Genomic DNA, 230,686 nt, shown 5'->3' on the forward strand with positions numbered 1-230,686 from the left:
CGCACATCAATGATGGTGTAGCGCAAGGAACCGGAACGCTAATTGCTTTAAATAACAAAGAACAAAGCAACCGCTTACTTGCTGATAAAATAAGTAACAACTTTAGTTTTACTAGAAGCGTCACTTCAAATCAAGCGTATCCAAGTTCTTTGATGGGAATGATGGCTTTGCTTCGCCAAATGTATTATGACTTAGATTGGTACAAAAAAGGGAACGCTACTACAAAAGATTTATCACTTGATGCTTTAATCAAAAACGAAAAACTGATTCAAGTATTCGCTACCGAAGACAAATTAAATAGTTTAAGAGCAGCCAAGCTTGCGTCTGAATTTGGTTTAAACTACATCATGAAAGGTGGCGGAAATGAATATGAACGGATTGAAGAAATTAAGAAGACAAATGCTAAATTTATTATTCCAATAAATTTTCCAGAAGCTTTTGATGTTTCTAATCCTTATCAAGCAAGTCAATTAGATTTTGCTGATTTATTAGCGTGGAATCAAGCACCAACAAATTTAAAAGTTCTTTCGGACAACGGAATAACCTTTGCTCTAACAACTGATAATTTAAAAAAACTGGAAGATTTTAGAACTAATCTTTTAAAAGCAATTCAGTATGGTTTTGATAAAAAGAAAGCGCTTGAATCACTAACTACTATTCCTGCTGCATTACTGGGCAAAAGTGATGAAATTGGGAGTTTGAAAGTAGGGAGCTTAGCTAATTTTTTAATTACCTCTGGTGAATTATTTGATAAGGAAACCGTAATTTATGAAAATTGGGTTCAAGGTGCTAAATATGTGATTACTGATCGAACGGTGAAAGATATTCGTGGTGAGTACACATTGAGTTTAGATAATAAATCCTATAAGTGGAAGATTAACGGCGAAATCGCTGCTCCAAATTCAGAACTTTCAGTTACAGAAACCGAAAAATTAAACACAAAACTAAGCGTTACTAACAATTGGGTTTCACTAATCATAAGTGCCAAAGATACAACAGCGGTAAAATTTGATCGCTTAACAGCTTATTTAGATAACAGTCAAAACATTTCGGGTAAAGCCATTTCATTTGATGGCAAAGAATCTATTTGGACTGCTACTAAAACAGCTCCTTTTGTAAAGAAAATTGATTCTACAGCTGTCAATAAAAATATTGAACTTGTTCCGCTTACTTATCCCAACTTGGCTTTTGGAAATGTAGAAAAACCAAAACAAGAAATTTTATTATTCAAGAATGCTACGGTATGGACAAATGAAAAAGAAGGAATTCTTGAAGAAACCGATGTGTTAGTTAAAAACGGAAAAATTACTGCAATAGGTAAAAATTTATCTGATGCGGGTGCAACAGTTATTGATGCTAAAGGAAAGCATTTAACAAGCGGGATTATCGATGAACATTCTCATATAGCGATTTCTAGAGGGGTAAATGAAGGCGGTCATAACTCCAGTGCCGAAGTTACAATTGAAGATGTCGTTAACTCAGATGATATCAATATCTACAGAGAACTAGCAGGTGGAGTAACTACCTCGCAATTACTCCATGGATCTGCAAATCCTATTGGTGGTCGATCTGCAATTGTAAAATGGAAATGGGGAAGCGCTCCAGAGGAAATGATCTATAAAGACTCTCCTAAATTTATAAAATTTGCTTTAGGTGAAAATGTAAAACAAGCTAATTGGGGAATAGACAACCCTACCCGATTCCCACAAACTAGAATGGGTGTTGAGCAAGTATATATGGATTATTTTCAACGTGCAAAAGAATATGATGCTGCATGGAAGGCCTATAATTCTAGCGGAAAAAAGAATAAACAAAAAGCACCTCGAAAAGATATAGAATTACAAACATTAGCTGAAATCATTAATAAAGAACGCTTTATTAGCTGCCACTCTTACATTCAGTCAGAGATATTGATGTTGATGAGCGTAGCAGAAAAATTTGATTTTAAAATAAACACATTTACGCACATTCTTGAAGGATATAAAGTAGCTGACAAGATGAAAGAACACGGTGCAGGAGCTTCTACATTTGCTGACTGGTGGGCTTATAAATTTGAAGTAAATGATGCTATTCCGTACAACGGACCTATCATGCACAATGCAGGATTAATAGTCGCTTATAATTCAGATGATGCCGAAATGTCTCGAAGATTAAACCAAGAGGCTGCAAAAGCGGTGAAATATGGCGCTATCTCTGAAGAAGAGGCTTGGAAGTTTGTCACTTTAAACCCAGCAAAATTATTACATATTGACGATAAAGTGGGAAGTATTAAAATAGGTAAAGATGCTGATATCGTTCTTTGGAGCGAGAACCCTTTGTCTATTTACGCCAAAGCAGAAAAAACAATCATTGAAGGTGTTGTTTATTATGACACTACAAAAGATGCTGAAAAAAGAGTTTTGATTGCTAAAGAAAGAAACCTACTTATTGGGCAAATGCTAGAGGAAAAAAATAAAGGAATGAAAACTCAAGAGCCTAAGAAAAAAGATAAAAAAGAATACCATTGTGATACTTTAGAACAATACTAAAAACTTAAACTGATGAATCACAATTTTAAAAATATAACTCAAAAAAACATGAGCAAATACACTTATATTCTCACTTTGCTTTTTAGTGCATCGCTATTTGCACAGCACGCTCCTGCAAAAAAACAAACAAAATCTATCCTGATTTTGAACGGCACGGCACATTTAGGTAACGGAAAAATTATCGATAATAGCGCAATTGGATTTAAAGATGGGAAATTAACTTTAGTAGCCGATGCTTCTTTAATTAGATTAGCCACTGGAGCTTATGATGAAACAATTGACGCTACAGGAAAACACATCTATCCTGGCTTTATTGCTCCCAATTCTACGTTAGGTTTGGTCGAAATTGACGCTGTAAAATCATCTGATGATCAGAGTGAAATAGGCGAGATGAATCCTAATGTGCGTAGTTTAATTGCTTATAATGCCGAATCAAAAGTAATTGAAACCGTGCGACCTAACGGAATTTTAATGGCACAAATCACTCCTCGTGGCGGAACTATCTCTGGAACATCATCTATAGTGCAATTAGATTCATGGAGCTATCAAGATGGCGTAATCAAAGAAAATGATGGTATTCACTTAAACTTTCCATCTATTTACAATAGTAGTGGCTGGTGGGCTGAGCCTGGAAGTGCTTCCTTAAACAAAGATTACGCAAAAGAAATCAATGAAATTCGTACTTTTTTATCGAATGCAAAAGCATACCAACTAGCTACTGCAAAAGAGAGAAACCTCGTATTTGAGTCTACAAAAGGCTTATTTGATGGCACACAAACCTTATTCCTTCATGCAGATCATGAATTACAAATCATTGATGGAATTAAAATGGCTAAAGAAATTGGTATTTCTAAAGTTGTAATAGTTGGTGGTTTTGAAGCTTATAAATGCGCTGAATTATTAAAAAGTAATTCCATTGGTGTTTTATTAAGACGCGTACACGACATGCCTGAGTTTGATGATCAAGATGTAAACTTACCTTATAAAATGGCTAAAATGCTAACTGAGAAAGGTATTGTTGTAGGCCTTGAAAATAGTGGTGATATGGAACGCATGAATACGCGTAACCTCCCTTTTCTTGCAGGTACATGCGCTGCTTATGGATTAGACAAAGAGCAGGCACTGCAGTTAATTACATCAAATACTGCACAATTACTTGGAATTGATTCTTTCTGTGGAACTTTAGAACAAGGAAAAGATGCTACATTATTCATTTCAGAAGGGGACGCATTAGACATGCGAACTAACAAATTGTCAAAAGCTTATATTCAGGGTAGATTATTATCATTAGAAAATCATCAATCAAAATTGAATGACATTTATAAAGAAAAATACAACCAAAAGTAAATCATAAACAAGCAGTTAGGTTTATTATTAATTAAAATAGACAATTTATCTCCTGATAAGTTGTCTATTTTTTTGTTTTATATCTAAAAAAAGCAAAAAATGAGAATACTTTATTTTAGAATAAGCCATAAAAATAGGTTTTAACACATCCCTAACAAGCATACCCGCAAAAAAATAGGGGTCAAAATGAAAAATACATAAAAATAATGACATTGTAATTAATATCATCAGGGGTGTTGAATCATTTTATACTTTTGTTTAAAAAAACGAACCAACCTATGAGAAAAATTGTTTTAAGTGTTATTCTAATAACTCTTTTGGTACTAACTGTATGTACCAATTTTTTAATGACCAGCAATCCTATTCCTTCTGAACCTATAAAATTTGATACTGGGGATACAGCATGGATGATTGTAGCAACTGCTTTAGTTTTAATAATGACTCCTGGCCTAGGTTTCTTTTACGGAGGAATGGTAGGAAAGAAAAATGTTATTAGTACGATGTTACAAAGTTACATGGCAATGATAATCGTTACTGTTTTATGGGTAATTGTTGGGTTCAGTTTATCATTTGGAACTTCAATTGGAGGTATCATTGGTAATCCTTTAGATTATTTTATGTTTAAAAACGTAGGAATAAAAACCGCATGGGGCACCATTCCGTTCATGCTTTTTGCATTATTTCAAGCAAAATTTGCAATTATTACTCCTGCACTTATTACAGGTGCTTTTGCAGAGCGTATTCGTTTTTGGGCTTATATGTTATTTATGGTTTTATTTATCCTAGTAATCTACACTCCTCTTTGTCACATGACTTGGCATGAAGATGGGTTATTCTATAAAATGGGTGTATTAGATTTTGCCGGAGGAACCGTAGTTCACATGAGTGCTGGATGGGCTGCATTAGCAGGAGCTATGTTTTTAGGAAAAAGAAAAGGACAAAAACCAAATCCTGCACGTATTACTTACGTATTATTAGGTACTGGATTATTATGGTTTGGATGGTTTGGTTTCAACGCTGGATCTGCTCTTGCTGCAAATGGTTTAGCTGTACAAGCCTTAGGAACAACTACGGTTGCTGCTGCGGGAGCTGGAATGGCTTGGGTTTTCTTTGATAAAATTCTCGGTCACAAAGTCTCTGCTATGGGGGCATGTATTGGTGCCGTTGTAGGTCTTGTCGCTATTACTCCTGCTGCAGGATTTGTAAGCATACCAAACGCACTTTTTATAGGTATCTTTAGCAGTATTGTAAGTAATATTATGGTTGGTAAATTTCATAAAAGAGATAAAATTGATGATGCGCTTGACGTATTTGCCTGTCATGGTGTAGGTGGAATGACCGGAATGCTGTTAACAGGTGTATTTGCTTCAAAAGAAATAAACCCAGCAGTAACGGATCAAGGGCTTATCTTTGGAGAAACAACCTTATTCATCAATCAATTAACAGCTTTAGTTATTGTATCTGTATTTGCATTTACTGCTTCTTATTTCCTTTTCTTTATTGTGAACAAAATCACACCACTAAGAGTAAGTGAAGACAAAGAAGAATTAGGTTTAGATATCTCTCAACATGGAGAATACCTGTAAAAATTATAATTATACAGCCTTTGTAAAACCAAAAAATCCAATCATAATTATATGATTGGATTTTTTTTATTTTTTAAAATTTGCTATTCCTGATTTAAGCCAAGATTCATATTCTGTTACTCCTACGTAACTTATAGTAGGTTTTTCTTGGTTTAAACTATTCCCTTCTAAATCTGTTAAAACGTATAAAGGCTGTGTATTTGTTTTATACGTACTAATCATAAAATCAGTCCACTTATCTCCTATTGTTTCAATTTCTGATCCTGTTTTCTTAGAAACAAATTGCTGCTCTTTAGGCAACTCCCGCTTATCATCTACATACAATGAAATCACTACCACCTCATTTTTTAATAGCTTTAAAACATCAATATCAGACCATACATTGTTTTCCATCTTACGGCAATTTACGCATGCATACCCAGTAAAATCTAGCATGATTGGTTTACTTATTGTTTTGGCGTAAGCCAAACCTTTTTCATAATCATCAAAAACTACAATTCCGTGAGGACCAATTTTTGCTCCTTCTGGTAAAATAACCGCTGAGTTACTCCGAGAAGAATTACCTATTCCAAAAGGGCTTTCGCTGTATTCCATTGGTGGTGGAAAAGCACTTATAATTTTTAAAGGTGCTCCCCAAAGTCCCGGAATTAAATACACCGTAAATGTAAGCACAAGTAATCCCATCATTAATCTTCCTACTGAAATATGTGGTAATGGACTATCGTGTGGTAATGTTATTTTTCCAAATAAATACAATGCTAAAACTCCAAATATAGCAATCCAAATGGCTAGAAACACTTCTCTTTCTAACAAGTGCAATTGCAGTACTAAGTCGGCATTTGATAAAAATTTAAAAGCTAAAGCCAATTCTAAAAATCCTAAAAACACTTTAACGGTATTTAACCATCCACCTGATTTAGGTAAAGAATTCAACCAGCCTGGGAACATTGCAAAAAGCATAAATGGTAAGGCTAGAGCCAAAGAAAAACCAAACATTCCAACTACCGGAGCTATTCCGCCGTTAGAAGCTGCTTCAACTAATAACGTTCCTACAATAGGACCAGTACAAGAAAAAGATACTATAGCAAGCGCCAATGCCATAAATAAAATCCCGATTATCCCGCCTCTATCTGCTTGATTGTCTACTTTATTTGCCCATGAATTAGGCAACATAATTTCAAAAGCACCCAAAAATGAAGCCGCAAAAACTACTAATAAAACAAAGAAAATAACATTAAACCACACATTAGTTGATAATGCATTTAAAGCATCGGCACCAAAAACCCAGGTTACTAGGAATCCTAGCATCACATAAATTAAAATAATAGCAACACCATAAATGATGGCGTTACTAATTCCTTTTGCTTTTGTTTTACTTTGCTTGGTAAAGAAGCTTACCGTCATGGGAATCATTGGGAAAACACAAGGTGTCATTAATGCTGCTAAACCTCCTAAAAAAGCAAGAAAAAATATTGACAATAACCCTCTTTTTTCACTTTTATTAGCTGTTTTTTCAATTGCTGCTGGAGTATCTGCAATGACTACATTACTCGTTCCTAAACTAGGTTGTAGGGAATCTTTTTTTACTGTGTCTAAAACTGTCGTTTCAGTAACTGCTGTTTCAGTTATTATTGTTTCAGGATTTAAAGCCGAAGATAATGTGTTTACTGGCAAAACAAAAGTGAATTTCTTCTCCATATTAATACACACATCCTTACAAACTTGGTAGTTCAACTCTACTTCTACTTTTGTGAAATTTGGGTTGGTTACTTTAATTTCTTGTGTAATTTGGGCTTTCTTTTCAAAAAACGTTTCGTTAACTTCAAAAATATCGTTGAAAGCAGTTCTCGTTTTACTTTCTTTTGCTTTTCCAACTAAGGTAAAATTCCCCTTTGCATTCTTAAAAATCACTTCAAGAGGCAGCGGTCCACCATCTGGAGTAAATTGAGAATACAAATGCCATTCCTTTTCAATTGTACCATCAAAAGTTAGTAGAAAAGTATTGGCTGATTTTTTTTCAATTTTAGTAGTCCATTTAGCTGGGTCTAACATTTGAGCATTCACATTGGCGAAAGCCAACAACGCTAGGAGCAAAAAATATAGTTTTTTATTCATAAAGCAAGTACTTATTTTATTTGTTATTCAGGAACATTAGCTTTCTGTTTCTAATGCTATTTTTAATTTATTTTGTGTTGTAGTATCTATTTTAAAACGTTCGTCTTGGCGTAAGCCTATAATCCAAACAATTTTTTCTCCAGACCATAAAATCCAAAGTTGTTCTTTTTCTATCAGTGATAATTTTTCGTCTTTAAAAAACTTACTCAGTTTTTTCGACTTTCCGTTCATACCAAATGGCTGAAAAGAATCGCCTTCTTGCCAACGTTTTATTTCTAAAGGGAACGTCAATTTATCTGAATCAACAAATATAATTCTATTTGAATCAAAGGCAGTTGCATCTACTTTAGAAAAGGTCATTTTTAAGGGAATATTAACTTCTTGCAGATCCTCATGGATAAAATAACCTTCGGTTGCTGCATCTTCATTAATTTTACTCAAAATTAAAACACCTCTATTTTTTAATAATCTATAATCAGACGCAAAAACTTGTTTTCCTGACAAACTATCTACTAAATTATACACATCATCCCAAGCGGTGAATCCAAATTCATGAAGCCATTGGTATAAATATGACTTGTAGTTAGGTAGTTTTAATAATTCCTTTAAATTAATATGAAAATCATCCTCTTGCTGCGACACTACTTGTTGGTATACCATAATTGACGCATCTTCAACTAACTCAGAAGCTTCCTGTAAATACGTTTGTGTTTTTTGAAAAGCCTCCATAAATTGTGGATTGATTTCTTTTAATAACGGAACAACATGGTGGCGAATTTTATTACGTAAATATTTATCGGAGGCATTGCTGCTATCTTCTCTCCATTCGATTTTGTTGTCTTTAGCAAATTTCAAAATTTCATTACGCGAAAAAAGTAATAACGGGCGAATAATACTTCCGTTTTCTTCTGGAATTCCTGTTAATCCTTCTAAACCGGTTCCTCGACTTAAATTAATTAAAAAAGTTTCTAGATTATCATCTGCGTGGTGTGCTGTCAGGATATAATCAAAACCTTCCGTGTCTAAAAGTTCATAAAACCAATTGTATCGCAAATCTCTCGCGGCAACTTGTGTTGAAACTTTGTAATCTTTGGCGAAAGCCGCTGTATCAAATTGGGTAATAAAAACTGGAATTTGATTACCATCAGCATATTCTTGGACAAATTTTTGATCTTCAAAACTGTCTACACCGCGCAACTGAAAATTACAGTGTGCAATAGCAATATCTAAATCCAATTGTTGTAACATGTGCACCATAACCATACTGTCTAAGCCACCACTGGTTGCTAAAAGCAATTTTTTATTGGCTAAAAAAGGGAAATTATGAGCGATATGTTTTTTAAGTTTATCTAACATTTTTTATATTTAAAGATTAAAAATGAATCTAATAACTTGAATGTTTTATTGTAAGACTTCATGCATTGCTTTTGCTTTAAGCAGGCATTCCTCATACTCCTTTTCAGGAATCGAAAGCGCTGTAATAGCACTCCCTACTGAAAAAGAAACATATTTATTTTTTTTATTATATAAAATACTACGGATAACTACATTAAAATCAAAGTCTCCTTGAGGAGTAAAATAGCCTACAGCGCCACTGTATAACCCGCGTTTTGTAACCTCAAGCTCTTCAATTATTTTCATAACCGAAACCTTAGGTGCGCCAGTCATACTGCCCATTGGGAACGTTGTTTTTAAAGCATCTACAGCAGTATATTGAAAATCTAATTTAGAGGTAATGGTAGAAATCATTTGATGTACTTGCATAAAGGAATGCATCCCGCACAACTCCGTAACGGCTACTGATCCCTTTTGTGCAGTATGTGATAAATCGTTTCTTACCAAGTCAGTGATCATAATATTTTCGGCACGCTCTTTTGGATCTTCTGAAAGTTCTTTTTTAGATTTCTCATCTTCTTTAATATCAGTAAAACGTTTTGCAGTTCCTTTTATAGGTTGCGAAATCAATACTTCACCTTCTTTTTTAAGATACCTTTCTGGAGATGCTGAAAGTAAAAAATTATGGTGATTTTTAAAAAACACCGCAAATGGAGGTTTCGAAATTTCGTTAAGTTTAAAATAACTATCTAGCGGTTCAATAGTAGCATTTTCGGCATAAAATTCCATGCAAAAATTAGCTTCGTAGCAATCTCCATGATTTATATGTTTGAGCAATTTAGTAATTTTATCTAAATATTCCTCTTTAGAAACGCGGGCAGTAATATTGACTTTATCTACTGTTAGGGTTTCATAAATTGTGGTATTTTGAATGGTTAAAAAATCCTCATCAACCTCATCATCACACATATTTAGGTAAACCATTTCTACAGTTTGTCCCTTGATTAGGAATATTTTTTTAGGTTGAAAAAAAAACAACTCTGGAAAATCGAGTCCGTCAAAATTATTAGATTGTAATTGCTCTACGTCATTTTTTAAATCATAGGACAAGTAACCAAAAATCCAATCCTTAGTGGTTTGTTGGTATTGTTTTAAATCATCAAAGGCGTTGTATGAGTCGGTTTTTATAGCAGTAAAAGCATCAACTGCTAAGATACAGTCGTAACTAGAATAATCTTGCTGGTAATCATTACTGTCTAAAAAACTAACTTCTTGAAACTGTTGTGCCCATATTAAAAGTTGTTTTTTGAAGTTGGCTAAGTGCGCTATGTCTTGTATAAAGGATGTTCTCAAGGTACTATTTTAAAAAAAGTAAAATTACAATAAAAAAAATGGCTTCTCAAGAAGAGTGTACATAAAACTAGTTTATAGTTAAATAATTACCGAAAAAGATTTTTCCTACTAAAACTTAGTAGTATATTTGGTAAATAATTCTCTTAGAAACAAAACAATCATTCCTGTTAAATCCCCAAAAAACCATGACCAAAATCGCAAAATGTAGCTTTTTATTATTAGCAACAATTAGCTTAATGACTAGTTGTAAAAAAAATGATTCCAGAGAAGAATATGCTGAAGAACAAGCAAGTTCATCAGTGTCTGCTGATAGTATCTCATCATCAGCAGCGGTAGAAAAACCAGGAAGCGATAGGAAATTCATTCGTACTGCCGATATTAAATTTAAAGTAAAAAATGTTCCTCAGTCAACTTATGTAATTGAAAACATCACTAATAAATTTGATGGATTTGTTATTTACACTAATTTACAAAGTAATATTATTAATGAAACTGCCTCTAAAGTTAGTCAAGACAGTACACTAGAAACCATTCGTTATAATGTAATCAACAACATAACTATTAGAGTTCCCAATACGCGCCTTGATACTGTTATAAAAAGTATTGCCAAGCAAATTGATTTTTTAGATTATCGTCTTATAAAGGCTGATGATGTTTCACTAAAAATGCTTTCGAATAAACTAGCACAAAACCGTGGAAGCAGCACCGAAAAAAGAGTTGAAAACGCAATTGCTACAAAAGGAGCAAAAATCAATGACGTCATGAACGCTGAGGAGACCTTAGCTGACAAAAAAGAACAGAATGACAATGCTAAATTGAATAACTTATCAATGCAGGATCAAGTTAATTTTAGCACACTTACTCTTGAAATATACCAGCGTGAAACGGTGAAGCAAACTATGGTAGCAAATAGTAAAGATTATAATGATTACAAACCTAACATTGGGATTCGACTATTCGATTCGGTTAAAACAGGATGGAATGTTTTATTAGATATATTTGTGTTTTTAATTCAAATATGGTGGTTGATTCTATTGGCTTTAGGCGGTTTTTTACTTTATAAGAAGTATTTAAAAAAGGAATAGTACAACTCCAAAATAATTACACGGAAATAGATTCCGTGTAATTATTATAATGTACAAAATTGATAATTGACTGATACTCTTAAAAATCGGTTCTTTTTTTGTAAATTTACAATAAGCTACTATATAACAACACGTTATAAATAGATCGTTCCAAGTAGTTTTATTGATTGACACTTTTATAATAGGGTTAATAGTTTGGGTGCCAATTAAAATAGTATAGCACTCGTTTTAGTTAAGTAACCTAAAAACCTATATATTATGAAAATTGCCATTATTATTATCCGAACGTTGTTAGGACTCTTATTCTTATTCACCTCTGTTAGTTACTTTTTCCATTTAAGCCCAGAGCCCGCATCTACAGGAGAGTTTAAAGCATTTCAGGTTGGACTTATCGCCTCTACTTATTTGATGCCTTTGGCGAAAGCCGTAGAATTATTATGTGGATTATCTTTTGTCACAGGAAAATTTACAACTCTAGCTAATCTTGTTATTTTTCCGGTTACTCTAAATATTTTATTGATTAATTATTTTCTGACACCTGAGAATTTGCCACTAGCAATTTTTGTATTTGTGGGAAATATTTTTTTGATATTTACTCATTGGGAGAATTACAAAGGTCTTTTTAAAATGGAATAATTAATACTTAAAAAAACCGACTCTAATTAAGAGTCGGTTTTTTATTTATCCCATATTAAGTATGTTGCACCCACACTAGATCATCTGTTTGATATCCTATTTCTTTTGCTATTTGCAAATACTCCGCGGTAATTTCTAGTGGAATTGATTTTTCACGGGATAAAATCCATAGGTACTTTAAACTATCACCCGATACAAGTGCGTATTTGTAATCCTTATCAATTGCAAGCACGTTATACCCCGCATAGAAAGGACTAAAGAATGAAACCTTAAGCATCGCTACATTTTCATCGCCTACAAATTTAGCTTTACCAGTGCTTTCTTGCCATTTTTCTTTTTTTAAATTATAGCCTCTATTCACCACTTTTATCATTCCGTTATCCTTCAACGAATATTCGGCTGTGGTGTTATTTAATCCTTTTTCGAATTTAAAATCCAGTCTGGCAATTTCATACCACTTACCCAAGTATTTCTCTTTATCAAAATTTTGAACCGCTACAGCTTTTTCAGGAATGGTTTTGCTTGCGCAAGAATTAAGAAGAAGTCCAACTCCAACTAAAGCCAAAGTACCTGCTACATATCTCTTTTTCATAGTGTTTGTTTTTTAGTAAAGATAGTAACTGATCCTAATTAAGTATTTATAGAATTTAATTTGAAGTTTATATAATTTAATCCTAAAGCATAAAAAAACCGCCAAATTGTATTTGGCGGTTTCTAATATATAATGATCGTTAAACCTATACGTGTATTGGTCTGTTATCTGTTGCTGCTAATGCCGCTTCTTTTACTGCTTCTGCAAAAGTAGGGTGAGCGTGTGACATTCTAGAAATATCTTCAGCAGATGCTTTGTATTCCATTGCCACTACAGCCTCAGCAATTAAATCAGCACAACGAGCTCCAATCATGTGAACTCCTAGCACCTCATCTGTTTTTGCATCAGCAAGAATTTTTACGAATCCGTCTAAATCAGCACTTGCTCTCGCACGTCCTAATGCTTTGAAAGGGAAACTTCCAGATTTATAAGCAATACCAGCTGCTTTTAACTGCTCTTCCGTTTGTCCAACTGCAGCCACTTCTGGCCAAGTATATACAACACCAGGAATCAAGTTATAATCGATATGTGGTTTTTGCCCAGCTAATAATTCAGCAACCATAGTTCCTTCTTCTTCTGATTTGTGTGCTAACATGGCTCCACGAACCACATCTCCAATAGCATAAATATTAGGAATATTAGTTTGCAAATGATCGTTAACTTCTACTTGCCCTCTATCAGTTAATTTTACACCAGCTTTGTCTGCATTTAATCCAGCAGTATAAGGACTACGTCCAACAGCTACTAAAGCGTAATCTCCTTCAAGAGTGATTGTTTCTCCTTTAGCATTTTCGGCTTGAACAGTAACAACGTCACCCGCTCTTTCAACCGATTTCACTTTGTGAGAAACGTAGAATTTCATTCCCTGCTTCTTTAATACTTTTGTCAACTCTTTAGACAATGAACTATCCATTCCTGGAATGATTCTGTCCATATATTCTACTACAGAAACTTGCGCTCCTAAACGTAAATATACTTGTCCTAACTCAATACCAATAACTCCACCACCAATGATGATAAGGTGCTTAGGTACTTCAGGTAATTTTAATGCTTCAGTAGAAGTAATCACTCTTTCTTTATCAATGGTAATAAAAGGTAAAGAAGATGGCTTAGAACCTGTAGCAATAATAATATTTTTAGCTTCAATAGTTTCTGACGTTCCGTCAGCTTTTGCAATAGCAACATGAGTGGCATCTACAAAAGAACCCAACCCTTCAAAAACGGTGATTTTGTTTTTATCCATTAGGTATTTTACACCACCAGATGTTTGGTCAACAACTGCTTGCTTGCGCTCAATCATTTTAGCCAAGTTAACCTTTACTTCACCAGTAAGTTCGATTCCGTGGTCTTCAAAATGCTTAATTTCGGCATAATGATGCGAAGACGATAACAACGCTTTTGAAGGAATACATCCTACATTAAGACATGTTCCACCTAGAGCAGAATATTTTTCTACAATTGCTGTTTTGAAGCCTAGTTGTGCACAACGAATAGCTGACACATATCCGCCTGGACCAGAACCTATAATGACTACGTCAAATGAACTCATAGTATATTTTTTTATGTAAATTAATTTTCGAGATACAAAATTAAGGAATTAAGTTTTGTTTAAAGTTTAAAGTTCAAGCTTTTTTGTTACGAATTTACTCAAATAGTAATTATTTTTCATTTGGATTCCTATTTAGCAGTCTTATAATTCTCAAATCGTAACTATTGTTGTGTTTTTCACCTCATTAATCATAAAGGTACTTTGGGTACTCCCAATATGATGTAAGGTGGTTAGTTTAGTGACTAAAAACTCGCGATACGCTTTCATGTCTTTAACAACTATTTTTAAAATATAATCATAATCACCACTTACATGATAGCACTCTAAAACTTCAGGAAGCTGGGTGACCTGACTCTCAAATATGGTTAAAAAATCTTTTGTGTGCTGGATGAGTTTTAAATGACAAAAAACGATAAAACCTTTGTCAACTTTTTCCTTATCTAGTAATACTACATATTTATCGATAATGCCTTCCCGTTCTAATTTCTTGATACGTTCGTAAACAGCAGTAACTGAAAGATTCAGTTTTATCGAAAGTTCCTTTGTGGTTCTTTTACTATCCGTTTGTAGCAAAAGCAGTAATTTCTTATCGGTTGGATCTAAAGTCATTGCGTTCGTTTTTTAATAAAAGAAATATAATCTATTATAATCTCACTGGGTATTCTTAAATAGAAAATATAATTACAAAAATACACATAAGTAGTTTATAAATCTATATTTAACACTACTCATTGATTATTAATCTACAAATTCCTTAATTTGATATAAGTTTCTTGATCGCACAAGATCCCTAGCCCAGTATAGAAGCGGCATCTCCCGATTTATAAAAACAAAGCTTTTTTTTAAGCTGTAGTTTTTATTTATTAGGAATATAGCGTCCCGAAAGCTTTCGGGAGCTGGAAATAGCTAATAAAAACTAATTTAAAAAATAATATATGAGCAATTTTAATCCCGCAGACAACATTCAGGATTTACAGTATTTTGGTGAATTTGGTGGTGTAAACCCATCCATTTCTGACTCATCGACCTATACCTTTTTATCAGCAAAAACAATGTTTGATACTTTCGAAGGAAACATGGAAGGCTGTTACTTGTACTCCCGTCACTCCTCGCCTAGTAACTTGTACCTTGACAAAGCCTTGGCAGCAATGGAAGGAACAGAAACTGCCAATGTTTCGGCTTCAGGAATGGGAGCGATCACGCCTACGCTATTGCAATTGTGCGGTACTGGCGATCACATTGTATCAAGCAGAACCATTTATGGAGGTACATACGCTTTCTTGAAGAATTTTGCTCCTAGAATGGGGATCAAAACAGCGTTTGTAGACATTACAAAACTAGATGTAGTTGAAGCTGCAATTACGCCAGATACTAAAGTGCTCTATTGCGAAACGGTGAGTAACCCATTACTGGAAGTTGCTGATATTGCTGGATTGTCTAAAATTGCCAAAAAACACAATTTAACTTTAGTGGTAGACAATACGTTCTCTCCATTATCAGTAACACCTACTAAATTAGGTGCTGATATTGTGATCCATTCTTTAACAAAATACATCAACGGAAGTAGCGATACTGTGGGTGGTGTCACTTGTGCGTCACAAGAATTCATCAACAGTTTGAAAGATGTAAATAGTGGTGCAAGTATGCTACTAGGTCCTACAATGGACAGTATGCGCTCAGCGAGTGTGATGAAAAACATGCGCACATTGCACTTGAGAATTAAACAGCACAGTTACAATGCGGCTTACCTAGCAGAACGTTTTGAGAAAGACGGACTAAAAACTGTTTATCCAGGTTTAGCAAGTCACCCGAGTCATAAAATATATGCATCGATGATTAATCATGAGTATGGTTTTGGAGGGATGATGACGTTAGATGTAGGTTCTCTGGCTAAGGCCAATGCTTTGATGGAGTTAATGCAGTCTAAAAACCTAGGGTACTTAGCAGTAAGTTTAGGATTTTATAAAACGTTGTTTAGCGCTCCTGGAACTTCTACATCAAGTGAAATTCCGATGGAAGAACAAGCCGAAATGGGATTAACAGATGGTTTGATTCGTTTTTCTATAGGACTTGACAATGATATTGAACGTACGTACCAAATGATGAAAACTTGCATGCAAGAACTTGCTATCCTATAATTTTTTAGTTGTTTTACTGTAGAAAATCCGCTTGGGAGTAATCTTGAGCGGATTTTTTTTATTTTAAAGTTACAGCTTGCCTTGAACGTTTGCGGAATCTTATTTCTCTCAGTTTCCTTATCAAAAACTAAAGATATAATTTCCCATTTGTTATTAGCATAAAAAAGTTGCAGACTGTTTATTCCTCGTCTTACTACCTCTCCTCCTTTTTGTAATCTGGTTTCGTAGGTACTCCAAACATTAGCTATATTACCAAAAATTTTTACTTCTCTATTAATTTCATTTTCATAAAAAGGGGTTTCTAAAACCATTAAATCTGTTTCTTTTTGAAAGTCTTTTAGTGATAATGTTAGCTGTTTAGACTCTCCATTAATCATTGAATAATAAGAATAAATGGCTTTTGAATTATGAAGAGAAGCATCTCTTTTCCATTGTCTAACTTCACCCGCTTCACCTGAGACTACTTCGTAAAAAGCCTTCATTAGTCCTTCAATCGTTGAAACATCCTCAATCAAAGGAAATAAATTATCAGTATTGGGTTGTTCGGTATTCATTTTTTTATTTGGCATAATTAGTATCATTAGTTAAAAATTGTTCTTTTATAAAACTATCTGAGAACAAACTAATGCCATTTAATTCAGTCTGAAAAAAATTTTATTTACTTGGTTTGATTTTTTATTTAGAAGGCACTACCATTTATGTATCATGTCAAAGCATTAACTTATTAATTCTAAGTGTAAGGCATTCTCGATAACTCTTAGCTACAGTAATCTTACTACCAGATAATAATAAATGATTGTCTTGAAAAGAATCAATAGTAGTAAGATTCACAATATAAGAATTATGCACCCTCATGAATTCATCAGGCAAGGTATCAATCAACTCTTTTAAAGACTTGTAATAACTATATTTCTTATTTGTGGTAGTGATAATTTCAACATAATTCCCCAAACCTTTAATGACTTTTATTTCATTAAAATTAAGTTTAATCAATTTTTTATCAGATTTAATGAACGCAAAATTAGTTGCCATTTATAATTGTTTTTGGTTAGTAAAATTACTGCTTGTTAGTCCATATTATTTTATAATTGGGAAACTGCTTGACCAATCGTTCCTTTATTTTTTTTAATGAACTAGAATCAAAATTTTCATATTCGATCTCAATTCCCACCAGATGATCGCTTAGACACCAAGCTTTAAAAACCAACCTCTGATTGGTTTTGGAGGAATAAAAAACACTTTTCTCGCCAAATTCAATTCCATAATTCATTATGTAGAGTTCAGTCAGTGCTTTTTGGATTTTAAGTTTAATACGTTTTTCAATTGTTAACTTAATACTATCAGGACTTATTTCATGAGATGACTGAATTTCAAAATCGTTATTTGATAAATTATCTTGTAACTCTATTGAATACTCTTTAGACCAAGAATAATTTCTATCATAAGTGATGAATTTATAAAATAGAAAAACCATTATTAATAATAGTGTCACAAAAATCAACAACTGCTTTATGTACCTTTTTTTCAAGAGAATAAATTTTAAATCATCAATTTAATATTACTAGTTAATTACAAATATATTTTCTTTTTACTTTCCCACTACAAACAATATCAAAAAAAAACGCCTCTTTATTTACATAAAGAGGCGTTCAACTAAAATACGAATGTCTGTTTTATATTATAGTCCTTTTTTTAATTCTTCAATGGTTTTAGCCATTACAACGCCAGGTAATTTTACTGGAGCAGCAACTTCGGCTAAAAATGTTCCTTTAACTTCTCCTGTTTTGTAAGTTGTAAAACCAATACGGTACAAACCAACAGTTAAAGCTTTTGTAGGACTCCCCATTTCGCTTTTGTATCTTAATAAAGAATTGTAGCTTCTTCCACTAGGTTGTTTCGGCATTTCACTACTATCATCATTACTAGCAAGCTTTGTCCAAGTAGCGTTTTTAGCAGCATCAGCTGTGATATCTTCTTTCTTGAAAATAGTAGAACGCTCTAGAGTAATGTAAGTATCAAAATAATCGTTAGATGAAGCGTTTTCTGTATAAGCAGCAGCTGTAATTGCATCTTTAACTTTTGTCTTGGCTACTGGAGAAAGCATTCTTACTCCAAGTTCTGGTGCAACAGCAGGAACCCATAGGTAGATATAATAGAATTTTTTGTTGTCTACTATTTCATCTTCATTACCTGCAGCTGCATATCCTAAATAAGAAATAACATCTGTGTAAGGAACTTTAATTGTCTTTGGTCCCACTTTTTTCTCAATTGAACTTCCAAACTTTTTTAATTTTTGTGCTTCTGCGTTAAACATACTGCAGAAAGCAAATACTGATAATACTACTAATTTAATTTTCATGTTTGTTTTAGTGAATTTGTTAATTTATAGACATTCTTGTTTTTATTTTAATTCGTAGGCTACAGTTACTGTATGGGCTTGTTTTGCCGTAGTTCCATAGCCATGTATGAACTGTGCATTGGTGTTTAAATCTGAAATTTTAACGATTTCTCCAATATTTTTATTTAGTTTTTTAGCTATAGTTTCTGCTTTTTCTTTTGCATTAGCAATCGCTTTTGTTGACAGTTCAATTAATTGTTTGTCTGTTAGTTTTGCTGCTTCTATCTCAGTATTACTAATAGACATTCCTGGTGATTTTAATTGTGTCAATTTTCTAAATTCGTCTTTGTCAGAAGTTCTTAAAAAATAATATTCTGACAATTCCTTATTTTGCGAATAAACCATAGCAAACTCGTAATAGCTATTTCTTTTAAACCTGCTAAAATCTATTCCAATTTTTTCTAATTCTTTTATGAAATTTTTCTTAACCACATCAAGTGAAGTTGCTTCTACTTCTAGTTGCCCTTCATACACAAGTATTTGCTGTAAGGCAATTACAAGGGTATAACTATCATCTCCCACTACTTTTTCTGTTTCTCCAACTACTTCAATTGTACTTTTATTTTCCTGTGCAATTGATGGTAATGCAACCAACAATGCGATTAAGCAAACTATTTTTTTCATAATTATTCAAATTAAATTTTAGCTTTTTTTAAAAGAAAAGAATGTTGGCTACAATCATCCATGCACCTACAAATAACCCAATGATACCTAGTTTACCTTGCTTTGGAGCTAACTTTTCTCTTAGAACCATTGCTTTTTCTTTAGCAGCTTCATTTTTAGATAAAACGTATTTATTAATAAGGCTAAACCCTAACATAAATCCTAATATAGATTGGATGATGTTTCCTGCTAATAAAGATGCCCACCAAATTGGAAATGAAGTAATCCAACCTAAGTTTAGAATAGAAAAAACAATACCCCAAACACCGTAGAAACATAAAATAAGTCCAATCCAACCTTGGTAAGGCTCTATCTTTTCTAAAAGTTCTTTAGCGTCTGGTTTTTTTGATAATAATAAAGAAGGTACTGCAATGATGCTTAATAAGATTAATGTAATTCCGAAAATCATAATTTTTGTTTTTAATGGTTAAAATTTGTTTGTTTTTATAATTGAAACACCCTAAGTTTTTTATTTTTATCTAGTGGTATTTCTTATTATCTTCTGCAAATTTAGACCAATAGTTCCCCTGCTGTAACCCCTTATTTAGTGAAAATGAATACCCTGAATTCAGGGGTCATAAACATAAACAACTCATAATCAATAATAAAAAAATCAATAAGAATGTTTTTTTTTTAATAATAAACAATGCTAATTATTTTTTTGGGTTAAAACCGCTTATTTAAAATTTGACAAAAAAAAGGCTCTATTATAAAATAGAGCCTTGGTGTATTATTGATTTAGGATAGCTAAGTTATTAAGATACATATCCCTTTTTAATGGCATATTTAGTAAGCCCTGCTAAATTTCTAACGTTAAGTTTAGTGATAAGATTTTTACGGTAACTTTCAATAGTATGTTTACTTAAAAAGAGTTTATCAGCGATTTCCTGTGTTGTAAACTCCTCTGCTATTAGTGAGATCACTTCAATTTCACGTTTTGTAAGTTTAATTTCTTGGTCTTTATTCTTTTCAAATTTATTTTGAAGGTAAATATCTTTTATTTCTTTCGAAAAATATTTCTCCCCTGCTAAAATAGTTGCTATAGCCTCTAGAAATTCTTCCTTTTGAGCATTTTTTTGAAGATAACCATCTACATTGCTTTCTATCAGTTCATCAATAATTCCAGGTGTATTGTGCATACTAACTACTAGCGTTTTTATATCCTTAGCGGTTTCCTTTATCCATTTGTTGAGCATAATACCGTCTACTTCCGGCATAGTAACATCTGTAATTACAAGGTCAATTTTTTCTTCTGTATTTATCGAAATATACTTTTGAACATGACCACCATGTTTTGCTGTATAAAGAATATTATAATTACTCTCTGTTTTAAGAATGCTTAATAAACCATCCAAAAACATTTTGTGGTCGTCAGCTATAATGAGATTATAGTTCATGTGTTATGCTTTTAAAGGGATTTCTATATTGATGCTGGTTCCTCTCTCGAGTTTAGAATCGATATGTAATGTGCCGTTATAATTTTCTACTCTATTTTTTATATTCGTTAAGCCTATGCCTAATGTTGTTTTAGACAAATCAAACCCTACACCATCATCCTCATATACAAAGAAGATGCAATCATTTAAAAGATCGAACTGAATGTCTATGGTGGTGGCTTTAGCATATTTTAGGGTATTGGTTGTTAATTCTTGAAAAATTGAGAATAATTCGTTCTGCAACACCTTGTCTAATGAATTAATATTTTTTTCGTCATAAAATGAAACATGTGTACTTAATTCACTAGCCTCTTCAACAGTATTCACGTATTCTTGAATTAAAAACACAAAGTCGTTTTCTCTAATATTTTTAGGTAATAAATTATGTGATAAGTTCCTTACTTGCTCATAAGTATCATCTAATTGCCTATAAATTAATTTTAGTTTATCAGGATGGTTAGAGAGTTGGCTGAACTGTAATTTTATAGCGGCTAGGTTACCTCCTACACTATCATGCATTTCTTGTGCTATTTTTTTACGTTCTTGATCTTGCCCGCTAACAGCTGCTTTAATCAGCTTTAATTCTTGATCTTTTTTTAATGAATTCAGGCGTTGTTCATTAATTTCTTTTTCTTTTAAGTTTAGCAAACCTTGCGCTTGTAGTTTTTGATAATAAATAATTAAAAGAGCAATCGTGGTTACTAATAAAATGAAAAAAGCCACCAGAACAATGTATTTAATTGTCTTTTCTCTATCTAGCTCTAAGGCTTTTAAAACTTCTTTTTCTTTTAGAAGAGCAATTTCATTTTTACGTTTTTGAACGCCGTTTTGTAACAACAGCACTTGATTTTCATTCTGTTTTGCAATTATGGCTTTTTGAAGTTTGTACTTTTCAATATCAATATCTTTATTCTTGATATTCAAAGTCTTATTAAGGTTTTCGATACTTAAAAATTTTATTTTTTTTTCTTTCTCAAAAGTTTCAAATTTAATTTCTAAACTATCAATCGCTCTTTCCTTTTGAGAACTAGCTATAGAATCCTTTATTTCATGATATCTAATTCCATAGATATAAGCACTATTAAAATCTTTTTTTCGAGCATAAATTTTCTCTAACATAAGATAACTATGCATCAAGATATCTAGCGCTCCCAATTTCATTGCTTTTGGAAAAGCGCTGGTAAATATCAATAAGGCCTCTCCGTCTCTATTTTCATTGTATAATAATGTTCCTATTTTATCTGTAGTCTTAAGTTCTAAACTATAGAACCTGTTTTTAAAACTTAACCTTTTAGCTTCGTAATACGATAAAAGAGCTTTATCTATTTCATTATTATCCAAATAATTATCCCCTATATTATCAATAACACTTGCTAAAGCATATATTTTGTTAGCATCCTTCTCACAAATTTCTTTGGCTTTTTGTAAATAATCATTTGATATCTTGTATTTTGAAAGAGAGGAATAGATTGAGCCTAAATTGATGTAGCTGCCTAAAATAATATCTTCATCCTTGGAGTATTTTATACATTTTTCAAAAATAGCTAAAGCTTCTTTATTCTTATTTAGTGCAATATAAGTACTTCCTAAACCATGTAAATGGGAATAATACAAGTTCATTTCTTTTGACTTTTCACTAAGTTCAGCGCCTTTAAGATGCCATTTTTTACTCTCATGATACAAACCTTTATTTTTATTATTTAAGGCCAGCAGTTGGTAAGCTAATATAGTCAATCGGTTGCCTAAAGAATCGTTTACATTCCCTTTACGTGCAAGCGCTTGTTGGGTATAATAAATAGAAGAGTCTATAGCGGCATATTTATTATGATAGTACGCTAGTAATAGATTAGTGTTTGTTAAAGCCTTATTTGTTTTGAACCTGTGTAAGGAAATATGGGCTTCCTTGTATGCTTTTTTATCAGACCCATTATTAAAATCGTAAAAGAGCGCATCGACTTTCTTATCTTCTCTTGCTATAGAAGTCGCCGTTTGTGCCAAACAAAGAGAACTGTAACACCAAAAAAAAAGTGTGAATATTTTTTTAAATTTAAAAAGCATGCGCAAATGTAAGAATTGTAGAAGCGATAACCACCCCCGAAAACAGTGATTTACTATTTTAAAACATTGTTGTCCGATAAAAAAAGAAGCCAAATTAATGGCTTCTTAAAATAATCGTAATTTAGAGTTGCAAAATTCAAATAACGATGGGTAAAAATAAGTATTTTTCGACTAAGTCTGTTTTCGGACAGCTAATTTCTTTAATAGATGACTCCATGATTCAGAAAGCTGTTGAGAAATATAATTCAGACCGATATGTAAAACGTTTCAAGAGTCAAGATCATCTATTTAGTATGATATTTTGTTGCATAGAAAAGTGCAACTCTTTACGAGAAGTATCTGGAGGAATGCTTGGTTTGTCAGGTAAGGAAGAAACTGTTAGAATCAACTCTCTTCCCAAAAAGAGTACTTTGGCGGATGCCAACAAGGGACGTAAGGTTGAGTTTTTTGAAGAAATTTATACCAATTTACTTCAGAAATATAGCTTCGTTTTATCGGACAGTCGAATTAAAGAAGCTTTGAAGAAGAATGTTAAGATTGTAGATAGCACCACAATAAGCTTGTTTAAAGATATATTAAAATGTGTTGGTAGAAAGTCTGTTGACGGAAAAAGTAAAGGAGGAATTAAATCGCATAGTGTGATAAATGCCGATGAAAAAGTACCAAGTTTAGTTTGGTTCACATCAGCCATAACGCATGATCATCAGTTTTTGAAAAGACTAAAATGCGATGAACATACCGTTTATATATTCGATAAAGGATACAATGATTACAAAGCTTTTGAGCATTTTACAGCTCAAAAAACAGGTTTTGTAACGAGAATAAAAGAGAATGCAAAATATGAAGTAACACAAACAAATGACATTCCAAGGAACATTCACTGCGGTGTTTTATCGGACGAAATAATTGAAGTTGAAGTCAATAAGGAAGGCGTAAAAACCAAATTGAAATTAAGGAAAATAATGTACTATGACAGAGAACACAAAAGAAGATTTGAGTTTATTAGTAATTTGTTTGACTTTAGAGCAGACACAATAGCTGCACTTTATAAAATACGTTGGCAAATAGAGCTTTTGTTCAAACAAATCAAGCAAAATTTTCCTCTAAAATATTTTTTAGGAGACAATGAAAACGCTATTAAAATCCAAATTTACTGTGTTCTAATAGTAAATCTATTGCTAGGCGTGATAAAGAAAAGCTTGAAACGACAATGGTCTTTCTCGAATTTAATTAGTTTTTGTAGAATTCATTTATTCAATTACATTCACCTAACTAAATTCTTAGAAAGTCCTGAAAAAGACTGGGAATTAGATCATATAAAAGATGGTCAAATAGGTTTATTTGATGATTATTTAGCAACTGGATAAAATTCGATATAACAAACCAAAAATTATATTTTTTAGTACATCGAATTCTCAAGATAGTACTCGAAAACAAGCTGAACTAGGTTAAAACCTCGTCAAGCCTTGCAAAATAAAGAAAAAATAACTTTCAAATTATTTTTACCGGACAACAATGATTGTAAAAAAGTAAAAATTAATTATGGCCAAACCATAAGATGCAAACCTTAAAGATTATTTTAAACAGCAGTAGTGTTTAATTTTTTAATAAGAGTTAGTAACTCTTGGGGTTTTCGGGTTGCAATAATTATCGTTTTACCATTTAATAACACTATTTCAATACCGTATTTAATTGTAGAGATCTTGTTACTGTTGTAATATTTGTAAAGAGCTAAAAATTTAGTTTCAAAAAAGACTTCGAATTCAATTAATTTGAAAGACTTAATCTGTTTTAAAATGATATTTTGATTGCTCTTTATAAGGTTACTATGTTTTATTTTATCTAAATCTACTTTAGTGTCAATTGCCTTAAATGCAACATACCTCATAAAAGTTAGAACTATAATGCCGTAAATTGACGACCAATATAATTCAGGTTTGAATAAAATAGGTACTAAAAAAATCAAATAATGATACCATTTAATACCATATTCTAATTCTTTGAAAACTATTGTATCTTTTTCATTCATTTATAATGCCTTATCTTTTACTAGATTAATCAAATCGTTAAATGTTATCAATCTAAAAAAATTTATTAATTTAAGTAAATTTCTTTTTTTGTTTCACACTATAAATCATTGCGAAAACTAATCCTATAAGTCCTCCTAAATAGCTAAAATTATGCATTGATCCCACCATAATAAAATGATTCACATCAAGTACATTTTCAGGTAAATTCCAATCAGCTAAGTTGTCATTTATAAAGAGTTTCCCAAAACCCAAACCAACAATTCCAGTAATTAATGCAATAGCAATTGTTAAACAAAAAGCCTTGATAGTTACTATAAACATCACTTTTCCGTTTTTGTGAATTAGCCCTAGAAAACCCAGAAATAAACCTATAATCATCCCAACCCACCAAGTTGCTAAAAAACCTACAATTGCTGCTCCTAGTCTTGGATTATCAAGTTGAATTTCTGGATTCATATCTGTTCCAATATTTTGTGCTATACCCCAACTGTCAATTCCAAATTGAATAAATTTGAATTTTGTATAATATTCATTTGAAACCGAATACGTTATTTGGTCATGAATCATACCATAAAACCCACCTAAAATCGGTGCAATAATTAAAATTAATAGTAATGTTATAAATTTATTCATTTAAAAATTAATTATATAAAATGCTAGCTATTCAAATAGTGGTTGCATTGTAAAGCTTGTTACTAATTAGGTGTTTTATCTAATATTTTTTTATTGAGTTGTTCCTGTTTAACAATTACTTTTTGAAAATCTTTATTTTTAGGCAAATTATCCTCTTGAAATTTTTCAATTACGGGAATCGTTAAAAGCAATTTTAAAATAGTATGACTGTCATTGATACTTTTTTGGTTGTTTGCTATTTTTTCTACGAGATGATTAAGTTCTTTTGATTGCTGATCGTATTTATCTGAACTTAGTTTTATAATCTCTAAAATTTTAATTTAAGTTACGCTATCTTTAATTTGATTTGCTAAGAACGTTGCGTCTTCATAAAAATGCTGTGACTTTTCATTATAATTATAAAAAATATTTTGCGTATTATTCGTATCAGTTGCAAAGTTATTAAGCTCCGTTTCTAAACTATTTAATTCTGGTTTTTTTTCAACAAGTTCTTGATATAATGCATCTACTAAATTTCCGCCAGGTTTAGAAAACCTAGCTAAACTTGATTTTTCTTGCAGTGCAACAGGATTTTGATCTTCGACTATAATATTTTCATTATTTCCATTATTGCAGGAAATTATAAATATTGCACTAAAAACAGTCAAGAATCTCATCATATAAATTTTCATAAATAGTTATTTTTATTTGCTAGTTATTAAAATTACTGGTACTAAAGTTTGAATCGAAATCCGTATTAAATCATTTATTTTTGGAAAGTTATTTTTATTGTATTTATTTAAATAGATGTGAATTCATAAAGATTGAGCTTTCTCGTTGACAGAAACATGATTTTAAAGCTCAATACCACTAAACTCAACCTATTTTGAGATGGCTTTTAACGTTAATTAGTCAACGATAATTTTATAATTCTGTTCTTCTAATTTTCCAAATCGATAATAAATTCTAAGTTCCTCAGAAAACATTTTTATATTTTTGGTTTCAGTTTGAAGAAAAAAATATTTTTTATAACCTCCATCTTTTCTATATATCTCGATATAATTTTTAACGCCATTAGATTTTTTACGTTCCCAAACTCTGGTATTTCCATTAAATTTTCCGCGGAAATTATCACTAAGAATATTTATTTTTTCAATTTCGTAAATTGTAAAAACATCTAAGTCACAAGTTATTTTTTCCGAATCTATAACTAAAAACCCACTTAATTTTCCATTAGCACACTCGTATTTAAAAAAGTTACTTATGATGAAATAAAGAGAATATAAAAAAGCAATTATCACAGCAAAAACACTCCATGAACCAAAATCTTCTTCATATACAGGAAATATTGATTTTACAAAATTAAACATAAAAAGTAGTGACCATAAAACCAATGCAATTAATAAACTACTATCCATTTCAAATGAGTTTTTCGGCTTATATATTTGTAGTTTATTTTCCATCATTTTGTAAATTTTTATTACTCAGTTGGTGCATTAGTGCTAACATTTTAGCTGCTCCAAGAAGTGGCGTCTGGATTGCGTTCATAATCTTAGCAAAGATTTTTTGGCTGAAATAATATTTCTTGCAAAGGATAAGTAATAACTTATTTAGCAAACAGGCAGTATTATAAATACGTTGATTTTAATTAGTTAATTCGTAAAACGGCTCTTTATGCTCAAATGTTTCAAAATTTTCATTTTCAAAAAACAATATAAACGAACCTCCCCACACTTTCTTGGGCTTTAAGTATTTGTTCTAATTCGGTATTTAATGCTTGCATTTCCACTAATTTTAATGCTTCCTTTTAAGTAAACCATTTATATTCTATTTCCTTGTCTGGCGATTGTACTATTTCTCCAGCTATATCAAAACAGCTGTTGATGGCTGGCTTTTTCGTTGTTATTTTCCGTGTGTTAATTTAATTATTTGTCCATTTGTTGAGTCTAAAATGATTAAAAATGTTCCGCCAAACATATTTTGTGGAAGTGTTCCATTTAAAACCCAATAATTGTCTATTTGGTTTATTTCGTAAGGTCTTTGTTTGATTATGTTGTCTTTTCCGTAAATTTTAAATAGAATTGTTTCAGCAATTATTACCGCTGTTTCTTTGTCTGGAATAACTGTGTCAACTAAAATTTGCTTTTTCTTTTTGTTAGAAAGTGCCTCTTTTAGTTCGCTTTTTGCATATTCAACGCCAAATTGCGTTCTGTCACTTTTAGTTTGCCCACAAGAATTCAGACTTATGAAAATTAAACCAATAAAAACGATTTTGAAATTCATATTTTCCTTAATTAATTAATTATTTCGACCAAAAAGCGTTGCTTTTCCTTCTTGATTTTCTGCAATTTGAATTAATTCTTTTTGAAAATTGTCAATTGCTGATGGTTCAATAATTATTTCAAGTTTCAGCTTATCTTTTTCTTCACTTCTGTATTCAGTAGAAACATTTTCTTCCAGATTTAATTCAACTCCTAAATGTCCTGCATTGTCAATGCAATGATATTTCATTGAGAAATATGCGTAACTATCTTTCTTACCCATTTCGTAAAATAATTTTGAATCATTTTTAGGAAATTGAAATAATGATTTGGCAAAACCTTCTAAAGATTCGCTTGTTTCATAAACTTCGGTAATACCAAAATAGCGACCATTTGAAGCAATTACTCGAAATTCAAACATATCTTCATCTTTCCAAATAACTTCTAATTCTAAATATGATTTTCTGTTATTTAACTCCATTTTTATCTTTAATTACTGATTTTTAGTTATTTAAGACAATCTTGCCACCAACTAATACACAACATCAAATATAAACAACATTACTTACATTTTACTATTTTCGTATTTATAAAAAAACCGCCTTGAAATCATCAAGTCGGCTTTGTTTTTTTATGCTACTTATTATGCTTCGGTAAAATTCAATTTTGTTTTTTTGGGCCAAAGCTAAAAAAATTACAAACTGATTGTAACAGTTCCGTTTTTACCAATTCCATTTAAGATTTTCTTGGTATTCAATATTTAAACTTCTCGCTAACGCTTTTAAATTTTCAGTCGTGTTTTCGGCATTATCTAGTTCTCTTTTAGGAATTATAATTGCTTCTGGCTGTAAACGAATAAAAAAATATCCTTGAGTTTCAATTATAATTCTGATTTGAGACATATAAAATTGTGTGTTTCCTGCAACACTTTTAACATCAATTTCATTTTCAGTAATTTTAAATTCTACAATTGTGTCAAATCTATTTTTATATTGCTGAATACTTTTTTTGAATATTTTTTTATATTTATTTATATTTATTTCTCATAATTTGTTTGTGAAAAATTAAAATAAAAAAGGCAATTAATGCTAACATTATAGCGTTGAAATTCTGTTCTTGGTATATAAAAATTACAATTAATACAGAGATAATTATTAAAAATAAAAATATTATTTTTTCTGAATTTTTTTTAAATGATTTTTCAACATCAAAATGATATAGATTTAATTCTAAAATATCTTCTTCAGTTAATTTATATTTAATGTCAATCATTTTTCCTTCTATTTTTATTGGATCTGTAAACTGACAACTAACGTCTTACGACAAGCAAAATTGGGAAACTTGTTAACCGTGACATTTTTATTAAGATAGTAGTATTGCTATAGATAAACATGAATTTATTACTTTTTTACCAATTTTGAAAACCTGTTGTTAGTGTCTGTTTCTCTATTTTTTTTAAGTCTAAAACAAGTTTATTATTTCAATTAATACTATTCCGCCAAGAACAAATGGTAGAAAAAAGATAATCAAACTGATTGTTGACCACAATAAGAAACTTTTGTTCGTATTATTTTGATTGCTAACTTTTGCTCTAATTGCTGCTACTGTTAGATTACAAATTTCTGATTTTGTCAATCCACAAGTTAGCGCATTTCTCATAGTACGTCCATTTGTAAATGCTTTTAAGGTAGATTTTCTGTGAAATAAAACCCCTAACCCCATAGCCCAAAGAGTCAAAAGCCAAGGTATGACAAAGTTCCCCCAACCTCCTGAGGCAATTTCCCAAGCTGATACTGCACTTTCTCCTTTCCAAGAGATATTATTATCAGTAATTATGTGGTGAATGTCGTGCAAATAAACATTTTTTTTTCTGCTTTCAAAGTTTGGAAGTGGAATTGAAATGAAACCAAATTTTATCCAAGCAAATTTCTTATTTATTCCTCCATCCTCTCCAAAGACATTTTTATCATAAAATTCTTGGATAGATTTCCCAACCGTTTTATTCAAATCGATTATTTCCATATATACTTTTATGAGTTTTTCTGCAATAAAATAACCAACGTGTCGCGGCTTGCAGAAGTGGCGAACTTCGTAACCGATTATTTTCAGCTAAGATAAAATTTCTTGCGAAAGATAAACGTGAATTTACCACATATTTCGCCATTTATGCAAACCGCTGTTGTGCGTTCGGTTTTTTATTTAGCCCTTTCATAGTCGTTTATATTTATTTGTTCTTTCCCAAACTTTAGCGTCTCCAAAAATCAATAAAAATGCACCTGAACTATCAAAGACATCATTTATTATCAAATCATTATTTTCAGATAATGCAATTCTCACTTTTCTTACATCAACTCCTCCAAAAAGATATGGTATTCCCCAAATTAATGTGTTTTTGTTTTTTATATGTAGAAATCCGTCGTCTTTAATTTTATATTTTAGAGTTTGACTTTTAAGAATCTTATTATTTGCAATAAATTCTAAATTGATTTCTTTCTCATTCTTAACTAAAATTTTAAAATCCCCACCGTTAATTGTATCAAATTTAATCGTATCACTTTTGTCTCTTCCATATTTTCTGTAAAATTTTTCGTTTGCATTATCAAAGTATGGATATGATTTATTTGATTTCTTAATTGCAAAAACTGAATAATTACCATTTAAAGTAGTTACATTACTAATATTTATTTTTTGAAATTTTGATTTTTCATCGCCAAAAGAAGCACAACTTATAAATAAGATTGAAATTAAAATTATAAAATATTTTTTCATTTTTCTGTTGGTTTTCTGTCGTTTTTACGGTTTCTTGTCTTGTCCTAGCCTACGTTGACCTTTTTTTGTTAATAATTAGGCTTAATACTATAAAATTGGCTTGTCAATTTTGGGTTAGGTTTTTTTAGTTTTTCCTTCAAAAAAAATGAAGATTAAAAGAAGTGGCATTTTAAAAATGCCATCTTCATTTTCTTTGACTATGATTTTGGCACTATTCGAGTTGCTCCTCAGCATTGCTCGTTTCCATCCTCACATAGTCTTACAATAGTAGTAAATTGGTTTTTAAACGGCAACTTTATTTTCTTTTTTATAAGATTTGTTTATCTGTTTATTGTATTGTAAATGAACGGATTGTGGTGTTTTTAAATCAAGGCTCCAATGCGTTCTTTCATTATTGTAAATTTCAATGGCTTCTTTTGTCATTACTTTTGCTATTTGAACTGATTTTAAGGTTCTTTTTAATCCAAATTCATATTTTAAAATTCCGTTTATTCGCTCTGCAATTGCATTTTCATAAGGGTCATATTTTTGAGTTGTACTTAATATAAAGCCTTTTCCTTCAGCAAATTCGCTATGATCTGGACAGCAATATTGTATGCCTCTATCGCTATGATGAATAATGTTTTTAGGATTAAAAATACAATTTTGATGAGCCATTTTAAGCGCATTTTTCACCATTTCTACTCGCATATTGTCTTCTAATGCCCAACCCATTATTTTTCTAGAATAGGCATCTGTAACTAAGGCTAAATAGGCATGACCTGCATCGGTTTTTATATAGGTTATATCAGCAACAAAAACTTGTTCAGCGTGCGTTATTGCTAGATTGTATAATAGGTTAGGGGATTTGAAAAAGAAGTGTTTAGAGTCAGTTGTGATATGAAAACGTTTAGTTCTTTTTATGAATAATCCTCTCGATCTAAGCAAATCAAATAGTGCATCTCTTCCCATTTTAATGTCGTTTTGAACAAATTTTTCTTTTAAATGATCTAAGAGTTTTCTGGTTCCTGTTCCAGGCATTCTTTCACGTATTTCTAATACTAAATCAACTACGGTATTATTACGAATTTGTTTAATTTTATCGGAAGCAATTCTTTGATAATATCCTTGTTTGCTTAGCCCGAGTGATTCGTAAATCCATTTTATTTTAAAAGCTTTTTCTTCTTTCTCTGGATTTCGTTTGCTAACCACTCGGGCAAGTACTTTTTTGAAAGTTCCTCTCCTGTAACGGATTCAAATTCAATGATTAACTCTTGTTGAAAGGCTTTAATTCCTTCTAAATCTTCTATTTGGCTTTTTAGTTTACGAATTTCATCGTCTTTGCTAATACCTTTGTTGGTTTGCTCGTAATTGGTTAGTTTTTTCATCCAGTATTCGATTGTGCTTTTAGAAATATCGTATTTTTTAGAAGCGTAATTTAAAGAAATTTGTCCATTGTTGATTTGTTGAATTACAAAAAGTTTGTATTCAAAACTTACTTGTTTGCCGTTTCTTCTTCGGACGGGCTGATTTTCGGGTGTTTCCATTGGTTACTAAAGGTGTTTAAATTTTAGTCAACCTATTTTAGGACGCCACATCTACTAAACTGACTTACAACGTGTCGCGGCTTGCAGAAGTGGCGAACTTCGTGACCGATTATTTTCGGCTAAGATAAAATTTCTTGCGAAAGATAAACGTGAATTTACCACATATTTCGCCATTTTTGCAAACCGCTGTTAGCAGTAGTGCTTTATTATTTATTCAGTTATTTCGTCTTCTAAATGCGAAATGTCTTTTGCAACATAAAAGTATGAAAGAGTATTTTCATTATTTCCGCCCATATATTCATCATCCATTAAGCTAATTTTTAAGGAAGGAATTAAATAATTACCTTCTTCGATTTCAAATACTTTATGAGAATTTTTTTCAAATTTATTTATAATTTCAGTTAATTCTTGTCCTGATTTTATATTAATTTTTTCAATTTGAACATCAATATCTGTATGGAATTCAAATTCTATAAATTCATCATTTTCATTATAAATTATGAAAAAAAGATTTTCAACGGAATTAAAATTTTCGTAGACATCTCTTTTTTGATTAATTATTTTTGGTTCTTCATCTTCAAAATAAGCATCCATTGTGAAAATTCTATCATCTTCTTGATGTTTGTTTTCAAGGTGGTTTCTTATTATGCTTCGTTTTTCATTCCAAAAAAGTTCATTTCCACCAAGAATAATTCCTTTATTTTGTATATATTCTATTTGCATATTTTTTATTTGTTCTATCTTATCTTTTTACTATGATAATGATAGTTATTTACATTTTTTTTTTCGCTCCAACCGCATTACTGCTAACTAATATATAACATCAAATATAAACAACATTACTTACATTTTACTATTTTCGTATTTATAAAAAACCGCCTTGAAATCATCAAGGCGGCTTTGTTTTTTTTATATTATTTATTACGCTTCGGTAAAATTCAATTTACTATTTTTTCGGCTAAAGCTAAAATAAATCACTAAACCTATCAGCAACCAAATCGTAAAATAAATCCAGTTCCAAACACTTAATTTGGCCATCATGTAAAAGCAACTTACCAATCCTAATAACGGAATCAAAGATAAATTTTGAAGGAAAGACCAAACCGTTAATCCACCCAAAACCAATAAGAAAATCCACATTGGTATTTTGTGCTTGAACAAACTAAAACCACTAAGGATTATTTGGCGTCATTTTGTTGATCTTAGATCAATAAATTTTCTAAACTTGGTGTACCAATAATCTTTTTTTAAAATTAACCTCTACTGGCTTATAGAAATGGGAAATTTCTAATACAAATTTTAGTTTGAAAAATAGAATTTGAAATTTTAAATATACTTTCATAAAGCACAAAACTTAAAATTTTACAATATCGATATTATGCTCTCGTTGTTTATTTATTTTTTATTCTCATACTTCCAACTACCTCTGAGTCATCTAAATAAAACGCACCATTCAATTCCAACCTACCAAGATTAGTAGTTCCGAATGATCTACCGCTTGTTATTTGTTTTTCTCCTAATACCGTCCAGACAATCTTTAAATTGTTTTCATTTAAAAACTTTAAAAATGAATGCTTTCGAACAAGCAAATAAGATTTCGAATTATGATAAACATTTGATGCAAAACACTCGACTGCCTTGGAACTATCAATAAACTCACCTTCTCTTAAACTATATTTTAAATCCATACCCTTATGAATAACTGTACTTGGTTTTAAAAAGCTAATTGTTTCTACTTTTGACTTATCAAACTCCTCCCCCCATAAAAAGCCTTGTGCAGTTACATTTACTTCTGCTACATATTCCCCTGAATCCTGGTCATGAACTTCTCTCCATTCTGTACCTCCATAATATTCAGTTGTAAAATAGTCCTGAGCAGGTGACCAATAATATTCTCTGCTGAACATTTCATATCTATCTCCGCTTTCAGGCATCCAACGCCCCATGAATTCTTGTTGAATAGCCCAATCTTTAAATGAATCGTATTCATCATCTTTAACTAGATAATTTCTAATCTGACACCAAAACTCTTTATGTGGTTGATCCCATTTTTCTTCTCCAATTTTTTTTGGTTCTGACCAAGATGGATAACCTTCCAAAACCAACCACTCTGTATCTTCATCATCTTTTATTTGGATAATTTCTTCCATGTTAGGCAAAACATTTGAATCATTTACCCAGCTTTCATTGGTACAATCCCAATTAAATAATTTGTTATTAACCCACCAGAAATCTTGTGGCCGTTCATCATTATAACTTCCAGTTTCACTAATCAACAATGTTGGATCAATATCTCTAACATAAGGATCCCAAGGTCCTTGATAAGGGGCTTCTTTTCTCTCCCCCCATCTTTCTTGCTTTATGAAATTATCAGATAACAGTGCCATGTATTCATAATAAGCTATCCATTGATATTTCTTTCCTATTCGTTCGTTAGAAGAAGCACTTCTTCCTCTAGAATGATTTTTTTTATCAAAAGAAAGATGTAATTCAGGATTCCATCCAAGTTCTATAACTTTTGAAAAGATTAATCTTTGAGCAATCCTTAAATCAAAATACTTTCCGGTATTTATAATTTTATGATTGTGATCTAAAAAAGGCTCCACTTCCTTTTCATATTCCGACAATAACTCAAATGACAATGATTTTTTAAAGTCATCACTTAATTGGATTAATTCTTCTTCAGTTTTCCTGCCAACTGCCGTCTTAAAATTAATTATACTATCTCCTATATTTAGACTTTCATCAGATTCTTCAGTTATTATTGGGTCAAGGCTATTCAATAATTCTAATTGTTCAGGATTCAATTTATTCTTGAAATCTTTAAAGACTTGTTCTCTATCGACTGGAATTTCACCTTTTTTACAACCCGACCACTCAGAGGAGCCACTATTAGTTCCTATTGTATACCTTGCAAAGTCTTCAAATCCCATTACTGAATGCCAAATATCCCAGTATTTATCATTATCAAATTTTTCTTCCATTTCTTCACGAGAAGGAATCTCTTCTGGCCAAATACTTTGATATGGTGGTCGAACCATTGATAAATCGAAGCTTAATTCTATACCAATATAATGCGCATATTCAATTGTTCCTCTTGCATAATCCCTTAATAATATGTGTGGAATTACAGATTTTGGATCGCTAAATACCGTTTTGAAAATATTTTCACTTAGCTCTTTTATCTTTTCCTTTTGACTTGTTCTTAATACACAGCCGTAAGCAACAGCAAATAGACGTTCATACACATATGGGTCATTAACCTCTTTAAACATTTTCAGAAGTGCTAACAATATATCAAGCCTATTTTGCAATAAACAAATCAGTGCTTTTGTAGAACAATCCCTAAGTTTTCTATTGGTAGAAGTATGGAACCATGTCAAGGTAATGCTTGAAAGCAAAACCGATTCATCAGAAATGTGTGATTTGTCCGCCTGATTCCAAGCCCAATCTATAAGTCGTTTTACTGATGATTCATCATCATATTTGTATCTGAGTAATTGAGTCCAATCTGCATCTCTCTCAGCGAGAGAAAATTTTATTAAGTGATTATTTAGAAAACGAGCATTAAAGTAGTGGTTTGGAATTCCTGTAACTGAAATAATAATTTCCCAGAAATAATCATTTGTGCCTTGGAAGGTTAACACATGTTCGTTTAAATAGTTTAATGACTCATCATTAATGGTTTCGACCTTTCTCCAAAGTAAACTTTCAACAAAAGACTCTATAATTGGATATTTATCTTTAAGACTAGGAATCAGAGTGAAAAACTCATATCCTTTTTTCTCAGGAACCTGTATTGAAAAAGCTTCAATTAATCCTTTATATCTATAAATCGCATTTTCATCTTTTACATAATTGTGGAGTTTACCATCTTCTGTGAACTCTTTCTCCAATTCAGAATATTGTTCGAGCAAATATTGAACAGTTAGGTGATCTTCAAATCTCTCATACGCTAAATAAACACCTTCTTCATAATCATTCTCTTCTTTCCAAAAACGGTTCTTTGATAGTACACCTTCTGTAATTAGTTCATCTATAAAGTTTTTTTTGTCAATAAAATCTGAAATGGATTCATTAACAACTTTATAAGCTAATTCATATGGAACATATCTAAGTTGTTTGTCAACTTTACATTTTATTAAAGCATAAATGGATTTTTGCACTAGGTTTAAACTATCGGAGTACCCAACTCTTTTTGGTTTTGATAAAACAATATTTACATTTCTGACAAAAAAGTTAATAATTGAAGTTATACCTTGAAGACCATCAGGAATACGGGTTAACCCAGCCTTGTTGATACCTTCACAAAATAGTTTTAAAAAGAGTGGGTTTTGAAACTCAGGGTGCAATAATGGTACATTAGGCAATTCAATTTTATAATTATCAAAAAACAATTTACTTGCTTCATATTCAATATCCCTAAATCCATAGTGATGATGTTGTACTATGTCAAGATTGGTCATTTCATCTTCAGGAAAAATTAAACTCTTGTAAGAGGTTCTTATAGTTAATACAAGACCCAGCCATTTGTATTTCTTTATCTCATTAATGAAGCTTTTTATAAACTCGTTCCAGAAGTAGTTACCTTTTCCTTCATTAATTGCATCCACAAAAAGAACTATTCTCTTTCCAGAGTCTTCGGCTCTTAAGTTCAATTTTTTAAGAAAATCTTCGGACTTATAATTAATCTGAAGCATTTTAAAAATTTGGGTCCATGGATCTTCTTCCGTCACAAAATGTTGACCAAGAACAAAAACACTTTCATGTTTTTTCTTAATTCTTCTTGTAACTACATCTCCAATCAAATGTGATTTTCCTATACCAGCTTCACCATCTAGAAGTAAAAAAGGATTATTAGCAAGTTTAAATGAGGAACCATGAATTAAATTTTGAAAAGTAGAAAACTCATGCTCGAACTCTCTAATATTTCTTAAGTCAGTACCGTGTTTATGATAATATTGGTAGTCATTTTTTTCTTTTTGTACCTTGCGTTCTTCCGTAATATAATAGTCATAAATTTTTTGGACGGAGCTATGAGACTCATTCAACAAGTTTTCAAGTTCATTTACTGGAATTAAATCAGTTCCTAGGAAATCAGTATCTTGAAACAAAGCTTGTAATTCATCAAAGGTTTTTTCTAAATTTTCTAGACTTTCCTTTATTTCAGTTTCATTCTTTAATACCTTTTTTCCTTTTATCAGAAACTGATCGAATTGCCCTGTTATTTTCCTTTTGAACTCTTCGGTTCTTCCTAGACCTTCGAATATTTCAGATACCTCAAGTTTTACATTTAGCTCAGGAGTATACCTTTTTCCAAGATCATCAATTGATGATTCACATTGCTCATTGAGCCAATGTTGATCAGGTTGAAATATCGTTTCGGAGTGCAGAGTTTGAACCATTGAACTTATTATGTCAATTTTTCTTTCTATGTTATTGAGACTTTCACCTAAATCAAAGATTTTGGTCTTGTAATTTTCTTCAATAAATAACTCCTTTAGTTTATTGTCATTGTTAATCTTTCCTTTGAAAATCCCATAAAACATTTCCAATTCACTAGTGCTAGGGATCAAAATATTGGAGTTGTTTTTCAATAATTCAATGACAGAACTATAATCGGTTTGTGAATTATTGAATAGAATATACTTGTTTAGTTCATCAAACAAAATTTTAGAGTGATAAAAAGGGAATTTGGGATGTGTAATTTCGATTAGGTTCTTTGCCTTAAATTCATCGATTGTCTCAGATATGATTTTAATCAGTCTGTTTTGATAACTCTTTGATGGGAAGAAAAACTTCCTTACACGACCGTAACCTTCTTCCTTTATGAATTGATCTATAAACTTAAGAGAAACGTAAGCTAAAATTGTTGATAAAGGTTCCATTTATTTTTTCTATTTATTTAACTGATTAATAAGTATGAACAACTTTCGCATAACTAATACACAACATCAAATATAAACAACATTACTTACATTTTACTATTTTCGTATTTATAAAAAAAACCGCCTTGAGATCATCAAGGCGGCTTTTTTTTATTCTATTTATTACGCTTCGGTAAAATTCAATTTACTGTTTTTTCGGCTAAAGCTAAAGTAAATCACTAAACCTATCAGCAACCAAATCGTAAAATAAATCCAGTTCCAAACACTTAATTCGGCCATCATGTACAAGCAACTTACCAATCCTAATAACGGAATCAATGATAAATTTTGACGGAAAGACCAAACCGTTAATCCAATCAAAACCAATAAGAAAATCCACATTGGTATTTTATGCTTGAACAAACTAAAACCGCTTTCATACTTCAATTCTTTTGCGATAGGCAAGCCAGCAACCACTTCGGCATACTTAGCGTCATTTTGTTGGTACTGGATCAGTAAGTTTTCTAAATCTGGTGTTCCAGCAGCCTTATTTTTACTATCAATTGTTATTAGGTAATCATACACTTTTTTAGATTCCTCTTTATTCAAAGAGGTAATAATAGCTGTAGCAGTATTGATTTTAGTTTCGTTAGTTATAAAACCCATTGTAGCTTTGTGGTTGTAATTAAAGGCATAGAATAAACCTGCCGCTAACATAAAAGGCACTACATATTTTGAATTTACATAAGGTGTTTTGAATTTTCCTCTTGGAATATTAGGCTTGTTTTGCAATACCAATACCCCTGCACAAACTAGTACAAAGGCAAACAAAGTCCCAATACTACATAAATCAGTTACCATTGTTAAGTTCAAAAACAACGCAGGAATAGCCACTACAAAACCCGTAACTATAGTTGCGTATGAGGGTGTTTTGTATTTTGGGTGAATTTTAGAAAAACGTTTTGGCAACAAGCCATCACGACTCATACTCATCCAGATTCTAGGTTGTCCCATTTGGAAAACTAGTAAAACGCTTGCCATAGCAATCACAGCACTAACCGCAATAATTCCCGACATCCATTTCAAATCTAATTTGGCAAAAACAAATGCTAATGGATCTCCTACGTCTAGCAAACTATAATTAACCATTCCGGTTAAAACTAAAGCGATGATTACATATAAAATAGTGCAAATGATAATGGCCCACATCATTCCGCGAGGTAAATCGCGTTGTGGATCTTTACATTCTTCGGCTGTGGTAGAAATAGCATCAAAACCAATGTAGGCAAAAAACACTGCTGACACTCCTTTAAGCACACCACTAACCCCGTTTGGAGCAAAAGGGCTCCAGTTATCAGTATCAACGTAAAAAACGCCAACTGCAATCACTAATAAAATGATACACAGTTTTACAACAACCATCATGTTACTAGCATTACGTGATTCTTTCATCCCGCGATACACTAGAGCAGTGATCAAAATAATAATAAAAAGTGCGGGTAAATCAGCCACTAAATGAAAAGAACCTATAGTAGGTGAAGTGGTCCAAGCAGTGTAAGCCGCTTTTAATGCACCACTTAAATTCTCGTATGATTTTCCGCTTTGCATTAATGCCGTAGCGTCTTTAAATCCATTTGATGCGGTAAGGTAATCCATCTGGATCCATTGCGGGAGATGTATGCCGCCGCTCTCTAAAAGTCCCGTAAAATAGTCACTCCAGGAAATGGCTACGGTGATATTCCCAATGGCGTATTCCATAATCAACGCCCAACCTATAATCCATGCTACTAATTCTCCAAATGCCACATACGAATACGTATACGCACTTCCTGAAACCGGCACCATAGAGGCAAATTCGGCGTAAGCAAAAGCAGCAAAACTACAGGCTAATGCCGTAAATAAAAACAGAAAAATGACAGCAGGACCTCCATCGGCACTTGCTTTTCCTATGGTACTAAAAATTCCCGCTCCTACAATGGCAGCAATACCAAAAGCAGTTAAATCCCTGGCGGTTAAATGTCTTCCTAATGCTTCATGTCCGTCAGCCTCATTTTTTTCTACTTGCTTTAATATGTCTTGGACTGTTTTTTTTCTAAACAAACTCGAAACTGCCATAATCAGGAAATTATTAGTATAAATTAATATATCATAAAAAGCAGGTCTTTTTCTTGTAGATACTGCACCTTTATTTAAGAATCCAAATGTATAAAACAAATTCAATTCTCAATGATTTGCACTTATTTTTTTATTGAAATACTTAATTAAGTCAAATTTACTTTTAAGTTAATCTTAAAAGTCAAATAGTTATTTTAAAAACTTCATCAGAAACAATTAAAACCAGCCTCCATTAGGCAATAATTCTTTTTTAACACCTAATTTTACTCTTATTTAATATAACTACGCAATATACTTACCGGATGTTGCGCTTTTCTACTTGTTCCATCAAAAATTTGATGGCGGCAACTTGTTCCCGCAGCAGCAATAGTAGTCGATGGAGCCGTTTTTCTAATTTTAGGAAATAATGTGTCCTCCCCCATTTGCATGCTGATCTCATAATGCTCTTTTTCATACCCAAAAGAACCTGCCATTCCGCAACAACCCGAGTTGTAAATGGTCACCGTGGTATTCTTAGGAAGATTCAACATTGCAAAAGTCGCTTCTACGGAGCTTAGCGATTTCTGATGGCAGTGGCCGTGAATTTTAATTTCGCGAATTTCATCATTAAATTGTTCGGATAGTATTTTACCCGCTGTAATTTCTTTTTTGAAAAACTCCTCAATCGTCAAGCAGTTTTTAGCCAACTTTTCGGCGGAAGCCTTATCATCAGCAAGACGAATATACTCATCTCTAAATGTCAAAATCCCAGAAGGCTCTAACCCTACTAACGGAATCGTATTTGAAATAATTCCTTTAAAAACAGTGACGTTTTTATTGGCAATAACCTTCGCTTCTTCAAGAAAACCTTTGGATATATAAGCTCTTGCGCTTTCCTCATGGGCAACAGTCAAAACTTGATAACCTAATTTAGTTAACAGTTCAAAAGCATCAATACCTACTTGAACATCATAATAGTTAGTAAATTCATCTACAAAAAGATAGAGTTTTCCTTTATCAAAAGTATTTTCTTTTGGTGTATTTGCAGCAAGCCATTTTCTAAACGTTTTTGGAGCCAGTAGCGGTACTTCACGCTTTGGAGCCACACCCATTCCTTTTTTGACTAAAGCCAAATTAGCAATAAAATTTGTCAGTGCTGGAAAAGTACTTCCCATTTTATTTAACCTGGCATTATTAGCAAAAATTTTATTTCTGAACGAGAAACCATTTGCTTTTTGGTATTGGTATAAAAACTCGGCTTTAAGCGCTGCAACATCCACATTAGAAGGGCATTCGCTAGCACACGCTTTACAACTCACACAAAGTTCAAATACGTCATAGAGTTCTTTATGATTGAATTTATTGTCTTTCTCCGAGTTCGTTAAATATTCTCTCAACGCATTCGCACGGGCACGGGTTGTATCTTTTTCGTTTCGCGTAGCACGATAACTCGGACATAAGGTTCCTCCTGCCGATGGTAATTTACGGCAATCTCCAGCACCATTGCATTTTTCGGCGGCTCTTAAAACCCCCATGCTGTCTGAGAAATCTTGAATGGTTTGAATGTTGGGTTCGTCTCTTCCAGGTTCAAAACGCAAGTTTTCATCCATTTTTAACGCATTGACAATTTTCCCCATATTTAAAACAGAATTCGGGTCAAAAACCAATTTGATGCGTTTTAGCAATTCGTAGTTTTTATCGCCTATCATAAATGGTAAGAACTCCCCACGAACAATTCCGTCCCCGTGTTCTCCACTCAATGAACCCCGGTATTTTTTCACTAAATGCGCCACCTCAGTAGCAATATTTCTAAATTGGTAAATGCCTTCCGTTGTTTTTAAATTCAAAACCGGACGCAAGTGCAGCTCACCCGCACCCGCATGTGCGTAATAAATAGCTTCCTGACCGTGACGTTTCATCATCGCCGAAAAGTCAGCTATATAATTAGGTAAATCACTCAATTCAACTGCAGTATCCTCAATAGAGTCGGCTGCTTTATTATCTCCTACAATACTTCCTAGCAATCCTAAGCCTGCTTTTCTAAGTTCGTTTACTTTATCAATATCGGCACCGTATAACTTTGGCGAAGCATACCCAAAATTATTTTTCTCTAAATCAGCTATCAACGCATTCGCTTGCTCTTCAGCATCTTTCATACTGCTGTGTGAGGCTACTTCAAAAAGCATAATTGCTTTAGGCTCTCCTTGAATAAAAAAACGGTTTTTACTTTGCTCCTTATTCGTTTTAGTACAATCAAGTATGGTATCATCAATCATTTCACAGGTATACAAATGGTGTTTCATAGCCACCATAACAGCCTCTAAACTCTCTTGAATACTAGTAAAATGCGTCACTACCATCACATTATTTGTAGGTGGTAAATCATCCAGCTGCAAAGTAACCTCAGTGGTAAAAGCTAAAGTTCCCTCGCTACCACAAAGCAATTTCCCCACATTTATCGTAGGTTGGTTCCCACCAAATAAATCTGATTGCAACAAAATATCAACGGCATAACCCGTATTTCGTCTGTGGATTTCTGGTTTTGGGAATTCTTTTATAATTTCCTTTTGCGTCGCCTCATTCGATAACTCGGCATACAGGCTTTGGTATATTTTGTTTTCAAGTGTATCACCTTTTGTTTTTTCGATAAATTCGGCTGAGCTTAATTCTTTAAAAACTACTTGTGACCCATCACTCAATACCGCTTTTATGGCCACAATTTTATCTCTGGTAACACCGTAGCGTATCGAGGTGGTTCCTGAGGAATTATTTCCCACCATGCCCCCCACCATACACCTATTTGAGGTAGACGTATTGGGACCAAAAAATAATCCATGTGGTTTTAAATACAAATTCAGCTCGTCTCTAATCACACCGGGTTGCACAGTTACCGTTTTTTGATCTTTATCAAAAGCCACTATCTGTGTAAAAAATTTGGATACATCTACAATAATTCCGCTACCCACCGTTTGGCCTGCTAAGGAGGTTCCCGCAGTTCTAGGGGTCACCGAAATTTTATTGACGGTAGCAAAAGCGAGAATCTTTATAATATCTTGCTCATTTTTAGGCAATGCCGCCGCAATAGGTCGCAGTTTATACGCAGATGCATCAGTAGAATAGAGTGTTTTATGCAGGTCATCATATAAAAGTTTCCCGTCTATTGATGCTGCTAATTGCGGTAATTGATCTTGAGTTGGCATTGTGTAGTGTATTGCTTATGTTTTACAAATATAAGGCAATAGTGTGTTTTGTAATCATAAAATTTCGCTCAAATTCTTGCTTTTTTTAGAGCTATTTCCCAGCATACGTTGCAAGCTTTTTGGTTTCAAACCTTTTTTACAGGCACCGTCAGGAGCTTCCTCTGGTCGCTCTGCCCGCACCATAAAAAATAGTTTGCAACCTGCAAAGGCTTTCCACTGCTGTTGGGGCTAGAGAATCTGTGCATTTCAAAAATACAAAGGCTATATTTGGCAAAGAAATTGCTATAAACAAAACCATAAAATTTTAATGTAGATATATCTCGTAAAATTCGCTAAAAAAACTATTTTTGACCTTTATTAAAATTCCATAATAATGACCCAAAACAACCACGTACTCACTTTCTTATTCCTCCTATTCCTTTCTTTTTCAAAAGGGAATGCTCAAGATAAAAGCAGCTATCCCAAAAACGAATTTAGAGCAGTTTGGATTGCTACTGTGGCAAATATTGACTGGCCAAAATCAGGAAATGATTCTGTTGAAAAACAAAAAGCCGACTTCCTAGAAATTTTAGATACGTATAAAAAACTAAATTATAATGCGGTAATTGTGCAAATCAGGACAGCAGGTGATGCTTTCTATCCTACACAATTAGCACCATGGTCTAAATACTTAACCGGTAAACAAGGACAAGCAACTAAAGGAAATGTAGATTTATTAGCTTGGATGATTACTGAATCGCACAATCAAGGTTTTGAATTTCATGCCTGGCTGAATCCTTATCGCGCCACAATGGACTTGAATACTGCACAGTTAAGCAAGGAGCACGATTATTACAAACACCCAGAGTGGATGTTAAAATACGCTGGAAAATGGTATTACAACCCTGCGCTTCCTGAAGTACAAGCCCATTTACTTGCCGTGGTTGATGAAGTCGTTGAAAAATATGATATTGATGCCATTCATTTTGATGATTATTTTTATCCTTACAAAGTAACAGGTGAGAATTTTAATGACGCTGCTTCTTATAAATTGTATGGCAATGGTATGTCTCTTGAAGACTTTAGACGTAATAATGTCAATATTTTTGTTGAGGCCGTTTCTCATTCGATAAAAAAGGCAAAACCATGGGTACAATTCGGAATCAGTCCTTTTGGAGTTTGGCGCAACAAGTCTGTTGATCCTAGAGGATCTGATACGCAATCAGGGCAAACAAATTATGATGATTTATTTGCTGACCCTATGGCGTGGATGGAAAATTGCTGGGTTGATTATTTATTACCACAGCTATATTGGAGTATGGATCACCGCACAGCATCATACTCAAAACTGCTAAAATGGTGGGCCGAAAACTCAAAAAACACCGCAATATACATAGGAAACGGAAGTTATAAAATCAACACCGACTCTGATAAAAAATGGTTTAATCCTGAAGAAATTCCTAACCAAATTGACATTACAAGATCCTTCCCTAACGTAGGCGGAAATGCGTTTTTTAGTGCTAAAGTGTTTGTTAATAAAAACAAGGCGGTAACTCAATTACTTGCTGAGAATCAATACAAATACCCAGCGCTTCCTTATGTAGTTCCTAATTCTAGAAAAATTGTTTTAGACATTCCATATGTATGTGAGAAATTAGAAACCGACAGCATAAAAAAATACACTCTGGATTTCCCTGTACATTCTAAAGTGCGTTATGTGCTCCTTTATGCTGCAAAAGACAGTCTTAAATTAAATACAAATAACCCAAGCCAGATTATTAATAAAATTGCTTTTAAAGAAAAAGCGAACAGCATTAACTTGGTTATTCCTAGTGATCAATTAGAAAAAAACACTACATACGCTGTTTCTTTTATTGATTTTTTTGGTAACGAAAGTCTGCCAACAACATTAAACCCGCCTTACATACCAGCAGTAACCCACATTCAAACTGAAACAGATGAATAAAACAGACACTAATCCTTGGTATTGGATACCGTTATTAAACTTTGCTTCGGGATTACCCTACGCGATAATCATATCGGTTTCAGTAATTATGTACAAGAATCTTGGAATAGGTAATGAAGACATTGGTATTTACACTAGTTTATTATACTTACCATGGGTTATAAAACCATTATGGAGTCCGTTTATTGATTTGTACGCAACTAAAAGAAAGTGGTTTTTAGCGATGCAATTGCTGATCTCCATTGCTTTTTTAACCGTAGGTTTTGTGATTCCTATGAATCATTTTTTTGTGATTAGTCTTGCCTTTTTCTGGGTTGCAGCATTTGCATCAGCCTCCAATGATGTCGCTAGTGACGGATTTTACTTATTGACTTTAGAAAAAGACCAACAATCCTTTTTCCTAGGGATTAGAAGTACTTTTTACCGCCTGTCTATGCTTACTGGAAACGGTTTGATTGTGATCATAGGTGGTTATTTAGAACAAGAATATGGCGACAAACAAAAAGCATGGTCGTACACCATGATTATTGTGGGATTACTAATGACATTGATTACGATTTACAATTATTTTGCTACGCCAAGAACCGAAAAAGCAATTGCCAAAAACTCTGTTGAAGCTACTAACGCTTCGTTTGCCTCCGTTTTTTCTAGTTTTTTTAAAAAGAAACAAATAGGAATCGTACTTGCCTTTATACTATTATTTAGATTAGGAGAATCACAATTATTAAAAATGCTTACTCCTTTTTTAATTGATGATCAAGCGGTGGGTGGCATGGGATTAACAACGCAAGACGTAGGAGTTATTTACGGGACTTTTGGTGTTATTTCATTAACCATAGGCGGAATCATTGGAGGTATTGTAATTTCTAGAGACGGTCTAGGAAAATGGATGCTACCCATGATTCTAGCCATGCACCTGCCTATCGTTGGTTTTGTGCTACTGGCGCACTTTCACCCTGCAAGTGTGTACTATATTTATGCAACGGTAATTGCGGAGCAATTTGGTTACGGTTTTGGATTTGCCGCTTTTATGATGTATTTAATTTACGTAGCCGAAGGAGAATCAAAAACCTCTCACTACGCACTCGCTACAGGTTTCATGGCATTAGGAATGATGCTTCCTGGAATGGCAAGTGGATTCATTCAAGAATATTTAGGTTATGGAAATTTCTTTATTTGGGTTTTTCTAGCAACAGTTCCTGGTTTAATTCTGTCACGATTTTTAATTTTTCCAAAAGATTTTGGAAAGAAGTCGGGAGTTAATAAATAGATCTCGTTTACAGTAAAACATTGCCCTTAAATAATATTCTAAAAATCCATAATTTACATACCCAATACGTAAGACCAGTTCTTGACTAAAAACTACGGATTCAAAATAAAAAACAATGACATTAGAACAAAAAATAGGGCAATTCTTTTTTCCAGCAGTTTTTATCAACGATACCGAAGAAAATATTCAAGCTACGGAACAACTTATTAGAGAATACAACATTGGGGGATTAACTTTTTTTCATAGTCAAGCTAGTGCGGCAACCAATTATGAAACCAAAAAGAAAATTGAATTTAATGATGATAGTTACCAAAGGTTAAAAGACCTGATTGTTCGTTATCAAAAGTGTGCTCCCACTCCATTATTAATGAGTATTGACGCCGAATGGGGTTTAGCAATGCGTGTTGAAAAAACACCGCAATATCCCTATGCGATTACACTTGGTGCGTTACCAGAAAGCGAATCACAGTTGGTTTACGAAGTAGGAAAGCAAATAGGCCAGGACTTAAAATCGGTTGGAATTAACTACAACCTAGCGCCACTTGCTGACATTAATAACAATCCTAATAATCCAGTAATTGGGTACCGTTCTTTTGGAGAAAACAAAGAAAAAGTAAGCCAATTTGCATTAGAATACTTGCGCGGAATGAGTGATGTAGGCGTTTTAGGATGCTTAAAACACTTCCCTGGACACGGGAACACTAACGTTGACTCCCATTTAGGATTACCTATTTTAAACGAAACTTTAGATGAATTATTAGATAATGAGTTGTATCCTTTTATTCAAGGAATTGCAAATGATGTCGATTCGATTATGATAGGACATTTAGCTGTTCCTGCCTTGAATGATGGTAAGAACACCTCGGCTACGCTATCAAAACCAGTGATTGAAGACCTTTTGCGAAAGCGTTTGCAGTATGATGGTTTAGTAATTTCGGATGCCTTGAATATGCACAGTGTTTCAAAATTATATCCTAAAAAAGGACAATTAGAATGGGAAGCTTTTAACGCTGGAAACGACGTGCTATGCTTCGCTGAAAATGTACCTGAAGGAATTCATGAAATTCTTAAAAATGCCACTCCTGAACGCATTGACGCAAGTTACAAACGCTTGATGAAATGCAAGGAAAAAGTAGGTATCCATAAAGAAAATTCAATAGAAAAACCTACTTTAGACTTTGAAACTGCAGCTAATTTAAACGGTCGCATAGCTAGCAAGAGTATTACAAAAATCAAAGGTAAGAATAGTACCAAATTAGTTATAGAAGCATCTAAAAAAGGCACATTAGCATTACTAAGTCTCTATAAAAACAGTACGAATTCCTTTTTTAATAGTTTGGCACCAAAATTAAATGGGAAAACTTTCGCCATAGAAAATGATGCTACTATTGACAATACTATTTTAGAAAAAAACCTAGAAAATTACGATACTATAATCATTGCCTTGTTTGTTCCAAAAGCAAAACCAATGAATAATTTTGACATTTCCCCCGTAATTTTAGAATTATTGAGCAGTTTATTAGCATCAAAAAAATGTGTACTTTATGTCTTTGGCAATCCGTACGCTTTGCAAGTAATACCAAATTTACATCTCGCTGAAGGAATTATTCTGCTTTACCAAGATTTTACTGAATTCCAAGAAATTGCTGCCCAACAATTAGTGAATGATAGTTTGTGTAGTGGTGTTTTACCCGTACATCTTAATGGAATTTAGCCACACTTTAAAAAAAAATTAAAGTGCACTTTTTATAGAAATATTGGATTTATTTGGCAACAAAAAACAAAAATATAAATCCAAAACAAGCTTAAAATCAAAGTATAAGCTAAAACAAATCATCTCTTCTTCATAAACAGAATTCTGAAAAAACAAACACTATGTAGTTCGTTTCCTAGCATTCACTTTAGGCTTATAGCTACTTTTTTATCTATATTGCAATCTCAAACACGATAGAATGGATACCAAAATTAATAAAAACAAAGAATTATCAATAACCGAAGCCTTAATTCCAGTCATAGCATTAATCCTTATGTTGGGTTACAATGTATACGTTTATGGAGATGAAGCGTTGAGTGGTAGTAATCAATTTGTTTTGCTATTAGGTGCAGCAATTGCGGCAATTGTAGGTTTCTTTAATAAAGTCACGTATAAAAAAATGATCGAAGAGGTGGCCGAGAATATTAAATCTACCGCTGGAGCCATTTTAATTTTATTAATGGTAGGGGCTTTAGCAGGAACTTGGCTCGTAAGCGGCATCATTCCATCGATGATCTATTATGGATTACAAATATTAAGTCCAGCTATATTTTTACCCGCAACCTTAATTATATGTTCTATTATATCGATTGCCACAGGGAGCTCTTGGACAACAAGTGCTACAGTAGGTATTGCTTTAATAGGTGTGGGTGGTGCCTTAGGTTTTGATTTAGGAATGGTGGCAGGAGCCGTGATCTCTGGAGCTTATTTTGGTGATAAGCTTTCACCAATGTCTGACACTACAAACCTTGCTCCTGCTATGGCGGGAACTGATTTGTTTACGCACATAAGGTACATGACATTAACTACGATTCCAACCTACATTATTACCTTACTATTATTCATTATTTTAGGATTATCAGTAGATATAAAAGGAGATGTAAACATAGCTGATTTACTTAGAGACATTGAAGCGTCGTTTACGGTTTCAGCTTGGTTATTTTTAGTCCCTGCAATTGTAATTGGGCTAATTATCAAAAAAACCGAACCGCTAATTGCATTGTTAGCGGGAACTTTATTAGCAGCTATTTTTGCTATTATATTTCAGCCACAGGTATTGAACCACATTTCAGGCGTTGACAGCATGACTTTTAAGTCGGGCTATAAAGCGGTAATGGATGCTATAACAGGAAAAATTGTTATCCCAACAGAAAATAAAACCCTTACAGATTTATTTACTTCGGGTGGAATGCAAAAAATGCTAGGGACAATCTGGCTGATTATTTGTGCAATGGTTTTTGGAGGAATCATGGATGCTATAGGCGCTTTGGCAAGAATTAGCCAAACTTTATTAAAATTAGCACATACTACCTTTGGATTGTTTGCTTCGACTGTAGGAAGTTGTTTAGCCTTAAACATTACTGCATCTGACCAATATTTAGCTATTGTAGTACCTGGAAAAATGTTTGCAAAAGCGTATAAAGAAAAAGGATTGGCCCCTGAAAATTTAAGTAGAACACTAGAAGATTCAGGAACGGTAACCTCGGTATTAATTCCTTGGAATACTTGCGGAGCTTATCAATCAGGAACTTTAGGAGTATCAACATTTGATTATCTACCATATGCGTTCTTCAATATCTTGAGTCCGTTTATGACACTTATATTTGCTGCTTTCAATATTAAAATAAGACAACTTGTAACTGATAAAAAAACAAATTAAACTAAAGACCAAAAAACCAACAACAAAAAAACCATAAAGTCATAGCTATCTAATAGTTATGACTTTTTCCTTTATTGCTATAATCAAAAACTATCAATCTATAAATATATATAATTGGAAGTAATAGAGTAAAACTCTTGTTATTACCTACTTTTACACCATCAAAAAAATTAACAATAAAAAATAAATTTATGTCATTAGTAGGAAAAAAATTCCCAAGTATTGCAGTTGATGCTATTTCAGAAATGGGTGATAACATGAAAATCAACATCTTTGACGAAGCAGTAAACAATAACAAAAAAGTACTTTTGTTTTGGTACCCAAAAGATTTTACTTTTGTATGTCCAACTGAATTGCACGCTTTTCAAGCTGCATTACCTGAATTTGAAAAAAGAAATACGATTGTAATTGGTGCTTCTTGTGATACAAATGAAGTACACTTTGCATGGTTGAATACACCAAAAAATAATGGTGGAATTGAAGGAGTTACTTACCCAATCCTTGCAGATACAAACAGAAATTTATCTAATATTTTAGGTATTCTTGACATTGACTCAACTGAGTATAGTGAAGAAACTGATTCAGTTATTATTGAAGGTTCTAATGTTACTTTTAGAGCTACATACTTAATTGATGAAACAGGTAAAATTTTCCACGAAAGTGTTAACGATATGCCATTAGGTCGTAACGTAAACGAATATTTACGTATGGTTGATGCTTACACACACGTTCAAGAAAAAGGTGAAGTTTGTCCTGCTAACTGGGAAGCTGGTAAAGAAGCAATGAGTGCTGACAGAAAAAGTACTGCTGACTACTTAAGCGCAAACTAAATTATTAAGAGTTACAAAGTCTCAAAGTTACTAATCTCTTGAGTAACTAGTTACAAAGTTTATAAAACTTTGAGACTTTGCAACCTTTTAAATTTGATACTCAATAAAAAACCTTTACAACTTTACCTCTGAGTAACTTTGTAACTAAATAAAAAAATATGTTAATAGACTTAACCGAAGATACATTAGCTGATATTGTAAATTCAAACAATAAAGTTGTAGTACAATATTCTGCTTCATGGTGTGGTAACTGCCGAATCATGAAACCTAAATTCAAGAAATTAGCAACAGAAAACGAAGGGGTAACTTTTGTACTTGTAGATGCTGAAAATTCTCCTGAATCAAGAAAACTTGCTAATGTAAGTAACTTACCTACTTTTGCCACTTTTGTTGATGGGAAACTAGTAAATGAAACGCAAACAAATAAACAAGAAGTCCTAATTGAATTAGTAAACGAAATTGTTTAATTGATGTGTTTGAAGTTTAATGTTGATTCGCTTGATTGCCAAGTTTAATGTTAAACTAAATAGCTCTTTAAAGCAAGACATAACTTTAAACTTTTAAAACTTTAAACCTTAAACTAAAATAAAAGAATGAAATTACCTGTAATAAAGCATTTAACCCAATTCATAGAGGAGAACGATCAAGATTACATTATTGAAACGATCGATGTTCTAGAAGCAATGACAGAAATTCCTTCACTTAAAGACGAAGAGTTAGATGTTATAGCAGAATTAATTTCCAATATGTACGGCGCTCTTGAAGTTCATAAAATGGTAAAAACGGGCACTGATAAAAAGGAAGCCTTAAATACTTTTATGAAAAGAGTTTTAGGTTCTATCGATAAATAAATTGTCCATTTAGTTTTGACTATTCAAAAACGCACTTACTACTAAGTGCGTTTTTTCTATTTTATATAGCCAACTAACTAAAAGCATTCTACTACAATAGATTGCGGTATTTTATAAATATTACGGTTAAATCCTAAATCTTAAATAAATTTCATACTTTTGAACCTTAACAAAAAACAAACAAAATGGCATCAATCACATTAGGAGGAAATCCAATACATACGTCAGGAGAATTACCAAAAGTAGGAACAAAATTAGCTGATTTTAAATTAGTTCAAAATGATTTATCAGTAGCTTCATTAAGTACTTTTGCTGGTAAAAATTTAATTTTGAATATTTTTCCAAGTGTTGATACCGGAACTTGTGCTGCCTCAGTTAGAAAATTCAATGAAACTGCAGGGAAATTAGAAAACACAACTGTTCTTTGTATTTCAAGAGATTTACCATTTGCACAAAAACGTTTTTGTGGTGCTGAAGGACTTGAAGATGTAATCAATTTATCAGATTTTAACTCAGGTGATTTTGGTGAAACAAACGGATTAGAAATTGTAGACGGACCACTTGCAGGATTACACTCTAGAGCAATTATTGTTGCTGATGCAAATGGAACTATTTTATATACCGAACAAGTTAACGAAATAGCTGACGAACCAAACTACGAAGCAGCTTTAGCAGTACTATAATTTTCGATTAATGGAATTTCAAAAAGACAATTCTTTCTTTAAAGGAAGATTAAAAAGTGTTACTTATGCTTTTAAAGGCGCAGTAAAACTAATCACTACAGAGCACAGTGTAATGGTGCAATTCTCTTTAGGAATAATTATGGCAATTGCCGGAATTTATTTCAAAATCACTGCTTCTGAGTGGCTTTTTCAGACCCTAGCAATAGGTTTAGTATTAAGTGTTGAAGGATTGAATACGGCCATTGAAAAAATAGCCGATTTTATCCATCCCAATTACCATGAAAGAATCGGTTTTATAAAAGACATTGCAGCCGGTGCTGTTTTTTTTGCAGCAATAACGGCAATAATTATCGGTTTAATAATCTACGTGCCAAAAATTACATAGGTACAAGTACAATCCAGAATGGCAAAAAAAACAAAAACAGCCCCTTTAGATAAAAAAAATAATACAAAATCTAAAGAAGGTACTACATGGCAATTAACTAAACAGCACAAAATTGTTTTGGGCTCTTTACTTATATTATTTTCTATCGTTTTACTGGTGGCGTTTATTTCTTTTTATATCCACGGACAAGAAGATCAGAGTGCTGTAAATGAATTAGGAGATCGTACTGAAGAAGTTCAAAACTGGTCGGGAAAATTTGGTGCTTTTTTAGCCAATTTCTTCGTTTATAACGGTTTTGGATTAGCATCATTCCTATTTGTGCGCTTGTTTGCAATGACTGGAGTTTACTTAGTAATTGATATGTCTTTGAAAAAACTAAAATCAGTTTGGTTTTGGGACTTATTTGTCATTATCATCCTATCGATTTTATTTGGCTTTTTTGCCACTTCCCTACCTGAATTAGGTGGAGTAATTGGTTTTGAACTTAATTTATTCTTACAAGACTACATTGGTAAAACGGGAACATTATTATTCCTAATTTTCGGATTGATTATCTATGTGATTTTCAAAATGAAGTTGTCTCCAGATAAGATTCAATCGTTTCTTGATAACACTAAAAAAGAAATGAAGTCAGGTTTAGATGGAAGTAATTCAAACGAATCTAGCGATGCCTATAACTTAGAAGAATTTGCTGTAGCAGAAGATGAAGAGGAATTAGAAGAAATGGTTCTAAAACCAAAAGTTTCTCAATTCGAAATAAACAAGGAATCTTTAAAACCGACTATTTCACACTCATCAGAAATAAAATTAGAAACAACTTCAAAGCAATTGCCTCCTGAATTACCTATTAAACCAGATACAAAGGACGATGCCGCTGATAGTTTTGTGATTGAGACTGCAGCTGAAGAAGAAGTTGTTGAAGAAAATCTTGCATCAAGATTAGTATCTGATTTTGGATTATTCGACCCTACTTTGGATTTATCCAATTACAAATTCCCAACAATCGACTTATTAAAAGAGTATTCTACTGGAGGAATCACAATTAATCAAGCCGAATTAGAAGAAAACAAAAACAGAATTGTAGATACCCTGCGCAATTATAAAATTGAAATTGCTCAAATTAAAGCAACTGTAGGACCATCGGTAACTTTATACGAGATTGTTCCTGTGGCTGGAATCAGAATTTCGAAAATAAAGAACCTAGAAGACGATATCGCCTTATCGCTTTCGGCATTAGGAATTCGTATTATTGCGCCTATTCCTGGAAAAGGAACGATAGGTATTGAGGTTCCTAACAAGAATCCTACAATGGTTTCTATGAAAAGTGTAATTAGCTCAGCTAAATTTCAAGAAGCCGAAATGGAACTTCCTATTGCTTTAGGAAAAACAATTTCAAACGAAACCTTTGTTGTCGATTTAGCTAAAATGCCCCATTTATTGATGGCAGGAGCTACAGGACAAGGAAAATCTGTTGGTTTGAATGCTGTATTAACTTCATTGTTATACAAAAAACATCCTGCAGAAGTAAAATTTGTTTTGGTTGACCCAAAAAAGGTGGAACTAACACTATTCAATAAAATCGAAAGACATTATCTAGCCAAACTTCCCGACAGTGAAGACGCTATTCTAACCGATAATGCAAAAGTGGTTAATACCTTGAATTCGCTTTGCGTAGAAATGGACAACCGTTATACGTTATTAAAAGATGCCATGGTACGTAACATTAAGGAGTACAATGATAAATTTAAGGCTCGAAAATTAAATCCTGAAAATGGACACCGTTTTTTACCTTACATTATATTAGTCGTCGATGAATTTGCCGATTTGATCATGACTGCTGGTAAAGAAGTTGAAGTTCCTATTGCTCGTTTGGCACAATTAGCTCGCGCAATTGGTATTCACTTAATTATTGCAACGCAAAGACCATCTGTAAATGTTATTACTGGTTTGATAAAAGCCAATTTCCCTGCTAGAATTGCTTTTAGAGTAACTTCAAAAATTGACTCAAGAACTATTCTAGACACTCAAGGAGCTGACCAATTAATAGGTCGAGGAGATTTACTTTATACTAACGGTAATGATGTTGTACGTGTACAATGTGCTTTTATCGATACGCCAGAGGTAGAAAAAATTACAGATTTTATTGGGTCACAAAAAGCGTATGCAACTGCTTATTTACTACCAGAATTTGTAGGAGAAGATAGTGGCATAAATCTTGATGTAGATATCTCAGAAAGAGATACTTTATTTAGAGAAGCTGCCGAAATAATTGTAAACGCACAACAAGGTTCGGCTTCCTTATTACAACGAAAACTAAAATTAGGTTACAACAGGGCGGGTCGATTAATTGACCAACTTGAAGCAGCTGGAATTGTAGGAGCGTTTGAAGGAAGTAAAGCTAGAGCGGTACACATTCTGGATTTAAGTGCTCTTGATCAATTTTTTAACAATGAACAAAACAATTAACACCATGAAAAAATTTATTCAAATTGCATTTATTATTCTTTTTAGCTTTTCAGTACAAGCACAAGACCAAAAAGCAAAAGCGCTTTTAGATCAAGTGACTTCTAAAGTTAAAAGTTATAATAACATTGCAATTGATTTTAAATACTCTTTAAACAATGCCAAAGAGAACATCAATCAAGATAGTAAAGGAAATGTAACTTTAAAAGGAAATCAATATGTATTGAATTTCATGGGAATTACAAAAATATATGACGGTAAGAAAAATTACACTATTGTTCCAGAAGACGAAGAAATCACAATTTCTAGCGTAAATGAAAATGATAATAATGCAATCACACCTTCTAAAATGCTAACTTTTTTTAATAGTGGTTATAAATATTACATGGATATCCTGCAAAATGTAAAAGGAAGAAAAATTCAGTACATTAAATTAATCCCTACAAATTCTAAAGATCAACGTAAAGAGATCCTTTTAGGTATTGATGTGCAAACAAAACACATTTACAACTTGATTGAAATGGGAAAAAACGGAACAAAAACAACATTAACCGTTAATTCTTTTAAAACCAATCAACCTTTGTCAAAAAATCAATTTATCTTTGCGCAAAGTAAATACCCAAATTACTACATCAATAAATTAGATTAAATTATTAGGTGAAAATTCTTGACAAATACTTATTAAAAACATTCATGATTACATTTACTACGGTATTTGTAATCTTATTTTTTATATTCATACTACAAACCGTTTGGCTATTTATAGCTGAACTAGCTGGTAAAGACTTAGATTTTGTATTAATCTTAAAGTTTTTAATGTTTTCTATGCCGCGAATTATTCCGTTAGTATTACCGCTATCAATATTGCTTGCCTCAATTATGACTTTTGGTAATCTTGCTGAAAACTATGAGTTTGCTGCTATGAAATCTTCAGGCATCTCGCTTCAAAGAGCCATGCGTACCCTAACTGTTACCATATTATTGTTAAGTATATTCGCTTTCTTTTTTGCAAATAATGTAATCCCGTACGCTGAATTTAAGTTTATCAATTTCCGTAAAAATATTGCTCAGGTAAAACCAGCTTTAGCTATAGCCGAAGGACAATTTAGCGATGTAGGAATTTACAATATCAAAGTCAACAAAAAATCTGGTGAAAACGGAAACTTTTTAACTGGAATTACGATTCATAAAAAATCGAATGTTGGTGATGGTAGTAAAATTGTCATTAAAGCTGTAAATGGAGAGTTAGTTAGTAGTGAAAAATCGAGTATCTTACAACTTATCTTAAATAACGGAAACTATTACGAAGATATTATTCCAAAGAAATACGAAGACCGTCTGAAGATGCCTTTCGCGAAAAGCGCCTTTAAAAAATATACCATCAACATTGATTTATCAAAATTAAACAAAGTTGATGTAGATGAAGAAAATACAAATAGTTCTACAAATACGATGCTAGATGTAAATGAGTTAAAATATACAATTGACTCTTTGAATAAAAGCTTCAAAACCGAAGTAATCTCTTATTCTGAAAACATCAATCTAAGAACAGGAATTCAAAATACTGCAGTTAATATTATAAAAGATACGCTGTTTAAGAAAAAAAAGACCGTTCCTGCCGAAATCCTGACCTTATTCACCAAGGAACAACAAGCAGAAATTTTAAAAATTGCAAGTAGTAATCTAGTGAGTACAAATTACTCTATTGATGCTACTAAAGTAAGTTTAGAAAACAAACAAAAAAACATCAACAATCATTTACTGGCATTCTATGATAAATTTGTCATAGCCTACGCTTGTCTAATGATGTTTTTTATAGGCGCCCCATTAGGTGCCATTATACGCAAAGGAGGACTTGGACTCCCTATTATATTTGCTGTTTTGATATTTATAACGTTTCACTTTATAAATACTTTTGGAAAAAGAATGGCACAAGAAAACGGAATCTCTCCTTTTATGGGTGCTTGGATGTCTTCTCTAGTTCTTACTCCACTTGCTATTTTATTGACTTATAGAGCCACAAACGATATAGGATTGATCAATATGGATGTCATTTTAGTACCAATCCAAAAATTATTTAAAAAATTATTCCCACCCAAAAAACAAGCGTAACATGCTGACTGATAAAATACAATTAAATACCATTGAAGAAGCTATTGAAGACATTCGTCAAGGAAAAATAATCATCGTTGTTGATGATGAAGATCGCGAGAACGAAGGGGACTTTCTAGCTGCTGCCGAAAAGGTAACTCCAGAAATGATCAACTTTATGGCTACTCATGGGCGCGGATTAATTTGTGCTCCTCTTACTGAAAGTCGCTGTAAAGAATTAGGACTTCACGTGATGGTTAATAATAATACTGATCACATGGAAACTGCTTTTACAGTTTCGGTAGATTTAAAAGGTCGCGGAGTAACTACAGGAATTTCAGCTGCCGATAGGTCACTTACCGTAATGTCTCTAGTTGATCAAGATACAAAACCTCACGATTTAGCACGTCCTGGACATATTTTCCCACTTATTGCAAAGCAAGGTGGTGTTTTAAGAAGAACAGGTCACACAGAAGCAGCAATTGATTTTGCTCGTTTAGCAGGTTTCAAATCAGCGGGTGTTATTTGCGAAATTATGAATGAAGACGGTTCTATGGCGCGTCTACCACAATTAGTAGCTGTAGCTAAAAGATTTGACCTGAAATTAGTTTCTATCGAAGACTTAGTTGCTTATAGAATGCAACACGATAGTTTGATTGTAAAGAAAGATGATTTTGATATTCAAACTCGTTTTGGAACGTTCCGTTTGAGAGCATACGAGCAAACAACTAACAAACAAATACACATTGCTTTGACTAAAGGAACTTGGAATTTAGGCGAACCTATATTAACTAGAATCAATTCGTCTCAGGTAAATAATGACTTGCTAGGTACGTTAACAAACGATGCCGACAAACAGCTAGACGATATGTTTACAGCGATTAACAAGCAAGGTACTGGTGCTGTTATCTTCATCAATCAAGACATGCAAGCAGTAAATTTATTAAGTCGCTTGACTGAATTGAAAGGTTTGCAAGAAGGAGGCCAAATGAAAGCACCAAAAATCATTATCGACAGTAAAGATTTCGGAATTGGAGCCCAAATTTTGCACGACATCGATATCTCAAAAATTAGATTAGTGAGTAATTCAGTGCAAGAAAAACGTGTGGGAATGATAGGTTACGGCTTAGAAATAACAGAATACGTAAGCTACTAAGTACAATTTTAAAAATTATTTTATTTTTTGTGTTTGCTAAAAGCTAGAAAATGAAACGATTAAAAAATAATTAAAATATTAGCTCATTTTTTTATTCGAAAAGGATAAAAAAACCAAAAAAGCAACTTATATTTGCACTCGCAATCAGCAATGATAGTGAGTTACTGGAGAAATGGCAGAGCGGTCGAATGCGGCAGTCTTGAAAACTGTTGACTGTAACAGGTCCGGGGGTTCGAATCCCTCTTTCTCCGCCAGTAGAAATACAAACGGTTACAAAACCCCATAAATCCTATGATTTATGGGGTTTTTTCTTTTTGGTACTATTCAAATTATTCATTAAATCTCAAAGCATTGGTGTCTTTCGAGGTGTCACTTACTAAATTAAAAATCTAGTGACACCGCGCAAAAAAAGAACCAGTTCAACGACTTGTTCATCTATTGAACATCTTGTATGAAGTCATGTGATTGATTAAATTTAATAATAACTAAAAGGTTACCACTTATGAACACAACTGTATCTGTTCTCTTTTACATTAAGAGAAGTAAAGTCAATGTAGATGGCATTTGTCCAATTTACACGAGAGTTACCATTAAAACCAAACGTTTCGAATTCAGCAGCGGTAAATTTATCAATCCCGATAAATGGTCAATAGATGGCGCCAAAGTCAAGGGCACAACAGAAGAAGCCCGTTCAATAAATAGTCATCTTGATTATTTGAAATCCAAAATATACGATGCTGAGAAAAACTTGATCAAAAACGACATCGCGATAACATCCGAAACATTAAAAAACAAATTACTCGGTACCGAAGAACGTCAAAGAACCCTCATCCCTATTTTCCAAGACCACAACAACAAAATCAAAGAATTGGTGGGTAAAGAATATGCCCCAGGAACACTGGAGCGCTACAAGACTTCGTTAAAACATACGATCGATTTTCTGGAATGGAAATACAAAATATCCGATATCGAGATCGACAAAATAAATCATGCCTTTATTACCGACTATGAATTCTACTTGCGCAGCGTTCGAAATTGCGCCAACAACACTGCAGTGAAATACATCAAGAATTTTAGTAAAATAATCAAGATTTGTTTGGCCAACAATTGGATAGACAGAAACCCTTTCAGCAACTACAAAGCTAAAGTCAGAGAAGTGGAACGAGTGTATTTATCAGAGGGAGAGATTCAGAATATCATCAACAAAGATTTCAAAACAGAAAGACTATCACTAGTACGCGATATCTTCCTTTTCAGCTGCTTTACCGGTTTGGCATACATTGATGTCAAAAACTTAACAAAGTCCCATATAAGCATCGGTATTGACGGAGAGAAATGGATATTTACCCACCGTCAGAAAACAGAAACAGCTTCAAAGATTCCGATCCTTCCAATAACTCAAATGATTATTGATAAATACGAGGATCATCCGGAATGCAACAATCAAAATAGATTACTGCCTATTTTGACCAACCAGAAAATGAACGCCTATTTAAAGGAAATTGCAGGTGCATGTGAAATTGAAAAAGAACTCACCTTCCACATTGCCCGGCATACATTTGCGACAACTGTAACACTCACAAACGGGGTTCCTATAGAGAGCGTCAGCAAAATGCTTGGACATAAAAACTTACGTACCACCCAACATTACGCAAAAGTTCTAGACAAAAAAGTCAGTGAGGATATGATGGTTTTAAGGGATAAATTTAAAGATAGTTTAATGTCTAAATCGGTGAGTTAGTTTTTTTTATATTCATTCTAAAAATAGTAAATTATATTTAGTGCTTCTTCATTAGACTTATTTTTACAATATGTTCTACAAACACATTAACAAACATCAACCCTATCAAATGAAATTCTAACCTATTTTAAAAGAAAGATACGTTTTTACATATTTTTGTTATAGTAACCTTTAAAACTATTTCAAATTCAGCATTAATATTTTTTATATTAGCACTGGGGAATATATACTCTATCATGCAATAAGAATACGTAAAATTAAACTGATGATTTGTCAACTTTGCCTTGAAAATAAACCTTTGATTAAAAGATCTCATATTATTCCTAATTTTATGTATAAAGGGCTTTTTGATGAAAAGCATAAAATCATCAATGTAGACCTCAACAATTTTTCCGATGTGACATACCAGCAGTCAGGATTTAAGGATCCGGATATTTTATGTGCCCATTGTGATAATGTAATTATCGGAAAACTGGAAAGGTATGCAAGCAACTATATTTTTGGAAACAAAGAAAATATGGAAACGGAATTTTTTCCTGGCGACTCTATGCATGTACCCTACATCCGTTTTAAAAATTTAGATTACACTATATTAAAATTATTCTTCCTGTCTATCCTGTGGAAATCACATATTTCTAAGAATCGGTTTTTTCGCGAAATCGATTTAGGAAAAAAGTATGCAGAAGAAATAAGGAAAATGATTTTAAATCACGATGCAGGAATGGAAGATCAGTTTGAAGTTATCCTAATTTTAATTGAAGCCGGAAGAAGGCCTACAAAATCCATAATTGAGCCTAGACAACTTAAGGATAAGGGCAATACAACTTATGTTTACCATATCAATGAAATAATGTATCACTATAATATCTCCAATTATAATAAAATGTCCATGTTTGATAAAGGTATTATCAAACGAGATGGCATATTTGATATTGCAGTTATAAAGGATGATTTTGGAAATGGCTATTTTGACAGCTTTGTTGGAAAGAAGCTTTTCATCAGCGGAAATAAAGTAGATAACCGACAAATATAATATTAGAATTACACGATGAAAAAACAATTACTTAAACCAGAATATTGGCAAGATTTTGAAGATCTATGCAAAAATTTGTGGGGAGATTTATGGAGCATTCCTTTAAAAATAAAAAAAAATGGAAGATCAGGTCAAGTACAAAATGGTGTTGATGTCTATGGAATCCCAAAAGGAGAAAAGGATTATTGGGGAATACAATGTAAACTCAAAGATGAGTATACCGGTGCACAATTGAATATAAAGGATATTGATATAGAGGTACAAAAAGCAAAAAAATTTAAACCCACATTAAAAGTTTTTATTATTGCTACAACAGCTAATAAGGACTCTAAAATTGAAGAGTATGTGCGACTTTTAAATTATGAACAGATTCGTAAAGGAGACTTTGAAATTGAGTTATTTTGCTGGGAGGATATAGCAGATGAGATATTAAAGCGGAAGAACATTTTGGACATATACCTAAATTTAATAAAATATAAAAGCGAACATGACTTTAGAATTACAATTAATGAATGCGAAAATGATGCCTTAATCCTTTCTCCACAATATCACAAAGGTATTATACAAGACAAATTAAAAAAAACAAAAACAATTTATCCTTGGTCAGAGACTCGAAATGGATTAAACTTAATGTTTGACACAGGTTCATTTGGCTCAGGCATAAAGAAAACAGATTTGTCTTGCTGTCTGTTAAACGTAAATATATTTAACCCTGGAAGTAATGTTATTGAGGATTGGAAATTAATACTTGACTTTGAAGATGGATTCAAATATTTGGATATTATTAATTCGGGAAAGAAAAAAGAAACTATCCATTTCTTAAAATCATCGGTAAATATTTCAAAAAATACTGTAACGTACGGCGATGACAAACCCTTTATACAAAAAGATAAAAGATCATTTCAGTTATGGATGACCCCATTTGAAAATCAGTATGAGGTAGAGATATCATGGCAATTATTGGCTAGGGATTTTAATTTGAATGGAATTATAAAAATAATAATTGAGCCAGTTTATGAGGAAAAAAACCTGACCAATGAAGTTGATCAACCGTATGAAATTAAAAAAGAAAGACCATATACTAAGTCAATAATAATTTATGAATAACATCGTAATCAATCATTAAAATTAAATAATCAAATTATCCAGATTAAATAACTCATACATCTATTCATGCCTCCTACTACATAATTATATCTATCTTAGCATTATAATCAATATTGTTAGTAAACTCTAATTTAATACCAGCCAATAACCCTAAAACTAAATGAATCATATATTAAAAATCAAACTGTACAATTTTAAAAGGTTTGACTCCTTTGAAGTTGAATTTGATCCTAAGCTAAATATAATTGTAGGAGATAACGAATCTGGAAAAAGTTCCTTATTGGAAGCGATTGACATTACATTAAGTGGTAGTAGAAGTAAAGTCGAAACAAAAGGACTAGAAAATTTATTTAATGCTAACATTATTTCCGATTTTTTAAATTCTGACAGAAAATACGGAAACTTACCTAAACTATATGTAGAACTTTACCTTAGCGATCAATTTAATCCAGATCTCAATGGGAAGAACAATTCTGATATCAAAACATGTGATGGTTTAAAATTTGAGTGCATTCCTAACGATACATTAGGTAAAGAAATAAAAGAAATTCTTAAAGATGCTGATGCTATATTTCCATTTGAGTTCTATTCTATAAATTTCAATACCTTTTCTGGTGACGGATATTCTGGGTATAAAAAATACCTTAGGCATTTGGTAATAGATAATTCCCAAATGAGCAGTGAATATGCAATTAAGGAATATGTCAGAGATATTTATACAAACATTGCCACTCCGATTGAAAAAAACAAGCATCATAATGATTACAGAAAACACAAAGATGATTTTAGAAAAAACATATTGCAGGATTTGAATCAACATTTAGATGGTTATGAATTTCTAATACGAAACAGTTCTAAATCGAACTTGGAAACTGACTTAGCACTATCCGAAAACAAAATAAATATCGAGAATAAAGGAAAAGGTATTCAGTGCTTTATAAAAACAAAATTCGCATTAAATCGAAGCACTAAAACAATTGAGGTTGTATTATTAGAAGAACCTGAAAATCATTTAAGTCATCTGAATATGAAAAAAATGATCGAATTAATTAGTGCAGCAAGCAACAAACAAGTCTTTATTTCGACGCATAGCAACTCTATAAGTGCGCGATTAGATTTAAGGAAATCAATTCTCCTTAATAGCAATAGCAATATACCTATAATGCTCAAAAACATAGATGATACCACGGCTAAATTCTTTATTAAGGCACCTGATAAAAATCTGTTAGATTTCGTTCTTTCAAAAAAAGTAATTCTTGTAGAGGGCGATGCCGAATTTATTTTAATGGAAGCGTTATATAAAAACACTTGTAGCGATGAGTTACATAACTTAGATATTACAGTACTTTCAGTGGATGGCACGAGCTTCAAAAGGTATTTGGAAATTGCTAAAGTTTTAAAAATTAAAACAGCAATTATTAGAGATAACGATGGAAAGTACATGGAAAATTGTATTGATAATTATTCATCTTTTTCTAGCTTTAATAACATAGCCGTATTTTCTGACCTTGACAACAATAATTCCACTTTCGAAATTTGTCTGTATAACCTAAATAAAAAAAACTGCGAAGAACTGTTTATAACTCCAGGTCGTAAACTCAGCATTTTAGACTATATGCTGAAAAACAAAGCTGAAGTTGCATACGAACTGCTCGATAAAAAAGGATCAGAGATAATTGTTCCAAAATACATTAAAGATGCTGTTGAATGGATAAGAAAGTAGTTTTTGCAGTAGCAGGTTCAGGAAAAACTAAATTGATAATCGATGAGCTTGACGAACATAAAAAATCGGTAGTTATTACTTACACAACAAGTAATTTTGAAAATTTAAAAGAACGAATTATTAAAAAATTTGGGTATTTCCCTCCAAATATTAAAATATACACATACTTCACTTTCTTATATTCTTTTTGTTATAAGCCTTTCTGCAATGATTTAATGAAGACAAAAGGTATTAATTATTTCCAGCAGCCAAATCAATACTCAAAAAAGGGTACAAGAGACCATTATGTCGATAAATCAGATAAATTATTTTTCTCTAGAATTTCAAAATTAATTATAGAATATAATGTAATTGACGACGTGGTTGCTAGAATTGATAAATACTTCGATAATATTTTTATTGATGAAATACAGGATTTTGCTAGTAACGATTTTAACTTTATTGTTGCGTTGTCGGCAACCAAAACTAATTTGATTTATGTGGGAGACTTTTATCAGCACACTTTCGATACAAGTAGAGATGGTACAACAAGAAAATCTCTCCATGAAAATTATGCTAAATACCAAAAAGAATTTCAATCCGGAGGTATATCTGTAGATATATCTACACTCATAAAAAGCTGGCGATGTAACACTACAATATGTCAGTATATTTTTGAAAATCTTAAAATTCCGATAGAGTCAAACAGTACAGCAACAAGTATTATTAAGAATCTTACTGATGAAAAAGAAATTATTCAGGTTTTTAACGATAATGCAATTATTAAACTTTTCTACAAGGAACATTATAATTTTGACTGCTTTTCAAAAAATTGGGGAGATTGTAAAGGAGAAGACAAATATTATGATGTTTGTGTGGTATTAAACAATACATCTTACGACAAATTTTTAAAGAATGATCTCAACAATTTGGCACTTGCCACAAAGAATAAATTGTATGTAGCAATTTCCCGCACAAAAAACAATTTATACTTTGTCTCTGAAAAATTATTAAAGCAAACACTAATTAAATTATAAATATTTACTCTACTCTTCCTCCCTTGTATAGAATTTCTTTATTATCCTAATCTCATTCTCAAAACCGCGTTCTTTAAGTAGTTTTAACAATGTGTCTCTATCATAGCCAGTATTTATTAAAACAGATTTAAATTTACTTTTATCCATTTTAGTCAAAAATTCTTTACCATCATCCCAAAAACTTGCAGTAGTTATATATACTGCTTTAGCAGCTCTACCTTTTTCAATAGTCGTTTGAAATTCTTTAATTGCAAAAGGTAATGTTTTCTTGAAAAACCACTTTAAGCTTGCTTTGGTTTCACTGTCTCCAAGAGGTATTGTCGCTCCAGAGTTATATCCTTTAAGTTCAACAAATACAATTTCAGGAGGATTACTTGACTGAATTATATAATCATATTCATAACTCTCTTTCTTTCCGTTATCATTCAATCTTGTCAAAGTCTTTGCTCTGTCAATAGAAGCAAGAGGGTAAATACTTGATAATAATGGAAACATTAAAAATTCAAACAATGTACCTCTGAGTTCTTTAAGCGCATCATCTTGTCCGGCACTACTTATAGTTTTTAAAATACTCTCGATTGTTCGATCTATTTGTTTTGTTTCTTTAAAAAATCCAGATAATTCTTGTGTCTTGTTTAATATATCATAAATTCTTGTTCCAAAAATTGCACTTATATCAAAAGTAATTATACCAAGTTTACTTATTTTATTGATGGTATGCTCTGGGCAGGATTGATATATAATAATAGGAAGGATTTTCCTTTCATCACCCTCTACTGAATTCCTGTTAATTTGAATTCTACTATAAAAAGCATCTAAATGAATTTGAGAATATTCACTGGAAAGAACAACATCCAAAACAACTAAGGTTTGTTTTTCAATAGTATCTGCTTTTGAACCTAAAATTAGGTTAATTCCAGTTGCACGTGTATAAGCAAAAGCATCCCAAACTAAATTATTATGCTTAGCACCTATTGCTGGTGTTTTTTTATTGCGATAAATTGCATTGGAATTTCCAATCAAATTAGATTTACCCAACCACCGTAAAATATCTGGTAGAACACTACAATCAATTACCATTTTTGAGTAATGGCTTGCCATAGAAAATTCTTCTATACTTTCTGATAATGTTTCCTTATTATGTTTGTACAGTATATAAACAACATTGTTATTATCTCTTTTTTGATAAACAAGATCTAACTTCATAAGTAAATTCAAAATATCATCTAGTGAAGATACTTTCGTCGAACTATTTTCCAGTGGAGAAGCGGTGATTTTTAATCCTTCATAATAAGATATAATACCATTATTTTGATCCATTAATTCGAGTAATCTGAATATTGGGGGACGGGTTTTCTCGGTAATAGTTTTGATACTTAATTTATCCAATTCATATTCATTATAAATATAAATGTACTGTTTCTTACCAAACGTATAAGGAGATGAAGATTTAATTGTTTTTTGAGACACTGCTCTTTTAACAATTTGCCGGGCATTGTCAGCGGACACAGTAAATGTATCCACTAGTAATTGATTTAAATTGATGGCAGATTCAAATAGTCTTTCCTTCAACACTTCGTTAAGAAAAGAGTTATATTTATCTTGCAATGAGAGTTGTTTTGCTTTCATCTTGTCACACTGCCCTTATAAATTATATTTTTTAATAAATCCAAGCATCCATTTTTTTTAATACGTTCAAATAAAACAAAATAAAACGTTAATAATCAGTATTTTAATAATATTTAAATATTAAATATTATAATTTTGTATTGTCACAATATATTACATTTTACATTGTTTAATAAAATAGTTTCCAAATGCTGTTATATGAAAGTCATCAGAACTATTATAATTTGCGGATAAGTCTAAATTGAGTTCTACAGATTTATCTTCTTCATCTTCGTTAATGTCGGCAGAAGTTGAACCATTGTCAATGTCAATTTCTGGTTCTTCATATCTTAATAACCCAAGTGATACTAAATTGTCAATATAAATTTTTGTAAACTCATCAGTTAACTCAAAATCCTCTTTCACAGAATTATAACTAATTGTAATATCTTCCAAAGTTATGTCTTCTTCTGTATATTTTTTGGATTCATATTTACTATTTAATAATTTAGCTAATCTTAATTGGCGTTGCACATAAAAATCTTCGTGAATAAAATCTAATATTTTGGCTTCTAAAGATGAAAGAGAAGATAAAGTGCCAATTAATCTTGGCTCTAATCCGTTTTCAGCCGTTGTTGCAATATTAGCAATTAAGTTAGCCCATTTGTCTTGTAATAATTCATCTTCTTCGACTGAAGTTTTTTCTATTAAAGGAACAATTGTTTTAAGATTTAATTCTCTAGCTTCTAATCCATTTCGATCAAGTAAAACTCGGGTTTTATTTAGTATTTTAATTTGATTTTTAAGTCTTCTGAATCTCACATTGTCAGCGAAAATTTCTCCGAATTCTTTAATTGAAGGTCCAAATAATTTAGACATTAATTTTTCAGTTTTATCTAAAATCTGTTTGGGCAAGTTTAAACTTTCAATTACTTCTTTCACTATAATTTTTTTAATATGTTACAACGACAGTTCGTCTAAAAACCTCAAAAGGTTATTTAGCACTTAGTTTCGAGTAAATATAGTTGATTTGTCGTATAAAAATAGTCGCTATATAAAATACTTGAAGTTTACCAGTAAACAACCAATCCCAATAAGTAAACTACCTCCGGTTCCGTTCAACAAAGGATTCATTGTTCTTGCCTTACACACAACGAATCCTCAGCTGTTGTGGCAGTTTTAATGGTTGAAATAATTTTCAGGCCATAAAAATTCCGGTAAATGATTTTTTATCATTTCTACTTCACGATTATAACCTCTTTGTTGTAATATTCGAACAAAATGTGGCCAAGGCGGAATGTTACTTCGATAAACATTTGTTAAAGAAGTTGACATTCCGCCTCCTAGTACAGTTGACAATCCACCTCCTAATGCAGTTGATAGTCCTCCGTAAAGAGAAGTCGATAATCCCCCATATAGCGAAGTAGAAAGTCCCCCATATAAAGAAGTAGAAAGTCCGCCGTATAATGAAGTTGACATGCCACCATAGAGGGAAGTTGATAACCCACCATATAGTGATGTTGATGCTCCGCCATAAAGAGAAGTTGACATTCCTCCTTCTAACGCAGTTGATAATCCGCCACCTACACTAGTACTCAAATTTCGAGGCCATGTTCTTTGATTTTCAATAATTGGTTTGCTCATGTATATTTAATTTATGTTGTTTTAGAAAAATTACCACGAAGGTCAGTCTATGAAAAAACCTCCGTTTGTTTCCTTCAAATATAACTAAAGAATTGTATCCCAAAACTAAAAACTAGGCCTAAAGGAGTTTCAACCTGAAATAAATGTCCTAAAATTATATGATTATAGCCTATAAAAAGGAGAACTCCAAATCCTCTTGAAATCCTCCTGACTCTTTTACAATAACCCCATAGTTACGGAATCTCTGCGGTTCCGTTCAACAAGATTTTCATTATTCGTTCTGCGAACGCAACGAAACCTTTGCTGTTGTAGGCAGTGCTTTATTTTGATACTTTATACTTCTTAATATTCAAAGTTTTCTGTTTTATCCATTGAATGAGCAAGTTTAGCAAACTGATTTAATTTTGAATTAATTCCTGCAATTTTTTGTGTTTTATCAAATTGATTTTCCATTTTTTTTAGTTTATACCGGCGCAGATTTAAATGGGTTCAAAATTACAGGTGTTTTAATTACTTCGTCACTTTGCTATCGCTCTGGTGTTGACTTTGCAAGCCCAGCGAAGATAGCTGTTATTGGCATTGTCAAGCAGGAACACATTTATTTGAAAAATCATTAAGATTATTTAATTCAGCCTCGGCCTTTGTCGTGTTAGGTGGTGTTGGGTTTAGTCCAGCAGCAGTATCGTGTATCCAACTTGAGCTTTCAGTCATTCCTTTTTCAATGGCGTCTAATAATTCATCCGTAATAACTATTTTTTTTAATTTTTGAGTTTGAACTCCCAATAAAAATCTTTCTACAACGCCTTTAAAAAGTCTTTCCTCAACTGCTCTTTCCCAACCTTCACGCAATAATCCATACCAAGATTTTGCAGCAAATAGGTATTCATCATCATCTCCCGATTGTTCAATTTTCTTTAAGCGAACAAGTCTGTCACGAAGTGTTCCAATTCTCTGTTTAACTGGTTGAGCAATCCAAGGTAAGTCTGGGCTAATAACACCAGGGTTTCCACCAATATTTCTAATTGTTGTGAAACCGTAAGAAGTTGCAGTTGTCTCTGCTGCTATTTTCAAACGAATAAAAAAAGCAATGTCGTGAGTAAAAACAATAACTTGCTTTTGCGATGCAAGCTCAACTAATCTTTCAGCAATTCTTTCTCGTCTGTGATGGTCTTGTGATGTAATAGGGTCGTCAAAGAAAACTCCTTTATTGCTTGGGTTCATTTGAACTTCAGTTAGAAAATCTGCCAAAGAAATTGCCCTTTGCTCTCCTTCACTTAAAACACTATTAGCAACAACACCTGCAACTTGCAGTTTTCGTAATGTTGAACCTTTAGCGTTTTTTTGTGAAATTTGAACAACACTTGGAGCATTAAGATTTCTGCACTCTATATTGAAAGTTTCAGTGTATTTATCTGTAATATGAGTTGAAAATAATTCTCCTTGTTTAATTGTAATAGACCTTGGATTAAAAGCAGAAGCGGAGCTTTCTGCTTTTGCAGACCATTTGTGGGCTGCAACAAAAATTAAAACTTGTTCAAGTAATTTATTTAATAAACCTTTGTCGGTTAGAAATTGTATTTGTTTTTCTAATTCCTCGAACTCTTTTAAAGGATTCTTCTGAAATAAATCTTCAATAGCCGCTTTCAATTTCGCTATAACAGTATCAAATTCATTTGTTGAAACTGCAAAATGAGACATTGGAAATTCAAGACTTCTATTTACTAAATTGGAAATTATATTCTGTCTTTCAGTTTCAGATGAGGAAACGATATCTTTCCATTTTGAAGCAAATGGGGCATCACTGATATTAACATATTCAAAGATTGTTGTAGTTTCATCAAACTTAACAGGTAGCTGTCCTTTGAGTTTCTTTTCTAATTCTCGTATTACTTGGATAATACGATTGAGTTCCCCTTCTGCTTCACTTTTTAATAAATTCCAGTATGAATTTATTAAAGAGTTTTCCTTTTCCGCTAGAGGTTGCAAACAGAACAAACAATTGTCGTTGTCAGATGGGTATATTTTTTCATCTCTGTTGAGTTCAATTGCAGAAGCATAGTTTTTAGATTCTCTAATAAACTCTTTCCATTCGTTGCTTCCCAAACTTTCAATGTTGAAATCCTCTAAACTTTTAACACCTTCTTGCTTTGCTAACTCTTGAAATTTATGAAATGACGCTATTAATGACTTGTAATGTTCAATATCTACTTGCTTTAAGCAATCTAATATCGCTTGCTGTTTGCTTGATAATTCAACAAGTTGCGAAAGCAACTTTTGAAGTTCTGCAATTCTTTTTGGGATGTCAAGGGCTTTCAGTTCTGAAAGTTTAGCAATTAGTTCTACAAGTTTAGCAGCATCTCCTTCTGTGTATGTTCCTAATGCTTTTAATTCTTCTTCATTTGACTTTGCACCAAGATTTATAATTGCATTTTTTATCGCATTATCGTTAACGAAAAACTTTTCAAATTCATTATTCGGTCTGTTTGATTTTATCTCTGTATAAAGCTTTGTTTTTACTACCTCATATAAATGCAAGACCTTTTCAAAAAATTCAAAACCAATCGGTGTGAAATCAAGTTTATTGTCTTGTTCTAAAAGCACTCTAATACTATGAGTATCAAAAACAGAATATTGGGAAAATTCTATGTTGCTTTTCTGCAATGGATAAGCTAAATCGTATGGAGTGGCTGCTGACTGAAAAGTAAATTTGCAAGCAGGTTCGCCTTGGGCTTCATCTGAAAAAACATTTGGAAGGATTTGTTTATCACCTCTTGAACTAAAAGCATTGTTTAGCAATCTTACATAACCCGATTTTCCTGTTCCGTTTCCACCATAGATGATTGTCAAGTTTGGGTCGATTGTGATTGATTGTCCAGTTGCAAGTGCGTTTACATTTTCAATCTCCTTTATCAAGTGCAGTTGCAGGTTTCCTGCAACTGCTGCTTCGTCAGCAGCAATTTCATTAAATACAATTTCATCTCTTTCACCTTCAATAGCTTTCAAGGAATAATCTTCTTTGAATAATTGATATGTTTGTTCGACTAAAGCGTCACTAACATTTTCGCCTTCCAAAAGTAGGTTGCCTGCATATTGAAACCAATAATCATAATCTTTAATCCAAGAAATAATTTTATTTTTTAGAGGTGTTTCTGCTATCATTTTATATTATTTAATAAATAATTGTTTCCGGTGTCGTTCGTTAAGGTTGCCGATAACGTTCCTACGCTTTGCCGTGTTTGGGGCATGTAAAACGATTATTTTTGGCTAAACGAATATACGAATAAAAACGATAATTCCACTAAAACCCCAAATACGGCAAAACGTGTGTTGCAATAAGTAATTTTAGGTATAATTATTCTTTTCGCAATTGACTTTTCCGCAATCTAGTTCGCTACAATCTGCATCACTTAAATAGAACCAAAGTGTTTTTGGCTAAACGATTTTTCATGATTCTTTTTATACACAAACTGCATCGCTTCAATTTCGGAAAAATATTTTTGATTAATAAATTTGGCCAAGTTTTATACGCAAAATGCATCACAAAAATTTAACCAAATAATTTTCCGCTTAACAATTTACTTTTTAAGCGCAAACTACATCACTTAAATTGAATCAAAATACTTTCTGCTTAACGATTTTTTTTTGATTTTTTAAACGCAAAGCTCGGCAAGATTATTTATTGCAACTAGTATATAACATCAACATCTTATACTTTTTTTTTAATTTCAATAAGATTTACCCTATTGATCCTAGCTCGTAAATAAAAGCTTTTCTAATTATTCTTACAATACCCACTTTTAGTGATATTGATACATTGCTATAAAGTAAAAGTAATCCATTATAATTTCAATCCTTTACGGTTTCCCACACTATCAAAAAACAAAACGCATAAAAAAAGACACCTCGCAGCATCTTTATTTCCTATCCCTACTCCTCCAACTATCATTATAAAAATAATTTTTCCTAAACTCATAAATGGCACCTCTAATCAAGACACCAATTACAACCATAACAACTACCCCTATTATCTCATACCATTCCATAGATCAAAGATAGAATGGGTAATTACTATTTCATTTGCTTGGAAATACAATGCGCCCTTTTTGACAACTCTTTCTCCTGAATTGACAAGTATTGGTTATCCCTACAAAATAAAAAAGATGCCTAGGCATCTTTTCTTCAGTGGTATTTAAAGCGGCTTCTCTGGCCAAAAGTCTTTTGGTGAACAATCTAAAGCCGTGGCAATTAAATTTAAGTTAGCTACATTGTATTTGGCTTTTTTTGATGGAGCTTCTATTTGAGATATAAATGTTATGTTTTTACCTATTGATAATGAGAGTTCCTCCTGAGTAATTTTTTTAGACTCCCTTATTTCTCGTACCCTAGAAATAACATAACGTTCTATTTCTTCTAATGATTCATGCATAAGTCAAATTGAAACAAAAAGTGATTAAAATGTTATGTACTATAGTACATATTTGAAATATATTTATATATTTGTAATTCGATTGCATTGAAAAATGTATTTTTGCGACTCTTCAAATACAATATTGAAGCATTCGCTTTGAATTTCGTCTTAGAAAACTGGTAATTTTAAAAGGAACGAAATGATAAGTAAGATGCTCACGTCCCATGGCGTGGGCTCACTTATTGTTCCCGGGTATACCAGTACCTCTAAGGCAGTAAGCTGAGTTCCATGCCATTTTTTATGTGCAAAAGTTACTCACTTCTATTCTTAGCAAATCTTCCTTTTATTTTAGTCTCGCAACCATTTAGTTTATTGAATTAGTTGGGAAATGCGCCGCCTGCGTTGGGCTGCAACTGGCAACGGCGGTGTACTTTCCTTTTAAAAAAACCTTTAAATCCATCTGCCTATGCAATAAAAAAAAGCACTCAAAAAATCTTCGGTGACAGCAACGATGCACATCGAAATAAAAAATCGAACAACAATTCACACATAACGATCTAAAATTTTCGACTCCCTTTAGTCCCGAAAGCTTTCGGGAGAGGTAAAACGAAAATTTTCACGAACAACCAACAACGAAAACATGAAATATTATAAAGCTATAAAAGCTGCTTTAATAGTGGCATTAATAACGCTTATAATCCTTTGGCTTTATGGTTCCGGGAGTTTTACTTAAACGGCTCTTCCAAAGCTAGAACTGACTACAGAAAACCATTTGTAATTACTTAAAAACAATTGGTTACTAATAAATGGTAAAACTTATTTAGAAGCAACAGCAACACATACCGGATAACCCACAACGGAAAACAGATAACGCCTATGACTTAATAAAAAAATAAAAATTAGCGCCTTAGTCCCGATAGCTATCGGGTTCGTGGCGAAAACAAAAAAAGGCCCTCTCACTCGTCGACAAACTAGACAAGAGGACCAACGCTAACAAAATTCACATTTCAATTAACTAAACCAATAGTATGAAAAATTTTTCAATTTATAGGTCTTGGAAAGGATTTATATCCCCATTTATTTTGGGATTGTACTTGTCCTTTACTCCTGCTCTAGCGAGCAATCCACTAATACACAAACATTCCCTACAACCACTATCTAAGATTAGTGGTATCATAACTGACGGCAAAAACCCGCTACCCGGTGTTAGTATTTCCATAAAAGGAAAAGCAAAATCAGTAATAACCTCCGATTTCAATGGTGAATACACCATAGAAGCGGCACCTAATGATACTCTAGTGGCTAGTTTCATAGGATTCAAAACACTCATAATACCAATAGACGGACGCAAAACAATTAACATACAGTTGCGCGAAGACATAACCTCGCTACAAGAAGTTCGTGTCAATGCAGGCTACTATTCTGTAAAAGAAAGTGAACGCACCGGTAGTATCTCTAAAATTTCGGCAGCAGCCATAGAAATCCAACCCGTTACCAATATGCTCGCAACAATGCAGGGACGAATGGCGGGGGTCAGCATCACCCAAACTACAGGTATACCAGGCGGAGGGTTTGAGATAAAAATAAGGGGACAAAACAGCATTCGTCCCGGGGGCAATGCTCCTTTATATGTCATTGACGGAGTTCCCTACTCCTCCGATCCCATTGGCTACAATCAAACTTCGACCACATTCCCAACAGTTACAAGCCCTCTGAATAGTATTAACCCTGATAATATTGAAAGTATTGAAGTCTTAAAAGATGCCGATGCCACTTCTATTTACGGCTCCAGAGGCGCAAATGGAGTCGTGTTGGTAACTACCAAAAAAGGAAAGGCTGGAAAAACAAAATTTAATATTACTGCATCAACAGGGAGTGGTCAAGTCACCAGTTTTATGAAACTAATGAACACCCAGCAGTATCTGGCTATGAGAGCAAAAGCCTTAAGCAATGATGGAATAACCGAATATCAGGCATGGGACTATGACATCAACGGGACTTGGGATCAAAACCGCTATACGAATTGGCAGCAAGAACTACTAGGGGGCACCGCCGCGATTTCAAAATTACAAGGTACCATTTCAGGAGGATCGGAAACTACACAATTTCTTTTCAGCGGGAATTATCATACGGAATCAACAGTCTTTCCTGGGGATTTTCTATACAAACTTGGAGGAGCGCAATTTAGCCTGAACCACCGTTCCGAAGATGCTAAATTCAAAATGACATTCTCAGCTAATTACACTGCGCAAGATAATGATCAACCTGCATTTGACTTCACTTATGATGCTCGTGTTCTTCCTCCAAATGCCCCAGCCTTATATGACGCTAACGGTAATCTCAATTGGGAAAATGGCACTTGGGATAATCCATTGCGGAATCTTGCCGCCAAATTCGAATCCAAAACAAACGATTTGCTTGCCAATACAGTGCTATCCTATGAAATAGTCTCAGGATTTGTACTTAAAAGTAGTTTCGGATTTACAGACCTACGCCACACCGAAAGCCGTATTTCTCCCTCAACCATATACAATCCTTCCTATGGGATTGGCAGCGCCTATTCCGGAATATACTTAAACAACACCAATCGCAGTTCTTGGATTGTAGAACCACAAATGAACTGGGAAAAAGAATTAGGTAAAGGAAAATTCAGTATGTTGTTGGGCGGGACATTTCAAAATCAGAGTACTTCCCATCTTTTTCAATCTGGAACAGGTTTTAGTTCAAACAGCCTCATTTATGATTTGGCATCAGCCACTAACGTACGGGTAAAGTTGAGTGATGAAACCGTGTACAAGTATCAGGCCTTTTTTGCGAGGATAAACTACAATTGGCAAGAACGTTACATTGTAAACCTTACTGGAAGGCGGGATGGCTCCAGCCGCTTTGGTCCAGGCAACCAATTTGCAAATTTTGGGGCAGTGGGCGCAGCTTGGCTATTTTCTAATGAAACCTTTCTCAAAAACAGTTCTTGGTTTAGTTTTGGTAAACTTCGCGCTAGCTATGGAACTACGGGTAATGACCAGATTGGCGACTATCAATTTTTAAACACCTATTCCTCATCAGGGATCCCTTATGATGGAGTTATCGGGCTACAGCCAACACGCCTTTATAATCCTGATTTTGGTTGGGAGACCAATAAAAAACTGGAAGTGGCTTTAGAAACAGGGTTCTTACACGATCAGCTTTTTCTAACAGGCGCATGGTATCGTAATAGATCTTCTAATCAATTGGTAGGTATCCCGCTACCGGGCACAACCGGATTTTCGGCATTACAATCTAATCTTGATGCTACTGTCGAAAATACAGGATTAGAATTTACATTGCGTACCCTCAATTGTAGTACTAAAAATTTTAATTGGGCAACGATCCTGAATTTGACCCTAGCCAAAAACAAACTCCTCCGCTTTCCGGGATTAGAATCATCATCCTATAAAGAGCAATACCGCATCAACCAACCGCTAAATATTCAGCTGCTTTACAAGTACAAAGGGCTTGATCCGCAAACAGGAGTTTACCAATTTGCAGACGTTAACAACGATGGCAAAATAGCATTTCCTGATGATAGACAGACCGTGGTTGATCTCAATCCGGAATATTTTGGCGGACTGCAAAACCAGCTGAGTTATAAGCATTGGAAACTTGACTTCTTGTTTCAATTTGTAAAACAAAAAAATCGCAATTATCCAATGGGTTTTGCTGGTCAAATGTCCAATCAGCCTACAAAAATGTTGAACAGTTGGCAACAGCCAGGAGATAATGGACCGTATCAGATCTACACCATCGGGTACAATGATGCAGCCGTCACTGCAGATTATTTATACAGTGAAAGTGATGCAGCTATTAGCGATGCTTCCTTTATCCGTCTCAAAAATATTGCATTGTCCTATGATCTTCCATTGAGTATAAAAAACACCCAATGCAAGATTATACTGCAAAGTCAAAACTTACTGACTTTTACCAAGTATGAAGATGGTGATCCAGAATTTACCAATTATGGATACTTACCCCCATTAAAAATCATTACTGCTGGTATTCAACTAACTTTTTAATTATACAAAAATGAAAACGATATCAATTCAAACCATTTTTACCTCTCGTCCCATGCTATTAACCTTGTTTTTGAGTTTGGCAATGAGCATTAGTTCCTGTGATTCTTTTGTTGAAGTGGATCTCCCTAAGGCGCAACTGACCAGCGCAACCGTTTTTCAAGATGTCTCCACTGCAAATGCTGCTCTTTCAGACATCTATTCGAATATTAGAGACAAGGGCCTTTTAACAGGAACTGCCTATGGCGTTTCAAACCAGCTTGGCAGCTATACAGATGAAATTACCTGCTATGGTGCGCCTGCTGATCCAACATTAGATTTCTATAATAATGTACTATTACCGTCCAATACTGCTGTAGCTTCATTTTGGAACACAACCTACAATCAAATATATGCGACAAATGCAATAATTGAAGGTATTAGGGCATCAACTACCCTTACTGCCAACGACAAAAAAAATTTGGAAGGAGAGGCTCTTTTTATACGGGCATTACTTCATTTCTATCTGGTGAATCTATTCGGGGATATTCCCTATATCACAACTACCGATTACAGAAACAACAGTGTCGTAAGCCGAATGCCTAGCAATGAAGTCTATCAGCTTATTATAGCCGATTTGGAAGCCTCAGTAAACCGACTACCAGAAGGCTATTCCAATACTGACAGAATACGTCCTAATAAATATGCTCCAAAAGCCGTATTGGCAAGAGCCTATTTGTATCAAGGGAAGTGGGCTGAGGCCGCGAATGCCGCTTCTGCTGTACTAAACAAAACAGACTTATATGTTTGGGAAGATGATTTAGACAAAGTCTTCTTGAAAGAGAGCAAAGAAACCATTTGGCAATTCATGTCTGCGACATCGGGTAAAAATACGGATGAAGCAGCTACCTTTATCTTCTTTTCTGGCCCTCCTCCTTTAGTAGCCTTAAACGAGAACCTAGTCAATTCCTTTACGTCTAACGACCTACGCAAAACCCATTGGATCGCGGCTGTGACTGACGGAACGACAACTTGGCACCATGCCTATAAATACAAGGAATTCAATTTCACCCCTTCCTCACAAGAGTATTCTATCATCCTTCGCCTTACAGAGCAATACCTCATCAGAGCAGAAGCAAGAGCACAACAGGGTGACCTTATCGGCGCTAAAGAGGATCTCAACAAAATCAGGAATCGTGCGGCACTAAACGATACTAATGCTGTATCGCAACAGGAAATACTTGATGCCATAAATCAGGAAAGGAGATGGGAATTTTTTACGGAGTATGGGCATCGCTTTTTTGATTTGAAACGCTATGGCAAAATTAACAATACTTTATCGGGCATAAAACCCGGATGGAATAGTACGGACATCCTTTTCCCGCTGCCACAAAGTGAATTAAGTGCAAATCCTAACCTACGTCCACAAAATCCTGGATATTAAATATGATGATGATGATGGTATCAAAAAACTATAAAATAAATAGAGCCAAAAGAGTTGCTATTGCTATGTTACGCTTACAATTAATTTCATTTTTATTATTTATTTTGCCAGTAGTAGCCTGCCCCTTATGGGGGCAGGTGGTGCAAAAAAAACAACTGACTCCCTCCGACTATCATTTATGGGGTGAACTACAACTAGATAAAATAGCCCCTAATGGTAAATGGACCAGTTATAGAGTGGGTTATGAAAGTGGCGTAGACACCTTGTTTGTTAGAAATACTGCATCCTTAAAAACCTACACCTTTCCCGCAGGAAACAATACTACTTTCGCTGCCAATAATTGGTTTGCCTGCCTGGTTGATCAAGAAGTAAGGCTTGTAAATTTAAAAACCGGAAAGCTGGAAACTATAGCAAATGTTACTCAGTACGCTTTTTCTGCTGATGCAAGTAAACTAATACTTCTTATTACTTCATTCGCAGGGGAAAGTACTTTATTGATCCGAACACCTGAAGGCTCAACAATCGAGAAAATCTACGGAGTAAATAATTTTGCAATAAGCCCCACTTCGAAAGAACTGGCGTACACGGTAAATCGAGACAACAAAAATTCAGTGGCTCTTTTTAGCCTTGAAAAAATATGCCATCAATCATGGATTCTAGAAGATCGTGAAGAGAGCTTCCATGATTTTACATGGCACGAATCGGGAAAAGCACTTACTTTCTTTAGCCGCCAATCTCCTTCTGCTACCATTAATAGTGTTTTTTATTACAGGCTCGACAACAAAACAGTACTCCATTTGAATCCCAAAACACAATTGGGTTTTCCAGAGGATGCGGCTATAGTAACCAATTCTACCTATAAATTGTCAATTTCGGACGATTTGCAAAAGGTATTTTTCGCCATCAAATTGAATCCAGAAACTAAACCTGCTGTAACAGATTCTGATGTAGAATTGTGGAACGGCAATGCCAAATGGATTTATCCCATGCAGCAAAAATGGGGGCAATTTGAAGAATATGCACATCTTGCCGTTTGGTATCCCATGAAACAACTTTTTACCCCGATTTCAACAACAAAACTTCCCGTAGTAATGCTGAGCGGTAATCAGCAGTATGCCATTCTTTCGAACCCCCAAGATTACGAACCGCAATTTGAATTCGAAGGTCCTCGTGATTTTTACATTGTTGATCTTGCCACGGGAGACAAAAACCTTTTGCTCCGGAAACATTCAAGTTTTTATTCAGACCTGCTGCCTTCCCCTACTGGAAAATACATCGCTTACTTTAGGGAAGACAATTGGTGGGTTTATGATATAGCCACTAAGACACACACCAATGTAACGTTAAATACTGGGGGACAATTCACAGGAAAAGTACATACGTTGTATAAGGATTCAGCCTATGGAAACCCTGGCTGGAGCACTAATGATAACGAAATACTGATTTATGATCAATATGATATATGGGCAATAACACCTGATGGAACTTCTTATAGAAAATTAACAAATGGCCGCGAAAAACATATTCAGTTCAGGCTATCGGAAAAGGTCTCCAACAAAAGGTTAAAAGAAAATTTTGATGGTTGGAAAAGCAGTGCGATAAATTTAGAAAAAGAACAAATTTTAAGGGCAGAGGGAGACGACGGAAGGACTGGTTATTTTAAATGGAAAAGCGGTCTTGGAGAAAAGTCCCTTGTGTATGGATCCCAATATATTGACCAATTTACCTATTCCCAAAAAGAAGGGACATTTATCTATCAAGAACAGCGTTTTGATTGTTCGCCCCGACTGATGTTTAAAAAAGAGGCTGCTGACGCAAAATTACTTTTTCAAAGCAATCCACAGCAAGAAAAATACACTTGGGGAAAATCGGAATTGATAGAATACCGCAATTCAAAAAATATAGCTTTAAAAGGAGTACTATTCTACCCTGCAACTTATAATCCTCAAAAAAAGTATCCAATGATTGTAAATGTTTACGAGAAGCAGTCCAACGAGCTTCATAAATATGTCAATCCTACACAATTTACAGAGGATGGCTTCAATGCCACCGCTTTCACAACACAGGGGTACTTTGTTTTGTACCCTGATATTCAGCTCGAAATTGGAAATCCAGGTATCACTGCGGCCGACTGCATCGTGAAGGCAACTAAGGAAGTTATTTCGCGAGGTTTGGTAAATCCCGATAAAATTGGTCTTATAGGACATTCCTTCGGTGGTTACGAAACTGCTTTTGCTATTTCCCAAACAGGAATATTTGCCGCTGCAGTAGCTGGAGCCGCGGTTACTGATCTTAATAGTTTTTACCTGACCGTGGGTTGGAATACAGGAAAACCAGATATGTGGCGATTCGGAGCTGAGCAATGGCAAATGGAGAAATCTCCGTTCGTAGATCCACAAGCCTATAATCGCAATTCCCCAATTGCTTCTGCTGATAAAATTAGTACACCTGTTCTCCTATGGTCGGGAAAAGAAGACAGGCAAGTCGATTGGCATCAAAGTATAGAATACTATTTAGCCCTACGCCGATTAGGTAAAAAAAATATAACATTACTTTATCCTAAAGAAGGACATACGCTTTTGAATCCAACCAATCAAAAGGATCTTTTTGAAAGGGTTCAACAATGGTTTGGGTATTACCTTAAGGACGAGTTTCCTCCTTTATGGATTAGTCAAGGGACAAAATGATAGTGTATCCATTAAAAAAAAACAATGCAGTTCTGCTAGAGAACTGCATTGCCTTTTGTTTGTCTGAAAAAATTACTTTTTACGGACGATAAAGAAGCTCTACACAGTTGTTTTGACTGTCTTTACCAAAAGCCTGTGCCCCTGTAGTTCCATTGGCACGGCAAACTTGCCCAGGAATGTCACTACAATTCACCGGTACACTACAAGCACCTTGAGCGCCATTAATGTATCCCGTACGAGGTGCAACACTATTCGAATCACTTTGCATCGAAGTGGTCAAAAAGGCTCCTGAAATCCCCATCACTACAACTGCGAAGGGCATCATCTTTTTTAAAAATGTCTTTTTCATAATTCTAAATATTAAATTAAACTTGATCTACTATTTTCTACAGGTGTTCGATCTTTTTCCTGATACTGGCCGGTATATTTTATGTGCATCAGGGTTTTTTCCTACCTACACTTTTTGTTTCATTTTTCAGCATAGCTTTCAATTCATAAATTGCAAGCTCCGTACCTATTAAAGCATACAAATGGGTAGAAGTAACAAATAGAGAATGAAGTTCTTTATTATCAATTTTATAGACAGAAAAACTCATAACATAAACATTTTTATTAAGGTCATATACATCAATAATAGAGGCTTGCTTCCACAGTGTGCTATTTTCATAACGCCCAGGTACTTTGGAATGAACAAATAGCAGATTATTGCAAACGGCTGTATGAGCATTAACTGTGAGAGGGGGCGCCGTCATTTTTCGTACCGTTTGCCCTTTGAGATACGCAACTTTAATTTTAGCGTGTGCTATAGTATCTATTGTCTTGCCTCTATAGTCAAGTGTTGCCTTTTTATCAGCTACAATAAACTCGTTCCGATAAAAATAGACATAAACCATACTGCTGAGTTCTTTACTATATTGGAGTGTACCATCTGTATCGAAAATCCCATCGATTTGTTTTTGTAAAAGTTGTGGGGTATAATGCACTTTCGATAATCTATTAGAGGTAAAAACACCAAGAACATGCTCCCCTTTTTTACCGCTATTGTTTCGAAATGCTATCGTGCTACTATCTATGGGTTCCGCTAGAGTAAAGTAGGGACTGCCCTTTAACTCTATACTGGCTTTCCAATTATGAATATTGCCTCTAAAAACACAAGGCACAGTACCATCCATCAAATAGAAATAAGGCGCTCTTATTAAAACTTTTGCCATCCGGAATGGGATATCTGTTCGATCAAACGCTATTTTTAATGTTTGTCGATGCTGTAAAGTGGTATCCATGTGTAAGACATGCAAAGGATCAGTATAATTACCGAGATAAATTCTATCATTGGTATAGCCAGCAAAATAATAAGAATTGAATTTTAAATCAACCGAATGTGTTAATGCTATAGGATGTTGTGGATAGCGTCTAATAAATGGATTTTCATGATGCATAATCTCTTCCGAGGAAAGAAATAAGACAATCACTGATCCTACGCTGAATAGCAGAGTAACAAAAATAGTTGCAAAATGAGATAATGGCCTCATTCTTCCTATCCAATTTTTGCCTTGTTGCCCACTTAAAGACAGTCCTAAAATAGCAAGCATTGCAAAAAAGATATTGAATACCAAGTGTTCGCTCCAGCCCATTTTTTCAAGTATCCCACCACAGGAACAGGGAACAAAAGAACTATAATTCAATATAATAAAAATATAACTAGTAAACATCGTCATCAAACTAAAAGCAGCAAAAAGACCCACAAGACGAAATCTTGGAACAAGTAAAAGTAAGGCTATGACGAGCTCTACAATTGGAACGCCCCACGATACCCATCCTGCAAAAGTACTTAGCAATGGAGATTGTCCCAGTTGTATCTGAAAGTTTTCAAAATCCAAAAGTTTACTTACCGCCGCATAAACAAACAATAAGATATAGAGCAGACAGATAAGCTCTAAAAGCACAATTCGCAATCTAGTATTCAGTCTCATAGCGTTATAGTTTAAATTCTACAACGTAAAATTCTGAATTTCAAAACAATAACACTTGTCTTTTTGGGAGCAATAGTTGGCTAAAACGGATAAACGTTAAATGGAAAAAATTTAGTCTTCCTCTGGAGGTGTAAAATCAACTTCATTTCGCTTCAGTTCATAGGGTGAAAAACCAAAATATTTCTTGAAGGATTTTGAAAAATTAGGATAATTATTAAAACCATTCATCACAGAAATATTTTTTAACGGTATTGCTGTATGTTCGATCATAAAGTAAGCTCTTTTCAAGCGGGCATGACTATAAAATTTATAAATACTTGTTTTAAAAAAATGACGAAAACCATCTTTCAACTTATGCTCGTTAGTGCCAAATTTACGAGCAAGAAGTTGTAGTGAAGGAAGCGGTTCTTCAAGATGGGCTAAGATATAATCATACAGTTTCTGAATTAAAAAAGCATCAACCTTTCTCGTTTTAATTTGTTTTTCATTTTCACTTTCACTCACCATTGGATAATATAAATCAGGCTTTACAGGAGTAACAAGATTCAATATGATTTCAGAACGATTAATCAATTTTCCAACACTACAAGAAACAGTAACAGACAAACACGCTTTGGTAGTAAAATCTAAAGCTACAATTGTAGGCAATGAAACACCAACATCAAGTAGTTTTTGGATATGTTCTAATGAAGTAGTTGTGATAATAGTAGCTAAGGGCTGATGAATCAATTCATTTTCAGAATAACCTAAAAAAGGAATAATTTCTGGAGTAAAACTTTTAATACAGTAATTTTCATCCAGTATTAAAGTGGTTTGAGTAATAAATTCAGGGGTACTATGGGTATTAATAAAACCAGAATGAAAAATGGATTCCTTCATTTCCTCTGCAACCATATTGATTAAAACAACTAGGGTTTCCAATTCGTCATCGTACGAACTTAGAGGAATACGACTATTAAAATTACCACGCGCCATCTCAAACAGCATTTGATGCATCGCAACGAGTCGCTCTTGATTATCTGGTCTATCCATACTAATTATAATGATGTCCTTTTTCTATTAATTACCTTCTGTTTACTGAGTACTGTCTACTTTCACTAAATACTAAGGACTAATTACTAATCCCTTCGCATTAATAAAACTTTTCAAATAATTTAAAGCAGGAGCTTCAGTTGTAAAAATTTGAGTGGGCACAGAAGGTTTACTAAACTGTAAATAAAAACTGCTTATAGTCAACAATACTTTCTCATCTACAATTAGACCCACAGCACAAGTCAATATAGACCCAGATTGTGCCAAATAGTCTCTGCCGGCTTTGTCAGTGTCTACAACACCTCGTGTATCACATAAAATAGGAAAAGTTCTTTCTCTTTGAAAGTGTATCCTATCTGTCACGACAAGTTGAGCAGCTTTAAAATCAATAACGGTTTTAGGCTTATACTTAAAAAAGAGAATACCATCGACTATCCAAAATTGGGCATAGGCATTCTCATAAAAATCATGGGCTGCAATCATGTTTTATGCATTTACAAAGTTATAATTTAACAAAAATAGAAACATTTCTAAATAAAACACTTGTTAATTTGGGATTATTTGTTGTATTTTAAGTGTTTTGTTGTCATATCGGGAATATTACTTGTCATATTGGGAGTATTCATTTATACCGTGAAAATACTTTCGCTATTTATAATGACTTTTAGAATAAATTTTTCAATAACAACAAAAAAAATAATAAATAATGGCAAAAATCAAACACAACAATTTTATTGACACCGTTGATGAAATATTCGCTGGAGCAAAAAAAGAAGGCGTTTTACATCTTTATGCAGAGGATGAATATTTAAACGGCAGAACAATTCAAATAAAAGGCAAAGAAATGTTCCATTTTGGTACTACTGGCTACCTTGGATTGGAACAAGATAGCAGACTAAAAGAAGCTGCTATCGAAGCAATACAAAAATACGGCACACAATTTCCATTGTCCAAATCGTATATATCAAATCCCTTATATGCAGCATTAGAAGCAAAAATTGAGACAATGTATGGTATACCTCCTATTATAACTAAGAATAGCACCCTCGGACATATGGCTGTAATTCCAACAGCCGTTAGAGATGAAGATGGGGTAATTCTCGATCATCAGGTACATTGGAGCGTTCAAAATGCCTGCCAATTACTCAAATTAAGAGGCATTCCTGTCGAAATGATCAGACACAGCAATATGGATATGTTAGAATATAAAATCAAACAGCTCACTCCAAGGTGCAAAAAAATTTGGTACATGGCTGACGGGGTCTACTCCATGTTCGGAGATTATGCACCTATTCCTGAACTAATAGAATTAAGCAAAAAGTATCCACAATTGTATCTGTATTTTGATGACGTTCACGGCATGAGTTGGAAGGGGCACAATGGAACTGGCTATGTGCTAAGCATCCTGAAAGAGATGCCAGATAACGTGATGATTATGGGAACATTAAGTAAAACATTTGGAGCCAGTGGAGCCACTTTAATTTGTTCAGACGAACGGTTACGCGAAAAAATTAAAAACTTTGGTGGACCGCTAACTTTCTCCGCACAATTGGAACCGGCATCGGTCGCTGCAGCAATAGCTTCTGCAGATATCCACCTCTCTCCAGAAATTTCCATTTTACAAACGGAACTGGAAGAAAAAATAGATTATTTTAATGAATTACTGTCTAAAACTTCTTTGCCTATAATAGTCCAAAACAACTCACCGGTATTTTTTCTTGGAACGGCGATGCCTATAACTACTTATAAATTAGTCCAGAATCTATTCCATGAAGGTTTCTTTGTAAATCCCGCAATATACCCCGCTGTTCCTGTTAAAAACACAGGGATTCGTATCACCCTTTCTAGACACAATCAAAAAGAAGAAATAAAAGCATTGGTAGAGGCAATGGAGAAACTCTTACCGCTGGCATTAGCAGAAACAGCGAACAGCTTACATAAAATACGTAGCGCTTTTGGTTTAAATGAAACAAACCATCAGCAAGAGAAAGAGACTAATGAATCATCACTGTTACTCAACTATGAAACGTCCATAAAAAATATTGACAAGAATATTTGGGATCCACTTTTAGGAAAACACAGCACGTTCGACTGGGAAGGGTTATGTTACTTGGAAAATGCTTTTACAAATAGAGATTGCCCTGAGAACAATTGGGACTTTCATTATTATCTAATCAAAGACAAAAATAATACCCCAATAGTAGCCACCTTTTTCACTCATGGTCTCTGGAAAGATGATATGTTGGCAGCAGAGTCCATATCGCTACAGTTAGAGGAAACAAGGAAACAAAATACATTATACCTCACTTCAAAAGTGCTGTCTATGGGTTGCCTATTCACTGAAGGAAACCATTGTTTTATCAACAAAACACATCCCTTGGCAGAAGAGGCTATAATGCTTTTACTGGAACAAGCCGAAACACTATACCATAAATTAAATGCAGACATGCTAGTACTTCGAGATTTTGATGAAGACATACAATTGAATCGCATTTTTCACAATCAAGGATATATAAAAATAAACATGCCTGATACCTGTGTCGTTAAAAATCTAGAATGGGATAATGTGAATGAATTTTCCAATACGCTTTCCTCCCGATCCAAACGTCATTTCGCAGAAGAAGTATTGCCTTTTGAACAGGCTTTTGATATTGTCATAAAAAAGGAGCTAACAACGATAGAAACACAGCAGGTCTATCAATTGTATAAAAATGTGAAAGGCAATAATCTCGCAATTAATACATTCACTTACCCAGAAAAGGTCTTCAGTGAGATGACAAATCATCCCAGCTGGGAATTTATACTGCTTTATCTCAAAAAGAAAGAAGATGAGCAAGATGAAAATAGAGTGGTCGGGGTACTTTTTTGTTATAAAAATAGGGAACATACCTATGTTCCCTCACTCATTGGAATGGACTATGCCTACGCAAGAGAATTCCAAATCTATCGACAACTCTTGTATCAGGCAATCAAACGAGCAAAAGAACTTGCCTTTAAAAAAATCGATTTTGGTTTCTCAGCCACTTTTGAAAAGAAAAAACTGGGAGCTACAATAATTCCAAAAGTAGCCTACATTCAAGCAAGAGATAATTTTTCAATGGAATTGATGGGTACACTGCAAAACGAAGACAACACAAGTAGAAACAAAAAATAAACCATTGTAAAACAAAAAAAACAACATGTTTAAAATTAATGTAGAAGAATTTGATGAAAAACTCAAATCAATAATTAATAGTCCTGAAAATCATCATAAAAAATCGAGTTTGGGAATTAATTTATGTAATGAAACACTCTCGAACATAAAAGAAAAAGTAGACCAAAAAGATTTTGAAACGGTTTCAAGCGAAATTGATTTTTTTAAAAACACAAAACCACTACCAATGAGTTACCTCATCTATTTCACCGAAGTTCATTCCTGTGAATTACGAAAACCCAAAACTGGAAGAGCGTACCAAATTGAATTTTTGGAAAAAGAAATGCGGAAAATAAATAAATTCTTTTATCGCAACGTCGATTTTGTGCATTACATGGAACAAGGATATACCTATCTGGACCATCAGTTTTTCACAAGAAACCATCGAAATAATTTCCCTTTTACACCGATGACTGATTATTACCAATACCCGGAATTCTCGACTTCACATGACATGCTCTGGGCTAAAGTAAAAGCGATGAACCGGTTTATTCATTACATCCGCGAAGCAATGCAAAAACTCAATGCTGGTAATGAAATGATGTTTGAGGAAAAGAAACACAAAGTATTGGTGTGGACAGCTCCCAAAACAGCGATTACGGAACTAATTTATGCGCTATACTCCAATGGTTCCCTAAATAATGGTGCTGCAGACATCAATACCATAACGTCCTCTTTCGAAGATTTTTTTAATATCAAATTAGATAATATCTACAAAACCTATTCCGAAATTAAAGGCCGTAAAAACAGTAAAACAAGATTTCTCGAAGAATTGACGCTGAATTTACAGCATAAAATTAACAAAGAAGACGAATTCTGAAAAAGCGGAACCTACTCGTAACTACGAGAAAAATTAACATAAAAACAGCACTATAACCCTCCTCACGGGAATAGTGCTGTTATCTTTTAGTGCCATTTCATACTATTTTACCAACTAAAGATAACTCACTCCTTCAGACTGGATAATGATAATCTAAAAATCATTTTATGTTTATAAAAATTAATGCTGCTCTTGAAAGTAAAAATCCCCTTAAAGTATAATACATATTCCTCCTTAGCAATTGATCTATAAGAGATTTTACTGACCTAGTTATAATTTAATCCAGTTCTTTCTCGCTCTCCCTCGGTGAGTCTCGATGCATCGGGAGGGGTGATGAAATGTTAAATTACTTCAGTACTACGAAGTGGATAGGGAAAGAAAACGAATTAAAGCAATCAATTTTGTAAAAGAAAAAAAGACTGAAATCTTTTTATATAAAACGAACTAATTATATCATTTACAAATGGCTGCATCAATCATTACTACAGAAGATTTTGAAACATTCAAAATTGACCTGCTACAAGAAATCAAAAAAATAGTAGAATCCCAAACTAGTGCAAGGCCCAAAAAGTGGCTAAGATCTATTGAAGTTCGCAAACTACTGAATCTTTCAAACGGAACCCTCCAAAACCTCCGCATCAATGGAACGCTATCCTATACCAAAGTGGGTGGTATCATTTATTATTCCTATACGGATATCGAAAAGGTATTGGAGGTTAACAAAGTACAAGGGCTACCTACTCTTTTCAAATAGCAATAATTAGTAGCATCAAAAATTGTTTTAGTTCTCATCCAACCTCTCACTCTTAACTTCGAACTTCGAATGAATTACATCAAACACCTCACTGGTTTTTTCAACAAAATAAACAATGAAAAAAACCTCAACCCCACCCACATTTCGCTCTATTTAACCCTATTCCAATGTTGGAACGTGAACCGGTTCAAAAACCCAACAGGTATTTCACGCGAAGAAATTATGAAATCCAGCAAAATAAATTCAAAAGCGACCTATCATAAATGCATGCGAGAATTGCAAATCCTCGGTTTTATCGAGTATAACCCAACATTTAACCCACATTCAAGCTCCAATGTAAACATGATAAACTTCTCTGATGAGGTAAAAACCATATCAAAAGTTGAACAGCTATCCATACCAAAAAATGAACCTGTTCAAAATTTGACCGTATCAAAAAACGAACAAGTCATTGAACAGGTTAATGGTCAGCTCTATATATATAATAATAAAACAGATACAAACAATATAAACAATATAGAGAGAACACCCGAGTTTGAAATTTTAGATGATAATTTAATTATAGAAAATCAGGAAAAAAACCAAAAGAAAAAAAGTTGCGCCAAAAAAGAAAAGGCAAAATCTGTCACTTCGAACGTGTCATCCCGAGCGGCGTCGAGGGACGAAAACCCAACATTAGAATTAATCAAAGAGTATTTCAAGTTTCAAGAATATTCCGAGTTTGAAGCAGAGCGCTTTTTCAATTATTACTCCAGCAACGGATGGCTCATTGGTGGGAAAACAAAAATGAAAGATTGGAAAGCAGCTGCACGAAATTGGATGTTGAATACCGCCAAATTCACAATGAACATCCCGAAACACAATCCAGTTAAAGAACAGCAAAGAGCCTATAATCTCCATACAGAAACCGACAAAAACTACGGGGAACCGCTTTAACCTGAACTTGTTTCAGGTTCTCTAAAATTAGAAATACACTTCTAACCCCTAACTTTTTAACTCTCCCACATGACATCAAAATACGATTATCCGGAAATAATTGCTTGGTTAGAAAAAAAAGGCAAAAAGGATTTTGGAGACAAATTTCAATTCCTAGAACAAGACACGACAAACATCACAAAACTGATTTGCTATTTTCTGGATGATGAATGTACTGCAGCTAAGTTTGAAATCGACCTCAGCAAAGGAATTCTGCTTTCTGGACCAGTAGGCTGCGGTAAAACTTCTTTGATGGCTTTAATGCGCTACGTACCTCAACCAAATAAAAAGTTCTTCATGAAAACGTGCCGGGACATTAGTTTTGAGTTCATCAAAGATGGATATGAAGTAATTCAGCGCTACAGCCATGGACACAACACCCATGCCGAACATAAAAACTACTGTTTCGATGATTTAGGCACCGAAAAGAACCTCAAATACTTCGGAAACGAATGCAATGTCATGGCAGAGATTATTCTCTCCAGGTACGACATTTTTATATCTAAGAAAATCTACACCCACATCACCACAAACCTCTCCGCATCAGAAATAGAAACCGCCTACGGCAATCGAGTCAGATCTCGCTTGAGAAACATGCTGAACTTAATCGCTTTTGACAAAACGGCCATAGACAAACGATAATAGCAACCCACCTCTCTGTCATCTCAAGCGGAGTGGAGAGACCGCAACAAACCAACTTTAAACCCTAAACGACTAACCAAATAACTTTTTCACACAATGAAAAAAATCAACACCTTCTGGAACTGGTTCCAAGACAACAATCAAAGAATCAAAAATAGTTGCAATGAATCTCCTGAAAAACAAAAGGAAATTCTATTTTGGTTAGGCAAAAATCTCAGCTACTACTGCAGGGAAATAGATTTTATAATTGTTTTTCCAAAAAAAGAAAATAGCAAAACAGAATTCATTGTCACAGCCAATGGAAGTTCCAACTATTTCCAACAAGTAACCCTTTTAATCGACAATGCACCAAGACTGAGAACCTGGAAATTCACTGCGTTCCTGATACCAACTGAGAAAATCAATAAAATTATCGAACAACTGGAAAAGCCATACATAATTCCAGAGATTACTTTAAAAGCAAGAGAACATAAATTTATAACATTAGATCAAGTCACTGCAACGCAAAAGTTTGAAATCCGAATTTATCTGAAAAACTACAATTTGCTTTGTAATACAAAAACTTTAGATCAAGCTATATTCATCATCAAGCAAGACCTTTTGGTAGAGCAAACAGTATTGCAAAACATCAGTTTTATCCAACTGCCGGAACACAATGTAAATTTGATTCATTTGTATGAATTCAATTGGTATTTAGAAATTATCTAAGAGAAAAATGGATTAATAACAGATTTGGACTATTTATTACTTTCAAATGAGATAAACCGTAAAGTATATTTACACAATAGCATTTAATTTGTGACACTAACAAAGCATTCAAAATTAATTTTAAAAAAACATTGCAGTATAGTGATTATGTAATTATTTATAATTATGTTTGCAGTATAAAAATTATGTATAATGTTAGTAAAAGAGATTATTATAGATGAGGGCTTGTTTTCAGGATATTCTTTCAGAGAAAAAATTGAACATAATCCAGAGGGGAATGTTGGTATTCTACAAATGAAGGACATATCAAACGACTACCTAAACTTTGACTATCAAAATATTGATAAAGTTAGTGATTTTTCATTCAAGGACAAATTTTTCTTAAACATAGGAGATTTGCTTTTTGTGTCAAAGGGAGTTAATAACTATGCCATAGCAATTGAAAAAATTGATTTTCCAATTGTAGCCTCAGCAACTTTCTTTATCATTAGAGTAAATGAAAAAATAATTATCCCAGAATATCTAGCATGGTATATGAACCAAAAAGAAGCTCAAAATTACTTCTCAGAAAAAAAAGCAGGTACTTATGTTCCAAATCTAAATAAGCAAGATATTTTGGAATTACCATTAACAGTACCACCACTCAAAATTCAAAAAAAAATAGCTCAAACAGCTACGCTTCTCAATCGAGAATTAGGAATACTGGAAAAACTAAAAACCAACAGAAAAGAATTAATTCAAACACAACTTTTAAACCTTATCAAAAATGACTAATACTAGACCTACACAAGACCAAATTAACAAAAGCCTGTGGTCAGCATGCGATACTTTTAGAGGTGCCTTCGATTCTTCTGAATACAAAAATTACATTTTAGTTTTCATGTTTCTTAAGTACATGAGTGATGTTTGGAAAGATCACTACGAAGAATATAAGAAACAATATGGGGACGACGAAGAGTTAATTCAAAGAAAACTACAAAGAGAACGTTTTGTATTACCCGAAAAGTGCTCTTTTGATTACCTATTCGAAAAAAGAAACGATGCTAACATCGGTGAAGAAATTGACAAAGTGTTAGCAAAAATTGAAGATAAGAACCTTGCTAAATTAGAAGGTGTTTTTAGAAACATATCTTTTAATTCCGATAAGTTAGGGCAAACTAAAGACCGAAACAGAAGATTAAAAAATCTTTTAACTGATTTTTCTAATCCAGTATTAGATTTCAGCCCATCAAAATTAGGTAAAGTAGAAGATATATTGGGTAACGCATATATGTACTTAATTGGAGAGTTTGCCAGTGGTGCGGGGAAAAAAGGCGGGGAATTTTATACTCCAGATGAAGTAAGCGAATTATTAGCCCGACTGGTCAACCCAAAACCTGGGGATAGAATATGTGATCCAACTTGTGGGTCGGGTTCTCTTTTAATTAAAGTCGGTGAACAAGTAAAAGACAAAGAGGGCAATCGTTCAAAAGATTTTGCCTTATATGGTCAAGAAAGTAACGGTGATACATGGGCGTTAAGCAAACTGAATATGTTCTTGCATGGTATGGATAGTGCTCGCATTGAGTGGTGTGACACCATAAACAATCCTCAATTGATAGAAGGCGATCACTTGATGAAGTTCAATATAGTGGTGGCAAATCCGCCTTTCAGTTTGGATAAATGGGGCGCTGAAAATGCCGAAACCGACCGTTTTCAAAGATTTCTTAGAGGCACCCCTCCAAAGAGCAAAGGAGACTATGCCTTCATATTACACATGATTGATACTACACTACCCGATGGAAGAATTGGTGTAATTGTGCCTCACGGTGTATTATTTAGAGGAAGTGCCGAAGGTAAAATTCGTCAAAAATTAATTGAAGAAAATCTTCTTGAAGCTGTTATTGGTCTACCAAGTAACTTATTCTTTGGTACCGGTATTCCTGCTGCAATAATGATTTTCAATAAAGCTAAAAAATCGAAAGAAGTTTTATTTATTGATGCCAGCAAAGAATACCAAGATGGTAAAAAACAAAATAAACTTCGTGAAGAGGATATTACTAAGATAATTAAAGTGTACCAAAACTTTGAAACGGTTGAAAAATACAGCAATAAAGTATCTCTTCAGGAAATAAAAGACAATGATTTCAATTTAAATATTCCTAGATATGTAGATACTTTCGAGGAAGAAGTACCTGTCGATTTGGCCAAGGTAAAACAAGTAATAAAATCACTGGAAGTCGAGTTAGCTGAAGTAAGAAAAGAAATGGAACAATACCTTGAAGAATTAGGACTATAATTTAAAAAGAAATCATGAGTTACACAAATATAAAAGCGAAATTAGACCGCATTAAGGACAAAATAATCCAAAATGGAAAGCTTTCAAAAGAGCAGATAAACAAAATAAACAACAAGTTTCGCCTGGAATGGAATTTCAACTCCAATAGCATGGAGGGAAACACCTTAACTATTGAAGAAACCCGTTCTGTTATGGTGGGCAACCTCGATGTACATCAAAAACCCATTAAGGATGTGCTGGAAATGAAAGGTCATGATGTAGTAATCTCTGATATTCTTAAAATTGGTAAAGGAGAATTACGCCTTTCCGAAAAAAGAATAAAAGACATTCATGCAGGTATTATGCACGAAGAAAATCCCGAAAAGAAACTGAATATTGGACAATGGAAAACCATCGCTAATGAAATTATTAACCCTAAAGGCGAAAAATACCTTTTTGTGGCTCCGGAATTAGTTCCAGATAGAATGCACGATTTACTAAACAGAACCAATGCAGCTATTGATGCTTTCCAATCCAATAGCAAAAAAGCACCGCACCCAATTGATATCGCATTACAGTTTCATTTGGAATACCTAGAAATCCATCCGTTTTATGATGGCAACGGAAGAACGGCTCGTATTTTAACAAATCTTATTTTGATTGCATTAGGCTATACACCATTTTGGATTTCTAAAACAGAGCGTTCCGTTTACTACAATTACATCAGCGATATTCAAAGCTATGGTGGTGATAAAGAAGCTTTTTTCAAATTCATTTCCGGTTTAGTAGAGCGTTCAGAACAAATGGTATTAGATGTCATTGAAGGCAAAGATATTGAAGAGGAAGACGATGTAGAAAAAGAATTAGAAATTCTTAAACGACAATTAAAAACAAAAAACGATAATGTACTTGCAAAGTCAAATGAAGCTATAAAGGAACTATATGATAATTCTTTCCGAAAACTCTTTGAGCAACTAATCGAAAAAACAAAAAAATTCGATGATATGTTTGTTGAAAAAAAATTCCAGAGTTCTGCTGTAGGTAATCGTTCTTGGAATAGAGGAATAGAATATTTCGATGCCTTTTTTGAAAATTTATATGAAGAAAAATCAAATTCCGTAGACAATAGTTTTGGCGAAGAACCAAAATACAAAAAAATAGATGAATTAAGATTGAGTATTTCATACAATGGTTTCAAGCATGATGGCACTAACACTTTCGGTAGATATACCAGCGTTTTTATTATGTTTCAAGAATACTACTACATTATAAATGAAACCAATAGTAGTAATACGGAAAAAGATTATTTCTATAAAAAATTATATTCTGATCCACTAGACGAGGAAGAAATAAAAGTTATTGTAAATAAATTAACCAAAACGCTTTTAGAAGAAATTAAAGAAGGAATTAAAAATAATTATTAAACAGACCATGAGCGACAATATAGTTATAAGAGCAAGAAAAGCAATGCCTCAAGGAATCGCAAGAAAACTATGGGTGAAATCAGGTGGAAGATGTCAATATGATGGTTGCAATATACCTCTTTGGAAAGACAGCTTGATGCAAAAAGATTTAAACAAATCTTATATATCACATATTGTAGCAGCTAAAGAAGATGGTCCTCGTGGTGATGCTTTATTGTCTCAAAAACTAGAAACTGACTTTGATAATTTATTACTTCTTTGTGATGAGTGTCATAGAAGAATTGATAAACAGGAAGTTGAAAAACATACAAGAAAGTCGCTTACTGAAATGAAAATAAAACAGGAAAGAAACATTGAGTTTTTAACTAGTTTAACGCCTGATAAAAAGAGTCATATTGTATCCTTTACTTCTAAAATTGGTTCTTTTGAACCAACAATAACATTCGATAATTGTATTCAGGCAATACTGCCAGATTATCACCCCGTTAGCGATAATATAATCCAACTAGGAACTTCAAATTTGGTGATTAAAGACCATAAAGAAAGTTATTGGGAAGTACATTCCAATCAGTTAGAAGAAATGGTAACACAAAATATCAAGCCTTTAATTGTTCAAGAAAAAACTCCTCATTTTTCGGTTTTTGCTTTAGCTCCGCAACCATTGTTGATAAAACTGGGAACATTACTTTCTGAATTATCAATTAGTGAAATTTACCAATTTCACCGAGAACCAAAGCAAACTTGGAAATGGCAAAATGAAGAAGAAGTTATTGAAATAAACTTGATTGAACCTACAGAAATATTATCAAAAGCTGCTTTGGTTATAAGCTTAAGCGACAATGTTTCCGATGATAGAATATATAAAACTCTAGGCGATGATGTATCTATTTGGAAAATTACAGTAGATAATCCAGATCGTAATGTTTTAAAAACTAAGCACGCACTTATAAATTTTAAAAATCAAATAAGAAATGCATTTAGTAAAATAAAACTACAGCAAGCAACTGCTGAAGTAATACATGTCTTTCCGGCTATGCCTAATTCTTGCGCAGTAGAAACAGGGAGAGTGTGGATGCAAAAAGCAGATTTACCTTTGATAATCTATGATCAAAATACCGTAAATAATGGATTCTCTAAAGCAATTGAGATAAAAAACAACTAACTATGTTCGAACTATTCAAAACAACCAACAAAACAAACCAATTGCTTGAAAATATTGGGCAAGTTTTAGACATTACTGAAGCTCAATATGAACTCGTGAAAAATAGATACACTGCTGTAGCTAAACAACTTTCAAAAGAAGGTTCAATGTTAAGTATGTACAAACCTGAAATATTACCTCAAGGGTCATTTCTTCTAGGTACAATGATAAGGCCAATAATGGAAGACGATGAATTAGATGTAGATTTGGTTTGCAAATTAACAGGCAAACAATCGCATTGGGTACAAAAAAACCTAAAACAAGTTGTGAGAGACCAATTAATTGCCAATAATGACGACTATAGTCGAATGCTTGATGAAGAAGGTAATCGTTGCTGGACATTAGTATACACAACTGATAAATTTCACTTAGACATATTACCTTCAATGGTGGGTAATAACAACCATGTTAACTTAAGCGAAAGAAGCTTCAGTAATTTAAACAAATCGGACTTAGAAGAAATATCATTAAGAATTACAGATAGAAGAGAAACAAATTATACGACTGAAGCAAATCCAAATTATTGGCTAAAAAGTAATCCTTTTGGATATGCTGCTTGGTTCAAAGAAAGGGCTTCCGTAAATAGGTTAAGAACTGTTATGCTTAGTGAAAGTATAAAGCCATTACCAGATTATAAAAAAGATAAAGATCCATTGCTTAGAGCGGTGCAAATTCTAAAACGTCATAGAGACATCATGTTTGGAGGCGATGAACACAAACCAATATCAATAATCATTACTACGCTCGCAGCAAAAGCATACAATAAAGAAAGTAATGTGGTTGATGCTTTGATTAATATCCTTTCAAACATGCACTCACATTTGAAAAGAAAGTATAGTGACAAACATTATAAAGATATTTGGTGGATAGAAAATCCTGTAAATGATGAAGAGAACTTTGCTGACAAATGGCCATTAGAAAAACAAAAAGAAGATCATTTTTTTGATTGGCTTGAAAAAGCAAACAGTGATTTTAACGCGTTAAAAAATATAGATCCTTCAAGTTCATACAGACATTTAAAAAACATCTTGGGAACAAGAGCGGTAAACGAAGCTGTTAGAAGTCTAGGGTACGATGAATTAATTACTGAGAAATTGAAACCAGTAAATTATTCGTCCCAAATGTTATCAGTTCCACATCGTCAACAACCATTATGGTCAATGTCACTAATCTACAATTGTGATGTTTATGGAAGGTATAATGTAATTACTGATAAAAAAAGATCAAATTCGATTACTGCACAAACTATTGTTCCTAAAAATTGTGAAATATATTTCACCGCCACTACAAATGTTCCAAAGCCTTACGATGTATATTGGCAAGTCGTGAATACTGGCGAAGAAGCTAAAAATGCCTTTATGGGATTAAGAGGTGGAATTTTTCAGGCGCAAACATTGGGAAAAGGTGGACTGGTTCAAAAAGAAAACTCAGGTTATTCAGGACTCCACTGGATTGAATGCTTTATTGTTAAAAATAGGATTTGTGTAGCACGTAGCTCGGAATTCTTTGTAAATATTAGATAAATGAATAAAAATATTCCACAGGATTGGCAAATAAAAACACTAGATCAAATTGGTTCTTTTTCTAAAGGGAAAGGAATTACTAAAGCGGAGATTGTTGAAACAGGAAAACCCTGTATTCGCTATGGTCAGATATATTCTGAATACAATTATTTTGTTGAAGAATTTAAATCGTTTATCAATGATGAATCGGCTAGTAATAGTGAACGAATTTATAAAAACGATTTGCTTTTTGCTGGTTCTGGAGAGACGTTAGAAGATATCGGTAAATGTGTTGCTTATATCAAAGATGAAGAAGCTTATGCTGGTGGTGACATTATAATTTTAAGACCTAATTCACAAGATGCTCATTATTTAGGCTATCTATTAAATTCTGATGAAGTTAAAAGACAAACCTTTAAGTTAGGTCAAGGTCATTCTGTAGTTCATCTTTACTCAAGTAGTTTAAAAAATTTAAAAGTCACGATTCCACCACTTCCCGAACAGCAAAAAATTGCAACAATTCTATCCACTTGGGATAAAGCCATTGCACTACAACAACAGCTCATTGCTAATAAAAAAGAAAACAAAAAAGCAGTAATGAAAAAATTGCTTACCGGTGAAGTGAGGTTTAATGGGTTTAAGGAAATATGGAAATTAAAATCATTGGAAGAAGTAGCCTTATTTAAGAATGGTAAAGGACATGAGACTGTTGTTGATGAAAATGGTGATTTTATAATTATAAATTCAAAATTTATTTCAACTGAAGGTAATGTTGTAAAGTATACCAATCATAATTTATCTCCTTTATTAAAAAATGATATTACTTTAGTAATGAGCGATATTCCAAATGGAAAGGCATTAGCTAAATGTTTTTTGATAGAAGAAGATGATAAATACAGTCTAAACCAGAGGATCTGTTCATTAAAAACTGAAGATGGAACAGATAGTAAATTTCTATTTTACTTATTAAATAGAAACCAACATTTCTTAGGTTTTAATAATGGCGTTAGTCAAACAAATTTAAGAAAAGATGAAGTTTTAGAATGCCCTTTAATGATGCCGTCAATTGGGGAACAACAAAAAATAGCTTCCTTTTTAACGGGTATTGACCAAGAAATAAATGCGTTACAAAACACATTACTAGTATTACAAAAACAAAAACAAGGATTAATGCAGCAATTGTTAACGGGTAAAATGAGAGTTAAACTTTAAAAAATACTATGATAAAAATAGATGTAATTAATTTCCAACAGGCATTATATAATGCACAAATATACAATCAAAAGCATTTGCTGCTTGGCAATGGTTTTAGTATTGCTTGCGTTCCTTCTATTTTTACCTACCAGTCTTTATTCAATGAAGCCGATTTTAAAGATAGCCCACAAATAAGAAAAGCATTTGAAATATTAAACACTACAGATTTTGAAGTGGTTATTCATGCGTTAGAACAATCAGGAAGACTTTTGGAAGGGTATGATAATAATCAATCCGTTTTAGCCAATCAAATGTTAGCGGATGCAGAAAGAATTAAAGATATCTTAATTCAAACCATTGCAAACAATCATCCTGCTTCTCCTGCAGACATTCCAGATAGAAAACTTAATGCTTGCAGTAATTTTCTAAGTAACTTTCTACTAAGCGGTAAAGTATATACATTAAACTACGATTTATTGCTGTATTGGACATTAATGTTCAATATGGATAATCCTCAAAACAAAATAATTCCATGTGATGGTTTTGGGAGAGATACATTTATTAATTCAGGTGAAGTAGAAGTTTCAGATTATGTGACTTGGCAAGGTACTTCAAAAGCTAAAGAACAAAACGTACATTATCTTCACGGTGCATTACATTTATTTGATGCTGGTAAAGATTTACAAAAATATACTTGGATTGATACAGGTGTACCGCTAGTAGAACAAACCCGATTAGCATTGCAAGCCGATAAATTTCCAATTTTTGTTTCAGAGGGAAATAGTGATAATAAAATGGACAGAATAACACATAGTGCTTATCTGTATCATAATTTTAAAAGTTTTAGTGGTATTTGCTCTGGGACATATTTTAAAAAACCAGCTAGTTCTTGCTTATTTACTTATGGAGTGTCATTTTCAGAAAACGACAGTCATATTTTCGATTGTATTGCATATGGTACATTACAACATCTTTTTGTGGGCATTTATGGTAACCCTGAAAATCAAAACAATCAAGAAATTATAAAAAAAGCTATTGATTTAGGAAAAAACAGAACTGATAATTTTAAATTAAAAATAACCTTTTACGATGCAGAAAGTGCAAATGTTTGGGGTAAAAACATTTAAATAATGATTGTACAATTACAACAAATATTAGGAACTTGGAGACATACGAACGGTGATAAAATTATAGATTTTAACATCAGAAGTAAAAACTTCGGTGAAGAGGTTACTAAAGCTATGTTCACTATTTATAAGCGTATTCCAGATAATAATATAATATATGAATGGCACGGAGAGATAGAAATTATAAATTCAGAGAATGAACTCCCAAAAATTCAAATAAATGAAATTCATAAAACAGAAGATAAACCAGAATATGAAAATCTTACAATATGGATGTTTACTGCACCAAATGAAATGTTTGTAGAATTAGGAAACGGCGACAGAGTGCTCTTCAATAAATTAGGAACTATTTTTAGTTAATAAGCTATGATAAACTATTCAGAATACAACGACTCACAAAAACCAGCCATTAATTTGCTTCGCAAATTAGGTTGGCAATATATTGCTCCAGAAGAAACGATTTCCCAACGAAACGGTTTGCTCTCTAATGTGATTTTAGAAGACATTCTAGCAGAGCGTTTAAGCGCAATCAATAGCTTTGAGTACAAAAACAAAGAATATCCTTTTTCAAATTCTAACATTCAGTCGGCAATCAATGCGGTAAAGAATGTTCCCGAAGAAAGTTTAGTAAAAACAAATGAGAATATCCATGATTTACTAACACTGGGTAAAAGCTTTAACGAAACCATACAAGGCGACCGCAAAGCCTACACATTAAAATACATTGATTGGGAAAACCCAAACAATAATGTGTACCACATCACCGATGAATTTGTAGTAGAAGGCGTTAAAGAAAAAAAACGACCCGATATTGTGTTATTCATTAATGGAATTCCTTTTGTAGTAATTGAGAACAAACGAAGAGATAAAAACGCTTCACTTACCGAAGCTATCTCTCAACACATACGAAATCAAAAAAGAGAAAAAGGCATTCCTAAGTTATTCCATTATGCTAAGATCCTATTGGCAGTACAACCCAACGAAGTAAAATACGGTGCGGTAGGAACAGCAGAGAAGTTTTGGGCAGTTTGGAAAGAAGACAACGAAACAACTACACAAAAAATAATAAACAGTGCTAACTTCAAAACAGCAAAAGAAGACCGTCAAGTAACAGCACAAGATAAAGCATTAGTAAGCCTTTGTAGTATTGATAGAGTGTTAGAGTTTGTTTACAAATACATTGTCTATGATGCTCCTGATATAAAAGTTCCTCGATACCAACAATATTTTGCAGTATTAAATACAATTGAAAGAGTAAAAGAAATTGATAAAACAAACACCCGTAAAGGCGGTGTAATTTGGCATACTACAGGTAGTGGAAAATCGCTAACGATGGTAATGATTTCAAAAGCACTAGCATTAGATAAAAGTATCCCTTCTCCTCGAATTATTGTAGTAACCGATAGAATAGATTTAGACAACCAAATCTATAAAACCTTCAGAAATTGTGGCAAGGCAGTTGAAAAGGCAAAAAGCGGTAGCGACCTTATCGAATTATTACAAGATAAAGGAAATGAGATCATTACTACCATTATAGATAAATTTCAAACTGCTACTAAGAACACTACATTTGTTGACAATTCCGAAAACATTTTTGTTCTGGTAGATGAAAGCCACCGTAGCCAATACGGTACAGCGCACATCAATATGAAAAGAGTATTGCCAAATGCTTGTTATATTGGGTTTACGGGTACTCCTTTAATGAAAAACGAAAAAAGTACGGCTAGAAAATTCGGCGGATTTATTCACAAATACACTATCGATCAAGCCGTAAGAGATGGTGCCGTTTTACCACTATTATACGAAGGAAGATCGGCACAATTAAGCATAAACAAAGCCCAAATTGATAAAGGTTTTCAACGATTAGCCAGTAATTTGAATGAAGATGCCCAAAAAGATTTAAAAAAGAAGTTTGCAAGTATTAGTAGAATATATGAGAGTGAACAAGTTATCAATGAAATTGCTTATGACATTTCAAAACATTACACCCAAAACTGGCAAGGAGGGGTTTTTAAAGCACAATTAGCAGTTCCCAGAATTGAAACAGCCATTCGATATCAAAAGTACTTTGAAGAACAAACCGATCCGGCATTAAAGATAAATACGGCTGTAGTATTCACCCCGCCTGACAGCAGGCAAGATTATGACGATGTGTGGAAAGAAACCAGCAGTGAGGCCAAAAAATATTGGAATTCATTAATGGAGAAACACAACGGTCAGGAAGAATACGAAAGATACACCATAAACAAATTCAAAGATGAGGGAACCGAAGTTGAGCTGATCATTGTAGTAAGCAAACTACTCACTGGATTTGATGCTCCTAGAAATACCATTTTATATTTAGCTAAGCCATTACATTCCCATAATTTATTACAAGCAATCGCACGCGTAAACAGACTGTTTAGTGGTAAAGAACACGGGCATATCATAGATTATGTTGGGATTTTAGGCAAATTGGACGAAGCACTCACATCATATGCTGCTTTCGAAGATTTTGACGAAGATGATTTAACTAATACCATTATTGATGTATCTGAAGAAATACGTAAAGTACCCATTCACCATGCAAATGTTTGGGATTGCTTCAAAGGAGTGTACAACAAAAAAGACATCGAAGCATTAGAAAGACACTTGGCATCCAAAGACATCAGAGATGATTTTTATGATACATTAAGTTGTTTTGCAAGAACCTTGCAAACCGCTTTAGCCTCCAATGAGTTTTATATAGAATTTTCAGAAGAACAGATAGAATTCTACAAACAAGAATTGAAACTTTTTATAAAGCTAAAAGTGTCTCTTCAAAACAGATATGCAGAGGTAATATCATACAAAGAATATGAACCCAGAATAAAGAAACTTTTGGATACATATGTCCAAGCAGATGATGTAGCAGTAATTACAAAAGAGCTCAATATTTTTGATAAACAAATGGTAAATGAAGCCATAGAAGAATATGGCAAGACACCTGCGTCCAAAGCTGATTTTATTGCACATAAAATGAAAAAGGTGATAACCGAAAATATGGAAAAAGACGAAGCATTCTATAAAAAGTTTTCGCAATTAATCGAAGATGCCATACGTTCGTTCCAGGAGAATAGAATTTCAGAAACCGAATACCTTAAAGCGGTATTAAACATTAGAGACCAATTTGAAAATGGGTATTTAGAGGATATTCCACAAACTTTAATGAATAAGCCGGAAGCTCGGGCATTCTTTGGAGTACTATCCGAAGTATTCGAAAAAAGCTTTGGCAAAGAAGTAGCAATACAACAAAAAGACCTTTTGGCCAATATTGGTATAGACATCACTAAAATAATTGAAAGACTCACAATAAGAGATTGGAAAAAGAATATTGATGTCATTAAAGAAATGGAAAACGAAGTCGAGGATTATTTAATGTCACATCGCAAATCGTTAGGTGTCGATATAACCTTTGATGATTTAGATATCATATTAGAGAAATGTTTAAAAGTGGCAAAAAATAATTTTTAAGATGCACCACATACAGTACGGAACCAAACAGATTACCTTTTCTATTGCAAATAGAAAACGGAAAAGTATTGCCGTTGAGGTTCACCCAGATACATCGGTTCAAATCAAAGCTCCTTTGGATTGTCGTTTAGAAGATATAAAACGTATAGTTTCAAAACGTTCCAAATGGATAATTACGCAACAAAAGTTTTTTGAACAATTCCTCCCTGAAACACCTAAAAGAGAATATGTTCCAGGAGAAACACATAGCTATTTGGGAAGAAAATATATGCTAAAAGTTATTGAATCTGAAGAGAATAAAGTAAAATTACAAGGCGGATATTTAGTGGCCTATTCACAAGATAGTACAGAAGAAAACATAAAACATTTACTAACAGAATGGTACTATAAAAGAGCGACAAAAGTATTTGCAAAAGTATATGATGAAGCCTTTCAAAAGTTTAATCAATACAACATTCCAAAACCAGAAATGCAAATCAAAAGAATGAAAAATCGCTGGGGAAGCTATACCTCCTCTGGCAACATTCTAATCAATCCAGAGCTCATAAAAGCATCATCAATTTGTATTGACTATGTATTCACCCACGAGCTTTGCCACTTCATCGAAAGGAACCACTCCAAAAGGTTTTACAACCTATTAGAAAAAATTGCTCCAGATTGGCAGCGCTGGAAATTGAAATTGGAGAAAACTATATAAATAGAAGAATCCTAATCTTCCTCTTATCAGAACGACTCCTTATTAAAAAAACATTTAACTCATCTGAAAGCAATAAAAGCATGAAAAAATTGACTAACGTATAAGATAATAATTTATGAATTGGCAAGATTACAAAACTAAGAATACAAATATTGAAGGTGCAAGAGCTGCTTTTGAAAAAGATTGCGCTTCTTTATTTAATGCTATTTATCAACCTACAAATGTAAAAACTGTAAAAGTTTCTGTAGGAGATGGAGGTATAGATATTTTTGTTGGCAACCTTGGTATTGAACCTATTAAAGTCATTCAATGTAAATTTTTCATAGAAGATTTTGGGGCTTCACAAAAGCAACAAATTAAAAAATCATTTAATAAAGTAATCAATTCTGAAGAATTCGAAATGGAAGAATGGATATTATGCATTCCAAGAACTCTAGATCTAAAACAGCATACTTGGTGGAGCAATTGGGTTCATGAAATGAATGCTAAGCATAGTTTAAAAGACAATTATATTAAATTGAATGATGGAGATAATTTAATTGATTTATTCAAAACACACAATCTTTTTAATCAGGTTTTTAAAATTGACGATTCTTTAAAAATTGCATCCATTGATGCAAAACTTGATGATATACATCGAAATATAACGAGTGATATTTCTTTTGAAGAAGCTCAGGTCGAAATTAATAAAGCAAATTTTTATCTTGAAAATGTTCTTAATCTTTTTGGTGATAATATTGAAACTCATGTAGAAAGAAATGAAACCAATCTGATTCATAATTGGATAAAAAAAGATTTAGCTATTAATAAAAAAAACATCTTTATTCTTGAGGGTGAAAAAGGATATGGAAAAACTGTTGTTCTAAAAGATTTATTGCTAAAACTTAGATTAGATAACATATCCGTATTAGGAATTAAGGCCGATAAATATTATGCGAGTGATAGAGTTGAATTAGAGAAAAAAATATTCCAAAAGGAAAACATCTCTATTGAAAAAATTGTCAAACTTTATAAAAAAGAAGATGAAATTCTCGTAATCATAATTGATCAGCTGGATGCACTATCTCAAACGTTATCTTCCAGTAGAGAATATATTCAAACCTACAATAGATTAATAGCTGATTTATCATTTCAACAAAATGTTAGAATAGTAATTTCAACAAGGAGTTACGATTTAAACTATGATGCTGAATTAAGCATATATAAATCTGATAAATATTCAAAAATTAAAATAACTGGAATTTCTAAAGAAAAAGTACAAGAAGTTTTATCAAAATATGGGATTAACAATTGTTCTGAAAAGCTTTTAGAATTATTAACTATTCCCAATCATTTAGATATTTTTTGCAGATTACCAAACAAAATTAATACAGATACTTTATCTTCATTGAAAGATTTATATGATGCATTATGGAAGCAATTAATTTATAATAAGAGTGAAATACATTTAGAAACTATTTTATATAAAATAGCTGCTTCAATGTATCAAAATCAGCAAATCACTATTAGTAATATTTATGAAAATCAATACTCAAAAGAAATTAATTATTTAAAGAGTAATCATTTACTAATTGAGAATAGTAATGAATTACAATTCTTTCATCAAACGTTTTATGAATATACGTTTTCAAGGCAATTTGTTGAAAATAAATGCTCCCTCACTGAATATATTAATGAAAATAATCAGAGTCTTTATGTTCGATCCATTATTAAGATGGTTACAGAATATTATAGAGAATATGACCATCTCGAATATTGTAAAACAATAACAAAACTCATAACATCTTCAAAATTTAGATTCCACATAAAAACTTTAGTTATAACAAGTCTCGGAGACGTAAAAAATCCTACCAATAAAGAGAAAGAAATTGTTTCAAAGTTTATTTTGACTGATTTTGATTTTACAAGAGTTTTTATAAACTCAATTTTTTCTTTGGGTTGGTTAGAATTTATTATAAATAAAAACATTCCATTGCAATATTTTGACTATCATAAAAATTGGAAGATTAATCTTTATGAAAAATTAATTTCAACTCAAATTATTAAACCTGAATTTTCATTAAAATACGATTACGTAAAGCAAAAAGAAATAAGGTTAGCATTGTTATTTCGTTTATTTATTAATAATAGACAAGAAGGTTTAAATGTTATCATAAATGTTATTGAAAAATTACCTGAATCTACTGAAAAGGTAAATTTCATTAATAGATTCTTGATTAATGTCGATGCTTGGGATGTTGAAAAATTATTGGGACTATTCGATCAATATTTTCATTTCAATTTACAGGATAGAAGCAGAGACAATTTTTGGTATTATCAAATACTGGAAAAAATCTTTAATCATTACCCCTCCTTTACTCTTCAAAAATTAAGACCTATAATTTTAAAATGTTTTGAAGAACATTCTTTTTCTATAAATTTCACTCATGACCAAAGTAGCCTAATAGAAAAAATAAACATTATAAATCCCGATATATGTTTTGTCTTTTTTCATTCAATATTTAATGAATTAGTTGATAAACACAAATGCGAAATAGAATTTGAAATAAAAAATAGTCCTCTATATAAAAATTCAAAATTTTCTGAATTATTTGAAAGCGACATAAGTAAAAATGCGGATGATATTATTGAAGAATTACTTTCTAATTATGTGAAGTTAAAATCTAGTGACAAAATATTTTTCAAATCATATTATGAAAGTCATAAAGCTTCAAACTCAATATCACATCTTAAAATATTAATTCTAGGTTTAACAGAAACTCCATTACTATACAAAGAAGAAATATTCGAATTCATACAAATAATTCATATCAAAAATGGTTTTAATGGTTACGATGACAAATTCCAATTGTATTTAAGAAAATTAATTAGTAAAAGCTTTATAATTTATTCTGAAGCACAAAAATTAGCATTAAGTAAGATTCTTTTATCGATAAAACATCCCGCAGATATATACTATTACACAGATAGCAATAATATAAGAAAACCAGTACTTCATTTTTATGGAAAGAAAAAGTATTTGTTCATTGATAGTTTACCACAAAAAGAAATTGAATCAATCCCGATCTTAAGAAAAACTCATCAAGAATTATATAGAAAATTTGGAAAACTTAATGTTCAACAATTGGACAGGAGTACAATTAGTTCTGGTGTCGTTGGAACGCCACTTTCTCAAAAAGCCTATAATAAAATGAACTTAGGCGATTGGAAAAAAAGCTTTTTATTATTTGATGATAATTACGTCGAAGATAGATTTAACCATTCTTTAAAAGGAGGAAAGCGCGAGCATTCAAATAAATTTAGAGAAGAAATAAAAGATGATCCTGAAAAATTTTACCCATTAATAAAAGATTTATTTGATATTGAAAATGTTTCAGTTGACTATATTTCATCAGGAATTGACGGTTTAATTAAAGGAAAATTTAATATTATATTGGTAAAAGAATTATATCTAAAATTAATAAAACTTAATCTTGATCTATCAAATACATTAAATTCAATTTGGAATACTAGTTACTTTATTGATGAAAAGGTAATAGATACTGAAATTTTAGAATACTTGTCAAATTTAGCATTGAATCATGCACATCCAGAAAAAATAAATAATCCAACAGATCCACATTTTGATAGTTTAAATTCAGTACGAGGTGCTGCAATCCATAAAATAATGAATTGCTATTATGACACTAAATTTAGTGACACAATATTCACCACAGTTGAAAAAGCCTCCAATGATAGACAGGCTTCTGTAAAAGTTGCAATACTATTAAATCTTGCCTTTCTTAATTATTTAGATATTGATAGAGCTTTTAAAATTTTCAATAAACTGACATATACGGATGATATTGTCACACTTAAACACTGTTTTAGAGCTGCTAGTTATTTCAACAATAAGTATTATATTAAGATGTTACCACTTATGGATAAAGTAATAGCAAATGAAGAGTTACACAAAAATGGTAGTTATCTTATCGTACATAGTTTGTTATTAGGTTACGATAAAGATAAAGAATACTATATTAGATTTATAAATAGTAGTAAAAAGGCAAAATTACAGGCATTACATATTGCGGAAGAAAATCTATTTGCAAAAGGAATGTTGGATAAAAAATGTTTAGATATAGTATTTGAATTTATAAATGAAACTGATGATGATTTTGCACAATCTTATTCAACACTAATTTTAAGAAAATTTAATAATCAAAATTTTAAGGAGCTATATCCTTTTATGCAAAAATATTCTAAATCAATATTATTTAGGAATCAACCAAGGTACTTTTTGCAATATCTAATGCAATGTGCTAAAGATTACCCTATAGAATGTTTGGAATTATTAGAAAACATGAACTTTAATAAAATTATTACTGTTCAAGATAGAGGTCATTATGATGCGGAGCCAGTCCAATTAGTACTATCAATATATAGCAGTTTAAATAATAATTTTAAGACAAATAAAAAGCAAATTGAGAGGGCATTAACTGTTTTTGATGATATGTTAAAACTAGATCATTTAAGATTGAATTCAAATAAAGCAATAGAGACTTTAAAAATAATTTAAATAAAATATGACTCTAATAATAAAAAGCAATTGAAGTATAGTATTCTCACATGGAGCGTATTTACAATCCGTTCCTTACAGGCTGCGGTAGATCTATAGAAAAATAGCAAAAATCCAACTCCACAACAACATCCGGAGCAATAAGTACGGGCAATCAAGTGGTCTCCCTACGGTCGTTCCCTTTGTTCCGTTCGGCAGTTCCAGTCGGTCAACCATATAGTTGAATAACATCTTTTAAGGTACCATGAGTATACTTTTTCCATAAGAAACAGCTTTAGTTTCCCTCCATTCCACAGACACTACACCGCACAAAAAAATATAGCAGTCCCGCTAAAAGAAAAGGCGGGACAGCTATTTTTTTTGCGCCGTTCCGTTCCTCATCTCCACACGGTCACTTCCTGCGTTCGTCGGGGCTATTACAGCCACAATACAGCTTCATTCCGTTCCGCTTCGTAAACTACGCTGCTCTGCAATCAGCAGTATTATGTCTGTCGCCCCTTATTTTTTCAGCGGTTGCTCCTTCGCACAGCCATCGGGGTTGGCTCCGTTCGGTGAAAAACCTCACTTTGCCCTAAATCAAGGTTTCCCTCCAAAAAAAGTCGGGACTGTTTTATTTTTTCCCCGCCGTTTCACGCTCCTATCCGCTACGTTTCGCTCCGTTTACCCTGATAAAAATCAGGGTCTCCTCCACTCAACTCCCGCGTCTAGGGTGGCTATTCGATTGCCGCAACCCCGCCACTGCGCTCCTCATCCGCAATAAAAAGTTCCTTCTCTTCTAAAAAGACGAGACCGCTTTTTATTGCTCCTTGCGGTGCTTGGGGGTGTTTAATTGCCGATTCCAGTAGAACGATCCCAAAAGAAGAACAGTAACGAGAATGTTTTGTGATACAAGAAAAAAATAAAAAAAAGAAAGTAAAGGTAAGTTCCAGTTTCAAAAAGTAAAGTTCAAGCCCTCCGGGTTTTTGAAAAAAATCTCCACCCTTAAACCTGCATTCATTTCAGATGTTTTTTTGGCTTCACATGACTGCCTCTCCTCCTATTTTCTGTAGATAATCGGGTAGTATTTTTTCAAAAAAACTTGACTCCTTTTGAATCCTCCACTTCTTAGACGACTTTCTTTTTTTTCTTTTTCTTTTAAAATATTAGGGTGCCGAGCGCAGCGAGGCACATAATCTAAAACCAGAAATTATGCCAAACTTTATCGTCAAAACCCATCAGAAAGACACCATTTACAAGGGAAACCAAATCTTCATCCTCAACAAAGGAATGAACAGCGGCAAGCCGCAAAAAGAGCCTTTTACCAATAGTTATGTGATCATTTTTTCATCCGACGAAGACGCCGAAATGATTTACTGGCTAGCATACAGCCTATGGCAAATGAAATTTTGGCATCAGCATCTTATTGGGTCCGTTATTCCATTTATCCGAATTCAAAATTTTAAATCCGAATTTGACCAAAAAGTAAATCAATCGCTTTACGACTTCGAGCAGCATCAGAAAGATATTGATGCAATCAAAGCGCTAGAACTACAAAAAGAACATCTGGAGAAAAATCTAAAACTGATTAATGAACTAAAAAAATGTATTTTGTCTAGGTACTGTCGGTAAACAAAAAAAAGCCTAATCTTGTGATTTAGGCTTTCTTATAAAATTCAGTAAAGGTTACCACACAAAAACTGAATTTATTCTGAACTTGTTTCAGAATCTAATGAAACTGAATTTATTTTTTATTTTTGGTCAACCGCTTTAAAAGAAGTGAAACCAGAAAACTAACTATCGCTCCAACAACGGCTAAGATAATAGTTTTTAGAATATCTTCAGAAAGGATATTGGGTGCAATACTCAACAAAGTTCCTAAAATGGTGCCTGATTTTAAAGTAAGATTAGTCTCCATCGCTTCTAGATTTTGGAATTATTTCTTGTTCTGCCTTCAACAGGGCTGCTTCATCAACTGTAACCTGACTGATAGCAGAAATAACCCCTCCAGCAACAGCTATATATCCCGCAATACTTACCACAGCAACAGGCAAAACAACTGGCGCCGCAATCACACTTCCGCTTATGGCCAACAAAGCCAATCCAATTGCTCTCAAAATCCTAAAAAACTTAGGAGTTGGAGCTTTCACTCGTTTTATTACATTCATAATTTATTTCTTTATCATTCCCTTTTGGGAATCTGATTGAACACTTATTTTCACTATTTCATTACGATCTAAAGCTGCGTAAACCATAGATTTCAGCTTTTCAAACGCTTTTCGGGAGGAACGGCCCTTTCCTACTCCACTATGTTGCGTTACAGGAGCAATACAGCCTAACAATTCTTTTTTGGCGTCATTGGCGGGATGGATTAATATTAAATCTCTTCCCGGAACATTTCTCAAATGCAAGTGCCATTTAAATTTTGGGCTAAACCGCTTCTGCAAAACATATTCTCCTTCCGGAATACAAGAGATACGCCTTTGATTTCCCAACCAAGGCAATTCGATGGTATAACAAACTAGTGTGCCGTTCCATTCTAACATCCCTTGCGTTCCTTCAGGAAAATAGATTCTGGTTAATACCAAAATCATCTTACAATCCGCTTACGCTAACCAAAGCTAACGGGTTGTAGGATCCATTTTTCAAGGGATACATCTGGCCATTTACTTGTTGGTAAAACTCAACACCTAAAGCCAAAAACAACGGTTTTGTGCTGTTTGGGGTGACCGGGTTTACATGACTAATCGCCGCTGTTGCTGTCATATCCCATGGAAGAATAGCAGTTTCAGAATTCGTTGATACGAAAGTCTCTGCCTCAAAATCAATTTCAGCACCAGCTGAAATAATTTTGAAATGGGTCGTTCCTCCTGGAGCTGCAATCATATTAGCGGGAATAAACGAATCCAGATCAACGCTGATATCTCCAGATACTCTGTCGATTATCCCTACATAGGGAGCAAACAAACTGGTCCCCAGTTTCCCTCTGATGTTGAACTCAAAACCAATAAGCAATTCCGCCTCACCATCAATTACATTTCGTAACCCACGCTCGCTAATCGTATCCGCTTGGATCACTTTCACCATCGCTTGTGTCAATCGACTCACCACTCTACCGTCTGCAGAATTTAACAGTAAGACTCTCAGAGCCGTTCTTAAAATTTTCCCAGCCTTGCCGGCTCTTCCAAATTCAGAACCGTTCTCACGCGTTCTTTGAAACGCAGGATCATTTTTGATTCTGCTGGCATCGATACCTCCTTTTTCACGTGCCAAATGCCCATCTTGGGTTTTGTAAAAAGTAATATCTCCAATAGTACCTTTCAACTTAATTATGCCTTTCTGTCTTGCCATAATTCCTAAAATTTAAGTTTATAATTTGTTTTAAATAGTCTTTAAATCCACTTTCCGTTGCAACAATTCCGATGGATCTTAAAACAAATTTTAGCCAATTAAATCGCATAAAAAACACTCCCCTATTCCATATGTCCCTTTTAGGTATAAATGGCAGGAAACAGCACAAATGTCTCATCCCATCACCCAAAAAACCGCAACAATTGTCCCTTCTGAACAAAAGAGATTTTTTACTAATTTTATTGAATCAAATAAATTGGATTACAGGAGTTTCAAGTAAGTCAAAGCCCAATTAAAGCTATAGATACAGTATGAAAACAGAATATAAGAGATTGTGTATTTATCCAAAGGATATACAACGCATTACCGGAAAGAGTTATCGCCAAAGTATTAGACTGTTACAAAACATCAGAAAGGAACACAATAAGCTCCAAAATGAGCTTGTGTCAATAGAAGAGTTCTGCCAGTACACAAGCTTAAAAATTGAACAGGTTGCACCTTTGATTATTGGCTAGTAAGTTTATTTAACCTCATCAAATTTTGAACTTTACCAGTTCAAAACTCATTCAATAACCAGTTCAAATTTTGACATTAAAGCTTTAATTATCAAGTAATTATTCATATATTTGAGAGCTTTGAATTTATGATTTTTTGTATCAAATAAAGAGGTGTCGGTTGAGGTGTCACTTAAAGATTTTGGCTTCGCGAAGCCTTACTTTACGGCACTTCACGAAGAAAAAACAAATCCCTCTTTCTCCGCAGAATAAAAAACCCTAACAGCTGTTAATCAGCAAGTTAGGGTTTTTCCTTTGACAATATCCCCACATTATCCCCGCAATAATTTCTTTTTATTTTTCATAATTTTATAATAAAAATAAAATCATGAAAACCCAAGTGTCAATAAAACAAATAGTTAGAGACTTTATTTAGGATCAAGCTCAAAAGTTAGGGATTAAGCAAATAATTTAGTTAATCTAAATAGAAAGAAATCAACTTTTCTAACACCTCTGAACTGATTTCTAAAAGCTTTTATTTTAGCATTGAAAGATTCTGCAGAAGCATTAGTGCTTCTATTACCAAAATAATTCAAAATAGAATCATAGTTAATTTTAATGGTATTCATTATTGTATTAAAACTTTTTATTCCTAAGCGCTCAACATCGTTATACCAGTGTGCTAATTTTGTGATAGCTATTACTTTATCATTATTGTTATTGTAAATATTGCGTAATTTTTGACTTAAAAAGTAAACTGTTTTAATTTCTGGATATGCTTCAAATACTATTGTTGCCCTATCTTTTTGATTTTCGCTCCATTTGTTAGGGCTTTTGTAGAGTAGAAACCTGCTCCTGGTGAGTAATTGCTTGGCAGTATCTCCGTTAGAGAATTCTTTAGAGACAAAAGGTGCATTGTTGAGTTTTGCTTGTAATATACTTTGGTTTTCTTGATCTAGCGCTTCCCATTTTAATCTAATGCGAACTTCTTGTACAGCTTCTAAAGCAAGTTTTTGAACATGGAAGCGATCTGTTACTTGTGTTGCTTTTGGGAAAGATTTTTTAGCAATTAATTTCATGCTATTAGCCATGTCTAGAGTAATTTCAATAACCTGAGAACGTTTTTTAAAATCTATCCTTTGTAAATGATTAATAACTACTTCTGCTTTTGTTCCAGCAATAATGGCTACAATAGAACCTTTTTTACCTTTTCCTGCTTTATTAGTCACTACGGTATAAAGCTCTCCCATTGACAAGTTTACTTCGTCTATAGATAAATGACTACCCATGTTTTCAGGGAAAATTAGCCACTCATTTGCATGTTCTCGTTGTTCCCAATTGGAAAAATTGCTAAGATGTTTTTTATATTGTCGTTGCAATTTTTCACCATTAACACCAAAGAAAAAACCAATAGTATGACAATCGTTTGCTTTAGTATCTATTAATTTCTTTTAAAAAATCCGCAAACTCATGAGTCATGCGGGTTCCTTGTGCTACAATATTCCAATCTCGTTGTATGATTTCTTGAGTTTCTTTATCTGTCCAACGACGTCTTTTAATATGGAGATATACGAATTTCCCTCTAAGTGGAAAATCTTGAATAGTAATCTCATGTAAAAAACCTTTTGAAACTAGTTGTCGATTATTATACTCTTTGGGTGGAGCACTTTTTTCTTCAAAAAACAAATGCATTTTCTCTTGTTCAGTTTTGGTATTCACCAAATCAAAGTGTTCTACAATTAATTCTGGCAGTATAAGTTTTAATAGTTCTATATAATTTTCCAAGGGGTACTTTTTTGTCTGCTAATTTAATAAAAATCAAATCCCTCCCCAACTTTTAGGATTGATCCCTAGTTTCTAAAACTTGAATTAATACTCCTGTACAATCAATCAATGCAATCAATCGAACATCTAAACGTGATTTCACTCTTAAGACTTCTTTTCCTGATGCAGCCAAATTACTTTCTGCAATAACAATTCCTTCTTTGCTATATAAAGGCTGTAAATAAGCCTGAAGAATACTGATAACGATATTATTTTTAGCTTCTTCTTCTAAAAAAGCATTTTACCATACAACTAATTAATTTTGCTTGATACGATCATTAATTTGATTTACCTGAAGTAAGTTCACCGAGCTATTGATCACTAGATTCGTATTGTAAATTTGATCCACAACATAAATACTGGTATTAAGAAGATGGCGTTTCCATTAGAGAAATTTTGCGAAGCACTAACAAATAAATTCATTAAACGTGATAATTTAGCATTATCATAATCAACCGTCGCAATACTTGTATTTAAAGCAGCTTCCTTTATTCTTTATATTATTTTCTAAAGCATACGCAGTACAACCCTGTAGCACCATCTTTTTTTGACTGAATTCTCTTAAGCAAAACTAAATTAAAAAAAAAAAAAGAAACTTAGCAATAAAGTATATCGCTTCTTTTTTTTAAGAATTTGATTGTTTATAAACAAAAGTAAAACTAATTCTCTCCTTAATAAATCAAAATAGAAGTTTACCCGAAATCCCTATAAGATTTGCGTGATTTTATCGATAAGAATATTGGCGGAAGCAAAAAAACCTAAAAAATCCATAAATTAACACTGTACAGAAATAGATTTTATTTTCTGATTTTCATCAAAAATCACTTTGGAAAAATCCATTTTAAAACAACAATTTAAAGAAGAATGTTCTTTTTTCAATAAGTAGTAAAATTAATAAAAAGTTAACTCTTCAATAATTATCTAAAAAAAAACGTCATTAACCCTATTCCGATTCACAAAAAAACATCAGATATATCTGAATTGATTCCGTTTTTATTATTTTATCAATTTTTATTTACTCAACCAAAAATTAATTTAAAGCTACTTTTAAAAATTTCAATTACACTACAAAAAAAACACAAAACCACTATAAAGCCTTATAAAGCATCAGCCAATGAAAATAAAAAGCTGATTTTGTTTGTACAAAAAAAGAGGTTTCAACATTTTTCGCGAACATACTTTTTTAAACAATAATTAATAAATAACGAACGTTCGCTTGTTTTATAAAAAACTTTTTTATACTATTGTACTATAAATCTATAAGCACAATGGAAGACACATTTTTAAGACAATCGAAAATTAACTTCTCAAAAGAGGTTACTAATTACTATCCCGAAATTCTAACTGATGAAGCATTAGTATTTATTGTTGCATTGCATGAAAAATTCAATACCGAAAGAATAACACTATTGAAAAACAGAGTTGCTCAACAGCTGATTTTTGATAGCGGACAGTTTCCTGAATTCCCAAAAGAGACAAAGGAAATTAGAGATTCTAATTGGACAGCAGGAACAATTCCGCAGGATTTGCAAGACAGACGTGTAGAAATAACAGGACCAGTAGACCGAAAAATGATTATCAATGCTTTGAATTCTGGTGCGAAAACATTTATGGCAGATTTAGAGGATAGTACTGCTCCTTCTTGGAAAAATACTATTGAAGGTCAAAAAAACTTAATAGATGCGAATCAAAAAACCATTTCGTTACACGATGCTAAACGTGGGAAATCATATATATTAAACCAAGAAACGGCTGTTTTATTGGTGAGACCAAGAGGCTTACATTTAGATGAAAGACACCTTCTAATCAATAACGAAATAGCCTCTGGAAGTTTGGTTGATTTTGGGCTGTATGTTTTTCACAACACACAAACTATGTTGAAAAAAGGAACTGCTCCTTATTTCTACTTACCCAAATTAGAACATTACCTAGAAGCACGTTGGTGGAATAAAGTTTTTGAATTTGCAGAAAATTATTTAGAAGTGCCAGTAGGGACTTTTAAAGCAACTGTTTTAGTTGAAACGATTACTGCTAGTTTCCAGTTGGACGAAATCATTTTTGAATTGAAAGACCATATTGTTGGTTTGAATTGTGGTCGTTGGGATTATATTTTCTCGTATATCAAGAAATTTAGAAATCACCCCAATTTTGTAGTTCCAAATCGCGATCAAGTAACCATGACAAGCCCATTTATGGATGCATATCCAAAATTAGTTATTCAGCGCTGCCACAAAAGAGGTATACTCGCAATAGGCGGAATGGCAGCTCAAATTCCAATTAAAAATGATGAGGAAGCGAATACTGCTGCTTTGGAAAAAGTAAGAAAAGACAAAGAGCGCGAAGTTCAAAACGGACATGATGGTACTTGGGTAGCGCATCCTGCACTAGTAGCAGTAGCAATGGCAGAATTTAATAAACACATGCCAACGCCGAACCAACTGAATGTAATGCGTGATGATGTAAACATAACAGCGCAAGATTTGGTCGAAATTCCAAAAGGAACCATCACAGAAGCAGGAATTAGAAAAAACATTAACGTCGGGATTTTATACATCGAGTCTTGGCTCAGAGGTCATGGTGCTGTAGCACTTTATAATTTAATGGAAGACGCTGCTACTGCAGAGATTTCGAGAACACAAGTTTGGCAATGGTTAAAAAATGAAGTCAAACTCGAAGATGGTCGAAAATTCGATACTAAATTATACAAAGAATTGTTAGCGGATGAAGTAGCTAAAATTACTGCCGTAGTTGGCGATGAAAATAGTAAAAAAGGCAAGTTTGCATTAGCTATATCACTTTTTGACGAACTAGTAGTTTCGGAAGAGTTTGAAGAGTTTTTAACGTTACCAGCTTACAAATACATATAAAAAAAAACAATCCTGCGATTGCGGACACAATCAACAGGATCTAATTACTAATAAAATAACCTAACACAAAATTATGAAAAATTTAGAACAAAGCAATTATAGTTCGGCTTTACAAACGGTAAGAGATTTGAAAGCGAAGTATGGAACTACTTGGGATACAATAAGCCCAGAAAGTGCAGCGAGAATGGCTATTCAAAATCGTTTTAAAACAGGATTAGACATTGCTAAATATACTGCTGCTATCATGAGAAAAGATATGGCCGAATATGATGCAAATGCTTCTAATTACACACAATCATTAGGTTCATGGCATGGTTTTGTTGCCCAACAAAATATTATTGCAGTAAAAAAGCACCACAAAACAACTAGTAAAAGATACATATACCTTTCAGGATGGATGGTGGCTGCATTGCGTTCAGAATTTGGTCCTTTACCAGACCAATCCATGCATGAAAAGACGACTGTTCCAGCATTAATTAAAGAAATTTACGATTTTTTACGTCAGGCAGATGCTATTGATTTAAATGATTTGTTTAGAAGACTTGAAAAAGGAGAAGATGTACAAGATCAAATCGATAATTTTGAAACACACATCGTTCCTATTATTGCAGATATAGATGCTGGTTTTGGAAACGAAGAAGCAACTTATTTATTGACCAAAAAAATGATTGAAGCGGGTGCATGTGCAATCCAAATCGAAAATCAGGTTTCGGATGCTAAACAATGTGGGCATCAAGACGGAAAAGTAACGGTACCTCATGAAGATTTTCTTTCTAAAATTAACGCTATTCGTTATGCGTTTTTAGAATTAGGGGTTGATGATGGCGTTATTGTTGCAAGAACAGATTCTGAAGGAGCAAGTTTGACTCAAAAATTACCAGTAAGTACCGAGCCAGGAGATTTAGCTTCACAATATTTGGCTTTTGTGGAAGCAGAAGAAATAACAATTGCTGCAGCTAAAGAAGATGATGTATTGCTAAAAAGAGACGGTAAACTAGTACGTCCTGTGAGGTTAGCAAACGGTTTGTACCAATTTAAAGAGGGAACTAATATAGATAGAGTTGTTTTAGATTGTATTACAAGTTTACAAAATGGAGCTGATCTTTTATGGATTGAAACACCAACACCTAATGTGAAACAAATTGCGCATATGGTTAACCGAATTAGAGAGGTTGTACCTACTGCAAAATTGGTTTACAATAACTCTCCTTCTTTTAACTGGACATTAAATTTCCGTAATCAAGCGTATGATGAAATGCTTGCTGCAGGTAAAGATATGACTGGATATGATAGAGGTAATTTAATGGATGCTAAATACGATGATTCTGATTTATGCCGTCGTGCCGATGATAGAATTAGAACATTCCAAATGGATAGCTCAAAAGAAGCTGGGATTTTCCATCACTTAATTACTTTGCCTACCTACCACACAACTGCGCTTCATATGAATGATTTAACGCAAGGCTATTATGGTGAAGAAGGAATGTTAGCTTACGTAAAAGGAGTTCAAAGACAAGAAATTCGCAAAGGAGTTGCTTGTGTAAAACACCAAAGAATGGCTGGATCAAACCTTGGTGATGATCATAAAACGTTCTTTGCAGGTGATAAAGCTTTAAAAGCTGACGGAGCTAAGAATACTAGTGATCAGTTTGAAAGTAAAAAAACAGAGCAAAAAAGAGAATTAGTGTTAGAAAAGTAATATTTAGCTTTTTTAAATATAAAGGCAACATGTACGCATGTTGCCTTTTTAAATTTAGTTCATTACAACAACTTTCTAAATTTTAAATATATGCTTACAACAGCAGATTTATGGGATCAGTATGAAACACTGCTTAGATGCGTTGATCCTATTTTTAAAAGTTTTGGTCATAAAACGGCCTTCGCAGGTAAAATCAGTACGATAAAAGTATTCGAAGACAATTCCTTAGTTCGAAAACAATTAGAAACTGATGGAAAAGGAAAAGTTTTGGTAATTGATGGAGGTGGTTCTTTACGTTGTGCGTTAGTTGGCGATCAACTGGCCGAATTAGCAATACAAAATAATTGGGAAGGTATCATCGTGAATGGTTGCATTAGAGATAGTGTTGTTATTAATACGTTAAATATTGGAGTCAAAGCAATAAATACTTCCCCTGTTAAAAGTATAAAGCGCAATCAGGGTGAAATGGCAGTTCCTGTAAAATTTGGAGGAATTACTTTTAAACCTAATGATTATCTCTATGCCGATGCTGACGGAATATTGGTCAGCAAAACTAATTTATTAAAATAAAAAAAATCAAATGAAAGCTAGAAAATTACTGATGATTCCTGGTCCTATTGAATTTGAACCAGAAGTTTTACAAGCAATGGCAATACCTACAACAAGTCATGTAGCGCCCGATTTTATTGAAGTATTCGGACATAGCCTGGAGTTAATGAGGACGGTATGGAAATCGCCAAAAGGACAACCATTTATCGTTGCTGGAACTGGGACATTGGCTATGGACATGGCAGCAGCCAATCTTATCGAGAGTGGAGATAATGTATTGGTTATTTCTTCGGGTTATTTTGGTCAGCGATTCAAGGACATATTAGAGCGCTACGGCGCAAAGGTCACTCTTTTACAAGCTGCTTTAGGTCAAAGCGTCTCAATTGATAGTATCGAAAATGAATTAAAAACCAAACAATACAAAGCGTTAACACTAACGCATGTTGATACTTCTACAGGAATAATAGTAGATCCCAAGCCCATAGCGCAATTGGCCAAAAAACACAAAGTATTAAGTATTGTTGATGGTGTATGCTCAGTAGCGGGAGAGGAATTGAACCAAGACGAATGGGGACTTGACGTGGTATTAACGGCTTCTCAAAAAGCAATAGGTGTACCTCCAGGTTTGGCGCTTTTAATGGCTTCTGAAAAAGCGATGGAAGTTTGGAAAAATAGAAAAACGCCTGTACCTAACTATTATGCTGATTGGAGCAATTGGTTGCCTGTAATGAAAGCATACGAAGAAAGAAAACCTTCCTACTTCGGGACACCAGCAGTTAATTTAATTGTTGCATTAAAGACAAGCTTAAAAATAATTTGTACAGAAGGAATCGAAAAAAGAGTACAAAGACATCAAAGTTTAGCCAAAGCATTTAGAGCTGCAATTGCCTCTCTAAAGCTAACGATTTTAGCTACTTCAAATACAATAGCAGCCAATACTTTGACGGCAGTGTATTACCCTGAAGGTATAGATGGAGCGGCGTTTAGTGCTAAAATGGTTGCTAATAATGTCATCATAGCTGGAGGGTTATTGCCCGACATAAAAACAACTTATTTTAGAGTTGGTCACATGGGTTCTGTTTCTCCAAATGATCTTTTGGCTGTTCTAGGAGCTTTGGAACGTACGTTATCCGAACTTGGGTATCCATTAGAAATTGGAAAAAGTTTGCAAACTTTTCAAACGGAACTTTTAAAAGGACCCAACTAAATAGATAATTAATTTATTAAAATCAAAAAAGGATGCTTCGCTACATTAATGCGAAACACCCTTTTTTTTAACTAACTCTATTCATAAATAACCTACTCTTAATGAACTACTTCTAGCGTGAAATATTTAGCATTTGCAAATGCTCCCGCTTCCCTACTTTGAAGGTAACAACCTGTTCTAAAGAAATTCTCGAACTGACTCCATTTTCTATAATCTTCACCTGAATACACTTTTGTTTCTCCATTATTGAGAGTAACAACAGTACGATCTGCCATAACGTTGATTTCTAATGTGAATTTATCAAAATCTACTTTTTCTTTAAAAGCAAATCCATCATCATCAACCCATGAATTCTCTTTATATAAATCACTTCCTGTTATTGATAAACTTGCAGCTTTTTTAGATCGTAATTTAATCTTTCCGTTATCCCAATATATTTTCAAAAAAGGAGGTAAATTATTATCATTTGCATTAACTTTTTCTGCCTGATCATCTTTTAAACGACTCCCCATTTGGACTAAAATTACTCGAGGGTATTTATCGTCGTTTTTAGAGATAGTTCCCATTCTTATCACCGTTTTTAACTTTGCTCCTTCTTTAAAAGTCCAACCTATTTCAGTACCAAAAGAATTTTGTTCTTTTAATTCTGTTCTAGTATAAGAATTTTTAGATTTAACTGATGGGTAGGCATAGAATACCAACGCCCTTTCAGAATTATCATTAAACATAAAACGCTGAATTTCGATATTGCTACTATAATTGGCAAGATCTTGTCCCGCATACGTAGTTTGCGATCCTTCAGGTATACTCAATTTCCACATTGACAAATCAATTTTAGGCGCTCTTTGTCCATAGCTTGAAATAGCAGCGAAAGCGAATGCTAATAAAAAACAAGTATAGTTTTTTTTCATTTTTTTGGGTTTATGCTTTTGGTTATTTAATCCTTAAAAAACATAATTGATAGAACAAATAAACTATAAAACTATTTGTAAACATTATATTTTGGATTACCAAATTGGTTAACCAAATATAAAATATATTTTGATATATACAAAAAAGTTCTATATTTTTTTTTGATAATTCAAATTATACTTAAATTCAAGTCACAAATGCAAATTAATAACTTGAGGTGCCATTTTACCACTATTACTTATAACCCCATTAAAAACATCATAAAGATATTTTTAAAAATCTCGTTAACTATTTTAAATGGTATCAAAAAATAGTTGACACTATTAAAAATACTTAACGAGAAAATCAATTTCATTATTTTTTTATAACTTGAATCCCTTTATTACCATTAATAGAAATAAAATAAGTCCCTTGTTTCAAAGTAGAAAAATTAACAATTTCATTTTCTAATTTTGCTTTGAATTGTAATTTCTTGTTTCCTGAAAAATCATAAATAGTAACATTATCTCCTATTTTTAATCCTGAAACTGTAGCATTGTCACTAATTGGATTAGGATATACCATCGTATTTAAATCAACTGATAAATTTGTAGTAGTAACTTTTGAAGTTGTAGCTGCAGCAATAATTTTCCACTTTTGATTGCCATTACTTTCAGAATAATTGTAAGTATGAACATTAGTATTTAACGTTCCATTATTTCTATCTAAACCTTGTGTTAAACAATGAGCTGGTTTTAGACCATAAACCCCTAGCCCATTTTCAACTACTTCCCATTTTTGATGATCTCCTACTACCGCTGTATAAGTTGATACTTGTGTTGCATTTTCACATTTAGCATAAGGAACTTCTAAAAATCTATTTGTACCTTTATTTTTAATAGTATAAATATTACTTCCTAAATGATTAAAAATCCATTCTTGATCACTATAATTACCTGGATTAACCATTTTAGTTACATGATTTTCTAAAGCTCTAGAAAGTAATCTTTGATTTGATGTTATAGACTCAATTGTATAAGTACCATTAGTTATTAATTGTGATACAGGTGGTAGAGTAACCGTTCCGCCTTTTAATAAAGCTAATGATGAATAAGCAGCAATAGTTACATTTCCAGAATAGGCTACATTTTTTGCGTCAAGATAGTTAGTACTTCCCAAGTTTATCGTTTTAGGGGAATTTGTATTATTTACCTCAAATCGTAAAACAGTATCTGGATTTGTTGTTGCACTAAATTGTACTGGAGCAGTTTTACCATTAATCTCATAATTTGGATAAGTAGTTTTAAATTGTGCTAATAAATAGTCTGTTGACAGGTTTCCTGCTCTAATCCCTATTTCTTTTCCCCCCGTAAAAGGTTGACAGTAATAATTAGAATCAACATTTCCTAAAAATGTATTGAATCCAACATCAGTAATTTGATTAGTATATCTAGCACAATATTGTGATGGCTTATTAGTAAAAAGTATGTTTCTTATAATTGTATTATTAGTCGAATGGGCTACACTTCCTCCAACTCCAAAGCTATTATTATAAGTAGATAACACTATACCATATTCACAATTATAAACCGTATTATCTCTATAAGTACTCTTACTTGTCAAGTTGGCCATTAAACCCCAACCATCAATATTGTAAACTGTATTCTCATATACTAATTGATTTTGTGAATCATTATCAAAATAAATTCCTGCTGTTTTCACTCCTCTATTTAAAGGAATCCCTCTAATTGCACCTGGTGAATCATGCACAATATTTTTATACACTTTATTATTAACATCACGATTTCCTACAGAATAAATTCCACCCCCATCATCTTTAGTATAACAGAAGTTTTTAATATCATTTTGTCGAATTGTAAAATTTGGACCACCAAATTGAATTCCGTGATAACCTATTCCATCTAAAATATTATTTTCAATTATTATAGGTGAAGCGCCTTTTCCGTAAAATCTAATTCCTGTGTAACCTATAAAACTCCTAGCTCCCATTCCAGAACGCATTCCTATATTTGTAATCTTATTATTAGAATAAATCAAGCCATCAATACTTTCCAGTCTTGATGCTAAATTATTACTTTCGTTTAAAATATTATTAGTAAATACTACATTAGTCAATCCAAATCCCAATACTAAATAGTCATTACCATTTGAAAAGTTACAATTATTAATTGTTAGGTTTTTTGCTCCACTCATAGTTACTACTTGAGATAAAGAACCTTGGAATTTTAAATTTTTTACTTGGATATAATCAGAATTACTTAAATCCAATGCAGTTTCTTCAGAAGGTATTTCAATATTTAAATTATTTGGGTTTGTAGTACTATATAAATATAAAATTCCAGCATTAGTATCGTGAGCCCATTCCCCATTATTATCGAGAGTATTAACATGATTTTGAAAAAAGTAACCAAAATTATTTTCAATATCATTTTCAAAAGAATCACCTGGTGTAGACAAACTAAAACTAATTGTATTTCCAGAATGAGAAGTAATTGTTTCTACTTTTACATTATCATCTGTTGTTCTTAATGTAATTTCTCCTCCTTGAAATCTATTTGTTCCATAAGGTAAATTTGAAGCATCCGAAATAGACCTATTATTAGTATTGTGAGCATTTATTACTCTATAACCGCCATTAGTTGCAGTTGCATTAGGTTCTCTACCTATTTGTTGGGGTTCATTGTTCATAAACAAAGAAGGTATTCTCGCATTGTTTATTTTTCCTAGACTAATTTTCCAAATATTCCCATTATGATTTGTCCAATTATTCACTACTCTTGTAGCTCTTATCTCCGGTAAATTTCCAGATCCATATGCTGTAAAAGTAATTTTATTAGATGGAGTTCCCATTTTTCCTCTAGCATTTAGAAATCCATAAAAAACGTCACCTCTATTAAAATTGATTACATCTCCAGTAATGAAGTTTGTAGCATTTACTTTATTTATAGTTTTCCAAGCAGCTGAAGGTGAAGATCCATTATTTGCATCATTCCCTATGTTACTTACGTAAAAATTTCTTTGACCATACATTAAGTTAAAACTTCCAATAGTCACTAAAAACATCATAAAGACATTTTTAAAAAATTGTTTTTTTTTCATGTTTTATATTTTATTTGTTTATTAAAATCTCGTTAACCATTTTTATTTTTATCAAAAAAATAGTTGATACTATTAAAAATACTTAACGAGAAAATAAATTTTATTGTTTTTTAATCACTTGAATCCCTTTATTACCATTTATAGAAACAAAATAAGTCCCTTCTTTCAAAGTAGAAAAATCAACAACTTCATTTTCTAATTTTGCTTTGAATTGTAATTTCCTGTTACCTGAAAAATCATAAACAATTACTTTATCACCTATTTGCAAACCTGAAATTGTAGCATTGTCACGAATAGGATTTGGATATAATTTTACCGTTTCATTAAGAACTGTATTTGATTTTTTAGTAGGATCTAAGTTTAACGTATCAGAAAGTATAGCTCCATTATAAACTCCTCTTGCCCATCCGCTACCTTGTAACGTACACCAGAAAACTTTTTCATTTTTAGGATCGGGTCTTACTTCAAGAACTTTATGAGGTTGTCCTAAATTATTATTTGCTTTTATCCATGTACTTCCACCATCAAAAGAGATATAAGCTCCTGGATTAAGTACATTTAAACTTGCTTTTTTTACATTTTGTGCACCAGCAGCGACCGTTATAATGTTAGGATTAATAGTTGAAACTTCTGTGTACCACACATATGGTAAATCAAATATTTTTATCCAATTCATTCCGTTATCTGTACTTTTCCAAACTCCTCCTTCATTTGCTGCACCCTCAAAAGAGCCACATGAAATAAACAATACATTTTTCCCTGCTGTTTTCTGAATATGAATATTGTTTACTGATTTAATTTCAGAAGGAATAGTTACTTTTTCCCATTTATTTCCTCTATTTGTAGTTCTATACAGTCCGCCTGGTGTACCCTCTTTTAATACACAAGCAGCATATAAAATATTTGGAGATGTAGGATCTATTTTTATTCTATTTACTGTTGTTCCATTAGCAGGCAACTGAAAAGCACCTGATCCATTAATTCTACTAAAACTAGTTCCTGAATTAGTACTTTTATAGACACCATGACTTGAGAAAGGAGCAGCAGTACCAAAAACCTCATTTATAGGAGAGCCTATAGTATTAAAATAAATGTTTGCTGGATTAGCATAATCAATTGTTAACGAATGATTTAAAATTTGATCTGAAGTAGATACATTTGTTCCAGTAGTAGGTAAAGGATTAGATACGGTACTCCATGTTGCTCCACCATTTATGGTTTTTCTTAATTCTCCTCTATGATCTTGACGAAATTGCATCGTATAGATAATATCTGGATTTGTAGGATGAACAGCAACAGAAGCTATTGAAGTAGATCCCTGATGATTAACTTGTCCTTCAATTTGCTTTAAATATAGAGGGGCTGTTTGAGATGCACTTTGCCATAAACCATGTTCTCCACTAGAAAATAAATAAATACCATCTCTTCCTGTTTCTAAAACAATTGCTCTACCAGGTAAATTACTATCTCCTCTTCCTTTCCATCCGTTTGCAGATCCCATATCATCTCTTTGGTACCAATTTAGACCATCGTCTGTTGAACGCAATGTTTGTTGGTCTACAGATGCATATACATACCCTCTAGAATCAATTCCAAGAAATCTATTTCCGTGTGTTTCTCCAGTTCTATCTATTTCAGTTTGAATATGAGCAAAAGTAGCATTTGACCCTACATTTCCTTTGGTAGACCAATAAGCATCATCATTACCACTATTCCAGTAATTCCCAGATCTTAAAATAGGACTCCATTTTACTCCTGAATTATTTGTACTCCACACATCTCCTGCTCCAAAAGAATAATCGTGCTTGCTATTATGCGTAATATATATTCTTGTATCATTTCTAGGATCTACAACTATTCTATTAAAAACAGGTAACGCTTTTGTTGGTAACTTTGGATAGGTCGTTCTAGCATTTTGTACACTAATTCCAAACCAAAGGGCTACTACACTATAATATCTATTTATTAATGAACTATTATTATTTATTTTTGTCAAATCAATGCCTAAATCACCGCTTACATTCGTCCAATTTTCTCCATTATTAATACTTTTGTAAACACCTCCTACAGAATTTATTGATCTATTTACACCGCTACCAGTAGCAACAAAACTGGTTTGATCTATACAGTATAAAGTATGAACCCCTGATTCTAACCTAGCAACCATATCTCTTGGCATATTATTAGGTAAACCTGTTCCTTTTTTCTCCCAACTCACTCCTGAATTTGTACTTAAAAACACTCCATGACTAGTTGCTAAAGTTAAAATAGAAGTCGCTTTAGGATTAATAATTATTTTTCCAATATCAGCATTTCTTGGTAAACCATTATCTCTAATAGTAGTCCAAGTTGTCCCTCCATTAGTCGTTTTATAAATAACACCATATTCTGCATAAGGATATCTATAATTAAGATCTCGATTATCTAAAATAGCTTTAGTTCTATGATTGTCTTTTACGTTAAAGAAATCTCCACCACCTACATAAATAATGTTTGCATTTTTAGGATCTATACTTAAAGAAGCTAATCTACTTGTAGCAGGAAAATTATTTACTAATAACCAATCTTTACCTCTATTTGTTGTTTTCAACATTCTACCACGAACGTCGATTACATAACCTAAATCAGGATTTTGTCTTGAAAAATCTATCGCTGTAGATTCTCTTAAATAATCACCATCACCATCTGAATCTTTTAAAGTTTCCCAAGTTTCACCATCGTTACTAGAAAGATAAGCATTGTCTAAATCTGGAAACATGAACATTGTATTATCATCTGTAGGATGAATAAAAAAAGCATCACAATATCCTGAATTCCCAGGTCCCACTTGTTGCCAATTTATAGTGTTTGAAGAAGTACTTTTTGCACTTTTCAAGTCATTGAAATAGTTTGTATCTAATGTTTGTCCGTACCCTTTAGGTAAAACAAAACTTATCAATGCAATTGATATCGTTAATTTTATATTTTTCATTATTTTAATTTTTTATAAACTGAATTGATTTTCTACTAGCAGTTGTTAGACTATAAATACCAGCAGGAAGTTTTGAAACATCAATAGTTTGATTATCTGACAAAATAGCATTAATTGTAGTTACAATTTTACCTGATCTATTTTCTACAATTGTAATTTCACCATCGTCTTTTGTTAAACCAGATACAGCCAAAACATCAGTAGTAGGGTTTGGATATAATTTGATAGTACCTTCATCAGCTATAACGTTGTAGTTTTTCGATAAATTAATGTTTTTCCCCCATACTTCTAATTCACTGATATGTAAAAAATTTGTACCAATTAATTGCACTCTCACATAGCGCCCTTTTCTTCCAATATTTGCCGTTGTAGGTGAAGAAGCTATATCTTTTTGATAATAAACTCCAACATTAGATTGATTTGCTGTTGTTACAATATTTTTAGAGGTGAATGGATTACTAGAAACAAATAATTGATAATTCTGTAATCTATCTTGACAACAATCATCTCTATTAAAAATTTTGATCGTATCAATATCATAATTAGCTCCTAAATCTACTTCTAACCAAGCATTAGCATCTTCAGTTGTGTGCGTAAAATTGTTTCTATTCCCGTCTATCGCTTTAGAAGCTATTAAACTACTATTATAATCGCTAGACTGTGTCGCTGTTTTATTTAGAGCTAAGTTTACCAACTCATTATTTCCGTTAGCATTAGATGGAACTGGTTTATAAACACGTACCCAATCAATTAACATAGTATGATCGGATTCATTAGCAATTTCTGCTGCATTTGGAGTTCTTCCTGCTACTGCTTGCCAATTTTGATCTTCTATATTTATTATTATTTCTAGTTCCTTAGTAATTTGCTTTCCATTATTTAAAAAATTATAAGGATCTATTACACTAGTTGTTGAAAGTGCTTTTGCATTAGCTAAACTAGTTGCAGAAAGTGCTTTTTGATAACCTGACTGTTGCCCTGAAGTAAATTTATCTAGTACTCCATTTGTAAAGCCAGATGGGTAAGTATATTCCCAAATATCATCTATATTTTTAGTTGCAAATACTGTGTTATCTATCGTTCTTACATGTTGACCATCTACATAATATTCAAAAACTGTTGGGCTTTTCCAGTACATTCCTATACGAACCCATTTTCCACCCCATTGTGAAACATCACTTCTTCTCCACCAACTATTCCAATCTGCGGGTTGATAATCTAAGATGTTGTTTTGGTTGCTTCTCTCAAATACATGGTGACTTAGATGTATTCGATCCGAAAAAAAGGAGTTTCTGTTATCATTTCCTTTTCCTCCATAACATTCTAAAATGTCTAATTCTTGTGTGTCATCTGGTGAAAGCATCCAAATATTAGAAGCCATTACAGAGTTCATTACCTTTATTCTTGCTTCCACAAAAACAGGATATATTACTTTTGTATTAGATGTTATACAACCAGAACGAGTAGCGGGTTTTGTGTCTGTAGTACCATTTACTGGATAGGTTTTAAGTTCTCCAGGAACTCTTGAAGCTTTTAGTTTTAAAAAACCTCCTGAAACAGAAACGTTTTCTCTTTTCCATTTTGTTGGTCCAGGACCATCCCATGCATTGTGGTAAAAATTAGTCCATTTCCCTCCTATTGTAGCCGCATTTGGAGTTGGGTTAAAATTATAATTAAAATCGTCTGACTGTGCTGTTTGAAGTTCCCAAACTTTATCTACTCCTGCATTTGCGGGTACTGGAACAGTATTCCAGTCCTGTGCGTTTGAAACGGTGCTTAACAACAAAATTGCTGAAAATTGTATTCCTTTTTTAAAAAATTTCATGTTTTTGTTTGTTTTAAAATGATTATTTGTAAATAGTAACCAAAGAATAAGAAATACTCTTACTCTTTGGTTTTAATAAAGTTTGAGTTTTATTCTTTAATGAATTTCAATGAAACTGGCTGTTTATCATTCTCAATTACAGCGATATAAGTACCTGATGGAAGGTTACTGATGTTTAATGAAATTTCGTTGTCTGTTTTTTGTTTTTCGACACTAATTTTTCTGCCTGAAAGAGCTACAACTGAAATATTTTCTACATTTTCAACTCCTGAAATAATGATAATATCTTTCGCTGGGTTAGGATAAATAGTGATATTAGAGTCTGTTGTTGAAGAAAGTATATTCTTAACTTTTAATGTAGTATTATCAGCAATAATTTTCCACTTTTGATTGCCATTACTTTCAGAATAATTGTAAGTATGAACATTAGTATTCAACGTTCCATTATTTCTATCTAAACCTTGTGTTAAACAATGAGCTGGTTGTAAACCGTAAATTCCATTACCATTTTGCACTACTTTCCATTGCTGATGTGTAGATGTCGCATTTGAATAGGTATTTACTTGAGTGCTATTTTGACAAACCGCATTTGGAACTTCTAAAAATCTGTTTGTTCCTTTATTTTTGATTGTGTATACATTATTTCCTAAATGATTAAAAACCCATTTTTGGTCATTATAAGTTAACGGATCATGCATTACTGCATTGTGATTATCTGCAGCTCTAGAAAGTAATCTTTGATTTGAAGAAGTAGATTCTATAGTATAGTCACCATTTGCAATTAATTGTGTAGTAGGATTTGGAATAATACCACCTTGAATAGTTAAATTTTGAATCTTACTAGCAATTACATTTGTACCATTCATAAGTTGAACAGTAACTGAATAAATTCCTGAAGCCAATGAACTGGTTAAACTTACTGTAAATGCTTTATGACCAAATCCAGCTAAAGCTACATAATCTTGTTCCTTTATTACTTCACCATTACTCTTTTTAATTACAATTCGGATTGTTCTATCAGCATTTGATTTGTACAACACAGGAAATGAATAAGTATTTGCTGCATTTCTTGTACCAATAAAACTCTTAAAATCTACTGATTGTGTAAAGACTGCTTCATTTTCATCATCAAGATTTGTAACTTCATCCACTGGTAATTTTGCATAAGCTCTAATCCAATTATATTGAGAAGCATTAATGTTATTATCGCTTAATTGTGCATTAGTAGGCAGTGGTCTTGCCCAATCATACGTTTCGGTTACCATATTAATTTTCATTGGATCTTTGAAAGGATCAGACACTATATCCGTTCTAAACTTAACAACACCTATAGCATTATTATCTACATAAAAAGCAGCTTCTTTAGCATTTATCCAGTAACAACCGTAAGTATGAAATGCATCTCCTGCCTCTGTACCTCCTCGTAGAGACGCGTCTCCGCCTTGTAAATCTCCATCTCTTATTTCTACCTCATTGTTTCCTCTTGAATAAAATATTTCGGCCGAACCTGGATCTTTGCGTAATCTATAATGCGTATTGAATTTCATTTTTTTTCTAAAATCACTACTAAAGCTACCTGTTCCTCCAATACTCTCAGCAATGTCTAGCTCTTGACTATAAGAGTCATTATTATCAGTAGTTCTAAGTTCGTCTCTTTTTGATGATGAAAGCCAAAAAGTAGTTGACATGTTTATCTTAGATGATTTAAAATTGCATTCATAATAGCCATAAAAGGCACTTTCTCCTTTAGATTGTACCGCTCCTCCTGAAATTGTATAGCCACTTTGAGTTCCTGCAGGTACTCCTGGATTATTTCGTATAACCATATTCCCTCCTGTAACACTTACCGTATTTGGATTAAAATAGGCTGGCTTTCTTCCTTGCCAACCAGAGAAGGTATTATTCCATTTATTAGCATTAAGACTTGTACCGTTAAATTCATCTGAATATTGATCGTTTCTAACCCAACGCTGCCCTAATTCTGGTTCAGGTGGCTGGGAGTAAACTAAATTCATTAAACACATAAAGACTATTAAAAATAGTTTTTTATAAGATGTATTATTTTTCATAATTGTTTTTATTTTAAATAAAAAACTCGTTAGCTATTTTATCTAGAATCAAAAAAAACTTTGATGCCATAAAAACAACTAACGAGAAAATAAATTTTACTATTTTTTTATAACTTGAATCCCTTTATTACCGTTTATAGAAACAAAATAAGTACCTTCTTTCAAAGTAGAAAAATCAACAACTTCATTTTCTGATTTTGCTTTGAATTGTAATTTCTTGTTTCCTGAAAAATCATAAACACTTACCTTATCACCTATTTGCAAACCAGAAACTGTAGCATTGTCACGAATAGGATTAGGATAAACCATTATTTTTAATTCGTTATTAGCTATAATTCTACTTGCGGTTGTACAAGCTACATTTAAAATTATTTTTGGTGCATTTGCCCCTTCTTTAGAAGAAAATGAAACATCATTACCTCCTGTTTGTTTAACAATTAGAGTTATTGTTTCCCCAGATTTCAATCCTGATAATGCCCATTCGTAGGATTGACCAATATTATAATTTGTGTTTAATGTTCCTATTGAAGTCTCTTCATTTGGTTTATTAGTTGAAGTAATCGCTCCTTCTGTCCAAGTATTTGAGTTTCCTTTAAAAATCTCTATTAATCCATTACCACTATCTGATGATACTGTAAGAACTAATTTTGCATTAGTAATAGCAGCTGTAACTGTAGGAACTACAAATTTTAAATACGATACTCTTTTTCCGCTTTCTACTCTTAAATCTCCAGTATTAAAACGTGTAGTACCTTGTAAATAAGCATCATCAGATGCAGGTGCTGTTACTTGACTTACACAATCGTTTCCATTTCCGTTTCCGTCACCTGAACCACTACCTGAACCCTCTCTTTTTACGATCAATGCAACCCAGTCATTATTATCAGGAGCAACCAAATTTGTTCCTAAAGTTGACTTTGAAGTTAAGTCTCCACCAACTCTTGGGTTGTACCACTGTACATCGTAATTACTATTTCCTGTAGGTAAGTTTAAAGTAACTGAACCCCCATTTGTTCTATAAATTGCATAAGCAACTCCTGCATTGGCAAATACAAAATCACTAGAATCTGAAGTCAATTCATCAGAACTAACCATATCTATCATATAAGATTGCATGTATTTATAGAAAAAGTCTAAGGCATAACTTCCTTGTTTGTATAAATCACCTCTTAATCTATGGTTTTGATTATTGATGTCACCATCTGTCTCAGTGTAACCGTAATAGTATTCTACTCCAGTTCCTCCAGCCATCAAAGATCCCCATAAAACATCTTTTCTTATTGATGCAGCACTTGCAACACGAATACCTTCTCCAGCACTTCCTTGTTCATCATTTGCAACCACCCATTTTTTACCAGCATTTCTAGATTTCTCTAGCCATCTCTTAACATCGTTATGAACTTTATTTTTATCTGTTTGAATAGAAGCTCCTGTTATGTTAGTGTTACCTAATAAGGGATTGTATCTTTTATCTTGTTCACCAGGAAAAGTATGAATCACAATATTATGACTATAGGGATCAATACTTTTAATGTAAGTTGCAGTTGCTTTTGCTACATCATCTGGAAGAGTAGTTTCTTCAGTTAAATTCCAGTTTAAAGCTAAATGGTGTCCAAACCTTGCAATAAGTTCTCTGTAGTATAATTTTCGTTCTCTACCCAAAGTATTACCATCCATGAAGTTATCGTTTTCAGTCTCCATAGTTTTAAAATGCAAATACAATCCTTTTTTATCAGCATATTCCATTATTTTCTCCCATTGAGCTAATTTTGAAACATCAAAACGATCCTTGTGCATTTTATTCCATTGTCCCCCACGATCAGTACTTTCATAATCAGTAGTTGTACCCATTAAAATATGAGGAAAAACAGCTCCGTCATCTCCACCTGTATTCCAGGTTAAGAATGACATTGAATTTGCACCTTGACTTGACAAATAATTTACTGCCCCTAATAATCCTTTACCTTTTCCGCCATTCCATGTGTAGGCACTAGCATCTGCAGCTACATAGTCAATTAAATGACTCTCCCATGTTTTGTTTCCAAATTTATTAAGATTGTTTTTAAAATTTGGAGTAGCATCAAAATCAGCATAATTAAATGCATTTTCTGGTGAATCGGCACCTGCTTTAGTAAACCAAGGACCATTTGGGTTCGCCGGATTTGTTCCAACAAACCTTAAATAATGTTCTCCAACATATTCAAGTCTCCCTAGGTTTTTATTCCTAAAATCTTTACCTGATTTGTCAGATTCTGTGATAACCATACTTCCTGAAGTACCATCCATAAATCCTCCACTAACACCACCACCATTGATAGCCACATTGGATCCTGATTTAAATGATGCTTTCCAATTCCATTTTCCTGTTTGATCTGGTGCAAAGTTTACTCTCCATTTATTTCCCGCTACGCAGCTGTTATTCTCTGCATCACCACAAGCGGCAAAATAACCAGGAACAGTGTAACTTTTATTACTTGATTCGTGAGTAAAAGTAATTTCGAATCTATAATCCGAAAACGGATTAGGAGTTGCCGTTTCGTTTGTGTTAGGTCCATTAAAAGTCAATGAAACCTTGTGCCACCTTTTTAATTCTCCTTCAGGAGTTTGAGCGTTTAGCATTAATCCATATAGGAATAACAATGCTACAAAACTAAAGTTTAGTTTTTTCATGATAGTTACTTATTTAATTATTAAAATTTATTCTTTATTGAATTTACTATTACATCAGTTATAGTAAACTTAATTGCCTAATCGTAATTCGATTATTCTATTCATAAGTACTTATGAAACACAATTATTTTCCTAAAAATTTATTCAAATTAATTTTATAACTGCCCAAGATTATAACATTAATTTAATAAAGCTCGTCTTCATTAATTACGATAACCACTTTAAAACCTATTTTGTGTATAATTCAAAATAAAGTCAAATAAAATGATATAAACCCATAATTTACTACCACATAAACACTTTGTTTTATAATTTAGTATTTATCAAGTAAAATTTAACATAAATAGATTACTCATAAAACTAAGTAAAGACCTATTTTTATACCGTATTTACTAGCTTTTCTAGACTATTTGTTCTTGTTTTTTTTTTTTTTAATAAAAAAGATTTTAATGTTTATATTGACTTCTTTTAGTCTTCACTTATGTATTTTAATTCAAATAAAAATGTAAAAAACAAGTCTATTAAATTTAATGACATTTTTAAATTAATTGTCATAATTCTCGCTATTTTAGAAATCTACATTAACCGCAAGTAAGTTTTAAAATCAACTAAATTATTTTTATATACGACTTTATTTCTTTAAAAAGTCTTAAAATAACACCTAAAAGAGTTAAGAAGAACACTAAAATGGATATAGTCCTTTAATATTTTAGTCACTATATATACAAATTACTATAAAAAAAAGGTGCTTTATAATTTTTATACAAAACACCTTTTTTTATTAACCAACTCTACTTTAATACAACCTGTTTTTATAGCAAGACTTCGAGGGAAAATATTTTACTTTTGCCAAGGAAACTACATTACACTTTAAAAACAACATCCAGCACTAAAAAAATTAAAACTCAATTCATTGTTTACAATCAACACTGGAATAAATGTTTTTTTCGCTATTATTTAAAACAACATGTGTGCAGTATGTATCAACAATAAGCCATAATCTATTTACCCTTGAAGGAACATACTCATTATCATTTAGTTAATTTTATTTATACAAATCACTAATGTTTGTTTTTTTAATTTATAGTTTTTTTTTAAGTGTAACTTACTTTTTCAGTTGTCCAATATACTTTTAAAATGGAGGAAGATTGTCGTCGTTAGCATTAATAACTTTTGTTTACTACTATTTAGTCGACTTTCTCACTTGTAACAAATTTACTCTTAGCTATTTGTTGTAAAACGAATAGTATTTAATTCGTAAAATTTCATTTGCTTTTATAGTACATTTTTTAAAATCTTGGAACAGTTAAAATAAAACACATTCAGTTAGCTAAAAAACAGAAAACAACCGGAGAGCACTGAAAAAAATCCTTAAATACAAAAAATTGTAAAAAACAAAAAAAGAGCATAAACGTTAATGTTTATGCTCTTTTAGTTTGTTTTAAACCTTTGTGTTATTAGAAAATTAAATTAGAGTAAAAAAAAATTAAATCAAATCCTTATTTGATGTTTTAATAAGAACTTTTTAAAAAGAAGTTTTTTTTGTTACCCTCTACCACCGTTTCCTTTTTTTGTTTAACTATTCACAAGCAACTTTATCAAACTTATACTTTACTCTTTCAAAATCAATAGGTTTGCCTTTTACAAAGTAAGAAGCGCCCATAGTCGTTTGGATTTCTCCATTTCCTAATATTAGTTGGTCTCCTTTTTTCAAGAAGGCCATTGGATTTTTATATGTTTTCTCTTTGTAATCTCCTTGAATAAAAGTATAACTTGCATAAAGCGTGTCGCCTTTAAATTCTCCTGCAAGATTCCCTTGTTTAGTGGGCATGTTCTCGATGGTCATCGTCATATCTCCAGTTATTTCGCCACTCTCTAAGGTGTTTAATTTTAACATCAAAGTATCTTGTTCATAAATCGCCTGATAGCATTCTGAGCTCACTGATTTCTGAACAGCTAGTTCTGATGGTGTTTCTGCTGGTATTTCTGCTTTTTCTTCTTGATTATTTTTGCAACTTTGAAGCCCTATACAAGATAGCGCCAGACAAAAAAGGCTGATTTTTTTCATATTGTTTATTTTAAATTACTATTTAGTTAAGGCGAAAGCCTAAGCTAATTTAAGCATAATTCTTAAAAAAAGGGGCAGCCTATTGCAACTATTTTTATAATCTCTTTGAGAATCTCTAAATCAATCTGTCAACAATTATTAAAACATAAAAATAAAGTAGGATTTCAATACGAATACTATCTTTGCCAGGATGAATATACTAATAATAGAAGACGACACGACCATTAGCCAGAACATAAGTTTGGCTTTAAAATCAGAACAAAAAAATGAAAATAAAGATTGATAAATTCGTTATCGCCATAGTTATTACCCTTTTTCTATCGTACTTATTTCCGCAGTTTGGGGGTAAATCAAGTCCGTTAGATTTAGACAAAATGGCGAGTATAGGAATTTCACTGCTGTTTTTTTTCTACGGACTTAAATTAAGCCCGGAGCAAATAAAAAGCGGATTGGTAAACTGGAAGCTGCATCTGTTGGTGCAGGCTTCCACTTTTTTACTATTTCCTATAATTGTATTGTTGTTTTATCCTTTAATGCAAACAGAAAATACTAAAACCATTTGGTTGGCTTTTTTCTTTATCGCTTCCCTTCCATCTACTGTTTCATCAAGTGTGGTCATGGTTTCGATCGCAAAAGGAAACATTCCTGCAGCCATTTTTAATGCCAGTATTTCGGGATTGATTGGGATAGCGATAACACCATTATGGATGGGTTTATTTTTGAATAGTAAAGCGGCTAATTTCGATTTGAGCACCATCTATTTTAAATTAATCACAGAAGTTTTGGCTCCTGTAATTGTTGGACTGCTATTGCACCGTTTTCTAGGAAAACTAGCTGCTAAGTACAACAGCTACTTAACGACCTTTGACAAATCAGTAATTTTATTAATCATCTATAAAACCTATGCCACTTCATTTGAGGAAGGTATTTTTAGCATTTTGAGCCTAACAAACCTTGCTCTTATTGCAATATGTGTGCTGGCATTATTTTATTGCGTTTATCTTACCATTGGTTTAGTTGCTAAAAAACTAAATTTCAAACACGAGGATCGCATTACAGCACAATTTTGTGGAACTAAAAAATCGCTCGTTCACGGAACTATTTTTTCGAAAATACTTTTTCAAAATGTGGCTGCCATGGGAATTATCCTCTTGCCCCTGATGATTTTTCACGGAATACAGATTTTTGTTATTAGTATCATTGCTAATAAATATGCCAAAGAGTAACACCCATTAATTCTTACACACAGCTTAAGTATTTGTTAATAGAAGCCAGATTTAAAAACGACTTGATTAATTTTGTATAGCAATAAATCATACCCTAAAATCTATTTTTTATTAATGAATCATCTTGACAAAGCTAATTTTATCGAACAAGACACTTTTATCTATTGCCTAGAAGGCGTTGCTGATGTAGAAATAGCAACAGAAACTGAGGTAGTCGTTAATTTAGAGCAACTCGCTTTTAACTATGGTGTGGCAAGTATTTATAAAACTTGTGATACTATTGAAGGGCTTGAGGACAGCTTGAATGCCTTGATTTATGATGACCATGGTTTCAAGGATTACGAAATCATCTATCTCGTTATGAAAGGCGAAGACAATAGCATTTGCTTGAATGATTATTTCTACACTCTTGATGAAATAGCCGAAATTTTTGAAGGTAAATTAACTGGTAAAATAGTTCATTTTGCCAATTCAAAAGTCCTAGACTTAAGCTCAGACGAAGCACAGTTTTTTATAGATGTTACTGGCGCCAAAGCCATTTCAGGCTATGGTACCGCATTTAATAGTTTGACGAGTATTAATCTTGACAAAGCATTTTTTAGTTTTTTTAAGGAGAATGATAACGTATTTGAAATCGTAGAAGAGCTGCATCAGAAAAATTACGATTTGTGTAAGCTACTCGATTTTAGATTGTATTACTAAAATCACAAGGAACTTCTTGTTGTAAAAGCCGTTTACTAATTTCCTTTTTGCTTTCGCCAAAGCGCAAATTCTGCTACCCATTTTTCGTTTGTTGCTGGATACAAACCTATCACGGCGTTTCCTTGCTGTACTTTTTCTAGCACAAAATCTTCAAACAAGGTCATTTCGATACATTCACTAGCTACTTCGTCAACAATATGTGCGGGAATTACCATCACACCATCATCATCACCCACAAGAACGTCACCCGGAAAAACGGCTACATCACCACAGGCAATTGGTACATTTATGTCTAGCGCTTCATGTAACGTGAGGTTGGTGGGAGCACTTGGTCTTGAATGATAGGAAGGGATGGCGAGCTTAGCAATATTAGCCGAATCTCTAAAACCACCGTCTGTTACAACTCCTGCAACACCACGTACCATTAATCTAGTTACTAAAATGTCGCCACCTGAAGCCGCGCGTGCATCTTTGCGACTATCAATTACAAGCACATGACCCGCAGGACAATTCTCTACCGCCACACGCTGCGGATGATCGGCATTTCTAAAAACGGTAATTGGGTTGCGGTCTTCACGAGCTGGGATTGATCGCAACGTATACGCCTCGCCTACCATATTAGGTTTCCCTAATTGTAATGGTTTTACATCTTGAATAAACTGGTTTTTAAACCCTTTTTTAAACAAGCAAGTTGCGATTGTTGGCGTACTTATTGTTTGTAATTTCGCTTTGGTTGCTGCTGATAATCCTGCCATTTGTAGTGCTATTTAATAATAAACTAAGGTATGCTTTTTTTGGTTAACCAATTAGAGTCAATGTAGATTTTAATTTGAATAGTTTAAAATAACCTTAAAAAAGGTTGCTTTCTTTCAAGTGGAAGAATTGTATACTAACTTTATCAAAAATTAAAATGATGCAAAACACCTATTCTCTTGTTTTTCAACCAACACCAGAAATAGTAGCAGAAATAAGCGTTTTAAAAGAGCGTTTAGCAACCAAAATTGGCTGGTATAACAGTAAAAATTCCTTGGCGCACATTACCATCGGTGAATTTGTAGCATCCGATGAGCAGTTAGCAATCATAACAAAACAAGTAACTCGAATAGCAGATTCGGTTTCAGCAGTTCCAGTAATTTTAGAACACTATGGAAGTTACCCTAACGGTGCCTTTTTCATAGCCCCAAATGCTATTTCTAAACAAGCACTAGTTCCTATTATGAAACGTTTTCATAAGGAGATACGTTTTTCTATCACTCATAAAAGTGTAGATCCACATGTATCTATTGCTAGAAAATTAACTGCTGATAAACTTATCATTGCAAATGAGTTGTTTACATCGGTTGCAATGCATTTTCTTTGTGAAGCAGTAATTTTAAGAAGATTTGATGTTGATGCTAAACAATTTGAAGTTATTGCGAGTTTCAACTTCAATGGAAATACTAAAATGGAAGTTATTCAAACGTCGTTGTTCTAGATAATAATAAAACCCAAGGAGCTTTATTAACGTAAATGTTGTCAGGAAATAAATTTTAAATCGTCCATTAAATTAAATATCTTTATGAAAAACAATATGCGTGTTCAATTAATCATAATAAGTTTCTTTTTTTCGATAGCAATTGCAGCTCAAAGTACAATTCCTAAAGTTTTGAAATTACTGAATAAAGAATCAGTTCCTTATATTATGGTAGATGCTTTAAATGAAACTGATAAGTTTGTATTTCTCGACGCTAGAGAGCTTAATGAGTACAATGTAAGTCATATTAAAAATGCTGTGTTCATAGGCTATGACCACTTTGAGAATGAAAAGGTAACCACTATTATTAAAGATAAAAACACACCCATTGTAGTGTATTGTTCCATAGGTGTACGTAGTGAAAACATAGGAGAAAAATTGCAAAAGCTAGGTTACACTAAAGTTTTCAACCTTTACGGTGGAATATTCGAATATAAAAATAAGGGTAGAAAGGTAGTCAACAATCAAAATAAAGAAACAGATAGTGTGCATACTTTTAATAAAAAATGGAGCAAGTATTTAACTAAAGGGAAGAAAATATATGAAAACTAAGGCATTACTTATTTTTACACGAAACCCTGAGTTAGGCAAAGTCAAAACTAGATTAGCAAAAACAATTGGAGATGAAAATGCTTTAACGGTTTACAAAGACTTGTTGTTGCATACTAAGAATGTAACGCATGCCATTGACTGTGATAAATTTGTGTTTTATGATACTGCAATAATAAATGATGATATTTGGTTAGATGAATTTTATATTAAAAAACTTCAGGCAAGTGGTGATTTAGGAGACCGAATGCAGCAGGCTTTTGATTCTCTTTTTGGAATGGGTTATAAACATTGCGTAATTGTAGGCAGTGATTTATTTGATTTAAGAGCTTCACAAATCGAAATGGCATTTAAAAAATTAGAAAATAACGATGCCGTACTAGGTCCTGCAGAGGATGGCGGTTATTATTTATTGGGTTTAAACCAAAGCAATAAAGACGTATTTCAGAATAAAGAATGGGGAACAGCTACGGTATTTGAGGCGACAGTAAATGATTTAGAAGGTAAAAAAGTTACTTTATTAGAAACCTTAAACGATATTGATACTTTTGAAGATTTGAGTCGCAGTGATTATAATTGTAGCCTTTTTGAAAATAAAATAAAAGTAAAGCATAATTAAAAAATGAATAAATACATAGACTTAATAATCAACTCGTACAGCGGATATTTTAATTACTTAAAAGAGGAAATTCTATACTGGAAATGGGACAACTATTTCTATGGTTTAATTGCGATTTCATTAGTGGTATGGCTTCTTGAGATTTTGTTTCCTTGGCGAAAAAAACAAGCCATTTTTAGAAAAGATTTCTGGTTGGACTTATTCTACTTATTTTTTAATTTTTTCTTACTTAATTTGATTCTGCTTATTGCTTTGTCTAATATTACTTCGCAACTTATAAATGACTTTTTATCACTTTTTGGTTTTGAGTTAACATCAATTCAGCTTTTTTCTCTATCTCAATTACCTACACCACTAGCGTTGTTTGCGTTTTTTATGATAAGTGATTTCCTCCAATGGACGGTTCATATACTATTGCACCGCATACCTTTTTTATGGAAAATACATAAAACCCACCATAGCATTAAAGTGATGGGGTTTGCAGCTCATTTTAGATACAACTGGATGGAACCTATTGTGTACAAATCAATATTGTATCTTCCTATTATTTTAATAGGTGGTGTGGATCTTCAAGATGTTTTTATCGTTCATTTTATTACAATTGCTATTGGTCATTTAAACCATGCTAATATAGGTTGGGACTATGGCTATTTAAAATACATTTTAAACAATCCTAAAATGCACATTTGGCATCACAGTAAAGAAATGCCTAATAAATATGGAGTGAATTTTGGCATCTCGTTGAGTTTATGGGATTACCTATTTAAAACAAATTATATCCCAACTGACGGTAGAGATATTGAACTTGGATTTAGTGACGAAAACGAATTTCCTAAAGATTTTATTCATCAAGAATTCTATCCTTTAAAAAAATAATTATTTTTTTTTGTCAGGAAACATAAAGGCTGCAGTCTCTTATAATAAGAACACAAAAAACAAAAACAAAATGAAAAAATTATTATACAGCTTAATGCTATTGCCTTTACTTTCTTGCGGAAAAACAAAAAGTAATGTAGAATTGCCTGCTCAGGAAACTCAAATTACAGTCACAGATGATGCAAAAAACATAAGCCATTCAAAATGGAATACATTATTACAAAGAAATGTAAGTGCTAATGGAACTGTAAACTACAAAGGGTTTCAAAAAAACAGTGGAGAACTACAGTCCTACTTAAATGAATTAGCTGCTAACGTACCTACAAAATACACCTCACGCAATGCTACACTTGCCTACTGGATTAATGCTTACAATGCCTTTACAGTAAAATTAATTTTAGACAATTACCCTACTAAAAGTATTAAAGATATTAAAGATCCTTGGGGACAAAAATTCTTTACTCTAGGAAATAAAAAATACAGTTTAGAGGAAATAGAGCATGAAATATTGCGTAAAATGGGAGAACCAAGAATTCATTTTGCTATTAACTGTGCATCATTTTCATGTCCTAGTTTATTGAACGAAGCCTATACTGAAAGTAAGCTAAGTAATCAACTGAGCGCTGCTTCAAAAAGATTTATTAATGATAAATCAAAAAACACAATCACAGCAAACAAAGTAGAAATTTCAAAAATATTTGATTGGTTTGAAGGAGATTTCAAGAAAAAAGGATCCGTTATCGATTTCTTAAATCAGTACAGTACTACTAAAATTAATAGTAACGCTAAAATTAGTTACAAGGACTATAACTGGAGCTTGAATGAATAAGCTTTCGATCATCATTCCTGTTTTAAATGAAATAAGTACAATAGCAACTACAATAGCACATCTTGAAAAAGTACTTTCAAAAAAAATAGCTTATGAAATCATTATTGTAGATGGCGGTAGTATTGACGGCACTATTGAAAAAATAAAAGCCAATGATGCTTTAAAATTAGTTTTATCTAAAAAAGGGAGAGCTAAACAAATGAATACAGGAGCAAATAGTGCTTCAGGAGATATTTTGTATTTTTTGCATTGTGATAGCTTTCCGCCACAAGATTTTGATTTAGCTATTATTAGCCAAGTTAGCCAAGGAAATAAAGCGGGTTGTTTTAGAATGGAATTTAATGATAACCACCCCGTTTTAAGACTATCGCAATGGTTTACAAGGATAAATCATATTGCTTTTAGAGGTGGTGATCAATCGCTATTTGTTACAACGCAACTATTTCAAGACATCAAAGGATTTAATGAAGAGTATGTAATTTATGAAGACAATGATATTATTAGTAGGCTTTATGCAAAAAAACAATTCGTTGTTATCCCGTTAACACTCTTTACATCATCAAGAAGGTACCGTCAAAATGGTGTTTGGCGATTACAATATCATTTTGCGATGATTCATTTTAAACGGAAATTAGGTCACAGTCCAGAGCAGCTGCTCAATTATTACAAACAGAATATCCTATAATAAAAGCTTACAAAAACAAACAATTAAATTTAAGAGAATCATTATGAAGAAAATTGCCACTACCCTATTAATCGCTACTTTAGTACTTGTAGGCTGTAAAAAGAAGGAAGAAAACGAAACTTTTGCATCGAAAACAGAAAAAGCACACGAAAAAGAACAGTTCGCAAATAAACAAGCAATTTCATATGATATAGTATTAGATTTTGGTGGAAAAGAAAGACTGAATGCTACTATTACCACCCTAACGAATTCTGCTGAAACCATAATAGCATTAAAAGATGGTTCTAAAATCATTACAAACAAAGACAAAGTGTACTACTCTCCTACTTTTGAAAATGAGGAATCTATTCGTTTTGATGCTTATACCTGGAATTATTTTTTCCTTTTTCCATATAAGTTAAACGACCCAGGAACTATCTGGAATGCGTATGACAATAAAGAGAAAGACAGTGAAAATTACTTAACCGAAAAATTATCATTCAAATCAGGTACAGGAGATGCTCCAGATGATTGGTATGTAGTTTATGCTGACAAAAAAACAAACTTGATTGAAAAAGCCGCTTACATTGTGAGCTTAATGTCTGGTAAAGAAGAAGCTGAAAAAAACCCACATGCCATTCAATATTTAGATTATAAAAAAGTTGACGGAATTCCAGTTGCTACAAAATGGGTTTTCTGGGGATGGAAAGAAGGACAAGGACTTACTGATGAGTTGGGTCATGCTACTTTATCAAATATTAAATTTATTACCGTAGATGATACTACTTTTAAAATTGGAGAAAATTTTAAAACCAAATAAGAAACTATTACGTAAGTACTAATATAAAGTTTGCGTCTCACTCTCAAATTTTTTAATAAACTCTAAATATGGAACATATTGTCATTATTGGTAACGGAATTTCAGGAGTTACACTAGCACGCCATATTCGAAAAAAATCGAATTCTAAAATAACAATTGTCTCTGCTGAGCATGAATTTTTCTTTTCAAGAACAGCATTGATGTATGTTTTTATGGGACACATGAAGTTGGAACACACACAACCTTATGAAAACAACTTTTGGAAAAAGAATAATATCGATTTAAAACAAGGATTGGTGACTGCTGTAGTTCCTGCGTCAAAAGAAATTTTGTTAGAAAATAACATACGTATTCCTTATGACAAGTTAGTTCTTGCAACGGGTTCAAAACCTAATAAATATGGTTGGCCAGGACAAGATTTACAAGGTGTTACTGGTTTGTACCACAAGCAAGACTTAGAGGCGTTAGAAAAATGGGCTCCTACTACTAAACGTGCTGTAATTGTTGGCGGAGGATTAATAGGAATTGAACTTGCTGAGATGTTGCGCGCTAGAGATATTGCAGTTACTTTCTTGGTTCGTGAAAATAGTTTCTGGAGTGGTGTTTTGCCTTCTGGCGAAAGCCAAATGATTAACCGACATATTTTAGAACATCATATTGATTTGCGTCTAGAAACAAACCTGGTAGAAATACTTTCGGATGATAAAGGACATGTTAAAGCAATTGTCACTGATAAAGGAGAGACAATAGACTGCGAAATTGTAGGATTGACTGCAGGTGTATCACCTAATGTTGATTTCTTAAAAGACTCTGGAATTGAATTAGGTCGTGGGGTTCTTGTGAATCGTTTTTTAGAAACAAATAGTAAAGACATTTACGCTATAGGTGATTGTGCTGAGCAACATGAAGGCATTGATCAACGTCGTCCTATAGAGGCCGTTTGGTATACCGGTAGAATGATGGGCGAAGCATTAGCGCAAACTTTAACGGGTACGCCTACGCAATATAAACCAGGGCATTGGTTCAATTCGGCTAAATTTTTAGACATTGAGTACCAAACTTACGGATGGGTTTGGGCTAAAGCTAAAGAGAATGAAACCCATTTTTACTGGGAACATACTGGTGGTAAGAAAGCAATTAGAATATCCTTTGATAAAAACAGTCGTGAATTTCTTGGAATAAACACTTTTGGAATCCGTATGCGTCATGAGTTTTTTGACAAAGTGCTTACAGAGAAAAAAACGGTTGATTATGTGATGCATCATTTAGCAGAAGCTAATTTTGATCCGGAATTTTTTACAAGTTACAATAAAGAAATACAAGCACAGTTCACAAGCGCTTTCAATGGATTAAAAACAGAATAAAATGAGTAAATCAGTAGAAAATATATCGATAGCATCCCATGAGAATAACTCCATGGATAGTGTTCAAAAAGCAGCTATCTCACTAGGGTTAGTTGGCTTATTCATAATGGCATTAGCATTATTCAATGTTAATTTCCCAAATAAAGGAATCTGGTTAGCAGGAGCTATAATTGCAATATTTGCAGGAATAATACTCTATGCAAACAGAACGTATTTAAACCAACCCGAAGGAATAAAAAACAATGGTGTTTGGCACAAATCATTAACTAGCAAAGGAAATTGGGCTTGGATGATTGGAATTATTCTTACCTCATTTTATGTGGTTTTGTATTGGTTTCCAAAGTATTTAGGTCTTGGAGAAAACGGAGCTGCAAACAGCGGAATAGTAGGTTTCTTTGATCCTTTAAGCATTATATTAAACGGAAAACCTGCAAGCCAATGGTTTGTATATGGTACTTTATACACTATTGCTATTTTAGGTTTAGGATATAAATTCATATTAAAATACCGTCATAACAAATACCAACTAGTACGTACGTTATCAGTGATGTTTTTCCAACTTGGATTTGCATTCTTGATTCCTGAAATTCTAGAAAAAATGAATCCTGACAAAGCTTATTTTGCTAAGGATTTAAAGAACATGTGGCCTTTAAACTATTATTTCTTTAATGACTGGCATCTTAAAGCCATGCTTGATGGAGGAAATTTAGGAATGTTCATGTTGGTTTTTGGAATTGCGATGATTTTTATTATCTCCCCTATTCTTACTTATTTTTACGGTAAGAGATGGTATTGTTCATGGGTTTGTGGTTGTGGTGGACTAGCTGAAACAGCTGGAGATAGCTTTAGACATTTATCAAATAAATCAACAGTTTCATGGAAAATTGAACGTTGGATGATTCATAGTGTTCTTGTATTCTCCTTTGTAATGACAATTGCTGTAATTTTTACTTTCTTGTCTAACAACCCCGAAATGAGTTTTATCACTAGAGGGCAATTCATTTGGGGCATCGTAATTTTTCTGGTTGTTTTCACATCTGCCTTGTATATTTTCAAAAGAAAAGACATGGATAAAGATGCGATTTATACTATGGTTTCGTTAGTAGTTATAATTATTATATCTTTGCTCCTCAATTATTTTTCTGGAAATCAAAACATTCTGTTTTTAGATAGTAATTCGTTAAGAGAATGGTATGGTTTTGCTATAGGTGCTGCGTTTAGTGGTGTAATAGGTGTTGGGTTTTATCCAATACTAGGAAACCGTGTGTGGTGTCGTTTTGGTTGTCCTATGGCAGCTATATTAGGACTACAACAACGCTTATTTTCGAAATTTAGAATTACTACTAATGGCGGACAATGTATTTCATGTGGAAACTGTTCAACATACTGCGAAATGGGAATTGATGTTCGTAGTTATGCTCAAAAAGGAGAGAATATCGTGCGTTCTTCTTGTGTAGGTTGTGGTGTTTGTTCAGCGGTGTGCCCACGTGGAGTACTAAAATTAGAAAATGATACTCCTGCGGGAAGAATCAACTCTAATGAGATTTTACTAGGAAATGATGTAGATTTAATGGATTTAATAAACCAAAAATAAATATAAAATTTCAAATGAAAAAAATTACTCTAACGCTTTGCTTTTTTGCTCTAACTTTTATTTCACGGGCACAGACTACACAATTATTTTTTGAACAAACTTCAGAATTTCTAAAGAAAAATGTAAGCCCTGAAGGTAAAGTAGATTATTTTACTATTAAAAAAAGTCCTGGAGAGCTCATCTATATTTTAAGTAACATAGAAAAATTAGACACTAAATTTAGTGACAAAAAATTAGCCAAAGCATTCTGGATAAATGTGTATAACCTTGAAGTTATTAGAGCAGTTGTTGATTTATATCCAGTACCAACTGTAGAAAAAGTACCTGGTTTTTTTGATGCAACTCCTTTTACTGTTGGTAATCAACAATTGACACTTAATGATATACAAAACGTTATTCTTAGAGATTTATTCTTTGATTCAGCAGTACATTTTACTTTAGCATGTGGTGCAAATGGTGGAGCTCCACTCTTAAATACAGCGTACATCCCTAGTAAAATTGACGAGCAAATTAAACATCAAGCAACTTTAGTAATTAATTCAAAAGACTATTTCTATATTAATAAAGACTTAAAAATTATCGAACTACCTAAAATATTTGAATGGTATAAAAAAGATTTTGCCGTTAACTATTTTAATGAAATCGATTTTATAAATCTTTTTTTAGAAAAAAAAATAGATAATACATTAACGGTGAAAACCTATGACTTTGACTGGTCTTTAAACAAAATATAACTTTATTTAGAAAGTGTTTTTTGTTTGACCATTAATAAATACAAACAAAATGATCAAATCTCTTTTCTTACTTATTTTATTCTCTTTTTCACCTGCTACTGTAGAAAAAACCTATTTTAAAAATTATTTTGAAAATGGTAATTTGAAATCAGAAGGATGGATATCACAAAATCAAAAAGTTGATTACTGGTATTATTATTATGAGAATGGAACTAAGAAATCAGAGGGTCACTTTGAAGCAAACAAAAAAATCAATTGGTGGTTGTTTTATAATCAAAACGGTACCATTGAGAAAAAAGTTGAGTTTAAAAACAACATCCAAGAAGGGCTTTGTTTAATCTATAAAAACGGAGACCTTGTTAAAGGAGAACAATTTACAAAAGGGATAAAAACCAAAGAATGGAATTCTATTTCAGCATATAAAGAAGACAATCCCTGAATAAAAAATTAATGAATAAAATAAAAGTAATTATACCTGCTTACAATGAAGAAAAAGCGATTGCAAATGTCATTCGTGATATTCCAAATTGCGTTTCTGAAATAATTGTAATCAGCAATAATTCTACAGATAATACGATAACAGTGGCCCAAAATGCTGGTGCCACTGTATTATCTGAAAATAGAAAAGGATATGGATATGCCTGTTTAAAAGGGCTAGAGTACATTTCCAAACAAGAAATTAAGCCAGACATTATTGTATTTCTAGATGGCGATTATTCTGATTATCCAGAAGAGCTTACTAAGCTAATTGCCCCTATTGTAAACGACAATATTGATTTTGTTATAGGCGCTCGAGTAGCACGTTTAAGAGAAAAAAACTCCATGACACCACAACAAGTTTTTGGTAATTGGTTGGCAACTTTTTTAATGAAAATATTATTTAAAGCAACATTTACTGATTTAGGTCCTTTTAGAGCCATAAAGTATGATAAATTACTCGCTTTGAATATGGAAGATAAAACCTATGGTTGGACTGTTGAAATGCAACTTAAAGCATTAAAACAAAAAATGTCATATGTAGAAATCCCTGTTAGATATAAAAACAGAATAGGAGTTTCTAAAATTTCAGGTACTGTAAAAGGAACTTTTATGGCTGGAATAAAAATAATAGGTTGGATTTTTAAATACACTTATAAATAAAACCTAAAAGGTTAAAAAATACCATGCTACAGCTTTCTTACATTATCGTAATCCTTTACGCAATCTCTATTTTACTTGTCTTTTTTTATAGTTTAGCACAGTTCAATTTACTGTTAAATTATCTTAAAAGTAAAAAAGTTAAGGACGAATCCATACAATTTGACTTTTCAAATATTGAAGAAATTCCTTATGTTACCATACAACTCCCTATTTATAATGAAAAATACGTTATCGAGCGTTTATTAACAACGATCGCACAACTTAATTACCCTAAAGAGAAACTAGAGATACAAGTTTTAGACGACAGTACTGATGATAGCGTACTTGAAACTGCAGCGCTAATCAAGCAAATTGCTGCTACTGGAATTGATATTACACAAATACAAAGAACCAATAGATCCGGTTTTAAAGCAGGTGCTTTAAAAGAAGGGTTGGTTCATGCAAAAGGCGAGTTTATAGCAATTTTTGATGCCGACTTTGTACCTCAAAAAGATTGGCTTTACAAAACGATTCCGTATTTTAAAGATCCTAAAATTGGTGTCGTTCAAACACGTTGGGGGCATTTAAACCGTGACTATTCCTTACTTACAAAAATTCAAGCATTTGCACTTGATGCCCACTTTACCTTAGAACAAGTGGGACGAAATTCTAAATCCCACTTTATCAATTTTAACGGTACCGCTGGAGTATGGAGAAAAGAATGTATTCTTGACGCAGGAAATTGGGAAAGTGATACACTTACTGAAGATCTTGATTTGAGCTATAGAGCCCAATTAAAAAACTGGAAATTCAAATATTTAGAGCAAGTAGAAACTCCAGCTGAATTACCTGCAATTATAAGTGCTGCACGTTCTCAGCAATTTAGATGGAACAAAGGTGGTGCCGAAAATTTTAGTAAAAATGCAATTCGTTTAACTAAATCTAAAACTACTGGTTTTAAAACTAAAGTGCACGGAGTATTACATTTACTTAATAGTACTATGTTTCTTGCCGTTTTTATCATGGCAATTTTAAGTGTTCCCGTTTTATATATCAAAAATAAATACCTACAATTTGACGCAATATTTGATGTATTAGTCTTTTTTGTAATCAGTTCATTGCTTTTTTTCATCAGCTACTGGGTTACATTCAAAAGTTTGCATGGTGGAGGTTATAAAAATTTCTTGAAATACACAAGTATGTTTTTTACTTTTTACACTATTGTAATGGGCTTTTCATTCCACAATACAATCGCTGTATTAGAGGGTTTATGGGGTAAAAAAAGTGAATTTGTTAGAACACCAAAGTTAAATATTGAAGGGCTTAAAGACAAATGGAAACAGAATACCTATTTGTCTAAAAAAATATCTAAAAACATCTTTATAGAAGGTGGTTTGATTTTGTATTTTACTTTTGGAATTTATAGTGCTTTTTTACTGAACGATTATAGCATCATTGCACTTCATGTAATGTTGATTACAGGTTTTAGCTTTGTGTTTATAAAATCCATTACTGATAATAATTAATGATTTCTTTTGCGTCAAATACTATAAAATCATACAGCTACCTTTTAATAAGTGTCTTTGTTTATAGTTATATAGGTTATGCTCTAGAACGCACCGCATTCACTAATTTAGTTTTTGCGTATGGTTTATTATTTGTTTTATTGTACCAAATCATAAAACTACAAAAACATAACATTCCTTTCCTGATAGGTGCTACCCTACTTTTTAGAATCGTTTTCATTGCTGTCTTACCTAATTTATCACAGGATTATTTCCGTTTTATTTGGGATGGGCGTTTGCTTATGCAAGGAATGAATCCTTATTTGTATTTGCCTAATGATTTAATTCATCAAAGTGGTTTTAATTTGGCTAATGCCAAAGAATTATACGACGGAATGGGCAGTTTAAGTGCCAGCCACTTCTCAAATTATCCACCTGTAAATCAATTTTTATTTGCTATTTCAGCATTTTTTGGAACTACCTCAGTTGCTAGTGCTGCGATTGTATTAAGAATCATCATCATTTTAGCAGACTTAGGAACACTTTATTTTGGAACCAAATTACTGACACAACTTGGTAAAAAAAGCTACCATCTATTTTGGTATTTACTCAATCCGTTAGTTATAATCGAACTTACTTCAAACCTGCATTTTGAAGGTGTAATGTTATTCTTTTTTGTGTGGAGTATGTATTTACTACAGCAAAATAAATGGAAAACTGCCGCATTTATTCTAGCGTTATCCATTTCAACTAAATTACTTCCGTTATTATTACTTCCGCTATTTTTACAAAAATTAGGTTTTAAAAAAGCATGCTTCTTTTATAGTATCGTGATAGCTACAAACATTGCGCTTTTCTTACCCTTTTTATCTAATGAGCTTATTCAAAATTATAGTGAAACGATAGGATTATGGTTTACAAATTTTGAATTTAATGCAAGTATTTACTATATTATTCGCGCTATAGGTTTCTGGGTAACTGGATACAATATTATTCATATTACTGGAAAAATAATTCCTGTTGCAATGATACTTTATATTGTTTACATCGCTTTTAAAAGAAAAAACAATACTATTGAAAGTTTACTTGAAAGTATGTTATTAGTATTAACAGTGTATTTTTTCACCGCTACAACTGTGCATCCTTGGTATGTAATTAATCTTTTATTGATTAGTGTTTTTACCAAATATAAATACCCTGTTGTTTGGTCCTTAACAGTGATTTTAAGTTATAGTGCATACTCAAATTCACAATTCAAAGAGAATCTGTGGTTTATAGCCATTGAATATATAGTTGTCTTTGGTTATATAATTTATGAAAAAACAGGACTTTTCGAACCTAAAAAAACAACTATTTTAAAAAGCTAACTTGGGCACATTTATAATAATCTCTTCATATTAGATGGTATAAAAAATTAATATTAAAAAAAAATACTTACTCAAAAGCCAACATAAACAAAATTATGTTGGCTTTTTTAATTCTATAATTGTCAGGAAGTTAATAAAATACCGTCTATTCATTAAAACAAATACAATTAATCAATTTAGTAGCTGCCTAATTGAGAATCTAGAAAATTCAAAACAAACCAATTGCTACGCTATAAAAATCAAACGAGTAAAACCTTAACTTTAGTTTTTACTAAATAAAAAATAAGATATGAATAAAGAAATCAAAATGTTTGGGGCTGAATGGTGTCCAGATTGTAGAAGAACCAAAGAATTTTTCACTAAAAATAACATCAAATTCGAATATATAAATATTGACATTACTCCTGAAGCTTCTCAACTTGTGGAAGGATATAACAAAGGTAAAAGAATTATTCCTACAGTATTAATTGATGATGTTGCATATAGCAATCCTCAAAATTTTGAGTTAGCACAACAGTTGGGTGTTAACAAACAAGGAAGATTGAAATTATTTGGTGCAGATTGGTGTCCTGATTGCCAACGAGCAAAACATTTTTTACAAGACAATCAAATTAATTTTGAATTCGTAGACGTAGAAACTACTGAGGGAGCGAGTGAATTTGTAATGAATGCAAACAACGGAAAAAGAATTATTCCCACCATTTTATTCAACGACAAACCTTATTCTAATCCTGATAATGCTACTCTCATGGCATTATTAGCAATCGATAAAGTAGCTGATACTAAAATTTACGATGTGCTTATCGTAGGTGGTGGTGCAGCAGGACTTACCACAGCTATTTATGCGCAAAGAGATCGTTTTGACAGTATCATACTCGAAAAGAAAAATATAGGAGGTAATGCGTTTATAACAAAAAAAATAGAAAATTACCCAGGGTTTAAAGAAGTTTCAGGACCTGATTTAATGGATCGAATGGCAGATCAAGCCGAAACACTAGGCACTAAAATTGAAACTGGCGAAGAGATCATCAATATAGAAAAAACGCAAGGCTTTTTTAAAGTTTTTACTAAAACACAAGAATACCGCTCTAAATCAATTGTCATAGGAACAGGAAGTACGTACCGAACGCTTGGTATTGAAGGCGAACAAGAACTTATTGGTTCTGGGATTCACTTTTGTGCAACTTGCGATGGTGCTTTTTATCGTGATAAAGAAGTAATTGTAATTGGAGGTGGAAACAGTGCCTTAGAAGAAGGAATGTTTTTAGCTGGATTCTGTAAAAAAGTGAGCATTATTCACCGCAGCGAACAATTTTCTGCTAATGAAATTTATACTGAGAAATTAGCCTCTTTTGCAAACATAGAAATCTATTTGAACAAAGCTCCAAAAGCATTTATTGCAAATGAAAGTGCTAGTTTTGAAAAAATGATTTACACTGATAACGAGACTGGAAAAGACGGAGAAATAAAAGCCGATGGTGTTTTTGTATTCATAGGGTTAATCCCTAATACAAAACCTTTTGAAGGATTAATCAACCTGTCTCAAAGTGGCCATATTTTAACTAAAGGGCTAAATGAAACTAGTGTTCCTGGGATTTTTGCAGCGGGAGACTGTAGATTTGGAGCCATTGCACAAGTCGCTGCAGCTACTGGCGAAGGAGTTGTCGCAAGTTTTGGAATCAAAGAATACTTGAAAAAATAAAAGCGTTATGGTATCAACGTTTGTAGTTTCTATTTTGCAAACTCAACGAGTTTAAACTTGAATTACGCATAAAATAAAATTAGCCACAGATTAAATCTTATTGAGCTGTGGCTAAAATTATGGAACTTAAAACAAAATACACTCAATGAGCATTGCTCAAAATACTATTGCATACTAATGAAACATAGCAATAAATTTAAATCAAAATGAGAGAAAAAATAAAATTTAAAAATAGTCAAGGACAACTTTTAGCCGCTTTATTAGAGCTTCCAGATGAAAAACCTTTGGGTTACGCCATATTTGCCCATTGTTTTACCTGCAATAAAAACCTAACAGCAGTTAGAAATATAGGTAAAGCGTTAAATAGTAAAGGAATTGCCGTTTTTAGGTTTGATTTTACTGGATTAGGAGAAAGTGAAGGCGACTTTGAATACACTAATTTCACTAGTAATGTAGATGATTTAGTTGCAGCAGCTGATTTTTTGAAATCAAATTACGAAGCTCCTTCAATCCTTATCGGACATTCATTGGGTGGTGCTGCAGTGCTTTTTGCTAAGCATCAAATACCTTCCATAAAAGCTGTTGTAACAATTGGTGCTCCTGCTAATCCATCACATATTTCTCATTTGTTTAATGATAGCGTTTCGGAGATTATTGAAAATGGTGCCGCTGAATTATCCATTGGCGGAAGACCCTTTAAAATAAAAGAACAATTTTTGAATGATATTAAAAGTCAGAAAATTGAAATAGCCATTGCAAATTTGAATGTTCCCATAATGATTTTCCACTCTCCTATTGATCAAACGGTAGAAATTGAGAATGCGGCCAAAATATATAAAACCGCAAAACATCCAAAATCATTTATTTCCTTAGATAAAGCGGATCATTTATTGAGCGACAAAGACGATTCTGAATTTGTGGGGTTGATGATTGCTGCTTGGGCCAAAAGGTATTTATAACAAAATCCAAGACAATATATTTCAAACTAGTTTTTGTCACAAAAGCCTGCCCTTTCCTCTTATTTTATATTAATAGAGCGGTATTTTGAATTATAACAATTACACAATTTTAGTTCTCAAAGTAATTTTTTGGCTTTAAGCCAAAGAGCAAATCCTTTTATTTATGAAAATACTAGCTTTTACGAGTGGCAAAAAACTGTATATTTGGAAAATTAAAAATACAGACAGCAATATTCATGGTCGAGAATAAAGACAACGAAAAGATAGTATTAGAAAAATGGGTGAATCAATATAGCGATGACCTCTACTCTTGGGCACTTTATAAAACATCATCTAAGGAAACAGCCGAAGACTTAGTACAAGAAACTTTCTTGGCTGCATTTAATAAAATAGCTACTTTTCAAGGAAAAAGCCAACCTAAAACTTGGTTGTTTTCGATACTTAATAATAAAGTAATTGACTATTACCGATTAAGCGCTAGAACTACAAAACAAAATTTTAGTCTTACTGAAAATAGTGGTCTTGAACTAGCTGACGCGATCTTCACTGACAATGGATGCTGGGAAAACATGAAAGTAAATACGCTCTGGGATCAGGAAGAACAGTTGCTAGACAATCCTGATTTTAATACTGTACTCCAGCATTGTATGGAGGAATTACCTACTAAATGGAAGTTAGCAATTACCTCAAAATATTTATCTGAAAAAAAGCCAGCAGATATTTGTCAGGAATTAGAAATTACATTGTCTAATTATTGGCAGATCATTCATAGAGCTAAACTGCTTATGAAAAACTGCTTAGAGGTAAAATGGGTCTAATAACGTTTTAATTTTATAGAAAATGAACATCGTAATGAAAAAATTGTTGAACAGTTGTAAAAAATCAACTGAACTGATAGATAAACAGTTGGCTACACCATTATCAGTTACCGAAAAATTACAATTAAATGCCCATAAAGCAGTGTGTAAAACATGCAATAGCTATGAAAAGCAATCTAAATTAATTGATTTTGCGTTAGCTAAATGGTTTACTGCAGGAAATAATAAATCAAATGCTAAGTTAGATGCTAATAAAAAATCTAAAATAATAGAAAGCATAAAAGAAATTTAATAGTCCTATTTTTTTATAAGACGCTATAATACAACCTAGTCAAAAATAGTTACAAGCCAATAAAAAGCAATTTTATTGGCTTTTTTTATTATCGAATGTCAGGTTTTAACCGTTTATCAGTCTATTATTTTATATGATTCAATTTTTAAATTGGAATAAGCAAAAGCGTAAAAATATTTAGATAAAAACACGTTCAACACCTACGAACAGTAATATAAAACAACATGAAAAAATACGATCTTATAATAATAGGAGCTGGATCTGGAGGATTAAGCGTTGGCGGATTTATGGTCAAACTTGGTTTTAAAGTACTGATGGTTTCAAAAACAGAACACCAAATTGGAGGAGACTGTTTAAATGATGGCTGTGTACCTAGCAAAGCATTAGTTCATGTTGCTAATATTGTTGACAATGCCAGAAAAGCGAGTGATTTTGGACTTCAATTAACACAAGAGGTTGATCTAGAAAAGGTGGTAAAATACATTTATGACAGCCAAGAAGTCATAAGAGCACATGAAAACAAACCGTACTTTGAGAAAGAAGGATTTGATATTGCTATAGGAAGTGCAACATTTACAGGGAAAAATCAAGTAGCAGTAGCAGGGGTAAACTATACTGCTAAAAAAATAATTTTGGCAACAGGATCAAGACCTAGAAAAATAACTGTTCCAGGAATAGAAATGGTTAAATATTATGATAATCAAAGTATTTTTAAAATAAAAGAATTCCCAAAAAGACTACTATTTATTGGCGGTGGCCCAATAGGGATAGAAATGGCTCAAGCTTTCCAGAAACTTGGCGCTAAAATAACGGTTGTTCATCATGGTAACACTATTTTGCAACATGACGATCAAGATTTGAGTAAAATATTGACCAAGAGATTAGAACAATCAGGAATGGAATTCCATTTTAATGCAGCTATCACTCATTTCGAATCTGCTAATAAAGGAATTATTAAAAATAACGAAGGCAAAATAACTCCCCTAGAATTTGATGCTGTTTTTGTTGCCATTGGAAGGCAATTAAACATTGAAAATTTAGACCTAGAAAAAGCGGGCATCGTTATCGAAAACAACAAAATCAAGGTTGATGATTACTTACAAACTTCTAATAAAAACATACTCCTTTGTGGTGATGTTGCAGGCAAATTACAGTTTTCTCATGCTGCAGAACAACATGGTCGATTAATAATCAACAATCTTATTTCGCCATTAAAAAAGAAAATTTGTAACAAACACATGTCTTGGATCACATTTACTGATCCTGAGTTAGCAACCTTTGGTTATAACGAAAAAGACTTACGAGAAAGAAATATAAAATATACAAAACTAGAACAGTCCTTTGCTAATGATGATCGCGCCATTGTAGATGATTATCAATACGGACAACTAAATTTATATCTATCGAAAGGAAATTTTTTTCAAAAAGAAAAAATACTTGGCGGAACAATGCTCGCTCCAAAAGCGGGAGAATTAATCCAAGAACTTATTCTAGCCAATACTAGCGGAATGTCTATTAACGCTATTACTAATAAAATCTACCCCTACCCTGCTGCATCCAGAATAAATCAAAAAGCTATCAGCCAGCACAAATTGAAAATTATAAATAAAAACACCAAGAAAATACTTCAATTTGCTTTTAAACTCTTTAGTTAAATAGCAGTTTTAGAAGTAAACTTTAGCAAAATTTATAGATAAGGTGTAAAATAAAAATCCTAAATTTCGATAACAAAAAAAATCTAAAGACTATTTTATGCCCAAAGCGCTCTATTTTATGCCTGATATTAGTGGTTTTACAAATTTTGTAAACACCACTGAGGTGGAGCACAGCATTCATATTATTGCTGAATTACTAGAATTATTGATTGACAACAACACAATAGACCTACAATTAGTTGAAGTTGAAGGGGATGCTTTATTCATGTATACTACTACTATCCCAACTTACCAGCAACTAATAAATCAGGTAAAAGTGATGTTAGAATCTTTTCATAGGCTGACTAAAGAGTACGAAACTAAACGAATATGTGATTGTGGATCTTGTAAAACTACAATTGATTTAGACCTTAAATTTTTAGTACATTATGGCGAGCTATCCATGATTAAAGTAAAAAATATCATCAAGCCATACGGCAAAGAAGTAATCGAAATTCACCAACTATTAAAAAACCAAATTTCAGTAAACGAATACGTGCTTTTTACTACCAATACTGTTGTCTTGTTCCAAAATGAAATGGGAGCAAAATGGTTAAAAAATAGTCAAGAAGAAGCGACAAATGAATTAACGTATAGCTATAAAATTTTAGATAAAATAAAAGTAAATATCGAAAAAGAAGTTGAAAAAGAAGCCATTAATAACGACGATATTACTCAGCCTGATGTTATAATCAATAAAACTTTTGACGCAGACATACACAACATTTTTGCATACATCAGCGAATTAAAATACCGTCATATTTGGGATAAAGAAATTCAACGCATAGATTTTGATCACGACAAAGTAAATAGAGTAGGAACAGAACATAATTGTGTTTTAAAATTTGGAAACTTGAAATTTGAAACCATAAAAAAACCCAGTAAAGACAGTCTTATTTATGGCGAACGAACAAAAGAAATGTTCTTTCTAAAAAAATTCTACTACCTGATCAAACTACATAAAATTGATGAACATACAACCCAGCTTACCTTGAGCTTATTTCTAGATTACAACATATTAGGGAAGATTATGAAAAAGGAAATTGTAAAAAAAGTTAGTAAAATGTGGGAACGCAAATTAACCAACTTACACAAAGTGTCTAAAAACAACTTAGTAAAAATTATAACGTAGCATTGTAGCGCGATAATAAAAACAACTTAATGAAAAAAACAATACTTATACTCTCTATACTCACGCTAATAATTATTAGCGGTTTTGCCATTTACACTAATCAAACAAAAAAAGAAACGCATGAAGTCGCTATAAATATTCCCATAGAGCCAACTGCTAAAAATCTGGACATGGAATACAAAGGAATGAACCTTGTAGCGCCAATAAAAGAACTAAAAATAAGTACCCTAGATAATTTAAAAGAGAATCATGTAAATGCGATTTCATTGATTCCCTATGCGTATGTAAATAGGGATGACGCTACCGTAAATTATAATAACGATCGACAATGGTGGGGCGAAAAAACCGAAGGCATTATTGCAAGTAATCAAATGGCTCAACAATACAAAATGAGCGTAATGTTAAAACCGCACCTTTGGGTAAACCATAATTTTTATACAGGAAATTTAGATTTCGCTACAGATAAAGAATGGGTAAAATGGGAAACCGAATATGAAAACTATATTCTAAATTTTGCAGCATTAGCTCAAAAAGAAAAAATGCCCCTTTTTTGTTTTGCAACTGAATTAGGTAATGCAATTGCAAAAAGACCCACTTACTGGAACCAACTCATCCAGAAAATTAAAAAAGTATATACCGGTAAACTTACCTACGCAGCCAACTGGGATGATTTTGATAAAGTTCCTTTTTGGGATCAGTTAGATTATATTGGTATCGATGCTTATTTCCCGTTGTCTAGCGCAGCAAATCCAAGTGTAAAAGAACTCAATACTGCCTGGGAAAAGCACATTCAAAAAATGGAAATCACTCATAACAAATTCGACAAAAAAATTATGTTTACTGAGTTTGGCTACCGCAATTCAAATCATGCTGCAGAAGCTCCTTGGACAGAAGACAAAAACGAGATAAATAATATAGCGCAAGCAAATGCATATGAAGCTTTGTTTCAATCCATGACTAAAAAAGACTGGTTTGTAGGTGGGTTTGCTTGGAAATGGTACGCTGACGAGTATCATAAAAGGAAAAGAAACGGTGTAGATTATACACCGCAGGAAAAACCTGCACTAGAAACCATTAAAAAATGGTACAAATAATTTAATTGAGGTAAGTAGATAATTTCATATCTTAGAGATCAATAAAACAAGGGAAACATGGATTTATTTACAGGGCAAAACCTTTTAGAGTTCGCTGAACGGTTTAAAACAGATGAACACTGCAAAGAATATTTAGCAAATTATAAATGGGAACGAGGATTTATTTGTTTAAAATGTAAGCATACAAAGAGTCAAATCCGCAAAGATTTTTCCAGAACTTGTAATATCTGCAGCCATACAGAAACCGCGGCGGCAAACACTTTATTTCATAAGGTTAAGTTTGGTTTACGCAAAGCCTTTTTTATATGTTTTGAGATGTCAACCACCACTAAAAGTTTATCTGCCAGTTACATGGGAGTTCGCTATGGAGTTACAGAAAAAACAGCACGTTTATTTATGCACAAAATTAGAGAAGCGATGAAATCTAGTGAGAATCATCCAATGGACGGAACTGTTCATGTTGATGAATTCGTTATTGGAGGAAAGGAAAAAGGTAAAGTAGGCAGGAGTTATGATAGCAAGAAAAAAAAGGTTGTAACAGCAGTGGAACTAACAGATGAAGGAAAAATTAAAAGAATGTATGCCTTGAAAATTGATAATTATTCAGCCAAAGAATTAGAGACAATATTTGAAAAGCACATTAATAAAAATGCAAAAATAACCACAGATAAATGGAAAGGTTATCGTCCTTTATTTGGAGATTATAATATCACACAAATAGAAAGCAACAAAGGGATGAATTTTATGGCATTGCACACAATGATTCATCAAGTAAAATCATGGATTAGAACAACATATTCATCGGTAAGTGACTTTAATATAAACAGGTATCTTGATGAATTTTGTTATCGAATTAACCGTTCTCAAAGCAAAGACACAATATTCAACAATTTGATAGTAAGAATGGTCGAGTCAGAAAAAATATATCAATCTAAAATTATATGTTCGTAACTACTGACCTCAATAATTTAAAATTAGCATAATGACGATTAAAAAAAATAAACCCGTATTAGTATTTGATGTAAACGAGACATTACTAGATATGACTCCGTTAAAAAAAGCAATAAACACACTCTTAAATGAAGAGCAAGGATTCCGCATTTGGTTTGGGATGTTGTTGCACTATTCTACAGTATCCAACAATATAGATGAGTACCATGATTTTACCACCATAGCGGCTACAACACTAAAAATGGCAGCCACTTCAATGGATAAAAAAGTAACTAATGAAGCCATTAAAGAAACCCTTTCCATCATTAAATCATTGCAAACCTATCCTGATGTAATCAAAGGATTGCAACTCTTAAAAGAAAACAATTTTAGACTAATCACTTTAACCAACTCCCCAGATAGTGCTTTAAAAGCGCAATTACAAAACTCAAATCTAACTCATTATTTTGAGCAAGCTTTAAGTATTGATACAATAGCAAAATACAAACCAGCCAAAGAAACTTATTTGTGGGCTGCTAAAAAAATGGAAGTAAAACCTCAAGAAATGCTCATGATTGCCGCACATGGTTGGGATATCGCAGGAGCATCACATGCTGGTTTAAACACAGCTTTCATAGCGCGTGAAGGCCAATCAATATATACATTATCTAAAGAACCAGATTATGTGGCTAACGACATTCTAGCAATAGCACAGCAGTTAGTAGCTGCTTACAAATAGTAACTAAATTCATAATTTTTAATTAAATCAACGAGATCATTCTGGGCGTGACCCGTCCTGATAGTTATCGGGACGGGTCGGGCTATTCGTTGCAAGTCCGCAACAAGTTTCGCTATCGCTGCACTTGTTTGTGGGCTTTTCACTGCTATCCCAATGTCATTAAGTTAAGACACAAATAGATAAAAACCATTGGGTTACGAACCTAAATTAGGTTCTTTGTAAAGGACAAAAATACAATCCCAATGGTAGAAGCAAATATAAAAATAATAGAAGAGTTAAAAGAATTTTTAAAAATTATTAATACTGATCATGATTTAAGAAAATTATTTACAAATAAGGCTTCCGATTTTACTAGAAATAGAAAATTGACCTATAACCGAACTGTGTTTCTAATTGTTAACATGCTCAAAAAGAGTTTATCTATAGAGATTCAAAATTTTTTTGAGAATTGTCTTTCGGAGAATTTAAGCTGCACAAAATCAGCGTTAAGTATCCAGAGAAAAAAGCTAAAACCATTGTTTTTTGAAGTTTGGAATCAGCTATTAGTAAACTCTTTTTATAATTATTATGGTGATAAGGTCAAAAAATGGAATGGTTTCTTACTCATAGCAGTGGATGGTTCTACTATTAATCTGGTAGATAAGCAAGAAGTAAAAAATCATTTTGGTACTCATGGAAATCATATTAAGGAAGTCCCAATGGCTGGAATAATGAAGTTTTATGATGTGTTGAATAAAATTACTGTATTCTCGAAAATACATCCAATAAAAATTGGTGAAAAAAGTATAGTTGCACAGCATATTGAATGCATCCCAGAAGGTAGTTTGTCTATTTATGATAGAGGATTTGCGAGTTTTTCATTGATGTATTTATTGATTCATCAGGAAAAGACAAAACATTTTGTGATGCGATGCAAACAAGGTTTTAATAAGGAAGTCAGTGCTTTTATGTTAAGTCCAGATGTTGATAAAGTTGTAAATCTTGGACCAAATTATAGAGCCATCCATAAAATGAAAGAATATGGGTTCAGTGTTTTTCTTCATACAACAATAGCTATACGAATGATTAAGGTAGAATTGGAAACAGGAGAAATAGAAGTTTTACTAACCAATTTGTACGACTGTAAAAAGTACAAAAAAGAGATTTTTAAAACGCTTTATTTCATGAGATGGAAGATAGAGACCAGTTACAGCCATGATAAAAACGTGTTGCAGTTAGGACAATTTAGCGGGCATACGATTTGTAGTATCGAACAGGATTTTTATGCCACAACTTTGGTGTCAAATTTGCAAAGTATAATAGAGAAGCAATGCGAGCCCTATCTGGAAATCAAAAATAAAATTAGGAAGCATGATTATCAAATTAACAGGACATTGAGTATTGGAAGCATGAAAAATAAAATAATAGCTTTATTACTATCAAAGGAACCCAAAATAGTATTAATAGAATTACAAAATTTATTTGAGAGGTATCTTGAGCCTATTAGGACCAATAGAAATTATGAACGTAGAAAATCGAAAATAAGACAATCAGGAAAATATAAATCCGTAAATAACTATAAAAGAGTGATCTAATCCTTAACTTAATGACATTGACTGCTATCCCTCACGCAAACAATTTGGAATTATTAAAAGAAAGAAAAACGATCAATATATATCTCAAAAAGGCAATAAAGATGTATATACTTTATTATATTTACTAGTTGTGCGACACTTTCGAAAAAAACGAGAATTAAACAGAAAATTAAATGGCAGAATTAAATAGAATAGAAAAATTAAAACTCGAAAAAATTTTTGAGATGGATAATGGATATGTCCTTGATTTTTCAAACAGAACGCTAAATAATTTTATTTTTGAAACAAATAATATTGAATTATACGACGATAAATATAGTGATAATGGAGATTCAAAAGCTAATAGACTTCGAACCATATGGCAAAAAGAAAATAATTATTTAGTTGGAAAACTTACTAATCAAATGTTACTATATTGGAAAGACAAAAAAAAGATGTCTTACAATCAAATTAGTGAGCGAGAACAAATTTTATTTGATGAGTGTCTTAAGATAGTAAATAAATTAGAGGAAAATAATATAGTTACAGAAATTGAAGTTATACGAGAAGATGATAATGACAAAGATTTTAGTTTATTAGCGAAATCTATTAAAGAAAGTATTGAAAAAAACGAACCCGAAGTTGCACTTGATAGATTACACACATATTTGATGAAATTTATTAGAAAACTTTGTAAAAATCACGAAATTGAAATAACTAAAGAAGAATCTTTAAACGCAATTTTTGGTAAATACGTGAAATTTATTGTCGCAAATGGAAAAGTTGAATCTGAAATGAGTCAGAAAATTTTAAAATATTCTATTAATATAATTGAAGCATTTAATGATGTAAGAAATAATAGAAGTTTGGCTCACGACAATCAAATTTTAAACTATTCTGAAAGTGTTTTAATATTCAATAATGTTACAAATTCAATTAAATTTATAGAATCAATTGAAAATAAAATTAAAGTCGAAAATGTAGTAGTCGAAGTCGAAAAATCAGATTGGGAAAACCTACCATTTTAAGAACACAAAAAAAAAGCGATCGCACAACAGCGGTTTACATAAATGGCGAAATATGTGGTAAATTCACGTTTATCTTCCGCAATAAATTTTGTCTTAGCCGAAAAATCTCGGTAACGAAGTTCGCCACTTCTGCAAGCCGCGACAAGTTGGCAGAAAGCATACGTGAAAAAATCGCAACTAAAATAAAATTTAAAAAATTATGCCTAAAGAAGGAGTATTTATTATTGAAAGTTTGACATTAGAAGATGAAAAACAAAATAGATATGAAGGTAAATTTATATCACAAATTTTGAATCTTGGTGGGATTAGTTCTGAATATTATTATATTAGAACACTTAAAGAATTTATCAAAATAATAGAGAAATTTAAAGAATCCGAATATAGATATCTTCATATTTCATGTCATGGTACATCAGCTAGCATAGAAACAACAATTGATTCTATAAACTTTGAAGAATTTGGAAAAATAGTTGGTCCAAATTTAAAAAACAAAAGGTTATTTATTTCAGCTTGTTCAGCCGTAAACAGAAAATTAGCAAATCAGATTTTCCCTTTTTATCATTGTTATTCATTAATGGGGTTTGATAAAGACATTTATTTTAATGACGCAGCAATAACTTGGGCATCACTTTATCACTTAATTATACCAATTGACAAAATGAAAACAGATTATATTAGTGAGACAACTAAAAAATTATCTGAATTATATAAAGTTCCAATTAATTTTTTTAAGCAAAATAGAATGTTAAAATCTCAATACAATTTAAAACAATTTAAAATATAAATGCCATCTGCCAACAGCGGTGGTTGTTGCACAACACAAAAATAAGTAATATTAGTCAAAAAATGTAAAATTAAAAAATTATATTAAATTGATTTAGAATGCTTTATAAATAAACCATTTATTAAAAGTAATAAAAACTAAACAAAAAACCAGTTGTGCAACAAGCGCAGCGGTTTGCAAAAATGGCGAAATATGTGGTAAATTCACGTTTATCTTTCGCAAGAAATTTTATCTTAGCCGAAAATAATCGGTCACGAAGTTCGCCACTTCTGCAAGCCGCAACACGTTAGTAGAAAGACGACCAAAAATGATAGAAACTACTCCAAATTATATGGAAATTTTCAAATTTTCATATAAAAAATCAATTATTGAAAATTTAGAATCTACTGCGAATCAAAATCTGACCTTATTTGAAGATTCGATACGCGAAGCAATAAAAAAATTTGAAAAAAAACACAATAAATATTGCACTAAAATTTCAGTAATATCTGAAGAACTAGAAAAAATTGAAGATTCAGAATCCGAGGATAATTTTAATTTACAGCAGAAAAAACACGAATTATATGGCAAACAAGGAGATTATTACGTTGAATGCCATTGGCTAAATGAACAATTAAAATCACTTAGCGAAATGCAAATTATTAATGCTTTTAAAAATGTGGAAATCAATATAAAAGAAATGCTAAATATCGCTTATCCAAAATTATCTCTTAAAGATTTTTACAGATGGGAATCATTAGAGCAATTTTTTAAAAGTAAAAATATCAAATTATCAGTTTTGGAAGGATATAAAGAAATTTTGGATTTGAAAAACCTAAATAACACACTCAAACATAATGGATTGTTAAACGAAAACATCAAAAAAATAGAGGAATTTAAAGATGATGAAGAATTTAATTTTGTTAACATAATTAATTTCTATGAAAGAGTTAAATCGCAAATTCCGATATTTTTAAATCGTTTAGCAAAAGAAATTGAAAACGATCTTTTCAATTTTGACGAAGAAAGAATAGAACAAATTGCAAAAGATCTTAAACAGAGAATGGATCAAAAGGATTTAAAACTTTTAAGAGAAAAATTAGCTGTAAATTAGTTCTTCTGCTAACTGCCGTTAGTAGCAATTTTTAAAAATCGCAATGAAATCAACACTTAACATAATAACATTATTTATTTTATTTAGCTGTAAAACTTCTAAAGTGAATATGGAATTGACCAAAATAAATACCAAAGTTGAACACTTTCAAAATGGAAATGTCAAGAATGTTGTAAATACTGATAGTTTGTCAGGTTTAAGAATTGGCTTTTGGAATGAGTTTTATGAAAATGGACAATTAAAAGAGTCTGGAAATTATAAGTTGGATTCATACAAGCAATGTTGTGTTACGGGATTATGTTATGAATTTTATAGTTACAAATTTGGAGAATGGATTTATTATCACCAAAATGGAAAAACAAAAGCGAAAGGAACATATAAAATTGGGAAAAAGAATCGTGATACAAGTTGCGAAAATGGAGCAGAAATTAATTTTGGCTTTGTGACTGTAAAATGGAAATTTTATGATGAAGAAAATAATGAAAGACATCCGAATGCTAGAGATGTTACAGAAATAGAAAAAAGTAGCTACATAACCGAATGGGATTTAATTAAAAAATAAAAAACTGCCACTAACAGCGGTTGTCAAAAATGGTGAAATATGTGGTAAATTCACGTTTAAATTTTGTGTCAAATTTTCTTTAAACCCAAAAAATGAGCGTTTACAAACTCTCATCCATCTCAAAATAACAAAACATTACACACGATGCTAAAAAAATTAATATCCATAACGGTATTTCTCTTAACTATGGTAACTTTTGGTCAAAAGATCAAAACAATAACTGAATTAAAGAATGAAAATGATACCTTAATAAAAGTTCGAGAAACTACATTTGACAATTCAGGTAACTTGATAAAAGAAATTACATTTGGAGGATTTGATGCCGTTTTAAAAACTAATCGGAATTATAATCAGTTTGTTGAATATAAAAATGGACAAAGAACTTTTGAATATAATTGCGAAGATTTTGTTTCAAAAGATACTTGTGTAGTTCGTTCGTTTTCTACTTACAAATTCAATCCAAAAACAAAAATTGAAACAGAAACTAAATATGAGTCGGACTCATTAATCCGATTCATACGAGAAATTAAGCATGAAAAAAACATCACAATTTCAAAAACGAATTCTTGGGAATTTTCCCCTGTGAAAGTTCCAAATTATGAAACCGCAGCTGTTTCAAATGACACAGCCTATTTCGATAAAAAGAATCGAATTATCAAACGAGTAAATTCCGATGATAGTTTCAAAAATCTGCTGGTTGAAAAATATAAATATTCAAAAAAAGGATATTCTTGCCAAATTATCGGTGATAATAAAATTAAAACATTTAATATTCTTTATTCGAAAATACAGAAATTAATTGATAAGAATAATTTGAATTCTCGTTACAAAAGTTCAGCAATATATAAATATGAAATTGTATATTATTGAATAAAGCACTAGATATAACATCTTCTTGGTGAGAATGATATTTTAGTAAAATTTCCATTTCGTATCAAGTTTTCGTTAAGCCAAAATTTAGTGATTACGAATTTGCACTCCGCTCATTGTGGTAAAAAATAACTCGCAGCTTCAGATAAAATGAAGGTTAAAAATTAAATGTTAAATTGATTTTAATGATAAATATATTTTGTACTAGAAAAACAGAAACTTTTATACCCGTAAAAAAGAAGGAAGAAAACGATAAAGAAAATGACGAAAATTGGATTTGTAATTTAATTTCTGTTGGTGGAAAGAAATCTTTATATTTCATTGATAAAAAAACACTTTATTCCATTTTAATCTTAAATGTAAAGAAGAAGGATTTAGTACGTTTAGAAAGTCTGTTTATGGAGGAATTTATTACTCAACTTAATAATGACGGAATTTTAAATGCTGAAAAGGAATTAATGATAAGAAATAAGTTCAGCGAAATAACATTTTATGGAACTGACAATGACCAAAAAACTTTAGGTACTTTAAGAGATAATGATTATCATATAAAACGCTTCATATCAGATAAAGTCGATAAATTACATTTTGCAAAAGAATACATGTATAAAAACATCAATAGAAGACCATTAGGGGCAAGAAAGTTTGCGTACGCTAAAGATTTAATGAAATCTGAAATGGAAAATATTAAATAGACTATCATTTAGATTATATTCATGATGAGATTATAACAATTAAAGAAAGGAAATTTTAGCTATAAAATCACTCATAATGGTAGACTTTAATTCTTTATAAGGTTAAAAAATTGCCTTTAAAACTTTAGTTACTCTAAAACAAAAGGGCGTTTGTTTCAATGAAACAAACGCCCTTTCTACAAACAAACAATTAACCAATAATTATTTTGCTTCTTGGAATAATAATGAAGCTGAGTTCATACAATATCTTAATCCTGTAGGACTTGGACCATCATCAAATAGATGTCCTAAATGTCCTTCACAACGGGCACAAACAATTTCTCCACGCACCATTCCTAAACTTTTATCAACAACTTCTTTCACTCTATTTTGATTGATTACGTCATAAAAACTAGGCCAGCCTGTACCTGAATTAAATTTCGCTTTAGATGAAAACAAAGGCAATTTGCAAGCTGCACAAAAATAGTTTCCTTTTTTATGATTGTCATTAAATTCATTTTGATAAGGACGTTCTGTTCCTTTTTCACGTAATACATAGTACTGATTGGGTGTCAAAACTTTTTTCCATTCGGCGTCAGTTTTAGCTACTTTCTTCAATGAGGTATCTGTCAAAGACAAAACGGGTTGTTGTTGCATTGTAGTTGCTGTATCCGTATTTTCTTTATTGCTTTTATTTGCTTGCATACAAGCTATAAAGCCAAAGGCTATTACAGGTAGTAGCAAGATTTGCTGGTATCTTTTCATAATTTTAGTGATTTGCTTTTAACTTTCCTTTATATGTTTTTTTGAACTTGTTGTATCTCGGTACCGAAACACCTTTAACATACGGCTGATTTGGATTATTTTTCACATAATCTTGGTGGTAATCTTCCGCTTCATAAAAATCCATCACAGGTTTCACCTCGGTTACAATTGGGTTAGCAAAAACTTTATTGGCGGTAAGCTCTTTAATTTTATCTTCAATAATCTTTTTCTCTGTTGCGTTTTTGTAAAAAGCAATAGAGCGATAAGACGATCCTTTATCCGGTCCTTGCTGATTGGGAGTTGTAGGATCTTGTGAGGCAAAAAATACGGCAACTAACTCTTTATAAGAAACTACTTTTGGATCATAAAAAACTGCTACAGCTTCTGCATGTCCCGTTCTATTAGACCCAACTTCCTGATAAGAAGGGTTTTTAGTTGCTCCTCCTGAGTATCCTGATACTGCTTCATCTACTCCTACCACAGCTTCAAAAACATGTTCACTACACCAGAAACAACCTTCGGCAAAAACGGCTACTGCTTTACCCTTTTTAGGTTCTAACGACAACTTTTTTGTTTGTGCATTACAACTCAAAATTGTAAACACTAGTACAACGTAACTTATTAATTTCATTTTCATCTGTTGTTATTTTTGTTTTTTCTATTAAATTTAATTCTGCTATCATCATGATTTTGCAATCAATTATTGATATGCTTATTACACAATTGAATCTACAGTAATATACGACCGATTTCTAATTCTAGTTTTCAAACAAATCCTAAAGTTTTGTTAGTTTTTCACACTCAAGGTTTCCAGTATCTTCTCTTCAAATCCTTGAAGTGCTCTTATAGCATAATCTACTTTCTTTTTGGTTTTGTATTTATAAGAGACTTCTAAAAAGTTTTTATAAGGAACAGTAGGTTGCACCTCAAGAGCATCATTCTTTCTATAATTTACTTTTATAGGAATGTCTCTGTAATACGTAAAATAATCAGGATGCGTTATCACTCCTAGAGTCGAACAATCAAAAGGAATAAATCCTCTCACGCCAAAATACTTTTCATTTTTCTCCATCCACGGCTGCACAATATCAAATAACCACTTATCAGCTTCTTCATTTTGATCTAAACTAGCCAAATCAATATTACCAATAAAGGTGTAAGAACTAGGTTCATATCCTGCAAAAACGAGCGGAATTGATGTGTTTAAAACAACATCCATTGATTTATAATCAAACTCATAGTTGTAATCAAAAACATTTAATTTTCCGTTTCCTGGATTAAAAGGTAAACCTGGTGTTCTAGCGGCACAAATTGTTATTTTCTCTATTTGGGGAATAATATCTGGATGATTCTGAATCAATGTCGCAATATTTGTCATTGGTCCTAAAGCTAAAATAGTCAACTTTTCTTTCTTCAAAGCTGCATACAAAGCTCTCGTTCCATCATTTTCAACCCCCAAATCATTTGCATTTGGCGACCCTTTATACACCGGAATTGCAGCACCTTTATTATGCCATCCTAATATTTTATTGATAATAGGAAAACTATAATCAACATAAGTAATTGAACTGATGCCTACAATCTCAATTTGTGGTTGCTTCAAAGCCATAATTAATGTGATCCCGTCATCTACCTCACGAGCAGTTTTATCTGGCATTCCAATCATTAAATCTGTATCAAACCACACTTTAGTTTGTGCTTGCACTGATGCTGTGAGTAGCAATGCAAAAAGTATTATTTTATTTTTCATATTCTTTATTTTACTATTAAATCTTTAGCAAATGCTAATAAATCTGCTTTCGTTTTCAAATCCATTTTTAACGGTAATTGTGCCAGTCCTATTAATCTACGCATGATTTCGGTTCCAATAAATCCATTTAAAATCGTACTATTTAAATCCTCAAACGACTGGTAATTTTCTTTAATAAAAGCAATAGCCGACTCCTCTTGTTGGGTGATATAAAAATGCGCTAGCAGCACACCCAAGTCAAATTCGCGTAAGCCATAAAAACAAAACTCAGGATCGATAACTTTGATTCCGTTGTCCGTTTTTAACCAACTCCCAGGATAATAATCCCCATGCAATAAGTATTTCCCTTTTGATAAATACAACGAACCCAATCGCTCTATTTTATATTTTAAATCAGAGTCTTTCTTGTAAGGCATTGCAATTTCCTGTAAGCCTTGTTGCACTTGATCTAAATCAAAACCGTTTTCTTCTCTAAAAGGATATTCAAAAATATGTTCGTAATTTAGTGTTCGCATTTCAGTATTTGCAAGTTCATCATCCACTACTGTTTTTTGAAAACTTTGGTGCAAACCATTCAAATAATTCACTAATTGCTGTAACTCCTGCTCCTTGATTTTTTGGGATAAATTATATAAAACGGTATAATCATTAGACTTGCCTAAATCTTCCAGAGCGATCATATTATTCACTTCATCAATACCTAAAATTTTAGGCATGATATCCTGCACATCATGCACAGTAGCAATTTTTTCATAAAAAGCACCCTCTGTAAGTACGCGATTTGCAGGTGCTAAAACCTGTGGATATTTCTCAACATAACCTCTGGATTGCTTGATGATAAAAGAGCGCGAAGCCGTTTCTATGCGTAACACACAATTCATATTTCCTTCGCCAGGTTTTGATAAACTAACAACCGTTTCCCCATGCTCCAACCATTTTTGTTGGTGTAAATAAGCAGCCAATTCCTCTGGCTCATTTGCATTTAGTATAAACATATTTTTTTTATATTAGTTGGGCGTTCCCGCCAGAAAAAGGCGGTCGGGCTATCCGTTATATTCCCAATAAATAAAAACTACGGCTAAAAAGCCTTGTTTTTCTAAATTGGGAGATACCACTCCTATCCCTAACGCAAATTAAAACATACTGCAAAACAACAACAGCTTACAGGATATTACTTTATTTAAAATAAATAACGAACCCCAAACTGAAACTGTCTTGGTGGCGAAGCATTTCGTTGTGTAAACAATCCGCTAGCGCTAGAACCACCTTGAATTTGGTTACTTTGAGTTGCATTATTACTGTATCCACTTAAATTTTCGGCATTCAATACATTAAAGATATCAGCACGTAATTCTATCTTGTTATTTCCTGCAATCGTAATTTGGTGCTGAACTCCTAAATCAAAGGTAGTACTCCATGGCAAACGGTCGTTATTTCTACTTTCTCCTGGAAAACGGTCACTATTTCCTTGATAAGCATCTGAGAAACTTGCGCCATCCCCATTCAAATCAGTAGTTTCATAACCAAGCGGAATTCTATTAATAGGTTGCCCACTTTGCAGTAATCCTGCTAGCGTAACTGTAGTTCCTTTAAAAGGATAGTAACTGTAAATTCCGTTAATATTATGTGTTCTATCATTTACAGATGGTCCCCATTCATTAGCAAAATTATTCCCATCCGAAGCTCTAAAATTAATTCCCTCCGTATCATTTTTACTTGATGATAGCGTATAATTCAAGCGATAAGAATAATCATCAGTACCTCTTGCTTTTTGGTAATTGAAACTCATGGCATAATACCTTGATTTCCCTTCATTTTCACTTACAATAACGCTTCTAGCAATACCAGTAACGGTTTGTCCATTAATCACTGCACTCCCATTTGTAATAGGAATAGGTCTTGAAGCATCGGCTTCAGCCTGCGTTCTAATCACTACATTATTAGGATCAATAGGATATTCGGCTGCGGCATTCAAGTTGCGCAAACGCGATAAATTTTCTCCTCTATTGTGTACTAAATCAATAAAAAACAAGCGCTCGTCCGTCAATTGCAATTGGTACCCCAACGCTAACTCATGAGAATAGGAATTTTTATAACCATTAGGATTTAAAATTCTGCGCTCGTTAGAAAAAATACTTTCCCTTTGTCCTTGCAAATCAGTTGCTGACGGTCCTTGTAAATAGTTTATCCCCGAAACTGTAGCTGCTAAATTCCCGTTGTAGGTAATGCGGTCAATGTTTGCGTCTGCTGGTAAAAGCCCTAATCTTTTCAACTCTTCTAGTTGTAATTTGTAACTTTGAGAAGTCGTGTTTTGCTGTAAAGCATCACTATAAAGAGCATAGTTCACTTTGTCATACGAGATCCCGTATCCACCACGTAAACTACTAGAGTTATCTAACTTATAATTAAAATTAAAACGAGGTGCTAGATTGTTGTAATCGCCTTTATCACTTCCTCCTTTAGACAAATTATCATAGTCGTAACGCAAACCTAAAGTAATATTTAATCTTGCAGAAACCGACCATAAATCCTCAATATAAGCAGAGTAAATATCTTGATTTGTACCAAAAGAGGTTGGTCTTAACTCTACGTTATAATTTAAAACTTGGGCATCAAGCGGAATATCATTAATATTTAACCCACCACCTACTCCACTATTTTTAATAGCGTCAATTTGGTTTTGATCCAATTTCACTCGGTAGTTTCCTACTGGGTTTCCTCCTCCAAATAATTGGTGATCTCCTCTAATAAAATTCACACCCGCTTTTATCGTATGGTTCTCAGTATAATATTTTATTTTTTGTTGTAGTTGTACAGTGTTTTCGATCGCGTCAAAAACATAACCTGGATTTCCAACCACTCCTAATGTTTCATCATTAACACCTAAAATCGTTACTTGCGAAGTATTTGGATTAAAAGGCTTGGCATAATTCCACCTAAAACGGCTGTACTGTACATTAGACTCTCCAGAGAAATTACCAAACTTATAACTGTTTTTCAAGGCCAATAAAATACTATTACGGTCTTGCGTATTTCCTGCAGAACCAAAAGTAGAACCACCTTCTAAACCACCACCTTGACGCTCAATCGCTACTCTACCTACATTAGCACGTAAAGAAGAGTTGAAGTTTGGGTTCCATATTTGGTCAATTTTAGTCGAAAAATAATCAAATGTATTGGTCCCTCTAACAGATTCTGAAACGCCCAACTCAGGTACATTCAATAAATTATCTTTGATATCTGTGGTGTGTTCAAAATTCAAATAGTAAAAAGTTTTGTCTTTCACTAAAGCACCACCTATTCCTCCACCTGCTTGGTAACGAGCAAAACCATTTTTAACTTGGTTACCCGATAGATCTCTTTGTGCAAAACTTGATTTCCCATCAATTGACGGTCCCGGTCTTGTAATAAAAAACACTTCTCCAGTAGTTTCATTAGAACCAGAACGAGGTGTAATATTTACAATTCCACTTCCCGTTAATCCATATTCTGCCGAAAAATTATTGGTTAAAACCGTAATATCTTTCACAAATCCAGACGGAATAGCAAATTTTTGTCCTCCAAGAAAACGTTCGTTATTATCTAATCCATCAATTAAGTAGGACGTGTATCCTGAACTTGCCCCGTTAATACTCACATTTGGTGCTTCGGCATAAAAACCCGTTGCTTGTGAAACATTAGGTAAACGAAACAATACTCTTGTAATGTCTCGTCCTTCAACAGGAATTTCCTGAATTTCGGCTGCTTTCATTTCGAAAGAAACCTCGGCATCGCGGCGGTTAATTTTGGCCGAAGCTCCTTTAGTTACCACAACTTCATTTAGTTCATTGGATTCTTTGGGCGCTAGAACCAGGTTGATATTTGGAGCTTGATTAGAACGCACACTAATCATTTCTGATTTTTGCGCAGCGTAAATTAAAGTCCCTTCAAAAATAACTTGGTAACCGTCTAAAGCGGGAATTCCTCTAAAAGTAACTTTCCCTTGTGCATTAGCGGTTTGTTGTAAGGTGCTATTACGAGAGCTGTTTACTAATAAAACAGTAATATCAGCAACTGGTTTTTGTGTATTAAAATCTATGATTGAGACAGATAAGTCTTCTTGAGCGACCGCAAATGTGGAGACACTCAGTAATAAAAACAGAAAAAATTGTTTCATTTAAGTATGGTTTTGGATAAAAATTTTAAAATAAAAGCTAAAAATTACACCAGTGCGGGTGAACCTTTATTAAAATTAAATCCAAGAATATTGTAGGTATACTGTTCATTAAAAAATGATTTTAATGAATGTTGGTAAAATAATAAGGAGCATAAGCTGTTTATAAAACTACTAAAGAAAGAAAATCCTTTAAGTATATTATTAAAATCAGCTAAAGTATTAAAATCAGACAAAAGGGAAAGTGCCTTGTAATCCTCAAAAGAAAGTGTCTTTAATTGTTCTAAAACGTGGTTTGTATGCCAATCAATTTTAGAAAAATGCGACTTATCATACTTCGCTTTAGAAACTCCTATTAAATAAGTTCCTCCTTTAAAATCAGGTCCAAAAACCCAATTATTTTTTTGAAGTTCCTCATTAGCTTCCGTTATAATTTTTGACGTAAGTCCAGGCGAATCATTACCTATGACAATTACTTTTTTAAATCCTTGATTAAATACCGACTCAATTGCATGACTTAATTTATCACCAAAGTTTGTTCCTTCTTGGGTATTCTCGTCAGATATAAAATAAGGCAGTTTTGTTTTACGAACTGTTTGTAAAACTCTTTGATTCAATTTATGCCATAACAAATCATTCTGCCTTTTGCTAGAAGCAATAGGTTTCAAAGCACTTTCTACCTTGTCGCTTTGCGCGAAAAGTAACACTGCAGTTGAGGAAATATGTTTGTTGTTCAAATTCATACAATTAATAAGACGTTCAAAAATTGTATTCCTGACACCACTTTTAATAAACTATTAAAATAATTTATAAACCAGTTTCAAATATACAACCTAAAATCTTCATAAACACTTACGTTTTATTTCTCACCTTAGTTTTACCTTTAGAATTAACACATGAGTAGCTTTGCTGTTTTTATATTACAAACAAGTAAAAAAAGCCGTTTAATCTATTGAAAAGCAAACTCCTACCTAGAATTAATTCATTATATAAACTTTTTATTTTTACAAGAAATTTTAAAATGTAAAAGTATTATCGACACAAATTAAATTATAGCTATGCTGATATCAATTTTACAATTACCTGAGCTGATAATGACTATTGCATAAAGAATCCACCCAGTGTATAAAACTCCGTTTAGACTATCTTACTCTGATTTCTAGCTCAACATAACATACTGATAATCAACAACTAATATACTAACTAGGCAAAGTGATATTATTTTATACCTTTGTGCCATGAATAAAACTATTACATTACAATACTTAAAAAGTAAATCTTCACACAGCAATTCGTTATTTTGCTTCTTAACTAAAAAGAGAATCCCTTCTTAAATTAGTACTTTCTTCTCGACCTATTTCATTTTTTAATTCCAAAAAAACAGTAGATGTTTTCAAAAATTACATTGATAATGGGCTTTATGCTATTATCAACAGCAACTATTTATGCTCAAGACAAACCCGAAGTTACCATAGGTGGTGCTTTACGATTCAATTACAATTTATCCTCATGGAAAGAAGGTCAAAAAAAACGTGGAGGTGATTTTGGTTACGACGTTTTTAGGCTTAACGCCAAAGCAAAATACAAAGGAATAAAACTAGATGCTGAATACCGCTTGTACTCCGAGGGTTTTGGGGGCGGAATGTTAAAACAAGGTTGGCTAGCTTATGATTTTGATGACAAAAACGAAATCCAAGTGGGCTTAACACAAGTTCCTTTTGGGAATACTACTTACAACTCCCATAACTGGTTTTTTAGTGTAAACTATTATATAGGACTTGAGGACGATCATGATATGGGAATTAAATTTACTCACACCGCTAAAAAATGGAATTATGCTTTAGCCTTTTTTAAAAATGCCGAAGAATTACAATTTGGAAGTAATTCTGATGTTTCTGATAGACGTTATTCTTATGACGTGGCCTCGATAGATTTAGATGGTGATGGCGTTTTAGATTTACGAAATAAAGAAGTAAACCAAGTCAATGGCCAACTTAACTATGTTATAGGTAACGACAGCATCAGTCATAAAATAGGTACATCGGCACAATTTGGCGGATTGTACAACTTAAATACTCAAGAAATGGGATCGCATTATGCCCTAGCATTGCAATACCAATTGAAATACAAACGTTTTGGCGTTAAAGCCCAAGTGTCAAAATATAAAAAATCGACAAAGGGGCCTCTTGGCGAAAGCAAAGAAATAATAGCCATGACAGCTTATGGAGCTCCCTACCTAGTTGCTGCAGCTGGAAACACTTATACTTTAGGAGTACAATATACCTTACCTGTGCAATGGGGACCGGTATCATCATTACAATTCTATAATGATTACGGATATTTAGAAAAACTGAATTCTGATTTTAACGATTCTGCTATGAACGTAACTGGCGTTTTAGTTAGTGCTGGAAATGTATACACCTATTTTGATATGGCCGCTGGTAAAAACCAACCTTGGTTAGGACCAGTGTGGAAAACTGCATTTACTGATGGTACACCAAGTGCCAATTGGGAAGTTCGATTTAACATGAATATTGGATACTACTTTTAAAAAACTATTATTGTTAAAAAACAGACTCTGAAATTATATCATTTAATTTCAACTACATTATTAAAAAAGCTAAAACAGCCTTTACTCCTTCTTGGATTAAAGGCTTTTTTTATGTCTTCTATTTAAAAACAGCATAAATAAAATTACGTAAAAAATGTTATTCACAACAACTAACCCCCGTTAAAATTAAACAAATCCACTATAAACAATACAACAAAACAATAAGACCCTTAACAAAAAGAGGGGTAACTAAAAATAAGTGGTTGTGAATACAATAATATATTAAAGTTTAAATACGTAATAAGCAGTTTTTTGAAGTGATTTTTTGTAATCGATAATTCTGCTCAAAGCAAAGCAAAAAGGGTTCTGTTTTTTTTATCTCTTAAATAAAAGTTAATAAATTCGTCTTCGTCAAACGTTAAATAACTTACTAAAAAGCGTGTTGGCAAAGGATTGTTTCTTTCGAAAAAAAAAAGAAAAACCTTAAAAAATAAGAGCGCTATTATTATAGAAAAACCGAAAACCAATTAAACAATTTAAACCAAGAAACGAATGAAGAAAATTGAAGCAATTATTAGAAAATCAAAATTTTCTGATGTAAAAAAAGCATTGCACGAAATAGGAATTAACTTTTTTACCTATTGGGATGTTACCGGAGTGGGAAACGAACAAGAAGGTCATGTTTATAGAGGAATTACATATAGTACCACAGACATACAAAGAAGGTATTTATCGATCGTAGTATCTGATCCGTTTCTTGAAAAAACAGTAAACGCAATTCTGGAATCAGCCTACTCAGGAATGGTGGGCGATGGTAAAATATTTGTTTCAGAAGTACAAGAAACTTACCGAATAAGAACCAAAGAAAAAGGAACAGACGCTGTAAACTAATGCGTTTTTAAACTAATAAATAAAATTTTACAATATGGATACGAATACTGCAATGGATTTAATGTGGGTGTTAATCTGCGGAATATTAGTGTTTTTTATGCAAGCTGGTTTTACATTAGTAGAAACAGGTTTCACAAGATCAAAGAACACTGGGAATATTATTATGAAAAACCTAATGGACTTTTGTATAGGGAGTCTTGCTTTTTGGGCAATTGGATATTCATTAATGTATGGAGACTCTATAGGAGGATTAATAGGAAATGTAAGCCAATATGCTTTTTTTGATAGTCTTCCTGACATGCACAGTTTGTTTTTTCAAACGGTATTTGCTGCTACTGCCGCAACTATTGTTTCTGGTGCAATTGCTGAAAGAACAAAATTTACAACCTACTTAATTTTCTCATTATTGATGACATTGGTAATTTATCCCATTTCAGGCAGCTGGGTATGGAATGCAGGTGGATGGTTAGCTCAAATGGGCTTTACTGATTTTGCTGGTTCCACTGTAGTTCATGCTGTGGGTGGTTTTGCTTCTCTTGTAGCAGCTGCACTTGTAGGCCCTAGAATAGGAAAATATACTGATGGACAGTCTAATGCCATTCCTGGACACAACCTAATGTTAGGAGCATTAGGAGTTTTTATCCTTTGGATGGGATGGTTTGGTTTTAACCCAGGATCACAATTAGCAATCTCTGGAGACAATGCTTTTAAAGTGGCTGAAATATTTATCACAACAAATTTAGCAGGTGCTGCAGGAGCGATAGCCGCTATGTTTTTAACTTGGATCTTTTACAAAAAGCCAGATATCTCCATGACTTTAAACGGAGTCTTAGCTGGATTAGTAGGGGTCACTGCAGGATGTGCAGCTGTTAACCCAATGGGAGCACTATTCATTGGTTTAATATGCGGAATTGTTGTTGTATTTTCTATAGAATTCATAGACAAGAAATTAAAAATCGATGATCCAGTTGGTGCGATATCTGTACACGGAGTTTGTGGTGCATTAGGTACGATATTAGTTGGAGTATTTGCTACTGACGGGGGTTTGCTTTACGGCGGTGGTTTTGATAAATTGATTGTTCAAATTACAGGTGTTGCTGCTATTGTTGCATGGGCATTGGGAGCATCTTTTGTTGTTTTGTTTATCTTAAAGAAAACAATGGGATTGAGAGTTACTAAAGAAGAAGAAATTGACGGATTAGATATTCATGAACATGGAACGAATGTTTATAATGAATAATTACTTTTTAATATAAACAATAAACCCGCCCCTAATTAGGAGGCGGGTTTATTGCTTAAAATCCAATCAAAATTACGCTTTGTCTTCTTCTAAATCATTGTGATTGTCTCCACCAATGCTGTAATAATTATTCTCTTCATCCTCACTACCTACAGCTTCTTGAGCATCATCTAATTCTGATCCAGGTACATCTAGATCAGCTCCTGACATGTCATCGTTAAAATCTTTCTCATTACGTTGCCCTTCAGGGCTAATAGCAACAGTAATTTTCTTTTTAGTGATATCCTCTGGATTAACATCTCCAGCTTTTTCTAATTGATTGTAGATGTCTTCGCTTGGGGGATACAATAACGGTTCTAATGATTTTTCTGAATCTTTTTTATCTTTATTTTCCATGATACTTTAAATATTAATTAATAATTTGTTCTTATTATATTAAACAATCTAGTTAGTTTACTTAATTATAACGAACCTAAATTTACAATTCATTTTAAAAACAAGCAGTAAAACATTCATATTTTATAACAAATAAGTACCACAGTATAAATTCTTGCGTAGTTAAAATGAGTAACTTTATAAGTCTAATATAAAGAGACTAATTTTAAAAAAACATACTCATGGGTTTAATAGACGACAATGTGATTCCAGGTAATCACGGTAAAATTTTTGGAACAAATGCTAACGAATCATCCGACTTGGCTATTATTAAAAAAAGACTTCTTGAACTTGATGGGATAAGTAACATTGTACTTAACGAATCAATATTTCCAAAAGAGTTCACCGTCTTAACTGATAAATTAGTTACAATTGAAGCAATTGAAGAACAAGTGAAATCAACCGGTTTTCACGCTATTCCTAAATCTTCATTAGAACTATAATTACTTTACTATTATAACATTAACGCCATTGTTTACCAATGTAAGCTGTGGCGTTTTGTTTTGTCAATAAAAAAAAGCAACTAATTGCTGTCATTAAATTTTAATATCGTAATATTGCAATATAAATATATAACGATGGGTATTACTAAAACAGAACATTTTACAGAAGAGCAAAACGAACTAGCCATTTTGGCCAAAGCCATTGGTCACCCTGCTCGTATTGCCATAATCCAGCATCTAATCAAAGTCAATAGTTGCATTTGTGGCGACATTGTAAATGAGCTTCCGCTGTCTCAACCAACGGTTTCTCAACACTTAAAAGAGTTGAAAAACGCGGGATTGATCAAAGGAAACTTCGAAGGAAATGCCATTTGTTATTGCCTTAACGAAGAAGGCTTTGATAAAATCAAAGGCTTTTTTGAACACATCAATATTTATTTAGAAAATAAAAAAACACAATGTTGTTAATTATAAAATACCTGAATTATGAAACTATCCGAAATTAAAAAACAATTAGCTACGCTAGAAAATGTTACGTTTCAATTACCAAACGGAACCTATGTTCCAGAAAATTTTCACGTAACCGAAGTGGGTTTAATCACTAAAAACTTTATTGATTGCGGTGGAAAAGTTCGAAAAGAAACAGTTGTTAACTTTCAATTATGGAATGCCAACGATTTGGAACACCGTTTGAAACCAAAAAAATTATTGGACATCATTGAATTATCTGAAAAAATATTAGGAATAGAAGACCATGAAATCGAAGTAGAATACCAAGCGGGAACAATTGGTAAATATGATTTAGGTTTTAACGGAACAGATTTTGTTTTATTAAACAAACTAACCGCATGTCTTGCTGAAGATGCCTGTGGAATTCCTGAAAGCAAACAAAAAGTAACCCTATCTGAAATTCCTGTTCAAAACAATAGTTGTACTCCGGGCGGAGGATGTTGTTAAACTAAAATTACAATTAAAATGGCGCCATCAAAAACACAAATTTTTCCTGCTATCGAAAAGGAAATTCTATCCTTTCATCCAGAAAACATCACACAAGATCGCAGAACTACACTACAGCCGCTTATTGATTATATCCAGATAAAAATAAGCAATCAAGAGGAAGTGCGTCTAAATTTTATTTGCACACACAATTCTAGAAGAAGCCATTTGTCCCAAGTGTGGGCACAAACGGCGGCTTCGTATTTTAATTTTAGTAATGTGTTTTGCTATTCTGGCGGTACCGAGGCTACAGCTTTGTTCCCAATGGCTGCAAAAACATTAGCAAATTCAGGGTTTAAAGTAACGGCACTTTCAGAGGGTAACAATCCTATTTATAGTATAAAATATACTGATAATGAACATCCAGTAATAGGCTTTTCTAAAACCTATGATGATCCCTTTAATCCGCAAGCTGAGTTTGCAGCGATCTTGACTTGTAATCAAGCAGATGGAGGCTGCCCTTTTATTGCAGGTGCCGAAAAAAGAATTGCAATCACATTTGAAGATCCAAAAGCTTTTGACAATACCCCGCAACAAGCTGAAAAGTATCACGAAAGAAGCATGCAAATTGCTACGGAACTTTTTTATGTTTTTTCACAAATAAAAAAATAAATATGTTGGCAAATAATTGCGCTCCCGTTGTAGAAAGAAAAAAATTGGGTTTCCTAGACCGTTATTTGACCCTTTGGATATTCCTGGCCATGGCAATTGGTGTTGGTATTGGCTATTTTATTCCGTCAAGTTCCAACTTTATCAATTCTTTTTCAAGTGGAACCACTAATATTCCGTTAGCCATCGGGTTGATCTTGATGATGTATCCTCCTTTGGCAAAAGTAAAATACGAACAAATGGGACAAGTTTTTAGAAACACTAAAGTCCTTGGCGCTTCATTGTTTTTAAACTGGATTGTTGGCCCTATTTTAATGTTTGTATTAGCATTAATTTTCTTAAATGGCTATCCTGAATACATGATAGGCGTTATCCTTATTGGCTTAGCCCGTTGCATTGCAATGGTTGTTGTATGGAATGATCTTGCCGATGGAGATCGTGAATATGCTGCAGGATTAATTGCCTTAAACAGTATTTTTCAAGTATTGCTATATAGTGTTTATGCCTATATTTTTATCACCGTACTTCCACCCTACTTTGGGTATAGCGGTTTTGATGTTAACATTAGTATTGGGCAAATTGCAGAAAGTGTGGGGATTTACCTTGGTATTCCATTTGCATTGGGAATCATGAGTCGTTATACATTAATCGCTTTAAAAGGCGAAGATTGGTTTCAAAATAAATATGTCCCTTTCATTTCACCAATTACATTGATTTCTTTACTTTTTACAATTGTAATTATGTTTAGTTTAAAAGGCGAATTAATCGTTCAAATTCCCATGGATGTGGTTCGAATAGCGATTCCGCTAGTCATTTACTTCACCATCATGTTTATAGTGAGCTTTTTCACAGGAAAATATTTTGGAGCTGATTATTCGAAAAGCACTGCAATTGCTTTTACCGCAACAGGAAATAATTTCGAACTAGCCATTGCTGTAGCTATAGGAGTTTTTGGTATCAATAGCGGACAAGCATTTGCTGGCGTTATTGGTCCATTGGTAGAAGTACCTGCCTTGATTGCCTTAGTAAACGTTGCTTTCTGGTTTAGAAAAAAATACTAGCCTACTGAATCCTAATTCAGTATAAACCGACACTAATAAACTTATACCTCAATTTCACAAATTAAGTAGTAGCTACTACTATTTAATTTATGAAATTGAGGTATTTATAATTACCCGCATACTCTTTTAAAGCATTACCCCAGATCTTATAAAACAGAGTCTTGCCATTTCATTTTCTTTATATTTTATCCATTATTACCATTATATTATAGTAGACCATCGATTTTGAATATATTCTGCTTAATTAACAACATATTATTAAGTATTATACGTGCATTTATTAAGTAGCATTTGATTTATTTATGATTAATATAATAGTAGTTGGAAACGACATGGTAGGTTTCAACTTTTGTAAAAAATTCATATCTAAACCATTACAAGAAAAACATCAAATCACCGTTTTTAGAGAAGAACCAAGTTACGTCTAGTATCGTGATTATATAAATATACTTCGCAGGAAAAAACTGCTAACGACTTGTCTATATCTAATTTAAAAATGGTATATCAAAAATAATATTATACTAAAAAAATTTCATTAATAGACAAATCAAACTTAAACGGAGAAGAATACGCAATTGCCTCTTATCCTTTGGAAATAGTTGATAGACACGTTTCTGCTGGCTTTTTAGATTAAATACGTATCTTTGATCATATCTCTTTCCTTATGACAAAAACGCCATTTTATACCGCCTGTGAGTTGATTGATGCTGAAAACGCACACGACCCAAATAGCGAAATATTCGAATCAAAAAGTTATCCAAAAGAATTATTATATTCGAATAGAATGTATACTCAACTGATGGAATTTTATCCTGAAGCTTCAGAGGAAGTACAAATTGCTTCCAAAGCCCAGCACATTTGCAGGTGGAAAATAGCACGCAATAGTTACCCAATGGATCGTGTAGGATACTTAAAATGGAGGGAAGAATTGAAAAAATTTCATGCGGACACTACGGCATCAATTTTAGAAAAAGTGGGTTATGATGCTGCCTTTATTACTAGAGTTTCTTTCTTGATTGAGAAAAAGCAACTTAAAAAAGACGAAGAAACCCAATTACTGGAAGATGTAATTTGTTTGGTTTTTTTAGAATTTTATTTAGACCCATTTGTACAAAAACACGACAGGGAAAAAATGAAAAATATTATTCTTAAAACATGGAACAAAATGTCTGATAAGGGACACCAAGAAGCTTTAAAAATTAACTATAGGGCTACAAATCTGCAATTAATAAAGGAATCACTTGGGTTGTAATTTTACTTTGGAATAAAGAAAAGACCAAACAAAATATTGAAAATCTGAATTTTTTTAAATTAAAGCAAATCTGTCTTTTACTTTTATTACTATTGCTCATAGGGTATTACTAAGTCAATTACTCATTCAACATAGCTTAAACAGTCAGCTTAATGATTCCATAATAATCAATATTTCTGGTAAATAGTTCATATTAAGTCAACAATTGGTCAAAGAAGTTTTTTTATTAAACTTAGTTACTGCAATGGTAAAAATAAAGCAAGAAATTTTAGAGAAAAACTCTTCGAAAGAATAGTAATAGTAGGTATTACGGGATTGTGATAAATACGGATAATCATAAAAAAATACGTAAACAAAAGGAAATCAATTAAACAATGAAAAAAACATTCTTACTATTACTTCTTTGTTTTTCGTTTATGAAATGTAAAAAAAATAACGAAACTCAATTAAGTTCCTTTAAAAATAAAGATATTAATGATATTGTAAGAACTGTGATTTCAGAAGATAGTCTGAACGTTTTGAAAAATGGAAAAGCTTCTAAAATGTTTTGTGAAGATTTAATTAAACTGAATATTTATATCGCGGAAAAAAGAAAAAAGAATAACTCAATTCATCCGCCACCACCTCCGCCATCTTTTAATCGTATTTCCATCCAAAATTTATTGAATTATAAAAAAAACGAAATGTTTTTCACAATTAAAGATTCTTTATTTTTACTTCAACAAAACATAAATTCTCAAAGAATTAAAATTGAATTTGAAGAGAGTGACAACATTAATTTCACAACAAAACAAAGAGAAATTAATAAAAGAAAAAAAGGAGAATTATATAACTTTTATGAAATGACGATACCCATTTTTTCTGTTGATAATGATAAAGCGTACTTACAATTAAATCATTACTGCGGTCATTTATGTGGAAGTGGAACAGCTATTTATCTAAAAAAAATTAATGGGAATTGGAAAATATTAGAAGAATGGCAGATTTGGATAAGTTAAAAAAACAAACAACTAAAAGGGTTTTCAAAAATAGCGCGATCTGTGGTAAATTCACGTTTATCTTTCGCAATAAATTTTATCTTAGCCAAAGATCTCGTTTACGAAATTCGCCAATTATCCAAATCGTGAGACGTTTTCGATAAACCAAAAATTGAGCATTTACGAACTTTTAGCCTTCTAAAAGCACCAAAATATTATACGTTATTTTAAAACGAAAAATGTATACTAATTTTAAAAAACAGATTCCTTAGAATTTTTAATTATTTGACTTACATCAAATTTTTTGATGAAAAACTACTTTAGATTTGCATCAAATAATTTATAGAAAAAATGGAAATTACACAATTGAAACCTTTGCCAAAAATTGATAAAAATAGTCAAGAACGTTTAGAGAAAGCACTAAAACAGTTGCAAAATGGAGGTGGAGTTATTTTAGTAGATGATAAAAATAGAGAAAATGAAGGCGACCTAATATTCTCTGCTCATAATATGACTGTTGAAGGTATGGCGCTTATGATTAGAAAATGTAGTGGTATTGTATGCCTATGTTTAACTAATGAAAAAGCTGATTTACTTGACTTACCCTATATGGTTAAAGAAAATACAAGTAGTTTTCAAACACCGTTCACCGTTACTATAGAAGCAAAAGAAGGTGTAACCACAGGTGTTTCAGCAAAAGATAGATTAAAAACCATCCAAGTCGCTTGCAATGATAATGCTAAAAGCAATGATTTAGCAAGACCAGGGCATATTTTTCCATTAAGAGGTAGGGATAATGGCGTATTTGATAGAGCAGGTCATACTGAAGGTAGCATTGATTTAATGAAATTAGCTGGTTTGAAACCCGAAGCAGTATTGTGCGAATTAATGAATGACGACGGAACAATGGCAAACAGAGATACCATAATCGAATTTGGAATAGAACACGATTTGGTTGTTTTATCTATTAAAGATATTATAGAATATCGTAAATTTGTCAGAGACTACAATTAAATGACAAACTATCCTGAACTTGCTACTTACATTAAAAAAAATATTGATGTAGATGAGCATGACTTAAAAATCATTCTATCTTATTTTAAACCAATTGAAAAGGATAAAAATGAAATTTTACTTGCTCACGGAAAAGTGAGTGAAGTTAGTTATTTCATCCTAAAAGGCTGCCTAAGAATATTTTACATCAATGATGTTGATAAAGAAGTTACTCGTTATATTGCCTTTGAAAACCATTGGGCAACGGCTCTTGTTAGTTTTATAACTAATGAGCCAGCTCAAGAAACAATTCAGGTCATTGAAAAAAGCAAAATTTTATACATTAGTCATGATGATTTTAGACATCTAATGAAAACTATTCCTAAATGGAAGGAATTTTATAGTATCTATTTAGAAAAAGCTTATGTCAATAATTCAAAAAGACTAATGTCATTTACCACTTTAGATGCTTCTGAAAGATACAATCAATTATTTAAAATTAATCCAACTATCGTTAAACGTCTACCAAACAAAATAGTAGCTTCTTACATCAATATATCTCAAGAAACCTTGAGCAGAATAAAGTCTAAAATATAATTTAATTACCTAATTTTTAATTAGAGATTACTTCTAAAAAAGATACTGGTTAAATAAAAAGTGCAGATAAAAAGTCCGAATAAAAATGAACATAAATGAATTAGTTGGATCCTTCAATATTGTGTAGGAAGCAATCAAGATGCCGAAGAGAATAACTATAAAGGGAGACTAACTTTAGCCCTTGATATTAATAACCGAATTACAGCAAAATGGTTTATTAATAACGAACAACTACAAAAAGGCACAGGCTTTTTCAAAAATGACATTCTCGTTATAAATTTTAATTACAAAGGCGAAAATGATAAAACCTTAAAAGGTGTTGTCGTTTATCGTTGTTTGTCTAAAGATTTATTAGATGGCTTTTGGTCTGAGAAAAATGGTGATCCACTTTATCTAGGTACTGAGCGTTGTTTTAGAATAAATGAATTCCTGAATTAGAATTTCAATTTTATAATTAATATCAGTTTGAGCAGAGTCAGGAACCAATTTAAATTCAAGATGCAATCATAAAGCATCTCGACTCCGCTCGATGTGACAATATTTTTACTAATTATAATTTTAGCGTTACCGCACTGTCAGTTCGAGCGGAGTCGAGAACCATTTTAAATTCAAGATGCAATCATAAAGCATCTCGACTCCGCTCGATGTGACAATATTTTTCAATAATTATAATTTTAACATTACCACACTGTCAGTTCGAGCGGAGTCGAGAACCATTTTAAATTCAAGATGCAATCATAAAGCATCTCGACTCCGCTCGATGTGACAATATTTTTATTAATTATAATTTTAGCGTTACCAAACTGTCAGTTCGAGCGGAGTCGAGAACCAATTTAAATTCAAGATATAATCATAAACATCTCAACTCCGCTCGATGTGACAATATATTTTCACTAATTATAATTTTAGCGTTACCAAACTGTCAGTTCGAGCGGAGTCGAGAACCACTCACGTTAAATCTACTAAATAGCATCATCAACGGGATCATCAATAGATTTAAAACAATATAATTGTCCGCTTTGAGGATTAAAAAATTAGCACGCAGATTTTAAAAATTTTAGCAGATCAGTTATCATTATTCCGTTAAACTCTGTAAAATCGACATGCCTTTTAAAATTAGAAGTTAGGTATGCATAGATATATTAAATAATAATCAAGTTCTAATTACAAAAAAAATAAAACCATTAAGAAATTAAGTTTTATTAAGCGCTATTGCTTAATTTTCTTAATCTCTTAATGGTTTATGAGGTGCTTACAACTTGTTGTAACGTTTACCCTTAATTACTTCAACTTTGCAGTATCCACTCTCGTAGGCGTATCTTTTCCGCTTACAATAGTCGACGAACTAATGGCAATTGCTTTAATGATTTCGGTCATGTTGTTCATATCAAGCGTACCTATTTCATCGCTTGCTTTATGATAATTAGGTTCGTCATCCATTTTTGATGTCGATATTGTATGCGCAGGCACACCTAATCGTGCCAAAGTAGCGTTGTCTGATCTATAAAACAATTGTTGCTCAGGATACGGATCAGGGTGGAATTTAAACTGTGAACCTTGCAGGTTTTTCTGCAAAATTTCTCCCATATTTGATTTCTCAAAACCTGTAATATAAGCCGAGTTCTTACCCCATTTCGATTCTGTTCCTATCATTTCTAGGTTGAACATCGCCATTATTTGAGTAGGATCTACGTGTTGCGAAAAATATTTAGCTCCATAGCCTCCCAATTCTTCCGCTACAAAAGCAGTAAAGATTATCGAGCGTTCGTTGTTATTCATTTTCTTAAAATACTCTGCCAGCAAAATCACCGCGGTTGTTCCCGCAGCATCATCATTGGCACCATTATAAATAGAATCTTTTGCATCATGCGGCATTCCTTCCCCTGGCGAACCTACACCCAAGTGATCGTAATGTCCTGAAAACACAACATATTCATTCGGTTTGCTTTTCCCTTTCAACATCCCAACCACATTATTTAGTTTATTGGTGGTAATCGTATTGGTCGCTTCAATCGAAAAATGCGTCGCCTCAGTAGGTCCAAAAACAAATACTACCGTGTTCTTCCCCGGTGTCGCAGCCATTTGCCCCATGTGCTGAATATTAGGAAGTATCTTTTTAAAAGATTCGTCTACTAAAACCAATAAGTTTTTATCGCTTTGATAATACTCATAAAACTTAGGCCCAAAAGCATCTCCTGCTCTAATATTCACCACCCCAATAGGGCTATCCTCTGTAAAAGAAACCTCAGGTTGGTACGAAAACGAAATCATCGAACCCGAATCTATCGCTTTTCCGTCAATTGTAACTTCCAGACTTTTTCTTCTTGCTTCGGTCATCGAAAATTCTTGTCGGTAATCTTTTGCACCATCAAAAGTTTGCAAACCAATTTTCTTGAACTGCGACTCGATATAAGCCGACGCCTTATCAATTCCGGGTGTAAAAGCCCTACGCCCTTGCATATCATCACCCGCCAATACTTTCTCGATTTCGGTTACCTTATTTACCGTAATCAGTTTATCGATCGATTGTGCCTGAACCAGTAAACCAGAACAAAGTACAAGACCGCTTAAAACAATTTTTTTCATAATTATATTTTAAATAAGTAATAATCCATTTTATGATAAGAGTGCAAAACCCCTAATCTGTTACAGTAAATTTAAGAAAATTACCAACATAAACAGATTACGATTCATTTGTTTTCTAAAGTAAACTGCGCTACTTCATTTTATTTTTCGGAGCACAACAACCGTTGTTTTCAAGAACTTCCCTCCTGCTGTACGCTGTATCTCTACACTGCGTTACGAGGATGCCGCTCCCATCAGGGCTAGCAATCACGAGTAATTTTAACAATAACGTTATTATGCATTGTCATTAAGACGAAGGAAGCAATTATACATAGAATATCATTAATGAATTTTAACCCTAAGAATTATAAAATTTAATAATTGCTACTTATAGTTGTTTTAAAGTTGAGGTATATTAAGGTTGTTATTATTTTAAATTTATTAATATTTATCTATAAACCCTAGCATTTACAAAAAATGTTGTTCCCTTTTGGGCTATTATTCTAAATATTTGTCGTAAAATTTATACGGTAAACTTTTTGGAATTCCAAAATGATTTTTGCAGTTGTCAAAATCATTTTCATTGTTAAAACTATGTACTTTAAAATCATCATTTCGGATGTCAATAATAAAAAAGTTGGTAATTTCTTTATTTGGTATTAAGCTGTCAAAATCTATAAAATGTTCCTCTTTGTTTTTACAGGGATGTTGCTTTCCAACTATAAAGTCTTTGTTGTTACCAACGGCAAAAACATTATGTCCGATAACAATATTTTCAGTATTAAAAATACTATCATCATCCTTTGTATATGAAATCCATGAGTTATCGTCCCATTTAACTAAATAAAAGTTTTTCTCTATTTCAACACAAGATTCATTTTGTCCAAAGCGGCAACTAGTTAAAAAGAGACATATTACTAAAATAGAGAACTTCTTCATGTTTAAATTTTTAAGCGAATGTACTTTGCGAAAACTTGATACTGAACGATAATTTAACTAAAGCCATGTGAATTCATAACAGCTGTTGTCAGATAGGCTATTTTTTAATGCCAGTATTTCATACCAATCTCAGTAAGTTTATTTATATCTTGTTTTTTAATGTCAGTCAAATCAATTTTTCTAATTAAAATTTTTCCTGTGTGCTTTTTACTTTCCATTATCCCATTTGCATGGTTATATTCTTCTAAATCAACTATCCACTTATTTGTTATCGTATTTACACTTGTTGTAATGTTACCTGAAATCCATTTATTGAAATCATCATAACCAATTAGTTCTATTTTCTTAGTTAATTTATTATTTCTGAATTTATAAGTCCAACTATAAGCGCCACTACCACTATTATAACCAGATATTATTAGAATATTATTTCTAAAACTTAATTGAGATAAAAATTCAAAACCTAAAAGATCATAAGGAATTGTATAGTTTTTATTGTCAATTTTCAGTTCAAGTTCATTTGTTCTTGGTATTATAACATCTATTAGTCCATTAGCATTTAGGTCAACATTTAATGTTTTTATACTCAAATCAGCTTTTTGTGCTTCACTAATAAATATAGTAAAGAAACATATTAATATTAGAATTGATTTTTTCATTTGTTTGTTGTTATATTTTTATGGTATCGCTTCGTTCCTCGGAATGCCTTTTATATCAGAAAAGTGGTAGTACAATAACTTTAAAAACAAAGTTCGTTCGTCAAAATTAAAACTAACGTTTAAATTAATTTTTTAAATATTTCTCATATTCTTCTTTAGAAACTTTTGCTCCAAGCAAAAAATAACTTTCAAAGAGTACTATACCATCTGGCTTGTACATGTGTGCTACACCGTGTCTTTGTCCGTTTTTAAATATAGCATCCATATTTTTTTTGCCCATAGCATACATAGTGCCTAATCCATCTTGTACATCATTTAGATAATTATTTTCAGTAGCAATTACACCATTAAAAAAAGTACTTGATAGGCCATTTCGTTTGTCTTCTTTGTAACTGGTTTGTGTCATCACTTGACCATTGCTATAACTAATAGACAAACCATCTTTTTTACCTTTTTTATAGTCGGTTTTGGAGCTAATCTTTCCGCTATTGTACATTTCACTTGTCCCGTCTTTTTTGCCATCTTTATATTCTTCTCTCAACCAAGTGGCGCCATCACTGTCGTAGTTTTCTTTTAAACCGTTGCGGACACCATTTTTGTAATTGAGTTTACATTCTAAATTGCCATTATTTGTGTACCAAAAAGCCTCGCCAGATATTAGTCCTTTTTTAATGTTATACAAAGCAAAACTATTATTGTCCAAAGGAATTTTATATTTACCCTGCAACAGTTTATTGTTTAAACTAAGCTCTAGTTTGGTACTATCGGCGGCATAGTTTTTTTGTAGATGTTTCCATTGGATTTCTTCAGGTAGCTGTGCGTAAAGTGATGAGGATAACAACAACATCAAAAAAAAGATTGAGAATGGTTTGATTGTATTCATAATTGTAAAATAACGTTTTTAGGAATTAGCTGTTCAAAAAAAAACTTTTGAATTATTAGTTAGTTTTTTTAAATCAATTCAAAATTAGGGATAAATTCTTTCAAGCAGATACAAATAACGAAATAAGTAAATAAGTTCAAAAACATTTTTCAAAAAGAGTACACAGCTAATCTAATACAAGTATTCAGCATTTGTTTATGGATTCCTACTGCTTTTATGGGTGTTATTTTTGAAATAAGTTTTAATATCTCGTATTTTTAATACAAATCGTTTTCAAATGGCTCTACATCTTCTATTTTAGGTAATGGTCTTATTACTATTTTTTTAGTAGGCTTAATTTTCACTTCATCACTGCCCACCTTTCCCAATTTCTCTATCCTTATTCCTGTTGACAGATTAAAATCTATTATTCTGATTATTTCTGGATTATCTAAATAAGCTGCAGAATAACCTATCAATTCAAAATTACCATTTTGGAATCTAAATTTATGTTCTAAATGTCCACGTAAGAGCCCATAATTAACAATAAGAATGTTTTTTTTAATAGTAATGTTTTCTAGACTATTCCCGCTTAAAAATCCGTCTCTACCATTTGGAAATTTAGGAGCAATAATTTTTGTTGAAGTTGCCATACTTTTATAATCCCCTTTTGAATTAGCAAAAAAAATTTCTAATTTAAATGGCCCAAATTCATTTATAGTATCCTGCACAACGATTACTTTATCATCTAATTTATCATTATTCAAATCCCCTTTAACTTCAGTTATTTTAAAATTAAAAGGATCTTTTATGTTTGTCTTTTGAGCGTTTGCAAAAAAGTGAAGTAGAATACAATTTATTATTATTACTCTTTTCATATGTTTTTAATTATTTTGTTTTAAACTAAAATAAAACATTTCATCATCCGTGGATAGAGTACTGTACATACCTCATCTTTTTCGATTTAATAAATCATCCCTGTTTTTACGTTATATTTCGCATTAAAAAAAGGAGGCTTTAATGCCATTTCAAACTTACAAATAAATCAAGGAGAAAAAAAAACATTGGTAATACTCTCTTTTATGCCATCCACAACTCCCCTAGCCCCGGTAGAAGTGAAAACCCCATGAAGGTAGAAAACCACTTTTACGGTAGTGGCAGAGCGACCGCAGGAAGCTCCTGCCAGTGCCTAGTAAAAGGGTTTGATACCAAATGGGTTGCAACGAATAACGGGATTAGCTCCTGAAAACAACTTGATACAACTGCCTGGTTTGAGTACTGAAAAATTTGACACGCAGCTTCGAAGGTTTCAGTAGATTAATTATGATTATTCTGTAAAAATCTGTGAAAGCTGCTTGCCTTTTATAATTACAGATCTAGTAACAGATAATTATAAAAAAAGTCCCAAAACCTATTGCTAGACTTTGGGACTTTATTATTAGAATCTTTAATTAATTAGGGATTTAAGCAATCCACAAATCAATTGTTTCGGTTACTTGTTCTAAAACTTCAAAGGCGGTTTCGGCCATTTTATTTCCTTTGGTATCTAATAAAGGATTTACCTCAACTACTTCCAAACAAACCACTTTTTTTGACTTGACAATTTGGTTGATAATCGCAATGACTTCGTTCTCATCAAAACCTTTTGGCACTGGAGTTCCTGTCCCGTAAGAGACCATATCACAATCCATAGAGTCTACGTCAAAGGAGATGTAGATTAAATCGCAGTTTGCTAATTTAGTAAGCGCTTCATCAACACAGGTTTGCAAACCTCTATAACGAACCTCATCAACTTTGTAGTTTCTGATTTTTAATTTTTCGATTTGGCTATCCTCAGCTGCTTCTGTATCGCGAACACCAAAATAAATTAAATTTTCAGGCTTAATCTTAGTTGCTTTCACACCAATATTTTTCATATCCTCCCAGTGCTGCACCGTCTCAGGAGTAATCGCATTGATTTTACAATCTAAATTATCATTTCCTAGAGCTGCTGACAATGGCATTCCATGAATATTACCTGATGGTGAGGTATACGGCGAATGCAAATCTGCATGGGCATCAATCCAAACCACTCCTAAGGTTTTAGTAGGATAAACGGCTTTGATACCGCTAATAGTCCCTAATGCCGAAGAGTGATCTCCTGACAAAACAATAGGAAAATAATTAGCTTCTAGATTGTGCTTTACTGCATAACTAACCCGTGTGCATTGCTCTACAACATGTTCAATTCTTTTGGCAAAAGTATTTCTATTTTTATCATAGATACTTTCATTATGTGTTTTTACATCTTCAAAAGGAAACAAATTAAAATAATCACTTTTTTTATTGATAGCTGCTATTTCTATTGCATCAATTCCCATATCAGAGCCACGTGTTCCCGCACCAATATCAGACCTGTTCTTAATTAATTTTATTGCTCTTTCCATAATAGTGTAAGATTATTTGAAATCGTTAAGCGCTTTTTCAATAATTACCAGACATTCTTGAATTTGTTCCTCAGTAATTACTAATGGCGGAGCAAATCTAATTTTGTTACCATGGGTAGGCTTAGCCAATAAACCATAGTCTCTAAATTTTAAGCAAATATCCCAAGCTAGATCAGACTCTTCATCACTATTGATTACAATAGCGTTTAGCAATCCTTTTCCTCTTACTAAGGTAATCAATGGATTTCTAGCAGCAATGTCATTCAAGCCTTTTCTTAATATAATTCCTAAACGTTCTGCATTTTGGGACAGTTTTTCGTCTTTTACCACTTCAAGTGCCGCCATTGCAACCGCTGCTGCAATTGGGTTTCCTCCAAAGGTAGAGCCGTGTTGTCCTGGTTTGATTACATTCATGATTTCGTTATTAGCTAAAACTGCTGAAACGGGATACACTCCTCCTGAAATTGCTTTTCCTAAAATAAGGATATCAGGTTTCACCTCTGGCGTGTTTTCACATCCATTGGTACAAGAACAGTTACCACAAGTGGCTAATAATCTTCCGGTACGTGCTATTCCTGTTTGTACCTCATCAGCAATAAACAATACGTTGTGCGCTTCACAAAGTGCTTTGGCTTTCGCCAAATAGCCTTCGGTAGGTACATAAACTCCTGCTTCTCCTTGAATAGGCTCTACTAAAAATCCTGCGATGTTTTTACTTGATTTTAAAGTTGCTTCTAAAGCATCGATATCATCATAAGCAATCTTGATAAATCCATCGGTAAACGGACCAAAGTTTTTACGTGCGTTTTCATCATTCGAGAACGAAATAATGGTTGTTGTTCTACCATGAAAGTTATTCTCACAAACAATAATTTCGGCTTGATTTTCAGGAATTCCTTTTACTTCATACGCCCATTTTCTACAAATTTTCAAAGCCGTTTCTACAGCCTCTGCTCCTGTATTCATTGGTAATACTTTATCAAAATCAAAGTATTTAGTCACATATTCTTCAAAAACACCCAATTGATCATTGTGAAATGCTCTTGACGTTAATGTCAATGTTTGCGCTTGTTTTACCATTGCCCCTACAATTTTTGGGTGACAATGTCCTTGATTTACTGCTGAGTAAGCAGATAAGAAATCATAGTATTTTTTACCGTCTACATCCCAAACATAAACCCCTTCTCCTCTATCAAGAACTACTGGTAAAGGGTGATAATTATGAGCACCATATTTATTTTCTTTGTCAATTAATGCTTCTGATTTTGCTGAAAGTGTTTGAGTTGTTTTTTGCATAATGTTTCTTTTTTTTTAAATCGTTATAGAACAAAACTATAAAATTTTATTTTATTCAGCGTATAAAACAAAACTTTTGACTCAAAAACCTTTAAAAAAAGTCAAAAAATTAAAATTATGAATTATTAAAAGTCAAATTAATTAAAATAAATTGTGTTATGGCTCCCAAAAACTAAAAATATAATTACTTTTAACCTACTATAAAATAAATCCTTACTTTAAAACCCCTCTCATGGAAGCAGTAGATGAATACGATATAAAAATAATCAAAGAATTAGAAAAAGACGGCCGCATGCCTTACTCGTCTATTGCTACAACATTAAAGATTTCTAACACCATGGTGCACCAGCGCATCAATAGATTAATTGAACACGGTATTATCACAGGAATCAAACCCATTATTAACGAAAAGAAAATAGGTTACGATTGGGGCGCTTTCACTGGACTCACACTTAATAAAGACCAAGACTCCAACAGGATTATTGAAGAGTTAAAAAAAATCCCTGAAGTAACCGAATGTTATTACATCACAGGTTCCTATACTTTATATATCAAAATGATTGCTAAAGATCACGAGCACATGCGTAAATTACTTTACGATAAAATTGACAATATTCCCGGCATTGCTAAAACAGACTCTATGATTGAATTGGGTTGCGCTTTTAAAAGAAACATTAGCCTTTAGAGACACCGTAAGCTTATAGCTAAACAGTTATTAAAAAAACTGTAAATTAGTCCTCTAAAAAAAGGTTCGTTATTTATTTTCGGATATTTGTCTCTTAAAACTTAACATCATGAAAAGCATAAAATTTTTTATTTTAGGAATATTGATTTGTTCCAATGGCGCTTTTGCTCAATTAAAAGCGGTTACCTACAAAGATGACACCCAAGTTCTCAATGGTTTTGCAATCCAAGCGGTTAAAAAATCAGCTAATAAACCAGGTATTTTAATTCTCCCAGCTTGGCACGGAATTGACAAAGCGTCTAAAGATATTGCAGTAGAATTGTCTAAACTAGGTTATAACGCCTTCATCGCTGATATTTATGGCGAAGGTAATTACCCAAAAGACAACGCCGAAGCAGGTAAAAATTCAAGTTACTATAAAACTAATTACACGATTTACCAACACCGCATTCAATTAGCACTAGATCAATTGGTTCAAAGTGGTGCCAATCCTGATAATATTGTAGCAATAGGATATTGTTTTGGAGGAACTGGAGTTCTTGAAGCAGCTCGTGGACATTTAAAAGTACAAGGAGTGGTTTCTTTCCATGGTGGTTTATCTAAGGATGCATCTCGCCCTACAGAACCAATTACAGCAAAAGTTTTAGCTTGCCACGGTGCAGACGACCCTTACGTTTCTGCGGCTGAAGTAGCGGCTTTCCAACAAGAAATGCGCGACACAAAAGCCGATTGGCAAATGATTTATTATGCTGATGCTGTACACGGTTTCACAAATCCTGAATATGGAAACGACAATTCTAAAGGAGCAGCTTACAATGAAAAAGCAGCCAAACGCTCTTTTGAACACTTAAAAGTTTTCTTGAATGAAGTGCTAAAAAAATAATTAAAATCAATTAGAATATCTATGAAAAAATTAATTCCTCTTTTTGCCCTAGCTGCAACATTTGCCTCTTGCTCAACCACAAAAACCACTAAGATAGTTGACAATTCCGACCCAACAAAATACATGAACTCCATTACCGCATCCGACTTAAAGACGCATCTTTACATCGTTGCTGCCGACTCAATGGAAGGACGTGAAACAGGTTCCGTTGGACAAAAAAAAGCCGGTAAATACTTGATTAGTCAATACAATAAAAACAACATTTCTTTTCCTAAAGCAGCCGAATCATTTTATCAAAAAGTACCCGCAGCTTTCTTAAACGCAAAATACGGAGAGAATTTAAATGACTCTGAAAATATCTGGGCATTTATTGAAGGATCCGAAAAACCAGACGAAGTTGTTGTTGTCTCCGCCCATTACGACCATGTAGGGATAAAAAATGGGGAAATTTACAATGGTGCTGATGATGACGGTTCAGGAACAGTAGCTTTGCTTGAAATTGCTCAAGCTTTTGCTATAGCTAAAAAAGAAGGACACGGACCCAAACGTTCTATCTTGTTTTTTCACGCCACAGGTGAAGAGCATGGACTATTAGGATCTAGTTATTACTCCGAAAATCCATTGTTCCCATTTGAGAACACCGTATCCGATATTAATATTGACATGATAGGACGTAGTGATGTTGCACATGCAAACTCTAACAACTATGTTTATTTAATAGGCGCTGATCGTTTATCAAGTGATTTAGACACTATTTGCGCCCAAGCTAACTCAAAGTACATCAAAATGGACCTTGACTACACTTTTAACGATAAGAACGACCCAAATCATTTCTACGAGCGTTCTGATCATTATAACTTTGCAAAGCATGGTATTCCATCTGTCTTCTTATTTAACGGTGTTCATGCTGATTACCATAAAAAGACGGACACTGTAGACAAAATTGAGTTTGACGCCTTGACAAAAAGAACCCAACTGGCTTTTACAATTGCTTGGGAGTTAGCAAATCGTGAAAACAGGCCTGTCGTAGACAAAAAATAACTATAATTATTAGGGCACATCCTTGCTTTCACTATCGTTACAGCAAGACCAGGCTATCCGTTGCAATCTCCCGAAAAAAAACGGGAGGATTTACACTACTATCCTTTGTGCAAAAAAAAAGAGCGCTTTGATCTATTCAAAGCGCTCTTTTTATTATTTGAGTTTATTCCACAAAAAAAGCCTCTCATTTCTGAGAGGCTTTTGCTTTCTGGGTGGGAGACGGGGCTCGAACCCGCGACCCTCGGTACCACAAACCGATGCTCTAACCAACTGAGCTACAACCACCATTTGCTCTTAGCGGTGGCAAAGATACAACTAAAGTTTACTTCTGCAAACATTTTTTATAAAAAAATTGAACAAAATTATATTAAATCACCTAAACTATTGACAGCCAAATACCTTTCAACAGTAAAACCTTCGGCATGTTCTACCCCTGCTAAACGCCCAAGGTCTCTAGAACGATAATTCAAGCTTTCTAGAAAATTCTTTGAACTAATTGGTGATTCAGGTTCTTTAGAATTTGGATCATAAAATTGCGAACCGTAAGCTAATATCGATTCTGTTTTTTTATCTGAAAAACCAGTAATATCAACCACAAAATCTGGAACAACATTTTTCCATTGAATGTAGTGGTACACTAATTTTGGTCGCCATGCATCTTGCTTCACTCCATCGATATCCGTTTCAATACGTACAAGACCCGATAAGAAACAAGCGTCAGAAACTAATTTACTTCCTTTTGCGTGATCAATATGTCGGTCATCGATTGCGTTACACAACACAATCTCTGGTTTGTATTTACGAATCATTTTGATAACCTCTAATTGGTGTTGCTCATCGTTAGTAAAAAAGCCGTCGCGCATATCTAGATTCTCTCTTACAGAAACCCCTAATATCTCAGCGGCCGCAGTAGCCTCTTGATGGCGAATCGTTGCCGATCCTCTCGTCCCTAATTCTCCACGTGTTAAATCTACAATTCCAACCTTTTTCCCTAAAGAAATCTCTTTTAATATTGTTCCCGCACAACCTAATTCTACATCATCTGGATGCGCCCCAAAAGCTACTATATCTAATTTCATTATCTAATTATTTATTGTTATTCTGTAATCATATTATTTTTCTTTCTTCTAAAACAACACCTTTTTCATTGTCATGGATTTATTAGCGCTCTCTTTCCACTCTTTTGTAGGATCACTGTCCTTTGTAATTCCGCACCCCATAAACAAGTGAGCTTTAGTGGAACCTGGTTTTCCATTAGTTTCAATTTTCATGCACCGCAAATTCACGTATAAATCTGATTGTAATTTTTCGTTTTTAATTCCCCTCTTATTGAGTTCTCCTAAAAAGCCTGTATAATATTCCCTCTGGTAGCCTTCGTTTTCTAGGATAAACTCTTTGGCTACAGCCTTAGGCAATCCACAAACTGCGGGCGTAGGATGTAAAACAGCGACAACTTGCTTTAGATTAGAATGATCGTCCATGATTCCCTCAATGTCCGTTTTTATATGCAATAAGTTACCTGCTTGCAACGTATACGGACTAGATACTGAAACCTCTGTAGTTAACTCTTTTAGATTATCAATAATGAAATCAGTTACAAATTGTTGCTCTTCCATTTCTTTCTTTTCCCAAACTACGTCAGTCGTCTTTTTAAACTTCTGCGTTCCCGCCAATGCCATTGTGTAAAAACGTTTTTTTCTTGCGTTTAATAAATGTTCTGGAGTTGCTCCTATCCACATTCCTATTTTGGGATGGTACCAGCAGTAACAAAAAGCAGTGGGATACGTTTGCACTAATTTGGTAAAAACCGAAACCAATTCAAATTCAGGAACCGCAATAATTTCTTTTCGAGACAAAACAACCTTACTCATGTCCCCGTTAACAATGCTGTCAATTGCTTTTTGTACAACTTTTTCAAAAGCTTCTTTTCCGGTGTTGTCTTTTGGAATATCTTGATTGTCTACCGTTTTTATTTTGACCACGCTCATTTTAGACTCTAATTTCAACGCCTGATCTTTAGGAATCAAAAGCATTTGATTATTTTCAAATGGCGCAAATACAAACCCAACTTCGTCCAGGCTTTCAGCAAAATATAAATGGTCATTTTTTTGAAAATAACCTATTACTTTATTCTTATTGGGTTTTCTATAAATTACAAAAGGCAGTTGTTGCGCTTCTTGCTGTTTTACTTTAATGAAAAAATCAATCATAATATTCTGCGTTTATTAGCCTACATTACAAGTATCAATCTATTGTTGTGGTGTTTTGGTTAGCACCATATTAGTCAATTTACAAAGCGAAATCAAATTTCCTTCTTCGTCAGTAATCTTGATCTCCCAGAGATGCAAACTTCTTCCTTTATGAATTATCCTAGCGGTTCCGTAAACAACACCTTCGCGAATACTCTTTAGATGATTAGCTGATATTTCTATTCCGCGTACCTCTTGTTCTTTTGGATCAATAAAAAAATGAGAAGCTGCACTTCCTACACTTTCCGCCAAAGCTACCGAAGCACCTCCATGTAACAATCCCATAGGTTGGTGCACCGAAGCATTCACAGGCATTTTAGCCACTAAAAAACCCTCGCCTGCATCTATATATTCAATTTGCAGTGTTTCCATCAAAGTATTCTTAGAGAACTCATTGCAATATTGAAGCATTTTATCTTTATCTAATCCCATCAATTTAGTTTATTAAGAATGTAAAAATAAATAAAAGATGACACACTAAACAGTAAAATGAAGCCTTATTCTGAAATCGAATTAGTTTTTTCCTATTTTTACAAAAAAACAAAGACAATGCGCTACCTAATTTTACCATTTATTATTGTAATCCTATTATTGGCCAGCGCATGTCGATCAGACTTTGAAACTGTGGCGAGTTCAGGACAGCTTACTTTTTCAAAAGATACCATCTATTTAGACACTGTTTTTACAAACATAGGCTCAAGTACTTACCGCCTAAAAGTTTATAACACCAGCAAAAAAGACATCAGTATCCCCACCGTTAAATTAGGAAAAGGGTTGGATTCAAAATACAGAATGACCGTGGACGGCATGCAAGGAAATGAAGGTAAATTATTTTCTAACGTTGAAATATTAGCTAAAGACAGTCTTTATATTTTTATTGAAACCACCGCAAGTAGTACTGATGCAAACCCCACTGATTTTCTTTATACGGATAATATTGAATTTGATGCGGGAGCCAACTTGCAAACCATTCCGCTTGTTACGTTAATTCAAGATGCCGTTTTCTTGTATCCAAAACGATTTACCGATGGAACAACAGAAACCCTTCCCTTAGCAGACAGTCAAGAAATAAGTGGATTTTATCTTGATGAAAATGATCCTATAAATGGCAATGAACTACATTTCAAAAATAAAAAACCTTATGTAATTTATGGATATGCTGCCGTGCCTAACAACAAAACGGCGATTTTTGACGCAGGAAGCAGGGTGTTTTTTCATACTAATTCGGGTTTAATTGTGGGTAAAAATGCTTCACTACAAATTAACGGAAGCGCCTCCAACAGCACCGCTCTAGAAAACGAAGTGGTCTTTGAAGGTGATCGTCTAGAACCTGAATATGCAGCTGTTCCTGGACAATGGGGTGCAATTTGGCTTACAGATGGCAGTACAAACCACAGCATTAACCACCTAACGGTTAAAAACGCAACAATAGGATTATTGATTCAAAACAATGATGGGACAACGGTTGAAATCAAAAATAGCCAGTTTTATAATTCTTCAAGCTATGGAATTTTAGCCCAAACAGCCATTATAGTAGCTGAAAATATTGTCATCAATGCAGCAGGAACCTCGGCATTGTCTTGTTCTTATGGTGGGAATTACACCTTTAACCATAGCACCTTTAACAACAACTGGAATAGTTCATCACAACTTACAGTAGCGATCAGTAATTATATTTCAGGAGCAATTCCCGAAGCAAATGACCTTACAAAAGCAACTTTTACAAATTGCATTATTTATGGTAACAATACAAATCAATTACAGTTAGCACAAAAAAGTACTGCAGCATTTAATTACCAATTTTCAAATTGCTTAATAAAATACACTGAGAATTCAACAACAGCTGAATATCAATTTAAAACTGATGCTACACATTACAATAATATTATTTTAAATCAGAATCCAAAATTTTTCAACACCAGTCAAAACAAACTTAACATTGATGAGAATTCGGCTGCTTTCGCAAAAGGGAGTTCGGCTTACTTAATTCCGCTAGACATTCTCGGAAATACCCGAACAAGTCCTCCAGATCTTGGCGCGTATCAAAGTATGGCGTTTCCAAAATAATGTCTGGAAAAGGAAAAAAAACACCAATACCATTTACAAAATAGTCTAATTATCAGTTCAAGCGGAGTCGAGAATCATTATTATATCATCACTGCGCGCAATATGTCAAAAATCAGACAAGTTATATTGTGTTTTTCGGTTGTTCAATATTTTAAAAACAATCATTAACTTAAAAATTTCTTAACATATTGTATTACTAAAAGAGATAGATTTGCGGCGAATAACAGCATGCTAAAAAAGCTTTTATTCAGCCCAATTAACAGCCCAAATCTATTTAATTTTATGAAAAAAATCTACTCTTTTGTATTTCTTATGAGTATTACAGTAACCATGGCGCAAATTCCGTCAAATTATTACTCCACATCTACAGGAACAGGCTACACTTTAAAAACGCAACTGTACAACATTATAAAAGGCCATACTGACAATGGTTACAACGGACTTTATACCACTTACCAAACATCTGACGTGGATAATTTTTATGAAAAAGATGGTACTGTTTTAGATATGTATTCAGAAAAACCAAGTGGAACTGATCCTTACAATTACAGTACCACGAGTACCCAAAGATGTGGTACATACGCTAAAGAGGGCGATTGTTACAACAGAGAACATATTATACCACAATCTACTTTTAATTCTACTGCACCTATGGTTTCTGACGCGCATTTCATCACACCTACAGATGGAAAAGTAAACGGACAACGCTCTAATTATCCACACGGAACCGTTTCAACAGCAACTTGGACCTCGTTAAATGGTAGTAAATTAGGGTCTAGCTCTGTTTCAGGATATTCAGGAATCGTTTTTGAACCTATTGATGAATTCAAAGGAGACATTGCTCGCATGTATTTCTATTTTGCCACCCGTTATGAAACTACTGTTTCTGGTTACTCCTACCCTATGTTCAATGGAACCAGCAATCAAGTTTTTACAACTGCTTTTTTAAACATGTTATTAGCTTGGAACACACTTGACCCTGTAAGTCCAAGAGAAGTAGCCCGTAACAATGCCATCTATGCAACCCAAAACAATAGAAATCCATACATTGACCACCCAGAATATGTACAAAAAGTATGGAACGCAACTGCAGATACATCAACTAGTGGCGCTACAGATCTTTACTTTTCAGAATATATTGAAGGTTCTTCAAATAATAAGGCACTCGAAATTTCAAACTCCACAGCCGGTACCATCAATTTAAGTGTGTATAGCATCAAGAAACAAACCAACGGATCAGGATCTTGGAGCACAGGAATCACGCTGAGTGGTAGTTTAAGTAAAGGAAGCAAATACACCATTGTCAATAGCGCTATGGCTTCAAGTTGTTTCTCGACCACAGCGGCAAACATCAGTACTACTGCTACAGAATTAGCTTTTAACGGAAATGACCCTGTAGGTTTGTTCAAAAATGGAGTACTTATTGATATTATTGGTACATACAATGGCGGATCCGCAAATTTTGCTGCAGATGTAACTTTAAGAAGAAAAGCTACCGTAACAGGACCTACAACTACATTTAATAAAACTACGAACTGGGATACTTATTCATCAGATACTTGCAGTAATTTAGGTAGCAAAACAATACAGACTACCACAAAAAAAGCAATTACTGCTGAGGAAGCTATTGCAGAGGAAAGCCTAATTTATCCAAATCCCTCGCATGGTGATTTTATAATTTACAACAGCAACAAACAATATGCTGTGACCATTTACAACCTTATTGGTCAAGTTATTTTTGAACAAAACAGTAGTAACAGCACTACTTTATCTATAAAAAACATGCCTAAAGGAATGTATCTTGTTAAAATCAATGACGAAAAGCACACTACTACTAAAAAAATCATAATCAATTAGTTAAACACAAAATAACATTGATTTTAAAAGCGGCAATTTTGCCGCTTTTTTTTATTAGCATTTTCATCTTAATTAACTAAATTTGCAACGCAATACAACAAACTACACAACAATGATCCATTTCTTTGAAAACCAAAGCAAAACAGTTTTTGCAGTACAGACGCAAAACGAAATTTCGGCTCAAGACATTTCAAAATTAAACTGGCTTTTTGCCAATTCGCATAAGATAGAAAAATCCGTATTGACGGATTTTTTTGTTGGACCCCGCGCCACAATGATCACTCCATGGAGTACTAATGCTGTTGAAATCACTCAGAACATGGGGATTTCAGGAATCATTAGAATCGAAGAATTTAAAGCAGTAGCCGAAGATTTCTCTGATTTTGATCCTATGCTGTCGCAAAAGTACAGCGCATTGAATCAAGACATCTTTAAAATAAACATTGCTCCTGAAGCGATTTTAGATATTGAGGACATTGCAGGGTACAACCAATCAGAAGGTTTGGCTTTAAGCCCCGAGGAAGTAGAATATTTAGACAACTTAGCGGTGAAAATTGGTAGAAAACTAACAGACTCAGAAGTTTTTGCTTTTTCACAAGCCAATTCAGAGCATTGTCGTCACAAGATTTTCAATGGAACATTTGTAATCGATGGTGTAGAAATGCCTTCATCATTATTCAAATTAATCAAAAAGACATCACAAGAAAACCCGAACGATATCGTTTCGGCATATAAAGATAACGTGGCTTTTGTAAAAGGACCACGCGTTGAACAGTTTGCTCCAAAGAGTGCTGACAAAGCAGACTTTTACGAAGTCAAAGAGTTTGACTCGGTAATTTCGTTAAAAGCAGAAACACACAATTTCCCTACAACTGTAGAGCCTTTTAATGGTGCTGCAACGGGAGCTGGTGGAGAAATCAGAGACCGTTTAGCAGGAGGACAAGGATCTTTACCGCTTGCAGGAACGGCAGTTTACATGACTTCGTACTCTCGTTTAGAGTCCCACGACTCTGCTCATGATAAGAGACCTTGGGAAAACGGAATGACAGAAAGAAAATGGTTATACCAAACACCAATGGATATTCTGATCAAAGCTTCAACTGGAGCCTCTGATTTTGGAAACAAATTTGGACAACCGCTAATTACTGGTTCTATCCTAACATTCGAACATGAAGAAGACGCGCGCAAGCTTGGTTTTGACAAAGTAATCATGCAAGCAGGTGGAATAGGTTACGGAAAATTAGATCAAGCCATAAAAAAGAAACCACAAACAGGAGACAAAATCGTTATTCTAGGTGGTGAAAATTATAGAATTGGAATGGGTGGAGCGGCAGTTTCCTCTGCAGATACAGGTGCTTTTAGTTCCGGTATTGAATTAAATGCTATCCAGCGTTCGAATCCAGAAATGCAAAAACGTGCTGCTAATGCCATTCGTGGATTAGTGGAAAGTGATGTTAACCCAATTGTTTCTATTCACGATCACGGAGCAGGTGGACACTTAAACTGTCTATCAGAATTAGTAGAAGAAACAGGTGGATTAATTGATCTAGACAAATTACCTGTTGGTGACCCTACCCTTTCGGCAAAAGAAATTATTGGTAACGAGTCACAAGAGCGAATGGGACTTGTTATTGCTAAAGAAAATATCGACATTTTACAACGCATTGCTGACCGAGAGCGTTCTCCTATGTATGAAGTAGGTGACGTGACAGGCGATCATCGTTTTACATTCGAATCAAAAACTACTGGTGCTAAACCTATGGATTATGCCCTGGAAGATTTCTTTGGTAGTTCTCCAAAAGTTGTAATGAACGATAAGAACATTGATAGAAACTATACCGATTTAGAATATAGCGTTAAAAATATCTCGACTTATTTAGAGCAAGTTTTACAGCTTGAAGCAGTTGCTTGTAAAGACTGGTTGACAAATAAAGTAGACCGTTGTGTAGGTGGAAAAGTAGCCAAACAACAAACGGCAGGACCTCTACAATTGCCATTGAATAACTGTGGTGTAATGGCCTTAGATTACAACGGTAAAGAAGGTGTTGCTACCTCAATTGGCCACTCGCCTATTGCATCCTTAATTGATCCTGTTGCAGGAACAAGAACGGCAATTGCTGAGTCTTTATCTAATATAGTATGGGCTCCTATAAAAGGTGGTTTAGACGGAATTTCACTTTCTGCTAACTGGATGTGGGCTTGTAAAAATGAAGGTGAAGACGCTCGTTTGTATGCAGCTGTTCAAAGTTGTTCGGATTTTGCTATCGAATTAGGCGTTAACATTCCAACTGGGAAAGATTCGCTTTCTATGAAACAACGTTATCCAAACGAAGAAGTAATTGCGCCAGGAACGGTAATTATTTCGGCTGGTGGAAACTGTACTGATATTCAAAAAGTAGTTGAACCTGTTCTTCAAAGAGACGGGGATTCTATTTATTATATTAATTTGTCGCAAGATGAGTTTAAACTAGGCGGTTCTTCGTTTGCACAAACATTGAGCAAAATTGGAAAAGACGCACCAACTATTAAAGATGCTGCTTTCTTCAAAAAAGCCTTCAATACAATACAAGAATTGATTCTGGAAAATCAAATTTTAGCTGGACACGATATAGGAAGTGGTGGTTTGATCACAACTTTACTAGAAATGTGTTTTGCAGATGTGAATTTGGGTGCCAAAATTGATTTCTCTGTTTTTGAGGAAAAAGACATTATCAAATACCTTTTTGCTGAAAACATTGGTATTGTTTTTCAAGCAAAAAATGATGCTGAGTTAGAAGCAAAATTAAATACAAACGGTGTTTCTTTCTACAAACTAGGAACAGTTACAAATAACGCCAAAATAGAATTTAGTTCTTGTGCACTAGATATTGCACACTACAGAGATATTTGGTTCAAAACCTCTTTTTTACTAGATCAAAAACAATCTAAAAACGGAACAGCGCAAGCACGTTTTGACAATTATAAAAACCAAGCATTGCAGTTTACTTTCCCTGCTCATTTTACAGGTAAAAAACCAGTAATCAACGGAAGTGAACGACCAAAAGCGGCTATCATTCGTGAAAAAGGAAGTAATTCTGAACGCGAAATGGCAAATGCCATGTACCTAGCCGGTTTTGATGTCAAAGACATTCACATGACCGATTTGATTTCTGGTCGTGAAAACTTAGAAGACGTTCAATTCATTGGTGCTGTTGGAGGTTTCTCTAACTCAGATGTATTGGGGTCAGCAAAAGGTTGGGCTGGAGCTTTCTTGTACAACGAAAAAGCAAAAACGGCCTTAGACAATTTCTTTAAAAGAGAAGACACTTTATCTGTTGGGATTTGTAATGGTTGCCAACTGTTGATGGAATTAGAAAAAATAAATCCAGAGCATGAAGTGCACGGAAAAATGCTGCATAATGATAGTAACAAACACGAGAGTATCTTTACATCGGTGACGATTCAAGAAAACAAATCGGTGATGTTGTCAAGCCTTTCAGGAGCAACATTAGGAGTTTGGGTATCACACGGTGAAGGAAAATTTAATTTACCAGAACCAGAAGCAAACTACAACATCGTAGGTAAATATGGCTACGATAGTTACCCTGCAAACCCAAACGGATCAGACTATAACACAGCAATGCTATGTGATACTACAGGTCGTCACCTAGTGATGATGCCACATATTGAGCGTTCAACTTTTCAATGGAACTGGGCAAATTATCCAAAAGATAGAAACGATGAGGTTTCGCCATGGCATGAAGCGTTTGTAAATGCACGATTGTGGATTGAGAATAAATAAAGTGTACTAAATTTCAACTTTGATAGAGCTTTCAAATAGTATGATTGAAAGCTTTATCAATTGAAAACGATAAACCCTGTCTTTTACCGACTTAATAGAACATTTAACAAATTAGCGTATGAATAACAAGCAATGTTTAAACTGTGAACAAAAAGTATCTGGAAATTATTGTGAAAATTGCGGGCAAAAAAATAACACACACCCTATTACATTAAAACATTTTTTGTTTCATGACATTATACACGGTGTTTTGCATTTGGAAAAAGGTATTTTATTAACAATAAAGGAAACTTTTACAAGACCTGGACAAGCAGCATTGGATTACATTAATGGTAAAAGAGTCAAATACTATAATGTTTTTTATCTCATTTTAATGCTGATCGGATTAAATATTCTTACGGTGCATTATTATCATGAAATTAACCACTCACCAGTAAAGGAAAATATAGGCAATGGTTTAAAATTCATGAATTTTTTATCGGCTAATGTGAAATTAATACTATTAGGGTTCGTTCCGTTAATTGCTATAAATGCAATTCTTATATTCAGAAGATTGAAACTCAATATAGCTGAACATTTTATAATTGGAGGAATAAATTTATTGGGAATTCTTGTTTTATGTCTATTCGTAAACTTGTTTTCACTTTTATCCATATTTCAAGGAATAAAAGACTTTGCATATATTCTTAAAATTATTTGCCTATTCTTGATCTTTTTATTTCCAGCTTGGACTTACTTTAATGCTACAAAAAAAAAATACTCCAACATCGGATTTACATGGAGGATTCTCATGTTTTATTCTTTAACTATCATTGAGACTATCATTATAATGGGGTTTATTATTTATCTAGTAACGGGTCAAACTCAAACACCTTTAATTATCAATTTATAATCGTTATTTCTATAGAGCATCTTGAATTAGGTCAACTTCTCTTTAGACCTAGTCTACAAGGTTTCGCCATGGCATGAAGCGTTTGTAAATGCACGATTGTGGATTGAGAAAAAGTAATTTTCTTTTTATACTATTAGAAAGCGCTCTTGAAAAAGAGCGCTTTTTTTATGATGTTCTTTTGAGATTTCAAGACGTAAAGATTCTTAATTTATTTCCCAATTAAAACGCCATCAGCCAGTAGTGAATATTTTGTTTTTGGTGCAGTTATACTATCAATTGCAGCTTGTGATTTACCACCATCTTTAGCATAATGTTTTAAGTCTTCAATAGACTCAACACTCACGTAGGCCTTCCCACTGATGATTACTTCCTCATTTTTAGAATCCGTAGGAACAAAAAAAGCATAATCTTTAAATTTAACAAAAACTTCCTTATTTTCTGGTAAATCCAAATTCATCCAGCAGCCTTTTTCTTTGCATACTGCTTTAATATTTGATCTAAACTTAACCGCAACAGTATCTCCTTGAGACAATTTCTCATAAGTAACTAGAACATCTTCCTTAGATAGTACGTTATCTGCTGAGATGCTATCTCCATAGCTAGCATAAGCTACATCAGATTTCATTGTAAGTTCTTTTCCTTCCTTTTTACAACTTGCTAGTGCCAGAATTGAGCAAGCAATTACAATCGTTTTCTTCATTATATTATATTTTGGTTATCTAAATTCAAAAATAGTTATAAAAATAAAACCTCAGTGGTGTAACTCTTAAAATTTGAATCAAAAAATACGTTTCAATTAGTAATCCAAAGTTTTTAACAAAATAGGAACGTGATGAGAACTTCTAAATTATTTTATTTGCGCGATCGTAAAAAAAGATTTAACACCTCCAATCAATGTAACTATTAAATTTGAAGAGGCTCCAAAAAAACCTTATCACCCGCATTTAATTTCCCTAAAGTTTGTGTTTTTCTTGTGGGTGGTGATACAAAAAATGTAGCAAAAGCAACATTTGTATATACTTCTTCAGCTTCTATAGCAACAGTTCCTGACCGATCAGTAAAAATAGCCACTCCCACACTTGTTGCAGCTAACAATGATGATGATTCGTATTGCACGTACACACTATAAATACCATCTTTTGGTGCGACAAATTCATATGAGCTAGTATTATAGTCGTTATTTTCATCAAATAATTCTGTATTAAAAGCAATCCTTTTATAACCTGTACTACCCACTACTAAACCAAGAGATGTTGTAGCAGAACCAGTAGCTTTTACAAAAGATTTTAAATGACTATCAAATATTTGCTGAGAAGTTACCCTATTTACTACTCCTGCATTCACAACAAGAATAGAATCTTTTGGAGATAGTACACCAGTATCTAAGTTAACAATCCGAACTTTTAAATCCCCATTTACATCCAACTGAGCAGACGGTGATGTTGTACCAATCCCTACTTAGACAAAACTCGCAAACGAAATAAAAAAAAAGAATTAAATAATCTGTGTGTGCTTTAAATAATTATTTTTTTTGGGCGTGACCACAAGGGTCAGGCTATTCGCTACAATCTCCCGAAAAAACGGGAGGATTTACGCTGCTATCCTTCACGCAATTGACCTGATAATTAGTACTAAAAACAGCAATCAGTTTTAAATACAAAATATAATTTTTCATTTATTCAAGCAGCAATCATTTTTTTATATAAATTCGTAGCCATAACAATCTCCCCAATCATGTCCATTTATAAAAAAATAGCCAAAGTAGGCTCAAAATACATTGGAAAACCAAAATTACTCAAATATGGTTTTAACTGGTCACCCATGTACCGTAGAAGTACCGCCAAAATTACTACTGTCTCTAAAGATTTATTAACTATTAGCATCAAACTACCTATCAGTTATAAAAATAAAAACTATGTGAATTCTATTTTTGGTGGTAGCATGTTTGCTGCAGTAGACCCAATTCCAATGATCCAATTGATGCATCTTATAGGTGATGATTTTGTTGTCTGGGATAAGGCAGCTGAAATTTTCTTTAAAAGGCCTGCAAAAGAAAACCTCTACGCCGACTTTACGTTTTCATTAGCTGAAATAGACGAAATAAAAAAACATGTAGCACAGAAAAAGGAATACGAAATAGTAAAAACAACTACATTAACTAATCTAGACCAGTCTATTGTATTTTGTGAGATTAGAAAAACCATTTATATTGCTGATAAAAACTTCTTCAAAGAAAAAAGAAATAAGAAAAAATTAGCCGATAAGTAATTTTTAATGTTTACAATTCGCAATCTTAAATTAGTTTATTATAGTTTTACCTTTAAAAAGATAATTAATCAAATTTGATTATTGGTTTTTTCATACAATACAAGAGCACAACTGACTCATAATCAATATTCATAAAAACATACTAAAAAAAACCAAAAAGGATCACCAAAAATAGCTGTTAATTTAAACCTGAATTTACTAAATTCGCCATTCTATAACTATAAAGTTTCATTTACAACTTTAATCCCACAAATCTATAAATGATGAAATCTCTAAATCTTCTTTTTATTATTACAATTTTGTTTGTAACAAATTCCTATGCACAATATAATGCAATATCCATTACCGTTAATGATAAAGAACATTTTATTAAAACTGATATAAAATACCCTATTACTGGTACCTATCTATTTGAAGGAGTAACAGAACCAATCGTTCAGTTAAACCCAAACGGTACTGGAATATTTCAATTGCATGATCAAGCACCTAAGAGTATGACTTGGGGTATTGAATGTTCAAAACAAGGAATTCCAATATTTAAAGAAGGTTTTAGCAGTGCTGTATACTCGCTGTGGTATAAAACAGACGAAAGTGACAAGACATTTAAAATCATTGACACAACTACTGTTGAAGAAGATAATAGCATGGACGAGTTTGGTCAATATGAAGAAACTCCAGAAATAGAGACAACTGAAGCAGCTACTCCATCTAAGGAAAAGGAAATCAATCCCGATACAATTTATGGTGATTGGAAAGAAGTGCAGTTTTCAATTCATTTTAAAAAGAAAAAAATGTTCATATTAGGTGAAAGATCTAAGGATTACGAAGAAAAACCACAATAATTTATTGACGCTAATGATATAACTAAACCACTATAGGCTGTAAGTCCATAGATTTAGTTTGGAAGACTAAAAGTCTACAAAGTTGGATTGCAGAAAAAATTAAAATTAGCCACAGATTAAATTGATTTCCAAAGGTTAAATCCTTTCAATCTTATTTAATCTGGGGCTAAAATTTTTAGAAGCCAAAGCAATATGTGCTTAAAGTGCATCGTTTTAAACTCTATTTGAGACCAATAAAAAAATAGATGAATACAATAACTAATTTGAACTTATAATTGAGCAAAATCTACCTGACAGAACTAAAGAAATTGCCGCACAAAAAATTGTAGTAGAAAAATTAAAATAGACTTACAGGCTTTCCATTTTGTCTCTAGTCATGATTTTCGAGAGCCATTACGTAAAGCTAAATCATTCTACTCCATTATATTATAAAGAGTTACCCCTAATTTGAGAAGACAAAAGACTATTTACAAAGCAATAATAAGGCTTAGCACATAATGAGTGAGTTAATAAAAGGCCTCCTCGACAATTACAGAACGACTACTTCATAAAAAAAAAGATAAAATTGTAGCTTCAAAATCTTAAGTAAAAGATGTTAAACATGATTTTTAAGAGATAAGAATAAAAGTTCAAATTGAAATCTTAAATAACGTAGACATCACTGTAACTCCTTTTCAATTTAGACAGCTTATTTACATTTTAATCTCAAATGCTTTAAAATTCTCAAAACGTGTTATTTATCAACACATTACAGTTAACTGTGTTTCAGAAATAAATTCATCTGTGAAAAAGTTTTTTTTTTGTAAACTAATAGAAATTATTTTTGCCTAAAAATTGTAGCTAACAGAATTGGTTTTAGCTATAAATATGGTGATAAAATATTCAATCTTTTTAAGTGATTAGGAACTACCGAAATCAAAATGGGAACAGGGATAGGCTTGGCTATTGTAAAAAAAATCATTGATAATCACGACGAACTTATTCAAGCAGAAAACTAAGAAAGAACTAGGCACTACCTTCTATATTTATATCCCTTGGGTAATTTAGCTAACAAAAAAATGGTAATTATAGTATTTCAAAGTCAAAAAAACAGTTTTTTTTGAAAAATAGTTCTAAATACCGCATTAATAAAACAGTCTTGTAACCGCAAATAAACCTTTAAATCAGCATTTAGAGAAAACGATTTCGTGAAAAACTTGAAAAAACCATATTTTTTTTGATTTAATTTTTTAAAATCAAAAAACCTAAGCATTTTTTTTTTAATTTGCAACCCAATTCAATATCCCCACATAATGACTCAAATTACAAGACTGTTTGATTTCCCATACTACCAACAAGATAAATTTACTACAATTCCCGATGCATTAGTTACCAAAGTTGATGGTGTTTGGGTTAAAACATCTACACAAGAATATATCGCTAAAGCCAATGCAGTGTCAAGAGCACTATTAAGAATGGGCTTAAAAAAAGGTGATAGAATTGCTTTGATTTCTACTAATAATAGAACCGAATGGAATATCATGGATATTGGGGCTTTACAAACTGGTGCACAAACGGTGCCTATTTACCCAACTATCTCTGAGGTAGATTATGAATACATTTTAAATCACTCTGAAGCAAGTTATTGTTTCGTTTCGGATGTAGAAGTATTGGCAAAAGTCAATATGATTAGAGATAAAGTGCCGCATTTAAAAGAAGTTTTTAGTTTTGATAAAATTGACGGATGTAAAAACTGGAACGAACTACTTGCTCTTGGTGAAGATACGAGCAATCAAAATGAAGTTGAAGAAGCTAAAAACAACGTAAAAGAAGATGATTTAGCAACAATCATCTATACTTCTGGAACAACAGGAAGACCTAAAGGAGTGATGCTTTCGCACAAAAACATTGTTTCGGATGTATTATATAGTGCAGAACGTATTCCATTTCAAGAAGGAAATGCAACTGCATTAAGTTTTTTACCTGTATGCCACATTTTTGAAAGAATGTTACTTTATTTATACCAATATTATGGTGTATCTATTTACTTTGGAGAATCAATTGATAAAATTACTGATAACTTAAAAGAAGTAAAACCTACAGTAATTACTGCTGTACCTCGATTATTAGAAAAAGTTTACGATAAAATCTATGCAAAAGGGACAGAATTAACTGGAATCAAGAAAAAATTATTCTTCTGGGCAATTGACTTAGGATTACGTTATGAGCCTTATGGAGCAAATGGTGCTTGGTATGAGTTTCAATTAAAAATTGCACGTAAACTTATTTTTAGCAAATGGAAAGAAGGTTTGGGTGGTAAACTAGAACTTATGGTTTCTGGAAGTGCTGCTTTACAAACAAGATTAACACGTGTTTTTGCTGCTGCCGAAATTCCGGTTATGGAAGGATACGGATTAACAGAAACATCTCCAGTAGTCTCCGTAAACGACCTTAGAAACAAAGGGTTTAGAGTAGGAACAGTAGGAAAGTTAATTGGATGTGTAGAGGTTAAAATTGCTAGCGATGGTGAAATCCTTGTTAAAGGACCTAACGTAATGATGGGTTACTTAAAAGACGAGAAATTAACTAACGAAGTTATTGTAGACGGATATTTCCATACAGGAGATATAGGTGAATTTGACAAAGATGGTTTCTTAAAAATTACCGACCGTAAAAAAGAGATGTTTAAAACTTCTGGAGGAAAATACATCGCACCGCAAATTATAGAAAACTTAATGAAACAATCTCGTTTCATCGAACAAATAATGGTAATAGGAGAAGGACAAAAAATGCCAGCTGCTTTTATCCAACCTAATTTTGATTTTGTAAAAGAATGGGCTGCTATTCATAAATTTGATATAGGAACAACTAACGAAGAAATTGTTACTAACGAAAAAGTAATTGCTCGTATTCAAGAAGAAATTGATCACATCAATGTAAAATTTGGACATTGGGAACAAATTAAACGCTTTGAGCTAACTCCTGACATATGGTCCATAGAAGGTGGGCACTTGACACCAACATTAAAACTGAAACGTAAAATTATTCTGCAACAGTACGATGCTTTATATAATAAAATTTTCAACTAGCCAAAACCAAATAAAAAAACCACGAATTAGTATTCGTGGTTTTTTTATGACTTTTTTTTTACTTTAGTATATTCAGAACTTAGAAAAAAATTCTCTTATTAATAGTGTTAGTATTTGAAAGCAAACAGTTACACAAAGCTAGAAAGCGGCATACTAAGACAGTACAGTATTTAAAACAAACTAATAAGTTAGCATAAGATTTTCTATATTTAAGCATTCTTAACAAAAAATTATTCGAATTTATTATGCGTGCATAGTATTTTTTTAGTATATTTGAAATCGATTGCGAAAAATATGAAAGATAAAACTATAGATTACATTCTTCGAGCTACATGGCAAGCAGTTGCCAGAATGTATAATGAAGAAGCATCTAAATACGATGCAAGTATGGCTACGGGATTTGCTTTATTAAGCATTGACAAAGAAGGAGGAACTCCTTCTACAGCTTTAGGTCCAAAAATGGGTATGGAAGCCACTAGTTTGACACGTACTTTAAAATCTATGGAAGAAAAAGGGTTAATCATTAGAAAGAAAAACCCCGAAGATGGTCGTGGAGTGTTAATTTACTTAACCCCTTTTGGAAAAGAGAAAAGAGACTTATCTAAAAATACTGTTTTAAAATTTAATGAAGCGGTTAAAGAAAATCTTTCAGAAGAAAAGCTGCAACACTTTATAGAAGTAGCCGAAGTTATCAATGAATTAATTATTGATAAAAATATTTTTCCAGTATCCGAAAAAAAAGAAAATGATAGTGTTTTAACTTCTATAAAATAAATTAGAAAAAGGCACTTTTAAAATAAGTATTAACAAAAACACGTATGCAATCGCCTTTTTTGCCTCAAATCGACATTTAGGCAGCGCATATTCTAATAAAAACAAATAAAAACAACGTATGAAACGCACAATTAAAAAAGTTGCAGTAATCGGATCCGGTATTATGGGTTCGGGAATTGCTTGCCATTTTGCCAACATTGGTGTCGAAGTTTTACTACTTGATATCGTTCCTAGAGAACTGACTGAGGTAGAGACTAAAAAAGGATTGACATTAGAGAGTAAAATTGTTCGCAATCGTTTAGTAAATGAGCATTTGATGAATGCTTTGAAATCGAAGCCCTCTCCTATTTACAGTCAAAAATTTGCTAGTCGCATCACGACAGGGAATACGACTGATGACATGGCAAAAATTGCTGATGTTGATTGGATTATTGAAGTAGTTGTTGAAAGACTTGATATTAAGAAATTAGTTTTTGAACAAGTAGAGAAATACCGTAAGCCAGGAACATTGATTACGTCTAACACTTCAGGTATTCCTATTCACTTCATGAGTGAAGGAAGAAGTGAAGATTTCCAGAAACACTTTTGTGGAACTCACTTTTTTAACCCAGCGCGTTACTTAAAATTATTTGAAATTATTCCTGGCCCACAAACTTCTACAGAAGTTTTGGACTTCCTTACTATATATGGAGAGAAATTTTTAGGAAAAACATCAGTTGTTGCTAAGGATACTCCAGCATTTATTGGAAACCGTATTGGTATTTATGGTATCCAAAGTTTATTCCACTTGGTAAAAGAAATGGGATTAACAATTGAAGAAGTAGACAAATTGACTGGACCAGTAATTGGTCGTCCTAAGTCGGCTACTTTTAGAACGGTTGACGTTGTAGGATTAGACACTTTAGTACACGTTGCTAACGGAATCTATGAAAACTGTCCTAATGATGAGCAACACGACTTATTTAAACTTCCAGAGTTTGTAAACAAAATGATGGAAAGCAAATGGTTAGGAAGTAAAACTGGACAAGGTTTCTACAAAAAAGTAGGAAAAGAAATTCTGACTTTAGATTTAGATACTTTAGAATATAGAGCATCTAAAAAAGCGTCGTTTGCTACACTTGAATTAACTAAATCAATTGATAAACCAATCAATCGTTTTAAAGTTCTTGTAAAAGGTAAAGATAAAGCAGGTGAATTTTACAGAAAAAGTTTTTCTGGAATGTTTGCTTATGTTTCGAATAGAATTCCTGAAATCTCAGACGAATTATACAAAATCGACGATGCTATGAAAGCTGGTTTCGGTTGGGAAAATGGTCCGTTCGAAATTTGGGATGCTATTGGAGTAGAAAAAGGAATCGAAATTATGAAAGCGGAAGGCCTTGAACCAGCTGCTTGGGTAAATGAGATGCTTGCTGCTGGAAACAAAAGTTTCTATACTGTTAAAGAAGGAGCTACTAATTACTACAGTATTCCTGCAAAAGCACAAACAAAAATTCCTGGACAAGATGATTTTATTATCCTGAACAACATTCGCGAAAGCAAAAAAATATGGAGCAACAGTGGTGGAGTAATCACTGATCTAGGAGATGGAATCATCAACTTAGAGTTCCTTTCTAAAATGAATACTATTGGTGGTGATGTTTTACAAGCCATTAATAAAGCCATTGATTTAGCCGAAAAAGAATACCAAGGATTAGTTATTGGTAATCAAGCCGGAAACTTCTCTGTTGGCGCAAACATTGGTATGATCTTTATGATGGCCGTGGAGCAAGAATATGATGAGTTGAACATGGCGATCAAAATGTTCCAAGACACGATGATGCGTGTACGTTATTCTTCTATTCCAGTAGTAGTTGCTCCACACGGAATGACTTTTGGTGGTGGATGTGAAATGAGCTTACATGCTGATAAAGTAGTTGCCTCCGCAGAAACATACATGGGATTAGTTGAGTTTGGTGTAGGTGTTATTCCTGGTGGTGGTGGTTCTAAAGAACTAGCATTGCGTGCATCAGACTTATTTCATAAAAATGACGTAGAGCTTAACGTATTACAAGAATATTTCTTGACTATTGCTATGGCAAAAGTATCAACTTCTGGTTACGAAGCTTTTGATTCTGGATTGTTACAGCACGGTAAAGACGTTATCGTAGTAAACAAAGACCGTCAAATTGCAGAAGCTAAGAAACATGCTTTACTTATGGCTGAAGCTGGTTACACACAACCTATTCGTAGAACAGACGTAAAAGTATTAGGTAAACAAGCTCTAGGAATGTTCTTAGTAGGAACTGACCAAATGGAAGCGGGTAAATACATTTCAGAGCACGATAAGAAAATTGCTAACAAACTAGCGTATGTAATGGCAGGTGGTGACTTATCTGAGCCTACATTAGTAAGTGAACAATATTTATTGGATTTAGAACGTGAAGCTTTCTTATCATTATGTACAGAAAGAAAAACATTAGAAAGAATTCAATTTATGCTAACTAAAGGGAAGCCGCTACGTAACTAAGAAAATAGAGCAAAGATTCAAGAAGCAAGATGCTGAACTAAGTTCCTCTTTCTTCTTGGCTCTTTCTTCTAAAAATCTCTAAAAGAAAAAATATGAAAACAGCATATATAGTAAAAGCATATAGAACTGCAGTTGGTAAAGCACCAAAAGGAGTTTTTAGATTTAAAAGACCTGATGAATTAGCAGCAGAGACCATTCAATACATGATGAATGAACTTCCTGATTTTGACAAAACTCGTATTGATGATGTGATGGTAGGTAATGCCATGCCAGAAGCAGAACAAGGTCTTAATGTAGGTCGTTTAATCTCTTTAATGGGATTAAAAATTGAAGATGTTCCTGGAGTTACTGTAAATAGATACTGTGCTTCTGGATTAGAAACAATAGGTATGGCTACAGCCAAAATACAGTCAGGAATGGCGCATTGTATTATTGCTGGTGGTGCTGAGAGCATGAGTTTTATTCCGATGGGAGGTTACAAACCAACACCGGATTATGCCGTTGCAAAAGCAGGAAACGAAGATTACTACTGGGGAATGGGTTTAACAGCCGAAGCAGTAGCAAAACAATTTAATGTTTCAAGAGAAGACCAAGATCAATTTGCTTACAATTCGCAAATGAAAGCCTTAAAAGCACAAGCAGAAGGTAAATTTGACAAACAAATCGTTCCTATTACAGTAGAACAAACGTTTGTTAATGAAAATGGTAAAAAAGAAACAAAATCTTACGTAGTAAACAAAGACGAAGGACCTAGAGCTGGAACTACAGTGGAAGCTTTAGCAGGATTAAGACCTGTTTTTGAAGCTGGTGGAAGTGTAACTGCAGGTAACTCATCACAAATGAGTGATGGAGCTGCTTTTGTACTGGTTATGAGCGAAGAAATGGTAAAAGAATTAAACCTAGAACCAATTGCTAGATTAGTAAACTTTGCTTCTGCAGGTGTTGAACCAAGAATCATGGGTATCGGACCAGTAAAAGCAATACCAAAAGTATTAAAACAAGCTGGATTAACTATCAATGATATTGACTTAATTGAATTGAATGAAGCTTTTGCTTCACAATCATTAGCAGTAATCAGAGAACTTAATTTAAATCCTGATATCATCAATGTAAATGGTGGTGCAATTGCAATGGGCCATCCTCTAGGATGTACTGGAGCTAAATTGTCAGTGCAATTATTTGACGAAATGAAACGTCGTGGTAATAAATACGGAATCGTTACGATGTGTGTTGGTACAGGTCAAGGTAGTGCTGGGGTTTATGAGCTAATGTAACCCCCCCTAACCCCCAAAGGGGGAATTACCAATATTTTATATAAAAAAAAGATTCCCAAGTTCTTAAACAGATATATTCACATCTTTAACTTCATTTAGGTTAAAGAATTTAAAACCCTACTGACCCCTAGTAGGAATTCCCCCTTCGGGGGTTAGGGGGCAAATTATGGCAGACGTAACTAGAGGAGGACAATTCCTTGTAAAAGAAACAAAGTGCGAAGATATCTTCACTCCTGAAGACTTCAATGAAGAACAAATAATGATGCGTGACTCTGTAAAAGAGTTCGTTGATAAAGAATTATGGCCTAATAAAGACCGTTTCGAAAAGAAAGATTATGCTTTAACTGAAGAAACTATGCGTAAAGCGGGTGACTTAGGTTTTTTAAGTGTAGCTGTTCCTGAAGCTTACGGCGGAATGGGAATGGGATTTGTAAACACCGTTTTAGTATGTGATTACATCTCTGGAGCAACGGGATCTTTCTCAACAGCTTTTGGAGCACATACAGGAATTGGTACTATGCCAATCACTTTATACGGTAGCGAAGAACAAAAACAAAAATACGTTCCTAAATTAGCTTCAGGTGAGTGGTTTGGTGCTTACTGTTTGACTGAGCCAGGTGCTGGATCAGATGCTAATTCTGGAAAAACAAAAGCAGTTTTATCTGAAGATGGTAAAACATACTCTATCACAGGACAAAAAATGTGGATCTCGAATGCAGGTTTCTGTAGCGTATTCATCGTTTTTGCACGTATTGGTGATGATAAAAACATTACTGGTTTCATCGTAGAAAATGATCCTGCGAATGGAATTACAATGAACGAAGAAGAGCACAAATTAGGAATTAGAGCTTCTTCTACTCGTCAAGTTTTCTTTAATGAAACAAAAGTTCCTGCTGAGAACATGTTATCTGAAAGAGGAAACGGATTCAAAATTGCAATGAACGCTTTAAATGTTGGACGTATAAAACTTGCTGCTGCTTGTCTAGACGCGCAACGTAGAGTAATCACAAATGCAACTGCTTACGCAAACGAAAGAATACAATTTAACACGCCAATTTCACAATTTGGAGCTATCCGTTCTAAATTAGCTGATATGGCAGCTAGCTGTTATGCTGGTGAAAGTGCTACTTACAGAGCAGCAAAAAATATTGAAGACAGGATTACTGCTCGTGAAGCTGAAGGATCAACACATCAAGATGCCGAATTAAAAGGTGTTGAAGAGTACGCAATTGAGTGCTCTATCTTGAAAGTTGCCGTTTCTGAAGACGTTCAAGCATGTTCTGATGAAGGTATCCAAATTTATGGTGGAATGGGATTCTCCGAAGATACTCCAATGGAGAGCGCTTGGAGAGATGCTCGTATCGCACGTATTTACGAAGGTACAAACGAAATCAACAGAATGCTATCTGTAGGAATGTTGATTAAGAAAGCAATGAAAGGACATGTTGACTTATTAGGCCCTGCAACTAAAGTTGGTGAGGAATTATTAGGTATTCCTTCATTCGATACTCCTGATTTCTCTGAGTTATTTGCTGAAGAAAAAGACTTAGTAGCTAAATTGAAAAAAGCTTTTATGATGGTTGCTGGTAGTGCAGTTCAAAAATTCGGAACTGAATTAGACTCTCACCAACAAATTTTGATGTCGGCTTCTGATATGTTAATCGAAATCTACATGGCAGAAAGTACTATCCTTAGAACTGAGAAATTAGCTAAGAAAGAAGGTGAAGAAAAAGTACAAGAACAAATTGCAATGGCAAGATTATACTTATACCAAGCAGTAGATATTGTTACTCAAAAAGGTAAAGAAGCTATTATCTCATTCGTAGAAGGAGATGAACAACGTATGATGCTTATGGGATTAAGACGTTTTACTAAATACACTAACATGCCGAATGTAGTTGCATTAAGAGAAACAATTACTTCTAAATTAGTTGCAGAAAACGAATATTGCTTTTAAGCAAAAAAGAAAGTTTTTAAGTTGAATTTTATTTGTTTAAAAAACCGCACTCATTAATTTGATTGCGGTTTTTAATTTTTAGTATATTCCCTTTCGAATAAAAGCCTACCACTACCCTAGCTATAACTTGCAACAATTAGATGAGCGATGGTTATTTATCAACTTCATCTCTATTTAAAAACAGAGCAAAAAAAAACTGCAATACAGGATTGCAGTTTTTTTTTATAGATAGCAGTGCTATTATTCGATAACCGTTGGTTTTACAAATAAATCATGCGTACCATCTGAACCTAAGTTTAAGAAACGTTCGTACTCTCTTAAAACGTCAGAGATTATTTCGTCCTTACTTAAATATTGAATATCATAACCCATTCGATGATCACCAAAATACGTTATTGGTAAAAACATCGTTTCAGAATCAATAGTAGGCATGTTTAATTCGTTTACTAAAGTCTCTGATACGGTTTGCGGTTGTGCCATCACCCCAAAGACAAAATCGCGTAATTGCTCGTGTTTGATGACAAGTTCTATAGAATTATTAGGAGTAGTATGGTAAACAATACTAGCTTCAATTTGGTTCTTCTCTAATTCGCTTACCAATTCCTCAAATGAAATACGTACTGTTTCATTCAAGAATTTCCTAATATCTTTCTTTTGTGAATAGGTTAGAATTTTTTGTAAACGAACCTTCCAGTGGTAGTCATTCCAGTTTAAACTTCCATGAGAATACTTGGTCATACTGTACTCATTATCTGCCGATAGGGCCTTCCATAAGTTCACACAAAGCAGCAACATGATAATCCCGAATGGTAGTGCAGTAACTAGCGTCATGGTCTGTAAAGAGGCTAATCCTCCAGAGCGTAGCAAGCTTAGCGATACAACGGTAAGCAAAACTCCCCAAAAAGCATTTTGCCATTTAGGAGAATTTGTAGCTCCTTTTGACGAAATCCCATTCATTATAAATATTCCAGAATCTGCTGATGTGATAAAGAACACGCAAATAATAGCAATCGAAAGCACATTCAACAAACTAGTTAAAGGAAAGTAACCAAAAAAGTTAAATAACAAGGTGTCCGGATTATTTGCAAATTCGCTTAAAGCACCATGAGCAACAAATTTGTCAATCCAGATAGCACTACTTCCAAAGATGGTCATCCACACAAAGTTGAAAAGTGCTGGTATGAATAGAACAGCTAATATAAACTCACGTATTGTTCTACCTTTAGAAATTTTAGCAATGAACAGTCCTACGTAAGGAGCCCATGAAATCCACCAAGCCCAATACAGTATCGTCCAATTAGAAAACCACTCTTGACTGTCTTTTTCGAAAGCGTATGTATTAAAAGTCAATGACATAAAGTTACTTACATAATGTCCAATTCCTTCTGTTAAGGTACTTAATATATAAATGGTTGGCCCTGCAATTAAAACAAACAGCATTAGCGCACCCGCCATTATGATATTGATTTCACTTAGTTTTTTAACTCCTTTTCCTAATCCACTTGTAGCAGATATAATGGCAATCAACATCACGACAACTACAATTCCTACTTGATACTCGAAGCTAGTATTAGGAATCACACCTAAACTTTCAAGTCCGGCACTTAATTGCAAAACACCAAAGCCTAAGGTAGTAGCAATACCAAAGAACGTACTACACAAAGCAAAAACGTCAACAATATCACCAAAACGTCCATGTATTTTATCTTTCAACATTGGGTAAAACCCACTACGAATAGCAATAGGCAAATTATGACGATACGCAAAATATGCCATAGATAATCCTACCACACCATAAATTGACCAAGCATGAAAACCCCAGTGAAAGAACGTATACAACTGCGCCTCCTTTGCTCTTAAACTTACATCAAGATTGCTGATCGCAGGATTAGCAAAATGAGCCATAGTTTCGGCAACACCAAAGTACATTAAACCAATTCCCATACCAGCAGCAAAAAGCATGGCTACCCAGGAGAAGAAGGAATACTCTGGTTTAGTATCATCAGCCCCTAACTTGATCTTACCTAGTTTACTAACTGCCAGACCTATTAAGAAAATTACAAAAACAGTAACAATTAACACATAGAGCCAACCTAAATTTTTGAAAATTACTCCTTTAACGACATTAAAAAATTGTTCTGCCTCTACAGAGAAAATTCCACAAAAAAGAGAAATTACGATGATAATCGTAAGACTAGGTAAGGCAACTGACTTTGTGAAATCAGTTTTAAAATTATACTTCTGTTCTAAAAAAGATAATAGTTTATTCATAAATAGTTAAATAAAGTTAACTGCAAACAATGCTTGTTCACAGTATTAAAAATAGTCTGCTCAATTCTGCTTTAGAATATAAAACCAAACCCAAAAATGATGTTTAATTGCTAAAAATAAATTTAGCTCACTGAGTAATCATCATAAAATAATTGATGATACGCTAAGAACCCTGTAAAGAGTTCCAGTGAAAATTGAATGACAAAAGCCATTGTAGTTTTGAAAATATTGCAACTTATCGCTATCTTGATTGTATTACATTTTAAAACAGAAATAAAATAAAGAATCAAAAAAATTGCAAATTGGTTTGCAAAACTAACAAAAATTGACAAAAAACAGCTCATTATGTTGGATTACTCAATCTATCAAGCAAATAGTCAATGAAACACTAAAATTATTAGTGATGCAGTTTTTTATTTGCCAAATAAGCTTGCCGTTTTGAACCCCAAAATAATGACCGCAAGATACTTTTACAACATTAGATAAAAGCAACTACATCATAATGTTGTATCTTTTGTTAAAAATTTTGATATATCATGGCCACATTAATCCCTAATTTTATGCTTTTATAACTAAAACTTAAACCATGAAAAAAATACTTATTTCTTGTATGATAGTAGCAGCTGTTGTAGTAGGCTGTAAAACAAATAGTGATTCGGCTAATACAAAAAACTTAAAAATTGATTTTGAATCCAAAAGTAACAGCAACGTTTCTGGTACCGCAACATTTGTAGAGAAAAATGGCATGGTAACTTTCACCGCAAAGCTAGCAGGATTGCAACCAGGCGTGCATGCAATACACATTCATGAAAAATCAGACTGTTCAGCTGCAGATGGAAGTTCAGCAGGAGGACACTGGAATCCTACTTTTAAAAAGCATGGAAAATGGGGTGTTGGTGAGTACCACAAAGGAGATATTGGAAATTTCACAGCTGACGCAAATGGAAACGGAATGATAACCATGACTACTAATGAATGGAATATTGGTTCAGGTGATCCTACAAAAGATATTTTAGGGAAAGGTTTAATTGTACACCAAGGTACGGACGATTTTGTATCACAACCTTCAGGAAATGCGGGTTCGCGAGTTGCTTGTTCTGCAATAATTAAATAATTACTATTTAGAAGCGTGTATTTTTTATTTTTATAATGCACACTTATTTAATTTTAAATTAATCCACAAAGCCATAAAAAACTATAGCTTTGTAGCCTTAATACTTTACAATGATTAATCCATCAGCATCTGGCTGGATAGACAAATATTTCACCATGCAAAAAACTGTTACACAAACAGTATTTAGCAGCTCTAACCAGTATTACAATGAAATTAGAGCCACTGGTTTTATATACGGCCACGTAGTTTCTTTTGAAACAAATGTTCCTATAGATACAAAAGGATGGGTACAAAATGAGATTCCGAAAGTAGCCTTACTCAACACCCTTTATGCAATTTATGGATTGACTCAAAAGGAAGAAAATCCAGAAAATTTTATACTGAAAGCTTTGGCTTTTTATAACGAGATGAATCCGCAAGGGTTTAATTTGTTTAAAAAAGTACTTCCTAATGGTGCTCCATCTTTAAACTTAGAAAAAATTATTGATGAACGTGTTCAAACAAACATAGATATTATCAGTAAAAATTTCTCACACATAATGACTAATGCGTTATTATTTGTAGACGTTTTGGCTTTTCGCCAATATTTATTACACGGTCACATTCCTGAAAAATATTTAAAAAAAATAGAAGAATCTGTAATTAGCTTGGTTTCATTAGCTTTGAAAACAAAATCTCAAAAGTCTACTTATGATGATTTATTAATCAAACTGTTTGAAGCTTCTGTACGTTATAGCAAATTTTCAAAAGTGAGTGTTCAAAACCTTGAAGAACTTAATTTAGACTATTTCACTTCGGACTTAGAGAAATATTATTTAATTGATATGGCCGGAATGGCATTATGGAGCGATGGAGAAATTGAGAATGAAGAAGCTTACTTTTTACATAAACTAGCAGAATTAATTGGTGTTTCTGATGATTTTGTTGCGGATAGTATTCAAAATACGGATGCCTTTATAAGTAAACATAAAAAAGAGATTGCGTATTTTAATTACTCCAATCCAGTAAAACATTTTTACGATCAAACCACTCAAAGTGTGATAACTTTGATTACACGTAATAAAAATAGACTAGTTAAGGAAATTATTCAAAGTAAAGAGTTAATGATTTTACTAGCAGTTTCTACCACTAGAGACCTAGATGATAAGGAAAAGAAAAAGGTTAAAAAGCAATTGTTAGACATCTGTAAATCGGTGCCATCATTGACTATATTTCTCTTACCTGGAGGTAGTTTATTACTCCCAATATTAATAAAATTTATCCCAAAGATGTTACCATCAGCATTTAATGAAAATCTAGATGAAACTGAATAAAAAAAAGCCACTTTTTATAAAGTGGCTTTTTTTTTAATATTAAAATTGCAATTGAAATACTTCATCTAAATCTGTATTCGAACTGATATTTACTTCTAAGTCGGTTACAAATCCTGAATTCAATCCATACACCCAACCATGAATACTAAGAGCTTGTCCGCTTTTCCATGCTGCTTGAACGATAGAGGTTTTAGATAAATCAAAAACTTGCTCTTTAATATTGATTTCAACAAAAGCATTAAAACGTTCTGTTTCATCTTCAATAGAGTCTAAATAAGTATTGTGTAAACGGTACACGTCTTTAATATGACGAATCCAGTTGTCAATGATTCCAATAGACTGATTACCCATTGCAGCTTTAACTCCACCACAACCATAATGTCCACATACAATTACATGTTTCACTTTTAATACGTTAACCGCATAATCTAAAACACTTAACATATTCATGTCAGAGTGTACAACCATGTTAGCAATGTTTCTATGTACAAAAACCTCTCCAGGCTTAGCGCCTATGATTTCATTTGCAGGAACACGGCTATCTGAACATCCAATCCATAATAATGGTGGCGTTTGTCCTTTAGCTAAGTCGGCAAAAAAGTTAGGGTCTTTTTCTAAAGCATCAACAACCCATTGTTTATTATTATCTAGTATTTTTTTATAAAAATCACTCATTTTTTTTTAAGTTTTAAAGTGACTAACTAACGATAAAATTTATTAAAATCAAATGCGTTAATTAATCTACAGTTATTTTTCAATTATTTTCTAATGTCTCTGTTACCGATTCTTTTTTAACCATCTTTCTTTTTGCCACATCATAATAATGCTCAAATGAAACATGATTAGCATTTTCAGGTGTGTTTTCTAAATCGTATGCGTCCTTGAATCCTTTAAGTTTTACCTTTATATTTTCTTCTTTAGCACGAGTTCCTTTAAACTCTTTAATTAAATCCAAAATATCATGTGCAATATAAACAGTATCTTGTGCATTAATGATTACTTTACTGTTTTCTGGAATGTCATTTAAAGTGCTTTTTATAGCTGCTTTATTTAAAAAAGAAACTTCTTGTGCAAGATCAATATGAATAATATCTCCGTCTTCATATTCTTCCTTTTTAAAGCTATACGCTCTTTTTAGGTTTCCTTTTAAGATAAAAATAATACTAATTACAATTCCTAATGCAACACCTTTAAGTAAATCAGTAGTAACTACTGCAATCAAGGTAGCGATAAAAGGGATGAACTGGTATTTTCCTTTTTCCCAGAAATGTTTAAATGTTGCAGGTTTTGCTAATTTATATCCAACTAAGATTAATATCGTAGCTAGAGTAGCTAATGGAATTCTATTTAGAATAACTGGAATAGCCAATACACTTATAAGTAATAATACTCCGTGAATGATAGCCGACATTTTTGATTTGGCTCCAGCCGCATTATTAGCTGAAGTACGCACTACAACAGATGTCATAGGTAAACCACCAATTAATGCACTTAAAATATTACCAATTCCTTGTGCTTTAAGCTCAATATTAGTGTCTGTATATCTTTTTTGTTCGTCCATTCTGTCCGAAGCTTCGATGCATAATAAAGTTTCAATAGAAGCTACAATAGCAATGGTCAACCCTACAACCCATACTTTAGGGTTTGTAAATCCAGAAAAATTTGGAGTAACAATAATTCCTTTTAATTCTTCAAAAGAAGTAGGAACAGGTAATGAAACTAAATGTTCTTTTGAAATTGCAAGAGAACTTCCAGAAGAGATAAAAATCTCATTTAATATAATTCCTGATGCAACAGCAATTAAAGCACCTGGCACTAATTTTAATTTCTTAAAAAAAGGAACTTTATCCCAAGAGATTAAAATTACCAATGAAACTATTGTTATAATAATAGCTCCAAGTTGAACGTGGTTGAATACTTCAAATAAAGATGAAAAAGTGTTATTTCCATTTTCCTGAGCAAATGATTGATCGCCTTCAAAATCAGCATCATAACCAAAAGCATGAGGCAATTGTTTTAGGATAATAATTACCCCAATACCTGCTAGCATTCCTTCGATTACATTAGTAGGAAAATAGTTTGAAATACTACCTGCTTTAATAAAACCTAAAGCTAGCTGTACGAATCCAGCAATAAGCACTGCTGTTAAAAAAATATCGAAAGCCCCAAAATCAGTGATGGCTGTCAATATAATTGCTGTTAAACCAGCTGCAGGTCCAGAAACACTAAGGTGTGATTTACTTAAATACCCCACAACAAGTCCTCCAATAATACCAGAGATAATCCCGGCTAATGGTGGTGCACCAGAAGCTAATGCAATTCCTAAACATAAAGGTAGCGCCACCAAAAAAACAACTAAACCAGAAGCAAAATCTGATTTAAGGTTAGCAAAAAGATTGATTTTCTTTGTCATAATACAATAATAATTAATATACAAAACACTGAAGCATAAAGATATGCAAATTCATGTTTAAATTTATAAAAAACGGTATGTACTATGCTATGTCAGGAGGAGGCGAAAAAATACTGCGAGTAATCTTATCATGTTTAGACAAGTTCTCAGATAGTATTAATGTAGTTTTATTGTATTTACCTATTAAAAGCTCAGGAAGAACTTCTTCATGGTAAGTAAAAACTTTAATTTCTTTTTGGGTGTGTTCTTCTTCAGAGAGACTGAAAATTAATGTGGTATCGCATGACTTTTCTATTATCGTCACAATAGGTGGCGTAGCCAAAAAGGCTATGAATAAGAATAAAAAGATACTTGCAATTACTTTCATTAATGCAAAAATATGGTTTAACTTGTTAAAACAAAAACAAGTGCAGAAAATTTATAAAAATTTAACATTAAAAAAAAACGCCAGACTATTAATACATTAATAATCTGGCGCTTACTTTATATTATAATAATACCATTATTCCTCTAACCAAGCTTGCATCATCCATATTGTTTTTTCTTGCTCAGCAATAAAATCACTCATCATACTATTAGTACCTTCATCATTAATAGCGGCTGCTTTATCTAAAATTATTCTTTCAATTTTTAGTAGTTCTGATAAAGAAGCAACAATAAGGTGAATTGCTTTTTCATCTTTAGAAATATCTTTTCCTACTACTAATTGATTGTTTGCAATGTAATCCTCAAAAGTATGCAGTGGTCTTCCTCCTAATGTAAGTACACGCTCAGCAATCAGATCAATTTTTAATTGAGAATCATTATACAACTCTTCAAATTTTACGTGTAAATCAAAGAAACGTTTCCCTCTAATATTCCAGTGAATTCCTCTTAAATTTTGATAATAAACTTGAAAGTTTGCTAACAATGTATTCAATTCGTTTACAATTAATTCTGATTCTTTTACTGGTAATCCTAAAATATTCGTTTTCATAATCGTTAATTTTTATACAAATTTAAAAAACAAAGCTAGAAATAAACTATAAAACAAATTGATTGTTTTTATCTTTGTATCATAAAATACTATAGATGACAATCACTCAATTAAAATATGTACTAGCTGTAGCTGAGCATAAGAATTTCACGCTAGCTGCTGAGAAATGTTTTGTAACTCAACCTACATTGAGTATGCAAATCCAGAAAATTGAAGAAGAATTAAGTATTCTGATTTTTGATCGATCAAAAAAACCAATCCAACTTACGGAAATTGGCCAAAAAATAGTGAATCAGGCTAAAAACATCGTTAATGAAGCTGATCGAATTCAAGATATCGTTGAGCAACAAAAAGGCTTTATAGGTGGTGAATTTAGGCTAGGAATCATTCCTACTATCATGCCTACCCTCTTACCTATGTTCTTAAATAATTTCATTAAGAAATACCCTAAAGTAAAATTAATTATAGAAGAATTAAATACTGAGGAAATTATTGTCAAGTTAAACAACGGTCATCTCGATGCTGCCATAGCTGCAACGCCTTTGCAAGAAGAAAAAATCAAAGAAATTGTTTTATACTTCGAACCTTTCATGGCTTACATTCCTGAAAGTCACGAACATTTTGATAAAAAAGAAATTGAGATATCCGACTTAAATTTAGATGAAATCTTATTATTACAAGACGGTCATTGCTTTAGAGATGGGATTTTGAATTTATGCAAGAACAATCCTAAAAATGAATTCAGTCATTTTCAAATAGAAAGCGGTAGTTTTGAAACATTAATCAAACTAGCCGATGAAGGGTTAGGAACTACATTGTTGCCATTCTTACACACACTGGATCTAAAAGAAGCAGACAAATTAAAGTTAAGACATTTTAAAGAGCCTAAACCTGCTAGAGAAGTAAGTTTAATTTACCCAAAAAGTGAATTAAAAATTCAAATAATTGATGCTTTAAGAAGTACAATTGCTGGTGTTATAAAAGGCGCTATTGTATTTCAAAATGTAGAAGTGATTAGCCCTTTGGCAAAAAGCCGAAATTAATTAATCCTTCACAACAATAAGACACTTCTTTAACTCTGGCTTTTTACTAGTGTAGAAATTAAGCCAGTTTTTAAGGTGTTCCATTTCATAAGGCAATAAATTACGCATTGCTTTTCTTAATTCCTTAGTAAATAAATCAGGATTAAAACTAACTTTTTCAAGAGAATCCTTAGTGTAAAAATAGATCAATCTAGACATGGCACTTTGTTTAGTAGGTTGTTTTAATAATAAAGTAAATATATAAATAGTTACTTTATATAATGCAAAATATAAGCCAAACTACGTTAAAGTATCGACGGATTGTCATAAAATAAGAAAAACGGTATTACTCCCTCTTCTTTTATACCACTAATTACTTAAGCTGAGTTTTAAATATAAAAAAAGGAACCTAAAACATGGGTTCCTTTTTATTTATCAATTTACGATAAGTAAACATTGCTTTAATTCCGGTTTTTCGAAAGTAAAATCAAACAACCATTCTCGTAATTGCTCAATTTCATATGGTAATAAAGTTCTAATTGCTTTTTCTAATTCTTTACAAAAAAGACTAGGATCAAAGCTAACTCTTTCTAATATGGATTTTGTGTAATCAAACATGATTTTAGACATAATAAAATAAGAATTTCAGGTTATTTTTTGATTTTCTACTGTTGTAAAAATACACTATTTAAAAAATGTATGATTAGAATTTAACGTATATTTTTGATAAATAT

191 protein-coding genes, 2 tRNA genes and 3 pseudogenes (1 of these 196 cut by a window edge) are annotated in these 230,686 nt (G+C 32.9%); 115 read left to right on the plus strand and 81 right to left on the minus strand.

Translation table 11 applies throughout. The annotated features are described in order from the left end of the window. The 3 genes from ACVEGE_RS00235 to ACVEGE_RS00245 form a co-directional block, all read left to right on the plus strand. A protein-coding gene (locus tag ACVEGE_RS00235) for an amidohydrolase family protein (protein ID WP_192500660.1) crosses the window boundary here: on the plus strand, window positions 1-2,528 show its 3' portion. Its footprint begins 469 nt before the window's first position; 2,528 of the gene's 2,997 nt are visible here — the last part of the coding sequence; its start codon lies beyond the left edge, outside the window; the stop codon is at window positions 2,526-2,528. Window positions 2,529-2,540: 12 nt separating this feature from the next. Beyond that, window positions 2,541-3,875, plus strand: a complete 1,335-nt coding sequence (locus ACVEGE_RS00240; RefSeq protein ID WP_370566966.1) for an amidohydrolase family protein — start codon at window positions 2,541-2,543, stop codon at window positions 3,873-3,875. A 278-nt stretch (window positions 3,876-4,153) separates the two neighbouring features. Continuing rightward, on the plus strand, window positions 4,154-5,461 hold the full coding sequence (locus tag ACVEGE_RS00245; protein ID WP_173854178.1) for an ammonium transporter: 1,308 nt from the start codon (window positions 4,154-4,156) through the stop codon (window positions 5,459-5,461). A 66-nt stretch (window positions 5,462-5,527) separates the two neighbouring features. On the opposite strand, the gene ACVEGE_RS00250 is transcribed toward ACVEGE_RS00245, so the two are convergent. From ACVEGE_RS00250 to ACVEGE_RS00260, 3 genes are read right to left on the minus strand one after another with little or no spacing between them, the layout of a single operon-like run. Next, complete coding sequence (locus ACVEGE_RS00250; protein WP_192500659.1) at window positions 5,528-7,576, minus strand: protein-disulfide reductase DsbD family protein; 2,049 nt, start codon at window positions 7,574-7,576, stop codon at window positions 5,528-5,530. Window positions 7,577-7,612: 36 nt separating this feature from the next. Further along, complete coding sequence (gene tilS, locus ACVEGE_RS00255; RefSeq protein WP_173856805.1) at window positions 7,613-8,932, minus strand: tRNA lysidine(34) synthetase TilS; 1,320 nt, start codon at window positions 8,930-8,932, stop codon at window positions 7,613-7,615. A 45-nt stretch (window positions 8,933-8,977) separates the two neighbouring features. Next, window positions 8,978-10,264: an anthranilate synthase component I family protein gene (locus ACVEGE_RS00260; protein ID WP_192500658.1), complete on the minus strand. Its 1,287-nt coding sequence runs from the start codon at window positions 10,262-10,264 to the stop codon at window positions 8,978-8,980. A 185-nt stretch (window positions 10,265-10,449) separates the two neighbouring features. On the opposite strand from ACVEGE_RS00260, the gene ACVEGE_RS00265 reads away from it, so the two are divergent. After that, window positions 10,450-11,349, plus strand: a complete 900-nt coding sequence (locus ACVEGE_RS00265) for a DUF4349 domain-containing protein (RefSeq protein WP_192500657.1) — start codon at window positions 10,450-10,452, stop codon at window positions 11,347-11,349. 258 nt (window positions 11,350-11,607) lie between these two features. After that, the gene (locus ACVEGE_RS00270) at window positions 11,608-11,985 is read left to right on the plus strand and encodes a DoxX family membrane protein (RefSeq protein ID WP_173854183.1); all 378 of its coding nucleotides are present in this window, start codon (window positions 11,608-11,610) and stop codon (window positions 11,983-11,985) included. A gap of 55 nt (window positions 11,986-12,040) precedes the next feature. On the opposite strand, the gene ACVEGE_RS00275 is transcribed toward ACVEGE_RS00270, so the two are convergent. The 3 genes from ACVEGE_RS00275 to ACVEGE_RS00285 form a co-directional block, all read right to left on the minus strand. Further along, window positions 12,041-12,577 (minus strand): lipocalin family protein, encoded by a 537-nt coding sequence (locus ACVEGE_RS00275; protein WP_173856807.1) that lies wholly within the window; start codon window positions 12,575-12,577, stop codon window positions 12,041-12,043. A 145-nt stretch (window positions 12,578-12,722) separates the two neighbouring features. After that, on the minus strand, window positions 12,723-14,126 hold the full coding sequence (gene lpdA, locus ACVEGE_RS00280; RefSeq protein WP_192500656.1) for a dihydrolipoyl dehydrogenase: 1,404 nt from the start codon (window positions 14,124-14,126) through the stop codon (window positions 12,723-12,725). A gap of 150 nt (window positions 14,127-14,276) precedes the next feature. Beyond that, the gene (locus ACVEGE_RS00285; protein WP_173854186.1) at window positions 14,277-14,735 is read right to left on the minus strand and encodes an Lrp/AsnC family transcriptional regulator; all 459 of its coding nucleotides are present in this window, start codon (window positions 14,733-14,735) and stop codon (window positions 14,277-14,279) included. A 326-nt stretch (window positions 14,736-15,061) separates the two neighbouring features. Between ACVEGE_RS00285 and ACVEGE_RS00290 the strand changes: the two genes are divergently transcribed. Then, window positions 15,062-16,264: an aminotransferase class I/II-fold pyridoxal phosphate-dependent enzyme gene (locus ACVEGE_RS00290; protein WP_173854187.1), complete on the plus strand. Its 1,203-nt coding sequence runs from the start codon at window positions 15,062-15,064 to the stop codon at window positions 16,262-16,264. A 708-nt stretch (window positions 16,265-16,972) separates the two neighbouring features. On the opposite strand, the gene ACVEGE_RS00295 is transcribed toward ACVEGE_RS00290, so the two are convergent. The 7 genes from ACVEGE_RS00295 to ACVEGE_RS00325 all read right to left on the minus strand — a co-directional run bounded on the left by ACVEGE_RS00295 (window position 16,973) and on the right by ACVEGE_RS00325 (window position 22,759). Next, on the minus strand, window positions 16,973-17,296 hold the full coding sequence (locus tag ACVEGE_RS00295; protein ID WP_173854188.1) for a LytR/AlgR family response regulator transcription factor: 324 nt from the start codon (window positions 17,294-17,296) through the stop codon (window positions 16,973-16,975). Window positions 17,297-17,321: 25 nt separating this feature from the next. Beyond that, entirely contained in the window at window positions 17,322-17,792 is a 471-nt protein-coding gene (locus ACVEGE_RS00300) for a hypothetical protein (RefSeq protein WP_192500655.1), read from the minus strand. A gap of 150 nt (window positions 17,793-17,942) precedes the next feature. Next, window positions 17,943-18,623 (minus strand): Lipl32 family lipoprotein, encoded by a 681-nt coding sequence (locus ACVEGE_RS00305; protein ID WP_192500654.1) that lies wholly within the window; start codon window positions 18,621-18,623, stop codon window positions 17,943-17,945. Between the two features lie 42 nt (window positions 18,624-18,665). After that, a complete protein-coding gene (locus ACVEGE_RS00310) occupies window positions 18,666-19,286 on the minus strand; it encodes an SIMPL domain-containing protein (RefSeq protein WP_192500653.1) in 621 nt (206 codons plus the stop codon). A 28-nt stretch (window positions 19,287-19,314) separates the two neighbouring features. Beyond that, a complete protein-coding gene (locus ACVEGE_RS00315) occupies window positions 19,315-19,734 on the minus strand; it encodes a hypothetical protein (protein WP_192500652.1) in 420 nt (139 codons plus the stop codon). A 346-nt stretch (window positions 19,735-20,080) separates the two neighbouring features. Next, window positions 20,081-20,722 carry a response regulator transcription factor gene (locus tag ACVEGE_RS00320; RefSeq protein ID WP_192500651.1) on the minus strand — a complete coding sequence of 214 codons (642 nt, stop codon included), beginning with the start codon at window positions 20,720-20,722 and terminating at the stop codon, window positions 20,081-20,083. Window positions 20,723-20,725: 3 nt separating this feature from the next. Further along, window positions 20,726-22,759 (minus strand): ATP-binding protein, encoded by a 2,034-nt coding sequence (locus tag ACVEGE_RS00325; protein WP_192500650.1) that lies wholly within the window; start codon window positions 22,757-22,759, stop codon window positions 20,726-20,728. Between the two features lie 206 nt (window positions 22,760-22,965). Here ACVEGE_RS00325 and ACVEGE_RS00330 point away from each other — a divergent pair, with 206 nt between their 5' ends. After that, window positions 22,966-24,186 carry an IS4 family transposase gene (locus tag ACVEGE_RS00330; RefSeq protein WP_192501455.1) on the plus strand — a complete coding sequence of 407 codons (1,221 nt, stop codon included), beginning with the start codon at window positions 22,966-22,968 and terminating at the stop codon, window positions 24,184-24,186. A 212-nt stretch (window positions 24,187-24,398) separates the two neighbouring features. Here ACVEGE_RS00330 and ACVEGE_RS00335 read toward each other — a convergent pair whose 3' ends face one another. The 17 genes and pseudogenes from ACVEGE_RS00335 to ACVEGE_RS00415 all read right to left on the minus strand — a co-directional run bounded on the left by ACVEGE_RS00335 (window position 24,399) and on the right by ACVEGE_RS00415 (window position 43,178). Next, complete coding sequence (locus ACVEGE_RS00335) at window positions 24,399-24,848, minus strand: hypothetical protein (protein ID WP_192501918.1); 450 nt, start codon at window positions 24,846-24,848, stop codon at window positions 24,399-24,401. A 70-nt stretch (window positions 24,849-24,918) separates the two neighbouring features. Continuing rightward, entirely contained in the window at window positions 24,919-25,482 is a 564-nt protein-coding gene (locus ACVEGE_RS00340) for a hypothetical protein (RefSeq protein WP_192501917.1), read from the minus strand. 320 nt (window positions 25,483-25,802) lie between these two features. Next, window positions 25,803-26,153: a hypothetical protein gene (locus tag ACVEGE_RS00345; protein ID WP_192501916.1), complete on the minus strand. Its 351-nt coding sequence runs from the start codon at window positions 26,151-26,153 to the stop codon at window positions 25,803-25,805. A 216-nt stretch (window positions 26,154-26,369) separates the two neighbouring features. After that, complete coding sequence (locus ACVEGE_RS00350; protein ID WP_192501915.1) at window positions 26,370-26,927, minus strand: hypothetical protein; 558 nt, start codon at window positions 26,925-26,927, stop codon at window positions 26,370-26,372. A 436-nt stretch (window positions 26,928-27,363) separates the two neighbouring features. Further along, window positions 27,364-27,744, minus strand: coding sequence for a YbbC/YhhH family protein (locus ACVEGE_RS00355; protein WP_192501914.1), 381 nt, complete (start codon window positions 27,742-27,744; stop codon window positions 27,364-27,366). A 15-nt stretch (window positions 27,745-27,759) separates the two neighbouring features. After that, complete coding sequence (locus tag ACVEGE_RS00360) at window positions 27,760-28,203, minus strand: hypothetical protein (RefSeq protein WP_192501913.1); 444 nt, start codon at window positions 28,201-28,203, stop codon at window positions 27,760-27,762. Window positions 28,204-28,444: 241 nt separating this feature from the next. Next, window positions 28,445-28,624: a hypothetical protein gene (locus tag ACVEGE_RS00365; protein ID WP_254598224.1), complete on the minus strand. Its 180-nt coding sequence runs from the start codon at window positions 28,622-28,624 to the stop codon at window positions 28,445-28,447. Window positions 28,625-28,748: 124 nt separating this feature from the next. After that, on the minus strand, window positions 28,749-28,994 hold the full coding sequence (locus ACVEGE_RS00370) for a hypothetical protein (protein ID WP_173857108.1): 246 nt from the start codon (window positions 28,992-28,994) through the stop codon (window positions 28,749-28,751). A gap of 189 nt (window positions 28,995-29,183) precedes the next feature. Next, window positions 29,184-29,744 carry a hypothetical protein gene (locus ACVEGE_RS00375; RefSeq protein ID WP_173857107.1) on the minus strand — a complete coding sequence of 187 codons (561 nt, stop codon included), beginning with the start codon at window positions 29,742-29,744 and terminating at the stop codon, window positions 29,184-29,186. Window positions 29,745-29,930: 186 nt separating this feature from the next. After that, window positions 29,931-30,491: a hypothetical protein gene (locus ACVEGE_RS00380; protein WP_173857106.1), complete on the minus strand. Its 561-nt coding sequence runs from the start codon at window positions 30,489-30,491 to the stop codon at window positions 29,931-29,933. Window positions 30,492-30,773: 282 nt separating this feature from the next. Then, entirely contained in the window at window positions 30,774-31,682 is a 909-nt protein-coding gene (locus tag ACVEGE_RS00385) for an IS3 family transposase (protein WP_192500868.1), read from the minus strand. Further along, window positions 31,634-32,017, minus strand: coding sequence for a helix-turn-helix domain-containing protein (locus ACVEGE_RS00390; protein WP_192500867.1), 384 nt, complete (start codon window positions 32,015-32,017; stop codon window positions 31,634-31,636). Before ACVEGE_RS00390 ends, ACVEGE_RS00385 begins: the two co-directional genes overlap by 49 nt. Window positions 32,018-32,227: 210 nt before the next feature. After that, complete coding sequence (locus ACVEGE_RS00395; RefSeq protein WP_173857105.1) at window positions 32,228-32,740, minus strand: hypothetical protein; 513 nt, start codon at window positions 32,738-32,740, stop codon at window positions 32,228-32,230. A gap of 198 nt (window positions 32,741-32,938) precedes the next feature. After that, a pseudogene (locus tag ACVEGE_RS00400) lies at window positions 32,939-33,190 on the minus strand (amino acid permease C-terminal domain-containing protein); the annotation flags it as partial. Window positions 33,191-33,408: 218 nt separating this feature from the next. Next, on the minus strand, window positions 33,409-37,905 hold the full coding sequence (gene avs2 / locus ACVEGE_RS00405) for an AVAST type 2 anti-phage system protein Avs2 (protein WP_192500866.1): 4,497 nt from the start codon (window positions 37,903-37,905) through the stop codon (window positions 33,409-33,411). Between the two features lie 162 nt (window positions 37,906-38,067). After that, window positions 38,068-39,999, minus strand: a complete 1,932-nt coding sequence (locus ACVEGE_RS00410; protein ID WP_173854216.1) for an amino acid permease — start codon at window positions 39,997-39,999, stop codon at window positions 38,068-38,070. A 269-nt stretch (window positions 40,000-40,268) separates the two neighbouring features. After that, window positions 40,269-43,178: an FAD-binding and (Fe-S)-binding domain-containing protein gene (locus ACVEGE_RS00415; RefSeq protein ID WP_192500865.1), complete on the minus strand. Its 2,910-nt coding sequence runs from the start codon at window positions 43,176-43,178 to the stop codon at window positions 40,269-40,271. A 373-nt stretch (window positions 43,179-43,551) separates the two neighbouring features. On the opposite strand from ACVEGE_RS00415, the gene ACVEGE_RS00420 reads away from it, so the two are divergent. The 19 genes from ACVEGE_RS00420 to ACVEGE_RS00510 all read left to right on the plus strand — a co-directional run bounded on the left by ACVEGE_RS00420 (window position 43,552) and on the right by ACVEGE_RS00510 (window position 64,885). Next, on the plus strand, window positions 43,552-45,123 hold the full coding sequence (locus ACVEGE_RS00420; RefSeq protein ID WP_192500864.1) for a glycoside hydrolase family 10 protein: 1,572 nt from the start codon (window positions 43,552-43,554) through the stop codon (window positions 45,121-45,123). Beyond that, window positions 45,116-46,393: an MFS transporter gene (locus tag ACVEGE_RS00425; RefSeq protein ID WP_173854203.1), complete on the plus strand. Its 1,278-nt coding sequence runs from the start codon at window positions 45,116-45,118 to the stop codon at window positions 46,391-46,393. Before ACVEGE_RS00420 ends, ACVEGE_RS00425 begins: the two co-directional genes overlap by 8 nt. A gap of 115 nt (window positions 46,394-46,508) precedes the next feature. Continuing rightward, window positions 46,509-48,107, plus strand: a complete 1,599-nt coding sequence (locus ACVEGE_RS00430) for a glycoside hydrolase family 3 protein (RefSeq protein ID WP_192500863.1) — start codon at window positions 46,509-46,511, stop codon at window positions 48,105-48,107. A gap of 238 nt (window positions 48,108-48,345) precedes the next feature. Beyond that, the gene (gene nhaC / locus ACVEGE_RS00435) at window positions 48,346-49,806 is read left to right on the plus strand and encodes a Na+/H+ antiporter NhaC (protein WP_173854205.1); all 1,461 of its coding nucleotides are present in this window, start codon (window positions 48,346-48,348) and stop codon (window positions 49,804-49,806) included. Window positions 49,807-49,997: 191 nt separating this feature from the next. Beyond that, window positions 49,998-50,636 carry a peroxiredoxin gene (locus ACVEGE_RS00440; protein WP_173854206.1) on the plus strand — a complete coding sequence of 213 codons (639 nt, stop codon included), beginning with the start codon at window positions 49,998-50,000 and terminating at the stop codon, window positions 50,634-50,636. A 158-nt stretch (window positions 50,637-50,794) separates the two neighbouring features. Then, a complete protein-coding gene (locus ACVEGE_RS00445) occupies window positions 50,795-51,103 on the plus strand; it encodes a thioredoxin family protein (RefSeq protein ID WP_192500862.1) in 309 nt (102 codons plus the stop codon). 126 nt (window positions 51,104-51,229) lie between these two features. Beyond that, window positions 51,230-51,487 carry a DUF6952 family protein gene (locus ACVEGE_RS00450; protein ID WP_173854208.1) on the plus strand — a complete coding sequence of 86 codons (258 nt, stop codon included), beginning with the start codon at window positions 51,230-51,232 and terminating at the stop codon, window positions 51,485-51,487. Window positions 51,488-51,672: 185 nt separating this feature from the next. Then, window positions 51,673-52,170: a thiol peroxidase gene (gene tpx, locus ACVEGE_RS00455; protein ID WP_192500861.1), complete on the plus strand. Its 498-nt coding sequence runs from the start codon at window positions 51,673-51,675 to the stop codon at window positions 52,168-52,170. A gap of 10 nt (window positions 52,171-52,180) precedes the next feature. Further along, window positions 52,181-52,555, plus strand: a complete 375-nt coding sequence (locus ACVEGE_RS00460; RefSeq protein ID WP_173854210.1) for a diacylglycerol kinase family protein — start codon at window positions 52,181-52,183, stop codon at window positions 52,553-52,555. Between the two features lie 18 nt (window positions 52,556-52,573). Beyond that, window positions 52,574-55,021, plus strand: a complete 2,448-nt coding sequence (locus ACVEGE_RS00465) for a DNA translocase FtsK (RefSeq protein WP_173854211.1) — start codon at window positions 52,574-52,576, stop codon at window positions 55,019-55,021. Between the two features lie 4 nt (window positions 55,022-55,025). Next, window positions 55,026-55,667 carry a LolA family protein gene (locus ACVEGE_RS00470; RefSeq protein WP_192500860.1) on the plus strand — a complete coding sequence of 214 codons (642 nt, stop codon included), beginning with the start codon at window positions 55,026-55,028 and terminating at the stop codon, window positions 55,665-55,667. Between the two features lie 8 nt (window positions 55,668-55,675). Beyond that, complete coding sequence (locus ACVEGE_RS00475) at window positions 55,676-57,130, plus strand: LptF/LptG family permease (RefSeq protein WP_192500859.1); 1,455 nt, start codon at window positions 55,676-55,678, stop codon at window positions 57,128-57,130. 1 nt (window position 57,131) lies between these two features. Then, window positions 57,132-58,265 carry a 3,4-dihydroxy-2-butanone-4-phosphate synthase gene (ribB, locus tag ACVEGE_RS00480; protein WP_192500858.1) on the plus strand — a complete coding sequence of 378 codons (1,134 nt, stop codon included), beginning with the start codon at window positions 57,132-57,134 and terminating at the stop codon, window positions 58,263-58,265. A 166-nt stretch (window positions 58,266-58,431) separates the two neighbouring features. Further along, window positions 58,432-58,519 (plus strand) — tRNA-Ser (locus ACVEGE_RS00485). Window positions 58,520-58,767: 248 nt separating this feature from the next. Further along, complete coding sequence (locus ACVEGE_RS00490) at window positions 58,768-60,006, plus strand: site-specific integrase (protein ID WP_192500857.1); 1,239 nt, start codon at window positions 58,768-58,770, stop codon at window positions 60,004-60,006. A gap of 265 nt (window positions 60,007-60,271) precedes the next feature. Continuing rightward, on the plus strand, window positions 60,272-61,039 hold the full coding sequence (locus ACVEGE_RS00495; protein ID WP_192500856.1) for a hypothetical protein: 768 nt from the start codon (window positions 60,272-60,274) through the stop codon (window positions 61,037-61,039). A gap of 15 nt (window positions 61,040-61,054) precedes the next feature. Further along, the gene (locus tag ACVEGE_RS00500; RefSeq protein ID WP_192500855.1) at window positions 61,055-62,146 is read left to right on the plus strand and encodes a hypothetical protein; all 1,092 of its coding nucleotides are present in this window, start codon (window positions 61,055-61,057) and stop codon (window positions 62,144-62,146) included. Between the two features lie 160 nt (window positions 62,147-62,306). After that, window positions 62,307-63,869 carry an ATP-dependent nuclease gene (locus tag ACVEGE_RS00505; protein WP_192500854.1) on the plus strand — a complete coding sequence of 521 codons (1,563 nt, stop codon included), beginning with the start codon at window positions 62,307-62,309 and terminating at the stop codon, window positions 63,867-63,869. Further along, window positions 63,854-64,885 carry a DEAD/DEAH box helicase family protein gene (locus tag ACVEGE_RS00510; RefSeq protein ID WP_192500853.1) on the plus strand — a complete coding sequence of 344 codons (1,032 nt, stop codon included), beginning with the start codon at window positions 63,854-63,856 and terminating at the stop codon, window positions 64,883-64,885. The genes ACVEGE_RS00505 and ACVEGE_RS00510 overlap by 16 nt, the downstream gene beginning before the upstream one ends. Window positions 64,886-64,894: 9 nt before the next feature. Here ACVEGE_RS00510 and ACVEGE_RS00515 read toward each other — a convergent pair whose 3' ends face one another. The 5 genes from ACVEGE_RS00515 to ACVEGE_RS00535 all read right to left on the minus strand — a co-directional run bounded on the left by ACVEGE_RS00515 (window position 64,895) and on the right by ACVEGE_RS00535 (window position 72,563). Further along, window positions 64,895-66,514, minus strand: a complete 1,620-nt coding sequence (locus ACVEGE_RS00515; protein ID WP_192500852.1) for a hypothetical protein — start codon at window positions 66,512-66,514, stop codon at window positions 64,895-64,897. Between the two features lie 153 nt (window positions 66,515-66,667). Continuing rightward, complete coding sequence (locus tag ACVEGE_RS00520; protein WP_192500851.1) at window positions 66,668-67,435, minus strand: Abi-alpha family protein; 768 nt, start codon at window positions 67,433-67,435, stop codon at window positions 66,668-66,670. 237 nt (window positions 67,436-67,672) lie between these two features. Continuing rightward, window positions 67,673-68,137 (minus strand): hypothetical protein, encoded by a 465-nt coding sequence (locus tag ACVEGE_RS00525; RefSeq protein WP_192500850.1) that lies wholly within the window; start codon window positions 68,135-68,137, stop codon window positions 67,673-67,675. A 582-nt stretch (window positions 68,138-68,719) separates the two neighbouring features. Beyond that, window positions 68,720-71,296 (minus strand): AAA family ATPase, encoded by a 2,577-nt coding sequence (locus ACVEGE_RS00530; RefSeq protein WP_192500849.1) that lies wholly within the window; start codon window positions 71,294-71,296, stop codon window positions 68,720-68,722. 1,030 nt (window positions 71,297-72,326) lie between these two features. Then, window positions 72,327-72,563, minus strand: a complete 237-nt coding sequence (locus tag ACVEGE_RS00535; protein WP_192500848.1) for a helix-turn-helix domain-containing protein — start codon at window positions 72,561-72,563, stop codon at window positions 72,327-72,329. 1,010 nt (window positions 72,564-73,573) lie between these two features. Here ACVEGE_RS00535 and ACVEGE_RS00540 point away from each other — a divergent pair. Genes ACVEGE_RS00540 through ACVEGE_RS00550 form a run of 3 tightly spaced genes read left to right on the plus strand, consistent with a single transcriptional unit; the run spans window position 73,574 to window position 80,704 of the window. After that, window positions 73,574-76,597 carry a SusC/RagA family TonB-linked outer membrane protein gene (locus tag ACVEGE_RS00540; protein ID WP_192500847.1) on the plus strand — a complete coding sequence of 1,008 codons (3,024 nt, stop codon included), beginning with the start codon at window positions 73,574-73,576 and terminating at the stop codon, window positions 76,595-76,597. Window positions 76,598-76,607: 10 nt separating this feature from the next. Beyond that, on the plus strand, window positions 76,608-78,017 hold the full coding sequence (locus tag ACVEGE_RS00545) for a RagB/SusD family nutrient uptake outer membrane protein (RefSeq protein ID WP_192500846.1): 1,410 nt from the start codon (window positions 76,608-76,610) through the stop codon (window positions 78,015-78,017). An 11-nt stretch (window positions 78,018-78,028) separates the two neighbouring features. Next, entirely contained in the window at window positions 78,029-80,704 is a 2,676-nt protein-coding gene (locus ACVEGE_RS00550; RefSeq protein WP_192500845.1) for a S9 family peptidase, read from the plus strand. 79 nt (window positions 80,705-80,783) lie between these two features. Here the strand turns inward: ACVEGE_RS00550 and ACVEGE_RS00555 are convergent, their stop codons facing one another. The 4 genes from ACVEGE_RS00555 to ACVEGE_RS00570 all read right to left on the minus strand — a co-directional run bounded on the left by ACVEGE_RS00555 (window position 80,784) and on the right by ACVEGE_RS00570 (window position 84,189). Continuing rightward, entirely contained in the window at window positions 80,784-81,053 is a 270-nt protein-coding gene (locus ACVEGE_RS00555) for a DUF6520 family protein (protein WP_225738108.1), read from the minus strand. Window positions 81,054-81,141: 88 nt separating this feature from the next. Then, window positions 81,142-82,674, minus strand: coding sequence for a DoxX family protein (locus ACVEGE_RS00560; RefSeq protein ID WP_192500843.1), 1,533 nt, complete (start codon window positions 82,672-82,674; stop codon window positions 81,142-81,144). A gap of 111 nt (window positions 82,675-82,785) precedes the next feature. Then, on the minus strand, window positions 82,786-83,706 hold the full coding sequence (locus tag ACVEGE_RS00565) for a helix-turn-helix domain-containing protein (protein WP_192500842.1): 921 nt from the start codon (window positions 83,704-83,706) through the stop codon (window positions 82,786-82,788). Between the two features lie 72 nt (window positions 83,707-83,778). Next, window positions 83,779-84,189, minus strand: coding sequence for a DUF7793 family protein (locus ACVEGE_RS00570; protein WP_192500841.1), 411 nt, complete (start codon window positions 84,187-84,189; stop codon window positions 83,779-83,781). Window positions 84,190-84,412: 223 nt separating this feature from the next. Here ACVEGE_RS00570 and ACVEGE_RS00575 point away from each other — a divergent pair, with 223 nt between their 5' ends. From ACVEGE_RS00575 to ACVEGE_RS00655, 17 genes are all read left to right on the plus strand, one after another. After that, entirely contained in the window at window positions 84,413-86,860 is a 2,448-nt protein-coding gene (locus ACVEGE_RS00575; RefSeq protein ID WP_192500840.1) for an aminotransferase class I/II-fold pyridoxal phosphate-dependent enzyme, read from the plus strand. Window positions 86,861-86,885: 25 nt separating this feature from the next. Then, the gene (locus tag ACVEGE_RS00580; protein ID WP_192500839.1) at window positions 86,886-87,719 is read left to right on the plus strand and encodes an RteC domain-containing protein; all 834 of its coding nucleotides are present in this window, start codon (window positions 86,886-86,888) and stop codon (window positions 87,717-87,719) included. Window positions 87,720-88,182: 463 nt separating this feature from the next. Continuing rightward, entirely contained in the window at window positions 88,183-88,473 is a 291-nt protein-coding gene (locus ACVEGE_RS00585; protein WP_192500838.1) for a helix-turn-helix domain-containing protein, read from the plus strand. A 69-nt stretch (window positions 88,474-88,542) separates the two neighbouring features. Continuing rightward, window positions 88,543-89,409, plus strand: a complete 867-nt coding sequence (locus ACVEGE_RS00590) for a transcriptional regulator (protein ID WP_192500837.1) — start codon at window positions 88,543-88,545, stop codon at window positions 89,407-89,409. Between the two features lie 69 nt (window positions 89,410-89,478). After that, window positions 89,479-90,090 carry a P-loop NTPase family protein gene (locus ACVEGE_RS00595; RefSeq protein ID WP_192500836.1) on the plus strand — a complete coding sequence of 204 codons (612 nt, stop codon included), beginning with the start codon at window positions 89,479-89,481 and terminating at the stop codon, window positions 90,088-90,090. Window positions 90,091-90,186: 96 nt separating this feature from the next. Then, entirely contained in the window at window positions 90,187-90,798 is a 612-nt protein-coding gene (locus ACVEGE_RS00600; RefSeq protein WP_192500835.1) for a hypothetical protein, read from the plus strand. A gap of 192 nt (window positions 90,799-90,990) precedes the next feature. Further along, window positions 90,991-91,572: a restriction endonuclease subunit S gene (locus ACVEGE_RS00605; RefSeq protein ID WP_192500834.1), complete on the plus strand. Its 582-nt coding sequence runs from the start codon at window positions 90,991-90,993 to the stop codon at window positions 91,570-91,572. After that, window positions 91,565-93,076: a type I restriction-modification system subunit M gene (locus ACVEGE_RS00610; RefSeq protein WP_192500833.1), complete on the plus strand. Its 1,512-nt coding sequence runs from the start codon at window positions 91,565-91,567 to the stop codon at window positions 93,074-93,076. The genes ACVEGE_RS00605 and ACVEGE_RS00610 overlap by 8 nt, the downstream gene beginning before the upstream one ends. Window positions 93,077-93,090: 14 nt before the next feature. After that, a complete protein-coding gene (locus ACVEGE_RS00615) occupies window positions 93,091-94,479 on the plus strand; it encodes a Fic family protein (RefSeq protein WP_192500832.1) in 1,389 nt (462 codons plus the stop codon). A gap of 7 nt (window positions 94,480-94,486) precedes the next feature. Further along, complete coding sequence (locus tag ACVEGE_RS00620; RefSeq protein ID WP_192500831.1) at window positions 94,487-95,641, plus strand: HNH endonuclease; 1,155 nt, start codon at window positions 94,487-94,489, stop codon at window positions 95,639-95,641. 2 nt (window positions 95,642-95,643) lie between these two features. After that, window positions 95,644-97,203, plus strand: a complete 1,560-nt coding sequence (locus tag ACVEGE_RS00625) for a nucleotidyltransferase (RefSeq protein WP_192500830.1) — start codon at window positions 95,644-95,646, stop codon at window positions 97,201-97,203. Next, window positions 97,204-98,394 (plus strand): restriction endonuclease subunit S, encoded by a 1,191-nt coding sequence (locus ACVEGE_RS00630; protein WP_192500829.1) that lies wholly within the window; start codon window positions 97,204-97,206, stop codon window positions 98,392-98,394. It begins immediately after the preceding gene. A gap of 8 nt (window positions 98,395-98,402) precedes the next feature. Then, window positions 98,403-99,503: a DUF4917 family protein gene (locus tag ACVEGE_RS00635; RefSeq protein ID WP_192500828.1), complete on the plus strand. Its 1,101-nt coding sequence runs from the start codon at window positions 98,403-98,405 to the stop codon at window positions 99,501-99,503. A 3-nt stretch (window positions 99,504-99,506) separates the two neighbouring features. Then, the gene (locus ACVEGE_RS00640) at window positions 99,507-99,863 is read left to right on the plus strand and encodes a hypothetical protein (protein ID WP_192500827.1); all 357 of its coding nucleotides are present in this window, start codon (window positions 99,507-99,509) and stop codon (window positions 99,861-99,863) included. A gap of 6 nt (window positions 99,864-99,869) precedes the next feature. Next, window positions 99,870-102,995: a type I restriction endonuclease subunit R gene (locus ACVEGE_RS00645; protein ID WP_192500826.1), complete on the plus strand. Its 3,126-nt coding sequence runs from the start codon at window positions 99,870-99,872 to the stop codon at window positions 102,993-102,995. A gap of 1 nt (window position 102,996) precedes the next feature. Next, window positions 102,997-103,692, plus strand: coding sequence for a M48 family metallopeptidase (locus ACVEGE_RS00650; RefSeq protein ID WP_192500825.1), 696 nt, complete (start codon window positions 102,997-102,999; stop codon window positions 103,690-103,692). Between the two features lie 115 nt (window positions 103,693-103,807). Beyond that, window positions 103,808-108,250 (plus strand): AAA family ATPase, encoded by a 4,443-nt coding sequence (locus ACVEGE_RS00655; RefSeq protein WP_192500824.1) that lies wholly within the window; start codon window positions 103,808-103,810, stop codon window positions 108,248-108,250. Window positions 108,251-108,963: 713 nt separating this feature from the next. Here the strand turns inward: ACVEGE_RS00655 and ACVEGE_RS00660 are convergent. Then, window positions 108,964-109,185, minus strand: coding sequence for a hypothetical protein (locus tag ACVEGE_RS00660; RefSeq protein ID WP_074722575.1), 222 nt, complete (start codon window positions 109,183-109,185; stop codon window positions 108,964-108,966). Between the two features lie 253 nt (window positions 109,186-109,438). On the opposite strand from ACVEGE_RS00660, the gene ACVEGE_RS00665 reads away from it, so the two are divergent. Next, window positions 109,439-109,858 carry a DUF6943 family protein gene (locus ACVEGE_RS00665; RefSeq protein ID WP_074722577.1) on the plus strand — a complete coding sequence of 140 codons (420 nt, stop codon included), beginning with the start codon at window positions 109,439-109,441 and terminating at the stop codon, window positions 109,856-109,858. A gap of 112 nt (window positions 109,859-109,970) precedes the next feature. Here the strand turns inward: ACVEGE_RS00665 and ACVEGE_RS00670 are convergent, their stop codons facing one another. The 7 genes and pseudogenes from ACVEGE_RS00670 to ACVEGE_RS00700 form a co-directional block, all read right to left on the minus strand. Then, window positions 109,971-110,144, minus strand: a complete 174-nt coding sequence (locus ACVEGE_RS00670; protein ID WP_016991037.1) for a hypothetical protein — start codon at window positions 110,142-110,144, stop codon at window positions 109,971-109,973. Then, window positions 110,134-110,394: a hypothetical protein gene (locus ACVEGE_RS00675; protein ID WP_192500823.1), complete on the minus strand. Its 261-nt coding sequence runs from the start codon at window positions 110,392-110,394 to the stop codon at window positions 110,134-110,136. The genes ACVEGE_RS00670 and ACVEGE_RS00675 overlap by 11 nt, the downstream gene beginning before the upstream one ends. A gap of 3 nt (window positions 110,395-110,397) precedes the next feature. After that, the gene (locus ACVEGE_RS00680; RefSeq protein ID WP_192500822.1) at window positions 110,398-110,820 is read right to left on the minus strand and encodes a DUF5675 family protein; all 423 of its coding nucleotides are present in this window, start codon (window positions 110,818-110,820) and stop codon (window positions 110,398-110,400) included. Between the two features lies 1 nt (window position 110,821). Then, window positions 110,822-111,577 carry a hypothetical protein gene (locus ACVEGE_RS00685; RefSeq protein WP_192500821.1) on the minus strand — a complete coding sequence of 252 codons (756 nt, stop codon included), beginning with the start codon at window positions 111,575-111,577 and terminating at the stop codon, window positions 110,822-110,824. Between the two features lie 952 nt (window positions 111,578-112,529). After that, complete coding sequence (locus ACVEGE_RS00690; RefSeq protein WP_458008644.1) at window positions 112,530-113,513, minus strand: ISAon1 family transposase; 984 nt, start codon at window positions 113,511-113,513, stop codon at window positions 112,530-112,532. Continuing rightward, the gene (locus tag ACVEGE_RS00695; protein WP_173854557.1) at window positions 113,503-113,856 is read right to left on the minus strand and encodes an ISAon1 family transposase N-terminal region protein; all 354 of its coding nucleotides are present in this window, start codon (window positions 113,854-113,856) and stop codon (window positions 113,503-113,505) included. The genes ACVEGE_RS00690 and ACVEGE_RS00695 overlap by 11 nt, the downstream gene beginning before the upstream one ends. 52 nt (window positions 113,857-113,908) lie before the next feature. After that, window positions 113,909-114,112: pseudogene (locus tag ACVEGE_RS00700) on the minus strand (hypothetical protein); the annotation flags it as partial. Between the two features lie 1,051 nt (window positions 114,113-115,163). Between ACVEGE_RS00700 and aceB the strand changes: the two are divergent. The 4 genes from aceB (at window position 115,164) to ACVEGE_RS00720 (ending at window position 120,217) form a co-directional block, all read left to right on the plus strand. Next, window positions 115,164-116,762 carry a malate synthase A gene (aceB, locus tag ACVEGE_RS00705; protein ID WP_192501998.1) on the plus strand — a complete coding sequence of 533 codons (1,599 nt, stop codon included), beginning with the start codon at window positions 115,164-115,166 and terminating at the stop codon, window positions 116,760-116,762. A 73-nt stretch (window positions 116,763-116,835) separates the two neighbouring features. Beyond that, window positions 116,836-118,461, plus strand: coding sequence for an isocitrate lyase (locus ACVEGE_RS00710; RefSeq protein WP_173854438.1), 1,626 nt, complete (start codon window positions 116,836-116,838; stop codon window positions 118,459-118,461). A 90-nt stretch (window positions 118,462-118,551) separates the two neighbouring features. Next, a complete protein-coding gene (gene rraA / locus ACVEGE_RS00715; RefSeq protein WP_173854437.1) occupies window positions 118,552-119,031 on the plus strand; it encodes a ribonuclease E activity regulator RraA in 480 nt (159 codons plus the stop codon). 10 nt (window positions 119,032-119,041) lie between these two features. Further along, window positions 119,042-120,217 carry a pyridoxal-phosphate-dependent aminotransferase family protein gene (locus ACVEGE_RS00720; protein WP_192501997.1) on the plus strand — a complete coding sequence of 392 codons (1,176 nt, stop codon included), beginning with the start codon at window positions 119,042-119,044 and terminating at the stop codon, window positions 120,215-120,217. Between the two features lie 98 nt (window positions 120,218-120,315). On the opposite strand, the gene ACVEGE_RS00725 is transcribed toward ACVEGE_RS00720, so the two are convergent. The 7 genes from ACVEGE_RS00725 to ACVEGE_RS00755 all read right to left on the minus strand — a co-directional run bounded on the left by ACVEGE_RS00725 (window position 120,316) and on the right by ACVEGE_RS00755 (window position 135,831). After that, window positions 120,316-121,128 (minus strand): polysaccharide lyase family 7 protein, encoded by an 813-nt coding sequence (locus tag ACVEGE_RS00725; RefSeq protein ID WP_458008608.1) that lies wholly within the window; start codon window positions 121,126-121,128, stop codon window positions 120,316-120,318. A 355-nt stretch (window positions 121,129-121,483) separates the two neighbouring features. Next, window positions 121,484-124,228, minus strand: coding sequence for a right-handed parallel beta-helix repeat-containing protein (locus ACVEGE_RS00730; protein ID WP_458008609.1), 2,745 nt, complete (start codon window positions 124,226-124,228; stop codon window positions 121,484-121,486). Window positions 124,229-124,328: 100 nt separating this feature from the next. After that, the gene (locus tag ACVEGE_RS00735; RefSeq protein ID WP_192501855.1) at window positions 124,329-127,199 is read right to left on the minus strand and encodes a T9SS type A sorting domain-containing protein; all 2,871 of its coding nucleotides are present in this window, start codon (window positions 127,197-127,199) and stop codon (window positions 124,329-124,331) included. Window positions 127,200-127,203: 4 nt separating this feature from the next. Beyond that, complete coding sequence (locus ACVEGE_RS00740; protein WP_458008610.1) at window positions 127,204-129,024, minus strand: galactose-binding domain-containing protein; 1,821 nt, start codon at window positions 129,022-129,024, stop codon at window positions 127,204-127,206. A gap of 89 nt (window positions 129,025-129,113) precedes the next feature. Then, window positions 129,114-131,093, minus strand: a complete 1,980-nt coding sequence (locus tag ACVEGE_RS00745) for an RICIN domain-containing protein (RefSeq protein ID WP_458008611.1) — start codon at window positions 131,091-131,093, stop codon at window positions 129,114-129,116. Window positions 131,094-131,192: 99 nt separating this feature from the next. Beyond that, window positions 131,193-133,763, minus strand: a complete 2,571-nt coding sequence (locus ACVEGE_RS00750; RefSeq protein WP_173857086.1) for a DUF5060 domain-containing protein — start codon at window positions 133,761-133,763, stop codon at window positions 131,193-131,195. Between the two features lie 1,579 nt (window positions 133,764-135,342). Continuing rightward, window positions 135,343-135,831, minus strand: coding sequence for a hypothetical protein (locus ACVEGE_RS00755; protein ID WP_173857398.1), 489 nt, complete (start codon window positions 135,829-135,831; stop codon window positions 135,343-135,345). Between the two features lie 266 nt (window positions 135,832-136,097). Here ACVEGE_RS00755 and ACVEGE_RS00760 point away from each other — a divergent pair, with 266 nt between their 5' ends. Continuing rightward, on the plus strand, window positions 136,098-137,057 hold the full coding sequence (locus ACVEGE_RS00760) for a bile acid:sodium symporter family protein (RefSeq protein WP_192501983.1): 960 nt from the start codon (window positions 136,098-136,100) through the stop codon (window positions 137,055-137,057). Between the two features lie 114 nt (window positions 137,058-137,171). Continuing rightward, window positions 137,172-137,759: a DUF6642 family protein gene (locus ACVEGE_RS00765; RefSeq protein ID WP_192501982.1), complete on the plus strand. Its 588-nt coding sequence runs from the start codon at window positions 137,172-137,174 to the stop codon at window positions 137,757-137,759. A gap of 35 nt (window positions 137,760-137,794) precedes the next feature. Here ACVEGE_RS00765 and ACVEGE_RS00770 read toward each other — a convergent pair whose 3' ends face one another. After that, entirely contained in the window at window positions 137,795-138,514 is a 720-nt protein-coding gene (locus tag ACVEGE_RS00770) for a ribonuclease activity regulator RraA (protein ID WP_192501981.1), read from the minus strand. A gap of 155 nt (window positions 138,515-138,669) precedes the next feature. Between ACVEGE_RS00770 and ACVEGE_RS00775 the strand changes: the two genes are divergently transcribed. The 30 genes from ACVEGE_RS00775 to ACVEGE_RS00920 all read left to right on the plus strand — a co-directional run bounded on the left by ACVEGE_RS00775 (window position 138,670) and on the right by ACVEGE_RS00920 (window position 167,257). Then, window positions 138,670-139,233: a 2'-5' RNA ligase family protein gene (locus ACVEGE_RS00775; protein WP_225738197.1), complete on the plus strand. Its 564-nt coding sequence runs from the start codon at window positions 138,670-138,672 to the stop codon at window positions 139,231-139,233. An 84-nt stretch (window positions 139,234-139,317) separates the two neighbouring features. Beyond that, window positions 139,318-139,824 carry a rhodanese-like domain-containing protein gene (locus ACVEGE_RS00780; RefSeq protein WP_225738196.1) on the plus strand — a complete coding sequence of 169 codons (507 nt, stop codon included), beginning with the start codon at window positions 139,318-139,320 and terminating at the stop codon, window positions 139,822-139,824. After that, window positions 139,814-140,440, plus strand: coding sequence for a TIGR04282 family arsenosugar biosynthesis glycosyltransferase (locus tag ACVEGE_RS00785; protein ID WP_192501980.1), 627 nt, complete (start codon window positions 139,814-139,816; stop codon window positions 140,438-140,440). Before ACVEGE_RS00780 ends, ACVEGE_RS00785 begins: the two co-directional genes overlap by 11 nt. A gap of 3 nt (window positions 140,441-140,443) precedes the next feature. Continuing rightward, the gene (locus tag ACVEGE_RS00790) at window positions 140,444-141,316 is read left to right on the plus strand and encodes a sterol desaturase family protein (RefSeq protein WP_173854423.1); all 873 of its coding nucleotides are present in this window, start codon (window positions 140,444-140,446) and stop codon (window positions 141,314-141,316) included. A gap of 70 nt (window positions 141,317-141,386) precedes the next feature. After that, on the plus strand, window positions 141,387-142,145 hold the full coding sequence (locus ACVEGE_RS00795; RefSeq protein ID WP_173854422.1) for a DUF547 domain-containing protein: 759 nt from the start codon (window positions 141,387-141,389) through the stop codon (window positions 142,143-142,145). Continuing rightward, window positions 142,138-142,830 (plus strand): TIGR04283 family arsenosugar biosynthesis glycosyltransferase, encoded by a 693-nt coding sequence (locus ACVEGE_RS00800; protein WP_192501979.1) that lies wholly within the window; start codon window positions 142,138-142,140, stop codon window positions 142,828-142,830. Before ACVEGE_RS00795 ends, ACVEGE_RS00800 begins: the two co-directional genes overlap by 8 nt. Before the next feature lie 43 nt (window positions 142,831-142,873). Beyond that, on the plus strand, window positions 142,874-143,629 hold the full coding sequence (locus ACVEGE_RS00805; RefSeq protein WP_192501978.1) for a DUF6503 family protein: 756 nt from the start codon (window positions 142,874-142,876) through the stop codon (window positions 143,627-143,629). Between the two features lie 68 nt (window positions 143,630-143,697). After that, complete coding sequence (locus ACVEGE_RS00810; protein WP_192501977.1) at window positions 143,698-144,993, plus strand: NAD(P)/FAD-dependent oxidoreductase; 1,296 nt, start codon at window positions 143,698-143,700, stop codon at window positions 144,991-144,993. A gap of 1 nt (window position 144,994) precedes the next feature. Next, window positions 144,995-146,587 (plus strand): 4Fe-4S binding protein, encoded by a 1,593-nt coding sequence (locus ACVEGE_RS00815; RefSeq protein WP_192501976.1) that lies wholly within the window; start codon window positions 144,995-144,997, stop codon window positions 146,585-146,587. Window positions 146,588-146,601: 14 nt separating this feature from the next. Next, the gene (locus ACVEGE_RS00820) at window positions 146,602-147,321 is read left to right on the plus strand and encodes a DUF547 domain-containing protein (RefSeq protein WP_173857390.1); all 720 of its coding nucleotides are present in this window, start codon (window positions 146,602-146,604) and stop codon (window positions 147,319-147,321) included. Between the two features lie 49 nt (window positions 147,322-147,370). Beyond that, entirely contained in the window at window positions 147,371-147,760 is a 390-nt protein-coding gene (locus ACVEGE_RS00825; RefSeq protein ID WP_173854416.1) for a toxin-antitoxin system YwqK family antitoxin, read from the plus strand. Window positions 147,761-147,771: 11 nt separating this feature from the next. Continuing rightward, window positions 147,772-148,461, plus strand: coding sequence for a glycosyltransferase family 2 protein (locus tag ACVEGE_RS00830; protein WP_192501975.1), 690 nt, complete (start codon window positions 147,772-147,774; stop codon window positions 148,459-148,461). A gap of 23 nt (window positions 148,462-148,484) precedes the next feature. Further along, window positions 148,485-149,966 (plus strand): cellulose synthase family protein, encoded by a 1,482-nt coding sequence (locus ACVEGE_RS00835; RefSeq protein WP_192501974.1) that lies wholly within the window; start codon window positions 148,485-148,487, stop codon window positions 149,964-149,966. Further along, entirely contained in the window at window positions 149,966-151,312 is a 1,347-nt protein-coding gene (locus ACVEGE_RS00840; RefSeq protein ID WP_192501973.1) for a glycosyltransferase 87 family protein, read from the plus strand. Before ACVEGE_RS00835 ends, ACVEGE_RS00840 begins: the two co-directional genes overlap by 1 nt. A gap of 289 nt (window positions 151,313-151,601) precedes the next feature. Next, entirely contained in the window at window positions 151,602-153,014 is a 1,413-nt protein-coding gene (locus tag ACVEGE_RS00845) for an FAD-dependent oxidoreductase (protein WP_192501972.1), read from the plus strand. A gap of 206 nt (window positions 153,015-153,220) precedes the next feature. Beyond that, complete coding sequence (locus ACVEGE_RS00850) at window positions 153,221-153,973, plus strand: alpha/beta hydrolase family protein (protein WP_192501971.1); 753 nt, start codon at window positions 153,221-153,223, stop codon at window positions 153,971-153,973. A 236-nt stretch (window positions 153,974-154,209) separates the two neighbouring features. Next, window positions 154,210-154,791 carry a sigma-70 family RNA polymerase sigma factor gene (locus ACVEGE_RS00855; RefSeq protein WP_173854410.1) on the plus strand — a complete coding sequence of 194 codons (582 nt, stop codon included), beginning with the start codon at window positions 154,210-154,212 and terminating at the stop codon, window positions 154,789-154,791. Between the two features lie 34 nt (window positions 154,792-154,825). Then, entirely contained in the window at window positions 154,826-155,083 is a 258-nt protein-coding gene (locus tag ACVEGE_RS00860; RefSeq protein WP_192501970.1) for a hypothetical protein, read from the plus strand. A 224-nt stretch (window positions 155,084-155,307) separates the two neighbouring features. Continuing rightward, the gene (locus ACVEGE_RS00865; protein WP_192501969.1) at window positions 155,308-156,738 is read left to right on the plus strand and encodes a dihydrolipoyl dehydrogenase family protein; all 1,431 of its coding nucleotides are present in this window, start codon (window positions 155,308-155,310) and stop codon (window positions 156,736-156,738) included. A gap of 97 nt (window positions 156,739-156,835) precedes the next feature. Further along, window positions 156,836-157,909 (plus strand): DUF2652 domain-containing protein, encoded by a 1,074-nt coding sequence (locus tag ACVEGE_RS00870; protein ID WP_192501968.1) that lies wholly within the window; start codon window positions 156,836-156,838, stop codon window positions 157,907-157,909. Between the two features lie 29 nt (window positions 157,910-157,938). Further along, window positions 157,939-159,003: a glycoside hydrolase family 113 gene (locus ACVEGE_RS00875; protein ID WP_192501967.1), complete on the plus strand. Its 1,065-nt coding sequence runs from the start codon at window positions 157,939-157,941 to the stop codon at window positions 159,001-159,003. Between the two features lie 57 nt (window positions 159,004-159,060). Continuing rightward, complete coding sequence (locus ACVEGE_RS00880; protein WP_192501064.1) at window positions 159,061-159,954, plus strand: IS1595 family transposase; 894 nt, start codon at window positions 159,061-159,063, stop codon at window positions 159,952-159,954. Window positions 159,955-159,985: 31 nt separating this feature from the next. After that, window positions 159,986-160,672 carry a haloacid dehalogenase type II gene (locus ACVEGE_RS00885; protein WP_458008612.1) on the plus strand — a complete coding sequence of 229 codons (687 nt, stop codon included), beginning with the start codon at window positions 159,986-159,988 and terminating at the stop codon, window positions 160,670-160,672. Between the two features lie 242 nt (window positions 160,673-160,914). After that, complete coding sequence (locus ACVEGE_RS00890) at window positions 160,915-162,246, plus strand: IS4 family transposase (protein ID WP_192500590.1); 1,332 nt, start codon at window positions 160,915-160,917, stop codon at window positions 162,244-162,246. A 173-nt stretch (window positions 162,247-162,419) separates the two neighbouring features. After that, entirely contained in the window at window positions 162,420-163,253 is an 834-nt protein-coding gene (locus ACVEGE_RS00895; RefSeq protein WP_192500472.1) for an abortive infection family protein, read from the plus strand. A 199-nt stretch (window positions 163,254-163,452) separates the two neighbouring features. Next, entirely contained in the window at window positions 163,453-164,037 is a 585-nt protein-coding gene (locus tag ACVEGE_RS00900; RefSeq protein ID WP_192500471.1) for a hypothetical protein, read from the plus strand. 307 nt (window positions 164,038-164,344) lie between these two features. After that, on the plus strand, window positions 164,345-165,130 hold the full coding sequence (locus tag ACVEGE_RS00905) for a hypothetical protein (RefSeq protein ID WP_192500470.1): 786 nt from the start codon (window positions 164,345-164,347) through the stop codon (window positions 165,128-165,130). A gap of 43 nt (window positions 165,131-165,173) precedes the next feature. After that, entirely contained in the window at window positions 165,174-165,692 is a 519-nt protein-coding gene (locus tag ACVEGE_RS00910) for a toxin-antitoxin system YwqK family antitoxin (protein ID WP_192500469.1), read from the plus strand. Between the two features lie 144 nt (window positions 165,693-165,836). Next, entirely contained in the window at window positions 165,837-166,562 is a 726-nt protein-coding gene (locus ACVEGE_RS00915) for a hypothetical protein (RefSeq protein ID WP_192500468.1), read from the plus strand. 185 nt (window positions 166,563-166,747) lie between these two features. Next, entirely contained in the window at window positions 166,748-167,257 is a 510-nt protein-coding gene (locus ACVEGE_RS00920; protein ID WP_192500467.1) for a DUF6933 domain-containing protein, read from the plus strand. A gap of 201 nt (window positions 167,258-167,458) precedes the next feature. Here ACVEGE_RS00920 and msrB read toward each other — a convergent pair whose 3' ends face one another. The 6 genes from msrB to ACVEGE_RS00950 form a co-directional block, all read right to left on the minus strand. After that, a complete protein-coding gene (gene msrB / locus ACVEGE_RS00925) occupies window positions 167,459-168,001 on the minus strand; it encodes a peptide-methionine (R)-S-oxide reductase MsrB (protein ID WP_173857332.1) in 543 nt (180 codons plus the stop codon). 4 nt (window positions 168,002-168,005) lie between these two features. Then, the gene (gene msrA, locus ACVEGE_RS00930; protein ID WP_173857333.1) at window positions 168,006-168,638 is read right to left on the minus strand and encodes a peptide-methionine (S)-S-oxide reductase MsrA; all 633 of its coding nucleotides are present in this window, start codon (window positions 168,636-168,638) and stop codon (window positions 168,006-168,008) included. Between the two features lie 150 nt (window positions 168,639-168,788). After that, window positions 168,789-169,751 carry a nucleoside hydrolase gene (locus ACVEGE_RS00935; protein ID WP_192500466.1) on the minus strand — a complete coding sequence of 321 codons (963 nt, stop codon included), beginning with the start codon at window positions 169,749-169,751 and terminating at the stop codon, window positions 168,789-168,791. A gap of 5 nt (window positions 169,752-169,756) precedes the next feature. Beyond that, entirely contained in the window at window positions 169,757-170,746 is a 990-nt protein-coding gene (locus ACVEGE_RS00940) for a phosphotransferase (protein WP_192500465.1), read from the minus strand. A 185-nt stretch (window positions 170,747-170,931) separates the two neighbouring features. After that, window positions 170,932-173,907, minus strand: a complete 2,976-nt coding sequence (locus ACVEGE_RS00945) for a TonB-dependent receptor (protein ID WP_192500464.1) — start codon at window positions 173,905-173,907, stop codon at window positions 170,932-170,934. A 44-nt stretch (window positions 173,908-173,951) separates the two neighbouring features. Beyond that, entirely contained in the window at window positions 173,952-174,647 is a 696-nt protein-coding gene (locus tag ACVEGE_RS00950) for a TIGR04282 family arsenosugar biosynthesis glycosyltransferase (RefSeq protein ID WP_173854697.1), read from the minus strand. A 644-nt stretch (window positions 174,648-175,291) separates the two neighbouring features. Between ACVEGE_RS00950 and ACVEGE_RS00955 the strand changes: the two genes are divergently transcribed. The 3 genes from ACVEGE_RS00955 to ACVEGE_RS00965 all read left to right on the plus strand — a co-directional run bounded on the left by ACVEGE_RS00955 (window position 175,292) and on the right by ACVEGE_RS00965 (window position 178,586). Further along, window positions 175,292-176,455 carry a hypothetical protein gene (locus tag ACVEGE_RS00955; protein WP_192500463.1) on the plus strand — a complete coding sequence of 388 codons (1,164 nt, stop codon included), beginning with the start codon at window positions 175,292-175,294 and terminating at the stop codon, window positions 176,453-176,455. Between the two features lie 552 nt (window positions 176,456-177,007). After that, window positions 177,008-177,346 carry a P-II family nitrogen regulator gene (locus ACVEGE_RS00960; protein WP_173854695.1) on the plus strand — a complete coding sequence of 113 codons (339 nt, stop codon included), beginning with the start codon at window positions 177,008-177,010 and terminating at the stop codon, window positions 177,344-177,346. A gap of 34 nt (window positions 177,347-177,380) precedes the next feature. After that, entirely contained in the window at window positions 177,381-178,586 is a 1,206-nt protein-coding gene (locus ACVEGE_RS00965; protein ID WP_173854694.1) for an ammonium transporter, read from the plus strand. Between the two features lie 72 nt (window positions 178,587-178,658). Here ACVEGE_RS00965 and ACVEGE_RS00970 read toward each other — a convergent pair whose 3' ends face one another. Continuing rightward, window positions 178,659-178,982 (minus strand): hypothetical protein, encoded by a 324-nt coding sequence (locus ACVEGE_RS00970; protein ID WP_192500462.1) that lies wholly within the window; start codon window positions 178,980-178,982, stop codon window positions 178,659-178,661. A 221-nt stretch (window positions 178,983-179,203) separates the two neighbouring features. Between ACVEGE_RS00970 and ACVEGE_RS00975 the strand changes: the two genes are divergently transcribed. The 11 genes and pseudogenes from ACVEGE_RS00975 to ACVEGE_RS01025 all read left to right on the plus strand — a co-directional run bounded on the left by ACVEGE_RS00975 (window position 179,204) and on the right by ACVEGE_RS01025 (window position 186,387). Next, window positions 179,204-179,464: a heavy-metal-associated domain-containing protein gene (locus ACVEGE_RS00975; RefSeq protein WP_173854692.1), complete on the plus strand. Its 261-nt coding sequence runs from the start codon at window positions 179,204-179,206 to the stop codon at window positions 179,462-179,464. A 135-nt stretch (window positions 179,465-179,599) separates the two neighbouring features. Next, on the plus strand, window positions 179,600-179,932 hold the full coding sequence (locus ACVEGE_RS00980) for an ArsR/SmtB family transcription factor (RefSeq protein WP_173857338.1): 333 nt from the start codon (window positions 179,600-179,602) through the stop codon (window positions 179,930-179,932). 18 nt (window positions 179,933-179,950) lie between these two features. Further along, window positions 179,951-180,421 carry a DUF6428 family protein gene (locus tag ACVEGE_RS00985; protein WP_192500461.1) on the plus strand — a complete coding sequence of 157 codons (471 nt, stop codon included), beginning with the start codon at window positions 179,951-179,953 and terminating at the stop codon, window positions 180,419-180,421. A gap of 18 nt (window positions 180,422-180,439) precedes the next feature. Next, a complete protein-coding gene (locus tag ACVEGE_RS00990) occupies window positions 180,440-181,072 on the plus strand; it encodes an arsenate-mycothiol transferase ArsC (protein ID WP_192500460.1) in 633 nt (210 codons plus the stop codon). Window positions 181,073-181,074: 2 nt separating this feature from the next. Further along, on the plus strand, window positions 181,075-182,130 hold the full coding sequence (gene arsB, locus ACVEGE_RS00995; RefSeq protein WP_192500459.1) for an ACR3 family arsenite efflux transporter: 1,056 nt from the start codon (window positions 181,075-181,077) through the stop codon (window positions 182,128-182,130). Between the two features lie 302 nt (window positions 182,131-182,432). Next, window positions 182,433-182,558 (plus strand): hypothetical protein, encoded by a 126-nt coding sequence (locus ACVEGE_RS01000; RefSeq protein ID WP_255505325.1) that lies wholly within the window; start codon window positions 182,433-182,435, stop codon window positions 182,556-182,558. A 236-nt stretch (window positions 182,559-182,794) separates the two neighbouring features. Beyond that, window positions 182,795-183,382 carry a DUF4202 domain-containing protein gene (locus tag ACVEGE_RS01005; RefSeq protein WP_192500458.1) on the plus strand — a complete coding sequence of 196 codons (588 nt, stop codon included), beginning with the start codon at window positions 182,795-182,797 and terminating at the stop codon, window positions 183,380-183,382. Between the two features lie 374 nt (window positions 183,383-183,756). Beyond that, window positions 183,757-184,380, plus strand: coding sequence for a hypothetical protein (locus ACVEGE_RS01010; protein WP_192500457.1), 624 nt, complete (start codon window positions 183,757-183,759; stop codon window positions 184,378-184,380). A gap of 330 nt (window positions 184,381-184,710) precedes the next feature. Beyond that, window positions 184,711-185,373, plus strand: a complete 663-nt coding sequence (gene ribB, locus ACVEGE_RS01015; RefSeq protein WP_173857345.1) for a 3,4-dihydroxy-2-butanone-4-phosphate synthase — start codon at window positions 184,711-184,713, stop codon at window positions 185,371-185,373. Further along, window positions 185,374-185,949 (plus strand): Crp/Fnr family transcriptional regulator, encoded by a 576-nt coding sequence (locus ACVEGE_RS01020; protein ID WP_173857346.1) that lies wholly within the window; start codon window positions 185,374-185,376, stop codon window positions 185,947-185,949. 85 nt (window positions 185,950-186,034) lie between these two features. Beyond that, a pseudogene (locus tag ACVEGE_RS01025) lies at window positions 186,035-186,387 on the plus strand (hypothetical protein). A gap of 843 nt (window positions 186,388-187,230) precedes the next feature. On the opposite strand, the gene ACVEGE_RS01030 reads toward ACVEGE_RS01025, so the two are convergent. The 7 genes from ACVEGE_RS01030 to rocD all read right to left on the minus strand — a co-directional run bounded on the left by ACVEGE_RS01030 (window position 187,231) and on the right by rocD (window position 194,696). After that, window positions 187,231-188,535: a M28 family peptidase gene (locus ACVEGE_RS01030; protein WP_192500245.1), complete on the minus strand. Its 1,305-nt coding sequence runs from the start codon at window positions 188,533-188,535 to the stop codon at window positions 187,231-187,233. Between the two features lie 477 nt (window positions 188,536-189,012). Beyond that, a complete protein-coding gene (locus ACVEGE_RS01035) occupies window positions 189,013-189,453 on the minus strand; it encodes a DUF3997 domain-containing protein (RefSeq protein WP_192500246.1) in 441 nt (146 codons plus the stop codon). Between the two features lie 104 nt (window positions 189,454-189,557). Beyond that, on the minus strand, window positions 189,558-190,112 hold the full coding sequence (locus ACVEGE_RS01040; RefSeq protein ID WP_192500247.1) for a hypothetical protein: 555 nt from the start codon (window positions 190,110-190,112) through the stop codon (window positions 189,558-189,560). A gap of 124 nt (window positions 190,113-190,236) precedes the next feature. Continuing rightward, window positions 190,237-190,995, minus strand: coding sequence for a toxin-antitoxin system YwqK family antitoxin (locus ACVEGE_RS01045; protein WP_225738074.1), 759 nt, complete (start codon window positions 190,993-190,995; stop codon window positions 190,237-190,239). A gap of 257 nt (window positions 190,996-191,252) precedes the next feature. Next, window positions 191,253-191,852, minus strand: a complete 600-nt coding sequence (locus ACVEGE_RS01050) for a hypothetical protein (protein WP_192500248.1) — start codon at window positions 191,850-191,852, stop codon at window positions 191,253-191,255. Window positions 191,853-192,437: 585 nt separating this feature from the next. Then, entirely contained in the window at window positions 192,438-193,400 is a 963-nt protein-coding gene (gene rocF, locus ACVEGE_RS01055) for an arginase (RefSeq protein WP_192500249.1), read from the minus strand. A gap of 12 nt (window positions 193,401-193,412) precedes the next feature. Continuing rightward, window positions 193,413-194,696: an ornithine--oxo-acid transaminase gene (gene rocD, locus ACVEGE_RS01060; RefSeq protein WP_192500250.1), complete on the minus strand. Its 1,284-nt coding sequence runs from the start codon at window positions 194,694-194,696 to the stop codon at window positions 193,413-193,415. 232 nt (window positions 194,697-194,928) lie between these two features. On the opposite strand from rocD, the gene ACVEGE_RS01065 reads away from it, so the two are divergent. From ACVEGE_RS01065 to ACVEGE_RS01075, 3 genes are all read left to right on the plus strand, one after another. Then, the gene (locus tag ACVEGE_RS01065; protein WP_173854231.1) at window positions 194,929-195,381 is read left to right on the plus strand and encodes an Lrp/AsnC family transcriptional regulator; all 453 of its coding nucleotides are present in this window, start codon (window positions 194,929-194,931) and stop codon (window positions 195,379-195,381) included. Between the two features lie 109 nt (window positions 195,382-195,490). Next, window positions 195,491-196,264 (plus strand): dienelactone hydrolase family protein, encoded by a 774-nt coding sequence (locus ACVEGE_RS01070; protein ID WP_192500251.1) that lies wholly within the window; start codon window positions 195,491-195,493, stop codon window positions 196,262-196,264. A gap of 21 nt (window positions 196,265-196,285) precedes the next feature. Next, entirely contained in the window at window positions 196,286-197,305 is a 1,020-nt protein-coding gene (locus tag ACVEGE_RS01075) for a M28 family peptidase (protein WP_192500252.1), read from the plus strand. Window positions 197,306-197,515: 210 nt separating this feature from the next. Here the strand turns inward: ACVEGE_RS01075 and ACVEGE_RS01080 are convergent. From ACVEGE_RS01080 to ACVEGE_RS01095, 4 genes are all read right to left on the minus strand, one after another. Further along, window positions 197,516-197,591: transfer RNA gene (locus ACVEGE_RS01080), tRNA-His, on the minus strand. Window positions 197,592-197,667: 76 nt separating this feature from the next. Then, window positions 197,668-198,384, minus strand: coding sequence for a bacillithiol biosynthesis deacetylase BshB1 (gene bshB1 / locus ACVEGE_RS01085; RefSeq protein WP_173854234.1), 717 nt, complete (start codon window positions 198,382-198,384; stop codon window positions 197,668-197,670). A 48-nt stretch (window positions 198,385-198,432) separates the two neighbouring features. After that, complete coding sequence (locus ACVEGE_RS01090) at window positions 198,433-199,515, minus strand: isochorismate synthase (RefSeq protein ID WP_173854235.1); 1,083 nt, start codon at window positions 199,513-199,515, stop codon at window positions 198,433-198,435. 39 nt (window positions 199,516-199,554) lie between these two features. Then, complete coding sequence (locus ACVEGE_RS01095; protein WP_173857411.1) at window positions 199,555-199,986, minus strand: PaaI family thioesterase; 432 nt, start codon at window positions 199,984-199,986, stop codon at window positions 199,555-199,557. 117 nt (window positions 199,987-200,103) lie between these two features. On the opposite strand from ACVEGE_RS01095, the gene ACVEGE_RS01100 reads away from it, so the two are divergent. The 4 genes from ACVEGE_RS01100 (at window position 200,104) to ACVEGE_RS01115 (ending at window position 208,151) form a co-directional block, all read left to right on the plus strand. Then, window positions 200,104-201,621: a right-handed parallel beta-helix repeat-containing protein gene (locus ACVEGE_RS01100; protein ID WP_192500253.1), complete on the plus strand. Its 1,518-nt coding sequence runs from the start codon at window positions 200,104-200,106 to the stop codon at window positions 201,619-201,621. A 282-nt stretch (window positions 201,622-201,903) separates the two neighbouring features. Further along, window positions 201,904-203,478 (plus strand): endonuclease, encoded by a 1,575-nt coding sequence (locus ACVEGE_RS01105; RefSeq protein ID WP_192500254.1) that lies wholly within the window; start codon window positions 201,904-201,906, stop codon window positions 203,476-203,478. 112 nt (window positions 203,479-203,590) lie between these two features. Continuing rightward, window positions 203,591-207,259 carry a phosphoribosylformylglycinamidine synthase gene (gene purL / locus ACVEGE_RS01110; RefSeq protein ID WP_192500255.1) on the plus strand — a complete coding sequence of 1,223 codons (3,669 nt, stop codon included), beginning with the start codon at window positions 203,591-203,593 and terminating at the stop codon, window positions 207,257-207,259. 118 nt (window positions 207,260-207,377) lie between these two features. Further along, entirely contained in the window at window positions 207,378-208,151 is a 774-nt protein-coding gene (locus ACVEGE_RS01115; RefSeq protein ID WP_192500256.1) for a DUF3667 domain-containing protein, read from the plus strand. A gap of 208 nt (window positions 208,152-208,359) precedes the next feature. Here the strand turns inward: ACVEGE_RS01115 and ACVEGE_RS01120 are convergent, their stop codons facing one another. Both ACVEGE_RS01120 and ACVEGE_RS01125 read right to left on the minus strand, forming a co-directional pair. Continuing rightward, a complete protein-coding gene (locus ACVEGE_RS01120) occupies window positions 208,360-208,851 on the minus strand; it encodes a DUF4920 domain-containing protein (protein ID WP_225738075.1) in 492 nt (163 codons plus the stop codon). A gap of 203 nt (window positions 208,852-209,054) precedes the next feature. Continuing rightward, window positions 209,055-209,576, minus strand: a complete 522-nt coding sequence (locus ACVEGE_RS01125; RefSeq protein ID WP_192500257.1) for a C1q-like domain-containing protein — start codon at window positions 209,574-209,576, stop codon at window positions 209,055-209,057. 309 nt (window positions 209,577-209,885) lie between these two features. Here ACVEGE_RS01125 and ACVEGE_RS01130 point away from each other — a divergent pair, with 309 nt between their 5' ends. The 7 genes from ACVEGE_RS01130 (at window position 209,886) to ACVEGE_RS01160 (ending at window position 220,843) form a co-directional block, all read left to right on the plus strand. Then, window positions 209,886-210,419 (plus strand): PaaI family thioesterase, encoded by a 534-nt coding sequence (locus ACVEGE_RS01130; RefSeq protein ID WP_173857505.1) that lies wholly within the window; start codon window positions 209,886-209,888, stop codon window positions 210,417-210,419. Window positions 210,420-210,679: 260 nt separating this feature from the next. After that, window positions 210,680-211,261: a hypothetical protein gene (locus tag ACVEGE_RS01135; protein WP_173857507.1), complete on the plus strand. Its 582-nt coding sequence runs from the start codon at window positions 210,680-210,682 to the stop codon at window positions 211,259-211,261. A gap of 1,292 nt (window positions 211,262-212,553) precedes the next feature. Continuing rightward, entirely contained in the window at window positions 212,554-214,329 is a 1,776-nt protein-coding gene (locus ACVEGE_RS01140; RefSeq protein WP_173854245.1) for an AMP-dependent synthetase/ligase, read from the plus strand. Window positions 214,330-214,623: 294 nt separating this feature from the next. Beyond that, on the plus strand, window positions 214,624-215,103 hold the full coding sequence (locus tag ACVEGE_RS01145) for a MarR family winged helix-turn-helix transcriptional regulator (RefSeq protein ID WP_173854246.1): 480 nt from the start codon (window positions 214,624-214,626) through the stop codon (window positions 215,101-215,103). A gap of 118 nt (window positions 215,104-215,221) precedes the next feature. Beyond that, entirely contained in the window at window positions 215,222-217,612 is a 2,391-nt protein-coding gene (locus ACVEGE_RS01150) for a 3-hydroxyacyl-CoA dehydrogenase/enoyl-CoA hydratase family protein (RefSeq protein ID WP_192500258.1), read from the plus strand. A gap of 92 nt (window positions 217,613-217,704) precedes the next feature. Then, a complete protein-coding gene (locus ACVEGE_RS01155; protein ID WP_173854248.1) occupies window positions 217,705-218,886 on the plus strand; it encodes an acetyl-CoA C-acyltransferase in 1,182 nt (393 codons plus the stop codon). 166 nt (window positions 218,887-219,052) lie between these two features. Beyond that, window positions 219,053-220,843, plus strand: a complete 1,791-nt coding sequence (locus ACVEGE_RS01160) for an acyl-CoA dehydrogenase family protein (RefSeq protein WP_173857511.1) — start codon at window positions 219,053-219,055, stop codon at window positions 220,841-220,843. 240 nt (window positions 220,844-221,083) lie between these two features. On the opposite strand, the gene ACVEGE_RS01165 is transcribed toward ACVEGE_RS01160, so the two are convergent. Next, window positions 221,084-223,114 carry a BCCT family transporter gene (locus ACVEGE_RS01165; protein ID WP_173838501.1) on the minus strand — a complete coding sequence of 677 codons (2,031 nt, stop codon included), beginning with the start codon at window positions 223,112-223,114 and terminating at the stop codon, window positions 221,084-221,086. 586 nt (window positions 223,115-223,700) lie between these two features. On the opposite strand from ACVEGE_RS01165, the gene ACVEGE_RS01170 reads away from it, so the two are divergent. Both ACVEGE_RS01170 and ACVEGE_RS01175 read left to right on the plus strand, forming a co-directional pair. Beyond that, complete coding sequence (locus ACVEGE_RS01170; RefSeq protein ID WP_192500259.1) at window positions 223,701-224,228, plus strand: superoxide dismutase family protein; 528 nt, start codon at window positions 223,701-223,703, stop codon at window positions 224,226-224,228. A 110-nt stretch (window positions 224,229-224,338) separates the two neighbouring features. After that, a complete protein-coding gene (locus tag ACVEGE_RS01175) occupies window positions 224,339-225,541 on the plus strand; it encodes an LETM1-related biofilm-associated protein (protein WP_192500260.1) in 1,203 nt (400 codons plus the stop codon). Window positions 225,542-225,580: 39 nt separating this feature from the next. On the opposite strand, the gene can is transcribed toward ACVEGE_RS01175, so the two are convergent. Together can and ACVEGE_RS01185 are read right to left on the minus strand one after the other, a co-directional pair. Then, on the minus strand, window positions 225,581-226,216 hold the full coding sequence (gene can, locus ACVEGE_RS01180) for a carbonate dehydratase (protein ID WP_173854255.1): 636 nt from the start codon (window positions 226,214-226,216) through the stop codon (window positions 225,581-225,583). A gap of 79 nt (window positions 226,217-226,295) precedes the next feature. Then, the gene (locus tag ACVEGE_RS01185) at window positions 226,296-227,954 is read right to left on the minus strand and encodes a SulP family inorganic anion transporter (RefSeq protein ID WP_192500261.1); all 1,659 of its coding nucleotides are present in this window, start codon (window positions 227,952-227,954) and stop codon (window positions 226,296-226,298) included. Window positions 227,955-228,007: 53 nt separating this feature from the next. Between ACVEGE_RS01185 and ACVEGE_RS01190 the strand changes: the two genes are divergently transcribed. After that, the gene (locus tag ACVEGE_RS01190) at window positions 228,008-228,169 is read left to right on the plus strand and encodes a hypothetical protein (protein WP_173854258.1); all 162 of its coding nucleotides are present in this window, start codon (window positions 228,008-228,010) and stop codon (window positions 228,167-228,169) included. A gap of 287 nt (window positions 228,170-228,456) precedes the next feature. Here ACVEGE_RS01190 and ACVEGE_RS01195 read toward each other — a convergent pair whose 3' ends face one another. Continuing rightward, entirely contained in the window at window positions 228,457-228,930 is a 474-nt protein-coding gene (locus ACVEGE_RS01195) for a Dps family protein (RefSeq protein ID WP_192500263.1), read from the minus strand. 95 nt (window positions 228,931-229,025) lie between these two features. On the opposite strand from ACVEGE_RS01195, the gene ACVEGE_RS01200 reads away from it, so the two are divergent. Then, entirely contained in the window at window positions 229,026-229,973 is a 948-nt protein-coding gene (locus ACVEGE_RS01200) for a LysR substrate-binding domain-containing protein (protein ID WP_173857292.1), read from the plus strand. Here ACVEGE_RS01200 and ACVEGE_RS01205 read toward each other — a convergent pair whose 3' ends face one another. Both ACVEGE_RS01205 and ACVEGE_RS01210 read right to left on the minus strand, forming a co-directional pair. Then, window positions 229,974-230,171: a hypothetical protein gene (locus tag ACVEGE_RS01205; protein ID WP_192500264.1), complete on the minus strand. Its 198-nt coding sequence runs from the start codon at window positions 230,169-230,171 to the stop codon at window positions 229,974-229,976. A gap of 216 nt (window positions 230,172-230,387) precedes the next feature. Continuing rightward, the gene (locus tag ACVEGE_RS01210) at window positions 230,388-230,582 is read right to left on the minus strand and encodes a hypothetical protein (protein ID WP_192500265.1); all 195 of its coding nucleotides are present in this window, start codon (window positions 230,580-230,582) and stop codon (window positions 230,388-230,390) included. Window positions 230,583-230,686 lie beyond the last annotated feature (104 nt).

Source organism: Flavobacterium sp. PL002, assembly GCF_054165825.1.

What these genes read in the sequence shown, in the direction of transcription:
- ACVEGE_RS00240 (WP_370566966.1), top strand. Translation starts at nt 2,541, where the DNA reads ATGAATCACAATTTTAAAAATATAACTCAAAAAAACATGAGCAAATAC.
- ACVEGE_RS00245 (WP_173854178.1), top strand. Translation starts at nt 4,154, where the DNA reads ATGAGAAAAATTGTTTTAAGTGTTATTCTAATAACTCTTTTGGTACTA.
- ACVEGE_RS00250 (WP_192500659.1), bottom strand. Translation starts at nt 7,576, where the DNA reads ATGAATAAAAAACTATATTTTTTGCTCCTAGCGTTGTTGGCTTTCGCC.
- tilS (WP_173856805.1), bottom strand. Translation starts at nt 8,932, where the DNA reads ATGTTAGATAAACTTAAAAAACATATCGCTCATAATTTCCCTTTTTTA.
- ACVEGE_RS00265 (WP_192500657.1), top strand. Translation starts at nt 10,450, where the DNA reads ATGACCAAAATCGCAAAATGTAGCTTTTTATTATTAGCAACAATTAGC.
- ACVEGE_RS00270 (WP_173854183.1), top strand. Translation starts at nt 11,608, where the DNA reads ATGAAAATTGCCATTATTATTATCCGAACGTTGTTAGGACTCTTATTC.
- ACVEGE_RS00275 (WP_173856807.1), bottom strand. Translation starts at nt 12,577, where the DNA reads ATGAAAAAGAGATATGTAGCAGGTACTTTGGCTTTAGTTGGAGTTGGA.
- lpdA (WP_192500656.1), bottom strand. Translation starts at nt 14,126, where the DNA reads ATGAGTTCATTTGACGTAGTCATTATAGGTTCTGGTCCAGGCGGATAT.
- ACVEGE_RS00285 (WP_173854186.1), bottom strand. Translation starts at nt 14,735, where the DNA reads ATGACTTTAGATCCAACCGATAAGAAATTACTGCTTTTGCTACAAACG.
- ACVEGE_RS00290 (WP_173854187.1), top strand. Translation starts at nt 15,062, where the DNA reads ATGAGCAATTTTAATCCCGCAGACAACATTCAGGATTTACAGTATTTT.
- ACVEGE_RS00295 (WP_173854188.1), bottom strand. Translation starts at nt 17,296, where the DNA reads ATGGCAACTAATTTTGCGTTCATTAAATCTGATAAAAAATTGATTAAA.
- ACVEGE_RS00305 (WP_192500654.1), bottom strand. Translation starts at nt 18,623, where the DNA reads ATGAAAATTAAATTAGTAGTATTATCAGTATTTGCTTTCTGCAGTATG.
- ACVEGE_RS00310 (WP_192500653.1), bottom strand. Translation starts at nt 19,286, where the DNA reads ATGAAAAAAATAGTTTGCTTAATCGCATTGTTGGTTGCATTACCATCA.
- ACVEGE_RS00315 (WP_192500652.1), bottom strand. Translation starts at nt 19,734, where the DNA reads ATGATTTTCGGAATTACATTAATCTTATTAAGCATCATTGCAGTACCT.
- ACVEGE_RS00320 (WP_192500651.1), bottom strand. Translation starts at nt 20,722, where the DNA reads ATGAACTATAATCTCATTATAGCTGACGACCACAAAATGTTTTTGGAT.
- ACVEGE_RS00330 (WP_192501455.1), top strand. Translation starts at nt 22,966, where the DNA reads ATGGGTAAAAATAAGTATTTTTCGACTAAGTCTGTTTTCGGACAGCTA.
- ACVEGE_RS00335 (WP_192501918.1), bottom strand. Translation starts at nt 24,848, where the DNA reads ATGAATGAAAAAGATACAATAGTTTTCAAAGAATTAGAATATGGTATT.
- ACVEGE_RS00340 (WP_192501917.1), bottom strand. Translation starts at nt 25,482, where the DNA reads ATGAATAAATTTATAACATTACTATTAATTTTAATTATTGCACCGATT.
- ACVEGE_RS00345 (WP_192501916.1), bottom strand. Translation starts at nt 26,153, where the DNA reads ATGAAAATTTATATGATGAGATTCTTGACTGTTTTTAGTGCAATATTT.
- ACVEGE_RS00350 (WP_192501915.1), bottom strand. Translation starts at nt 26,927, where the DNA reads ATGATGGAAAATAAACTACAAATATATAAGCCGAAAAACTCATTTGAA.
- ACVEGE_RS00355 (WP_192501914.1), bottom strand. Translation starts at nt 27,744, where the DNA reads ATGAATTTCAAAATCGTTTTTATTGGTTTAATTTTCATAAGTCTGAAT.
- ACVEGE_RS00360 (WP_192501913.1), bottom strand. Translation starts at nt 28,203, where the DNA reads ATGGAGTTAAATAACAGAAAATCATATTTAGAATTAGAAGTTATTTGG.
- ACVEGE_RS00365 (WP_254598224.1), bottom strand. Translation starts at nt 28,624, where the DNA reads ATGTCTCAAATCAGAATTATAATTGAAACTCAAGGATATTTTTTTATT.
- ACVEGE_RS00370 (WP_173857108.1), bottom strand. Translation starts at nt 28,994, where the DNA reads ATGATTGACATTAAATATAAATTAACTGAAGAAGATATTTTAGAATTA.
- ACVEGE_RS00375 (WP_173857107.1), bottom strand. Translation starts at nt 29,744, where the DNA reads ATGGAAATAATCGATTTGAATAAAACGGTTGGGAAATCTATCCAAGAA.
- ACVEGE_RS00380 (WP_173857106.1), bottom strand. Translation starts at nt 30,491, where the DNA reads ATGAAAAAATATTTTATAATTTTAATTTCAATCTTATTTATAAGTTGT.
- ACVEGE_RS00390 (WP_192500867.1), bottom strand. Translation starts at nt 32,017, where the DNA reads ATGGAAACACCCGAAAATCAGCCCGTCCGAAGAAGAAACGGCAAACAA.
- ACVEGE_RS00395 (WP_173857105.1), bottom strand. Translation starts at nt 32,740, where the DNA reads ATGCAAATAGAATATATACAAAATAAAGGAATTATTCTTGGTGGAAAT.
- avs2 (WP_192500866.1), bottom strand. Translation starts at nt 37,905, where the DNA reads ATGGAACCTTTATCAACAATTTTAGCTTACGTTTCTCTTAAGTTTATA.
- ACVEGE_RS00410 (WP_173854216.1), bottom strand. Translation starts at nt 39,999, where the DNA reads ATGGCAGTTTCGAGTTTGTTTAGAAAAAAAACAGTCCAAGACATATTA.
- ACVEGE_RS00415 (WP_192500865.1), bottom strand. Translation starts at nt 43,178, where the DNA reads ATGCCAACTCAAGATCAATTACCGCAATTAGCAGCATCAATAGACGGG.
- ACVEGE_RS00420 (WP_192500864.1), top strand. Translation starts at nt 43,552, where the DNA reads ATGACCCAAAACAACCACGTACTCACTTTCTTATTCCTCCTATTCCTT.
- ACVEGE_RS00425 (WP_173854203.1), top strand. Translation starts at nt 45,116, where the DNA reads ATGAATAAAACAGACACTAATCCTTGGTATTGGATACCGTTATTAAAC.
- ACVEGE_RS00430 (WP_192500863.1), top strand. Translation starts at nt 46,509, where the DNA reads ATGACATTAGAACAAAAAATAGGGCAATTCTTTTTTCCAGCAGTTTTT.
- nhaC (WP_173854205.1), top strand. Translation starts at nt 48,346, where the DNA reads ATGGATACCAAAATTAATAAAAACAAAGAATTATCAATAACCGAAGCC.
- ACVEGE_RS00440 (WP_173854206.1), top strand. Translation starts at nt 49,998, where the DNA reads ATGTCATTAGTAGGAAAAAAATTCCCAAGTATTGCAGTTGATGCTATT.
- ACVEGE_RS00445 (WP_192500862.1), top strand. Translation starts at nt 50,795, where the DNA reads ATGTTAATAGACTTAACCGAAGATACATTAGCTGATATTGTAAATTCA.
- ACVEGE_RS00450 (WP_173854208.1), top strand. Translation starts at nt 51,230, where the DNA reads ATGAAATTACCTGTAATAAAGCATTTAACCCAATTCATAGAGGAGAAC.
- tpx (WP_192500861.1), top strand. Translation starts at nt 51,673, where the DNA reads ATGGCATCAATCACATTAGGAGGAAATCCAATACATACGTCAGGAGAA.
- ACVEGE_RS00460 (WP_173854210.1), top strand. Translation starts at nt 52,181, where the DNA reads ATGGAATTTCAAAAAGACAATTCTTTCTTTAAAGGAAGATTAAAAAGT.
- ACVEGE_RS00465 (WP_173854211.1), top strand. Translation starts at nt 52,574, where the DNA reads ATGGCAAAAAAAACAAAAACAGCCCCTTTAGATAAAAAAAATAATACA.
- ACVEGE_RS00470 (WP_192500860.1), top strand. Translation starts at nt 55,026, where the DNA reads ATGAAAAAATTTATTCAAATTGCATTTATTATTCTTTTTAGCTTTTCA.
- ribB (WP_192500858.1), top strand. Translation starts at nt 57,132, where the DNA reads ATGCTGACTGATAAAATACAATTAAATACCATTGAAGAAGCTATTGAA.
- ACVEGE_RS00490 (WP_192500857.1), top strand. Translation starts at nt 58,768, where the DNA reads ATGAACACAACTGTATCTGTTCTCTTTTACATTAAGAGAAGTAAAGTC.
- ACVEGE_RS00495 (WP_192500856.1), top strand. Translation starts at nt 60,272, where the DNA reads ATGATTTGTCAACTTTGCCTTGAAAATAAACCTTTGATTAAAAGATCT.
- ACVEGE_RS00500 (WP_192500855.1), top strand. Translation starts at nt 61,055, where the DNA reads ATGAAAAAACAATTACTTAAACCAGAATATTGGCAAGATTTTGAAGAT.
- ACVEGE_RS00505 (WP_192500854.1), top strand. Translation starts at nt 62,307, where the DNA reads ATGAATCATATATTAAAAATCAAACTGTACAATTTTAAAAGGTTTGAC.
- ACVEGE_RS00510 (WP_192500853.1), top strand. Translation starts at nt 63,854, where the DNA reads ATGGATAAGAAAGTAGTTTTTGCAGTAGCAGGTTCAGGAAAAACTAAA.
- ACVEGE_RS00515 (WP_192500852.1), bottom strand. Translation starts at nt 66,514, where the DNA reads ATGAAAGCAAAACAACTCTCATTGCAAGATAAATATAACTCTTTTCTT.
- ACVEGE_RS00525 (WP_192500850.1), bottom strand. Translation starts at nt 68,137, where the DNA reads ATGAGCAAACCAATTATTGAAAATCAAAGAACATGGCCTCGAAATTTG.
- ACVEGE_RS00530 (WP_192500849.1), bottom strand. Translation starts at nt 71,296, where the DNA reads ATGATAGCAGAAACACCTCTAAAAAATAAAATTATTTCTTGGATTAAA.
- ACVEGE_RS00535 (WP_192500848.1), bottom strand. Translation starts at nt 72,563, where the DNA reads ATGCATGAATCATTAGAAGAAATAGAACGTTATGTTATTTCTAGGGTA.
- ACVEGE_RS00540 (WP_192500847.1), top strand. Translation starts at nt 73,574, where the DNA reads ATGAAAAATTTTTCAATTTATAGGTCTTGGAAAGGATTTATATCCCCA.
- ACVEGE_RS00545 (WP_192500846.1), top strand. Translation starts at nt 76,608, where the DNA reads ATGAAAACGATATCAATTCAAACCATTTTTACCTCTCGTCCCATGCTA.
- ACVEGE_RS00550 (WP_192500845.1), top strand. Translation starts at nt 78,029, where the DNA reads ATGATGGTATCAAAAAACTATAAAATAAATAGAGCCAAAAGAGTTGCT.
- ACVEGE_RS00555 (WP_225738108.1), bottom strand. Translation starts at nt 81,053, where the DNA reads ATGAAAAAGACATTTTTAAAAAAGATGATGCCCTTCGCAGTTGTAGTG.
- ACVEGE_RS00560 (WP_192500843.1), bottom strand. Translation starts at nt 82,674, where the DNA reads ATGAGACTGAATACTAGATTGCGAATTGTGCTTTTAGAGCTTATCTGT.
- ACVEGE_RS00565 (WP_192500842.1), bottom strand. Translation starts at nt 83,706, where the DNA reads ATGGATAGACCAGATAATCAAGAGCGACTCGTTGCGATGCATCAAATG.
- ACVEGE_RS00570 (WP_192500841.1), bottom strand. Translation starts at nt 84,189, where the DNA reads ATGATTGCAGCCCATGATTTTTATGAGAATGCCTATGCCCAATTTTGG.
- ACVEGE_RS00575 (WP_192500840.1), top strand. Translation starts at nt 84,413, where the DNA reads ATGGCAAAAATCAAACACAACAATTTTATTGACACCGTTGATGAAATA.
- ACVEGE_RS00580 (WP_192500839.1), top strand. Translation starts at nt 86,886, where the DNA reads ATGTTTAAAATTAATGTAGAAGAATTTGATGAAAAACTCAAATCAATA.
- ACVEGE_RS00585 (WP_192500838.1), top strand. Translation starts at nt 88,183, where the DNA reads ATGGCTGCATCAATCATTACTACAGAAGATTTTGAAACATTCAAAATT.
- ACVEGE_RS00590 (WP_192500837.1), top strand. Translation starts at nt 88,543, where the DNA reads ATGAATTACATCAAACACCTCACTGGTTTTTTCAACAAAATAAACAAT.
- ACVEGE_RS00595 (WP_192500836.1), top strand. Translation starts at nt 89,479, where the DNA reads ATGACATCAAAATACGATTATCCGGAAATAATTGCTTGGTTAGAAAAA.
- ACVEGE_RS00600 (WP_192500835.1), top strand. Translation starts at nt 90,187, where the DNA reads ATGAAAAAAATCAACACCTTCTGGAACTGGTTCCAAGACAACAATCAA.
- ACVEGE_RS00605 (WP_192500834.1), top strand. Translation starts at nt 90,991, where the DNA reads ATGTTAGTAAAAGAGATTATTATAGATGAGGGCTTGTTTTCAGGATAT.
- ACVEGE_RS00610 (WP_192500833.1), top strand. Translation starts at nt 91,565, where the DNA reads ATGACTAATACTAGACCTACACAAGACCAAATTAACAAAAGCCTGTGG.
- ACVEGE_RS00615 (WP_192500832.1), top strand. Translation starts at nt 93,091, where the DNA reads ATGAGTTACACAAATATAAAAGCGAAATTAGACCGCATTAAGGACAAA.
- ACVEGE_RS00620 (WP_192500831.1), top strand. Translation starts at nt 94,487, where the DNA reads ATGAGCGACAATATAGTTATAAGAGCAAGAAAAGCAATGCCTCAAGGA.
- ACVEGE_RS00625 (WP_192500830.1), top strand. Translation starts at nt 95,644, where the DNA reads ATGTTCGAACTATTCAAAACAACCAACAAAACAAACCAATTGCTTGAA.
- ACVEGE_RS00630 (WP_192500829.1), top strand. Translation starts at nt 97,204, where the DNA reads ATGAATAAAAATATTCCACAGGATTGGCAAATAAAAACACTAGATCAA.
- ACVEGE_RS00635 (WP_192500828.1), top strand. Translation starts at nt 98,403, where the DNA reads ATGATAAAAATAGATGTAATTAATTTCCAACAGGCATTATATAATGCA.
- ACVEGE_RS00640 (WP_192500827.1), top strand. Translation starts at nt 99,507, where the DNA reads ATGATTGTACAATTACAACAAATATTAGGAACTTGGAGACATACGAAC.
- ACVEGE_RS00645 (WP_192500826.1), top strand. Translation starts at nt 99,870, where the DNA reads ATGATAAACTATTCAGAATACAACGACTCACAAAAACCAGCCATTAAT.
- ACVEGE_RS00650 (WP_192500825.1), top strand. Translation starts at nt 102,997, where the DNA reads ATGCACCACATACAGTACGGAACCAAACAGATTACCTTTTCTATTGCA.
- ACVEGE_RS00655 (WP_192500824.1), top strand. Translation starts at nt 103,808, where the DNA reads ATGAATTGGCAAGATTACAAAACTAAGAATACAAATATTGAAGGTGCA.
- ACVEGE_RS00665 (WP_074722577.1), top strand. Translation starts at nt 109,439, where the DNA reads ATGCCAAACTTTATCGTCAAAACCCATCAGAAAGACACCATTTACAAG.
- ACVEGE_RS00670 (WP_016991037.1), bottom strand. Translation starts at nt 110,144, where the DNA reads ATGGAGACTAATCTTACTTTAAAATCAGGCACCATTTTAGGAACTTTG.
- ACVEGE_RS00675 (WP_192500823.1), bottom strand. Translation starts at nt 110,394, where the DNA reads ATGAATGTAATAAAACGAGTGAAAGCTCCAACTCCTAAGTTTTTTAGG.
- ACVEGE_RS00680 (WP_192500822.1), bottom strand. Translation starts at nt 110,820, where the DNA reads ATGATTTTGGTATTAACCAGAATCTATTTTCCTGAAGGAACGCAAGGG.
- ACVEGE_RS00685 (WP_192500821.1), bottom strand. Translation starts at nt 111,577, where the DNA reads ATGGCAAGACAGAAAGGCATAATTAAGTTGAAAGGTACTATTGGAGAT.
- aceB (WP_192501998.1), top strand. Translation starts at nt 115,164, where the DNA reads ATGGAAGACACATTTTTAAGACAATCGAAAATTAACTTCTCAAAAGAG.
- ACVEGE_RS00710 (WP_173854438.1), top strand. Translation starts at nt 116,836, where the DNA reads ATGAAAAATTTAGAACAAAGCAATTATAGTTCGGCTTTACAAACGGTA.
- rraA (WP_173854437.1), top strand. Translation starts at nt 118,552, where the DNA reads ATGCTTACAACAGCAGATTTATGGGATCAGTATGAAACACTGCTTAGA.
- ACVEGE_RS00720 (WP_192501997.1), top strand. Translation starts at nt 119,042, where the DNA reads ATGAAAGCTAGAAAATTACTGATGATTCCTGGTCCTATTGAATTTGAA.
- ACVEGE_RS00725 (WP_458008608.1), bottom strand. Translation starts at nt 121,128, where the DNA reads ATGAAAAAAAACTATACTTGTTTTTTATTAGCATTCGCTTTCGCTGCT.
- ACVEGE_RS00730 (WP_458008609.1), bottom strand. Translation starts at nt 124,228, where the DNA reads ATGAAAAAAAAACAATTTTTTAAAAATGTCTTTATGATGTTTTTAGTG.
- ACVEGE_RS00735 (WP_192501855.1), bottom strand. Translation starts at nt 127,199, where the DNA reads ATGAAAAATATAAAATTAACGATATCAATTGCATTGATAAGTTTTGTT.
- ACVEGE_RS00740 (WP_458008610.1), bottom strand. Translation starts at nt 129,024, where the DNA reads ATGAAATTTTTTAAAAAAGGAATACAATTTTCAGCAATTTTGTTGTTA.
- ACVEGE_RS00745 (WP_458008611.1), bottom strand. Translation starts at nt 131,093, where the DNA reads ATGAAAAATAATACATCTTATAAAAAACTATTTTTAATAGTCTTTATG.
- ACVEGE_RS00750 (WP_173857086.1), bottom strand. Translation starts at nt 133,763, where the DNA reads ATGAAAAAACTAAACTTTAGTTTTGTAGCATTGTTATTCCTATATGGA.
- ACVEGE_RS00755 (WP_173857398.1), bottom strand. Translation starts at nt 135,831, where the DNA reads ATGAAAAAAATCAGCCTTTTTTGTCTGGCGCTATCTTGTATAGGGCTT.
- ACVEGE_RS00760 (WP_192501983.1), top strand. Translation starts at nt 136,098, where the DNA reads ATGAAAATAAAGATTGATAAATTCGTTATCGCCATAGTTATTACCCTT.
- ACVEGE_RS00765 (WP_192501982.1), top strand. Translation starts at nt 137,172, where the DNA reads ATGAATCATCTTGACAAAGCTAATTTTATCGAACAAGACACTTTTATC.
- ACVEGE_RS00770 (WP_192501981.1), bottom strand. Translation starts at nt 138,514, where the DNA reads ATGGCAGGATTATCAGCAGCAACCAAAGCGAAATTACAAACAATAAGT.
- ACVEGE_RS00775 (WP_225738197.1), top strand. Translation starts at nt 138,670, where the DNA reads ATGATGCAAAACACCTATTCTCTTGTTTTTCAACCAACACCAGAAATA.
- ACVEGE_RS00780 (WP_225738196.1), top strand. Translation starts at nt 139,318, where the DNA reads ATGAAAAACAATATGCGTGTTCAATTAATCATAATAAGTTTCTTTTTT.
- ACVEGE_RS00785 (WP_192501980.1), top strand. Translation starts at nt 139,814, where the DNA reads ATGAAAACTAAGGCATTACTTATTTTTACACGAAACCCTGAGTTAGGC.
- ACVEGE_RS00790 (WP_173854423.1), top strand. Translation starts at nt 140,444, where the DNA reads ATGAATAAATACATAGACTTAATAATCAACTCGTACAGCGGATATTTT.
- ACVEGE_RS00795 (WP_173854422.1), top strand. Translation starts at nt 141,387, where the DNA reads ATGAAAAAATTATTATACAGCTTAATGCTATTGCCTTTACTTTCTTGC.
- ACVEGE_RS00800 (WP_192501979.1), top strand. Translation starts at nt 142,138, where the DNA reads ATGAATAAGCTTTCGATCATCATTCCTGTTTTAAATGAAATAAGTACA.
- ACVEGE_RS00805 (WP_192501978.1), top strand. Translation starts at nt 142,874, where the DNA reads ATGAAGAAAATTGCCACTACCCTATTAATCGCTACTTTAGTACTTGTA.
- ACVEGE_RS00810 (WP_192501977.1), top strand. Translation starts at nt 143,698, where the DNA reads ATGGAACATATTGTCATTATTGGTAACGGAATTTCAGGAGTTACACTA.
- ACVEGE_RS00815 (WP_192501976.1), top strand. Translation starts at nt 144,995, where the DNA reads ATGAGTAAATCAGTAGAAAATATATCGATAGCATCCCATGAGAATAAC.
- ACVEGE_RS00820 (WP_173857390.1), top strand. Translation starts at nt 146,602, where the DNA reads ATGAAAAAAATTACTCTAACGCTTTGCTTTTTTGCTCTAACTTTTATT.
- ACVEGE_RS00825 (WP_173854416.1), top strand. Translation starts at nt 147,371, where the DNA reads ATGATCAAATCTCTTTTCTTACTTATTTTATTCTCTTTTTCACCTGCT.
- ACVEGE_RS00830 (WP_192501975.1), top strand. Translation starts at nt 147,772, where the DNA reads ATGAATAAAATAAAAGTAATTATACCTGCTTACAATGAAGAAAAAGCG.
- ACVEGE_RS00835 (WP_192501974.1), top strand. Translation starts at nt 148,485, where the DNA reads ATGCTACAGCTTTCTTACATTATCGTAATCCTTTACGCAATCTCTATT.
- ACVEGE_RS00840 (WP_192501973.1), top strand. Translation starts at nt 149,966, where the DNA reads ATGATTTCTTTTGCGTCAAATACTATAAAATCATACAGCTACCTTTTA.
- ACVEGE_RS00845 (WP_192501972.1), top strand. Translation starts at nt 151,602, where the DNA reads ATGAATAAAGAAATCAAAATGTTTGGGGCTGAATGGTGTCCAGATTGT.
- ACVEGE_RS00850 (WP_192501971.1), top strand. Translation starts at nt 153,221, where the DNA reads ATGAGAGAAAAAATAAAATTTAAAAATAGTCAAGGACAACTTTTAGCC.
- ACVEGE_RS00855 (WP_173854410.1), top strand. Translation starts at nt 154,210, where the DNA reads ATGGTCGAGAATAAAGACAACGAAAAGATAGTATTAGAAAAATGGGTG.
- ACVEGE_RS00860 (WP_192501970.1), top strand. Translation starts at nt 154,826, where the DNA reads ATGAAAAAATTGTTGAACAGTTGTAAAAAATCAACTGAACTGATAGAT.
- ACVEGE_RS00865 (WP_192501969.1), top strand. Translation starts at nt 155,308, where the DNA reads ATGAAAAAATACGATCTTATAATAATAGGAGCTGGATCTGGAGGATTA.
- ACVEGE_RS00870 (WP_192501968.1), top strand. Translation starts at nt 156,836, where the DNA reads ATGCCCAAAGCGCTCTATTTTATGCCTGATATTAGTGGTTTTACAAAT.
- ACVEGE_RS00875 (WP_192501967.1), top strand. Translation starts at nt 157,939, where the DNA reads ATGAAAAAAACAATACTTATACTCTCTATACTCACGCTAATAATTATT.
- ACVEGE_RS00880 (WP_192501064.1), top strand. Translation starts at nt 159,061, where the DNA reads ATGGATTTATTTACAGGGCAAAACCTTTTAGAGTTCGCTGAACGGTTT.
- ACVEGE_RS00885 (WP_458008612.1), top strand. Translation starts at nt 159,986, where the DNA reads ATGACGATTAAAAAAAATAAACCCGTATTAGTATTTGATGTAAACGAG.
- ACVEGE_RS00890 (WP_192500590.1), top strand. Translation starts at nt 160,915, where the DNA reads ATGGTAGAAGCAAATATAAAAATAATAGAAGAGTTAAAAGAATTTTTA.
- ACVEGE_RS00895 (WP_192500472.1), top strand. Translation starts at nt 162,420, where the DNA reads ATGGCAGAATTAAATAGAATAGAAAAATTAAAACTCGAAAAAATTTTT.
- ACVEGE_RS00900 (WP_192500471.1), top strand. Translation starts at nt 163,453, where the DNA reads ATGCCTAAAGAAGGAGTATTTATTATTGAAAGTTTGACATTAGAAGAT.
- ACVEGE_RS00905 (WP_192500470.1), top strand. Translation starts at nt 164,345, where the DNA reads ATGATAGAAACTACTCCAAATTATATGGAAATTTTCAAATTTTCATAT.
- ACVEGE_RS00910 (WP_192500469.1), top strand. Translation starts at nt 165,174, where the DNA reads ATGAAATCAACACTTAACATAATAACATTATTTATTTTATTTAGCTGT.
- ACVEGE_RS00915 (WP_192500468.1), top strand. Translation starts at nt 165,837, where the DNA reads ATGCTAAAAAAATTAATATCCATAACGGTATTTCTCTTAACTATGGTA.
- ACVEGE_RS00920 (WP_192500467.1), top strand. Translation starts at nt 166,748, where the DNA reads ATGATAAATATATTTTGTACTAGAAAAACAGAAACTTTTATACCCGTA.
- msrB (WP_173857332.1), bottom strand. Translation starts at nt 168,001, where the DNA reads ATGAAAAGATACCAGCAAATCTTGCTACTACCTGTAATAGCCTTTGGC.
- msrA (WP_173857333.1), bottom strand. Translation starts at nt 168,638, where the DNA reads ATGAAAATGAAATTAATAAGTTACGTTGTACTAGTGTTTACAATTTTG.
- ACVEGE_RS00935 (WP_192500466.1), bottom strand. Translation starts at nt 169,751, where the DNA reads ATGAAAAATAAAATAATACTTTTTGCATTGCTACTCACAGCATCAGTG.
- ACVEGE_RS00940 (WP_192500465.1), bottom strand. Translation starts at nt 170,746, where the DNA reads ATGTTTATACTAAATGCAAATGAGCCAGAGGAATTGGCTGCTTATTTA.
- ACVEGE_RS00945 (WP_192500464.1), bottom strand. Translation starts at nt 173,907, where the DNA reads ATGAAACAATTTTTTCTGTTTTTATTACTGAGTGTCTCCACATTTGCG.
- ACVEGE_RS00950 (WP_173854697.1), bottom strand. Translation starts at nt 174,647, where the DNA reads ATGAATTTGAACAACAAACATATTTCCTCAACTGCAGTGTTACTTTTC.
- ACVEGE_RS00955 (WP_192500463.1), top strand. Translation starts at nt 175,292, where the DNA reads ATGTTTTCAAAAATTACATTGATAATGGGCTTTATGCTATTATCAACA.
- ACVEGE_RS00960 (WP_173854695.1), top strand. Translation starts at nt 177,008, where the DNA reads ATGAAGAAAATTGAAGCAATTATTAGAAAATCAAAATTTTCTGATGTA.
- ACVEGE_RS00965 (WP_173854694.1), top strand. Translation starts at nt 177,381, where the DNA reads ATGGATACGAATACTGCAATGGATTTAATGTGGGTGTTAATCTGCGGA.
- ACVEGE_RS00970 (WP_192500462.1), bottom strand. Translation starts at nt 178,982, where the DNA reads ATGGAAAATAAAGATAAAAAAGATTCAGAAAAATCATTAGAACCGTTA.
- ACVEGE_RS00975 (WP_173854692.1), top strand. Translation starts at nt 179,204, where the DNA reads ATGGGTTTAATAGACGACAATGTGATTCCAGGTAATCACGGTAAAATT.
- ACVEGE_RS00980 (WP_173857338.1), top strand. Translation starts at nt 179,600, where the DNA reads ATGGGTATTACTAAAACAGAACATTTTACAGAAGAGCAAAACGAACTA.
- ACVEGE_RS00985 (WP_192500461.1), top strand. Translation starts at nt 179,951, where the DNA reads ATGAAACTATCCGAAATTAAAAAACAATTAGCTACGCTAGAAAATGTT.
- ACVEGE_RS00990 (WP_192500460.1), top strand. Translation starts at nt 180,440, where the DNA reads ATGGCGCCATCAAAAACACAAATTTTTCCTGCTATCGAAAAGGAAATT.
- arsB (WP_192500459.1), top strand. Translation starts at nt 181,075, where the DNA reads ATGTTGGCAAATAATTGCGCTCCCGTTGTAGAAAGAAAAAAATTGGGT.
- ACVEGE_RS01000 (WP_255505325.1), top strand. Translation starts at nt 182,433, where the DNA reads ATGATTAATATAATAGTAGTTGGAAACGACATGGTAGGTTTCAACTTT.
- ACVEGE_RS01005 (WP_192500458.1), top strand. Translation starts at nt 182,795, where the DNA reads ATGACAAAAACGCCATTTTATACCGCCTGTGAGTTGATTGATGCTGAA.
- ACVEGE_RS01010 (WP_192500457.1), top strand. Translation starts at nt 183,757, where the DNA reads ATGAAAAAAACATTCTTACTATTACTTCTTTGTTTTTCGTTTATGAAA.
- ribB (WP_173857345.1), top strand. Translation starts at nt 184,711, where the DNA reads ATGGAAATTACACAATTGAAACCTTTGCCAAAAATTGATAAAAATAGT.
- ACVEGE_RS01020 (WP_173857346.1), top strand. Translation starts at nt 185,374, where the DNA reads ATGACAAACTATCCTGAACTTGCTACTTACATTAAAAAAAATATTGAT.
- ACVEGE_RS01030 (WP_192500245.1), bottom strand. Translation starts at nt 188,535, where the DNA reads ATGAAAAAAATTGTTTTAAGCGGTCTTGTACTTTGTTCTGGTTTACTG.
- ACVEGE_RS01035 (WP_192500246.1), bottom strand. Translation starts at nt 189,453, where the DNA reads ATGAAGAAGTTCTCTATTTTAGTAATATGTCTCTTTTTAACTAGTTGC.
- ACVEGE_RS01040 (WP_192500247.1), bottom strand. Translation starts at nt 190,112, where the DNA reads ATGAAAAAATCAATTCTAATATTAATATGTTTCTTTACTATATTTATT.
- ACVEGE_RS01045 (WP_225738074.1), bottom strand. Translation starts at nt 190,995, where the DNA reads ATGAATACAATCAAACCATTCTCAATCTTTTTTTTGATGTTGTTGTTA.
- ACVEGE_RS01050 (WP_192500248.1), bottom strand. Translation starts at nt 191,852, where the DNA reads ATGAAAAGAGTAATAATAATAAATTGTATTCTACTTCACTTTTTTGCA.
- rocF (WP_192500249.1), bottom strand. Translation starts at nt 193,400, where the DNA reads ATGGAAAGAGCAATAAAATTAATTAAGAACAGGTCTGATATTGGTGCG.
- rocD (WP_192500250.1), bottom strand. Translation starts at nt 194,696, where the DNA reads ATGCAAAAAACAACTCAAACACTTTCAGCAAAATCAGAAGCATTAATT.
- ACVEGE_RS01065 (WP_173854231.1), top strand. Translation starts at nt 194,929, where the DNA reads ATGGAAGCAGTAGATGAATACGATATAAAAATAATCAAAGAATTAGAA.
- ACVEGE_RS01070 (WP_192500251.1), top strand. Translation starts at nt 195,491, where the DNA reads ATGAAAAGCATAAAATTTTTTATTTTAGGAATATTGATTTGTTCCAAT.
- ACVEGE_RS01075 (WP_192500252.1), top strand. Translation starts at nt 196,286, where the DNA reads ATGAAAAAATTAATTCCTCTTTTTGCCCTAGCTGCAACATTTGCCTCT.
- bshB1 (WP_173854234.1), bottom strand. Translation starts at nt 198,384, where the DNA reads ATGAAATTAGATATAGTAGCTTTTGGGGCGCATCCAGATGATGTAGAA.
- ACVEGE_RS01090 (WP_173854235.1), bottom strand. Translation starts at nt 199,515, where the DNA reads ATGATTGATTTTTTCATTAAAGTAAAACAGCAAGAAGCGCAACAACTG.
- ACVEGE_RS01095 (WP_173857411.1), bottom strand. Translation starts at nt 199,986, where the DNA reads ATGGGATTAGATAAAGATAAAATGCTTCAATATTGCAATGAGTTCTCT.
- ACVEGE_RS01100 (WP_192500253.1), top strand. Translation starts at nt 200,104, where the DNA reads ATGCGCTACCTAATTTTACCATTTATTATTGTAATCCTATTATTGGCC.
- ACVEGE_RS01105 (WP_192500254.1), top strand. Translation starts at nt 201,904, where the DNA reads ATGAAAAAAATCTACTCTTTTGTATTTCTTATGAGTATTACAGTAACC.
- purL (WP_192500255.1), top strand. Translation starts at nt 203,591, where the DNA reads ATGATCCATTTCTTTGAAAACCAAAGCAAAACAGTTTTTGCAGTACAG.
- ACVEGE_RS01115 (WP_192500256.1), top strand. Translation starts at nt 207,378, where the DNA reads ATGAATAACAAGCAATGTTTAAACTGTGAACAAAAAGTATCTGGAAAT.
- ACVEGE_RS01120 (WP_225738075.1), bottom strand. Translation starts at nt 208,851, where the DNA reads ATGAAGAAAACGATTGTAATTGCTTGCTCAATTCTGGCACTAGCAAGT.
- ACVEGE_RS01130 (WP_173857505.1), top strand. Translation starts at nt 209,886, where the DNA reads ATGTCCATTTATAAAAAAATAGCCAAAGTAGGCTCAAAATACATTGGA.
- ACVEGE_RS01135 (WP_173857507.1), top strand. Translation starts at nt 210,680, where the DNA reads ATGATGAAATCTCTAAATCTTCTTTTTATTATTACAATTTTGTTTGTA.
- ACVEGE_RS01140 (WP_173854245.1), top strand. Translation starts at nt 212,554, where the DNA reads ATGACTCAAATTACAAGACTGTTTGATTTCCCATACTACCAACAAGAT.
- ACVEGE_RS01145 (WP_173854246.1), top strand. Translation starts at nt 214,624, where the DNA reads ATGAAAGATAAAACTATAGATTACATTCTTCGAGCTACATGGCAAGCA.
- ACVEGE_RS01150 (WP_192500258.1), top strand. Translation starts at nt 215,222, where the DNA reads ATGAAACGCACAATTAAAAAAGTTGCAGTAATCGGATCCGGTATTATG.
- ACVEGE_RS01155 (WP_173854248.1), top strand. Translation starts at nt 217,705, where the DNA reads ATGAAAACAGCATATATAGTAAAAGCATATAGAACTGCAGTTGGTAAA.
- ACVEGE_RS01160 (WP_173857511.1), top strand. Translation starts at nt 219,053, where the DNA reads ATGGCAGACGTAACTAGAGGAGGACAATTCCTTGTAAAAGAAACAAAG.
- ACVEGE_RS01165 (WP_173838501.1), bottom strand. Translation starts at nt 223,114, where the DNA reads ATGAATAAACTATTATCTTTTTTAGAACAGAAGTATAATTTTAAAACT.
- ACVEGE_RS01170 (WP_192500259.1), top strand. Translation starts at nt 223,701, where the DNA reads ATGAAAAAAATACTTATTTCTTGTATGATAGTAGCAGCTGTTGTAGTA.
- ACVEGE_RS01175 (WP_192500260.1), top strand. Translation starts at nt 224,339, where the DNA reads ATGATTAATCCATCAGCATCTGGCTGGATAGACAAATATTTCACCATG.
- can (WP_173854255.1), bottom strand. Translation starts at nt 226,216, where the DNA reads ATGAGTGATTTTTATAAAAAAATACTAGATAATAATAAACAATGGGTT.
- ACVEGE_RS01185 (WP_192500261.1), bottom strand. Translation starts at nt 227,954, where the DNA reads ATGACAAAGAAAATCAATCTTTTTGCTAACCTTAAATCAGATTTTGCT.
- ACVEGE_RS01190 (WP_173854258.1), top strand. Translation starts at nt 228,008, where the DNA reads ATGTTTAAATTTATAAAAAACGGTATGTACTATGCTATGTCAGGAGGA.
- ACVEGE_RS01195 (WP_192500263.1), bottom strand. Translation starts at nt 228,930, where the DNA reads ATGAAAACGAATATTTTAGGATTACCAGTAAAAGAATCAGAATTAATT.
- ACVEGE_RS01200 (WP_173857292.1), top strand. Translation starts at nt 229,026, where the DNA reads ATGACAATCACTCAATTAAAATATGTACTAGCTGTAGCTGAGCATAAG.
- ACVEGE_RS01205 (WP_192500264.1), bottom strand. Translation starts at nt 230,171, where the DNA reads ATGTCTAGATTGATCTATTTTTACACTAAGGATTCTCTTGAAAAAGTT.
- ACVEGE_RS01210 (WP_192500265.1), bottom strand. Translation starts at nt 230,582, where the DNA reads ATGTCTAAAATCATGTTTGATTACACAAAATCCATATTAGAAAGAGTT.